Here is a 230,686-nt window from a genome sequence, read left to right as displayed (position 1 = left end):
AATCTACTTCATTTCAATTTAATTATATCTTGAGTGTCGCAAAAAAACAAGAGAAATATTTGTAGTTTTTTATTACTACAAATATTTCTCTTGATTATTACTCAAAATTACCATATTTTCTAGCCATATCAATAATAAAACTTTTAATCTCTTTTGATTTCTTTCTTCTGATGAAAAGTCCACCATCTAATCCCTTATCGAGTGTATCTTTATTGATATTGCCACTATATTCATACTCCTCAATAATACTGCCGAGCCATTCTGATGGATATGCCTTTTCTTCAGCGAATGTCTGAATTTCTTCACTTTTTGTTTCGTCTTCAAATTTGTAATACATTTCATTGATGTCTGTTCCCTTACGTAATGTTGGAACAATTTTATCAATGAATTGACGGATTAAGTCTGCTTTTAGACGCAATTGATCATCATCTGCTTTATTCAAGAGCTTGTGGATTTCTTTTCTCGCTTTTTCTTGTTCGTGTACGTCATCAAGGTCTAATTGACTAATTAAATCCATAATATATTGTACATTAATTGTATCATTTCTCATAATCTCGATATTAAAATCGATATCGTCTAGTACAGATACTTTCTCATCACCCGTGTCATGTCTCTTTTTAACAAGGTCATATAAGTGTCTATATTTCCCTTTATAATCTTCAAAAGTTTGTTCATCTATACCCAGATGTGCCTTTGTAAACTCAAAGTCTTCAAAAGTCTTAAGCATTAATAAAACATTCGCTAATTCTCTAAATGCAAGTACAAATGCTTTCTGGTCATCTTCTCTTTCTAATTGATCAACACGATCAGGTGTAGGGGCAATGAGATAAAGCTGTTTTAGACCATCTTCAAATGCCGCTAAATACTCTTCATAAGAACGACTTAACACTGTATCTGTATCATCTGTATCTGAGAAAATGCTAATCGCTTCATCTGTTTGTTGTTTTAAATCACGGTAGCACACAATGTTACCATATGGTTTTGTTTCTGCTTCAACACGATTTGTTCTTGAATATGCCTGAATTAAATCATGATATTGTAAGTTTTTATCCACGTACAAAGTGTTTAGCTTTTTACTATCAAAACCCGTTAAAAACATATTAACAACAATGAGAAGATCAATCTTTTCTCCAGGTGTCACACGCTTCATTTTCTTTGATACATCTGAGAAAAAGCCTTCAAAGTAATCAGTTGAATGATTCGTTCCAAATGTTTGGTTAAAATCAGCCATCACTTCATCCAATACTTCTCTACTATGCACATAGTTTTCCTCTTCATGTGTGTCTTCATTTGATCCATACGTAAAAATAGTTGTAACATTTAACTGATGTTTGCCTTCTGCTTTCGCTTTTTTGAATGCATTGTAATATGCCACAGCCATTGGAATACTTTGTACAGTTAACATAGCTGTATATTTACCCTGAATCGTTTTCTTATTATAATTATGAATAATATGCTCTGTAATTTGATTAATACGTTCTGGCGCCATCCATATCTCAGCTGTATCGATGTCTTTTACATATTCTTCTGATAGGTCTTCTTTAGGGTTGAATGTTCGTGCATAATCAACAGAAAAACCTAATACATTGCCGTCTCTAATTGCATCTTTAATCAAATAATGGTGTAAACACTTACCAAAAATATCAGCTGTTGCACGACCATCTTGGCTTTTATTTTCTTCAAAACGTGGTGTCCCTGTAAAACCAAAATATTGAGCATTTTTGAAATGTTGACGAATCGAACGATGCATATCACCAAATTGTGTTCGATGACATTCATCAATAATAAATATAACTTTTTCATCTTCATATTGATCCATGACTGAATGGCCCGACTTAATTGCATTGGACATTTTTTGTATGGTCGTCACAATTAAACGTGACATAGGGTTGCCCAATTGTTTTAATAACTTTTGTGTGTTATCCGTTAAATCAACTGAATCCTGTTGAAATTTATTAAACTCCGCTAACGTTTGACTGTCTAAGTCTTTGCGGTCAACTAAGAAAATTACTTTCTTAATGCCTGATTGATTTGATAAAATTTGACTCGCTTTAAATGATGTTAATGTCTTACCACTTCCTGTCGTATGCCAAATATAACCATTGTTATTTGTTTCTAACGCACGTTCAATGATTTTTTCAACAGCATAGACTTGGTAAGGACGTAACGCCATGATGAATTTATCAGTCTCATTCACAATCATATAGCGACTAATCATTTTAGCAATTTGACAAGGCTCTAAAAAGTCTCCCACAAATTGCTCTAAACGATTAATACGTTCATTCTTTTCATTGCTCCAATAAAACATATGGCTTTTCAATATTTGCTTATCACTATTCGCATAGTAACGTGTTTCCATTTTGTTACTAATCACAAAAAGCTGAATGTAACGAAATAGCCCCGTAAAATTTTGCTTACGATAGCGTTCCACTTGATTGAATGCTTCTGAAATGGCCACACCACTTCGCTTCAATTCTATCTGAACAAGTGGCAACCCATTAATCAAAATTGTAACGTCATAACGACTCTTATATTTATCCTGCACACTTACTTGGTTTGTAACTTGAAACTTATTTTGACACCACTTTTCAGTATTTAAAAAGTCAATATGTACACTGCTTTCATCGTCACGCTTCAATGTATATTTATCGCGTAGAATACGTGCACTATCGAATACTGACTTACCATTAATATCCGTCATCATGCGCTCAAACTCTCTGTCTGATAACGGTTTGTGTTTTAACTCTTTGTCAATATGACGCTCATTTACAATCTCTCTGAAGTTTTGTATTAACGCTTCATTATCACGAATGTTAACACGTTCATACCCCATGTTCTCTAATTGGTTGAGCACTTCATTCTCTAAAGCATATTCACTCTGATAAGCCATCTGCATTCATCCCTTCTGCTACTGTGTCATGTTAACGATTATATTTACCAGTTTTGTCCATGTCTTAAATTTCTAAATTATTTATTTTATCCCTCTTATCATACCATATTCTTTAGAAAGTAAATCTAAAAATGGGACGTTAATAGAAATATTCAAAATAAAGAAAGTGATGCAGAAGACTAGGCCAGATGAAGTAAAACAAAGAAATTTTTAATAAAATGAGATGTCTACCCACCCTCCCTATTTTTTGACGTCCAACACGACTTTACTCTATATTTAAGGTGTGCAATTATTTACTAAATTAAAGGACTGGATAAGATGAAAATTACAAAAATCTTAAATAACAATGTCGTACTTTCTAAGATTAATGGTGAAGAACGCATTGTCATGGGGACGGGTCTGGCGTTTGGTAAGAAAAATGGGCAAAAGTTAGACCGTGATAAGATTGAGAAAGTTTTCCGGCTGACAACACAAGAACAAGAGCGCATGCTAACACTATTTAACGAAATCAATCCAGATGTTTTCACTGTGACAGAACGGATTATTCATGCGGCGAATCAATTGTATCGTACACATCTATCAGAATCGATTTATATTGCGCTAACGGATCATATCAATTATGCAATCGAACGCGTACAAGAAGGCTACACGATTAAGAATCCGTTGCTGTATGAAATTCGCATGCTATATCCGAAAGAGTATGAAGTGGCAGAACAAGGTTTGACACAAATTAATGCGTACTTTAACGTTGCATTACCACAAGATGAGATTGGCTTTATTGCGATGCACATTGTAAACGCAAGTATGGATGAACAAATCTCGAACATTTATGAAATCACTAAAATAACGAAAAGCATCCTTGATATTGTGCGTTATCATTTCAACTTGCATGTTCAAGAAGATAAATTGCACTATTCACGCTTTGTGACGCACCTCAAATTTTTCAGCCAGCGTCTCATCAACCATCAATCACTTCATGAAGTTACAGATACAGCTCTGTTAAAGTCACTTCAAATCAAGAACCCTCAAGCCGATGCGTGTATCGATAAAATAGCAGATTTCTTATACCAACAATACCACCATCAACTTTCGACTGATGAACGTGTCTACTTGATTCTTCATATTGCCCGTTTATTGAAATAATAATGAAAGCGTTGACACAAAAACACAAAAAAGTTATCTGAGATTAATCTAAATATTACGTTACTTTAAACGTCACATGTAGGCGTTTGGGATTGTAACTTTCAGTAGGCAAAACCCAGAGTAATGCATTGCGAAACCATAAAGGGATTCGTGTGTATTATTCTGGGTTTTTCTTGTACTCTCTGACTGTTTCCATGGACTTTCTCAACTGTAGCCAATATTTAACATTCATAATTCGAGGTGAAATAAAGATGAAATACGAACAACTTGCACACGATATTGTTGATAAAGTAGGTGGTCGTGACAATATCATTTCTTTAACACATTGTATTACTCGATTACGCTTTAAATTGAAAGACGAAAGCAAAGCAGACACCGATTATTTAAAAAAACATGAAGAGATTGTCACAGTGATGCAGTCTGGTGGACAGTACCAAGTTGTGATTGGTAACCATGTCCCAGATGTATATGCTGCGGTCAATCAAGTTGCCTGTCTCAATGACAACAGTAGTCAAACAGAAGAAACGCATTATTCCGGAAGCCTCTTCAATCGTTTTATCGACTTAATCTCAGGTATTTTCCAACCAATACTCGGTGTCCTAGTCACTGCCGGGATGATCAAAGGCTTTGCGGCATTATTACTTGCACTCGGGTGGCTCACTGAGACATCCGGTACTTATCAAATTTTATTTGCAATTGGGGATGCCTTGTTCTACTTCTTTCCAATCTTTCTAGGGCTAACCACTGCTAAAAAGTTCGGTTCTAACCCATTTATTGGAATGGCTATCGGTGCAACACTCGTTTATCCAACACTTGTTGGTGCGATGGCTTTAGGGGCTGAAGGTGCCAAAACTTTATTCGCGGGCACTGCATTTGAAACAGCGTCAAACTTATCGTTTTTAGGAATCCCTGTTATATCGATGACGTACACATCAAGTGTCATTCCTATTGTTTTTGCTGTTTATTTCGCAAGCATCATTGAACGTCAACTAAAACGCATCATTCCAGATGTTGTGAAAACATTCTTAGTACCCTTTTTTACACTCTTAATTATCGTGCCATTAACATTTTTGATTATTGGTCCAATATCATCATGGTTAGGTAACTGGATTGGTCTCGGTGCACTCAGTATTTATGACTTCAGTCCTATTTTAGCTGGTCTGTTACTCGGTGCTTTCTGGCAAGTATTTGTCATTTTTGGACTACATTGGGGACTTGTTGCGATTATGATTAATAATATTGCGACAAATGGTTTGGATATTATTTGCCCACTCATCTTCGCAGCATCATTTGCGCAAACTGGTATTGTTCTTGGTCTATTCTTTAAAACCAAAAACAAAAAGTTAAAATCTTTAGCACTTCCCGCTGCTATTTCTGGCATTTTTGGTGTCACAGAACCCGCTATATACGGGATTACTTTACCACGCAAAAAATTGTTCATCTACAGTTGTATCATTGGTGGTATTTTTGGCGCATTAATTGGGGTTGCTGGAACAAAACTCTACTTTATAGGTGGTTTAGGCGTCTTCGGTTATACAGCTTTCATTGGGAAAAATGGTTTGGACATGACTGTATGGTTATCTATCGTTTGGACAGCACTTGCAACGCTTGTTGGTCTAATTGTAGGATATATCGCTTATTCTGATAAAAAAGAGAAGATTTTGCCGATGACTCAAAAGTCAAACGATGTCGCAACACAACCAACAAATGATGCTACACTAGAAACAGCGGTTGAATCGATTAGTGCGCCATTAAGCGGCAACCCTATTCCTTTAACGAGTGTGTCGGATCCTGTCTTCTCTTCATTAGCAATGGGCAAAGGTATCGCCATTCAACCAACTTCTAGCCGTATCGTTGCACCGTTTGATGCGACAGTTGAAAGCCTCTTCCCAACTGGTCATGCAATTGGCTTAAAGTCAGCAACTGGCACGGAGTTACTGATTCATATTGGTATTGATACTGTCAAGCTAGAAGGACAAGGCTTTAATCCCCTCGTGGAACAAGGCACAAGTGTCACAAAAGGACAACCATTGATTGACTTCGACCCTGAGATGATTCGTCAACACGGTTTTGACGATAGCGTCATTATCGTTGTAACCAATACTGCTATGACTCAAGATATCATTGTACACGATGATCAAACACTGACAGAAAACGATACACTACTTAAGGTAGTCTATTAAATAATGGAGGTAGACTGATGACAGTATTAAATAACAATTTTCTATGGGGTGGCGCTATTGCTGCCAATCAAGCAGAAGGCGCTTATAACATTGATGGTAAGGGGCTTAGTCTGGTAGATATGTTGCCAGCTGGAGATGCACGTAAACTTCCCCTGTTCAATCCAGCAAAAGGCTTAAAACAAACATACGACTACTATCCAAGTCATGAATCTATTGACTTCTATCATCATTATGAAGAAGATATTCGTTTGTTTGCAGAGATGGGATTTAAGGCATTACGCTTATCGATTTCGTGGCCACGTATTTTTCCAAAAGGTATTGAGCAAGAACCTAACGAAGCAGGTTTGGCTTTCTATGATAAAGTATTCGAAACACTTGAACGCTACAATATTGAACCTGTTGTAACGATTAATCACTTCGATACACCTTATTATTTAGCAGAACACTATAATGGTTGGTATGATCGACGTACGATTGACTGTTACGTGAACTATGCGACTGTACTGTTTAAACGTTACAGTCGTTATGTGAACTATTGGATTACGCATAATGAGATTAATATGATTTTACACATCCCTTATATTGGCGGTGGCTTAATCATTCAAGATTCCGATCATCGTGAACAAGTAATGTATCAAGCAGCACACCATCAACTTGTGGCATCTAGTCTTGCTACAAAAATCGCCAAAGAAGTGGATCCCACAAACCAAATTGGCTGTATGCTCGCTGCGGGGGAAGTCTACCCGCACACTTGTCATCCCAATGATATGATGGCTGCATTATCTAAAAATAGAGAGCAATACATTTTTATCGATGTTCAAGCAAGAGGCGCTTATCCAACCTATAGTCAACGCATGTTTAAAGAATTAGGTATTACTATCGACAAACAACTCGGTGATGATGAAATTCTGAAGCAATATCCCGTAGACTTTATCTCATTTTCTTATTATTCAAGTCGCTTGGAAAGTGGCGATCCAGAAGTCAACAAACAAAAAGGCGATGGAAATGCCTTTGCTTCTCTAAGAAACCCTTACTTAGAAGCTTCTAACTGGGGTTGGCAAATTGACCCTGTTGGCTTACGTGTCACAATGAATCAAATTTATGATCGCTATCAAAAACCACTTTTTATTGTTGAAAATGGCTTGGGAGAAATTGATCATGTCACATCTGATGGCAAAATCCACGATGTTTATCGTATTCAATATTTGAGTGACCATATTGCACAGATGATAGAGGCAGTCAAAGATGGTGTGCCATTGATTGGTTATACATCTTGGGGATGCATTGACCTCGTATCTGCAGGTAGTGGTGAAATGAAGAAACGTTATGGCTTTATTTACGTAGACCGTGATAATGAAGGAAACGGTACATTGCAACGACTGCGCAAAGATTCTTTTTATTGGTATCAAAAAGTCATTAATACCAACGGAGAAGATTTAACATATTAGGAGGTATATTCATGCAAAAAATCACAGGCTTTCCACAAAACTTTCTATGGGGTGGCGCAACGGCTGCTAACCAAATTGAAGGAGCTTATAATATCGATGGCAAAGGGCTTTCAAGTGCTGACTTTGTGGAATATATTCCGAAAGATCAACGCACCAAAGACAATCATATGGAAGTGACGTCAGATTTTATTGATAAAGTTAAGTCTGGCACATACAACGGGCATTTCCCAAAAAGACAGGGTATTGACTTCTATCACACCTATAAAGAAGATATAAAACTTTTTGCTGAAATGGGCTTCAAAGCCTTCCGCATGTCGATTCATTGGTCGCGTATTTTCCCTAATGGCTACGATGAAACACCCAACGAAGCAGGACTCGCCTTTTATGATGATGTATTCAAAACCTTAAAATCATACAACATTGAACCTGTCGTAACGTTAAGTCATTATGAAACACCCTTTGGACTAACGGAACGCTACAATGGATGGGTTAATCGTGAAGTGATTGATCATTTCATGCGTTATGCTGAAACAGTATTTACTCGGTATCAAAATGATGTCAAATATTGGATGACGTTTAATGAAATTAACATTATCAATATTTCACCTTTTACAGGTGGTGGGATTATTTCAGATAGACTCAAAAACCCACTCGCAACTTCTTATCAAGCATTGCACCACCAATTTGTCGCATCTGCCCTTGCAACGAAACGTTTGAAAGAAATTATCCCAGGTGCCCAAATGGGATGCATGTTAGCACGCATGAAACATTATCCATATACTTGTCACCCTGAGGATGTTTTGAAAGCACAACAACAAGATCAAATGAACTTAATGTATACTGATGTTCATGCAAGAGGCGAATATCCAAATTATTATATGCAATTTTTAGCAGATAACAACATTGTGTTAGATATTAAAGACGATGATTTAGATATCTTGAAACAGTATCCTGTAGATTATATATCATTCAGCTATTACATGTCATTGTTATCTTCGCACACGCCTGAAGGTGAAACAACGGCAGGCAACTTGATGAACAGCCTGAAAAATCCTTACCTTGAAGCTTCAGATTGGGGTTGGCAAATCGACCCAATAGGTTTGAGAGTTGTATTAAATGAACTATGGGATCGTTATAGAAAACCGCTCTTTATTGTTGAGAATGGGTTAGGCGCAATCGATGAAGTCGTTGATGGTACGGTTCATGATAATTATCGTATTGATTATTTACAACAACACATCCAACAAGCGAAAAAAGCAGTACAAGACGGCGTAGAATTAATGGGCTACCTCGCTTGGGGACCGATTGACCTTATCTCTATGTCAACGAGTGAAATGTCTAAGCGTTATGGTTTTATCTACGTTGATCAAGATGATTACGGCAATGGTAGCAAACAACGCTTAAAGAAAGACTCATTCAACTGGTACAAACAAATCATCGCAACAAACGGCGAAGAATTATAAATGAAGAAAGTGCACGGTATGAATTATATCGCATATCGTGCACTTTTCTATGACTCATTCATAAATCATAATGATGATCATTTCTTTTTTACTCTTTTCTTCATATGTCAATCCAATTTTTGAAAACTTGTCTTACCGTCAGCAATTAGTCGTACCACTTACACATCAGACTGGCGCATTATATAGAAAACACTCCCCAAAGCGAGAAAAATTGTAAAAAACAGTAACCGACTAGCAGGCACTTTTTCAAGTTTTCTACTCACCCTTGATGACTGGGATAATGACATCTTTTAGAAAAATGAGATCCCATTGTCCTATTCATTCAATAAATTTATTCATAATTTTCAGAACTCTATATTTATGATATTATTTTATTATTCAAAAAGATACGAAACAAAGGGGGCTTTTTATGACATATCTACAAAAACCACACGCACTTCAACCTGGAGACACTGTTGCACTTGTCTCACCTTCATCTGGACTTGCGGGAGAAGCAGAAATTCAACATCGTGTAAATACCGCTATTAAACGGTTAGAAGAAGATTTTCAACTCAAGGTCAAAATCATGCCATATGCGTTGAAAGGAATAGATTATGTACAACATCACCCTCAGAAACGTGCAGAAGACTTAAACAATGCCTTCGCTGATCCAACAATCAAGGCGATTATCACATTTATTGGTGGTATAGATTCAATCAGAGTTACTGAGTATTTAGATACTGACATAATCAAAAATAACCCGAAAATATTTATGGGTTATTCGGATGCGACATCACTCCATTTATTTTTATATCAACAAGGTATCGCTTCATTCTATGGGCCAGCTATACTCACGGACTTTGCGGAAAATGTTGAAATGGACGACTACACCACACATTGGATTCGTCAGACCCTGTTCCAGAGCGAGCCTGTTGGTAACATTCCAACATCACCATATTGCCGTCGCTTCGGTCTGTTATGGCATGAAAGAACACACACAACGCCTCGTCCTAAAATAGAAAATCATAACTACGAAATCATTAACGGTGTCGGTCGTGCCACAGGACAACTACTCGGCGGTTGTATTGAAAGCTTAAATAGCATAAAAGAAACACCTATTTTTCCCGACGCAGATGCATTTAAAGATAAAATCTTATTTCTTGAGAACTCAGAAGAACCGCTTTCTGTCCCATTATTAGCTGAATTTATTGAATTTCTTGGCACAAAACAAATTTTAAAAAATGTTAACGGCATTATCATTGGTAAGCCACAAAACGGCGAAGGTTATGAATCTTATAAACGGACATGGCAAGCAATGTTAGAGAATTTTAATTTACACGATACACCTGTTTTCTACAATGCTAGCTTTGGGCATAACGAACCAAAATGCATTATTCCATATGGCGCTACCGCTTCACTCGATGTAGATGCTCAAACATTTACTATTCACGATAATGCCTGTAAATAAACAGCATGCCTTGGGGGTGGGCAGAAACTCATTTTCTAAAAAGATTCCGTTGTCCCACCCCGTCAAGGCTGAGTTGGCGTGAAAAAGGTTGTCAAAGCATACTGTTACACCAGTCAGCTACTGCCTTCTACATGAAAATTGAATACTTCTATTAATATCTCAGACCCTAGACATACTATTTATTGTTATTTAATTTCTATAATTGTACCTTCCTTAAATGCTGGTACTTCTTTATCTTCTAAATATAATGTTCCTGATTGTTCAGCAACAGTACTACCATCAAATTTTAATGTGATATGCCCCAAGTCTTTCAAATTCTTTTCAACTGCCTTACCCACTTTAGTAATACGATAGGCCGCACCATCTACATATAATCTTTGTGCTTCATTAATAGATTCAACATTGTTCACTTGAATAATATAACAAAAGTCTATGAGCTCTTGTGGGGCATTTTCGCCAAATAAAATCACCATTTTTTCTTGGAGAAATGCTTCCGCGCTTACTCCGATTGATTTAACTTGTGTTTGATACATTTCCTTACCTCCATTATTTATGCGTCATAAAGTCCAAAGCTTGCTAGCCATGCGATAAATACCCGCGGTGCACCATTCAAGAATCTAGAATATAAGACTGAGGGCACACCGACTTCGATTGTTTCCGTCTCCGCTTCTGCTAGTCCAAGCCCTACCGGTATAAAGTCACAAGCATTCTGTGTGTTAATCGCAAAAAGTGCTGGCAATGCTAGGCTTGGTGGGATATTTCCTTTACCAATCTCAACACCAATAAGTGTCCCTAGCACTTGTCCAATGACACCACCCGGTCCTAGGAATGGGCTTAAAAATGGCAGTGAACATACAAAACCAATTAACATAAGTCCCCAGACTGTCCCTGCAAATGGCGACATGAATTTAGCAAATAGATCACCGATACCTGAACCTTGAATAATACCGATTAACAGCGCAACAAACCCCATAAAAGGAATAATCGTATGCAGCATTGTTTCGACCGCATCACGTGAAGCTTGATAAAATGTATTGATAACCTTGCCTGCCCCTAATCCAATTTTGGTTAATAATGACTTATTTTCTTGTTCTGCTCTCGTCTCCATAATCTTTTTGTCAGCAGAGTACTTTCTTTCTGTTTTTGATTTTGCTATGGTTGATTCCTCTTGAACTGTATTAGACGGTACATCAGAACCACCACCAACTGCACTCACTTGATTAACATCGACATTTGATACATATATGTCTTCAGTAATAAATTGTCTTAATGGCCCGCTTTTACCTGTTGCCATAATATTAATTGTTGGAATTCCTTTTTGAGGGTATATACCACATCTCAAAGTACCACCACAATCTATAACCGCTGCCATGATTTCATTTTCTGGTACAGATGTCTCAAATCCATTTACTGCTGTTGCACCTGTAATGTCACATATCTTATCAACCACTATTGGTTTATGACCACCTGTAATATAAACAAGCTTATTCTTCTCACCATTGATGCCAATTTCTAATGGACCTCCGAAGCCGCCCGGACCTTTTACAATTTTTGCTTTTTTCATCATGTTAATCTACTTCCCTTCCAAGTGGACTTCTTTGCTCAATTTGACACCCTGCTGCTTTTCAACAAAACTTGTCGTAAAATCCGTTACCCAACCACCAATAAAGTTTAAAACAAGACCTACCAACATATATCTTACAGCTAAATCTGTCATAGGTAAGCCTAACTGTGAAATACCGTTCGCAATACCTAAAAAGATAAACAACTCAGCTGGGTTGATATGTGGAAACAAACCATTACTTGTGTGTGCAAACTGTGCTGCTGAGGCAAAATAGCTTGGCTTATACTTCTCAGGCATGAAGCGTCCGAGTGAATGTACCATTGGATTTGCTAACATAAATGAACCTAAGAATGGTAATACCAAATATCTAAGCAACGGATTTCCTGCTGATTTTTGGGCAATCTTATTAATTTTTTGTTCTCCCACCAACTGAATTAATGTATTCATCGCAATCAATAACATTAATACTAAAGGGACAATCGATGTCATCCAATTGATAAATGTATCTGCACCTGTTTGAAAAAGATTAATAAAACCTTCTGCCGCTTTTACCAAAATATCCATCTAATATACCTCTCTTTTCTTAAAAACTTTGTTAATATTGTTTAATGCTCTCTTAAATGGTGATGGTATATTTTTAATTTCTCCACCACTTTGGATTACATTAAATGTATTTCTTGAATCTATAATCGCCATTGCAAACAATTTGTTATAAGATTTCAAATCATCCATTGTCAACTTGTCAATGCGTAATCCATTTAAATCATCTATTTTTTTAAACTTGGCAAAGACCGTAACACCTTGCATATATCGTACTTCTTCTATCAGCTTCTTTTTATTGATTTGCACGAGTACAATCGTTCCTGCTTTAAATATTGAAGGTTTTCTCCCAATAGCTACACGTCCATTATGTCTCATATCAATATAATTTTTAGAAAAGTTTTTGATTTGAAGTAGTCCAAGAAAATATTGTATTGCATAGCCTACTGCTGCTAGCACGATAAGCACAATAAAGAACATATCATTCCCTCATTTCGTTATTTAATAATCTGGCAAAGTCAACATAATTATCGATGTCATTCATTTTATTCAATACGTATTCATTCGAGCCCACTGCTAAAATTTCTTCGTATAATCGAATAATTGCTGCAACATTCTGCACCTTGTTAGGAATTGCCAGTAAAATGATGATCTTTAAATCTTCTATGTCTGCATCATGAATTAAGCCAATTTTTAAATAAATCTCATCTCCATCATAATCAGCATGTGGAAATCCTAACTTCTTATATTCAGTTGATCGCTGTACTTCTTTACTTAAGATTCTTTCCTTAAATAACGCTTCAACCTTCCCCTCAGCGATTAGTTCATCAACCATCTTAATGACTAAGTCTTGATAGTTACCCTCACTTTTTGTTAGAAGTGTGAAATCTTTATTAGACGTATGGTTGACAATTTCACTATCACTATAAAATTTTCTACTTTTGACATCTTTGTATATGAGAAATCTCTCAATTTTTGCCTTGAGTTGCTGTGTATCGAGTAGATTACCAATATAAACAATCTCATTAAACATTTTGTTCAAATTAACGTTTGATACTTTCAATTTATAATTATCTAAGGTAGCTTTTTCCAGTTCTTCTACTGTAAAGACGTCAATAAGCACCTGCTCGCCAAAAATCCTTCTTAAATTGGAAACAAGTAACTTTGTCATACTTAATCCTTGATCTGTAATAACAGCAATTGATCTAACTTCTCTGATCCTCCTCTCTATTTCAGCTAAGTAGACACTAAAATAAAGAGATAGAAATCCTAATTCATTAATAGGTACATCAACATCAAACTTTTCTTCTATATTCCAAGCTAATACTTTAGACAGTTCATAAGCGAATGGATATCGCTGTTGAATGTCATTAATCAAAGTATTCTCAATATGAATATCGAAAATTAAACGATTAATCATGTAATTAAGATGTTGCTTAATATCAAAACTAAAAATCTCGGGATCAATCTTTATTGAAAAATAGTATTCAATATCTTCAATTGTTTTCTCAATGATGTCTTCCAATAATGCGTAGTAATCTGACTCATTTAAAAAACTTAATAATGTAGCACGTCTTCCAATAAGCTGTAAAACCATTAGCAACACTTCATCGTCTGGATACGTCACATGATACATTTCAATCCATCTATCTTTAATCTTTTGAAACTCTTCAAAGAACTGTGCGCTGTATATTTCTTCATTATGATTCAGTTTCTCTGCTATTGAATGGCCATATCGTAAACGCTGCTCTGAAATGACAAACGCATCAAATAATCTTCGCTTGGTCGTTTCTTCCAAATTGTATTTGTATGAGATACATTCTAATAATTGCTGTGATATTTCATCTATATCCCCTTTTATCTGCTCAGCAAATACTTCTAACAAACTTTTTCGAATTTGGAATTCATTTCCTTGGATCTTCAACCCTACATTCGGAACACCTTCAATACGAATATTGTATGGGACTAAAAGTGACTTCAAATGACTCAATAACTTATTAGCGCCACTCTTACTAATAAAAAATGTATCGGCAATATCATCTATTTTATTCACTTCTTGACTTAATAAATAAAGATAAATATGATAAATCAATTTAGTTTCCTGTTCTTGTCCATCTTTTAATTCTTGGAAGAGCACTTCGTATAACTTATTAAAAAGTTTTTCATTTATAATGTGTAATTCAACTCTCCCATGCTGCCTCGAAAGTGTAACAGACTCTTGAAAATAGTCTTGTATTTGACTTAAATAATTTGCTAACGTGCGTGTTGAGATATTCAAGTTGAATGCCAATCTATCTTCTGCTTCTATCGTTTTTAATAAAGTGTCTATGATTAAAATATGCTTTTTTGTTAAATTCATAGCATCTCCCACTTTTCAACTAACCTCTTGATTTACCACCTGTAATATTAATCGTTGTTCCAGTGATATAACTAGATTTTTCTGAACTTAAGTAACAAACTAAGTCTGCCACTTCTCTCAATTTACCAACTCGACCAATAGGTATTGATTTTGAGTACTCTCCATTTAACTTATCAACCGTCGTATTTCTTGTATACGCCAATGCTTCTTCATATGCTGGCGTTCTCAATCCTGTTTCTTCAAGGATACCTGGTGCTATTGCTACAACTCTAATGTTATGCTTTCCTAATTCTTTTGCCCAACTACGTGTAAAGCCGATCAACGCTGCTTTCGTTGCTGCATAGATGCTTTGCCCTTCCGATCCCTCTTGCCCTGCTTCACTTGTTACATTGACAATCACGCCTGATTTTTGTGCCGTAAACTGTTTCCCAATCTCTTGGCTCAAATACACTGGACCTTTTAAATTGACATCAAACATCAAATCAAGATCTTTTGTAGCCATCTGATATTCGGGTTTTTCACCTTTGACATCGACCAGTAATCGTGGCAAATTAATTCCAGCATTATTGATTAAAATGTCAATTTTATTTTGTGATTCCACTATTTTTTCAACCGTTTTCTTTACCTCGGGAAGACTTGCAACATTCGTTTTAAGGAAGTAATAGTTCATTTTATCTGAATCATCATCGTGTAAATCCACATTGTATACAATCGCACCTTCTTCTAATAATGACGCAACTATTTGTGCACCAATACCTGAACTACCTCCTGTAACAACAGCCACTTTACCTTCTAATCCTAGCCAATTTCTCATAATAACGCCTCCTATATTTCTTATAAAGCAATTATAAAATGTAGCGCTTTCATAATTAATCTCTATAAAAATGACGAATTGAGAAAAACAGCAATTATCTCATTGTGCTTAATAAAATTTGTCTACGTATAAATAAAGAAATCCAAGAATATAACGGTAATCTCATTTTCTAAAAAGATTCCGTTGTCCCACCCCGTCAAGGCTAAGTTGGCGTAATAAAGGTTGTCAAAGCATACTGTCACACCAGTCAGCTCCCATTGCTTTCTGATTTCCAATAAGTGTTACGCAAATACCTACTATGTTCACTGACCCTCTCAATACTGGATATAACTAAAAACTCCCTATTTGATAGATACAATCTATACAAATAGGAAGCTTCAAATTTCTAATATTAGTGATTCACGGATTGCACGAAAAACTTAGCATGCTTGTAATGGTATACAACTTTTGAATAATCGAATGGCGTACCTGTTGCTAGGTAAACAACTTGTTCCATATATAACCCAGGTGATAATGGAGGTAAATCTAGCGCATCGGCTTCTGCATCCGTTAACTGATTAACGACCAAATAGACATCTGAAAAACTAATGTTCATCTTATATGCTGTTTCAAGATAGTTAAATATCGACTGTTCCGCAATTTCTTTATTAAGATATGGGACCAATTCAACAGGAAAGTAAGATATCTCCTTACATAGCTTCTTCTCGCCTTGATATACCAACCTTTCTACTAGATATACGGGTGTGCCGATTTCGATATGTAGATTATGGGCTACCTCTTCATTAGCAATCGTTTGTTCCACATTCAATACATCATAATGCGTATCGCCTGCTTTAAAGTTCGCACTAAAACCTCGATTAACAAGTAAGCTAACGTAACCTTCCCTGCGCTGACGTCGAACGAAAATTCCACTTCCTCGTTGTTGAAAGATTGCGCCACGTTTTTCTAATGTATCCAGTGCTTTACTAATGGTACTACGACTTACGTTATAGCGTTTCGTCAACGTATCTAAACTATCCAACTTCGTCCCCTGTTCTAAGTTATGCTCATGTATATATTGTTCAATCTCATATGCAATTTGTTGATATTTATTCATGCCCCGACTCCTTTTTGAACCTTTCACTCATTATACACAATTTTATATAGTTACGCACTTGTATAATTGTACCGGTACAATTATAATGTTAGATAATAATAAAGGTTTTGATAGGAGATGATGTTTGTGTCAAAAGTACGTAACTATCAACAGTTGGCAAGTGACATACTCGAAGCTGTTGGCGGCGAAGAAAATATTGTTAACGTTGCGCGATGTGCCACACGTTTACGCTTAGTGTTGAAACGTTCAAACCCAGAGTTCAAACGCAAAGTATCTGAATTAACAGGCGTTATTACCGTTGTGGAAAATGGTGGTCAGTTCCAAGTCGTAATTGGTCAACATGTTGGAGAAGTCTATGATGCCTTCACAAGTATTACGAGTGTCGAGGATACAACAGATGCATCGGTTCAGGAAAAAGGTGCTATCCTAAATCGTGTAATTGCGACAATGTCAGCAGTCTTTGCGCCATTTATTTACATATTAGCTGCTGCAGGTATTCTACAAGGGACACTCATTCTGATTAATTTAGCTTTCCCTGCCTTTGAAAAAACTGGAACATATGAAGTATTCAGCTTTATCTCATGGGCACCTTTCACATTCTTACCTATCTTTATTGCATTAACAGCTGCAAAGCATTTCAAAGTGAACATCTATATTGCCTTAGCATGTGCAATGGCGCTCGTGAGCCCGACATGGACAGAAATGGCTGGCAATATCGCAAATGGTGAGACTGTGCGCTTCTTTGGTATCCCATTGAGTGAAACAGTCTATACATCAACCGTACTACCACCACTTTTCTTAGTATGGGCATTGTCTTATGTTGAGCGCTTTTTCAATAAAATATTCCCAGATGTTATCAAATCATTATTTGTGCCATTATGTTGCATCGTAATTATGGTTCCTTTAACAATCTTAGTTATTGGACCACTATCCACACTCTTCGCAAATGGGGTTGCTGACGGTTACAACTATTTAGCAGAAAATTTACCCATCTTAGCGGTAATCATTATTGGTGCGTTCTGGCAAGTTTTCGTTATATTCGGTGTCCACTGGGGTATTACGCCTGTAATTCTCGCTAACTTCGACAACTATGGCCGTGACTCATTTCAATCCTATCAAACAATCGCAGTTATCGCACAAGTGGGTTCCGTTTTAGGTGTCTTCTTAAAATCAAAAATGCAAGAAACGAAAAAAGTGGCATTATCAGCTGGTATTACCGGAATTTTTGGTATTACAGAACCATCCATTTACGGTATTAACTTACGATTTAAAAAACCGTTCATTATCGGCTGTATTTCCGGCGCAATCGGTGCGGTCGTCGCAAGTTTCTTTAACCCTTACTACTATGTATACGCAGGTTTACCTGGGCCACTTACGATTGTAAATTCAATCAACAGTCATAATCCATCATCATTCATCGGCGTATGTATCGGTGTTGCCATCGCAATCATCTTACCGATTGTACTCATTCAAATCTTTGGTTATGGGGAAGACAGCGTAAAACAAGCAGATATTGAACCGGTAAAACTGAATAACGACGCACACACAACTGTCACTCAAAATGAACTTGAATCAGTCATTCAAGCACCTTTAACAGGTGACGTCATTGCTCTGTCAGATGTAGCCGATCCTGTCTTCAGTTCAGGCGCTATGGGAGAAGGGATTGCGATTGCACCAACACAAAATGAAGTTGTTTCACCTGTTGATGGTTCGATTGTCATGACCACACCATCTAAGCATGCGATTGGTATTCGCAGTAACACAGGTATTGAAATTCTTATTCACGTCGGTATGGATACCGTACAGTTGAATGGCGAACACTTTGAATTACTCGTACATGATGGCGATACCGTTACAGCAGGACAATCACTGTTACGTTTTGATGCTGAGGCAATTAAAGAAGCGGGTTACTCAACTGCGACACCTGTTATTATTACGAACCATGCTGATTTCAATGAATTAATACTAACAACACATACATCCGTTCAACACGGAGAAACATTAATAGAAGTAATCAAATAACTAAGGAGGCAATTACAATGGCATTACCAAAAGATTTTTTATGGGGGGGCGCATTTGCAGCTCACCAATTTGAAGGTGGTTGGAATAAAGACGACAAAGGGCCTTCTGTGGTAGATGTCCTTACAGCAGGGGCGCACGGCGTACCAAGACGTATTACTGACAAAGTTGAAGCACACGAATTTTATCCAAACCATGAAGCAGTAGATTTTTATTCTCATTACAAAGAGGATATTGCATTATTTGCGGAAATGGGCATCAAAGTCTTAAGAACGTCTATCGGCTGGTCACGTATCTTTCCAAAAGGTGATGAAGCTGAGCCAAACGAAGCAGGTCTTCAATTTTATGATGATGTCTTTGACGAATTATTAAAATATGGTATCAAACCTGTAATTACGTTAAGTCACTTTGAAATTCCGCTTCATCTAGCAAGAGAATACGGCGGCTTCAGAAATCGCAAGCTCGTTGATTTCTTTGAACGTTTTGCGACAGTGGTATTTGAACGCTACAAAGATAAAGTTGAATATTGGATGACCTTCAATGAGATTAATAACCAAATGGACGTGAACAATCCACTATTCTTGTGGACGAACGCAGGGATTCAAGTTCAAGATGGCGAAGATGCGCGCAGTGTAATGTATCAATCAGCACATCATCAATTACTTGCAAGCGCCAAAGCAGTCATTGCTGGACATAAAATCAATCCGAACTTCAAAATCGGTGCAATGGTGTCCCACGTACCAGTATATCCATATTCTTGTCACCCTAAAGATATTATGGCAGCTGAAATTGCAAACAGAGAACGTTTCTTCTTTCCTGATGTACATGTACGCGGTAAATATCCAGCGTATGCCTTAAAAGAGCTAGAGCGTCTGGGTGTTGAACTGCCTATCGAACCAGGTGATGAAGCTATTCTTGCAGAGGGAACGATAGATTACCTAGCATTCAGCTATTACATGTCGACAACAGTCAAGCATGATGTTCAAAACAATCAAACGGATAATATTGTGAATGGTGGCTTGCCAAATGGTGTGGAAAACCCTTATATCAAAGCATCAGACTGGGGCTGGGCGATTGACCCAGACGGCTTGCGGTATGTCTTAAACACACTATATAACCGTTACCAACTCCCATTATTTATTGTAGAGAATGGCTTTGGTGCTGTCGATGAATTAACAGAGGATAAGACTGTCCACGACACATCACGTATTGATTACTTCAAAAGCCATATCCAAGCAATGAAAGATGCTGTAGAGTTGGACGGCGTTGACTTACTTGGTTACACACCTTGGGGCATTATGGATATCGTATCTTTCACAACAGGTGAGATGAAAAAACGCTATGGTATGATTTATGTCGATCGTGATAATGAAGGCAACGGTACGATGAAGCGCTACAAAAAAGACTCATTTAATTGGTATCAAAACGTCATTGAAAGCAATGGCGAATCCTTATAAAACGATGAAGTGGGACAGCTTAGCTAGAGCGGTTCCACTTTTTGAAAGGGTGATAGCATGGACAACATTCAATTAATTGCACTGGATTGTGATGGTACGTTGGTAAATGATGACGGACGCATTACAGAACGCACACAGCAAGCACTGATTCAAGCACAACAAGTGGGACTTACCGTCGCATTGGTCTCTGGACGTCCACGCACAGGCTTTCATTATGAAACAGAGGCGCTACAATTAAAACAACATCATGGCTTAATCGGTGCTTATAACGGGGGATTGGTCTTAGATGTGACTAGTGGTGAAGAAAAATTCAAAAAAGGGATCAATGTAGCTGATGCACGTACCTTTTTGACAGCCTTACAAGCTTTTGACTTTACGTATATCGTTGACAATGACAACCAACTCTATACGAATACGCCAAATAATCAATATGTGCAACATGAATCTACTGCACACCGTTTAGATTTAGTGTATGCACCAAACTTGTACGAAATGATAGACTTTAGTCCGGTCAAGATACTATTAACACAAAACCCTGACTATATTGATAAAGTAATTGATGACATCAATGCACTATGCGGTGAGACGTTAAGTACGATACGTTCTACACCATTTTACTTGGAAGTTACCGCACATGGTGTAAACAAATCCCATGCGTTAGACCATATCTGTCACGCAATGGGTATCAATAAAAGACACGTCGCGGCATTTGGTGATCAACTGAATGATCTAGAAATGCTAAGAGACGCTGGTATCGGTGTGGCTATGGGCAATGCAACAGCGGCAGTTAAGGATATTGCTGATATCGTGACGGAAGACAACAACCATGATGGCATCGCAACGGTTGTTGAACAGATTCTAACGTCAAAACAATAGTAAGACATAAAATAAGACAGGACCTTGACAAAATATTCCAAGGTGCTGTCTTAACTTTTAGGAGCCAAACAAAAAACGCCTCATCTAGCCGATAAAGATTAACTTTTGTAATACCTCTCCTTGCTTTAACTCCAGCTTTCCACCTTATATGTTTATAACTGGGAGTAGGATAGGAAAAAGAATTCGTTATCCCACTCTAGCAAGGCAGAGCAAAAATGAAAAGCGGACTTTCACATCATTCTCCTCGCTTTGGATAGCATTTTCTATTAATAGCTCAGATTCACTTTCCTTACATATGCCATTTACCATAATGTTTTGTTACTTAAAAAGCCAAACTTCCAAGTATCTACGTTGCTATTTCAACATAACAACTAGGCATTATTTCGAGTGCCTAAGTGTCTAACGAATTAATTGGATACAACAGTTTTGAACCAAAAATGATGACTTAGGAATTATTAACCAATTATATAAAATTAGATGATAAGATTGCATTAACAAATCAAAGGAAGGTGTTAATCATGAAAGAATTATTCGAATCAATCAACGGTATCGTAACTTCAGCTATTAACCACGACTGGACAGACTTAGGTACATCAATCGTAGGTACAGTTGAACACGGTGTTGGCTTACTTACAAAAATCTTAGGCTTAGGTTAAAAAATAATCCATAAATACGGAGGTGTTCACTATGTTCATCATCGACTTAATTAAAAAAGCGATTGAATTCTTTAAAGGTTTATTCAAATAATATTTTTCCAAAAACGGGCGGAATACTGCCCGTTTTTTGTGTGAGGTAGACTTCTGTCATTGCAACCGCAGTCTACCGTACGTCTTAACAATGCAACCCCATATGTGAATATATGACGAAGTTGCTTTACTTTCATTGCTATTAGTCAGCAACAACGAATTCTACTGATGCTTCGAATTTTACATCTTTGCCTATCATGACACCACCTGTTTCTAACGCTTGGTTGAATGTAATATCGTAATTTTCACGGTTTACTTTACCTGTTACGATAAAGCCTGTTACTTGTGAACCATCTAATGGGTTTTTGCTTACACCGTTGAACTCAACATCGAAAGTTTCTTCACGTGTTACGCCTTTGATTGTTAAGTCACCAGTCACACTATCTTCACTCACTTTTTTCATTACAAATGTAATTGCATTGAATTCATCGGTTGCGAAGAAGTCACCTGATCTTAAGTGATTATCACGGTCTTCATTTCCTGTGTTAATTGAAGCTGGATCAATAGTTACAGTAGCTTGAAGTGTGCTTAAGTCATTAATATCTCCTTCAACATTTACCGCAAAGTTATCAAAGCTCCCTTTTGTACGTGATACCATTAAGTGTTTAATTTGAAAATCTAAATCGCTATGTGCTTGATCAAAAGTAAATTGTGTCATCGTAAATCCTCCAAATTTCAAGTATAATTTTTATATTAGATTCAGTTTATCAGATTTGATTTTAATTAGCAATGATTTAATTTCAAAAACGCAATTATTTGTTCGTTCATAAAAAACGCCACAAACAATAAGCCTGTTAACTTATCATTTGTGACGCTTAAAAATTATTTAAGTCCTAATAGTTGTCCAACTGTTTCAGCCACACGTTTAGGTGATTGTGGGTTTTGACCTGTCACTAATCGATCATCTACTTGCACATACGGTATAAACGGCACTTTCGCTTTACTATATTGTGCACCACGTGCTTTTAATTCTTGTTCCAACATAAATGGGACAATTTTTCTACGGTTCGCTAGTACCTCTTCTACATCTGAAAAGCCTGTTACTGATTTATCTTTAATCAAATACTGTCCATCTGCATCCTTCACATTAAGCAGTGCCGCAACACCATGGCATACTGCTGATACAATACCTCCATGCTGATACACTTCATTAATGGCATACTGAATATCCTCGTTATTTGGGAAGTCAAACATCACACCATGACCACCTGTAAAATAGATCACATCATAGTCTTGAGGAGTCGCCTCATGTAGTGACTTTGTGTTTTTCAATAACATCATAAACTGCGTATCTTGATAATAACGCTTCGTGACTTTATCCAACATGAATGGTCTTAGACTGACTGGATCAATAGGTATATTGCCACCATTAACATTATATAAATCTATTTGAACCGCTTTATCTTGAAAATAATCATAAAAATGTACAAGTTCTCCTAACCAAAGACCTGTTTTCTTTTGTGTTCCTGCAAAATAATCTGCCGACGTGTTAACAATCATTATCTTTTTCACTATCCATTGCTCCTTCACCGCAGCGATATCGAATCAAAAAAAGAAACCGTCATACGATTTCTTTTCACATCCTCTTAAACTGTTAATTTACCATTGTCAGATGGTGTTAATAGCGCAATAATCGCTTCAATTACACCTATCACACCTGGAATTCCTGTCCAACAGAATAGTAAATATAATACACCTAAGCCCATTTTTTTCGCGTAAAACTTATGTGCACCTAGATTACCTAGAAAAAATGCAAGCAATACATATGCAAATTTATCAACTGCCATTTTACTCAACTCCTTATATCTCTAATTATATAATATTGTAAACAATTCATAAAGCAATCTTAATTATCAATATCTTATCTTCAATCAATATGATGAATGTTTTATAATTATTCTTATACAAATAATCACGTTGATTCTTAAGCATTCAAATGACAAGGGGTTCACTCAATGCTACGTGATATCGAATTGTAATACATTTTCAAACAAAGGGGCTACAACATTATGAAACATTTTTATACGGTTTCACTTTTACGAGGGAGCACCATAGGGCTTTATGCACCTATTTGGATTTTAGCGCTATTTCACTCAGGTTATAACCTTTTTTGGCTTGGTATGATCGGAACCATTTTTGAAGTGATGAAGTTAATTTTTGAAATACCTTCAGGCGCTATTTCTGATAAACTGGGTGTTAAATTCAACTTAGTGACGTCATTTATTTGTCTATCACTGACATGGCTATTATTTCCATTCGCCTCACATTTTTCGATTTTACTCTTAATATTGCTTACATGGACGCTCTCAGAATCTATGTTTTCAGGTACGTTTGAATCTTGGTTGAGTCACACGATACCGTCTCAGCAATTTTCTCAGGCGATGTTCAATAACACAAAAGTTTTGATACTCTTTATTATTTTAATCTCACCGTTATCAGGGTATTTGTATCAGCTTAATCATACGATTCCATTTGTGTTGGCAGGCATCACGTCTATCATCTTAACTATTTATATGCTCATATTTGTAAAAGTGGCACCTATTGTACAAACCCATTCTGAACAATCACATGAATCTATCCAGACAATTATTAAAAATGCAGCGACTGTATTATTCAACAATAAAAGAGCTTTTAATATTATTATTGCTAGCTTTTTCTTCGCTTTTGTTATTGATACAATCGATCGTTACTGGCAACCGTATGCGCAACATATAGGTTTAGATACCCATGTATTTGGCTGGATTACAACAATTGGTGGGATTGTATTATTAATCGTCTTACATCTATTTTCGAAGTATGACCATCACTTTAATCAACTGCCAGAAATCTATCATACGTTGATTACATGTGTAACGATTATCTTAATTCTCTTCTTAACAATTGGAAAGAAACTCGTGGCTTTTATAAGCATTTCTTTAGTTACAGTAATGGATGACTTAATGAATACGCTCATTAACAATGCGTTAAATCAGGAAATGAACCGACAAACAACCAGCATGGCAACTATTTTCTCTCTTAATGGCGCATTTGGAGCGATGGGAGAGATTTTGTCTGGCGTCCTATTTGGTTATGTCATCTCACAACTTGGCTACCAGACTACCTTTATGCTATGTAGTGCGATATTGATGGTGCCACTAATGCTGTATGTTAAAAATATTAAGCTACTTTCAAAAAGGTAATGACTATAAATACGCAAAGCGCCGAACTTCCCACTTACAATGTTCGACGCTTTTGTATTATTGTACTTGTTTCAGAACGCCATCTTCCATGTGATAGACCTTGTCACAATAAGATGTGAGACGTTCATCATGTGTCACCACGATACATGTTTTATTTTGTTCTTTCGTTTGTTCTTTCAAAATGCGCATCACTTCCAATGCATTTTCTGTATCCAATGCAGCAGTTGGCTCATCAGCCAAAATAATCGATGGCTTTGTATACAACGCTTTCGCAATCGCAACACGTTGTTTTTGCCCTCCTGATATTTCGCTTGGCAATTTATTTTCTAAACTATCTAAGTTCAGTTGTGTCATCAAATTTTGATACACTTCGTCACTTAACACGTCTTTTTTCTGTTTTGCGAGTAACTTAAATTGCTGTTTAACCGTTAAAAATGGCACTAAGTTCGTCGCTTGTAAAATAAACCCAATCTCTTGCATACGTGTATGGGCTAGCGCCTTTTGAGACATTTTAGAAATCTCTTTGCCATTAATTAAAATCTCACCAGACGTAGGTGTTTGTAATGCTCCTGCCATTGTTAGAAATGTACTTTTACCTGAACCAGACGGCCCAATAATTGCGATTAACTCATTTTGATCAAATACCACTGATGTTGGTTTGACCGCTTGTATCGTTTGGTTCCCATCTTTAAAATCTTTCGTCACATTTTTAAATGCTAACATGTTATGTTCACCTTCCCTTACCCAATCGCTTTCAAAGGATCGACTTTGCGAATTGTTAATATTGAAAACAAGCTGCCAATTAATGATACGATAATAAGTACAATTGCGTAGATTGCTAATGTTATGGCGTTGAATTTAATCGGCACTACTGCAGGCAAGAACGCCCCTGTGATAATTGTTAAAATCAAGCCAATCACTGTACCTGTCGCTGCAATTACGAACGTTTGTGACAAGACCATTTTCGCTAAATAACCATTTGTGAAACCTTGTGCCTTTAACACGCCAAATAAACTTGTTTTTTGTAGTGTAATGACGTATAAGAAGATCCCAATAACCGTTGCTGAAATAACAAATAAGAACGAAATCATAAAGTTTAATGTGAGATTCTGCGCTTGGTAACCTGGTAGATTTTCAATAAAACTTTCTATTTCAATCGCTTCTAAGTCACTATTTATCGCTTTCTTCTCCCAGTTACTATCTTTCACAACAACCGCATTCGTCACTTTGTCATTCAACGTTGGATTCAGTTTTTCAATTGTTGCATTGTTTGCAAACACGACTGGTGCTGCATTATATTTCGCACTTTCACTAAAACCAACAATTTTCAATGTTTCATCAGATTGTGATAAAGAGAGCGTATCGCCTATCTTATAACCTTTTTCTTTTAAAGTTTCATCGGCAACCACTTCATTATCCGCACTAAACTTTTTCCCCTCTAACATTTTAGGAATTAAGAAAGAATCATCCGTCACACCAAACAACAAAGCATTGTCTTCTTTGTCACCATTCGATACAATGACCCCCATTTGTTTCAGTGTCGTCTGCTTATCGTAAACGTCTGCAACTTCTTTTTTATCGAATAATGACTGTTGAACCGTTTCATTCGCATCTTTGTTGAGCACAATTGCATCGGCTTGCCATCGATCAATACCCTCTCTATTCATATTCATTAAGCCACTCGCAAGACCCGATAGTAAAAATAGCAAATAACTAATCATAATCAACACGCCGATAATAAGGCCAAACTTCAATTTATTCCGCTTAATTTCGTTCCATGCTAAAAACATAAACATCCTTCTTTCCTTTGCACTTTCCCCTATTACTACATAATAGCCATGTTACCTCTTATCGAAACAACTGTTATATCATTATGCAATGAACAATATCTTACCACTTACTCGTATGAGCATGCAGTTAAGTTGCCTAGTGATATATTAAGGAATTGACAACCAAAAAATTTTACTATTTTTTATTATTTGAGCAGTTTATTGTCAATCGAAAATGAAAGCCTATCTGTTCAAAAATATGCATGGGCATCATACGTTATAGCATATATTCTGCGTTATTTTTACCAATATCCATAACGCAGCAACCCAACAATTCTTAAAATTATTACTGTAATTCTCCTACAGAATCTTAAATTTCTTAATTTTTCTTTTTACATATAAAGTGCTAAAACATAGAAGAATTATTCTGTCATGTTATCCACCAATTCCATACTTTTCCAGTAATTAAAGCATAGAGGAGCTAATATCTTATTAATTTTAATTTAATGCTCCAAAAATTTACAACAACGGCTTTATTTATCTGAAAATATTGAATATAATGAAATATACTGATGTTTTATAATATCAATTAAATAAATTTCACAGAAGTGTTCGTATTGGATGACGTACTTAAGCTTTATAAGGGGGATGTATGCTGGAAATGAAATCTAATATTGTGAAGTTTGTTTCAAATGACTTTTTGGTAGGCTTAACTAATAGCATTTTTAATCTTGCAGTGATGTGGTTTGTTTTATTCAGCATATATTGCTGAAAGTTACGGTGCAAACGTCGTCTATCTTATAGCAGGAATATGCCAGCTCCTTATCGTAATATGGTTATTATTCGATTATAAAATGAAAGTGAATTTTAATACACTTGTCTAGTATGAAACGAGGGATAACTAATGTCATTAACTTTTTCTGAAGAGCAAGAACATTTATCTCAAACAATTGAATTTCTGGAACAAGAATTACAAAGTATTAACGCTTCTCTCTCTCAAAGTAAAACTAAGATTCTCACTCAGCGTAAGGATATGAATGAACATGAAAGCTGGATGCCTAATACTACTGATTCTAATGCTGCAGACAACGCACAAGATTTAACATCATTACGCATGCAAGAAAAGACATATAATCAATATGAAAAACAACTCAAGGTGTATCAACAACTACTGAATCGCCCTTATTTGGGCAAGATTGTTCTAGAAGATGAGTCGCTATACATCGGGACTCAGACAGTCACTGACGATGATTATAACGTCTTAATTTGTGATTGGCGCGCCCCTATCGCAAGTTTGTTTTACGAAAATGAGCTTGGTACGCTTTCATATCAAACAGCTAATGGCGAGACAGTCTATGAAAATGTTAAAGGCAGGCGACAATTTAAAATTGAAAAAGGGCAATTAATCAACTATGTCGATAGTGATATGTTTATTGGCGATTCAGATTTAATGAATTATCAAATGAAAGCATCCACGCATAAATTAGGGAATATTGTCAGTACGATTCAACAAGACCAAAATGAAATTATTCGTTTACCACTTAATGAAGATGTTGTCGTTCTTGGACCTCCTGGTAGTGGGAAGACAGCTATCGCTATGCAGCGTGTTGCCTATCTATTATTCAAATATAAGACTACCGTGACGCATGAAAATTTGATGCTTATGACGCCGAATCGATTATTTAACGATTACGTCTCGGATGTGTTACCTGAACTTGGTGAGCAAAATATCAAAGTAGATAGTTTGATGCATCTGATTCATACCATACCCTATTTTAAACGTATGCGTGTGGAGAGTAAGCCTGCAATGTTTGAACGCGTTTATCATAGTGATGATGATGCTAAACAGTTTTATACGAAATCAAGCATCAACTTTTACCGCTTCCTATCACAACAATTAGCATCATCCAACTGCCAACTCTATTTTAAAGACTTGGTGGACAGAACTGAACATACCATGTTGAGTCGTCACGAACTCTCTACATTGTTTCAAAAATACCGTGTGAATCATGATATACCTACAGCGATTCAAAAGTTAAAAAATGATTTACAAGTTTGTTATGACAAAGCATTTGAGCGGCTGTTTAAAAAGAACTATGCAGAACTTGAAGAAATAGACAGCTATGTGGGTGAGAAAGATGAATTAGTATCACAAGCAAAATCTAAGACTGCCCGCACACTAAAACCAATCAGTCGTGCTATCAAGTATCATACTTTCCTTGATATTCCAAAACTATACGAACAGCTCTGTTATAAATATCAAGTGAATGCTTGCTTGTCCCGCGACATATTAGATTATGAAGATTTCTGGGTGCTGGCTTGGCTTTATTTCAAACTTATCAAGCATTCAGATCGTAACTTTAGACATATATTGATTGACGAAGTACAGGACTACAGTATTTTTCAATTAGATTGTATTCGTCTATTGTATCCTAACGCGCATTTCACATATTTAGGCGACCTCAATCAGAACTTCTTACCAGCACCATTGATTGACTTTGAAACGTGGGAAACACCTATTAAATACTTGAACACGTCATATCGGTCTACGAAAGCAATCAATCGTTATCTCGATACATTGAAACAAACAGACACTAAAGTTGTAGGTGAAGAAGGCGAACCTGTCGTAACGATGACCGATGCTTCTGTTCAAGATATACGTACAATTATGGTGCAAATGACCCATCCAACAGCAATCGTTGTGCCATCACAGGAAATTGGTAAGTCTTTATACATTGAATTGTCCAATGAACTAGATATTACTTTGGTGGAAGAAAACGATACCTTTATCCCTCAAGGACATGTAATCATTCCTTATGACCTGGTAAAAGGTTTTGAATATCACACAGTTATTTCATGGCAACACGATTGTTACGAAAACAGCAATATTCAATACATCATTGCTTCACGGGCAATTTCACAACTGTATCTCATGGTCTCACGTGAAACATCATGATTAATATATAAAATAGGCATGCTAAGAGAAACTGATTTTACATTTCTCTAGCATGCCTATTCTATTTCAATAGTTGTCAACGTTTTCTTATTTTGACAATCTTATACAATATAAAAGTGTTACTGACTACTTCTAATAGCTATTTTTGTGCTCTCGTAAACGATTGGACCTCTAAATTAATGATTTCCTTATGTTTTTCATCATAACTATCCGATTACTTCTGCGTGCTCTTAAGTTTCGTATTAATTTTTTTACTTTGTTGCATAACAATTATGAAGAAAATGACCCAAATAATTAAGAATATGAGTGTAAAAATAACGAGTGCCCCAATCAATGCTTCTGATTTGAATGGCACCCAGTGATTAATGCTGGATATAATAAAGAAACCGAAAATACTACCTCCAAAATGAATCAACAATTTGACTGGCAGTGGAATACGTTCTATATCATACACAAATGGTAAAAACCCACAAATTGCACCAAATAGATAAACACCGAAGACATCTTGAAATCCCATATGAATGTCATAGATAACAATAAACATAAGCATGATGCTACTGCTTATACCGATACCCATTAGCGTTGTTTTTAATATTTTTTTCATAGCTTTTCCTCCTTATATCCCTAAACTCTGTGTTAATTTTTTGACGTACCTTCTTGATATAGTAACCTGTTGATGATTGCTCAATGTCGCATACAGATTTCCAGAAAAAGAAGGGGCTACCTTTGTAATATGTTCAATATTTACAATAGAAGATTTACTAATTTGAACAAACTGATACTCGGGCAATGCTTGTTGTAAATTATAAAGTGTCATTCTAGTTGTATATGTCGCTTCTGTAGTGACAATCGTAAGTTGTTTATCAAATATCTCCGCAAAAATAATTTCTGTTTTCGTAATAAGGTAAACACCTTGTGACGTTTTAACACCTAATTTATTACTTGGTGCTTCATACTGTTGGATATATTTTAATAGGTCGACTCCGAGATCTTGGTCGTATGTGCTGATGGTGACATCCGTGCCAACTGTAGATGCATCAAATTTCAAATGTACGTTGATTTGTTCTTTCATCATCATGCCCTCCTTTACATATATCGTACGTTTTTTATATTGTACTGTCAGTAGTTATGGCATAAGCGGTTCGATTATAAGTACAAGCGGTTAATTTATCAGAAATAAAAACTGCCTTAATCCATTACATTGCGTAATACATCAAGACAGTTTTTATTTATTAATTTATGGTTATACGTTGAGATAGTAAAAATAAAATCCCTATTATATAACCACCAACTGCAATAAGAGAGGCATCCATTCCATAAGCACCACCAGTTAGCCAGACATTATGCGTTTTGATAACATACTGAAAAAGACTATAATCTACTTCAACATCTGTGATAGTAAAAATACCGGCTAAATTCCAACATGCATTGCGATGCCTGCCCATATTGAATTAAAAAGATAAGTTGCAGTCGCATATAACATACCCGCGGTAAATCCAGCTAAAATTAATAAATATAAATCAATACCTACTAATTTACCGTTAAATAAGTGGACTATGCTAAATAAGAAAGACGATAAAACCATTGCAAAGATAATATTTGTTTTTTCTTCAATATATTTCAAAAGGATGCCTCTAAAAACCATTTCTTCAACAATTGGTGCAACAATACCAGAAATAAAAATGATAGATATGAGCAATTCAATATAATCCGTTGAAGTATTAAGCTGTGTCATCATCAATTTACCAGGTATAAAAATAATGTAAATCAAATTTATGACAATTGGTAAAATGATTCCTAACCCCCAACTCAAAGAATAAATTCTAATCTTTGTCACTCGATAATCAGACAACTCTTTTTTTAAACCTTTATTAACAAGTAACTTGATAATTAACAATGTCACAATAAGATGTGTGATACCATGTAGTAGATATTCCAAACCATGCCATCTAAAAATGTGCCATAAAATCCCTAAATTTTGCGCAAAAACAGAAATGACAAACACCAATAATGCCATACCAATGATTTTTAATATATTCATGTCAATGTCTCCTTAATAGTTATTAAGAAGATGACTATATTACGCAAAAATTTGTGCCAATGTCCCACATATAGTGAAAACAATTATTAGAATTAACCACCATTTCTTATCTGCAAATTCCCAAAAATTCATGTGTTTATTGTCTTTTGAACTTTTAGACTGCTCTCCATTTACTAATGTATCCAAACTCACTTCAAACAGTGTTGCGAGCGTGTTTAGCATCTGAATATTAGGTTCTAATACACCTTGTTCCCACTTTGAAACAGACTGACGTGTTGTATTCAACTTTTCAGCCAATTCTTCTTGCGTCAGTCCCGCTTCTTTTCGATATTTTCTAATCTGTGCACGAATTTCCATATATAGCCCTCCTCTCAATCAACATATCAAAGTCACATGTCTCATTCTGCATACAATACTGATCATCCTGTCACTAAGTTAGATCATTACAAATTTATCATGACACATAAAAGTAAATTCTACATTATAAAGATTAAAAGATATTTTACGCATAAGGAGTGAGATAGGAATCTCATTTTTCTAAAAAGATTCCGTTATCCCCCCTGGTGAAGCTGAGTAGGCGTGAAAAAGGTTGTCAAAGCGTACTGTCACACCAATCAGCTACTGCCTTCAACATAGAATCTCAAACTTAAATTGAATGTTTCTATTAATGACCTCCCCATTTTATTTAATATTAAAGTTTTATAATCATCATAAAGTTCTGCCTTTTAATATGTTAGAATAACAAAAATATAAAATTTTTAAGGGGGTATTTTATGGAATGGCTAAAATTAATAGGGATCCTTGTGATTATTATTGGATTTCTATTTAAGTTTGATACTATTGCAGTTATTTTAACTGCAGCAATTGTAACTGGTCTCGTATCAGACATGTCACTTTATGAAATATTAGATGTTTTGGGCAAAGCTTTTGTTGATAATCGCCTCGTTTCACTCTTCTTGTTAACATTACCAATGGTCGGTCTTATTGAACGCTTTGGTCTTAAGAAACAGGCAACCGTATTAATTGGTAAAGTAAAATCTATTACAAGCGGACGCTTATTATCACTCTATCTATTAATCAGGGAGATTGCTGGACTCGCTTCGATCCGTATCGGGGGACATCCTCAATTCGTACGTCCATTAATCAATCCAATGGTTCAAGGCGCCTTAAAAACAAAATATAACTTAACATCTGAACAAATCGATGAAAAAGATATTGAAAAAATTAAAGCTGAGGCTTCAGCAATGGAGAACTACGGCAACTTCTTTGGTCAGAACTTATTCGTAGGGGCTGCAGGTGTCCTGTTAATGGTGGGAACATTCCAATCTCTTGACATCAAAGTCAATGCGGTCAGTCTTGCACTTGCTTCTGCACCTATTGCCATCATTACATTGATTATTGTAATCATTAAAAACATTTTATTAGATCGTTATTTGGAACGTAAATACCGAGACAAGGGGGATCAAACATGAGTCAACATACACTAGATATGATTCTTGAATGCTTCTATATTTTAATCGGGTTACAATTACTTTATACAGCCTACCGTGCCTTGCGAGATCCAAACCAAGCAAAGCGTATAGGCACCGCTCTCTTTTGGGTATTACTAGCAATAACATTTATCTTTGGACCTCATATTCCAAATGTCGTAAATGGCTCGCTTATTTTATCAATGGGCTTCCTTACACTAACCCGTCAAGTCACTATTAAAAATATTGTAGATGTAACTGAAAAGGAAGGTAATCAAGGAGCTGAACGTTTCGGCAACAAACTCTTTTTGCCAGCCGTTGTATTAGCAATTGTCGCTGTTATCATTTCTAACTGGACACCTCTAGGCGGAGCGATTGGCTTAGGCATTGCCTCCATTGTCGGTTTGATTGCTGCATATTTTATTATCAAACCACAATCAAAGTATATCTTGTATGATAGTGATCGATTGACACAACAAGTAGGAACAGTCGGCATTTTACCGCAATTTTTAGCTGCTTTAGGGGTACTATTTACAGTCAGTGGTGTTGGAAAAGTAATTTCTAGCGGGATTTCAAGTTTTCTACCCGAGGGCAATCATTTAATAGGTGCTACAGCTTATATTTTAGGCATGGTTATTTTCACAATGTTGATGGGTAATGCATTCGCAGCGTTCACAGTCATTACTGCAAGTATCGGAATTCCATTCGTTATTGCACAAGGCGCCGATCCAGCAATAGCCGGTGCACTTGCAATGACTGGTGGCTTCTGTGGTACGTTATTAACACCAATGGCCGCTAACTTCAATACTTTACCAGTCGCATTATTAGAGATGAAAAACGAATTTAGTGTTATTAAAGCACAAATCCCCGTTGCATTGATACTCATCTTAGCCCATATCGGCTTAATGTACTTCTGGGCATTTTAACCTAAATAAAGGAGACGATACCAATGAAGGTACTCATAACAGCGTTTGATCCATTTGGAAAAGAACAGACCAATCCAGCATTAGAGGCTGTAAAGCAATTGCCAGAAACAATTGGCGAACATACTATCACAAAATTAGAAATACCTACTGTTTTTAAAGAATCTGTAGAAGTGATTAAACAACAACTTAATACTGAAATATATGACGCTGTACTTGCAATAGGACAAGCAGGTGGCAGATTTGAAATAACACCTGAACGTGTGGGCATTAATGTGGATGATGCACGAATTCCAGATAATCAAGGTAACCAGCCGATTGATGAAGTCATTCAAGAAGATGGCGCACCAGCCTATTTCACAAATATGCCAGTCAAACGTCTCACACAAGCGATAAAAGAGGCCGGTGTTCCTGCTTCACTTTCAAATACTGCAGGCACATTTGTATGCAATCATGTGCTATATAATCTGGGATATTTGCATGCAACATCATTCCCACATATTCAATTTGGCTTTATTCATGTGCCATTTATTCCAGAACAAGTGATTAACAAACCTAATACACCATCTATGGCACTTGATACGATTGTAAAAGGTTTAGAAGCGGCCATCACAGCATTATCAACAGACAATCATGATGAAACCATTGCATTAGGAGAAACGCATTAGAAAGCAGTTTGTGAAAAAGCAGTATTAAAATTGTTCTTTGGTACATTATTTGTAGGTATTGGTACATAGCCTTCATGTATTCCATAGGCTATGTACCACCCAATCCACGTGTATTCAATGCGGTTGATAATATCACTTTCACACACTTTTTGAAAATCGTATTTATAATAATTGAATTATGATTGCATTCTTGTTTGCCATTGGTGTAACAGTTTGGGATTGGTTTAGTGATAGTAGGGTAAAATAAAGAAATGATGCTATTCAAAAAGCACACAATCATAATGGAGTGTGCGCTAAATAAAGACAACTATTTCAAGTTAGTTAAAACAATATTATAAATAATTACCTTTCCAATCATAGAGGCTAAATAGCTTGATGATTAGTCGTATGTTCCGACAAATAAGCAATTAAATTAATATCTATTCCTGACCCAGAATCTGGATTTTCTAACCCAGTTATAATTTTCAATAACTTACTTTTACCAGCACTATTTTTTCAATCAAACCATATATTTCTCCAAAATCAACTTTTGTACTTATACGTTTTAAAATTTCTTTATTTTTAAAATCCTTATAAATATTATTTATTTGTAATTGAACCATTAGTTATTCTCCATATAAATAAGTGTGAAATATTCCTAGAAAAAGAAGGTCATACTCTTTTAGAGAGTCATCTAAAAGCTCAAAATAAATAGAAACAGGAGATGTTATAGGATTTTTCCATTTGGCTACATTTTTATTTGTTTCCTTATTAACTATATATGCCCATTCTCCCATATTTTTATATAGAATGTATTCTGTATTTAAAAAAGTAAAATCGGTTTTTTCAGAGAGTTTGAACCAATGCTTATCTACAATATTAAAAATAAGCGATTCACCATTTTCTCTATTAAACTTAATAATAAAGTCTCTATATTTAAAAGGGTTTCTTTGTTTAGATTCAAAAACTAAATCATTTTCTTTATTAAACACCTGAAAGCTATTAAAAAACTTACCGTCTCCAATTAAATCAATTGAACGAGTAAAAATGTTAGAATAATTTTTTTTGATATATCCAACAATTTCATCGTTATTTTCATTCTTTATTTTAATAGATGATGTAGATAATTTATTATAAACTTTGTATTTGTACATTGAGAATCAATCCCTTCGTGAAAAGTAAATGATTAATTTATTGGAGACGAAAACTTCCAATATTGCCCCAACCATCAATACACTTTTACATTTTATTAATCATTATAATAGTAAATTCTCAGGTGTATAAATCAATAGGTCATACGCTTTTTCGACTTCATTTCAAAGGAATAGATAGTTTATCGTATCATCATCCTAGCGCAGATATAACCTATAATAAAGATTGCAACAAAAGCTATTAAAGGAATTAAAAACTCAAATAGCGTCATATAATGCCTCCTTTTTATTATATTAAAGCCACATTAATAATAAATATTTTTATATCAATTGGTGTAACATAAATATATCTAGAATTTACATTCTCTAAAGAAAATACTGTGAACTATTTTCGTGCTTAAAAAATTCCTTTATTACTAGCTGCAGATACTAATAATTACCCAATTCAAGAAAAATGAAACTTTCACAAAAAGAAAATTTTAAACACACTAACACTCTCTTAAATAAAAGATATTGCCAAAGCATATACATATAAACACTAAAAAGAACCCTAAAATGATTAATAAATGTTTATTTACAGAAAATGAAATTGAACATTTAATATCAAATAAATTTATTCTTACCTTATATCTCTTAAAGCAATCACGTATTAAAAATCATTCAACAATCATTTATAGAGGTCATCAAATAATCATCATATTTCCAGTTATTGCCATTGTCTATCCTACATTTCTATTTACTGTTAATCATCCCAGTTCAAAAATAATTAAATGTCTCTTTATATCCTTGTAAACAGGTAGGAATTATAGTATTATTTACTCATTACTATTTTAGGGGGTATAGATTATGACATTATTTTTACTTGAAGCAAATGATTTAACTGTCTTTTCAACAAAAGAGGAGTTAGAAAAACAGGCAGCCAACTTAACAACGGGAGAATTACCGACACTTATAGAAGTACAAGCTACATCAAACCTTACTCATGGATACTTTATTGTTGAAGCAAATAGCAGTGAGGAAGCTAAGCAATTTTTAGAAAATGCCTCTATCAATATCAATCTCGTAAAACAAGTTCGCTTAGTCGGTAAAGAATTAGATGACGTTAAAAAAGGCGATGCTCATGTAGATTTTCTCGTTACTTGGAATATTCCTGAGGGCATCACGATGGAGCAATACTTGACACGTAAGAAGAAAAATTCCGTACATTATGAAGAGGTACCTGAAGTACAATTCCAACGTACTTACGTGTGTGAAGACATGTCAAAATGTATCTGTCTATACGACGCACCAGATGAAGATGCCGTTCGACGTGCACGTAAAGCAGTAGATACACCTATAGATGATATCGAAAAATTATAACGCTCTACATTTTCTGAAAAATCAGATATGTGCTTATAAGGGTTATGTGCTTGCATAGCCCTTTCAGTTTAGAACTCAACACGATAAGATTCGAGGTGTTTTAATGATTCACATTAATCATATCCAACATCAATTTGATAACAATCTTGTTATTAAAGATTTCGAGTTAAAAATAGAAAAAGGTAAAGTCGTAACATTAATAGGCAAAAGCGGTTGTGGTAAGTCCACATTGTTAAATATTATTGGTGGCTTTTTAAAGTCAACTTCGGGAAAAGTTACGATTGGTGGTCAAGTTAAAGAAGACCCATCGCCGGATTGCTTGATGATCTTTCAGCACCATAATTTGCTTCCATGGAAAAATATCAATGACAATATACGTCTTGGTTTACCTCATCGTATCAGCGATGAAGAAATAAACACACATTTACAAACTGTAGATTTAAATCATAAAGGCTTATTATTTCCAGAAGCATTGTCGGGTGGCATGAAACAACGTGTTGCACTCTGTCGGGCACAAGTTCATCAACCGAAAGTAATACTCATGGATGAACCTTTAGGCGCATTAGATGCTTTTACGCGTTATAAATTACAAGATCAATTGATACTTTTGAAAGAAAGAACAACGGCAACAATCATTTTAGTGACACATGATATAGATGAAGCCATTTATCTGTCAGATGACATTATATTGCTTGGAGATGGTTGTGATATTCTCAGTCAATATCATATAGCACAATCACATCCTCGTAATCGTAATAACAGCCATTTATTAAAAATTAGAAATGACATTATGGAAAAATTTGCGTTAAATCATCATTTGGCAGAACCAGAATACTATTTATAAGGAGTTGAGACGATTGAAAAGATTCATTTTGCTTACTTTCATATTCCTTATTATCCTTTCTGGCTGTAACTTGAATACACAAAAAAATAGCCTGAATCACAAAAATGTAAAACAAACGATAAAGATTGGCTACTTACCCATCACACATTCAGCAAATTTGATGATGACAAAAGAAATCCAACAAAGTGAGAAAAACTCGAATTATAACTTGAAATTAGTACGTTTTAATAATTGGCCGGATCTGATGGATGCTTTGAACAGTGGCAAAATCGATGGTGCTTCTACACTTATTGAACTGGCGATGAAATCAAAACAAAAAGGGTCAGATATTAAGGCTGTAGCTTTAGGTCATCATGAAGGTAACGTTGTTATAGGAGAAAAAGGGGGAGGACTGTCAGATTTTCACGAACATAAAACCTATCATTTTGCGATACCACATCGTTATTCAACACATTATTTATTATTAGATGAAATGCGAAAACAAATGAAACTCAGTTCAGATACTTTCAGTTATCACGAAATGCCTCCAGCTGAAATGCCTGCTGCACTAAATGAAGGTAGCATTTCTGGCTATTCTGTAGCAGAACCATTTGGCGCACTTGGTGAAAAATTAGGAAGCGGCCACACTTTATTGCATGGGAATGACATCATACCAGATGCCTATTGTTGCGTACTTGTACTTAGAAGTGATCTCATCAATCAACATCAGACAGTTATTCAAGATTTTATATCAGATTATAAAAAAGCTGGTTTCCAAATGGAGGATAAAGATAAAAGTATAGAAATTATGGACAAAAACTTTAAACAAGACAAACAAGTTTTATCACAATCCGCTGAATGGACTTCTTACGGTAACTTAGCAATTAACGAAAAGGGTTATAACAAAATTAAACAATTAGTAGACGAGAAAAAGCTTTTCAAAGCACCGACTTATAAAGATTTTGTTGATCCCAAGTTGTATAAGGAGGGATAAATGAAATGATCGTTAATATTAAAAAATGGTACTTACCAATCGTTACTTTTATTATTTTTCTATTAATATGGCAATTCGTAATCATCGTTGGTCACTATCAGCCAATTCTTTTACCCAGTCCATTTTTGGTATTAAAAAGTATATGGCACTTCATTATCACTGGTGAGATATTCACACACCTCAGTATTAGCTTGTATCGCTTTATTATGGGTTTTGTATTAGCCATTATTCTTGGCGTACCTATTGGCTTCTTATTAGGTCGCAGTCATTCATTATTTAATGCCATAGAACCGTTATTTCAATTAATAAGACCTATCTCTCCTATTGCATGGTCACCATTTGTCGTTTTATGGTTTGGTGTTGGGAGCTTACCTGCCATTACTATTATATTTATCGCCGCATTTTTCCCGATTGTTTTTAATACAATTAAAGGCATCAAACATATTGAACCTCAATACTTAAAAATTGCGTCTAATTTAAACTTAAAAGGCTGGTCATTGTACAAAAATATTCTATTTCCTGGTGCTTTCAAACATATTATGGGCGGTATACATATGGCAGTCGGTACAAGTTGGATTTTCTTAGTATCCGGTGAAATGATTGGCGCACAGTCAGGACTTGGCTTCCTTATTATAGATTCACGCAATATGTTAAATCTGGAAGACGTTTTAGCTGCCATATTCTTTATTGGTGTATTCGGATTCTTAATTGATCGCTTTATTAGTTACTTTGAAAAATTAATCTTAAAACGTTTTGGCGAATGAAGGAGTTGAATTTTATGAGTTTAGACACACATATTGAAGGTAAACTAAAACCATATTTAGTAGCAATTGATGAGGGTTCATATTATCCGAAAGACTTTATTAGTACTTTGTTTAAAGAAGGCTATTTCAAAGAAGATGATATCAAAGGCAACTCAGAAATTATTGAACAAGTATCCGAGTCTTGTTTGACCACTGGTTTCTGCTTATGGTGTCAATTGGCGTTTTCTACTTACTTAAAAAATGCGGAAGCACCCTATTTCAATCAATATCTACAGCAGCAATTATTATCAGGCAACATTTTAGGTGCAACTGGATTATCAAATCCGATGAAGTCATTTAATGATTTAGAGACGTTCAATCTGTCGCATCACTATGATGAAAAGCAACAGCTCATTGTGAATGGTAGATTGCCTGCGATTAGTAATATTGGATCTGATCATTATTTTGGCGCAATTTCTAAGAGTACATCATCTGATGAACTTGTCATGTTTGTCGTTCAAGCCAACCAAACGGGTATTACAATGAAGGAAATGTCTAACTTTTTAGGTGTTAACGGCTCAGCAACATTTTCGATTGAACTGCACAACCTCCTAATACCAGCAGAACATATTATCACACACAATGCAAAGGCATTCGCAACACAAATACGACCACAATTTGTCGCATTACAGATTCCAATCGCATTAGGTGCCATTCGTGCATCGCTTGATTTAATCCACCAATTCTCTCATGCACAAAACGGCATTAATCAATATCTGGAGTACGATGTGCAAGGATTTGAAAAACAATACAATCAAATTAGGCAATATTTTTATGATATATTAAATAAAAAGGACTTACAGAAGTACTTTGAGACACTGATTGCGCTAAAGAAAAGAGCTGGCTATTTGTTGCTTGACGTGAATCAAGCATCGATGGTTAATGGTGGCTCAAAAGCATATGCCTATCAATCACCACAAGCACGTAAACTGAAAGAAGGCTTTTTCTTTGCAGCATTAACACCAACGTTGAGACATCTAGGTAAACTCCAAGAAGAATTAAAAGCAGAGAATCACTAGTTGATAGTAAGATGCCAATGGTAGTTATAACGTGTGAGAAAAGAATTGCTATTGAAGTTTTTACAAAAGTAATAGATTATGCAATTTCTAGAAATATTGTTATGGTGTCTTCAGCTGGTAATGATGGAATAGACACCTCTAAAACGGATTATATTCCTATCACCCTAATGTTATATCTGTATGGCGCACTAATTATAGCTCTAATGTAAATATATATGCTCCTATTGGAAGTGTTAATTTCTACCCACCATTGATAACTATATTTTAACCTATTCTACTAACAAAACAGTGCTTAGCAATTTGAGTGGAAGATCTTTCCCTAAAGGCGTTGTATTATCAGGGGGAACAAGTTTAGCAGTTCCTCATGTTACAGCTGCAGTAGCAAAGGATATAGATTTACAAGGTACTTTCGATTTTAAAAGAGTATATCATCTGTTATTAATAATTTGGTATTACAAGAAAGTTTAGGTATACTCGGTCTGTATACTTTAATAAGCAGAGGAATTTGTATCATTCCTTATGCTTTGTCAGTGTATGTAATCAATCAAAAAGAACTTTAAAAATACAGGGGGATTTTATGAAGGTTAAAGAATTAATTTCAAGAATTCCAGAATTAGTAATTAATACTAATGTGATTATAGGATCAGTTATTTCATCTTTTGTATTGAGTATATTTATTACCCCATTTTTAGGAATACCATTGGGGATTATCCTTGGATTTTACATGGATAAACAGTTTGAGCGATAGCTTTAAATTTGTATTGAGAATGCTGATGCAATAAAAGCGGATAATTCTGCGGAGTGTTGGTTCCCTATCTATTTATGTTTCGTTAAAAATCCCAATGCAGATGAATAGATAGGTTATTCTTTTGGGCTGTTCATTTTATAAACTTAACCTTATTGTTAAACTGCGGATAATTGATTGTTGAACGAATAATGGAACCGTGCTTTTTGTAGAATCGAACGTCACGCCACACACCGGCTGATACATTCTTCTTCTCAACTTGGCATAGGGTAAATCGTAACCAATCATATTGTTTCAATGCTTCTCTAAGTTCTTGAACAAGCATATAGACCTTATAAAGCTTTTCATCAAGGTTTAATAGATAGTCTAAAACATCTCTAGACGTCACATATGTTTTAAACAACTTAGATCGATAATACTTCATAACTATTAATTTCTTGTCTATTCATCTTATTTGTTATAACAGGTGGTCTAGAAAAATATGCGATAACTAAGTTAAAGGATTTGATATATATGAGAATCATTTCACTATTACTTTTTGTGATTGCTATATTATTAAAAGTTAATATTTTAAATTTCACTTTTATCAATGACAATTTAATAAGATACTTTTTTGCATTTTCTTTAGGCCTATTTGTTTATGCGTTCTTAAAACCGCATATTGGATTAATTTTTCCAAACAAAAAAGAATTATCAAATGAATTTGTAGAAAACAACATTCCAGAATTAGCAAATAAAGAAGTACATTTATATTCTGTGGATATGCCATTTAAACCTAATTTATTTGCAGTAAAAAAGAAGAAATCCGCTATATTTATTGATAGTTCATTAATTAATAAACTTTCCAAAGATGAGCTTAGATTTTTTATATTACATGAATATAGTCATATAAAAGACAATGATTCACTCAAAATGCATCTAGCATCATTAAGCGCATTTACGGTAATACCTTTTATTTTCTTTATAATTATACCCATAGTTCAATTACCTACTAATGCCTTATATTTAATTATGACGATTGTATTATTCGTATCTATATACTTTTTAGGTATCGGACTTAACTTTAAATATAAGAGACACCTTGAATTAAAGTGTGATTCTTATGCTTCAAATTATATTGATCATTCAGACATAAAAAGTGCATTTCAAAAATTTATTACTTTAGATATATTTGACTTTAAAAAACGAAGCGCTCTATCAAGTCACCCAAGTTTAAATGAACGCCTTGATAATTTAAGCATAAGCATTGAAGATGTAGACCTCTAATTAATCTGTAAAAAAAGTAGCGTACTAACACTCTCATACCTAAGAATACTCAAGCTCCTTCTCTATACAATTAAAATTAATTCAAACCATTAAAAGTAGTGAAGTGACCTACCGTCGTAGATTGCTTCACTACTTATTTTAATATGTTGTATTTATAACATTTAATGTTAGTTTTTAATAACTGTACCAACTTTGCCATCAAGTGCATCACCTAAATTGGCAAGAGAGGTGATTAGGATACTGCCCTCAGGTTTTTTCTCAAGGAATTGTAGCGCTGCTTCGACTTTTGGAAGCATACTTCCTTTCGCAAATTGGCCATCAGCGATATGTTGTTTCATTTCATCGACAGTTACTGTTTCAAGTACTTTTTGATTGTTTTTGCCATAATTAATATACACGTAATCAACAGCTGTTAAAATAATGAGTTGATCAGATTGTAAATGCGCGGCTAATAAAGCACTTGTTTTATCTTTATCAATTACTGCATCAACGCCTTTATAATGCTCGTTTTCTTTCACAACTGGGATGCCACCGCCACCAGCTGCGATAACTAATGTTCCGCGTGTAATTAACGTTTCAATACTGTCTAGTTCAACGATATTGATAGGTTGTGGTGAAGGAACAACACGACGATAACCACGCCCAGCGTCTTCAACAAACGTATAGCCTTTTTCTTGCATTGTTTTATCTGCTTGTTCTTTTGTATAAAATAAGCCAATCGGTTTCGTTGGATTGTTAAAGGCTGGGTCATCCGCTGCAACTTCAACTTGCGTCACTAACGTCACAACTTCTTTGTTTATGCCTCTTGAATGCAGTTCATTTTGTAGGCTTTCTTGCATTTGATAGCCAATATACGCTTGACTCATCGCCCCACATTCAGGAAATGGAAATGGGGGACCTTGTTTATGTTCAGCTGCATAATTTAAGCCTAAGTTAATGCTTCCGACTTGTGGCCCGTTACCATGACTTACTACCACTTCATGCCCTTTATCGATTAAGCTGACTAATGATTGCGCTGTCCCTTTCAATAAATCCAATTGTTCAGTTGGCGATTGACCTAAAGCGTTACCACCTAAAGCTACAACAATTTTTGACATCTGTAGGCTCTCCTTTCCTCTATTCGCCTAGTGTTGCGACCATAACAGCTTTAATAGTATGTGCTCTATTTTCTGCTTCTTGGAAAACAACTGATTGTTCACTTTCAAATACTTCATTAGTTACTTCCATTTCAGTCAGACCATATTTTTCTTGAATTTGTTTACCAATTGTTGTTTCCGTATCATGGAATGATGGTAAACAATGTTCAAAGATTGTATTTGGGTTGCCAGTTTTTTCCATAAGTTCTTTAGTCACACGATATGGTTCTAGCAATTTAATACGTTGTTCCCAAACTTCGTCAGGTTCGCCCATAGATACCCAAACATCTGTATAAATGACGTCAGAACCTTTTACGCCTTCATCGATATCATCTGTTACGAGAATTTCACCCCCGTTTTTTGCGGCAATCTCTTTGCATCGGCTTAATAAGTCATCTGTTGGATTTAATGCTTTTGGACAGACAAGATGGAACGTCATGCCCATAATTGCAGCACCTTGCATTAAGGCATTGGCTACATTGTTACGTCCATCTCCAACGTATGTGAAGTTCATGTCACTATATGGTTTGTTCAGAGCTTCTTTAGCAGTCAAAAAGTCAGCGAGTACTTGTGTTGGGTGGTCTTCATCTGTTAAGCCATTCCATACTGGCACACCTGAATATTCTGCTAAGTCTTCTACCACGCGTTGTGAGAAACCACGGTATTCAATACCGTCATACATGCCACCTAATACACGCGCTGTATCTTTGGTAGATTCCTTTTTACCCATTTGTGAGCCGGTTGGACCAAGGTAAGTAACATGTGCGCCTTGATCGTACGCTGCTGTTTCAAATGCACATCGAGTACGTGTTGAGTCTTTTTCAAAAATAAGCGCAATATTTTTGCCTTTCAATGTTTGTTGTTCTATGCCTGCATATTTTGCACGCTTGAGATCTTCAGCTAAATCAAGCAAAAATTTCATTTCATTTTGTGAGAAATCTAATAATGTTAAAAAGTGTCTATTTCTTAAGTTTTTCATGTTTTAATCTCCTTTTTGTTAAAAAGATTTTTTGATAATCCAAGTTTTTTTATCTTGAAAGATCATGCCTTTTTCTTTTAATTCTTTAACGATTTCTCCAGTAGTTCTCCGAGAAAGTCCAGACAAATCACTTAATAATTGAACAGTCATAATCTCTTTTATTTCATAAAATTCTCCATTATCTTCGCCTATTGTGAGACATATCAGTTTTAGTATTTGTTCAAGTCGCTCTTTTGCTGAGCTTGTTCTTAACGCTATACTATATTCAACTTGAAATTGAATCGTCTCATTTAGTTTTGTAAAAAGACTTTGGAAAATACGCTCGTGCTTCCTACATAAATATTCAAGTAATTCTGTCGGGAAAGTCATGACCTTACAATCTGTCAATGCTTCACAAACTTCATAAGATGATGACGTTTCACTAAACAAACGGTTCATTGGGAATAAAGTTTCTGCTTTATTTAATCTTAAATAATTGTCCCCATTTGCATTAGAGGTCCCATGTAAGACGCACCCATTCACCAGAAAATAAACTGACTGGATTTGATTGGTTGAATAATATATCACTTGCCCTTTTTTATATTGATACAGTGTTAATTTTTCTTTATACGGTTTAATAATACTAACAGGAATATTTAAGTATGATGCTAGTTGTCTAACATTACTGTCAAACCCATTATCTGAGTTTTTAATGTAAACTTTTTCTTTGTACATAACTATAAACCCCTCAAAATGATTGGATTAAATCATAACTTAAAATACAGAAATATTACCTGTAAGCAAACGAATCGTTCCAATTATTGCCAGTACAATAATCACTATAAATAATGTATAATCCAATTTTGTTAAACGTTTCTTATTATCCCGTTGCACATAACTATATACAAACAATCCTGGTATATATAAGAGCATCGTTAATAATAAGTAATCTAACCCAGCTGCATAGACTAACCAAATTGTATAAATAGAAGCAACAATACCTATTACCCACTGCTTTAAGTTCGCTTTATTCTTATGTTGGGCAGTATACTTCACTTGATAAAATGCACTGAGTGTATATGGAATTAAAATTGCACTTGAAGCAAGTGAAAATGCAAATTGATAAGCACTGTCTGTAAAAAGCATACTGATTAAAAATATTTGCACTAAAATATTTGTAATAATCAATGCATTAATCGGTGCTTTATTTTTATTTTCTTTGGCAAACCATTTAGGGAAAAGACCGTCTTTAGCTACGATGAATGGCAATTCACCGGCTAACAACGTCCATCCAAGCCAAGCTCCTAACACAGATATAATTAACCCTATGTTGACAAATATGGAACCCCAATGACCTACAATATGTTCTAATATTTGTGCCATTGATGGACTCGCAAGTTTTGAAATTTCACTTTGTTGAATCACACCTTGTGCTAATACAGTCATTAGGAAATAAATGATGAGTACTGAAACTAAACCGATAACCGTAGCTGTTCCAACATCTTTCTTAGATTTTGCACGTCCTGAAAAGACGACAGCGCCTTCAATACCCGTGAATACCCAGACAGTTACTAGCATCGTACTTTTAACCTGTGACATTGTGTCACCCCAACTAAATATACCTACACTTCCACTAGCCATACCGTAAAAACCAGATTTAAAAGTGTCAAAGTTAAATACGACGATCATACAAATAATGACTAAGAATATAGGCATCAACTTAGCTACAGTCACGATGCTGTTAATAAATGCGGCAGTCTCTACACCTCTAAGAATAAGAAAGTGTACGCCCCACAGTAAAAATGACGCTACGATAATACTTGGTAGTGTGTTGCCGCCCTTAAATATTGGGAAAAAGTTCCCAACAGCTGACATGAGTAATGTTGCATAGGCTACGTTCCCAAGAAATGCGGCAAACCAATAGCCCCAAGCACTTGAGAAGCCAATAAAATCACCAAATCCTGTTTGTGCATAACTATAAATCCCACCATCAAGGTCTGGTCGCTCGTTAGTTAAGTTTTGAAACACAAAGGCAAGAGAAATCATTCCAATGGCGGTAATTATCCAGCCAATAATAATAGCTAGTCCACCAGCTTGGCCACCCATATCCGAAATAATATTGAATGCGCCACCACCAATCATAGAGCCGATGACTAGACCAATTAAGGAAGTTTTACCTAACTTTTTTTCGTTCATATTAATTTCCCCTAAAAGTGATGGTAAAAATCTTATCATTGATCGTAATGAATGCGCTGATTATGATTTTTACCACTACTAATATTTTTTAATTAAAGGTCTTCTCTAACTAGTGGTTGACTCATGCATCTTGGGCCTCCGCGTCCACGTACAAGCTCACTACCAGTAATTTCAATTACCTTAATGCCTTTGTCACGTAACAGTTGGTTAGATACATAGTTGCGGTCATAAGTCACAACGACTCCTGGACGGATACACAACGTGTTTGAACCATCGTTCCATTGCTCACGTGCACCATCAATGATGTCACCATTACCTGTTGGAATAAATTCAACTTTTTCTAAACCTAGCACTTCAGCAAGTGTTTCACGTAGCTTGCTAGAACGTGTGATTTTAATATCGCCTTTATGCGTGTCTGGTTCTATCGTAAAGATATTCATGTTATTTTCTTCTTTAAAAATTGCCGCATGAACCGTAAACTTATCATAGTCAATCATCGTTAATACCGTATCTAAATGCATAAATGTACGTGTGTTCGGTATTTCAATAGCAACAATTTTTTTAAAAGTTGTTGTTGGATCTTTAAAAATATTACGTGCTAATTTCTCGATTGCTTGCGCTGATGTTCGCTCTGATATACCAATCGCTAATACTTCTTTAGAGAGTATTAATTCATCGCCACCTTCAATATTGAATGGTGAATTACGATCTAACCATACTGGCACATCTTCATTTTTAAAACGTGGATGATGTTTTAAAATATATGTCATAAAAATGGATTCTCTGCGACGTGCTCTCCAAAACATTCTGTTAATTGTCATACCTCTACCTACAGAAGCTTGTGGGTCTCTTGTAAAATAAAGGTTTGGCATTGGGTCTAAGTAAAATGGATATCTATCGTCCATATACTCTACCAAGTGTGTTGTTTCAAGTTGAATCTCTTCTTTTCGTACGCCAGCCATAATTTTATTAACTAAATCTTGGTCTGACAGTTTAGAAAAGTATTCTTTGAGTTCCGTTTCGTGACCTAGTACCGTTTTTTGAGATTCTGCTAAAATATCATCGATAAACTGTTCACGAACGTCTGGTTCAGAAATTGCTTCGGCTGCAAGTTTTTCTAGATACACTACTTCGATTCCTTCATCTCTTAAAGTTTGAGCAAAGTTATCATGCTCTTCTTGTGCAACTTTTAAATAAGGAATATCATCGAACAGTAAACCACTTAGATGATTAGGCACTAGATTTTCTAATTCTTTCCCAGGTCTTTTTAACAACACTGTTTTCAACTTTCCAATCTCACTGTTAACTTGAATGGGTCCTTGTACCATTTCTAATTCCTCCTTCGCTTTATTACACCGTCATTATAAAGCGCTTTCAAAGAACTAGATGAGACGTATTTCACGAACAGAATGTTAAGTATTTCACATACTTAGGCTTATTCAATACAAAAAAGTGTCTAAATATACATTTGATCCTTATAAACTAGAGAATTATTTATACATTTATCTTTATTGCGCTTTAGTTTGTAGAATAAAAAGTTTTTTATTCATTTTTTTGCATTAGTAATCAGTCGTGTTAATTTTGGGTTTCTGATGCTGTATGTAATAATTGATAATAAACATATTGCGCCATCTCGCTAGATGCTGTTAAAACCATGAGTGCATCATTGCCGCCTATTGTTCCTATGATTTCTTTTATCTGCAATTGATCTATATAATAGCCGATACTTTGGGCAAATCCCGGCGATGTTTTTATCAATACATAACTTTTTATAATCGTAATCTTAAGTATTTCATCTCTGTATGCTTCTAAATGCTTTCTAGCATCTAATTGCTTGTTTTTATTCATTTTCTTATAAATATACTTATTGTTTTCAACAGGAATTTTGTAAACATCTAATTCTTTTAAGTCACGTGATATCGTAGTTAAGCTATAATAAACACCAAAATGTTTCATCATGTAATCTACTATTTGTTGTTTTTTACTAAAATTATTTTCCTGTATTGCTGTTAATATAAGATCTAAACGTTTCTCTTTTTTCATTTTGATTAACCCCTTTACTAACTTAATTTTGAATAGTTTTTTCGCATATTGATTAAGTGAATATATGTTAAAAAATGATATGTTTCAGTAGATTGGAATTTTGGACTATAAACGAGGATGATTCAGCAGGTGGCATAGTGCATCATAATTTCCGTCAAATTATGAATGCAAAACATTATAGGTACATTGGAAAGACGAACGCTCATGAATTTGACTATATAAGACAAGGGAATTTCTTCTATGTGATGGACCCGTTTACCCTTAAAATGCTTCCGAGCAATTCTCGCTACAACTATTCCACAAAATAAAAATTCTTTCAATGAAAAAATTTTGAAAAAAAAGTGAAGTTACCTAAAATCTTAGATAACTTCACTACTCAAACACTTAATATATATACAAAAACCGCATCACTTATGATAACTTTCCCCACGCATGATTTTAAATGCGCGATACACTTGCTCTAACAAAATGACGCGCATCATCTGATGTGGAAAAGTCATTTTGCTGAATGATAAGGCATAATTGCTGCGTTGCGTAACCTCTTGATGTAAACCATTAGATCCACCGATAACAAACGTGAAGTCGCTTGTACCACGTGTCATGCGTTGCTGTATTTCCTGTGCCAATGCTTCTGAGCTCAACATCTTGCCTTGAATTTCTAATGTGATGACTGTGGATTGTGGTTTGATTTTAGCTAGAATACGTTGCCCTTCTTTATATTTGACTTGTTCGATTTCTTTATCACTCATCGTCTCAGGCGCTTTTTCATCTGGCACTTCGACTACTTCAATTTTTGTATAAGCACCAAGACGTTTTTCGTATTCTGCCATGGCTTGTTTCCAATATTTTTCTTTTAGCTTTCCAACTGCAATGACTGTAATTTTCATGACATACTCCTTTATGACTCGTATTAAAGTTATCCACATGTTATTAACTTATTCACATAACACGCTCTATTTATACACGATATACATCGTTACCTATAATCATATTGCGCTTTTTTTGACAATTTTTGTGTATAACTCTGTGTATATGTGGGTAACTTTGTTGGTAAACACTTTATTAACATGTGGATAATGATTTCTACTATATATTTTGTGCACATCTTTGTGGATAAATTGATGCATACACTGTACATTTATTCATTCTACTTTGATGTTTCTACTATACAATAAAAAAGGTCATGAAGACACACCATAATTGGCGCGGTTCACGACCTTAACTCAAATTTATAAAGCTTTTCTTATAATGTATAAATCGGTGTTGCTTGTTCTTTATCTGTATCACACAACTTCACTTCGTTGACCGTATCGATATCATGTGCCTGCAAAATTTGCCCCACACTCATACGTGCTAGGTCTTTCATATTGTTGTCCTGCGATAGATGCGATAAGTAAATACGCTTCGTTTGCCCTGTAATAACGTCTCTCATCGCATATGCCGCATCTTCGTTAGAGACATGTCCCATATCACTCAAGATACGTTGCTTCGTCTTCCACGGATAGCGTCCCATTCTCAACATATCTACATCATGGTTACTTTCGAATACGAATGCATCACTTCCACGTATCATACCTTTCATACGGTCTGACACGTAGCCTGTATCCGTAATAAGTGTCAACTTCTTATAATCATTATGAAAGATGTAGAATTGTGGATCAATCGCATCGTGTGAAACATTAAAAGACTCGATATCAAATCCAGCAATTGACTTCGTTTCATACGGGTTAAAGATGAATTTTTGTGCGTTTGGAATCTTACTGTCCTTCTTTTCAATACATGTCCACGTTTTTTCATTAGCGTAAATCGGCAGACCGTATTTACGTGCAATCACACCCAGTCCTTTAATATGATCACTATGTTCATGTGTGATAAGAATACCGTTTAGATTTTCAATTTTGCGGTCTATTTGTTCAAATAAACCTTCCATTTTTTTACCTGTTAGGCCAACGTCAACAAGTAAACTGCCTTTTTCATTTTCTATATAAGTGGCATTTCCTGTACTGCCACTTGCGAGTACGCTCATTCGTATCAAGCGACCACCCTTTCTACTGTTCTATAATTTTAGGATTAGCCGACACTGCTTCTACATAATATGTTTTCATCCGGTTTCCTTGCTTAACCTGAATCTCCCAGTTCGCTTGGAGCACTTGTAAATTGGTCTCTTTTACAACTGTGTAATAGCCCAATCGCATATTCTTAACTTCATCGCCTTCTTTGAGGTATTGGTTATAGTAAAGCGCTTCTAACGCTTCGTGCGCACTGATTACTTTATAGCGCTGATTATTCGCTCCTCTAGACGGACGGATGTCTTCCATTGCTGATTGCTTATAGGATTTAACACGATTGTCACTCACCACAAACGTTAACGCCGCACGCTCATTATTCATTATTGGAAAACCTTCATATGTCTGTTCATATGCAATCTCGTTTCCTTTCGTTTCATGGTACTGATATTCATCACCTTTGTAAACATTCGTATTAATATAGGGTTTAAGATGTGATATCGGATCGACTTTGACATTCACATCTTCGTTCACTTCTTTCGTCAGCATATAACTATTCGTACTCTGACTCACATCGCTCTCGCGTTCCACTTCTTCCTCAAAGTTACGTGAACGTGCAGTAATCAGTTGCATTTTCACGTTGCTAACATCTGGCATATTTTTCGGCAACTTAATATTTTCTTGGTCAAAATTAACATGATTATCATTGGATGATGGGTTTACTTTTGATTTGTTGTATTTATCAACGTACACGAGCACAAGGCATACATTGATTAAGAAAAATACGATGATGAATAGAGTTTGTGCACGTTTCCAATTCATTGCTCTATCAACTCCCCATCGTTATATTCATACCATGTGCCAGCGTGTTTGATATACCAAGTAGGTTCAAATTGACTGTTCACCTGGATTTCCAAGCGATCATCAGGTTCTTTTTCAGGTACCATTCGATAACCTACCACCAGCTGTTCGACCTTTCTGAAATCAATCGTACTATTACTTGCTAATGAAGCGCGAACATCTTCAGCTGTCGGTAGACGCTTAGCCTTTTGACCGTTGTCGATTGTGACATTCGTCTTCAACAGACCACGACTGTATTCAAAAATGCCGTGTTCTCCCCAGCTGACATGAATCTGATTCAGTTCGTTCGGATAAAAGATAGGGCGTCCATTCAAAAACATCTGATACGTAATCAATCCTTGATGACTATTCGATTGAAAGAGTCGAAAATCATCCGTAAAACCACCATGTTCGTTAATATAATCAAATGTCCTTGGAATACTAATATTCATATCGCGAGTACTGCGTTCATCTTCTGATAAGTTCGTATAATGATATGTTTTACTATCAGGATCATAGTTAACAACACCCGTATTATTATTATAAATTGTATTACCACTCTTTGTCGTACGTACAATGGGTGTATCATCAAATAAAATCGCATTCAAATCTTCTACATTGATATGATTAAAAATAGTGCGATATGTTTTGAGGTTCTCAGGATTTTTTTGCGCATAAATATAGGTTGCTTTATTAACCGTATCTTCATTCGTTGAAATATTCATGTACGGACGCAATGCTGTTTTCAATTCTTTTAGATGTGTTTTGATACTCTCTACTTTCACTGTTGTAGTCATCTTCACTGCACGATGTCGCTCAGCATCAATCGCGTAGACCACGAGATCATCTGTCTCATCTATGTCATAGATTAGCCGATCAAACTTAAACTGGCTAGGTACCTTTGCTTGTAAATCCAATACATCACTCAAATACATAGACAGCGGTATGTCTGTCGGGTAGTCTAAAACAACAAAATGATCACTCAATTCTCGCAATAACAATACTTGCTCATTTTCAATATACACGACTTTCTTAACCTGCTGTTTATGGAAAACATCTGTTAAATGATTCACTTCTGACGTCGCAGGCATACCTTCTACTTTCATACCTTGGACTTGCACCATCTGTAAGGGCGCAACTACTTGACTAATTTCCTCATCAAAACGTGGTCCAATTGATTTACTTACTTCTTTAGTGGGCTCATTTTCCACGTTTGTCAAATCAGGTGAAAAGTTCCAAATGAGTAATGTTAAGACAATGCTAGAGAACACTAGGGCACAAAGAATTGCGGATTTGACATATTCCTTAATTTTCATCCCAATCACCATCTTCTATCGCTTCACATTTCAAAATGATAAAGATAGACGTTCCTTGACCTTCCACACTATTCGCCCATATGCGGCCTCCATGTGCTTCAACAATCTCTTTAGAAATCGCCAAGCCTAGTCCTGTACCACCCATTTTACGTGTACGTGCCTTATCTACTCGGAAAAAGCGATCAAATATTTTATCTACCTTGTTGACTGGAATACCAATACCATTATCCTTAATGCGCACTGTTAATCGTTGATGTACTGGATTATGTTTCACATGGAACTCTACCCGCTTCTCGCCACGTGAATATTTCATCGCATTCGTAATGACATTGTCGAACACTTGTGTCATCTTATCCGGATCAATCTCTGTAAATATCGTCTCTCGTGGAATATCACGCACAAAGACCGTATTCTTCGCAGACATTTCGTGACGATTAATGATTTTATTGATGAACATATTAAAGTCCACAATCTCTTTCGTTACCTGCTCAGACTTATTATCCATTTTTGACAAGTGTAATAAATCATTCACCAATCGAATCATACGTTCTGTCTCTTCACGTGTCACTGACAAAAATTGAGGAGCAATTGTTTCATCTTGCCATGCACCTTGTTCTAGCGCTTCAATATAGCCATTCATAGAAGTTAGTGGTGTGCGCAACTCATGTGATACATTCGCAACAAACTCGCGACGTTCACGTTCAATTTGTTGTTGTTCAGTAACGTCATGTAATACAGCAATGTAACCATTCACAAATCCCGTGTTTTGAACAATGGTACTAAAGTTCAAACGTGCAATAATACCATCTTCTTCGTTAATATCTATAATTAAGCTATCGTTATTCTCATTCAATTCTTCTAAACTCAACTCATCATTCAAATCGAGAACATCAAAGATAAAGCCACCTTCTACATCCTCTTTCGGCTTACCGAGCATTTTCAAAGCCATATCGTTAATAATCTTAATGCGTCCACGTCTATCCGTTGCAATAACACCGTCACTCATATGTCGGATAACCGAATCAAGACGGCGCTTTTCACTCTCAGTGTTCGCTTGCGCCTCTTGTACACGTTTAGATAGATTGTTGAATGCAAGCGCAAGTTCACCAATCTCATCATTCCCGTAGATCTTCACACGTTGCGTATAATTCCCTTTGGACATCTCGACTGTCTGGTTACGCATATCAGTGATAGGTTTTGTGATTGTGCGTGCAATAAAAAATCCTAGAATTACCGTAATAATCAATGAAATACCTGTCCCAACGATGAAAATCTGGTTGATATCGCTCAGTTGGTCGTATACTTGGTTAATATTCGATTCAATATAAATATTACCAATCAAGCCCTTACTCGTCATCACTGGCATGTTTTTAATCCATACACGTTGTTTTCCCTCACCGTAATCTTTCAAGACAATATCTGAGTTTGATTGACGAAGTGACAACGCTTTTTGAATTGCACTGTTATTCGCTTTTTGATTAATTAAGTGACGATTGGATTGTTTTGAAGTTGCGACGATGATTTGATCTGTATCAATAAACCTAATCTCAATCATTTCATTACGATTCGCATATTCGTTAAGTAAGTTTTGAATTTCTTTCTGTGTATTAGTCGTGTTGTCCCCTTCTGCATATATTCTTTCTATACTCAACTCAATCTGTTTCGCATTTTGTGAGATATTCGTTTTGAATGTCTCAGTCATTTCTTTTTCAAGACTATTTGTAAAGTACAAGCCGATAATCTGCATTCCGATAATAATCAATAAAACATAAACAATAACAAGCTTGGTGTGAAGAGATTGAAATTGTTTTAACCACTTCATATACGTAACTTCCCTCTATTCATGATTTTGTAGGAAGTATCCCACACCTCGACGTGTCACAATATAATCTGGATGTGACGGATCATCTTCAATTTTTTCACGCAAACGACGAATCGTCACATCGACTGTACGTACGTCACCGAAATAATCATAACCCCATACTGTCTGAAGCAAGTGTTCACGTGTCATGACTTGCCCCATATGTTTAGAAAGGTAGTGGAACAATTCAAACTCACGGTGCGTCAAATCAATAGATTCTCCGCGTTTTTTAATCGAATAAGCATCTGGATACACAACGATATCTTTAATCGCAATCTCATTAGATTTTTGGTTACTGTCAACGCTTGGCTGTGCATGATGACGACGTAAGTTCGCTTTAACACGCGCAATCAATTCCCGTGTACTAAATGGCTTCGTGACATAATCGTCTGCACCTAACTCAAGTCCTAATACCTTGTCAATCTCAGAATCTTTTGCTGTCAGCATAATAATCGGCATATCAAACTTTTTGCGCACTTCACGGCAGACTTCCATACCGTCTCGACCTGGTAACATAATATCAAGCAAAACAATATCTGGTTCTTGTGCATAGATTAATTCCACTGCATCGTCCCCATCATATGCCACGAATACATCATAGCCCTCTTTTTTTAAGTTAAACTCAAGTATATCTGCAATGGGTTTTTCATCGTCTACTACAACTACTTTTTTCGCCATAAAGCATAACCTCATTTCTTAATTAGTACAACATTATGGAGTTGAGACATCCATAATTCCTCATCTGACAATCACTAAATATCGTCTCAAGCTCACAATCCTATACCTTATAATGTATCATTTCTATACTGCGAATTCTATCCTTTTACCTTTGTATCATCTATGCCATTCCTGTAAAAGACACAAATTATCAACAACTCCAAAAAAGGTGCGGCAGGCAAGTATGTTTTAAGTAGTACTGGTTGGGGTTATCAGTAAGGGGTATTTTATGGATAGATTTATTGATTGGTGTAAATTTGGCTTAATAGAGGTTTTAGTGATTGCCACTTTGCGTTATTTACTTCCGTCTCCAGAGAGTATTTTTAGTGCATTTATTTTTTCTTCAAGTGCGCTATTTTATCAGTTTTGATATTTTGGTTTTTAGTAGGGAAACCCTAAAATAGGCTCTACATCTTTTATGGTGGGATGGCATGACTCAGCCATTCTGCCTTTTGCTTTTTAGTATGCAAAAAGCGCTCATGCCTCTATAATTTTAAGTGCCGAAACCCAAATTAAAGGAGACATAACGCGCCTATGTGTAGTGATATCTTAAAATGACTCAAAATTAAAGCCATAAAACTTTATATTTTCATATAATAAAAAAAGCTCACCCGATTGGGTGAGCAATTAGCGGTCCCGACGGGAATCGAACCCGCGATCTCCTGCGTGACAGGCAGGCGTGTTAAACCGCTCCACTACGGGACCATCACATGGTGACTCCTACGGGACTCGAACCCGTGTTACCGCCGTGAAAGGGCGGTGTCTTAACCGCTTGACCAAGGAGCCGTTCTTTAACACAAAAATTATTATAGCATCGTCTTATGCTGTTGACAAGATTTTTTTATATTTTTTTGTATAATTTTTTGTATACGATTAAAAGGGGGACAATTTATGGATGTAACAGAACAACAAACTGTATCTTATAGGAAAGAAAAACCGCGTCGTACAAGCTATTTTATCAAAAGATTTTTCTTTATTACGCTTGGTGCCGTACTTATGGGCGTGGCTTTAGAACTCTTCCTAGTACCCAATCATTTGCTTGATGGTGGAATTGTCGGTATTTCAATCATTCTATCTCATCTCACAGGATTCAATCTTGGGCTTTTTATCTTTGTATTAAACCTACCCTTCTTCTTTTTAGGGTATAAACAGATAGGGAAAACATTTGCTATTTCTACTATTTATGCAATTACTATTTTATCTATCTCTACCGTACTGCTCCATCCGATTGATCCAGTAATTGACGAGAAGTTCTTAGTCACTATTTTTGGTGGTGCTGTACTTGGTATTGGTGTCGGAATTGTGTTGAGATATGGTGGATCGCTTGATGGTACTGAAATATTATCTATTCTCGTGCAAAATAAAGTCCCTTTCTCTGTAGGTGAAATCGTGATGATTATCAACTTTTTCATCTTTGCAGCGGCAGGCTTTGTCTTCACATGGGAAAATGCACTTTTCAGTGTTGTTGCTTATTTCATTGCATCTAAAATGATTGATACCGTACTTCTTGGTTTTGATGAATCCAAATCCGTATGGGTTATCAGCGATTCATATAAAGATATTGGTGAAGCCATCAATTCACGTCTCGGTCGTGGCGTTACTTATTTAAAAGGTGAAGGTGCTTATACAGGCGAAGATAAGCGTGTTATCTTTTGTGTAATTACACGTCTTGAAGAGGCTAAGTTAAAAGACATTGTTATGGAAATTGATGACCGTGCCTTTCTTTCTATCGGTAATGTATCAGAAGTTCGTGGCGGTAATCATAAAAAACGCGATATTCATTAAAGCGAATCTATTTACATATTTATGACTTAAGTACGTTAGGTAGTAAATATGTAAGTAGATTTTTATATCAAAAAACTGGGATGTTAGGCTGTTCATCTTCTGTAGTGAAAAGAGTTTAGTCTTGTTTATATTGTAGTTCCAGTTAGGTTAAATAGCCGCCTTTTATTTAGCGTACAGTCATGTGATTGTACGCTTTTTGCATACTAAAAAGAAAAAGGCAGAATGGCTAAGTCATGCCATTCCACCATAAAAAATATAGAATCAAAAAGCCTGAGATAATAAAACCTCAAGCTTTCCAAAAGTAAGTCTACCCGCAGTATTGCCGGTAGACTTACCACACATTTATATTATACCCATAATTGCTCTACAACATTAGTTTGATTACGATCTGGACCTACTGAGAAGATCGAAATATGTACGTTACATAGTTCTGAAATACGCTCTAAATAACGACGCGCATTATCTGGTAATTCGTCTAGTGTACGTACGTTTGTAATATCTTCTGTCCAGCCTGGTAACTCTTCAAAAATAGGTTTACAACGTTTTAAGTCATTTAAGTTTGCTGGATACTCTGTAATTTCTTTGCCATCTAACTCATAAGCTGTACAAATCTTAACTGTATCTAAACCAGTCAAAACATCGATTGAGTTAATAGATAAGTCTGTAATACCACTTACACGACGAGAATGACGTAATACAACTGAGTCAAACCAACCAACACGACGTGGACGTCCTGTTGTTGTACCGTACTCACGACCAACCTCACGAATATGATGACCATCTTCATCAAATAACTCTGTCGGGAATGGACCATCTCCAACACGTGATGTATAGGCCTTACATACACCTACAACTTTAGATACGTTTGTTGGTCCTACACCAGCACCTACTGTTACATTCCCTGCAATCGGATTACTTGACGTAACAAATGGATAAGTACCATGGTCAATATCCAACATAACACCTTGTGCACCTTCAAAAAGAACTCGCTCTTTCGCAACGAATGCATCATCTAAAACTTTAGCTGTATCTGTTACATATGCCGCTAAACGTTGACCAGCTGCGTAATATTCTTCAAAAATTTCTTCAAACGTTGGTGCTGTCTCATTAAACATACCTTTGAAATAATCGTTTTTGTATGCCAAATTTTCTTTTAAACGCTTCTCAAATACTTCTTTGTCTAAAAGATCTGCCATACGGATACCAATGCGCTGTGCTTTGTCTACGTATGCTGGGCCAATACCTTTTTTCGTTGTACCGATTTTATTATCGCCACGACGTGCTTCCTCAAGCTCATCTTGTTTCAGATGGTAAGGTAAGATAACGTGTGCACGGTTTGAAATACGTAAATTATCTGTTGCAATACCACGTTCATTCAAAGCATCTAATTCTTTTAATAATGCAACTGGGTCTACAACAACACCATTACCGATAACAGACAACTTCTCTTTGTAGAAAATACCAGATGGCACTAAATGCAATTTGTATGTTTCACCGTCAAACTTAATTGTGTGACCTGCGTTATTACCACCTGAAAAACGTGTAATCACATCTGCTTGTTCTGCTAAAAAGTCCGTAATCTTACCTTTACCTTCGTCTCCCCATTGTGTCCCAACTACTACGATTGATGACATAAGAGCACCTCCAAGTTTTCTCAATTAACCAAATGTATTCTACCAATAACTCGGCATGAATGCAAATGAAAAAACGAACATTCATCTCAAACACTAATTATATCTAACTATTCATTAAAGGATAGTCTGAAACCGTTGAAATAATGCGTTTTATAGCTAATCTAGCAAATATTAGATACACTTAAAATCCTAACTTAATACAAAAAAAGCCTCTAAATACAACACAAAAACCGTACTATAGTGAGGAACGAGTTTTAAAAGTACGGTTTTTAATAAATTTTATTTTTTTATGCCATATCGGCATGTGCATAATCGATATCAGTGAATTTGTTGTATTGTTTCATAAAATGCAGCTTCACTGTACCAGTTGGACCGTTACGCTGCTTGGCGATGATAATTTCTATCTCACCATTTTCATCGTTGGTTTGTGGTTCAAATCCGGCATCGTCATCATCTTCGTCACCATCGCCTCGATTATAATAGTCATCACGATAAAGGAAGGCAACAATATCGGCATCTTGCTCGATCGAACCTGATTCACGAATATCACTCATCATTGGGCGTTTATCTTGTCGTTGCTCCACACCACGTGACAACTGACTCAATGCAATGACGGGACATTCAAGCTCACGCGCAATCGCTTTTAACATACGTGAGATTTCAGAGACTTCTTGTTGTCGGTTGTCTGACAAGCGTGACCCGCTACCTTGAATTAACTGTAGATAGTCAATTACAATCATATCTAAGCCATGTTCTTGTTTTAAACGTCGACATTTGGAACGAATATCAGTTATCCGAATTCCAGGTGTATCATCTATAAAGATTTTTGTACGTGATAGCTTACCGACAGCGACAGTAAAACGATTCCAGTCTTCTTCGGTCATCGTTCCTGTTCTCAAGCGATTAGAGTCTACGTTACCTGAGCTACAAATCATACGTGTCGCTAACTGATCGGCGCCCATCTCAAGTGAAAAGATACCAACTGTATAGTTATCTTCATGTGTCGCTACTTTCTGTGCAATATTAAGTGCGAAGGCAGTCTTACCTACTGATGGACGTGCCGCTAAGATAATTAAATCATTACGATTAAAACCCGCTGTCATCTGATCCAAATCTCGATAGCCTGTAGGTATACCTGGTGTCTGCCCACTGTTCTGATCTAGCTGTTCTGCATTCTCATAGACTTGTCCTAATACATCACGAATATCTTTGAACCCATCGCTTTCACGTGTAGAAGACAATTCCAGAATGCGGCGTTCTGCATCATTTAATATCGTATCAAGATCCAGTTCGTCATTATAGCCATCACTTGCGATACTATCCGCTGTATGAATCAACTTTCGCTTCAACGCATCTCTAAATACCACATTCGTATAGTACTCAATATTACGCGTTGTAGGTACACTAGACGTAATCTCTGCTAAATATTGAACGCCTCCCGCTTCATTCACCACACCATCCTGCGTCAGACGATCCAGTACGGTTACAATATCGATCTCATTACCATCTTCATTTAGATGCATCATGGCACGGAAAATATGTTGATGTGGCGCACGATAAAACGATTCAGGCAATAAGACTTCTTGCGTTGTTGAAATCAACTCTGGATCTAAAAAAATCGCACCTAACACAGATTGTTCTGCTTCATTACTATGTGGCATCTGATTATGTTCGAACATACCATCCATGCCAACAACCTCCTTTGAATTCATTCCCTACACTCTTATTTCCACATTGCTCATGTTGATATTGGGCATATACAAAAGATGAAAGCTGGAACATGTCGATATGCCCCAGCCTTTAACACGCTCCATCACGCTATTATTGTTCTACTGTATGAACACGAATCGTACCTTCTACATCTTTGTGCAATTTCACTGGTACATTGGTATAACCTAAAGCGTGAATACCGTTTGGTAAGTCCATTTTACGCTTATCTAACTTGATATCGTGTTGTTTATTTAACGCTTCAGCAATTTGTTTAGTACTGATTGAACCGAACAATTTGCCACCTTCACCAGATTTTGCTTTCACTTCTACTTCTAATGTTGCTAATTTTTCTTTTAACGCTTTTGCATCTTCAAACTCTTGTTGTTTCTCTTTTTCAATGCGCTTATTTTTTTGTTCTAGTTGTTTCAAGTTTCCAGGTGTCGCTTCTACCGCATAACCATTCTTGATTAAAAAGTTATTAGCATAGCCTACAGGTACATCCTTAACGTCACCTTTTTTACCTTTACCCTTAACATCTTGTGTAAAAATTACTTTCATGCTTCGTCACTCCTATCAATTTGTTCAGCAATTGCCTCTCTCAATCGCTGAATTGCTTCTTCTACTGTCACATTCTTAATCTGTGTCGCTGCATTGGTCAAGTGTCCACCACCACCAAGTGCTTCCATTGTTAATTGTACATTAAATGCACCAAGCGAACGTGCTGACATTCCTACCAAGTCATCTTCTCGTCTAGCAACGACATATGAGGCTTCCACACCATCTAAACTCAATAATTCATCAGCTGCTTGTGCGACAGTTACCGGATGATATTTTTTGTTATCCGCACCATACGCAATTGCAATGCCATTCTCTTGTAACATCACTGTACGAATCAGTTCTGAACGATTGATGTATGTCTCAATATCATCTTTTAAGAAATGCTGTGTGAGAATAGTATCTGCACCGTGTGCACGTAAATAACTCGCCGCATCAAATGTTCGAGACCCTGTACGTAATGTGAAGTTTCGGGTATCGACAATAATACCTGCGTACATTACTGTTGATTCAAGTCGTGTTAGACGTTGTTCAGTCGGTTGATACTCGAGTAGCTCTGTTACTAACTCTGCTGTTGAACTTGCATATGGCTCCATATATACAAGCAATGGGTTTGAAATGAAACTATCACCTCGACGATGATGGTCGATAACCACTTTACGATTCGCTTTGTTAAGAATATTTTCATCAATAACCATTTCTGGTTTATGTGTATCAACAATCACCAATGTCGTTTTAGATGTCATCATATTCCACGCATCATCCGATGTAATGAAACGCTCTTTCAACTCAGGTTTTTTATTAATTTCATTCATCACCCGCTGCAATGTTGGATCGATATCTGTGTCATTCAATACAATATAGGCATCTAAATTATTCATCATTGCAAAGCGAGTCACACCGATTGCTGCCCCGATAGCGTCAAGGTCTGGACGCTTATGTCCCATTACAATAACCTTATCGCCTTCTAACAAAATATCTTTCAATGCATGTGAAATCACACGTGCACGGACACGCGTACGCTTTTCCATAGGATCCGTCTTACCGCCATAGAAACGAACGTTACCGTTAATATTTTTAATTGCCACTTGGTCACCACCACGTCCTAAAGCCAAGTCAAGACCGGATTGTGAAAGTTCACCAAGATCAATTAAGTTTTCAGACCCTTCACCCACACCGATACTTAGTGTCAACTGTGCACGGTAACCGCTACTTTTTTCACGTAACTCACTTAAAATATCAAACTTATCTTCTTCAATTTCACGCAAAATACGTCTGTTCAAATATGCCACGAACTGATCTGAGCTGTATCTCTTAAAATAAACATTATGTGCTTGAGCCCAACGACTGATGACACGCGTTACCATAGAGTTAATCTCTGAACGCTGTGTATCATTCATATTTTGCGTAATTTCATCATAATTATCTAAGAACAGCGTTGCGATAATTGGTTGTTGGTCTTCATATTCACGACGAATTTCTGTCTCTTCTGTCATATCAAGAAAATACAACATTTTCTCATCTTCTGAATACTTCACACGATATGTGTATACGCCATCTTGAAACTCAATCTCTTTCGCTTTTTCTAACTGCTTCAAAATATTTGGATATACTTCATTAATTGGATCAGAGATTACATTGCGGTCAATTCGATTCGTCATAAACGGATTAACCCACTCAATCTGTTCTGCCTCATCTAATACGATTAGACCCATCGGCATGGATTGAACAGCACGCTCACTTCCCAATGAAATCTTGCCACTCAAGTTATCTATGTAGCGATCAAAATGCCAATACACACGTCTCAGAAGCACTGCGCCAACAATCAAGACCAACAGTAATCCTATTCCAGCGATCAGCGCATACATCTTGTTGAATAACAACAGTACGCCTACACTAATGATTGCAGCAAGTGTCATCAATAAAAAGGGCACAACCAATGCTTTCTTTATGGCATGACGATTCATTTTGTCACCTCTTATCGTTTATTAATCATACTTTTCAAGTTCAAACCTATATCTAACAAACCTAACAAGCGTGTTAACGGATAGAAAATAATACCTAATGTCACAAAAATAATTGACAGGCTAATATGCAGACGATTCACTACACAAACGTAATGAATAAAACTCAGTCCTTGAATCACAAGTAAAAAGCCTAATACTATTTGAAAGTTAATACTAATACTGTTCATCGTCGTTGCAGGCTCTGTTACAATACCTACCAATAATGCAATCGCATAAATAATAAAAATAGAGCGTTGCATATGCCATAGAAATAGCGGTCTAAAAACAGGCGTTGCAACCTTAAATTTACGCAAAATAGGACAAATAATAATAAGTGTCACAAACATAAAAATAGCTACAGCAACAACAAGCAACCCTGGAATCTGAATGGCAAGCTGCTGAACAGAAGCATTCAGAACCTCTTGTGATGCTTTATCCAAGTCTTGTAAAGCAATTGTTTGGTCAACAACTGTTTGATAAGGTTCTAAAAGTTCATGTGCATACGGTAGTTGTTGCGTACTTTGAAGAATCATTATAATACCTAACATTAAGGTGCTCGCAACTAATGTCGACATGTATAAGATACGCTCTTTTGAAGCACGCATTTGTAGCATACGCCCAATCAATGCGCTAATCGCAAAAATAATAACCATAAAACTCATCGTAGCGACACTACCTGTTAATGTCGCAAATATAAATACAATCAAGGCACTTAAACCGAACGAATAAATCGAACGATGCCACAATATAATGCCTGGGAGTGTCGCAAATAACGCCACAATCAATCCCAATAGCGGAATGAAGTGTACCACTAAGATGACCAACATCCATGCTAAGGTACATAGAATCATTGGTTTAAACTGTATTTTTGAAAACAATAACGCCACTTCCAAACTAATTTATTTCTATATAATCTTTATTTTACAGACTTTGTAACGTGAATACAATGACTTGCACCGATATGCTATGAAGCAGTACCTCTATTATGCTACTGTCTATTTCTATCAAAAAGGTAGGTGACATAGCTGAGCTCAAAAATTGTTTTTCAAATCAAAATCGCTTCTTAATCATCATTCCTTTGATTATAACAAAATGTCTAATATCCGTCTAAGTTTAGCGACGAAAACGCGAAACTTTTAAAAAATGATATAAATAAGGTGCCCAATCATTAAAATTAAGTAGGAAACCATCGTGTCCTACATTGTCTGGTACGAAGAAATGACGATGATAGCGAAAATGCTCACCCACTGCTGCAACTTGATCATCTGGATATAACAAATCATCAGCAAAACCAATTGTTAATACTTTAGTGTCTAACATGCGATAAACCGCACTTACATCCGCACGATTGCGATATATATCATGGCTATCTAAGACGTCCAGCAGTGTTAAATAGCTGTTCAAATGGAAGGACTGCTTAAACTTATTTCCTTGATACTTCTGATAAGTGACCACTTCATCTGGTGTAAAACGTGCTTCATAACTTTTAGACGACCGGTATGTTAAAAAACCTAGTTGTCTCGCAATGCTCAATCCCTCCGCTCCACCTATATGAATCGCTTGGCGGGCAATTTCATTAAATGCACGACTATACGAGGACGTCTTCGCTGTAGCTGCTAAGATAACTGCTTTTTTGACATCAAATTGGCGATTATATAACAGTTCCATTACTTGCATACCTCCGAGAGAAGCGCCTATCAAAATATCAATTTTGCTATATCCAAGCGCTTTCACTCCTAGCTCAATGGCGCGCACAATGTCTCGAATCGTCAATCGCTTTGGAAAATTATCATCCGTAACACATGAACTAGAACCAAAAGGACTGCCAATCACATTAAACGTTAAAAACTGATAATCGTGAAAAGGAATGTACCCACCGTCAATAATTTCCCGCCACCATCCAGGTGCATCATCTGTCCCGTACGTCAAATGATTGCCAGTTAACGCATGACATACTAACACAAGTGGCTGTCCTTTATAACCAACATATTCATAACGTAATTGCAAGTCTGCTATCGTTTCTCCCGACTCTGTTGTAAATGCACCTAAATGCAACGTGTCTACAATATAGTTCATCATTTTATGTGACCTCCTTTATATAATAAAAGACCGTACCATTGAACCAACAACGATACAGTCTTATAACGTATGTATGACTTATCATTCGACTTTAATCGTTGGTTGTAGCACCGTACTTAATATAAGTGGTTGCTGAAGCTTCAATGGGCCAAATCCCTCGGCTTCTCTTAATAAGTTTTTAATATTCAGATTAATTTTATGATACATGATTCCTATTCATAGCACAATACTTAACACTTCACTGTTTTTCACATACTTCTAGTATATTTGAATCTTATTTGGTATAAACTCAACTTATATTTTAGCTCTCTAAAACCGCTGTCAACATTTTAAACATCGATATCCCAACTTTACATTTTATTAAAGACCTATATACAATGGCCATAGCGTAATATATAGCTCTATCACAAATGTTTGACTAAGTCACTATATAACGAGTTTGGATACATGCCACTTTCCAAAAGATACTATTTATACTGACAAACCAGAGCGGAAGCAAAGACGAATCTTTCTTCTACTCTGATTTCGGCATAGCTTAACGCAATGATGAAAAGACATCCTATCAAAATAGTGTTGCCAATCTTAAGACTGCTACTGTAATCATTCCCACAATCACTGTCATAGTTAAGCTACGTGTGCGTAATGCAATCAATATTGTTGGGATTAAAGCGATGATAAAGATCCAATTGAGCGAATAACCAAAAACCCCTTCTTGTTGTTGAATCAAACCATCTACAACAAGTGCTGTAAATAGCGTAATTGGAATAAAAGATAGCCATTTGATAACCTTCTCTGACAGTTCCATCCGCGATATAAGTATAAGTGGCAGAACGCGTACTAATAATGTCACAAGACTCGATAATATGATAGTAATCATTATGTAAAAAGTCATTTATCCATCACCATCCCTAACGTAGCAGTTAATGTCGCAGCAATAATAATTACCAGATATGATGGCATAAAGAGACTTAACATAAGCATCAAAATAATAACAACACACATGAGCCATAAATATAGACGCAGTTTCGATTGCTGTAATCCCTCAAATTGGGCTACTGTCAAAAAGATAAACATTCCCAAAATAGCATAGTCTAATCCAAACGCTTCCGGCTGACTGACAAACTCTCCAAACACACCACCTAACACTGATGTTAATATCCAGAATAGATAAGCTGTAATATTTAACCCATGCATCCATTGTCGACTGATTGTTTCACCCTTGGAATACGGCGTAATAGCAACCCCAAATGTCTCATCCGTTAACAATGCCCCTATCCCTAATCGATGCAATAATGATTCATACTTGAAACTCGGTGCCAACGTCATACTTAATAAAAACATGCGACTATTCACAATTAGTGTTGTCAATACAATAATCCAAACTGGCGTATGCACGACCATTAAGGCAATTATAATAAATTGAGATGCACCCGCATATATTAGGATGGATAATAATGCAATTTCCAAGAGATTAAACCCTGAAGCAATGCCTACAACGCCAAATGAAAATCCAATACCTACATAACCTAGTAGCGTCGGTAAGCAATCTTTAATGCCTTGCTTAAAAGTCATATACGCCATAATTCCCATCCTTTCATAAAAAATTAAATTTATTATATTACAAATAAAAAATGAAATCCATATGATTAGACAACCCTCACACTGACCAAACACAAACGAACGTCTAAAAACACTGTTACTGCAACTTATTTTTTTATCAAATTTTCTGACAAATAATTAGAGAGGGCTGTCTAAAATAAAGAAATTCTATATCTTTTATAGTGGGATGGCATGATGAGCAATTCTGACGTTTTCTTTAATAGGTACTTACCATCTATAGCCAAACAAAAAGACCTCTTAAAGCGAGAGAGAAGATCGACTTTAAAAGGTCTTATATTAATCTATTTAGAGAGAAAAATTGGTACCATTAATTATTTAGGTTCAATAACTGTTTGTCCACCCATGAATGGCACAAGTGCTTCTGGAATTGTGATTGAACCATCTTCATTTTGATAATTTTCAACAATTGCTGCAAACGTACGACCTACTGCTAATCCAGAACCATTCAATGTATGTGCATACTCAGGTTTTGCATCTTTGTCGCGTTTGAAGCGGATATTTGCACGACGCGCTTGGAAATCAACACAGTTTGAGCAAGAGCTGATTTCTTTATAGTCGTTATAGCTTGGTAACCATACTTCTAAGTCATATGTCTTACTTGAACCAAAGCCAATGTCTCCAGTACATAAGATAACACGACGGTATGGTAAGCCTAACTCTTCAAGAATTGCCTCTGCGTTACCTGTCATTTCTTCTAAAGCATTCCAAGAGTCTTCTGGTTTTTCGATGCGTACCATTTCAACTTTATCAAATTGGTGAAGACGGATTAAGCCACGTGTATCACGACCAGCTGATCCTGCTTCACTTCTGAAACATGCTGATTGTGCAGTAAACTTTTCAGGTAACACGCCTGGTTGAATTACTTCATCACGATAGTAGTTAGTTAGTGGCACTTCTGCTGTTGGAATTGTATAAAAACCTTCTTTTTCTACTTTGAATAAATCTTCTTCAAACTTAGGTAATTGCCCTGTTCCATACATCGCATGACGGTTCACAAGTTGTGGTACCATCATTTCTGTATAACCATGTTGTGTCGTATGTTTCGTTAACATATAGTTCATCAACGCACGCTCTAACTTTGCACCTTCATCTGTAAGGAATACGAAACGTGCTCCTGATACACGTGCTGCACGTTCGAAGTTTGCCATACCTAAGTTTTCTACAATATCCCAGTGTGCTTTCGCTTCAAAGTCGAACTCACGTGGTGTACCCCATTTTTTTAATTCAACGTTTTCAGTATCGTCTGCACCTTGTGGCACATCGTCGTGAATTAAGTTAGGAATGCGTGATAATTTATCTTGTAAGGCATTGTCTACTTCTTTAAGTTCTGCATCAATTGCTTTTACTTTATCTCCCGCTTGACGTTGCAATTGAATTGCTTCGTCAGCATCTTCGTTGTTGCGTTTCTTTTGTGCAATCAATTCAGAAGCTTTGTTACGCTCTGCTTTTAACTCTTCCGTTTGTTGAATAAGCTCACGACGTTTTTTATCAAGTGCTAAGACTTCATCGACAACAGCCGCATCATCTCCACGTAATTGAATCTTTTCTTTAACTTTTTCAGGCTCATTTCTGAATAATTTAATGTCTAACATATTTTGACATCCTTTCATTGTTTAATAGTGAGATATATTTAGGGGACACCAAAGAAAAATAAAAAACCACATCCCTCATTACAAGGGACGTGGTTTTACGCGTTGCCACCCTATTTAACAAGCATATTAAAAATACACTTGCGCTCTACAAAAGTTAACGGTTTCACCCGAATTGTTCTTCATGTGTGGGTAGATTTCATATCTTCATCAAATGTTTGTTCACACCAACCACAAACTCTCTGTAAGGAATCGGATACTACTTAGTCCACAAACAATTAAATATCTGAAATTTACTTATAATATAGCAGAGTATTTTTCGTTTTGCAAGTCTAATCCTGATAAGAAACTTTTTGTAGATAATTTGCCACATGCGTAATATCTTTGTGGAATTGTCTATCTTCTGTAATAGATGGAACAATTTCACGCAACTTATCATATTGTGCACGTGTCTTAGGCGAGAGACCATCGAGACCTCTTAACTCAACAGCTTGCAACGCGATAATAGCTTCTATTGCTAGTACACGACGAACATTTTCTAATATTTGATAACCGTGTCTTGCCCCAATTGTCCCCATAGATACATGATCTTCTTGATTGGCAGATGACGGTATTGAGTCTACACTTGCTGGATGTGCCAATGTCTTATTCTCTGATACAAGGCTTGCTGCAACATACTGCATAATCATAGCCCCACTTTGCAAACCAGGTTCTGGACTTAGAAAAGCTGGTAATCCTCCATTTAATTGTGGATTAACGAGTCGCTCTAGACGTCGTTCTGAAACATTACCTAGCTCACTCATACCTATTTTTAAGAAATCTAGCGCAAAAGCAACTGGCTGTCCATGAAAATTACCACCGGAGATAACTAATCTCTCATCTCCATCATCAAAAATCAATGGATTATCATTCGCTGCATTCATCTCACATTCTAACTTCTCTCTTACATAATTAAATACTTGAAAACTTGCACCATGAATTTGCGGAATACAGCGTAACGTATAAGGATCTTGTACACGTAATTCTCCTTGTTTCGTCGTTAGCTTAGAACCCTCTAGCCAGTCTAACATCCGTCTTGCTACTGCTGTCTGCTCAGGAAAATTACGCACTTTATGTATCGCAGGATGATACGCATCTGTAATGCCTCTGAGGGCTTGATGGGTAAGTGCTGCAATCCATTCTGCTTGATAGCCAAGACTCTCCGCTTCGATCAACGTTATCACACCTTGTGCAGTCATTGCTTGCGTCCCATTAATTAACGCTAAACCCTCTTTCGCTTGTAATGCGATGGGTGCTCTTCCTAAGCCATTTAAAACATCTAAACTGTCTAAAACTTGACCTTGATAATATACTTCTCCTTCGCCTATCAATGCTAATGCTAGATGCGAAAGGGGCGCCAAATCACCGGAAGCGCCTAAAGATCCTTGCTGTGGAATCACAGGAATAATGCGTTTATTGATAAAATATTGTAACTGTCTTATCAAATCAATTGTTGCTCCTGAGTGCCCCTTGAGCAACGTATTCAATCTTAATATCATCATGACTAATGCAACATCTTGACTGAATGGTTCCCCTATACCACATGCGTGAGAGCGTATCAAATTGACTTGTAACTCATTATATTTTTCTGCATCAATTAATACATCACTGAACAATCCAAAGCCTGTAGTAATCCCATAAATTGTTTCTTTATTAGCAATAATACGTTCAACTGTTGCACGACTTGCTTGAACGCGTTCTAACGCATCTTCAGTAATGTCTACAATTCCTTCTTGATGCAAAAATGTACGAATATCATCAATGCGCAATTGCTCTCCAGTTAAATATAAAATCATTAACTTACAACCCCTTCATTATGTGATATCATCCTCTTTCAGTATAAAATCAAGGTATGAAACACACAATAGTTGTCACAATATTCGTTATTAGGTAGCGCATTACTAAGCTAGTGTGTTAAAACGACTTATTTTATCTATTGACGAATAAGTATCACACGTATATCATATCTTGTTGTAATAATGGAAATACCAGATAGGAGGTTCTTGCTCTATGGAAATATTGTCGGATGTTAAAATACCGAAACGCAAAGAAGATACACACAAAGGTGACTATGGACGCATTCTACTTATTGGAGGCAATGCTACTTTAGGTGGTGCAATCATGCTAGCTGCTCGTGCATGTGTATACAGTGGGAGCGGTTTAATTACGGTAGCAACACATTCAACGAACCATGTCGCACTCCATTCGCGTTGTCCGGAAGCAATGGTTATTGATATTAATGATACGAAAAAACTCACAAAAGTCATTGAACAGTCTGACTGCATCTTAATTGGCCCTGGTTTAGGACTTGATTTTAAAGGGAACAACGCAATGACATTCTTACTACAAAATATCCAGTCACACCATACATTAATTGTTGATGGTGATGCGATATCTATTATGAGTAAGCTCAAACCAGACATCCCACCTTGTAAGATTATCTATACACCTCATCAAAAAGAGTGGGAGCGTCTGAGTGGTATCCCAATAGATGAACAAACATATGAACGTAATCGTGCAGCTGTTGATAAAATTGGTGCAACGGTCGTCTTAAAGAAACACGGTACTGAAATTTTCTTTAAAAATAATGAATATAAGCTAGAAATTGGTACACCTGCCATGGCAACAGGCGGCATGGGTGATACACTAGCTGGAATGATTACAAGCTTTATTGGACAATTCGATGATACAATTGATGCAGTAACCAGCGCTGCGTACACACATAGTTATATTGGAGAAAAACTCTCTAAAGACATGTATGTGGTACCACCGTCCAAAATAATTGATGAAATTCCATTTGCTATGAAAGCATTAGAACAATAAAATAATAAAAAAAGTCTCGCATACACTATAAAACGTTAAGTATATGTGAGACTTTCTTTTTCTCGATTACCTATTCATTTTCATTGGCAATGTCTTCTTCAACACGTGCCATAAAATCTTCTCTTAAGCTTTCTCGTCCTTCATCATCTACATCTTTTGTTTCAATATCTTTAGATGCGCTTCCGTCTTGTTCATCTACTTCTAAGTCGTCAGGCTCTTGTTTAACCTTAGCTACCGTTGAAACAAACTGATTATCGTCTAGGCGAATCAGGCGTACCCCTTGCGTATTACGTCCATTAACAGAAATATCTTCCACTTCCATACGAATGATGACACCGTGATCTGTAACAACCATCACGTCTTCATCACCTTCAACAGTCGTGATACATACCAGCTTACCGTTACGCTCTGTAATATTTGCCGTTTTGACACCCATACCTCCACGACGAGATAGGCGATATTCTCCAATCGGTGTTCGCTTACCATAGCCTTTCTCTGTTACGACAAGAATCTCATCTGTATTGTCTTCGTCAGCGACACCTAAGCCAATAACTTCATCATCTCCACGCAACGTTATGCCTTTCACACCCGCTGCAATTCGACTCATCGCACGAATATCTGATTCTTTAAAGCGAATGAGTGCAGCTTGAGCCGTCCCGATAAGGATATGCTTTTGACCATTTGTCAGACGTACTGCAACGAGCTCATCGTCATCTCTGAACTTAATAGCAATCTTACCGTTTTTATTAATACGATTAAAATTACTCAATGCAGAGCGTTTAACCAAACCTTTTTTCGTTACAAAAACTAAGAAATCCGCTTCAGAGTTTAGATCTTTAACTGCAATCATTGTACTAATGACTTCATCATTCTCTAGTGCGATCGCATTGACTACTGGAATCCCTTTAGACTGACGGGAGAGTTCCGGCACCTCATAACCTCTTAATTTGTATACACGTCCTTTATTCGTAAAGAACAACACATCATCATGTGTACTCGTTGTGACCAGTTGGCTCACGAAGTCGTCTTCAAGCGTATTCATACCTTGAACGCCACGACCTCCTCTGTTTTGTGCACGATATGTCGATACAGGAAGGCGTTTGATATAGTTGTTATGACTTAATGAGATGACAATCTGTTCTTCAGGTATTAAGTCTTCATCTTCAAGGTTATCAACGCCACCCAATTGAATCTCTGTGCGGCGCTCATCACCATATCGTTCCTTAATCTCCGTTAACTCCTCACGAACAAGTGCCAATAACTTGTCTTCGTCTGCTAGAATCTCTTCTAACTCAGCAATATAAGCAATCAACTCATTATATTCATTCTCAATTTTGTCACGTTCTAAGCCTGTCAAACGACGCAAACGCATATCTAAAATAGCTTGTGCTTGGCGCTCTGATAATGAGAAACGTGTTTGTAAACTATCCATCGCAACCTTATCTGTCTCAGATTCACGAATGATCGTAATAATCTCATCAATATGATCCAATGCAATACGAAGACCTTCAAGAATATGCGCGCGATCTTTTGCTTTACGTAAATTATAGGCTGTACGACGACGAACCACTTCTTTTTGATGTTCTAAGTAGTGATATAATGCTTCTTTTAACGTAATCAATTGAGGTCGACCATTCACTAAAGCAATCATATTAACACCAAATGACGTTTGTAACGGCGTTTGTTTGTACAAGTTATTCAATATAACACTTGCATTGGCATCTTTACGAATATCAATAACAATACGCACTCCCGTACGCAAACTTGTCTCATCACGCAAGTCTGTAATGCCTTCTATTCTCTTGTCTCGCACAAGGTCTGCTATTTTCTCAATCATACGTGCTTTATTCACTTGATATGGTATTTCTGTCACAACAATACGTTCGCGACCGCCACCACGGGATTCAATCTCTGCTTTAGCACGCATAATGATAGAGCCACGACCTGTTTCATATGCTCGGCGGATACCACTCTTACCGAGAATCAATCCAGCCGTAGGGAAGTCTGGCCCTTGAATATCCTCCATCAATTCTGCTGTTGAAATATCCGGATTATGACTTAGACTTAACACCCCGTCAATCACTTCAGACATATTATGTGGTGGAATGTTAGTTGCCATCCCTACTGCAATCCCTGACGCACCATTCACTAATAGATTGGGGAAGCGAGATGGTAACACGCTTGGTTCGCGTTCGTTACCATCGTAGTTATCAATAAAGTCAATCGTGTCTTTATTAATGTCTCTTAACAGTTCCAAAGCAATCTTCGTCATACGTGCTTCAGTATAACGCATTGCGGCAGCACCATCACCATCCATTGAACCAAAGTTCCCTTGACCATCTACCAGTGGATAACGGTAGCTGAAATCTTGCGCCATACGTACCATCGCTTCATAAATTGATGAGTCACCATGCGGATGATATTTCCCCATAACATCCCCAACGATACGCGCTGACTTTTTGTACGGTTTGTCTGGCGTCATACCCTGTTCGTTCAAACCATAAAGTATACGGCGATGTACCGGCTTCAGACCATCTCGTACGTCTGGCAATGCACGAGATACGATAACACTCATGGCATAGTCTAAAAATGATTCTCGCATCTCTTTGCTGATATTCCGTTCATTAATTCTTGATTCAGATGTTTCAGCCATCAAGATATCCTCCTTCTTATTTTTCAAGTGTATCTGTTAGAAATCCAAGTTCGCATATACAGCGTTATCTTCAATGAATTGACGACGATTCTCAACGACATCACCCATTAACATCTCAAACGTCTGATCCGCTTCAATCGCGTCGTCTAACGTCACTTGTAGCATTGCACGATTTTCTGGATTCATTGTAGTTTCCCAAAGTTGATCTGCGTTCATTTCACCCAAACCTTTATAACGCGCAATCGACCATTTTGGTGTTGGGTTAAGTGTTTCTTTCAACTTATCTAGTTCGCGGTCATTAAACACATAATGCTTCTGTTTACCTTGTGTCAGCTTGTACAATGGTGGTTGTGCAATATATACGTAACCTGCTTCAATCAACGGACGCATAAAGCGATAGAAGAACGTCAGCAATAACGTTCGAATATGCGCACCATCAACATCTGCATCAGTCATGATAACGATCTTATGATATCTCGCTTTTGAAATATCGAATTCGCCACCAATGCCTGTACCAAACGCCGTAACCATTTGACGAATTTCATTGTTGTTTAATATTTTATCTAGACGTGCTTTTTCTACGTTTAAAATCTTTCCACGCAATGGCAAGATTGCTTGAATACGTGAGTCACGTCCTGACTTTGTAGACCCCCCGGCAGAGTCACCCTCTACCAAAAAGATTTCACTTTCTGACGGATCTTTACTTGAACAATCTGCAAGCTTACCAGGTAAACTTGAGATATCCAAAGCTGTTTTACGACGTGTCACTTCACGTGCTTTTTTCGCTGCAATACGTGCGCGAGAGGCCATAATACCTTTCTCAACGATTGTGCGAGCAACTTGTGGGTTCTCAAGTAAGAATCGTTCGAATAACTCAGAGAATACACGATCAACAATTTGACGTACTTCTGAATTTCCTAACTTCGTCTTCGTTTGCCCTTCGAATTGTGGGTCTCCATGTTTAATTGAGACAACTGCAGTTAAACCTTCGCGTGTATCTTCACCAGAGAGGCGCTCCTTGTCTTCTTTAATAATTTTGGACTGTAACCCATAACTATTAAGAACGCGTGTCAGAGAGCGTTTAAAGCCGTCCTCGTGCGTCCCACCTTCGTAAGTATGGATATTATTCGCATATGTCAATAAATTGGTCGCATAGCCACTGTTATATTGCAGTGCGATTTCCACTTCAACATCATCTCGTTGCTCATGGACATAGATAGGTTCTGGGTGTATCGGCTCTTTCTTCTCATTGATGAGTTCAACGTATGACTTAATGCCACCTTCGTAGTAATAAGTATCTTCACGAAGCGATTCATCATCGCGCTCATCTCTCAATGTAATCTCAATGCCTTTGTTCAAGAATGCTAACTCTCGGATACGTTTTTGTAATGTTTCATAATCGTATACTGTCGTTTCTTGGAAAATCTCTGCATCTGCCTTGAAACGAATGACTGTTCCTGTTTGGTTGGTGTCATCAATTTGCTTTAAATCAAATTTTGGAACGCCGCGTTCATATGCTTGGTGATGTATGCGCCCATCTCGATGCACATAAACTTCAAGTGTCTCACTGAGTGCATTTACTACGGATGACCCCACACCATGTAAACCACCTGAAACTTTATAACCGCCGCCACCGAACTTACCACCCGCATGGAGCACTGTAAGAATGACTTCAACAGCTGGACGTCCCATTTTTTCTTGAATATCAACTGGAATACCACGACCATTATCCGTTACTTTAATCCAATTATCTTTTTCGATGACTACTTCAATCTTATCCGCATATCCAGCGAGTGCTTCATCAATACTGTTATCTACAATTTCCCATACGAGATGATGCAGACCACGTTCTGAAGTTGAACCGATATACATCCCCGGGCGCTTTCGTACCGCTTCAAGGCCTTCTAATACCTGAATCTGACTCGCACCATAGTTTTCTGTGTTGTTCACATCAGCCAATGCTTCCACCTTCACTTTCTGCTATTTCTTAATATTTCCTTCTTCAATTTGATACACTTTAGCATCCTTCATAATCTCATGATCGATACCGTCTACTGACGTCGTTGTTACAAATGTCTGCACTTTATGCTGTATCGTACTCAACAAGTGTGTTTGTCGAGAATCATCTAACTCACTTAAAACGTCATCAAGTAACAAAATGGGGTATTCCCCCACTTCTTGATGCATTAATTCAATTTCTGCCAACTTGATTGAAAGTGCTGTTGTACGTTGCTGACCTTGAGAACCGAATGTTTGCGCATCCATCTCATTGACATTAAACCCTAAATCATCACGATGTGGCCCTTGCATGCTAACACCCCGCTCTATCTCTTTTGTCAGCGAGGTTTGAAGTAGCTCAAACACTTCATTGATTAAGTCGTCCTCATCTTGCGGGGTGTCTTGTAATTTAATACTCGGTATGTAACGCAGCGTGAGTGTCTCTTTGCCATTCGTTATTCCCGAATGTATCGGTGCTGCAAGTTTTTCAAGTTCTTCAATAAATCGCTGTCTTCTTAATGTCACTTTAACCGCATACGTCGCAAACTGCTGATTCAATACCTCTAGCATTGTTGTATCTTTTTGTCGTTTGAGTTGCAATTGTTTCAAATAATGATTGCGCTGTTTTAGTATGCGCTGGTATTGTGATAAATCATTGAGATAAAGACTTGAGATCTGCCCGAGCTCCATATCGATAAAGCGACGTCTCACTTGAGGTGATCCTTTTACAATATTGAGATCCTCTGGCGCAAATAAAACAACATTGAGATGCCCAATATATTGTGTCAAACGACTTTGCTCTAGGTGATTCACCTTGGCTTTTTTACCCTTTTTCGTAATAAACATCGTCAGCTGCATATTGCCATATCTGAAGCTCAGTTCACCTTCTATTTTAGCATATTCCTCACCAAAGCGAATAAGCTCCCTATCGTTCGTTGTTCTATGACTTTTCGCTAAGGCCAATGTATAAATTGACTCAAGTAAGTTGGTTTTTCCCTGTGCATTCTCTCCAATGAGTATGTTGACTTCCGGATGACATTGCAATAATACTTGTTCATAATTCCGGTAGTTTTCTAACTGGAGTGTTTTTAACTTCATTGCGCACCAATTTTTATGACATAAGATCCCACTTCAGGTATCTCAATCACATCGCCATCATTGAGCTTCTTGCCTCGGCGTGTTTCGAGTGTGCCATTCAAATATACTTCATACTCTTGCAAAAACCATTTTGCTTGGCCACCTGACTCAATAATGCCTTCATAATTCAAAAACTGACCCAATGTCAGCATGCTATCGACCATAACTTCTTCAGCCAAAATTTATCACTCCATTCGTAATTGCTCATCTAGTATATTATACCTTTTTATCAGCGAAATTTCATGCCCAAACACGCATTTATTTCATGTTCGACATGTAAAAAGTTCCACGTGAAACGATTTTGTTAGTTATCTTGATATGAAAAGGGTTAGGATACCGTTTACCCCTTTCGTAGCGCGCGATTTAATCATATCCTAACCCATAGACTGCTCTCTTATTTCATTGGATGTTCTTTAAGTGCTTCATCGATTTTATCTTTCACAACTTGATAGTCCGTCACATCTTTAACACGTTCCCCATTAACATATAATGATGGCACTTCAGGTACTTGATACTGCTTAGCAAGCTGATGATCATGTTTAGCTTGTTGATAAAATTTTTTTTGATTATAAGCTTCTAGAATTTGTTGTTTTTGCTTTGATGTGATACTTAACGCTTGTATTTCTTTTTGGACAAGGCTTTCTGTCAACCATTTACCTTTAGAGACTGCTTCTTTCTCCTTAGGTTGTGCATGATATAGCGCTTGATTAAAATCCCAATATACTTCTGGCGCATATTGGTTAATTGCTAAGGATGCGCGTGCGCCTAAATCTGATTCTTTACCATGCAATAAAACATTAACGTAACGCAGCTCAATTTGATTAGTATCTATATAATCTTTTTTTATTTTTGGTAAGATATTTTTTTCAAAATCACCGCAGTATGGACATTTGTAATCTCCAAATAGCACTACTTTTACATTGCTTTTTGTATTGCCTTGATGTGGATGTAATACTGTGTCTTTGTCCAATGATTGTGCATCAACTACATTATGTGACTTAGCTCTGAATGATAATGTTCCGAGAATGGCTAATGCACACAGAATAATCACACCGACAATTAAATATACTTTTTTATGCTTCATCATTTTGTTCCTCCAATCGACGCATATCGCTTAATTTAATTATACTAAATTTAACCCTATATCACTACACGGGTAAGCAGATAATATTGCTTGTGAACAAACTAAAAAAAGCTAAAGTAGTTACCTTAGCTTTTGGGTTATGACGATTCAATTAGTATGTTCTAATCGGCAAAATGAGTTGTGTTACCGTATCATCATCTTTTGGTTTGAGGATAAATGGTTTCATTGTTCCAAAAAATGCTACTTCAACTTCATCATTATCGATTGCTTTCAGCGCATCCATCATGTACTTCGAGTTAAACGAAATTTTAAGATTGCCGCCTTCCACATCATTTGCTGTAATATCTTCTTTTACTGTACCAATTTCTGGTGAAGTTGATGACAATTCGATTCGCTCTTCACCTGTGCTGAGTTTGATGACATTATTACCACCTTCACGCGCCAATAGTGATGCACGATCAATAGCATGATAAAACTCACTATTATCAAGCCCCAATTTGACTTCGTAGTTTTCTGGGAACAATCGTGATGTATCTGGATAATGTCCTTCCAACAGACGAGAAATAAAATTAACATGTCCGACACGGAACAATACTTGGTTAGAAGCAAAGTAAATATCAATATGATTTTCACTATCTGTCATAATCTTGTTTAGTTCAGCAAGTGCTTTCCCTGGAATGATGACATTTTTATCACTGATATCTTCGTCTTCAAGTTTCAACTTTCTTACAGCTAAGCGGTGCGAATCAGTTGCTGTGCATATTAATTCATTTTCTTGTATAAGCCAATTCACACCTGTGAGGACTGGTCGTGTTTCTGAGGTGGACACTGCAAAATTAGTTTGTGCAATGATGTTTTTAAGCACTTTGATAGGTAATTGCAGTGCATCCTCACTCGAAATTTGTGGTAATAGCGGGTATTGATCAGGGTCTAGACCACTTAAATTGAATTCAGAATGTCCTGATGTAATCAATGTTTGAAATTGTTCGTTTGTGATAAGTTTGACTTCTTTTCCAGGTAATTTTTTAATAATGTCTACAAAGAATCTACCTGGTAAAACGACAGATCCAGGTTCTGTTACTGTAATAATCTCTTCACCATCAACTTGAGAAGGGATTGTAATTTCAATTGAGATTTCTGAATCAGATCCTGTTAATACGACACTCTCGTTTGTTGCATTGATTTTAATCCCTGTCAAAATTGGTAGCGTTGTTCTAGGTGAGATAGCTTTTAATGTATCGTTCAATTGTGTGATAAAGTAGTCACGTTTGATAGTGAATTCCATAATTTATAAACTCCTTTCAGTCGTTTATATTAGTTATAGTTATTATTAAAAGTCATAATAATAGTCGTAGGGCTTGTGGATTAGTGGATAACTCAAATAATCTTAAGTATATGAAGGTTACACACATGTGGATAACTTGTGTATCGTGTGTACAACTTTTACACATTATCCACAAACTAACTTCGAATTTCTTTTTCAAGACTTGTAATTTCGTCTTTCAAAATAGGGTCATTTTCAATTTCTTTTTTTATTTTGTCATGTGCATGAATGACTGTTGTATGGTCACGACCACCAAATTCTTCACCTATCTTTGGTAGGGAGAAATCTGTGAGTTCTCGTGATAAATACATTGCGATTTGACGTGGATAAGCGATAGACTTTGTACGCTTTTTGGCGGCAAAGTCCTCTATTCGGATACCATAGTATGCCCCAACTACTTTTTGGATGTCTTGAATAGTAATTTTTTTAGATTTTGTCACTTGAATGATGTCTTGTAGTGCTTCTGCTGTTAATTCAGTTGTAATTGGTTGTTTTTTCAAGTTTGAGAATGCATTGACGCGATTGAGTGCACCTTCTAATTCACGGATGTTAGTTTGAATTTGATTTGCAATATAAGTGAGTGCTTCGATTGGAATATCAATATTCTCTTCTTCTGTTTTTTTCTGCAAAATTGCCATACGTGTTTCAAAGTCAGGAGGTGTAATGTCAACGATGAGTCCCCATTGGAAACGGGATCTTAGACGTTCTTCCAGTGTTGCAATCTCTTTCGGCGGTCGATCACTTGAAATAACAATCTGCTTGTTGTTTTGATGGAGATCATTGAAAGTATGGAAAAATTCTTCTTGCGTTTGTTCTTTTTTCTGGATGAATTGAATGTCATCAATTAACAAAATATCGATATTTCGGTATTTTTCGCGGAAGGACTCTGTGTCATTGTTGCGAATAGATTGAATGAATTCGTTTGTAAACTTCTCACTAGATGTGTAAAGTACTTTGGCATCTTTGTTGTTTTCCATAACATAGTGACCAATAGCATGCATTAAATGTGTTTTGCCTAATCCCACGCCACCATAGATAAACAGAGGATTATAAGCTTTTGCTGGTGATTCAGCGACCGCAAGACTTGCAGCATGTGGAAACTGATTACCTGGACCAATAACAAAGGTATCGAACGTGTTATTAGTATTAAATTGTTCCCCTTGTACGATAGGCTCGACGCTTTTTTCTTTTTTCTGAGTTGTTAAAAAATCTGATTGAAGTTCTTTTAAATCATCTTCAGTTAACACTTCCATTTGCTCAATATTGTTCCCTGAAACAGCATTTGCATATTCAATAATCATGCTTTTGTAGTTTTGTAGGAGCCAATTTGCAGTAAAAGGATTGTTTGCCACCAAGATAATCTTGTCGTCGGATATAGCATGTATCTTAGTATCTTTAAACCATGTGTTAAAAGAAGACTCCGTCACAGCTTCGTGCAACAACTTCAGAACACTGTCCCAAATTTCTTGTTCTGTCATGTTTAACGCCATCTTCCTTAATAAAATTTTAGTTATGCACAAATTCTTTTGCAATCTGTAAAAATAATCACAGCCTGTTAGCAATTATCCACAAGTTAATCACAAACTGTGGATTACCTAATAAAACTTTTCTATTATCCACAGACAAAAAAGAAAAATGTATGCACTTAAAAACTAAAGAATATAAGGGTTCTCACCACTTATCCACACAATTATACTTTTTAACAATATATACTGTCAAATAGATGTGAATATGTGGGGAGATCTTTGGATAACTTGTGAGGAATAGAATTTTATCCACAATATATATAACACTCACTGTGTATAAGTGGATAAGGTTATTATCCTATTTGATAATAGATAGAAGGAAAATAGATTAGATAATAATTTGTTTACTTGCACAACACTTAAAAAAATGGAAATACTAGAAGATAGAAAAACGTACTTGATTTACAAATTGTATTTTGTTATATTGTAGTAGTTGCTTGAAATGTAGACATTTCATTTAAAAGACAGTTCTATTTTGAATGTAGAAAACGAAATTAACTTATCTAGAGTGATGGATTAGATAATTGTATGAATTGAGACGGAGGTGTTTTGCATGGTAAAACGTACTTATCAACCAAATAAACGTAAACATAGTAAAGTTCATGGTTTTAGAAAACGTATGAGCACTAAAAATGGCCGTAAAGTTTTGGCGCGTCGTCGTCGTAAAGGTCGCAAAGTTTTATCAGCATAAGATCACTGACTTATTCAGTGGTCTTTTTTTTGCAAAAGTAACGCATATGTTTGTGATTGCGTAGGGCAAGAGAGCAGTCATAACATCTTATCGAGATGCTAGAGGGCTACCACTTTATGAAAATTATATATAATAGTTATCTTAATCCAAAAGAGACGTTAAAATAGGAAAGACGAGTGATATTAAATGGAAAAGGCATACCGAATCAAGAAGAATGCTGATTTTCAAATGATTTATCGACGGGGTAAGTCAGTAGCCAATCGCCAGTTTGTTGTATATACTTATGATCGCCGAGAAGCGAGTCATTTTCGTTTAGGGATTAGTGTCTCTAAAAAATTAGGCAATGCCGTTACACGTAATCGGATTAAAAGAAGTATTAGAGAATGCTTCAAAGTTCATAAGGAAGATTTTTTACCAAAAGATATGATAGTGATTGCGCGTTTTCCGGCGAAAGATATGTCGGTAAGTGAAGTTCAAAAAAGTTTAGAGCACGTCTTGAAGATTGCGAAGGTTTTTAATAAGAGAATAAAGTAGAGGTTAGACTTCGGTTTGTCTGACTTTAGACAAACCGAAGTCTAAAATATAACGATATTTTTATGTTTTAAACAGTATAGGCGCAATTATGGCTGAAATATTTTACAATAAGCATAATCAAAATGAGCAAAGGAGGCACGTGAACGTGGAACAGTTAGATACAATCACGAGTATATCAACGCCTATGGGTGAGGGCGCGATTGGTATTGTGCGTATGTCAGGGCATGATGCTGTCGCAATTGCAGATAAGTTATATAAAGGAAAGCAAAAACTTGAGCAAGTGCCAACACATACAATTAACTATGGCCATATCATTGATCCCGAAACAGGAGATATCGTGGAAGAAGTTATGGTTTCCGTGTTACGCGCACCGCGAACGTTCACAAGAGAGGACATTGTTGAAATTAATTGTCATGGTGGTATTTTAACAATCAACCGTGTGCTTGAGTTGACGATGACACATGGTGCACGTATGGCGGAACCTGGTGAATATACGAAGCGTGCCTTTTTAAATGGTCGTATTGACTTATCTCAAGCAGAAGCGGTTATGGACTTCATTAGATCTAAGACAGATCGTGCGTCTAAAGTTGCGATGAATCAAATTGAGGGGCGCTTAAGTACATTAATCCAACAACAGCGCCAGTCAATTTTAGAAGTATTGGCGCAAGTTGAGGTTAATATTGATTATCCGGAATATGACGATGTAGAAGAAGCGACAACAGAATTTTTATTAGAGCGCTCAAGAGAGATTAAGGAAGCGATTCAACAATTGCTTGACACAGGCGTACAAGGGAAGATTATGCGAGAAGGCTTGTCAACGGTCATTGTCGGTAAGCCAAACGTAGGGAAGTCTTCCATGTTGAATAATCTGATTCAGTCTAACAAAGCAATCGTAACAGAAGTTGCTGGGACGACACGTGACGTCTTAGAAGAGTACGTGAATGTGCGAGGCGTTCCGTTGAAATTAGTCGATACAGCCGGTATTCGTGAAACAGAAGATATTGTAGAACGCATCGGCGTAGAGCGTTCACGTAAAGCACTACAAGAGGCAGACTTGATCTTGTTTGTGCTGAATAATAATGAGGTTTTGACGCCTGAAGATCGCCAACTTTATGATGTCATTAAAAATGAAGATGTTATTGTTATTGTGAATAAGACAGACCTCGAGCGTCAACTTGACATAGATGAAGTGAAACAAATGATTGGTAACAAACCATTGATTGAGACGTCCATGCAGACACAGCAAGGGATTGATGCGTTAGAGTTACAAATCCGAGACTTATTTTTCGATGGTACGGTACAAAATCAAGATATGACGTACGTTTCTAACTCGCGTCATATTTCATTATTAAAACAGGCAAAACAAGCAATTCAAGATGCGATTGAAGCGGCAGAAGCAGGTGTTCCTATGGATATGGTACAGATTGATTTAACACGTACTTGGGAACTGCTAGGAGAAATTATTGGTGAATCGGCAAGTGAAGAGCTGATTGATCAACTGTTTAGTCAATTCTGTCTCGGAAAATAATTTGTGGAGGAAACCGAATGATTAAAACATTTGATGTCATCGTTGTAGGTGCAGGACATTCAGGCGTTGAAGCGGGATTAGCTTCTGCACGTCGTGGCGCACGTACATTGATGTTAACGATAAATTTAGACAATATTGCATTCATGCCATGTAATCCGTCAGTTGGAGGACCAGCTAAAGGAATCGTTGTGCGTGAAATCGATGCACTTGGTGGACAAATGGCGAAAACGATCGATAAAACACATATTCAAATGCGTATGTTGAATACAGGCAAAGGGCCAGCAGTCCGCGCATTGCGTGCCCAAGCAGACAAAGTGTTGTATCAACAAGAGATGAAGCGTGTGTTAGAAGATGAAGACAACCTTGAAGTGATGCAAGGTATGGTAGATGAACTCATCATTGAAGACGGTGCAGTGAAAGGTGTGCGCACAAATGTTGGTACAGAATATCGTGCAAAAGCCGTTATTTTAACGACAGGAACGTTCTTGCGTGGTGAAATCATTCTCGGCAACTTGAAATACTCAAGTGGCCCGAACCATCAATTGCCGTCCATCACTTTAGCAGATCATTTAAGAGAGATTGGCTTTGATGTCGTGCGTTTTAAAACAGGTACACCACCACGTGTAAATGCGAAAACCATTGATTACAGTAAGACTGAAATTCAACCGGGTGATGATGTCGGTCGAGCGTTTAGTTATGAAACAACAGAGTATATTCTAGATCAACTACCATGTTGGTTAACGTATACGAATGGTGAAACACACAAGGTAATTGATGATAATTTACATTTATCAGCGATGTACTCAGGGATGATTAAAGGAACTGGGCCACGCTATTGTCCGTCAATTGAAGATAAATTTGTCCGCTTTAACGATAAACCACGTCATCAACTGTTCCTGGAGCCAGAAGGACGTCAGACGAACGAGGTCTACGTTCAGGGGCTATCTACAAGCTTACCTGAAGCAGTGCAACGTCAAATGTTAGCAACGATTCCAGGTCTTGAAAAAGCGGATATGATGCGTGCAGGATATGCGATTGAGTATGATGCGATTGTGCCAACACAATTATGGCCGACACTTGAAACGAAAAAAATTAAGAACTTATATACAGCTGGACAAATCAATGGAACATCAGGATACGAAGAAGCGGCAGGTCAAGGTTTAATGGCTGGAATTAACGCTGCTGGACGTGTGTTAGGCAAAGAAGAGAAAATTTTACGTCGTTCTGATGCATATATCGGTGTCCTGATTGATGATCTTGTAACGAAAGGGACGAATGAACCGTATCGTTTATTGACGTCTCGTGCTGAATATCGTTTGTTATTACGTCATGACAATGCGGATTTACGTCTGACTGACATCGGCTATGAACTGGGCTTAATTTCAGAAGAGCGCTATGCATGCTTTAATGAGAAGCGCGAACAAATCAAGAATGAGTTGGCACGTTTAGCAGGATTACGTATTAAGCCATCGGAACGTGTGCAAGAAATTATTGAGCGTGAAGGCGGTTCTCGCTTAAAAGACGGTATCTTGGCGAATGAATTGTTACGTCGTCCGGAAATGACATATGCGACAGTACTTGAAATCTTAGAAGAATCTCACGTCTTGCCATCAGACGTTGAAGAACAAATTGAGATTCAAACGAAATATGAAGGTTATATCAATAAGTCATTACAACAAGTGGATAAAGTAAAACGCATGGAACAAAAGAAAATTCCAGAGGATCTTGATTATTCTAAAATTGATAGTTTAGCCTCTGAAGCACGTGAAAAATTGGCAGAAGTAAAACCATTAAACATCGCACAAGCATCACGTATTTCAGGCGTTAACCCAGCGGACATCTCGATTTTATTGGTTTATTTAGAACAAGGGAAAATACAAAGGGTGAAATAAATGAGTGTAGAATGGTTAGCAAAACAATTAGATGAGCACGGTATCATGTTGTCAGATAAGCAGAAACAACAATTTGAGACGTATTATGATATGCTTGTAACGTGGAATGACAAAATTAATCTAACAAGTATTACTGAGAAACATGAAGTTTATTTGAAGCATTTTTACGATTCAATCACGCCGAGTTTTTATTGCGACTTGAGTGAACCACTACATGTATGTGATGTTGGTGCAGGTGCAGGTTTTCCAAGTATTCCATTGAAAATAGTCTTTCCAAACTTACAAGTAACTATTGTGGATTCATTGAATAAACGGATTCAATTTTTAAACCAATTGGCAGATGCATTAGAATTAGAAGGAGTGCGCTTTGTACATGATCGAGCGGAGACTTTTGGTAAGAATGAAGACTACCGAGCGTCTTTCGATATTGTAACGGCGCGTGCGGTTGCGAGATTATCCGTATTGAGCGAACTTTGTTTACCACTTGTTAAGAAACATGGACTCTTTTTAGCCTTGAAGTCTTCTAAAGGACAAGAAGAGTTGGACGAGGCACGTTTTGCGATTGGCGTATTAGGCGGACGTGTTGAAGAAGTCTTTGTGTTTACGTTGCCGGAAGATGCAGGTGAACGCCAAATTATTAAAATTCAAAAACGTAGTCAGACACCGAAGAAATATCCACGAAAGCCGGGAACACCGAATAAAGCACCGCTCGTTGAATAGTGACAGCTCTATTTGTGAAAGTGAGAGATGCGTATGAAAAAACCCTTTTCTAAGTTATTTGGACTTAAAAATAAAGATGACCTATTAGAAGTATCGGAAGCAGAACATCAAGGTGTTGAGACGATTCGTGTAGAGCGCATTGTGCCAAATCGCTATCAACCACGTCAGACATTTGATCGTGCACGTATTGAAGAACTCGCTGAATCGATTCGAGAGCATGGTTTATTACAGCCAATTGTTGTGCGTCCGATTGAGGAAAATATGTATGAAATCATTGCGGGAGAGCGTCGTTTTCGTGCGCTGAAGATGAATCATATGACCGAAGCGGAAGTATTGGTGCGCCATCTCAATGATGAAGAAACCGCGGTTGTGGCGTTGATTGAGAACATTCAGCGAGAAAACTTGTCTGCTGTAGAAGAAGCAGAGGCCTATAAGAAATTATTGGCATTCGAAGGCATTACACAAGCCGAACTGGCTAAAAGTGTCGGTAAAAGTCAAAGTTTTATTGCGAATAAACTACGTCTGTTGAAACTGACACCCACTGTGTTACAAGCGATACGTGAGCACCAAATTACAGAGCGACACGGTCGAGCACTCGTTGGTTTATCTGCTGAACGACAAGAAGAGATGTTGGCATTGATTGTGAAACAGCAATTGAATGTGAAACAGACGGAAGATAAGTTGAAAGAAGCGGCTGAATCGGAATTGGACGTTGTTCAAGCGGATGAAGATGTCTCAGAAGCTATTGTTCATGATATTTCGGCAGCACGTGACATTATTGCGAATAGCTTATTAGAAATTCGTGCGAACGGTATAAAGTTTGAACAAAAAGAACAAGATCACGATGATTATTATGAAATTCGTGTGAAACTATATCGCAAGTAAGAATGAACGGACAGTACCCATTGGAGAGATGGTGGTGCTGTCCGTTTTTTAGAAATTTACAGTTGCGGGAAGTCTTATTTTGGAGGATTATAATATGAATGTTTTTTATGTAAGATAGGAAATAGCACAGTAATTACGATTCCAAACAAATTAAAGATCTTCTGGGGCTGAAGTAATGTAATAAAGTAATAGATAACGGAAGATATGGACAAATACCAGAGAAATCAATGGTAGGGTAAATATTAAGAGTTGGTCAATTTTCAATCATAATGTTCTTTGTGAATAGTGCTAAGGTTTAGATAAAATAGGAAGCAATGTTTGTGCGAAAACTAAAGATAAGATGACGTCACAGTTTGATTTTGATGAAGTATTCAAAAAAGTGATGGTACAATACGATGAGCTTTTGAAAGCTTTGGGCAATGTATAAAAGATAGGGAGCGGTACAATGAAATCTTTTTTAAATCAGGTTTCTGTATCACTCCCTGTTTTTTACTTCAAGTATTGACGCATTTTCTCTAATCCAAGCGTGAGATTTTCAATCGTTTCATACGCAAAAGAAAGACGTATAGTATTTTCTGTACTGCCATAGATAAAACCAGGATTGATGAGAATTTTTTCCTTATCAATTAGATTTGAAAACAGGCGTTTGATATCCACATCTTTTGTAAAGGTTAACCATATAAAGAAGCCACCATGTGGTATTTGCCATGTCGCAATGTCCGTGTAGTGCTGTGCTAAAAGTTGTAATATCTTGTCACGCTTGGTTTTTAAGACGACCCGCAGCTTTTGTATGTGGTGGTCATAATCCCCACTTTGAAGCATTTCATAGACGACCATTTGTGAGAGGATACTTGAACCATAATCACTTTGCATACGGATATCGGCTAGCTGTTCAATTACTTTTTCTGATGCAATAATCCAGCCAATGCGGAGGGCGGGAGCGATGGATTTTGAAAAGCTACTTACATGAATTACATTACCATGTTGATCCATTGCTTTCATAGATTTGCCGGGAGACTGATCGAACCAAATATCTTGATAAATGTCATCTTCAATAATAGGCATATGGTGTAATTGACTATATTTGAGAATGCTTTCCTTAGTTGCTTGTGATAGAGATTGACCAGTTGGATTGTTGAATGTCGGTTCGATATATAGCGCTTTATCTTGGTGACTTGGTATACGATCAGCAATGTTCTGGAAGTTGTGAAAGTCTTGATATGGTACGTGAATATGTTTGTTGTTGAGCAGACCAAAAATATGTGTAGAGTCAATGTAAGAGGGTGTGTTAGAAAAAATACGTGTATGACGACTCAGAAATCCCGTTGTTAACAGTTGGATGGCGTGTAATGCACCTGAAGTAATAAGAACATTATTTTCTGTAATAGTAATCCCTTTTTGATGTAAACGCTCGGCAATTAGTGCTCTTAACTTGATGTAGCCATAACCATTGTTGTAACCGAATGATAGGTCACCGATATAGTTGGATACGTTTGTCATAGCATTTTTTAACGCGATGTGTGGAATCAAATCTTTTCCGAGTTCTCCTTTACTGAGATGAATGTAGGTTGAATCCGTTTCTAATTTGTTAATGAGCTGTACGGTATATTGGCTTCTCGTAGTCCATGACCAGTCCATCATTTCGGACCATTTTTGCGCGATAAAGTCTTCATTGAGATAGTCATTGACATATGTACCGCTTCCCTGTTTTGTATAAATGAACCCCTCAGCTTCTAAGACTTCTATACTTTTAATAATGGTGACTCTATTGACATCGAACTGCTTAGCTAACTGGCGATGGGAAGGGATTTTCATACCGTAAAACCAATCCCCGTTGATAATTTTATTGCGAATATACGTCGCAATTTGCTTATATTTGATACGCATCACATCCTTGAAAATGGTTAGGTCAATTTCTAGTTGATTGGTTGTACTTATTATAGAACACCTTCATTAAGATGAGAACATACTAAATGAGGGGCGTGGTCGTATGGCAAATAGGCGTCAAGATTACATATCTATCTACGGGGCTTTTATGGTAACAATTATTTTGTGGGGTTCTGCGTTTCCATTTATCAAATTCGCATTGCAGGATTTTCAAGCGGAACATTTATCAACATTACGATTGGTTATCGCAAGTGTCATATTAATGTTAATAGGCTATATCAAAAAAGTATCGTTTCCAGATATGAAAGATATCCCATTGCTCGTGTTATTAGGTATTTGTGGTTTTGCCGTGTATCATACAGCACTGAGTATAGGTGAATATTACGTGAGTGCTGGTATTGCGAGTTTGCTTGTGTCAACAACGCCTATTTTCTCGGCGCTATTGGCAACCACTTTTTTACAGGCAACTTTTTCAAAATTTGCTTGGTTAGGTTCTATTATCGCATTTTTGGGTATCGCACTAATTTCGTTAGGTAATGGTTCACAGTTGAAGGCATACTTTATTGGAATTGTACTGATTTTATTAGCGTCATTTGGCGAAAGTATTTATTTTACATTTCAACAGTCATTGCTGGAAAAGTACGGCTTTATGTCACTAACAGTTTATACGATGTTTGCGGGTGCATTAGCAATGTTGATATGGTTGCCGGGTAGTCTTCAAGACTTGCAATCGGCGCATGTGGACACGATTTTAGCAGTGCTCTATTTAGCAATAGGACCATCAGTCATCCCTTATCTCGCATTGGCTTACACGATTCAAAAAATGGGTGTGTCTGATGCGACTATTTCATTGTATCTGACGCCAGTTATATCACTTGTGTTCGCCTATTTTATGCTAGAAGAAATTCCTACAATTTTTGCAGTTATCGGTGGATGTGTGACATTGATAGGTGTTGGCATTACAGCATTTCGTGAAAAATAAGCAAATCAAACCAGGTACACGAAGAGGAGATATATCTGGTTTGATACGGTTGTTCGGTTTCTGTGGTGGAAAGATATTTATAAGTACCTAGTTTTATTTATCATGTAGTTTCAGTTGAGTTGAATAGCTGTCTTCATTCAGTTGTACTGAATTCCAAGAGTTGTAGAACCAAATTTATAAAAGTGGAAATTCTTATTTTGGAGAGTTAGAATCAGACATACATAATGAGCGAAGATATTGAACTAATAGAGACAATGATTGTATTAGGAGGAAAAATTTGTTAAAGGTATATACTTTACAATTATGTATATACACTTTATTATGTATATACATAATTGTAAGGAGGAAGATAACATGAATGTTCTTTTACGTAAGACAGGAAATAGCACAGTAATCACGATTCCAAAACAAATTAAAGAGCTTCTTGGCGCTGAAGTGGGGGAAGAGATTGAATTTGTTACTTCTGAAGATACAGTAATTATTAAAAAGGCAGAGCCCAAGTTTGATTTCGATAAAGAATTGAAAAAAGCAATGCAACAATACGATGGGCTTTTGAAAGACTTGGTGGATAAATGAAATATTTAAAAGCAGAAGATATTGTTAAAATCAATATTATGGTTATAGGAGAATATTCTCCTATAGAACCGGTTGGCATTTCTAATATAAGTAGTCTTAATATGATAGTTAATCAACCCAAGCAAGAAGTTTTTGGGAGGATGTTATATCCAGATATTTATAGTAAAGCTGCGATTTTATGGATTAACATTATTAAGAAACACCCATTTTATAATGGTAATAAACGTACAGCATTTATTGCTATGCATATGTTTCTATCTTTAAACGGCTATCAGTCTAATATCGATAGAGATGAAGGTTTTAGTAAAACAATTGATATTGTGACTTTTCAAGGGGATTTTGAACTTTTGAAAGATAATGTCGTTGATTTTCTAAAAAAAGAGAGAAGAGTTTATAGAGCTAAATAGAATATGGCATTTTATCGTTGATAGCTAAATCTAATATTACTTCTTCAAATGAAAATTAAGAGGAACAACCTATATAATTCAACCGACAATTGTCTGAATAATATAAAAATTAATCTTGTGGCCCCCTTTACAGGTTAGTGTATGATGAAATTGAATACTGTTAAGTGTTGTTAGATTATTTTTAATGGGATTGATCCATATGTCATTGTACTAATTAATTTTTTCATAACAATTCTCCTAATTAGTTATTATATACTTAATAGTGAAAAAACTAGTTGTAATATTTTTGAAGACAATTGTAATTAGCAAAAAGAAAAGTTGTTACTTCTTTTTCTTTTTATTATCTAAATAATAATGAATATTAACTAAAACTAACGGGAGTAAGCAAAGCATAATTACAAAAAATCCATTCATTGAACATCCCTCCTTATCATCATAATAGTAAAAATGTAAGATTATGTAAATAGTTTCTAATTACCTAAATATTTTTTTAAAATATTTAGTAATTATCTATTAAAAATGTTTTAAATGAATTGTAAAATGTAAGAGAAATTTTAAGACATATTATTGCGGGGTGGAGAGATGAACAGTTTAATAAAAGAATACGAGAGGGGGAAATTAGTATATATTTATGATTCATACACAGGAAAGACCCTAGGTACATTCCCTTCATGTACCTGGGGTAATATTTATTGAGGGGCTAGGGCAAAACTTCTAACAGGGAAACCGGGGGCATGGTCCGGTTTTGGCGCAATGTTATAAATGATTGCGCCACGTGTTGGCAACTGATCCAAGTTGGTCAAGAGTTCGATTTGATAGCGGTCTTGACCAAGGACATAGCGTTCGCCAATGATATCTCCATGTTTGGCGATATCGACAGAGGCATCGGTATCGAATGTTTCGTGACCGATTGCCTTAACGTGTCGTTCCTCTAGCAGATATTGCAAGGCATCGAGTGACCAGCCAGGCAAGTGTTGTTGACCGTCAGCATCTTTGTTCTCGAATGCTTCATGATCTGGCCAGCGTTTCGACCAGTCACTGCGGAAGGCGACAAACGTATCTGGTTCGATTGCGCCATGTGTTGCTTCCCATTGTTCGATATGGGCACGTGTCAGACGGAAGTCGGGGTTTTTCGCCACGTCTGATGAATAGTCTAAGACAATCAATGGTAAGACGAGTTCTCGCAATTCGAGTTCGTGTAAGTAACGTTGATTCGCAACAAAGTGAATGGGGGCATCAATGTGTGTTCCATACTGTGTTACGAACGACCATTGTTGGACGAAAAAGCCGTCCTTTTCAACAGTAAAGGGTGTGTCAATTTGGGCACCTTCAAATGCTGAGAAATGGGGAGAGTTCGCATTGAAGGTATGTGTTAAGTCGACCCAACGTGTTGATTTTAATGTTTGCAATTGTGTCCAAAGTGGATGTGTCATGGGCAAAGCCTCCTTTAATCAGTGTGCATCAGCGACAATAAAGAATGTGGACATTCCTTTTAACTATGATATGCAGTAGCTGACAGAGGTTGGGACACCGTTTATCGGTTTCTCAGTACTTAAATTTATTGTGTCCCAGCCCTACTCAGCATTGCCAGTGTGAGACAACGGATGGTGTATTGTCCCTCACAGTAGAAGTGATGGTGGGGTTATGGGTTAAAGTCACTTCTAATGATTATCCAATGTGCATGAGCAAAACAATAGGTAAGGTGGGACAACGAAATGGGGGCACGGTCCCACCACCAAGCAGATACGACAGCCTTATAGTTTTTAACCTTGACGTAATTTTTGAGCGCTATCTACGAGTACTGTGAGTGCAGCTTTTACTTCATCTTCTTTACGTGTTTTTAAGCCGCAGTCTGGATTAACCCAGAAGAGTGAACGATCGATTTGTTGTAGTGCACGGTTAATCGCTGTTGTTATTTCTTCTTCTGTCGGGATACGTGGGCTATGAATATCGTAAACACCTAGTCCGATACCAAGGTCGTAATTGATGTTTTCAAAGTCCTGAATCAAGTCTCCATGACTACGAGATGTTTCGATTGAGATTACATCGGCATCAAGTTCGTGGATTGCATGGATGATTTGACCGAACTGTGAATAGCACATATGCGTATGAATTTGCGTTTGATCCGCAACAGATGATGTTGCAAGTTTGAAACTGTGCACGGCATTGCGCAAGTAGTCTTCGTGATAGGCTTTACGAAGCGGTAAGCCTTCGCGCAATGCAGGTTCGTCTACTTGAATCACTTTAATACCCGCTGCCTCAAGAGCTAACACTTCTTCATTAATCGCCAACGCAATTTGGTTTTGTACTGTTTCACGTGGAATATCAACACGTTCAAATGACCAGTTCAAGATTGTAACTGGACCTGTCAACATACCTTTGACTGGTTTGTCTGTTAGGCTCTGTGCATAGACTGTTTCTGCAACAGTTAACGGGGCAGTCCATTTAACGTCTCCATAGATGATTGGTGGTTTAACCGCACGAGAACCGTATGATTGTACCCAGCCGAATTTTGTTACGAGGAAGCCTTGTAATTTTTCGCCAAAGAATTCCACCATGTCGTTACGTTCGAATTCACCGTGCACAAGTACGTCTAAGCCAATCTCCTCTTGAATTTCAATCCAACGTTTAATTTCATTTTTTAAGAATGTTTCATAGGCTTCATCTGAAATACGGTTGTTTTTCCAGTCTGCACGATATTTGCGTACTTCTGGCGATTGTGGGAATGAACCGATTGTTGTTGTTGGTAAGTCAGGTAAATTGAGTCTTTCTTGTTGTGCGATTTTACGTTCTGCAAATGCTGAGGCGCGTTGTGAACGTACACTGTCAAAGTCATAATCCAAGTTTTTAAAGTCCTGTTGTTGGAAACGTGCATATCGTTCTGCCAGCGCATTGAACTTCGTCGCATCCTCTTTGTTGAACAAGCGTTTTAAAGCATCTAATTCGTTTAATTTTTCAGTTGCAAAGCTCAGACCATCACGAATATCATCGTCTAATGATTCGTCGTCTAATGATACAGGTACGTGTAATAAGGATGATGAAGGATTGATATAAAGATCCTCTGTGTACTGTGTGAGTGTGTCAATTAACGCTTTTTTTGCTTCAATATCTGCAGCCCATACATTACGTCCATCAATAATACCGGCAAATAACGTTTTCGTACGGTCAAAGTCGCCATTTTGAATTTGTTCCAAGTTGTGACCACGGTCATGTACGAAGTCTAACCCTAATCCTTTTACTGGTAAGCTGCTCAAGAATTTCACATCAGCACGTTCAAAGTATGTTTGAATGATTAATTTATCACCCAGTTCTGCATCTGCAAAAGCTTCATAAGCATTTTGTGTAATGTCTTGTAGTTCTGTTCCTTGGTCTGTCGCTAAAATAGGTTCGTCCACTTGAATCAGTTCAGCGCCTGCTTGGACGAGCGATTCAAATACTTCGATATAAAGTGGCAATAACGTGCGTACTTTATCTTCAAATGATTGTTCCCCACCTTTTGATAATGCGACAAAGGTAATCGGTCCAACAATCACAGGGTGTGTGGGAATATTGAGTGATTTGGCATAGTTGAAACGTTCAAGCAACGTATTTTTGCTGACTTTTGGTGTTACATTGTTCCATTCAGGTACGATGTAGTGATAGTTCGTGTTGAACCATTTAATTAAAGCACTGGCAACATGCTCTTTGTTTCCACGTGCAATATCGAATAATAAGTCATCATTTACTTCACGTCCTTGAAAGCGCTCAGGAATAATATTGAACAGTAATGATGTATCTAAGATGTGATCGTAAAGTGAGAAGTCACCTACAGGGACACTGTCAAGTTGATGATGTTTTTGTAATAATAAGTTTTCACGATGCAAGTTTTGTAATGTGTCATCGAGTTCATCTTTGCTAATTTTACCGTTCCAGTAACCTTCAATTGCTTTTTTCCATTCACGTTTGCGTCCAAGTCTTGGGAATCCTAAGTTTGTTGTTTTAATTGTCATAATATAACCTCCTGATTATTGTTCGTAATAGATTTTGAATACGCTGCGAGTTCTAGCGAGTAATCGACCCGCTCAAATGGTGTGATAAGATACAGTCCATTGAAATAGTGATGGACGTGATCAATCAATGACTTACACAGCGATAGGCTCAGTTCATAAGTGGCTTTTTTATCATCTGCCACTGCCTCAAATTGTGCGAGTACATCTTCAGACATCTTAATGCCGGGCACCTCGTTATGTAAAAACAAGGCGTTTTTGTAGCTGGTAATCGGCATGATACCAATGAAAATGGGGACGTCTAGATGTTTGGTTGCTTCATAAATTTCTGTTATTTTCTCTTTTGTAAAAACAGGTTGTGTAATGAAATAATGCATGCCACTTTCGATTTTTGTTTCCATTTTACGGACAGCGGCTTTAATGTTTCGAACGTGTGGATCAAATCCACCTGCGATGTTAAAGTGTGTTTCTGTCTTTAGCGCATCGCCGTTCGAATTAATCCCTTTGTTAAAGCGTAATGCTAACTCTGTTAAGCCTTTTGAATTCACATCATATACATTTGTTGCACCTGGGAGATGTCCCACTTTGGCAGGATCACCGGTAATTGCCAGTATTTCGTGAATACCGAGTAACGATAAACCGAGTAAATGTGATTGTAGACCGATTAAGTTGCGATCTCGACATGTAATATGAACAAGCGGTTCGATATTGAATTGTTGCTTGATTAAACTAGCGGCGGCAATATTTGAAACTCGTACAGTGGCTAGAGAGTTGTCTGCCAATGTGACTGCATCAATTTGTGCATCGTCAAGTGCTTTAATATTATTGAAAAAACGAGTTGTATCAAGGTGTTTTGGTGTATCTAACTCGACAATAATAGTCGGGCGTTGACGTACACGTTCTGACAAGGTGAGTCGCTGAACCGCTTGTTTTTTCTTTTCTGGCTGCTTGTGAATTGGAATAACTTTCTTTTCGGTGATAGGTTTCAGTGATGCAACAGATGCTTTAATCTGTCGGATATGCTCTGGCGTTGTCCCGCAACAGCCACCGATTAGCCGTACCCCCTCTTGGATGAGCTGTTTAGCTGTATTACCAAAATATTGAGCGTTGTTGCTATATTTGAAGCTGTTATTATCGATGTCTAACAAACTGGCATTTGGATAACACGAGAGATATGCATTATTTGGCAAGGAGATATGGCTAAAGGTGTTTTTCATATGCATTGGACCATGATGACAGTTGAGACCTACGATATTCGCACCGACTGAGATGACTTGTTGTAGCGCAGCATTGATTTCCGTGCCATCTATCAAGTAGTTGGTATTGGAAGCGGTCAGCTGAGCAATGATTGGGATATCCTTAAAGCGTGCGCGTGTTGCTTTGACGACTTTAAGCAATTCTTCTAAGTCGTAGTAAGTTTCAAATAAGAGACCATCAACCCCGGCAGTGACTAAAGTATCTACTTGAATTTCTGTATGATATAAAATAGCTGAGAGTGATAAGTCTCCTTTTTTGACGCCTCGGAACCCACCGACAGTTCCGAGAATAAAGGTATCTTCGTTAGCTGCACGCTTGGCAATCGTAACAGCTGCTTCATGTATGGCTTTGACCTTATGTTCGAGTCCAAATTGTTGAAGTTTCTCAAAGTTGGCGCCATATGTGTTTGTTTGTATAATGTCTGCACCGGCTTCGATATATGAGCGATGAATATGTTCCACTTTTTTAGGTTGTGTTAAGTTGTAGGCTTCTGGACAGGTATCTAAACCTTCAGAATAGAGAATTGTGCCCATTGCGCCATCAGCCACTAGAACTTTGTGCTTGAGGGTGTTTAATAAGCGACTCATCATATACCTCCTTTAATGCGATGTCTAAATCTAAGATGAGATCATCTATATTTTCTAAGCCAACACTGATTCGAAAAAGTCCGAATGTAATGCCACGTGCTTCACGAATATGTTGAGGAATGGCTGCGTGTGACATCGTATTTGGATGTGACACAATAGTTTCAACACCGCCTAAGCTGACTGAAACGAGCGGAATAGACAATGCGTCTACAAATTGTTGTGCCTTTGTTTCATCTACTAAGCGGAAGCCAAGTACTGCACCGCCATGATGTGCTTGGCGTAAATGGGTGCTACTATTTCCTGGGTAATACACTTCCGAGACAGCAGGGTGTTGTGCAAGGAATGTATTGATTTTTTTAGCACTTTTAACGGACTGTTTGAAACGTACATCTAATGTTTTCAAATGTTGTGTTAATGTCCAACTATCATAGACAGATAATGCAGTTCCCGTTCCGTTTTGAATGAGATATAGTGCGTCTGCAATGTCATCATCATTGGTAATAACAGCACCTGCAATCACATCGCTATGTCCACTTAAGAACTTTGTGGCACTATGAATGACGATGTCGGCACCTAAGTCTAAAGGTTGTTGTCCAAGTGGTGTCATAAACGTATTATCGACAGCAACACGTATATGGTGATGTTGTGCGATGTCAATGACTGCTGGAATATTTGTAATTTTGAATAGCGGATTTGACGGTGTTTCAATATAAATTAATGCCGTATTTGGTTGGATAGCATTTTCGATATTTTTGGGGTCTTCAGCATTCACTGTTGTAAAAGTAATATTGAACTTTGCGAGAATTTGTTCTGTTAAGCGAAATGTCCCACCATATACATCATCAGGCAATATCACATGATCTCCTGCTTGTAGTGTTAGAAATACAGCCGTAATAGCAGCAATACCAGAATTAAATGCAAAACCGTGTTTGCCATTTTCAAGTTGCGCTAACTTTGTTTCGAGGTGTGTGCGGTTTGGATTGCCACTTCTTGCGTAATCATAAGGTGTTGCCCCACCCAATTGTTGTTGATGGTACGTTGACGAGTAATAAAGGGGCTGGTTCGCACTTTGATACGTGGGCTCCCGCTGGCTATCATGAATTAATTGTGTTTGTTTCGTTAAACTCATACCGTCACGTCCTCTCTTGATTGTTCTAATGCTTGAATTAAATCATTTTCAATATCTTCATAAGCTTCAACCCCGATTGATAAACGAATTAAATGTTGATCGATGCCACGTTGGTCTTTCTCTTCGTCTGGCATATCGATGTGTGTTTGTGTATAAGGAAAAGTGATAAATGTTTCAGTGCCACCGAGGCTCTCAGCAAAGCGACAAACTTTGATATGTTCGAGCAATGCACCGACTGAGTAATCAGGTTGTAACCTTAAGCTCAACATGCCTGTGCGCCCACTGTAGAGCACTTCCGCAATCCCATCGAGTGTCTGGCAACGTTTAGCTAGTCGTTGCGCATTTTCTTCTGAGCGTTCAACTCTGAGGTGTAAAGTCTTCAAGCCACGTTGTAATAAATAGCTATCGAAAGGTGAAAGTGTTGCTCCGATCATGTTGTGTAAGATATTGAGTTGTTCCGCAAGATCAGGGTCTTTGACTGTTACAACACCTGCAAGCACGTCATTATGTCCACCGATATATTTCGTCGCCGAATGTAGTACGATATCTGCACCATCTTTCAACGGTGTGGATAGGTAAGGTGTTAAAAACGTATTATCGATAATCGTCAAGATGTCGTGTTGTTTGGCAAGTATGTAATAAGGTGTCGGGTCAATCTCAATCATGAGCGGATTTGAAATGGGCTCAATAAAAAATGCGCATGTATTGTCGTTGATGTGGGCTGATACTTCTGTAAAGTCTTCAAAATGAACGTATTTGAATTTGATGTCGTATTGTTGTTCGTAAAATTGAAATAAACGAAAAGTCCCGCCGTATAAGTCATAAGAAACGAGTATTTCATCTCCTGGCTGGAAGAGATTGCAAATTAATTGAATGCTCGCCATACCACTTGCTGTTGCAAAAGTCGAGATGCCTCCTTCCAGCTTTGCAAAGGCTTCTTCAAACGTATGACGTGTGGGGTTCTTCGTTCTTGTATAATCATAGCCGGTAGATTGACCCAGCCCCTGATGTGCGTATGCAGTTGAAAGATAGATAGGGTTTGCGATTGCGCCTGTACAATCTTCAGTTAATGCAATTTGTGCCAGTTCTGTTGCTTTCATTGTGTGATAACCTCCTCAAATAAATAAAAAGCTTTCGTCCTTTATAGCCGATTAATAAATCGGAATATAAAGGACGAAAGCTTTCGCGGTACCACCTTTGTTCGTTGCTTCATCACTAAAGCAACCTCTTCCAGTACGCCACATTGTATGATGTACGTTAAGAGTATGCGTATACAGTGAGGATATATACGTGGAATTCCAGTACGTCATCTAACAACATGTTAATACTGTATCGCGATAACGGGCGAACCCGGTGATACCTCATATTGGCATCAACACTCCAAGGCCATTTTCAAACGTGCTTTCAATATCTTCTCTCAGCAAATGAAGACTCTCTGTAATCGCAGGGGACGTTCTACTTTCCTTTTTACAGTGTTTCGAATATTGTGTGTTTTGTTTTGGTAAATCACACTTTACACGAATGAGAAAAACTTGTCAACACATTTATCAGAAAATTACGATTTAATAAAAATTTAACCAGCATATTAAATGATGGGAATTCCTTGTCTATCTAGGGTGCAACCAGTAAAATAGAGTAGTCAAATTTTTTGTGAGAGTTGGTGGTAAAGGTGTCGGATATTACTTTGATGACAGGTGATGAACAAATCAAAATGCTGAACCTTGCAGAGATACGACCGAATCCTTATCAACCACGGAAAGATTTTGATGACGATAAGCTGATAGAGCTTTCACAATCGATTGTACAACATGGTGTTTTACAGCCGATCGTTGTTACAGAATCAATCCAAGGATATTATATTGTGGCAGGTGAACGACGTTATCGTGCAAGTCAAAAAGCAGGCTTAACACATATCCCAGCGATTATTAGAAAGTTGTCGGATCATGAGATGAGAGAGCTAGCAATTATCGAAAATTTGCAGAGAGAAAATCTCAATGCTGTTGAAGAAGCCGAAAGTTATCAGCAATTAATGCAGGCGCACAATATGACACAACAAGCTGTTGCTGAACGCCTTGGTAAATCACGACCGTACATTGCAAATATGTTACGTTTGTTGAAACTGCCAATATCTATTCGGCAATTAATACGAGAAGGTACACTATCAGGTGGTCATGGGCGGACATTATTAGGACTAAAAGACTCTGAAAAGATGCGTCAATACGCTGATTTAGCCGTCCGGGAGTCTTGGAGTGTTCGATATTTAGAACAACAAGTTGCGGAAGCTCAGCAAGCATCAGAAGATAAGCGACAGCAATCAACGCAACCGAAAAAACCACAACTGATACGCCAGCATGAACAACAACTCAGTGAACAGTATGGGACATCAGTAGAAATTGCTACGAAACGCAATCAAGGACAAGTAACCTTTACTTTTCATTCAGAAGCAGACTATCGACGACTGATTCAGTTGTTGAAAGGTAAATAGTAGAATCATTTGATAGAAAGGATATGATTATGCAAAAATTTGAGTCGATTATTAAAGGGATGATACAACCGTTTTTAGAGCCAGAGACATATTCAAATCTGTTAACACAACTCGTTATCGTCAGTATATATGTACTTGCGGCCTTTATTGTTACACGTATTTTAAACAAAGTGATTGCACAGTTCTTTAAAGTAAATGGTAAGACTGGCAAAATAAGCCGTTCTAAACGTTCTAAAACATTGATTACACTTATACAAAATGTTGCTGGTTACATTGTATGGTTCATTACATTGACAACCATTTTAAGCAAGTTTGGTATCAGCGTTGAGAGTATTCTAGCTGGTGCGGGAGTCGTTGGATTAGCCATTGGTTTCGGTGCGCAAACATTAGTAAAAGACGTGATTACAGGATTCTTTATTGTGTTTGAGAATCAATTTGATGTCGGTGATTATGTGAGTATTAAAAATAATGGCTCACCGATTGCAGAAGGAACTGTTAAGGCAATTGGTTTGCGTTCGACACGTATTTTATCAATTACGGGAGAGCTTTCTACCATTCCAAATGGTACAATGAGTGAAGTGACCAACTTCTCTGTGACGAACGGAGTTGCAATTATTAATATTCCTGTTTCAATTGAAGAAAATCTTGATGTTGTTGAGAAAAAGATGAATCAATTTCTTAAAAAGATTCCTCAAAAGTACGATTTATTCTTAGAGGCACCGGAAGTCTTAGGTGTTGATGAAGTCAATGGATATGAAGCAAGTATTCGTATTGCTGGAGAAACAACACCAGGTGAAAATTTCACAGGTGCGCGTATTTTACGTCGTGAACTTAAAGACTTTTTACAAGCAGAGGGGATCAAAGCCCCTGCACCAACGCTCGTTCAGTTGTATCAACAAAATAGTGAACAACAATAAGTGAAAGGTGCGTGATAAACGTGTCTGCAAAATATGGTTTAAATGATATAGTAGAGATGAAGAAACAACATGCATGTGGCACGAATCGCTTCAAAATCATTCGCATGGGTGCAGATATTCGTATCAAATGTGAAGCATGCCAGCGCAGTATCATGTTGCCACGTCAAACATTTAATAAAAAATTAAAAAGTGTACTCGAATCAGTGAGTACAAATGATAAGGAGAATGAATAATGGCTTTAACAGCGGGTATTGTAGGCTTACCTAACGTAGGGAAGTCTACGCTATTTAACGCAATTACGAAGGCAGGCGCATTAGCAGCCAACTATCCATTTGCGACAATCGATCCTAACGTAGGGATTGTAGAAGTACCAGATCAACGTTTGAATAAATTAGCAGAAATTGTTAACCCAAAGAAAACGTTGCCGACGACTTTTGAATTTACGGATATTGCAGGTATCGTAAAAGGTGCGTCAAAAGGTGAAGGTTTAGGTAACAAGTTCTTATCACACATTCGTGAAGTAGATGCGATTTGCCAAGTAGTACGTGCATTCGATGATGATAATGTGACACACGTTGCAGGTCGTGTGAATCCAATTGAAGATATTGAAGTAATCAATATGGAATTAGTATTAGCAGACCTTGAGTCAGTTGAGAAACGCTTGCCGCGAATTGAGAAAATGGCACGCCAAAAAGATAAAACGGCGATGAATGAAGTGCGTATTTTAAGCCGAATTAAAGAAGCGCTTGAAGACGGCAAGCCGGTACGTAGTCTTGAATTCAACGATGAAGATCAGAAGTATGTGAACCAAGCACATTTATTAACATCTAAGTCAATGCTATACATTGCGAACGTTGGTGAAGATGAAGTAAACGATGCAGACAATGACAAAGTACAAGCCATTCGTGAATATGCAGCGAAAGAAGACTCAGAAGTGATCGTGATTAGTGCGAAAATTGAAGAAGAAATTGCGACACTTGATGATGAAGATAAAGAAATGTTTTTAGAAGAGTTAGGCATTGAAGAGCCAGGCTTACATCGTTTAATTCGTAAAACGTATGACTTGCTTGGACTTGCGACATACTTTACAGCGGGTGTGCAAGAAGTACGTGCATGGACATTTAAAGAAGGTATGACTGCACCACAATGTGCGGGGATTATTCATACGGACTTTGAACGTGGTTTCATCCGTGCAGAAGTGACAAGTTATGACGACTTCGTAAATAACAATGGTGAACAAGGCGCGAAAGAAGCGGGTAAAATGCGCCTTGAAGGTAAGGACTATGTTATGCAAGATGGCGACGTCGTACATTTCCGCTTTAATGTATAGTCATAAAAGTGTTTATAGCAGTATCACTTAAAAAGTAAGCGTGACAATGATTTTGTCAAGTAATATTTAGTTGAGTAGATGTGCTAACTGTAAAAATAACATATGCTAGTGAAGCCCTGATTAAATGTTTTTCGACATCAATCAGGGCTTTTACTAAAGAGGATGGGAATTATCTCCCTGCCTTTCTATAAATTTAATTACTAGTCACTTTTTTCTTTAAAGTTGTAGATAAGTGAAGCAATGCCTATTACTACACAAAGTAAAATTGGTAAATATGCAATAATGTTATCGGTACGAATATAAAACTTAAACAATAAAAATGTTAGAAAGGCTACTATGAAATAAACAGGGATAAAGTTTCTACTCCAAAAAAGCGAATTTTCCATTATTATCACCTCGTTATTAATCAAAACAGCTTGCAGCCGCTCCAGTAGCTGCTCCTGAGACACCGCCAAGAACCATACCGGCTCCTGTACCGAGGGCAGGTATCACTGAGCCGGCTGCTCCACCGCCAAGTACGCCTGTACCAAGCCCGCCAGCTGTGCCTAGTGTGCATTTTGCCCAATTTGTTTTATAGAAGGTAGTTCCTTCTTCTAATTTAATAACTTGAATATCATAACCGTCAGATACTTTTTTGTAAACTAATTTCACTTTATCATCGTTTTTGTCTTGTGCTTCTACAGGGAATTTTTCAGATTTGCCATTTTCATCTGATAGTGTCAATTGCCCACTTTCATCAAGTGATCCCTTGATAGTGTCATTTAATTCAAGGTGAAACACACTTTCATTCTTTTGTGTAAGTGTGCCAGCGGCTTCGCTTGCGTCTACTTTTGGGCTTGGTATTAGAATTCCTAAAGAGAAGATTAGAATTAATCCAATCATAAAAGTTCTTGTTACCTTGCTCGCTTCGTTCTTCATTAAAAACCACTCCTTTATTTTTTGTAATAATAATGTAACATAAAAGAAAATAAAATGCAATAATCGCTTTGTGTTTACAATTATCAGCTATATTATTTTGCTTGTTAAAACTTAAAATACTTAGTTTATATTGAAGTTAACAAGCTGAATTAGCGAGACTATATCTATTCGTAGTATATTTACTATAATTATGCATCTTAATATTGAATGTTTAATTTGATAAGCAAGTATAGTGATAAGAATGCAATTAAATCAATACTAGGTAAAATATGAATGGAATTTAACAAATTATAGCCCAACAAAGCCAATACAACATCGTCTGTCATATTTAGAAGTGATATTGTATTTTTTATCCGCGACCAAAGTAATTTGGTTAAGAAGTGCGTGTTAAGTAGTATCAACTAGAAAATAAGGTCCTTATCTGTCGTGTAAAAAAATAAATGGTTGATGATTGTCAAAAGGCTAGGGGTGTGGTACAATTTTGAAATGTGAGTAATGAAAATTATTCCTTGCTTGTTGCATATGAGTAACAAGCCGCATAGACCACAAGGAGGTGCAAATATACAATGAGAAAATATGAAGTAATGTACATCGTTCGTCCTAGCATCGAGGAAGATGCACGTAAAGCAGTTGTTGAACGTTTCAACGGAATTTTAGCTTCTGACGGTTCTGAAGTATTAGAAACAAAGGACTGGGGTAAACGTCGCTTAGCTTACGAGATTGAAGATTTCAAAGATGGTTACTACTACATTGTACGTATCCAAACTGAAAACAACACAGCGACTGATGAATTCCAACGTTTAGCAAAAATCAATGACGATATCATTCGTTACATTGTTGTTCGTGAAGACGAAGAAAAGTAATAGAATCTTAATGGGGGCGTGAAGCATGATTAACAGAGTTGTATTAGTAGGTCGATTAACTAAAGATCCTGAATACAGAACGACACCCTCAGGCGTAAGTGTAGCGACTTTTACTCTCGCAGTAAATCGTACGTTTACGAATGCGCAAGGGGAACGTGAAGCAGATTTTATTAACTGTGTTGTTTTCCGTAAACAAGCTGAGAATGTTAGTAATTTCTTATTTAAAGGTAGCCTTGCAGGTGTTGATGGTCGCTTACAGTCACGCAGTTACGAAAACCAAGAAGGCCGACGCGTATATGTTACCGAAGTGGTTTGCGATAGTGTTCAATTCCTTGAGCCGAAATCAGCAAATCAACGACACGCACAAAATAGTCCGAACCCAGGAAACGACTTCCCAAGTTATGGACAAAGTTTCGGTGGACAACAGCAAGGTCAAAATTCGTCATATCAAAACAATCAGCCAGCACATAATGACAACCCATTTGCGAATGCGAATGGACCAATTGACATTAGTGATGATGATTTACCATTCTAAAATTACGAACTGAACAATAAAAATTTTGAACAGGAAGGGAGGCACACAATCATGGCAGGTGGACCAAGAAGAGGTGGTCGTCGTCGTAAAAAAGTTTGTTACTTCACAGCAAACGGTATTACACACATCGACTACAAAGACACTGAATTATTAAAACGTTTTATTTCTGAACGTGGTAAAATTTTGCCTCGTCGTGTGACAGGTACTTCAGCTAAATATCAACGTATGTTGACTACAGCTATCAAACGCGCACGTCATATGGCATTATTACCATTCGTTAAAGATGAAGCGTAAGATATATAAAGCCTCGCAACTCATTGGAGTGTGCGAGGTTTTTTTGTGTTTTCAACGTTTATTGGCAATATGAGTTGAAAATGATGGATATAACATATATTATTAATTAACCGAAATTAACAAGAAATTTGTAGGCTCTGCATCTAATAGGTGTAGAGCTAGGTTTTTATTTAGAGTATTAGGGCGTTTTGATAAATGAGATTGCAGACGGTAGCGAATCTAGCAATTTACTGTATAGCATATGATTTTTGGGCATATGCATAATAGTTACACAGCATATTGTTATTGAGTATAGAAACAAGGTATATGTAATATGGTTTTTGAAGATATTCTATATTCAAAAAATTGCGTCAAATATACTTTTACCTTCTGATATTGTTCCAGGCTTACTACTGTGAGGCTAATAACTATAGTAAATCACGAAATTATATTGAATAGAGTACGTTTTTCTATATAAAAATGGGGGGAGATAATTTATGGCATATAGTTCAGTATTAAAAAATAAGAAGTTCATTATATACTTTATAGGCGTTTTTTTATCAAATATAGGGAATGCTTTTACAGTATTTGTCTTTCCTTTGATGATTCTTAAAATCACTAATTCCCCTATACATTTAGGTATAGCCTCCGCATTAGTATTTGTTCCCTATGCATTGTTAGGGTTGCCTGCGGGTGTTTTAATAGATAAATTAGATAAGAAAAGAATCATGCAGTATGCTGATTTTTTACGTATTATTGCATATATTTCTATTCCACTTTATGATTACTTTGGAAATTTAAGTATCTATCATATGTATATTGTTTCAATTATTTCAGGAATAGCCCTTGTTTTTCATAGTATATCAGAAATTTCTATAATACCTAAAATTGTAGAAAAACAACAACTTACTGAGGCAAATAGTTATATATATGCCTCACAAAATATAGCAGAGTTTATAGGTCCAATACTTGGGGGGATTTTATATTCTTTGATAGGTTATTCGATATTAATTATTATCGATGCCTTTACCTTTGTCATCTCCATCATAAGTTTAAGCTTAATATCTATAGAATATATTAAACCGTCTAATATTAACCTTATATCTCTTAATACTATCTTAAAGGATATAAAAACTGGAATTAATTACATATTTAAAGCACCTTTAATTAAAAATATGGCTATAATATTGGTAATATCTAATTTAATAATTAGTCCATACTATCTTTATATTGTATTATTTGTCAAAGAGGTTTTAGAAAAAGATAGCAAAGCTTTAGGAGTTGTATTTGGTATAGCTTCTTTAGGCGCATTATTAGGATCTCTAACAACAAATTATTTAAGAATAAAGTTTTCATTTAAACAAATGATTATTCTTATCTTATTTATAGGCTTTATGTTTAGGATGGCAATACCATTTAGTACTAGTGTTCATTTTCTCTCTATATTTTTAGGTTTTACTTACTTCACGCAAGCTATTCTAAACATCGCAATAATAACATTAAGGCAAGAATCTACTCCTGAATATTACTTAGGTAGAGTAAATAGTGTATTTAAAACAGCAGTATTTACATCTCGACCAGCAGGTTTATTCTTAGGAGGGATATTATTAGAAAAGTGTAATTCATTTTGGGCTCTTTTTTTGAGTTCTATAGCTTGTTTTTTAATTTTTATATATGCATGTATTAGAATAAATTCTAATAAATAATTTTATGTGGTGTGAAAAAATAAAGCGCAAATTTCAAGTTTTATCCACCTATAACTATTGAGGCATTCATAAATTTTAGCTATTGAACCTGTTGTGTATTGATTAAATTATCTTTCCATAACAGGTCACTAACGCTAAGTATTGTTTAATATAACTCAAGACTTTTTAAACACTTTGCCATTTCATGATACGCTTATAATTCAAAGTCTTGCTTGGGTCGTTACTCATGTATGGTTGTATTTCCTTAATGAATGATTCTGTGACATTGGATATATCTTGTGCTTTTGGGAATAAATAGATGTATCATTTTATGTTAGCTTTCGCTTGTTCCACGTTTATATGATGAAAATGTATGTGTGAAATATATGTCCAAAATCTTCGTAAAGTGATGTAAATTCTGAACTATCATCTGATATGATTGGCTTGAAGATTTTAGATGCTTTTTCATTTAATGCATTAAAAGTTCTTTTAAATTTCTAGATACTGATGAAGCACTTTTACTATCGATGACTTTTAATATCTCAAACCGTGTTCAACAAGTGTTAAAATGAGTATGCGTCATGTGAATTCAGTCCTTTATTGATTTGGTGTGGTAACCTCAATAATAACATGAAATTCACATGGCGTTTTTCTGTTTATAGGTGGCTAAGTTGATTGTAAAATCCCCCTTTATCATTTTATTTATATATCAAAATATATGAAAAATATATCTCAACAATACACAAATTTTTTATTCACAAAATGAATTCGTTTACACTATTATATTTCTACCTGTATCTATTAAAGATGTGCTAAAGTGATAATAAATAAGATTGTATGCATTACGTATTTCAAAGATGAGGTTGAGATTAGAGAGTCAGGTTATGAATAGAACGACTGATATGGTTGAGGTACTAGGAGACGGCAGTTGACTGGAGTGAAAAATTACTTTTATAAATTTTTCATTTCTAGTCATCTTTGTTAAAGGTGATGTTTCTGTTTTGCTCCTTGAAGTGCTCCCCATTTTGCTAGAATGATGGGAGATTTATTGGCGTCTTGCTTCTTGAATACTGACAATTTGTTTCTCAGTATAAAATAATGTGATGTCTCAGCTCTGGCGATGATTGATATAAAGTGTGCGGAGCTATTAAGAGATATAAATATTATCCCTCATGTAATCATTTGTATTTCTTAACAAAGACCTAGGAGGAACAAATATGGTTCAACAAGATAACCCACAGACGTATCGAGGAGATAATAAGTTAATACTGGGAATTGTGCTCGGTGTTATCACGTTTTGGTTGTTTGCACAATCACTATTAAATGTGGTGCCAGCATTACAGAATACGTTTAAAAGCAACCTTGGAACGATTAGTATTGCAGTCAGTATTACCGCACTCTTTTCAGGTATGTTTGTTGTTGGGGCAGGTAGTCTAGCGGATAAAATTGGACGTGTCAAAACGACATATATTGGTTTGTGGCTTAGTATTATCGGGTCACTACTCATCATTTTAACAGATATACCGGCGTTATTAATTTTAGGGCGTGCCATCCAAGGATTATCCGCCGCAGCAATTATGCCATCGACACTCGCAATTATGAAGACGTATTATCGCGGTAAAGATCGACAACGTGCATTGAGCTATTGGTCTATCGGTTCATGGGGTGGATCTGGTATTGCTTCATTGTTTGGTGGTGTGATTGCAACTTATTTTGGTTGGCGTTGGATTTTCATCATTTCAATCGTAGTTGCACTTGCATCGATGGTATTGATTAAGGGTACGCCGGAGACTAAAGCAACCCATCGCTCAAATTACCGTTTTGATGTGCGTGGTCTTATTCTGTTTGTGCTGATGATGCTGAGTATTAACATTGTCATTACACAGAGTGGGACATTGGGCATTTTCTCACCAATTATTTTAAGTTTGTTGTTGCTATTTGTTGTCTCAACTTTTCTATTTATTAAAGCAGAAAAGCATCAAGATACGCCACTTATTGATTTTAAATTGTTTCAATCGACATCTTATACCGGAGCAACATTGTCTAATTTTCTATTAAATGGCGTAGCAGGCACATTGCTCGTCTCTAATACCTATGTTCAACAAGGATTAGGACTTAACGGTTCACAAGCAGGTTTTTTATCGATTACATACTTAGTTACGGTATTGGCGATGATTCGTGTGGGAGAAATGGTTTTACAACGTGTTGGTGCAAGAAAGCCAATGTTGATTGGTGCACTATTTAACATGTTAGGCATCGCTATGATTTCGTTAACTTTTTTACCAAGCACAGTGTATATGGCAGTTTGTGTGGTGGGTTATCTATTCTATGGATTTGGATTAGGTTTTTATGCGACGCCTTCAACGGATACAGCGATTGCCAACTCTCCTCAAGATAAAGCAGGTGCCGCATCGGGTATCTACAAAATGGCATCTTCACTTGGTAATGCGTTCGGAATTGCATTATCAGGCGCAGTGTATGGTGCTGTCACTGAAGCGACAAATATTCAAACAGGTTCAATGGTAGGGCTAGGACTCAATATTGTATTAGCACTACTAGCTTTCATTATTATCTTTTTAACAATTCCGGTACCAAAGAAAGCTTCTAAATAAAAGTTGTAAATAAAGAATCCCCCTATCTCTAATTAACATTTTAGAAATAGGGGGATTCTAATGTATGCGTCCGATCGTAGTTGATTTCTTGATGAGGAAGGTCTTATAGAATAGAGTGTAAGATTACAAACAAAATTGAGAGTATTTGTGATATATAGAATAAGAACTAAGTCGGGCGCTAATGGGAGAAGAATAGTATGCTTATGTTTGAAAGCTTGTCCTCATTTAATCCCAAAGTATGATTTTTATGCTAAATAACTTAGCACAGTAATACCAACAGCTTCAGCTGCGACGCGTAACGATTTTTCACTAATATCAAATTTTGGATGATGATGTGGGTAGACTTCACCATTTTCAGGTGCTGCGCCTGCATAGATAAAGGTACTTGGTATTTCTTTAGCATAATAAGCGAAGTCTTCAGATGGTGGCTGAGGCTCACAGCGCTCAATACCTTGAATAGCATCTGTTTCAGCATTTTCAATCGATGAAACAACGAATTGTGTGAATGCTGGATCGTTGTAAAGTGCTGGATAGTCATCATTATAGTCTAAGTCACAAGTAACACCAAACATCGCTTCAAGACCATTAGAGAGACGTGTGATTTCTTTTTTGATTGTTTGTTTTGTTGCGTCTGTCAAAGCGCGTACATCGCCTGCAATTTCAACACTGTCTTGAATAATGTTAAATTGTCCTTTACCATCAAATGAACCGATTGTAACCACACCTGTTTCGAAAGGATTTAAACGTCTTGAAACCACTGTTTGGAGGGCTGTGACAAAATAAGATCCTGCAACAATCGTGTCATTGGCAGTATGTGGTGACGAACCATGACCGCCTTTACCTTGGATTTTCAAGTTAAAGAAGTCACGTCCTGTTTGGACATTGCCTTCACGATAATAAATGTTTCCAACAGGCATATGACTCATAACATGGACACCTAATACGTGATCGACACCATCTAGCACACCATCTTTAATCATCGCTTGTGCGCCACCAGGTGGAACCTCTTCGGCTGGTTGATGAATAATAACTACTTTACCATTGAATTGATCTTTCATTTCAATCAAAGTTTCAGCCAAGATGAGCATATAAGCAGTATGTGCATCATGTCCACAAGCATGCATAACACCTTCATTTACAGAGGCGAAAGGCAAGCCTGTATCTTCTTTAATTGGCAAAGCGTCAAAGTCTGCACGAATAGCAATCGTTTTGCCAGGGTTGCCACTGTCGATGGTTACTTTCAAACCATTAGGTCCGATATCTGTTTCTACTGTACAATCTTTATCACGGTAAAAATTCGCAATATATTTCGGTGTTTCTTTCTCGTGGAATGATAATTCTGGATGTTGATGCAAATGACGACGGATATCGATCATACGAGATTCTTTGTTTTTTAAAGTATTAATAAGTGTTTGTAACAATGAAATATCCTCCTTTTTATGCGGCTTTTTTGAATGCTGGTACGGTAATCATAATAATGATTAATGATAACAATGCCATTACTACGTTGAGTCCAAGACCAGCCATTGCGCCGACTTGTACATTCGTTGCATTGGCTACAGCACCGTATAAGGCACCTGATAATGCGATACCGAATGCACCACCCAATGATGATGCCATTTTGTAGACTCCTGAAGCAGCACCAACTTTATCTTCCGGTGAATTTGAGATTGCCATATCTGTTGAAGGTGTTGCATAGAAACCTAAGCCTAAGCCGTAGAGCAGGTAGCCAATAATACATACGATAACGTAAAGCGTACTCGGTAAGAATGTGAGTGAAATCAATATAATACCGCACATGTTGATAAACGTACCAAGTAACATTGGTTTTTTGGCACCGACTTTTTGCAAAATTTTCTCGCCGACACGAATCATCATTAAGACAGCGAACAGATATGTGATAGAGAGCCATCCAGTTTGAGATTCATTAAAGCCTAATCCTTGTTGAACAAATGTATTTGCGACAAGTAACACCCCTGCAACGCCATTTAATAAGAAGTTGGATAATGTAGCACCAGTATATGGCTTTGATTGGAAAAGTTTAAAGTCAATTAATGGGTTAACATGTCTTTTCTCTACTTTAATAAATATAAATGTTGCGATGATAAAAACTGCGATTAATCCTAGAATTAATGGTGACATAAATCCGAATGTACCACTTTGTGTGATGATGATATTGATGCTTAACATCATGATAACAAGTAGTATAAGCCCTGGAATATCAAATTTTAATTTAACATTGCTGATAGATTTTGTTTCTGGTGTGCCTTTGATTAACACCATTGAAAGAATAGCAATAATGATTGAGATAATAAAAATCCAACGCCATCCAAAGTTTGTTGCAACGACACCACCGAATAATGAAGCTAATCCAGAACCACCCCATGAACCGATAGACCAGTAACTTAAGGCACGTTGACGTTCTTTACCTTCATAGTATGTTTTCATAATGGCAAGTGTTGACGGCATAATTGCTGCGGCAGATAATCCTTGGATGACACGCCCTAAAATTAATAGCGCCGGTATATTGGTTGAAATGATAAGTAGCGACCCGATAATGCTGAGCCACAAGCCGATATATGTCGTTTTAACACGTCCGATTCTGTCTGCTAAACTACCTGCACCTACGATGAACATCCCTGAAAAGAGTGCGGTGATGCTTACGGCAGTACTAATTGTACCTATGTTACTATTGAATGTATTTTGTAAAGTAGGTACAACATTCAATAGTGATTGTGCGAATAACCAAAATGTAATAACCCCGAGGACAATACCTAATATTAACTTATTTCCCCCGCGATACGTTTGATCATTGTGCTGTTGAACCATGTTTTGTTCCTCCTAAGCCTTGTTTAAGTAAGTTGACTTGTTTTTTTACAACTCTTACTTTAATGTAGGATGCATTTCTTCAATACCTTATTTTTATTATTTTGATATTTTATTTCTTACTTAAGAGAATAAAAAACGCATGAGGACAAAATTGTTATATCCATTTTTGTCATAAAGTGTATGACTGTTAATAAATTTAGTTAGTTGCCCTATCTGGGTTAATATATTTCTTGAATTCAATAATATGGACAGCATTTGTGAGTAATTTTAGATGATATGTTAATTTTTGTAGAACTTCTACTTCGCTAATATCTAACTTTGGATAAGAGATTCGATTCACGTATGCGATGGTTTCTTCATCCATACCATGCTGTGTATTATACTGTTGCCAAACTTTATAAAGTGCACCATGATTTTTATCTAGTATGAGGTGTTTAATCTTATACTTTCCAGGCATAACACCGTCTATATTGAGTTGATATTCTTTGTGACTATGGATGCTTAGGTGTGTATCCAACGTAAAGTATGGATTATAGTGCTCGGCATCCCAAATAACGACTTGAAAATGATGGTGTGTACCTAGAATGATGCAATTGTCATTGTGATACAGTATGCGTTTGAATAATCTATTGAAAAACATACTGGCAAAGAAAGCAGGGCGTTTGCCATCGAATTGGTGATATAGGTCAATGCCATTGAGTTGAGTGACAGCATCAGTGTGATTGTATTGCTGATGAATTTCATAGTTTAGCCAGTAACCAATCGTTTTGACTTGTTGATTCATTTCGATGAGTTGTTCAAAAATAATCCCCGCTCTAAAGTACTCTCCGTTTGTTAAGTTAGTGTCTCCTGTCAAGGTATTCCAATTTAATAATATAAATGGCAGGGGCGCATCATGATTTAATGAAAGCCAATTCATAAGCTTCTTCAGTTGTAATGTGATATGTTTTTTTGCTTGATTGTATTGATTGTTCTCTATAGAGGCAAAGTCAACGATGTCGTTTTGATTCGCATCAAAAGCAATCGCATTAATGTGTTGTCTATGCATATGCAATAACGACTGAGCAAGGTTTGCTTTTTCTGTATGGTTAATATTGACGTTGAGTACAACCGTTGTATCAGCGAAATAATACCTAAATAATGTGATAACTTTTTCAAATCTTGCACTATCAAGGCAGTTTAAATAAACGACTAACTTAAGTTGTTTGCTATCCGATACAACATTGTACATGTGTTCTAATAATCGTGATAAATCTCTGCAATATTGTTGGAAATTTGCCTGTGATTGTGGTGGATGAATTTCCATGCCTAAGCCGATATCATATGCTAATAAAAAGTTGAGACATTCATCTATTTTCATATAAGGATGTACATTTGGAATGGCTTCATCGCTTTCAATAGATTCACTAATAAGTCGACGTGTTTGTATGGGATCTTTCGTTAACACATGACCTAAACCAAGCACATTTTTTACTTCAATTAATTGTTTTCTGAAGCGTTGAACAAGTAAAGTATCTAGGTTGCCTATTTGTATTACGTGGTCATAATGTGATAGCTGTTTCATTTGATCAGTTAAAGCCACGTCAATGACTTTTTGTGCATCGGGTGATTGAATGACAGTATCCATATTCGCGTTGATGAATAACGATAAATAATATAAATAGGTATGTTGAGATATTTTTTCATTTGTTGTCAGTGATGGGTCTGAGGTGTCGTGTTGATAATGATTTCGGTACGCTGTCGGTGTAAGTTGTGTGTCTTGCTTAAAATATTTTAAGAGCATATTTGAGCTCGTGAAACCATGTTTATAAGCAATATGCGTAATGGGTTCGTTGGTGTTAATAAGGTCTGCTTTACAATGCTCTAAGCGGATATAATTGATGTAGTGATTGAAGCCAGTGCCCATTTGTTTGGTGAACAACTTAGATAAATAGGAGGGACTTAAGTGGATCATCTCTGCAACGGTATTCAATGTAATCGGCTCGGCATAATGTGTTTCAATATAGCGACATACAGTTTCTAAGCGTTGATCTTGTGCGTTCTCTTGATGATGAAGTGGCTGTTTAGTTGACAAGTAGCGTACCAAAATAAACATTAAATCCATGAGTTTTTGTTCAATATATAGGCGGTGGAATGCACCTTGTCGAATATGAACAATACCAATATTGGCAATCGCATTTACCATTTGTTTGTAAATGACTTCTTGTAAAGTTTCTTTTTCCAATACGAAATATTTATGTGCAGCATCATATATATAATTTTGTAAATAATGCACCTTGAATTGGATAGCAATATATAGTACGCCTTCATTTGGTACGAATCGATACGTTTCTCTATGATTGATTAAGAATAACTCACCAGCTTTATAGGATTGTTTTTCTTGGTTTTTCAATATCTGGATTGTGCCCTTTAATACCAAAATAATTTTTAAGCCATCATTTAATTTGATTTGTTCATCGTTCGGATGGTCAAGTTCAATAGTGTATAAATTTTTCATAGGTCACCCCTCATTGTCATTGTAAACAAATTTAATTGATTTTTATATTATTTTTATCTAACAAAACAAAGTTATCAGTATTATATATATACATACTAAAGTGGCTGTGAAAAGTTTCGGATTGTTAGGCGAAATAGATTGCACATCCACAAATGACGGTAAACGCTTACAATAATTATAGGGAGGTAATGCATGTGTTGAGTGATCGTCAAAGACAGATTGTCACGTATCTTTCTTCGCGACAAAGGTTTGTTACGATTGTAGAATTGGCCGATCAGTTTCACGTATCAGAGAGAACCATTCAATATGATTTGGCATATATTGAATCGTTTCAAGAACAATACCAATTAGAAGTTGTTAGAAATAAACACCTCGGTATTATGATTAATGATTCAGCAGTAATACAAAAGGCAGAGTATGATGCTAGGGTCGTACATTATTCCAAAGAGGAACGTAAAGATTATATTTTACTGAGATTATTTGAAGCGATACAACCAGTGAGTTCAAACATGCTTGCAGAAATGTTACATGTTTCAAGACGGACAGTTGTAGAAGATTTAAAAGCTGTTCAGAGTGAATTGGCTCATTATGAATTGCGTTTAGAATATGTCTATAATAAAGGCTTTGTAATTGAAGGAAATGAAAAAGCGTTGAGAGAAGCTTATGCCAATGTGGTACATACGTATTTTCAGCATGCAGCCCCTCATTTAGGGATTGTGAATTTTTCACAAGACGAGTTAGAGCACATTAGGAGAATTGTTGTATCAGCATTGCGTCATCAACAAGTACAACTTGTACAAGAAGCTATCGATGGCTTGATTTTCCATATTGTTATAGCTATTCATCGTGCACGTGATCAGTTTCATTTTGAAATACCTGACGCAGAGTATCAACGCTTGCAGAACACAGAGGCATTTCAGTTGGCACTAGATATGACTGAGCAATTAGAAGCGTTGTTCGATGTAGCATTTCCAGAAACGGAAGCGGCGTTTATTACGCTACATTTGTTAGGTGCAAAAGGGACAACGTTTCATGTTAAAGATGATGTTGATGAGTTGGGATGTATAATACAAACATTTATCCAGCAGGTGAGCGCACAGATGGGTGTACCATTTGTGCGTGATCACAAATTATGTACAAATTTGTTGACGCATTTGCAACCGGCGCTACATCGCATGCGTTTTGATATGATGCATACCAATCCGTTGAAGGCAGAAATTATACGTGATTATCATGATTTAATTACGGTTATTCAACAGCAAGTGAAGATTTTAGAAAGTGCCTATCAAGTTGTGTTTAATGATGATGAGCTTGCGTATTTAGCACTTCATTTTGCTTCATCTATGGAGCGTGTCAATGCTACAAAAGCAGCGCGTATTAAAGTGATTTTGTTGTGTGGTTCAGGAGTTGGGACATCTCAATTATTGAAAAGTCGTATTCAGAACATCTATCCAGAGTTAGAAATTGTAGATGCTTTTTCAATATATGATATTTCAGAGTCGTTTCTCCAATCACAAGGTATTGATTATATTATTTCGACGGTGTCTGTTGATCGATTTTCAGTACCAGTGATGACTGTAACACCATTTTTAAATAAAGCTGATCGTGCACAGATTAATCAGATGATAAATGCACATCGTGAAACAACAGTAGCACATCATCAACTAGTAGGTCCCACGCTAAAAGATGTTTTGCTAGAACGTCATGTACTTACAGGTCAATTTGCGGAAAATCGAACGGCTGCTATTCACCAGAGTGTAGGACTGTTAGTAGCATCAGGGCATGTTGATGAGCAATATGCACAAGATATTCTCACGCAATTGAATCGTTTTGGTCCGTATATGGTTATCAGTCCGCATATCGCATTGATGCATGCACACTTTGAATATGTTCAAGTGCCTGTCAGTATGGCACTCGTTCATTATCAAGAAGGTGTTGTATTCAACCACGAGCGATTTGATCCGGTAAAAGTGGTCATTGTATTGGCGACGAGTAACCCACATGTCCATCTGAATGCGCTCGGTCAGTTAAGTCAGCTTATTATGAATGAAACAGATCGGCAGCATTTGTTGGAAGGTGATCGGACAGCGATTATTCAAAGTATACAGAATGTTAGTCTTAGTCAGGAGGAAGATGCATAAATGTCAGAATTGATTCAAGCGTCACATATTCAATTGAAAGAAAGTGTGGATGATTGGGAATCTGCTATTCGCATTGCGTCACAACCGTTATATGAAGCGGGTTATTTTGAGCAAACATATATTGACGCAATGATTAACAGTGTGCATGAAATGGGACCATATATTGTTATTGCACCAGAAATTGCGATTGCACATGCAAGACCGAGTGAAGATGTTTATCAAGTAGGATTGAGTTTGTTGAAGTTAGATGAACATATCAATTTTTCAGAAACAGGTCGTTATGCGACACTGATTTTTGTATTAAGTGCGGTGGATGAAGCAGCACATTTAGAAATACTGAGAAACTTGGCCATGCGATTGAGCGATACAAAGATTGTAGAAGCACTCATGGCTGCGAAAAGTAAGGAAGCAATTAAAACATTATTAGAGGAGCGAAATTAATATGAAAATTTTAGTTGTATGCGGACACGGTTTAGGGAGTAGCTTTATGGTTGAGATGAATGTACAGGAAGCTTTAAAACAACTACAAGCACCTGCAGATATTGAGGTGGCACATAGTGACATTATGACCGCAAGCCCTGAAATGGCAGATCTATTTATTTGTGGTCGTGATTTAGAAGAAAATGCACAACGCCTCGGTGACGTCATTGTACTAGATAATATTTTGGACAAAGTAGAATTGCAAGAGAAGTTAGAAGCTCAACTTAAAGCAATGAATCAATTATAAACAAAAAGGAGTTGACGCTATGAATGCAGTATTAGAATTTTTTGTCGATGTTTTTAGTCAGCCAGCAATTCTCGTTGCTTTAATCGCGCTGATTGGGTTAGTAGTTCAGAAAAAGTCTGTCGCAGATATTACATCAGGGACGATTAAAACAATCTTAGGGTTCCTTGTATTAAGTGCGGGTGCAGGTGTTGTGACGAGTTCACTCGAGCCGTTCGGTCAAATGTTCCAAGAGGCATTTGGCGTTCAAGGAGTTGTGCCGAACAATGAAGCGATTATCTCTATTGCATTGAAAGAATATGGCACTACTGCAGCACTCATTATGATGTTTGGGATGCTTGTGAATATTTTGATTGCACGGTTCTCAAACCTTAAATATATCTTTCTCACAGGGCATCATACATTCTATATGGCAGCATTCCTAGCCATTTTACTTACAGTTGGTAATATTACTGGCACTCTGACGGTCGTCTTAGGTTCCTTGATTCTAGGGTTGATTATGGCTGTCTTACCAGCGCTCGGTCAATCAACAATGAGAAAGATTACAGGATCAGATCAAGTTGCGATTGGTCATTTTGGAACGCTCAGTTACTGGGCTGCGGGAGAAGTAGGGAAGCTTTTCGAGGGCAAATCTAAGTCTACGGAAGATATTAAGTTTCCTAAAGGATTAAGCTTCTTACGTGAAAGTACAATCAGTATTTCGTTAACGATGATTGTACTTTATATCATTGCCGCATTATTTGCTGGACCACACTATGTACATACAGAGTTGAGTGATGGCACAAACTTTATCGTTTTTTCAGTTATTCAAGGTGTAACATTTGCCGCGGGTGTCTTCATTATTTTAACGGGTGTTCGTTTAATTTTGGCAGAAATCGTACCAGCATTTAAAGGGATTTCTGAAAAACTCGTTCCAAATACAAAGCCAGCATTAGACTGCCCGATTGTCTTCCCTTATGCACAAAATGCGGTGTTGATTGGTTTCTTCGTCAGCTTTATTACAGGTGTTGCGGGTATGTTCGTCATGTTCTTGCTTGGTGGTGTAGTTATTCTACCAGGTGTTGTCCCGCACTTCTTTTTAGGTGCGACAGCTGGTGTGTTTGGGAATGCACGAGGGGGTATTAAAGGAGCTGTTGCAGGGTCAGCGTTAAATGGTTTACTGATTACTTTCTTACCATTATTGTTTATTCCGTTTATGGGTGAATTAGGCTCAGCTGCAACAACATTCTCAGATACAGATTTCTTAGCAGTCGGTATTATCGTTGGCTATATTACAAAATATTTAGGTGTCATCGGAATTGCAGCACTGCTCATTTTTGTTGGTGCATTAGCAGTTGTATTGCAAAAGCGTTCAACAAGTAAGTTAGCACAAGATAAATAAATGTTCGTCAAAAAAGCGGTAGTGTCACCCTCAATGATTTGAGTATTGACATCTACCGCTTTTAGTATGATTATTTTAAGCTGTCTTCAATTTCTTTAATTTCTGATGGTTTCAAGTCGATAATGATTTCGCCATCTTTAGTATCTTCTTTCAAAGCGTCTCTTGCTTCTTCAGAGTGATACAGTTCGGCAATGCGTTGGTATGTTTTGTTATCTTTATCTTTTGTATTAACTGCGATGATATTGATGAAAGGTTTTGTCGCATCACCTTTAGAGTCTTCAAGGAAAATAGGATCTTTCTTAGCATCTAAACCTGCTTTTGTTGCAACACCGTTATTGATAATTGAGATATCAACGTCTGATAGTGCACGTGCTGTTTGCTGTGCATCTACAGCAGTAATCTCTAAGTGTTTAGGATTATTTTTGATGTCTTTAATAGAGCTAGAAAGTCCAAAGTCATCATTGAGTTCAAGGAGTCCAGCTTTTTCAAGTAACTTCAACGCACGTGCTTGGTTTGAAATGTCATTTGGAATTGCGACTTTTGCACCATCTTTCACATCTTTAATGTCTTTCACTTTTTCAGAGTAAATGCCTAACGGTGCTAAGACGGAGGTACGGATAGGCGTAATGTCAGTCCCTTTATTCTCTTTCTTAAATGTATCTAAAAAAGCAAAGTGTTGGAAAGCATTCATATCGATGTCACCATCACTTAAAGCCTTGTTAGGGACGTTGTAGTCAGAGAATTGTTTAATCTCTAAGTCAATGTTTTCTTTCTTCGCTAATTCTTTTACTTTTTCCCAAGCTTTTGAATCATTTGAAGCAATACCAATCGTTACTTTTTTGTTGTCAGCGTTTTGACCACATGCTGCAAGTAAAAATAATGCAGCTAATAGTACAGTAATTAATTTTTTCATATTTTAAATCCCCCTAGTTTTAGTTACGTCTTACTTTTTTGGCAAGTACATTACCCAGTGATTGAATCAGTTGTACGATAATGACGAGTACGACGACTGTGATTAAGATAACAAGTGTATCAAAGCGTTGGTAACCATACACAAGCGCCATATCACCAATACCGCCACCACCAACAGCACCAGCCATGGCAGTTGCACCAATCAAGCCGATAATAGCTGTTGTGATAGATAGAATAAGTGAACCGAGTGCCTCTGGTAATAAGAAGTAGCGAATGATTTGAACAGGTGAAGCGCCCATAGCGTTTGCGGCTTCAATAATGCCATCATCGACTTCAAGTAATGAGTTTTCGACAAGCCGTGCGATGTAAGGTGCGACGTAGACTGTTAAAGGCACAATGGCTGCAGTTGTTCCAATGGATGTACCGACTAAAAGTTTTGTGAATGGCACGATTGCAATCAGTAAAATGATAAAAGGCACAGAGCGTAAAATATTAATAATAGGGTTTAGGGCATGATGAATAATCGCGTTTGGCCATATGCCATTTGTACGAGTCACGACAAGTAGAATGCCAAGTGGAACCCCGATAAGTGCACCAATGACGAGTGCAACTGTCACCATGTAGAGTGTTTGATAAAGTGCTTCTAATAATTGTGATGAATCAATGGATGAACCGAGCATCGTCTAACACCTCCTCGAATTGAATGTGTTGAGTGGTTAAGTAGCTTTGTACGGCTTGTTGTTGTGTGTGGTCACCAGTAACTTGTAACCAGAGATAGCCGACCGTATCATCTTGAATTTCTGCCATAAAGGCGTGAATAATATTGACTTTCACATGGAATTGCGTAATTAAATCGTGCACAATTTCATGTGATATTTGATTGCCTTCGATAAAGAGTCGATATACTTTTGCATTATCTTCGTATGATAGTTGTTGTACAACGTGTTGAGATGGTTCGGTATTAATAACTGTTGAGACAAAACGTTTCGCTGTTGTTGTCTTTGAATGACTGAAGACATTTTTGACAGAATCCAATTCAATCACTGAACCGTGTTCCATTACAGCAACTCGGTTACATATTTTTTGAATGACGCTCATCTCGTGTGTGATAACTAGAATGGTTACTCCCAATGTTTCATTCGTTTTTTTCAACAAGTCTAGGATGGCATCTGTTGTTGCAGGGTCGAGTGCACTCGTTGCTTCATCACATAACAATATTTTAGGGTTTGTAACAAGTGCACGTGCGATTGCGACGCGTTGTTTTTGACCACCAGATAGTTCATTTGGGTATTGTTGAGCCTTTCCATCGAGACCTACAAAAGCAAGCATTTCATTGACGCGTTTTTCAATTTCTGCTGGTTTCACTTTTCTCAGTATAAGAGGCATGGCGACGTTTTTATAAACAGTCTTTGCATTGAGGAGGTTGAAGTGCTGGAAAATCATACCGATGTCTTGTTTCACCTTGCGTAAATCTGCTTGTGTATATGTATTTAAGTGATGGTTATCCACGTATACATCACCAGAAGTTTGTTTTTCAAGCTGGTTAACGAGCCGTACTAGGGTACTTTTGCCAGCACCGCTATAACCGATTACACCGAAAATATCGCCCCGATTCACAGTGAAGCTAACGTTGTTCAATGCATGAACGGTGGAATCTTTTTTAGTAAAAGTTTTGCTGACATTCTTAAACGTAATCATAACTGCCTCCTTGAATTCCGACTTGGTTGATAATAATTGTTGGTGTTTGTTATTGTAGGTCACTTTTTATCATTAGTCAACACAATATTTAGATATTTTCAAAAAATAAAATTGTTATTGAAACCTAATATTCATGATTGCGATAAAAAAGTTTACAGCTCATCAATGTAACCTTAATTTAAAATAAAGTTACAATTATGCTATACTTTTCTAGAGTAGGAGGGGATTGATTTGACAATTGCAACACGTATTTTGAACGGGGAGATATTGACGCCGGAAGAAGCTTACACGCTATTTACTGATGAGACATTGGATACGATGACCATGGTGCATGAGGCATATCAACTGCGTAAACATTATTATGGACATAAAGTGAAGTTGAATATGATTTTGAATGCAAAGAGTGGTATTTGCTCAGAAGATTGTGGTTATTGTGGGCAATCGAGAGAGATAAAAGAGAAACAGCGTTATGCATTAATACCAGAAAATCAAATAACAGAAGGTGCAAAAGTAGCAGCAGAGAATGAGATTGGTACGTACTGTATCGTGATGAGTGGTAGAGGACCAAGTGATAAGGAAGTAGACCACATTACAGCCTCTGTTGAACGAATTAAAGCAGAACACCCACAGTTGAAGATTTGTGCATGCCTTGGCTTGGCAAATGATAAACAAGCGGCGAAGCTTAAAGCAGCAGGTGTTGACCGATACAATCACAACTTGAATACAAGTGAAAACTATCATGAGGAAGTGGTAACGACACATACATATCAAAATCGTGTAGATACGATTGAAACAATGAAGGCGCATAATATCTCGCCATGTTCAGGTGTTATCTGTGGGATGGGCGAAACAGATCAAGACATTATCGATATGGCATTTGCATTACGGAATATTGACGCAGATAGTATCCCAGTCAATTTTTTACATCCAATTAAAGGGACAAAGTTTGGAAACATGAACCAATTGACACCGATGCGTTGCTTACGTATTTTGGCGTTATTCCGTTTAATTAATCCGACGAAGGAAATCCGTATCGCAGGTGGACGTGAAGTGAATTTACGGTCACTACAAGCAACAGCATTGATGGTTGCGAATTCGATTTTTGTTGGGGACTACCTCATCACAGGTGGTCAACCTAACCAGTTGGACTACGATATGATTAAAGACTTAGGCTATGAAATTGATTATGGACATACAGACAAGGTTGTAAAAGCGAAATAAAGTTTAAAAGACTTGTGTTTAAGGTAGAGACACAGGTCTTTTTTGCGCTGTTCATAAACAAAGTAAAGTCCTTTACATAAGAGAATGTTTAATTATATTTTCCATTCAATATGTGTTTCTTACACGGATGATTGGCTTGTCTATTAATGATTGCTTGAATGTAAAGTACTAAAAAATAACGCTGGACAGTTATCATTATGTACAAAAAATAGTGACTGGGACACAATAAAATTCTGCTTTAGGGAAACTGATAAACAATGTCCCTAAAGCAGAATTTTCGGCAAAATATGGAAAGCCATTTTGCGCATCGTTCGGTTCAGATTAAACCCTCAGCCCAATCTCTACACATCTTAGTATGATAAGTGTTTAATAAGTGAGGAACTTTTCAACAAAATAAGACAAATAATTTTGTTTCTTGAGTTTGTGTTAAATACAACTTATACGCTTTTCTCCCAACATCTCACCATTCTGTCGGTTCGATATAACCACTGTATTCATCATGTTCACGGAACCATTTAATGAACTCAGGATCATTATATGCGTCACGTAATGCTTTTGCCCATTCTGTATCCTTGTCAGCTTCATTGATACTCAACATTACTTTATGTTCGTCTGGTGTTTTTTCTACAACTAAGCCATCACTGATTTTTTGACCGCTATCTGCAATGTAGTTACCATTAACGATACCGTAGTCAACGTCTTCCAATGAACGAAGCACTTGTGGTGATGCGACTTCACTAAATTTTAAGTGATATTTGTCGGGATGTACGCTGGACAGTTTAAAGTTTACACCTGTTGTTTTGTTATCCAGCTTAATCCAACCAAGACCTTCTAAAATTCTTAATGCACGTTCTTGATTGACTGGATCGTTCGGTACAGCAATCGTTTGCCCATCTCGCACGTCATCAAGTGATTGATGCTTTTTCGACCATACAGATTGTGGTGCGGTAGGTACGTCATTGTTTTTAATCATTTTAGCATCGATTTTGTCATTGATACTGTTCATATATGCTGTACTTTGGAAGACAGATGCTTGAATGTCACCGTCTTTCATGGCAGGGTTGATTTGGTCTGTTTGAGAGAAACTTTTTATTTCTACATCATACCCTTTTTTCTCTAAGATAGGCAGTATACCACCGCGGAAGATTTCTTCGTATGTACCAGGACCGAAACCGACTGTCAGTTTTTTGTCATTATCCTGGCTTGCAGTGTCATCTTTATCGCATGCTACGAGCAACACCGCAATCATCAAAATAAGACTGAACTTAAGATATTTCATGATATCACTCCTAAAACATAGTAAATTGATAAGAATTAAAAAGAATTATAGCATGTATCTGACTTTTTGAATAGTTTATTTTTAGAATATTTACGATGGGTCTATGGTTTGATACGCTAAGATGTGTCTCATGGTAAAATAAGGGAAATGGTCATAAAGGAAGTGAGTAAATGTATAAGAAGCTGTTAGTGAGTGGTATGGCAGCCTCGCTGTTAATTGTAGGCGTTGCACATAGTGCTTCTGCTGCGAAAGAATTCAAACTCAAAGAAGAGATATTTCTCCAAGGAGCCGACTTGAATGATAAACAATTAGTTGAAACGAAAGATAAGTTGGGGGTGGGTAGAGGCGTGACCACTTATCCAGTAACTAATGTAGATGTGATTCAATACACAGGTACAGAGTACGATTATATTCATTCAAGTGCGCTTATCAAGCCGAAACGCTTTGGGCATGGTGTGGATGTTGAGATTGAAACGCCAAATAATATTACACGTATCACGAAAGAACAATATATGAATGCTGCCATCACATCGGGTATACAAGATGCTACAATACGCATTGCTTCTATCGATCCAGTCACAGGTGAGGGTGCGCTTACAGGTATTTATAAGGCATATGAAGCCCAAGGTAATGCATTGAATCGTGAAGATGTTCAAAACGCACATAGTGAGATGAATGAGCTAGCACGTATTAGTGAAAGTCATGCTAGTACAAATGGCTATTCTGATGAAGCGCTAAACGAAGCAATTGCGGATATGAAGTCACAAATTGCAGAAGCAACAGCGTCTAATCAACAAATCAATGAACTAACGATTAATAATATTGTTAATCAAACATTGAATGAACGTGGTTTGAATCAAGTATTAAGTAATAATGAGATTGCGGTAATTCAAAATATCATGATGAATGTTGCGCAATCAGATGTTTTGAAGCAAGATCCAGAGTCTTTTAAACAACAAGCGAATGAATTGCGAGACAGTATTCAAAAACATGCGGGTGACAAGTTAGATGCGTTGAAAGAGCTAGATAACCCAGAAACACGTGGCTGGTTACAGAGCATATGGGATAATATTGTATCTTTAATTACGAGAATATGGCATTGGCTTGTTTCATTTGTATAATAACGAATAAAAATAATCATGAAAATGATTCAAAAGTAGGCACAGTAAGGGGGGATAAATTACACCTCGACTGACTACTCTAATAGCCGGTTAGACGCACATTTCGTGTGCACTTCTTATCCGAAATTAAGTTTTGATGGTATGACTATCGTTGGAAACCTAAATAAAAACAACACTGAAAGACTTTCGAAATTTATGAGTGTTGAACCTCAAATTAGGATATGGGATATTTTGCAAACTAAATTTAAAGCTAAAGCATTACAAGAAACAGTTTATATTGCATATGACAAAGTGAAAGCAGATAGTTGGGATAGACGTAATATGCGTGTTGAATTTAATCCGAACAAACTTTCACATGACGAAATGCTTTGGTTAAAACGTAATATAGTAAATCTCATGGAAAATGACGGTTTTACAAGATTAGATTTGGCCTTTGATTTTGAAGATGATTTAAGTGACTATTACGCAATGTCAGATAAAATTTTAAAGAAAACTGTGTTTTACGGAATTGACGGAAAGCCAGAAACTAAATATTTTGGTGTGCGTGATAGTGAACGGTTTATTAGAATTTACAACAAGAAAAAGGAACGTAAGGATAATGCAGATATAGAAATAGATTCTGAACATTTATGGCGTGTAGAAATTGAGTTAAAACGTAACATGATTGATTACTGGAATAATTGCTTTGATGATTTGTATATTTTAAAACCAGCATGGTCTATTTTAGAAAGTGTAAGAGAACAAGCAATGGTGTATATTATAATTACTATTTAGAAGGTAATAAAATTGAATATTATAGTATTCAAAATAAATTATCTAACGGAAATTCTACTTTTACTTTGTATGATATTAACGACAATTACATTTTAAAATCTGAAGCAAATAATAATGGTGATATAGTTAATGAAAGTACAGCTGTAGATAATGGTGTTACAACATATGCTATAAATAACGCTGCACTTAAGTGGGCATGTATTTTCTCTAGTTATTCAGCTTGCATTGAGGTGTCATTAGGAGCTGGTGCAGCTGGTGCCATGGTTAGCGGACCGTTTGGTGTTGCTACTGGATTCGCTGGAGGAGCTGCTTGTAGGCACATTTTCCAAACAGCTGTTGAAAAATACGGCGGGAAAGATGCAGCATGTAAATTACTCTCATAACAAATAGGTGATCTTATGGAAAATTTAAAAAAATCTTTATTATCTTTAGGTTGGTGGGATTTATTGTTTACTATCCCGATGTTTCTTTTATTTATATACTTGCCGATCTATAATTTCTTAAGTATATTATTAAATATTATTATTGTTTTCTTCTTTTCTATGGGACTAGTTTTAACAACTCATACATTATGGAGATACATGAAAGGTCAAGATAAATCTTGACCTTTCATGTCTGGTTCTATAGAAAAATCACGTTCTCTCACTAGTGTTGCATAAATGGATACTTAATATTCTGAAATGAAGTTGATTCTATTGTATTGGATTTGGATAAGTATTACTACCTCCAACCAGTATAAAGGAATTTTTTTGTACTTGAAATTAATTTACAGAAAATTCTTTGAGATAACTAAAGAATGAGAATTTTAATACGACACTAGTGGTAATGGGCACATATAATTAAATAACTTCTTAAATCCACTTTGATTATGAATGAATTCAAACGCTAATTTGAAGGTTTCGTTTGAATAATGAACGACAAAGCTTTTACCTTTACCTACATCAACACTAAAATGTTCGATATCAATCACTCCTGTTCTATTTTTTAAGAAGCGTTAACTTCACCAAGCCTTATCTAGTTCACTTTCCTATACACGATCTCATTGGACCCAACATACTAAAATCGAATGAATAAGGAGAGTGCAGTTCTCCAGTTTAAATTTCGGATTCATTGATCCTTGGGGCTGTTCGGAGTACTTCTCTCTACTACTATTTCATAAACTCTAAATACAAGCCACTAACAATTTGAGTAAATAAAAAGTAGTGAAGCTACCTACCGTCGTAGATTTCTTCACTCCTAATCCTAATATGTTTCATTTGTATAATAACGAACAAAAAGAAGTCCACACAATAATGCGGACTTCTTTTGTATTAGTTACGGATCAGGTAGTCAAATGCTGATAATGCAGCTGTTGCACCAGATCCCATTGAAATAATGATTTGTTTATAACGTTGGTCTGTACAGTCACCAGCAGCAAAAATACCTGGGATATTCGTTGCACCAAGGCGGTCAACTTCGATTTCGCCCATTCTATTGCGTTTCACTGTATCACCTAACCATTCAGTGTTTGGTGACAGACCGATTTGAACGAATACACCATCTAATTCGATATGCTTTTGTTCATTTGATTGCATATCTTCATAAGTAAGACCTGTTACACGTTCTTCACCAGTGATTTCTTTAGTTGCTGCACTTGTAATGACTGTTGTGTTTGATAATGAATTTAAACGTTCTTGAAGGACTTTGTCCGCACGCATTTCAGCACCAAACTCAAGTAGTGTAACGCTCTTACAAATACCAGCAAGGTCGATTGCAGCTTCAACACCTGAGTTACCACCACCAATAACGGCAACATTTTTGTTTTCGAATAATGGGCCATCACAGTGTGGACAGTATGCGACACCTTTGTTAGCAAGCTCTTGCTCACCTGGTACACCGAGTTGTCTCCAACGCGCACCAGTTGATACGATTAATGTTTTAGTACGGAGTGTTGCATCATTATTCAATGTAACATCGATACCGTTATCTGTTTTATTGACAGATTCTGCACGGACACCTTTCATTACATCGATATTGTATTCGTTAATGTGTGCTTCAAGATTGCCTGCAAGTGCTGTACCCGTTGTTTTCTTCACGCTAATCAAGTTTTCAATATCTTGTGTATCGTTCACTTGACCACCGATACGATCTGCAACGATACCTGTACGCAAACCTTTACGTGCAGCATAAATTGCTGAGCTTGCACTTGCTGGGCCACCGCCGATAACAAGGACATCAAAAGTGTCTTTCCCTTCAAATTCAGAAGCATCTGGACCTTGACCTAATTCGCTTAAAATATCTGTAACTGTCATACGACCGCTACCGAACTGTTCACCGTTTAAAAAGATAGACGGAACGGCCATAATATCTTCAGCTTCTTCTTTGAATGCAGCGCCATCAATCATCGTATGTGTGATGTTCGGATTCAATACACTCATAAGATTTAACGCTTGAACGACATCAGGACATTTTTGACATGTTAAGCTGATATATGTTTCGAAATTTAATGGTTGATCAATTGCTTTGATTTGATTGATTACAGATTGTTCTTCTTTTGGTGCGCGACCACTTACTTGTAGAAGGGCAAGCACAAAAGAATTAAACTCGTGACCAAGAGGAACACCGGCAAAAGTAATGCCAGTGTCTTCTCCAGGTCTATTCACACTAAAACTAGGTGAACGTTTTAAGTCTGCTTTTTCTACTGTAATGCGTGATGACATCTCTGCAACTTCATTCACAAGATCTTCCATTTTCTGAGATGTTTCACCAGATCCTGTGCTTAGTTTGAAAACAACGTCACCTTCCATCAAATCAAGAAGTTGTGCAAGTTGATTCTTTAACTCTTGATTAAGCATTAAGTACAGCCTCCTTAAATTTTACCTACTAAGTCTAAACCTGGTGTTAAAGTTTCGCTACCTTCTTCCCATTTCGCTGGGCAAACTTCACCTGGATTTTGACGTACGTATTGTGCTGCTTTGATTTTGTGTACTAATGTGCTTGCGTCACGACCGATACCGTCAGCGTTGATTTCAGCTGCTTGAACCACACCGTCAGGGTCAACGATGAATGTACCACGTTGTGCAAGACCTGATGTTTCGTCTAATACGTCGAATTGACGTGTGATTGTTTGTGATGGGTCACCAATCATAGTGTATTTTAAAGTGCTAATTGCATCTGAGTGATCGTGCCAAGCTTTGTGTACGAAGTGTGTGTCAGTTGATACTGAGAATACGTTAGTACCAAGTTCTTGTAATTTTTCGTATTGGCTTTGAACATCTTGTAATTCAGTTGGACATACAAAGGAGAAGTCTGCTGGATAGAATACAACAACGCTCCAGTTACCTTTTAAGTCTTCTTGAGTTACTTCAACGAACTCATCTTTTTGTGCGTTGTATGCTTGTGCTGTGAAATCTTCAATTTGTTTACCGATTAATGACATGTTAATTGGCCTCCTAATATATATGTTTATTATTATTAGATTAGAACTATCACAAAGCCTTCTTTGTTATAATTCCTTTTTAATAATAATTATAATCTTGAGTACTATTATGGCATGTAACGATAAAAACGTCAATTATTAAAGTGAAATAAATTGTATGGGTCTTTTATCGTGCAATGTTACGCTGTTGAATTGATATACAGCCATACAGCATGCACATGCCACCTCTACATCCATCATAGCATTGATTGTTATGAATTCTCAATTAAAGACACCTTTATTGAAAATAGGCAGTGTCAAAAGGCTTTCCAAGTATATACTCGAAAAGCCTTTGATTTTATCATTCAAATGTCACAGTAACGCTTCCGACATCTTGATAGTCAACAGTATACGTCCCTTTTTCTGCTTTGATAGGTGGGATAAATGTACCAGATGAGATGACGTCGCCTTTCTTGAGTACTTTGCCATGGCTTGCTAGTTTATGACTTAACCATTGAACAGATTTGACAGGATTGCCTAATACTTCGGATGCGACACCTGTTTTAATTTCTTCGCCATTATATTTCAATGACATTGTGACTTTGCCAAGCTGTTCGTAGTCAAGTTGTGCCACAGGTTCGCCGACAACGACAAGACCTGTCGCTGTGTTATCTGCAAGTAGGTCACCTAATGTAAAGTTTGGAAACCAGTCTTGGTAGCGTGCATCTGGTATTTCGATTGCAGGTGCAAGTTGTGAATGGTGAAGTACGTCATCAACGCTTGGATCAGCCGGTAAATCTTCAGTTATAACAAATACCAGTTCAGGTTCAATTAAGGGAGCAAACATACGATCTAATTGGACTGTGGCACCATCTTCTTTAAGTACGGTTTTAAGCAAGGTTCCATAAGCAGGCTCGTGCGTATTGGCATATGCTTGTGTTTCAGCACTTGTCATACTGACTTTATAACCTGCCACTTCAGTTTGTTTGTGTGTTTTTAATTTATCGATTAAGGCATCTTGTGTTTGATAGCCTAAGACTTCATCTACGTTGGCTTCAGGATTTAAGAAAGGGATAGGTTGTTGTGTATCATAAGCTTGAAATACTTGATCTGCTAATTGTTGTGCTTTTTGTGACATAAAGACACTCCTTTATCAGAAAATTTATATTATTATGATAAGGGTTGATTGATAAAGTTGCAAGTAAGCAAGTCGCATGCCTTTCAATTAATGATTTGCTAATATGAGAAAAAAGCACAGAGGAGTGTTATGTATGTCGGAATACGTTTATCATTTAGCAAAAAAGCATCATTCAGTTAGAAAGTTTAAATCAGAACCGTTAACACGTGAGACGGTTGGAAAATTGATTGAAGCGGGACAAATGGCATCGACATCAAGTTATTTACAAACGACAACTGTTATCGGTGTAGAAGATGAAGCGAAAAAGCTAGCGTTGAAAGAAGTGTCTGGGCAGCCTTATGTCGTGGATAACGGCTATCTGCTTGTGTTCGTGATTGATTACAATCGTCATAGCATTGTGAATGAACAACAGTCAAGTGACATGACGACAAGTTTTCAATCAGTGGAGGGTTTACTGGTAGGAACGGTGGATGCCTCATTAATGGCACAAAACATTGCTTTGACTGCTGAAGATATGGGTTACGGTATTGTTTATTTAGGGTCATTACGTAACGATGTTGAACGTGTGCGAGAAATTTTAGACTTACCTGAGTATACGTTCCCACTCTTTGGTATGGCGTTAGGTGTACCGGCAGATGATGAAAATGGTTCGCCCAAACCACGCTTACCGTTAGAGCATGTTTTTCATGTAGATACGTACAACAATGATCGTGAAACACATCGTCAACAATTAGCAGATTATGATCAAATTGTATCTGACTATTATAACGAAAGAACGCAAGGGAAACGTACTGAAACATGGTCTGAACAAGTTGCGAACTTCATGAGTAGTAAACAACGCTTAGAAATGGATCAATGGCTAAAAAATGCTGGGTTTAACAAAGAATAACAGAAAAACCGCTGATTAAGATGATGTATCTTAATCAGCGGTTTTTCTTAATGTTTAATGACTTGTTGACAATTCGTCATAGTCATTGTTGTTGAAGGTATTTTCATCTAATTGTTTTGTAAGTTTGGCTGTACCGGTACCTGCTAACATTGAGTCGTTAACGTTCAAGGCAGTACGTCCCATATCAATCAGTGGTTCAACGGAAATAAGTACCCCAGCCAGTCCGACTGGTAAGTTCAATGCTGAAAGGACAAGGATAGATGCGAATGTGGCACCACCGCCAACCCCTGCAACACCGAATGAACTAATGATAACAACGAGAATAAGTGTTGCGATGAATTGCAAGTTGATTTCAACACCAGCAACAGGTGCAACCATCACTGCAAGCATCGCTGGATAAATACCGGCACAACCATTTTGACCGATAGACAGACCAAATGAGCCTGAGAAATTTGCAATGGCTTGTGGTACACCGAGGCGATTTGTTTGTGTCTGAATGTTAAGTGGTAATGCACCAGCACTTGAGCGAGAAGTAAATGCGAATATCATAACTTCTGCCGTTTTCTTCATGTATTGGATAGGATTAATACCTAGGATAGCTAAAATAATTAGATGAATAACGTACATTGTAATGAGTGCGGCATAGGATGCAATCACAAACTTGCCAAGTGTCCAAATGGCGGCGAAGTCACTTGTTGCCATTGTGTTTAACATGATAGCTAAGATACCATAAGGCGTTAATCGTAAAACGAATGTAACGATAGCCATGACAAGTGAATAAACAGCATCGATGGCACGTTTTAAGACATGTCCATTTTCTGGTTGTTTACGTGCGACACGTAAGTATGAGAAACCGATAAACGCAGCGAAGATAACAACTGCGATTGTAGATGTGGCACGCGCTCCTGTGAAATCTAAGAATGGATTTGCAGGAAGTAGTTCTAAGATTTGGGCAGGTAATGTTGTTGCCGTTAAATCTTTAGCTGTTTCTGCAATTTCAGAACTACGTGCATTTTCAGCTTGACCTAAGTCGATACTTGAGGCATCAAGACCGAACAACATCGCATAGGCAATCCCAACAATAGCAGCAATTGCAACTGTGCCAATTAAAAACATAAAGATATAAGAACCCATTTTTGCAAACTTTTCACCAAGGTCAATCTTCGTGAATGCCGCAACGATAGATACGAAAACAAGTGGGATAACGATCATTTGTAATAAAGAGACGTATCCATTACCAATGATGCCAATCCATTCTGTCGTTTGTGTTGTAATCTTGCTGTCAGAACTGTAGATGAGTTGTACGATGACACCGAGTACAATTCCTAGCCCCAGTGCGGTAAAGACACGTGTAGAAAACTTTACGTGCTTTTTCTTCATTATCCATAAGCCTGCAAGTACAGCAATGAAGATAATTAAGTTAAGTATAGTTAGTAATGTAGACATATAGACCTTCCTTTTTAATTCCGATTTGTATAATAAGAATAATAGGAAGTGGCAGTAAAATCAAGTCCAGTATCTCAAGTGTTACTGTGGTTTAGGTGAAAAATACTGTAATTGTTCTGCAGCATATGAATCGCCTTCAATCAGTTGAGCCATAAGCTGTCCAACGATAGGCGAGAGCAGGATACCGTTACGATAATGACCAGTCGAGATATAAAGGTTTGGACGTATGGCTCCCATAATAGGAATACCATCTGGTGTGATAGGGCGAATGCCCTTCCAAGTTTTAACAATATGGTGAGTCCGGAGTGCAGGAATCATATGGAGACATTCAGTGTCTAACCAACGAAGATTGGCGTTGTTATTATGTGTACTCCAGTTGTCTATTTCGGATGTTGCGCCGATTAGGAAACGATTTGGCTTTTTCGGCACAATATAACAACCATTCATATTGAAAATAGTTTCTTGAAGTCCTGTATAATCAGATTCAATTAGCTTTACATCTCCTTTAACTGGTTGAGTTGGCAGCGTAATATTAAGTTGTTTCAGTAGTTCACCACTCCATGCACCGGCAGCAATCACTAACTCATCGGCATCAAAGGAACCTTTAGATGTAGCGATATGATAGTGTGTCTTGGTGTGCGTAATGTGCATGACTTCAGTATCTAAGTGAAGTGTGATATGTGAACGCTTAGCTGCTGATTGCAACAGTGCTTGCGTGTATAGATTGGCATTGATTTGGCCATCATCATGAATCTTGAAAGCAGCACATGATGTAAGATCGCATTGCGGGAAGCGTTGACGTAACTGTGTAGGTGTGAGTTGGTAGATTGCATGATCTTGTTGCGAAAGAAAAGCAAACTGTTTTTCAATAGCCTGAATATGTTCCTGTGTTGTTGCAACCTTAATCAAGCCATGGGTTTGTAACTCGATGTTTATCTGTGTTTCTTTCGCGAGCGCTTGTGCAGTGTTGGGCATCATTGCACGACTTGTCATTGCTAAACGATAAAGTGGCGTGTCTGCGAAAAACTCATTTTGCGCACCTAACATTCCACCTGCTGCGTAAGAGGCGTTCATACGTGGTGTAGAACAATCGATAATATGTATATGTCTATTGTGAGCACTTAACGCACGTGAGATGGATAGCCCCATGACGCCTGCTCCGATAATCACTGTTTGTAACATAAAAAACCTCCTGCATGTGAGTGTGCAGGAAGTTTGCATGTATGATTGAAGTTGAGTCGTTAGTTCCATGTGTTAATCGCATGCGTTACAGTTGATGAAATCGCATGTGAAACGACTATATTATGTTGCTTTCCTTCGATGGTATTAACCATATCAGGTTCAAAGAGTTAAGAGTCAATCTTTCTCAGCTCACTTCGAGCACCCCTAGCATAGTATTTGATTTTAGAATATGATTGGTTGAAGTTATACAAAACCTAGTGTGTAGATAGTGCCAAACTATGTGTAACATTTCTTTGTTATTTTGATATGTGACAAGATACGTTTACCTGTTATAGTCTAACAACTTCTAGGATAGCGTTGGGTTTGTATAGATTAGCCGCCAAAAAGACGTTGAAAAAAGCCTTTTTTCTCGTTGCGCTCGATAGTTTCTGTCAAAGCTTTTTGTTCTTCAATATGTGATTCGATATGTTTTTGTGTGGTATCAAGCTGTTCAGTTTGCTTTTTCTGTGCTTCAGTTAGTGCATCCATGGACGCGCTATTCGCTTTAAGTTGTGTGTCTAATTTGTTATGTAACTCAGTTAGCGCTTCTTGTTGTTGATGCACTTGCGTTATCATTTGACCTAAAATTTTACGTTCTTCGCGCATTTGGCTGAGTTCATTATGAAGCTCGTTGAATAAGTTAGACAGTTGTTGATCTGCTGGCAGTTGTTGTTCATCGTTTTTCACAATAACTTGCAAAAAGTCCTTTTCTTTTTCAAGCTCTTCAAATGCAAGGTCATAGCTGTTTGTTTGACCGACGCGTTCGGCAATTTCTTGGAATAGTGCAATATCGTCATCTTTGAAATCAGTCGCTTCACGTCCACGGTATTCCGTCTTGTCTAGATGATAACCACGTTCTTCTAGATGCTGTACAATTTTACGCACTTGTTTTTCACTTAGGCCAGATTTTTGAGCGAATTCTTTTGTTAGCATATAAATTGGATCCTTTCTTCTACAAATTTAGACGACTGTCAGTGTTCGTTCAGTGACCCGTCAGTCTTACTCGTATTAATTGTAGCGGCTTTATACGAGGATTTCAAGGGGTTAAGCATTGGGTTCTTTGCGCAAGTCCATCTTGACGAGAAGTGCATAGATGACGCGACGTGGTAGACGGTTGGCAAAGACATATTTGAGAATATAACATGACTTGACGCTCGTTCCATAGATATCCTTCGTCAAAGGGATGTTCGCTTTAATGTACAGATCTAGTGGTACAGGTTTGCCATTGCGATCGAGGGATGGTTGAATGTATGGAATCTGCGTTTGTTTTTCAAAACCGTGATGTGTTAGGAAACGTCTACGAAATGCGATGTCATCGGCTGTTTGTGCATCCACTTCAGGTGCTTCAAATGTTGATTCAAACATAAAGAAGTTAACATCTCTGCCGTGTAGCTGATTAGCTAATGCATTAATACAGGCTTCTGTTTGATTAAGTGTTTCTGACAAGTAAGACTCGTGTTCTGCAAGTAAGTATATGATAAAGCCGGCGTTTGTTGTTGCTTCATAGTGTGCTGTCGCAAAGCTCACAACCCGCTCGTCTTCAATCCCTACTAAAAATACATAGTCGTTTTGAGTTTTTTCTGTTTTGAGAGATTGAGCAAACACTGACTCATCTTCCGTCACAAGGTCGTCTAACTTTCCAATGTAAAATTCGAGTGCTGGTTCATACCATTGATCTTTGATTGATTTAATCTGAATAAATTCCATAGCCTATCACCTCTTTATAGTGGCTTTAGTATAGCATAATCAGCTAATTCTAGACATCTAGATACCTAGTAAAAAAGCACTCAGCCAGAATTTTTGACTGAGTGCTATAACGTATAGCTATTTGAACTATTCGATATTACCTTTATGCTCAGATGGATGGTGTTTAAAGTCTTGTGTTTCATAAGCGCTATTGGTTTGAGTGACTTCCTCTTGTACGGCATCATCGCGATTGACAACAATAGCGATAGAACCATTGAACACAGCACTTTTTAGTTGCTCTTTATCTTTGTCAGCAAGGTTGAAGCGTGAAAATACTGCTTCTTCTGGGTCTTCTCCAATAAAAAAGCGCAGGAATTTATCACTAATTGTGCCAGAAGTGTGTTTTTGCTTGACTTCTGAGTCATTGTAGCGGTCTGTCTGTAGTCGTTCTTTACTAATGATTGTTATTTCATGCTCTCGATATCCGTCCTGTAACAATGCATTAATTGCTTGAATCGCAGTTTCTTCGTTTGTTACTAATTTGAAATGAGTCATTTCGTAACCCTCCGTTCTGTACTATTTAGTGTCACAAATACCCTTTTTTCTGAAAAGTTAAACGCATACATTTTTATTATGCTATGTAGTGATAACTTTTGCAATGTGATGACAGTATTTAAAATAATGGACGTTTGTCAGACCAGTATTGCGAAAAACCGTCAAATTTGCTATTATCAGTTAATAATTTACATAGACTCATATAATCTGAAGAATATGGCTTTAGAAGTTTCTACCATGTCGCCCTAAACGATATGACTATGAGTAATAACTACACCTATGATACCCGACTGTTCGGCGCCGCGTACTTATTAATGCCCAACTTATGCTGTGGCATAGATGCTTAAGGCTATGTCAGTAGAGATATAATTGTATGGCTATTACTCAAACACCTGAAACGCTATTCTTTAGTTTTGGGGTTTTTTAATATCTCGAGTTATCAAGGAGGAAAAGTTTTGGATGCGTTAAAAAGAAAAGTTATTGAAGATGGTGTGGTTATTGATGAGACCATTCTTAAAGTGGATGGGTTTCTGAATCATCAGATTGACGCAGGTTTGATGTACGAGATTGGGGAAGTCTTTTATTCACAGTTTAGAGACAAAGGTATTACGAAAATTTTAACGATTGAAGCATCGGGTATTGCACCGGCAATCATGGTGGCGCATCGCTTTAATGTGCCGTGTTTGTTCGCCAAAAAAGCAAAGCCGAACACGTTGAACCAAGGTTATTATCAGACAGATGTACACTCCTTTACGAAAAATAAAACGAATTCAGTTATTGTGTCAAATGAGTTTTTGTCTGATCAAGACACGGTTTTAATTATTGATGACTTTTTAGCGAATGGTGAAGCAGCATTGGGTTTACATCATCTAGCGCAACAAGCAGGGGCTAAGACAGCCGGTGTGGGTATATTGGTAGAGAAAAGCTTTCAGCCGGGGCGTGCGCGCTTGGAGGAAGCAGGACTTACCGTATCGTCACTATGTCAAGTGGCGTCGTTGAAAGGTAACCAGGTTACATTGTTAGGAGATGGCCAAGAATGAAACGGTTTTTGTTGAGTTTACAACATTTACTAGCTATGTATGCAGGGGCTATTCTTGTGCCGATTATTGTAGCGACTAGTTTAAACTTCTCTGCAGAACAGACGGCTTATCTCGTGACAGTAGATATCTTTATGTGTGGGGTAGCGACGTTTTTACAAGTGTATAAAGGTATCGGTATTGGTCTGCCGGTCGTCTTAGGATGTACGTTTACAGCGGTTGCGCCAATGATTTTGATTGGACAAACGAAAGGCATCAATGTCTTATATGGCTCTTTATTCTTATCAGGATTGTTAGTCGTCATCATCGCACCATTTTTTGCATCTCTTGTTAAACTATTTCCGCCTGTCGTTACAGGGAGCGTTGTAACGATTATCGGTATTACTCTGATGCCCGTTGCGATGAACTATCTTGCAGGGGGTCAAGGAGCAAAAGATTATGGTGATCCTAAGCACATTGTATTAGGTGTTGTAACACTTGTGATTATTCTGCTTTTACAGCGTTTTGCACGCGGCTTTTTAAAGTCTATCGCTATTTTATTAGGTCTTGTGATAGGGACGGTGTTAGCGAGCTTTTTGGGTGTAGTAGATGTGGCTCAAGTATCTTCAGCACATTGGTTTGAACTACCGAGACCGTTTCGCTTTACTGGTTTTGCTTTTGATGTAGGTGCGACGATTGTATTTTTTATTGTCGCATTGGTAAGTTTGATTGAATCGACAGGCGTATATCATGCCTTGAGTGAGATTACAGGTAAAACATTAACGCGTAAAGACTTCCGCAAAGGTTACATGGCAGAAGGGATTGCGATTATACTAGGGTCTATTTTTAATGCATTTCCTTACACGGCATACTCTCAGAACGTTGGGCTTGTATCATTGTCAGGTGCTAAGAAAAATGATGTGATTTACGGCATGGTGACATTGTTAATTATTTGTGGTTGTATCCCAAAACTTGGTGCGCTTGCGAATATCATTCCATTATCTGTTTTAGGTGGTGCGATGTTAGCCATGTTCGGTATGGTAATGGCGTATGGTATGCGCATTTTGAACGATATTAACTTTAAGAATCAGAATAATCTCTTAATCATTGCGATTTCTGTCGGTTTAGGTGCGGGGATTACTGCAGTACCAGAGGCATTTCAAGCACTGGGTGACCAGTTTACATGGTTGACGCAAAATGGCATTGTTTTGGGTACATTATCAGCAATTGTATTAAATTTATTTTTTAATGGTCTAAACTATCAACAAAATCGAGAAAATGTGAAATAATGTAACTAACAAATTGAATGGAGGCTGTACAAAATGTGGGAAAACAAGTTCGTAAAAGAAGCACTAACATTTGATGATGTTTTATTAATTCCAGCTGAGTCGAATGTATTACCAAAAGAAGTAGATTTGAGTGTAACACTATCAGACAAGATTAAGTTGAATATTCCGATTGTATCAGCAGGAATGGACACAGTTACTGAGTCGAAAATGGCGATTGCAATGGCACGTCAAGGCGGCTTAGGTGTGATTCATAAGAACATGAGTATTGAAAATCAAGCGGATGAAGTACAAAAGGTAAAGCGCTCAGAGAATGGTGTTATTACAGATCCATTTTATTTAACACCAGATGAAAGTGTCTATGAAGCCGAAGCTTTGATGGGTAAATATCGTATCTCAGGTGTACCAATCGTTGACAGTAAAGCTTCTCGTAAACTTGTCGGTATTCTTACAAATCGTGACTTGAGATTTATTGAAGATTTCTCTATCAAAATTTCAGATGTGATGACAAAAGAAGATTTGGTTACAGCTCCAGTAGGTACGACATTGGAGGAAGCAGAACAGATCCTTCAATCACACCGTATCGAGAAATTACCATTAGTAGAAGATGGTGTATTAGAAGGTCTTATTACAATTAAAGATATTGAAAAGGTTCATGAATATCCTTACTCAGCAAAAGATGAACACGGTCGTTTGCTTGTCGCAGCAGCAATTGGTATTGCGAAAGACACAGCAATCCGTGCGCAAAAACTTGTTGAAGCAGGTGTTGATGCGCTTGTTATTGATACAGCACATGGTCATTCACAAGGCGTTATCGATCAAGTGAAACATATTAAAGAAACATATCCGGAAATCACTGTGATTGCAGGTAATGTTGCGACAGCTTCAGGTACGAAAGCATTGTTTGAAGCGGGTGCCGATGTGGTCAAAGTAGGTATTGGACCAGGCTCTATTTGTACAACTCGTGTAGTAGCAGGTGTGGGTGTGCCACAAATTACTGCGATTTATGACTGTGCGACGGAAGCACGTAAACACGGCAAAGCAATTATTGCTGATGGTGGTATTAAATTTTCAGGAGATATCGTTAAAGCATTGGCTGCAGGAGGGCATGCGGTCATGTTAGGTAGCTTATTGGCAGGTACAAAAGAAAGTCCTGGTGAAGTTGAAATGTTCCAAGGTCGCCAATATAAAGTGTACCGCGGTATGGGTTCACTAGGTGCAATGGCAAGCGGTTCAAATGACCGTTATTTCCAAGAAGACAAAACACCTAAAAAATACGTGCCAGAAGGTGTAGAAGGTCGTATCGACTATAAAGGTCCATTACAAGACACAGTTTACCAATTAATCGGTGGTGTGAAGAGTGGTATGGGCTACACAGGTTCTCACAACTTGCAACAATTACGTGATGAAGCACAATTTACAAAAATGAGTGCGGCAGGCTTAGCAGAAAGTCACCCACATGATGTTCAAATCACAAAAGAATCACCTAACTACTCATTCTAAGATTAAAGGAGTACAAACAGTATGGAAATGGCAAAAGAACAAGAAATGATTCTTGTCCTCGACTTTGGAAGTCAATACAATCAGCTTATTACGCGTCGTATTCGTGAAATGGGCGTTTACAGTGAACTGCACGATCATGAGATTTCGTTAGATGAAATTAAAAAGATGAATCCAAAAGGTATCATCTTATCTGGTGGACCGAACTCAGTATATGAAGAAGATGCATTCACAATTGACCCAGCAATTTATGACTTAGGTGTACCGGTATTAGGCATCTGTTATGGTATGCAACTGACAACGAAACTTTTAGGCGGTAAAGTAGAACGTGCAAATGAACGTGAATACGGTAAAGCCATCATTAAAGCGAAGTCAGACGAATTATTCCAGGGCTTACCTGAAGAACAAACAGTTTGGATGAGTCATTCAGACAAAGTTATCGAGATTCCAGAAGGCTTTGAAGTCATTGCGGATAGCCCAAGTACGCAATATGCGGCGATTGAAGACAAAAAACGTCGTATCTATGGCGTGCAATTCCACCCAGAAGTGCGTCATACAGAGTACGGTAATGACTTGTTAGAGAACTTTGTACGTCGTGTATGTCAATGTATAGGTCAATGGACGATGGAGAACTTTATCGATATTGAAGTTCAAAAAATTCGCGAACAAGTCGGCGACCGAAAAGTATTATGTGCGATGAGTGGTGGCGTAGACTCATCCGTTGTTGCCGTCTTATTACACAGAGCGATTGGCGATCAATTGACATGTATCTTCGTTGACCATGGTTTATTACGTAAAGGTGAAGGCGATATGGTCATGGAACAATTCGGTGAGGGCTTTAACATGAACATTATTCGTGTGAACGCCAAAGAACGATTCATGTCGAAACTTCAAGGCGTTTCAGACCCTGAGAAAAAACGTAAAATCATCGGTAACGAGTTCGTGTATGTTTTCGATGATGAAGCGTCTAAATTGGAAGGTGTCGATTTCCTAGCGCAAGGAACGTTATATACAGACGTTATTGAATCAGGAACAAAGACGGCACAAACAATCAAATCACATCATAACGTAGGTGGTTTACCGGAAGATATGGAATTCGAACTGATTGAACCAATCAACACACTTTTCAAAGATGAAGTGCGTGCGCTTGGTATCGAACTGGGTATTCCAGAACATCTTGTATGGCGTCAACCATTCCCAGGACCAGGACTTGGTATCCGTGTCCTTGGTGAGATTACGGAAGACAAATTGGAGATTGTTCGCGAATCGGATGCAATTCTACGTGAAGTGATTGGTGAAGAAGGTTTAGAACGTGAAATCTGGCAATACTTCACAGTGCTCCCAGACATTCGTTCAGTCGGTGTAATGGGTGACTACCGTACGTATGACTATACAGTTGGTGTACGTGCCGTGACATCCATTGACGGTATGACGAGTGACTTTGCACGAATTGATTGGGAAGTCTTACAAAAGATTTCAACACGTATTGTGAATGAAGTCGATCACGTAAACCGCGTGGTCTATGACATTACATCTAAGCCACCAAGTACAATTGAGTGGGAATAATGATATAACATAAATGAGAGGCTAGAAACCGCATAACAACGGTATTTCTAGCCTTTTTGTTTTCCCTTTGAATATGTTCGACTAGAGATTGATGTAGTTTGCGAACTTTTCAGCGACTTTGTCTCGTTATTTTTCGGTCACGTAAGTGTTTGATATTGTTAGAGAACTTACATTTGAGCTTTCTAAAATAAGCATAACTTTCCCATAAGTGGGAGTGTATTAACTTTAACAAAAGCTAGTAGATAATATGACTTTACAATTTTTTGAAGGTTAAAGAATGGGATTCCAAACAGTTAAAATAAGAAGTGGTTAAAAATATCTAACACTATTTAGTATGTTTTAATGTATAATATTTGCAATATCCTAAGAAAGTAAGGTTGTACAATGTCATTGTCATTTAAATCTCTTATATTTTATATGAAGTTCAAAGGTGTGAAGTTTAATTACATTGATGAAATAAAGGCCATGAGAATATTAGAATTTAAAAATTATTATTACAAGCTCAATAGTTATGTTGATAACTATCCCAAACAAATAGTTAAACATCAAAATCAGCTGGTCGAAAGATATCAAGAAGTTGATTTTAAAAATTTAGTAGATTTAGCAAGTTTAGATATGAGGTTGCGTTATATCATAATAAAATTTTGTTTGGACATTGAGCACTCGATCAAGTTAAATATTATGAGGTCAATTACATATTTAGAAAATGAAGATGGTTACAAGGTTGTACTATGTTTTTTTGATTATGTGAGACAGACGTCAACCATAAAAGATCCTTATAAAAAAATGATGAAATATTTGAGCTATGATACATATAGAAAGTTAGATTATGATAAGTATGAACAAAACACACCTATATGGTTTTTAATTGAGCACATGCAGTTTGGTGACTTGTGTTGGTTTATTGAATTTTACTATAATACGTATAAAATCGGTGAGTTTAAAGAATTGAGCAAAACGGTACGATTTGTAAAAAACATCAGAAATAAAGCTGCTCATAATACCCCTATACTAAATAATATTGTTTTGAAAAACCAAATTATTGGCAATAATAAAAGTGTGTTAATAACGCAATATGCGAAAAGTTTAGGTATTCCTAAGCGAACTTTAGATAAAAGACTTAGAAATTATAATATTCATGATATTTTAGCGATGCTTTATGTTTACGATAAAATAGTTGTGAATAAAAATATGAGAGAGCGTAGAATTGATGAGCTTAATGCCTTCATGGAATATGCTCGAAAGAATAAACATATATATGATGAACGTTTTAAGTCAGTATACACTTTTTTAGTGTGGCACTTGCTAATTATTAATCCTTACTTTATTATTGTTACTAAGGAAATAAACTATATGTTTGTAAGCCCTGCGTCATAAGATGTAGGGCTGAGTTTTTGTGTGCGTATTGCCAACTTTTTGAAATAAATTTCTCGATGAAAGGAAAAGGTTGTAAGTTCACGCATGCACGAATTGAAAGGTTTATTTAACAAGTAATGTAAATTGATAGGAAGTATGTAGCTATCAAAACACTGATATATCAAGCGTTATAAGTTAATACAAACCCAAAAACATCTGTTTCAGCGAATGGAATAATATAACATAAATAAGAGGCTAGAAACCGTATAACAACGGTATTTTTAGCCTTTTTGTATGCGCCCGGCATGGGTAATAACTTGACGGTGAAAGTCCGTTACAGGCTTGGTAGTAGGAACTGTTAGCGAAAGACAAGGGTGTCCATTGTGAAGTGGAATCTGAAGGAAGTCGGACGCAAACACTCGCACTGACGAACAGAAATATCATACAAGGCTATGTAGAATGGACGAATCTGCCTGACAAGATAAAGTCCGATATTACCCGAGTTCTATATAGTAAATGATGCAGTGACGTGAGTGGAAAGTGATTACGCTTACCCTGGGAGGTCTCATCAGCGATGGAAGTTGCATTAGGTAACTGATACTCAAGAGATGGAAGAAAAAACTAAACGTAAGATGTTACAAAAATATGGTCTTGATATAGACAGTGCGAAGAGGATTGCATATTCACGAAAGAAATATTGGCGACTCTCAAAAACGCAAGAAGTTCATCGTGCTTTAACAACAAAACAACTCTACAAGTGGGGACTAATACCTCTAGTCAAACTTGCAGAGTTGGTTTACGCAAGATATTGAGCCGCCAAGTACGGGTCTGTATGCTTGGTGCGTGAGAGGACGAATAGTCAACTAATGGCTATTCTCCTACTCGATTTCCCCTTTGAATACGTGCGACTAGAGATTGATGTTATTTTTAAACGTTTTAGTGAAGATATATTGTTGATTGACGTATTATGTCTTTGTTATATAGGCATTGGTTTAGAAAAATTGCTTACCATAAGTGGAACACCTAAAAGCATAACTGTATTTAATGAGTTCAGTAGAAAAATGAATGTATTGATTTATGTAAATAACTGGAAGACGTTGTAGAGTAAGGCAAATTTCAAAATATCTACAAATACTTTTTGTTGAAAATCATTTCTCGTTTGTGCTGATTTGTTTATGCTATAATTTTATTATAAAACTAATACTAAAGGGGATGGCGTGTATGAATGCAGGTTTGTTCGTTATCATTATTGTGTGTTGTGTACTGCTTCCGACGATTATTACGGTGACAGAGCGTAATAAGAAGGGGAAATAAGTAGAAGAAAAGTAGCGTGTGTATGCCGGTAGTAACTACGATAAGATGATAATAAATGAAGAATCTAACGGGCCAATGAGATAATTTCAAAAGGGCTCTTTTTATTTGGTGTATTAAGTAAAAAGAGAATGGAATATACATAAAATCTCTAGAAAAATGTATAATCAGGAAAGAAAAGGGTAAGTGATTAAAAAGTTATCATGACAGGTTTTATCATAGTATTTTAACCTATCTTCACCAATAAAATTTCTCCTTATATAAAGACAGAACGCCAGTAGAACCAAGAAAAAGAGGAGACTGTAAGTAACAGACCCCCTCGAGTGTATTTCTCAGAGATACACCACCATTTGTTATTATAATATTATAGAACTTCTTTCGTGCAAAGCTATAGTTAAAGTTATTCTCCTTTTACAGACTCATTACTAGTTTTCCTTAATCACGAGATCACTACGTTTTAATACCCACACGCCAGTCATTAGTGAAAGGGCTGTGAAGCCAATGGTCAATGCTAAAGAGAGATTGCCATGTATACCGAACAGTATGTTACGCATGGCGTTAACTTGATAAGTTAATGGATTGATAGACGCAACGATATTGATGTAGTGTGGTACATTTTCAGCAAGGTAGAAGGTTGGTGCTGAGAAACCTAAAGGTAACATCATCATCGCAATTATCGTATCTCTTTTTTGATAGTCATTAATATATGTCGTAATCATAATGCCGATAGATGTCCAAAACAGTAGCGAAATGATACCGATTAAAATGACGAGCACAAACTTAATAAAGCCAATCTCCAAATGAAATGGTAATGCAAGGAGATAGAGTAATAGTGATTGGACAGTGAAACCGATAGCGGGATATGTTGACATACCAATCATGTAGTAGAAAGGTTTGACGCCGCTTAAAAATTTGAGCGATAACAGCCCCCATCGCTTATCAATTGTTGTTCGATAAATTGTTTGTGTCATCTGACTAATTATTAATAAGCCTAGCACACCAATTAATGCATATGATTGGTACTGGATGTCCATATTGTAATACGTAATAGTCCCTAATGAGCCCCCAAGCCCCATCACTAAGAATAAAAAGTAAATAGTAGGTTGTACGACTTGCGTAATTAAAATGTTTTTGTTGCGCCAAAATGCTTTGAATTCAATATTGATTAAAATGGCTAGACTACCGATACCTAAGTTGCTCTTCTCTCTAAATTCTTGTACGAACATAGACATCTCCCCTTATTGTTTGATCGATAAATATGAATCGCGTAATGTTTTCTTTTCTTCACTAAAATTTTGGATTTTTCCTAATGTGGCACATGCTTGAATGACATCAGAAACGGTTTGTGCGTGACTTATGTTGAATGAGACGGTATGCGTATTTAAGACGCTATATTCATTGACGTGTTGTGCCATGACACTCTCGATATTACTAATATTAATTGGTTCGGCATAGACAACTGTATAGTTGGTAGTTTTATTGTTATTTTCGATAAAATCTGCCATGTTCCCATGATATTTTACCTTGCCGTTATCAATGTATAATACTTTGTTACAGTATTTTTCTAATAAATTAAGGTCATGTGATGATACTAGCGCAGCAGCGTTACGGTTACTTACGGATTCGCTCAGATAACGCAAAAACTGTTCTGCTGACTCTGTATCGAGTCCCGTAGTTGGTTCATCTAAAAGATAAAATGCTGGACGATGGGCAATAGCACGTGCAATTTGTACACGTTGTTGTTGACCACCAGATAATTGATCGACGCTCATATGATGTTTATCTTCTAAATTTACGATTTTCAGTGCTTCAGTTGCCAGTGACATCGCTTCTTTATTGTGATGACCGGCTAATAATGTCCCTAACATAACGTTGTCTAGTACGGTTAAATACCAATCCACGACTTGTTGTTGGGGACTAAAACCTAAAAGGCTATAAGGATGTTTCTCTGGAATATAATCATCATTTATTGCGATACTGCCAGATTGAAAAGATTGCACACCAGATATACTGTTAATCAATGTTGATTTGCCTGAACCATTAGAGCCGACTAAGGCAATAAAGTCCCCTTTTTGGATATCAAATGTAATGTCTCTAATTCCTTTGTTGTTGTCATATAGCTGTGTCACATTTTGAATAGAGATGATTGAGGAAGATTTCATATTGCATACAACTCCTTGAAGTATAATAATAAGGAATTAATATCTTGGATTTCTCCATTTAGTCCCTTATTAATAATTTCCTTGTCATCATTTTTTAATAATCCTAAGTTCTTGTTACTATAGATTTGATTTTTTTGTAAATCCTCTATACTTTCAGTTAATTTCGAATACTCGCTCGGCAGTAGTAAATAATAATAAATACAAACAAGGCTATAGATGTCATCCTTAATATATGTTGATTTTCGATTTTCATTAAAAAAACCAGGAGTTCCAACATTCATAAAAGGAGGACATTCGATATCTTGACTAAAAGAAAACTCTAAATCTATTATATGGATGTTTTGTGAAAGGTCTATTATTATATTTCCCATAGATAAATCATTTATTATGAAACCCATCTTGTGGATGGAGTTAACTTTTTCTGTTATTTGAATCATTATTGATAGAATTTCAAGTCTGTTAAAATCTGATTGTAGACAATAATTTTCCAGGGTGGATCCTTCTATAAAGTCTTCTATGATATAAAAATGGTTACCTATATAAAAATAATCATGGAGTGATGGTACATGTGTTAAACAATTTAATTTGCTTAGTATAAAAGCTTCCCAGATAACTCGGTCAGTACCATCAATACCGCTGTCTTCAATTTCGCCTAAAGGTTTACCTTCTTTCATAATTTTTATTTTTTTATCTTTTAAGTCGAAGACTTTATATGTAGAGCCTTTTCCTCTTACACTTAATACTTCAAGTATTATTAAGTGTTTGGGTAATATAGAGTATCTAGGCACTTGATAATCAAAAATCAAACTTTGAAAATCAGGTGGGACAATTCTTTCTCGAGTATCTTTAAAAAGCTTCCCATTTGATAGTTGAATAGTATTAGATTCATTACTTATGAATAAACCATATCTATAATATACGACACCACTATTTCTATATTGGAAGTCTGAAGGGATAAGAGGGCTATTATAACCTTTCGTAATTAAATGAAGATCAAACAATGTTTTATTTAATATTTTATTATCTTCTGGATATATAGTTATTAACTTACCGATTTGACTTTGACCATAGATTCCGCTGTTTTGTAATTCAAGCTTATTTAAAGAACTGACAACTTTAAAATTCAATTTGCTTTTTACTAAATAAGGCAAGGATATATTTAATAAAATGTGTGCATTATTTATGCTACCAGATATATGGATTTTAAAACCATGATTTTTCATTTTTTTCTGATCAAAAAATGAACAGTAAGACCAATGGTTATTTTGTTCTATATCCACACTGTTTCTTTTTAAAATACTATTATAACTCTTTTGTAACGTTTTTTTGTTCTTGTATATAATAACCACCCCATTTCTTTAAAATATAATAAAATTCAAAGTTGAGTTATTTTTTTAGATATTAAATCCTTCATTGTAAATTTCAAAATCATTATATAAAGCTAATATATATAGTCCGTGAGCATATACTTTTATAAAAGGGCTAGGTTGTATACCTGATTCTTGAAATATTAGAGCTAGTTGGGAAATGCAGTATCGTCTTGATTGTTTTTCTAGAAAAGATGAATTAACAAACTTATAAAATACTTTCCATTTCTCAGGCGTAGATAGTTCATTATTTTTGTAAACATTTATAAACTGATATAGCTCTCTTTCTAAATTTTTGCTTATTTTACGTTTGAATAAATGGCTTTTATTCATTTAAAATTTCCTCCAGTATTTTATTGTTTAAATCAAAAAGCATACTAATGTTTTTGGGATAATGTTCATAGTTGAAATATGTTATTAGTTTAAACTTTGCCCCCTTTATCAATTTAAGATTATTTTTGAAATTGTATATCTGTTGCAAAGGACAGTTTTGATCTTTAAAACCATGTATTATAGTTAAAGAATGTTGTAATTTGTTATTTTTTATTAAAAATTGAGGATTTACATTGTCAATATACTTATTAGAGAATAATTCTCTCATTAACTTAATAGAATTAGAAAAAAGTAATTGGTACTTAATATCTGTAAATGGAGAAATACATAAGATTTTTTTTAAATTGATATCTTTGTAAAATCCAATCAAAGAGCATAGATATGCACCATAACTATTCCCGATCAAAAAGATAGAACTACCAGGATAAATGTTGTTTAAATACTTTAGAAAACTAATAATTTGGTTGTAGTCAACAATACCAGCTTGTTTATAAATTCTTTCTTTATAATGATGTTGGTATCCTGTACTTCCATAAGTGTTTAGTTTAAAAACTCTAAAGTTTTGTTTCAGTAGTTTATTTGATAAAAGACAATATGAAAAGTCGAAGTGGAAATAAGGACCTCCATGTAAAAAGACAGCAATATTCTCTCCAGGGTTGTTTGGTGAATATTCCAAGTATTTTAGTTGTGTTTCTTCATCTGTGACGTGTTGAACTGTGTAGTATTTATTACTATTTAACAGAGCATTTATATTTTTCTCAAAATCAGATATATTAAAAAAATGCAGTGATGGTTGATGATAGGGCGTACTGAGGTGAACATATATATAGTTGTCATCAAAAGCCACAGCTTTATGTATTTTCATATTTTTGAAATTAAAAACATGAAGAATTCTATTATTTTTTTTAATACACAATTTAGTGTAGCTTCCGTAATTTTCAACCAGTACAAATGAATCGGTATCTTTTTTTTTCGTATTATGTTTTATTGTAGTTATAATTGAGTTGATTGCTTCACAACTAATATAAGTATTTACATTAATTGAATTGCTTAAAGAATCATACTCAAATATCTTTTTGTATAAATCGTTTATATAGTACACTTTTTTATGAGTATTGTATTCTATTATATATAAATCCTCCTCTATAAGTAGAGTATCTATAAATAAACATCCACTACTGATTTCTACCGTGTAATTTTTTTTGTTGTTAATTTGAAATACATTAATTTCATCGTTAGAGACCATAACTATAAAGTTATGACCAATAGAATAAACATCGTTAATTAATTTTTTTGAATAAAACTGCAATTTTGAAGAGGAATTTCTAGTGATAGTAATCAAACCGTTATAACTAATAGTGATTAGAGAATCGGTATTTTTACAATAAGAAAAGCATTGTATACATTTTTGAATTAAGATAATAAACACCTACTTTATAAAGAAGTATCAATCCTACGTTTTATAGGATTGATACTATATTTTGATGAATTTTACACAGAACCTGAAGAACATCTCTTACTATGAGCTCCTGACAGTGCTCCTACAGCTAATTGCTCATTAATTCCCAAGCCATTTAAATCATTAAGATTTCTTGATAAAATAGATGCTTTTTCAGAACTTGATAGGTCGTATTGATCCAAAACACTTTCTGGGTTATCAAAAAAAGCGCCGATAAGTTCCCAATCTCCTTGTAAATCATCAATAAAACGTTTTAAATTCTTACTCATAAAATCACTACCCCTTTGCTATTAAGATATTTATAATTTAACAAAATTTTCAGACTATTGCAATACTTTAATTGTAAAAATTATATTTTCGAGAATTTTAACTTTTAAGATGATAAAACATATCATTATTAGTTTAACGAAGGTATTAAATTAGGCTTGCCTAAAAATATATCGATTATATTTAAATATGGCGCTATACTACAGGAGAAAAAGAGAAAGGTGGATTTATGTCATACGATCAAAATGTTCATAATTCACATAACCACGATCGAAAACATGCGTACATGTTTTGTCATCTATCAATACATCAAGATTGTTTTGATCGCTTTCACAAGCATTGGTTAAATAAATTTGATCAAGATATACGTCTTTGTCGTCAGGCATATACATCAGTCTCATATGTAGCTTGACACCCGACTTTGTAGACCTAAATTCTGCCTATTGATGTTTGTTTAGACTCAATGGGAGTGTGTGCTAGAATTAATGATTGTCAATGGTGTTAAGGTCTTACGTTGATGTTCATAGCTATGATATCGATGTATCTGATTGACTAAGTCATTGAAAATGAGCTGGAATACATCTGTGGTACCTTTGATAATTTTCTGTCTAGTTGTGAAAAACTAATAGATGAAAGACTAAGTGCTGTCTGGAGTTCTTCAGAAAACAAACTGTCACTCATTGCACGTAAACTTTCAGATTCCTATAACTGTGAAAACAACAGTAATTTAATAAACAACACGTATTTAACTTCTTTGTGTAGCGGTCTATACCAGACGTTTTCACGAAATGGTTAACTTTTTCAAAATTTATAGGTGAAAGCCATTGTCCAAATGATGATTTACTAGTAAAAGTATCCATAATGTGTTTTCCTTTGTATTGGATTTGGATAAGTATTACTACCTCCAACCAGTATAAAGGAATTTTTTTGTACTTGAAATTAATTTACAGAAAATTCTTTGAGATAACTAAAGGATAAACATTTTAATGCGACACTAGTGGTATCTGACACAAGTCAGGCAGGTGAGCGAATTACCGGAATCATCTGTTCCAGCAGTTGAGACTCAAAATAGTAAGACCGAGACGTTACAAACAGATAAATGGGTGGAGCCGCTACTGAACGAAATGAAGGAGAAACGCATTTAGAAGCAACATCAAATACATATTTAACACAACCACAAACATTTGAAGCTGACGAAGAAAACTTTTCATATGATACGTCCAAAGACCCGAATTATGATCGAGACGGCGATTTAATGGATACACGTAAGATGTTAACTGGAGAAGCGGTAAAATCGAATACAGCCTTCGTATATACAGATAATGCAAATTATGACGGCGAAATAGAAAGCTTGAAAGATGGCGATAATGAATCGTATGGTAGATTTAAAATTAAAGCGATGCATGTTCGTGATAAGTATTAAGAAATCTCTTATAGAAGGTATGATATGGGGATTATTGAACTTGAGCCCAATGAAAAGGGTAGTTGATAGGTGATTTAATCAAGCCGTATGTGATTAAGCCATTTGATAAAAGTATGCTAGGTAAGAAGGTATACAGCCAAGGTTATCCAATAGAGAAAAATGAGAAAACTAAAAATCAATGGTATGCGGATGGGACGTTAATTCAAGTGCAAGATCAAGGCACGATAGAATATTCTATGCATAATTCTGAAGGACAATCAGGTGAACCGGTCTTTTTAGATAAGACAGAAGCAATTATTGCGGTACATACATATGGTTTGCGTGGCAATGATTATGGTACGTTAGGAACGCTGATTACACCTGAGTTACACGCATGGATTAACAGTTTCTTAGAGAAAGAGCCACCAGTTGAATCAAACCAAACAGAATCTCAAGATGAAGGGGGTGTAGCACCGCCTGAAAGGGACGAAGAAGCAACGTAATCAGAAAACAATATGAACCCTTCTGGAAATCAAGAAGCATAATAAACTGAAGTTGTTGTAAAACTGTCAGAAAACCAAGACCATACGAAGCCAGATGATAAAGTGATGCCAAATAAAATGCATCATCTAAAGACCAAAATATGGCGCAACAAACGACAGATAGAGAAGTGGCCGTTGATACGGAGACATCACCAAATGTATCAAAGAAAGTGATGTTACAAAAGCCAAGTGAGTTGATAACGACAACAGCTGTTACAGATGTGCATGTAAAATCTATGACGACCGTATCAATGTCGAATATGAAACAATGATGCAAGCGAAAGCCAGTCGTTCTAGTCAGCGTTCAGTGTCTAACAATATGTCAAAAGCAAGTAAGTCAGACACACAGCCATTAACGCAACCAGGGCGCATATCGAAAAATGCATCACTAGTCATTGGCTTACTTTTAGCAATGGTGGGTACCATCATATTAGTAACTAGAAAGAAATTTTAAGAATAAGTAAAATAATCATCAAAGGCTAGAATTCTCTAATAATCAAGGGGAATTCTGGCTTTTTTATATCTGATGGCGTCTAAAAGGGGAATTTCGAATATACGCTGATAATTAGTAGTTTGAGTCTTTTTGGAACTGTGGTATTCTTATAACAATAAATTTTGTGATGAGACAAACTTTTTATTATTTTGAAAGGAATACATATGAAACACACAGTCAGAGAGATACCTAAAATAGAGTTACATTGTCACTTAGATGGATCGGTGAGTCGGTCTTATTTACGTGCACAAGCCAAAGCACAAAATATAAGTATTGATATAGAGAAGACGTCGGTAGATACCCAATGCCAAAGTTTGGACGAGTATTTAGAGAGCTTTGATGAAATACTCAAAGTCATGCAGACGGAGAAAAGTTTGATAGATAGTGTAATAGACGTTGTTTCCCAAGTCCATCATGATGGGGTTAAGTATATCGAATTACGCTTTGCGCCGAAGCTGCATTTGGACAAGGGCTTGTCGATGTTAGAAGTTATGAATGCGACAGTGCAAGGTGCAATGCAAGCTGAAGCTACATATCCAGTTGTTGTGCGTTTGTTAGTTTGCGGAATGAAACATCATAGCAATGAGGAAAATATAGAAGTTTTTCAACATATTCATACACATCCGTCATTACAAAAATATATCGTCGGTGTTGATTTAGCAGGTGGAGAGGAAGATGAGGCGATGTCCACATTTGCGGAATGTATTGCGTATGCGAAAGCACATCAGCTGAACTTAACCCTACACGCTGGAGAATGTGGCTGTAATAAAAATGTATACGATGCGATTAAGTTAGGTGCGCAACGTATTGGACATGGTGTATCTGCTTTGAAAGATATGCGGTTATTAGAAACGCTCAAAAACGAAGAAGTGTTATTGGAAATTTGTCCTTGTAGTAACCTTCAAACGAAAGCAGTCCAACACATTGCTGAAATCGATATTCCATTATTGAAAAAGTTAGACGTCCCATTTTTAATCAACACAGACAATAGAGGGGTTACGCAAACGAATTTGGTTCAAGAGTATTTGTTGTTGCTAGACAATCAGCTGTTAACACTTGATGATATACCAATCATTAATAAGAAAGCATTAAAATATGCGTTTGTCGAACCAGAAGTTAAATCACAATTGAGGAAAGCATATTTTAATGGATAAAATCAGGGGGCATGTGCCCTCTTTTTGTTTATTATGGTAAAATTGGTAAACGCAATATTTAGAAAATTTAAAAAGAGGGTGTATTAATTATATGTTTAAAGCAGCAATTGCAGAAGAATTAACAACGATATTACAAGAACAGATGCGTTATGACGAGGTATACAATTTGATTGAGCGACCAGCCAATGCGAATCATGGAGATTATGCGTTTCCGACGTTTCGGCTTGCTAAAATATACAAGCAACCGCCACAAGTGATTGCGGAGAACCTTAAAGGAGACTTCACACATCCATATGTGTCACATGTGGAAGTAGTAAATGGCTTTTTGAACTTCTTTTTGGACAAGGATAAAAGCGGGCAACAAATCGTGGAATATTTATTACAAGGAGATGCCAACAGTACACAATTATTAAAGGACGAAACGTTTGTGATTGATTATTCTAGTCCGAATATTGCTAAGCCGTTTTCGATGGGACATTTAAGAGCAACGGTTGTAGGGGATAGTCTTGCAAGGATATTTGAAGCAAATGGTGCAGAAGTAGTGAGAATTAATCATTTAGGTGACTGGGGAACACAGTTTGGTAAGTTAATTGTTGCCTATCAAAAATGGGGGGATGCCCAAACTGTTGAGAAAAATCCAATTATTGAGTTGTTCCATTTATATACTAAGTTTCATGAAGTGAGTGAAACGGAGCCAACATTAGAAGATGAAGCGAGAGAAGCATTTAAAGCGCTTGAAAATGGCGATTCAGAGTATCTCGCATTATGGCAATGGTTCCGTGATGTTTCTTTGGAGGCGTTTAATCATTTGTATGAGCAATTGGGTATTCAATTCGATGCGATTCAAGGAGAGTCTTTTTATAATGATAAGCTTGATAACACGGTGAAGCTGTTGGCTGATAAAAAACTTATCAAGCAAGATGAAGGTGCAACGATTGTAGAGATGAAAGATTTGCCACCTGCTTTAATTAAAAAGCGTGATGGCGCATCGTTGTACATGACTAGAGATTTAGCGGCTGTGTTGTATCGTCAAAAAACATATCAGCCAACGCGTATATTTTATGTTGTTGGGCAAGAGCAAACGGTACATTTCCAGCAATTACGTCAATTATCACAATTATTACAACTTAATCTAAGTATCGAACATATTCCATTTGGATTGATTTTGAAGGATGGTAAAAAGATGTCAACGCGCCAAGGTAAGGTGGTATTGCTTGAAGATATGTTGGCAGAAGTAGAGGCGGCGGTGTATGAAACATTAACTGAGAAAAATTCAAACATCGAGGACAAACAGGCCACTGCCAAACAAATTGCGATTGCGTCTGTAAAGTTTCAAGATTTGAAGCATGATCGGACGAATAGCTATGACTTGAATATTAATGAAATGTTGTCATTTGAAGGGGATACGGCATTATACGTGATGTACACATATGCAAGAATTCAATCAATTTTAAGAAAAAGTGTGCACGGAATGACGGGAGCATTTCAATTCGATGAGACGATGTGGTCGATTTTGAATCATTTAAAAGCGTATGAAGAAGTTTTGGAGGTTGCGGCAACTCATTATACGCCGTCTTCGATATGTAGGTATGTGTTACAACTTTGTCGGTTGTTCAATAATTATTATGGTGTCACACGTATACTTAATAGCACCAATGAACAATCAAAAGTAACCTTACTTCATTTAGTTGCCGATAAGATTGAAGTGGCTATGGCGTTATTAGGTATTTCGTTGGTTGAAGAAATATAATTTAAATATTATTTTGAGAAAACATTATGCGCATGAAAGGTTATGAAGTGATAAAAATAAGAAATAACGCTGAAAAGCTGATAAACAATATCTTCAATCTTGCATGGTAAGGAAGAGGATTTAATGCGTTACAAAGATTTTTTGTGATCATTTAATGAAGTCGTTGCTTGGTTAGATAATGAATGACAATAATAAAATGTCTACTAAAAAGCTAGAGCATCTATTGTGACGTTCTAGCTTTTCTCGTTATTTTCAGCTTGCAAGATGATGGTTACGTTGTCAAACCGTATTAAACGTATGACATTTTTCCTTACCATGAAGTTCGGTCATTTTGATTGTTGTAAAGCATTACATCATATATTTTGTCCTGAATGGTTAGTAAAACGCCAGTCATATTACATGCCATTTTCATCTATTTTACTGTGGTTTTATTGGGTGATTTGAAAAGTCGAGGCTCGCAGTATTAGTTTAAATTGATACCTTATTGAAACAGACTACTTCAAAAAGTATGCAAGTTGTGTTACAGTAAGCCGTGGACTAAATGACTGAACTGTATCGTCACATTAATGTGCGTGCAATAAAAAGAGATGAATACGTAATATGATTTGACGTGCAAACGCCCAAAAAAAGAGAGGCGTTTTCATTTTGTAGTAGGAGGAATATATGATGAAGATGTTAGTGACGTTTATCGTGACATCACTACTAAGCTTTGTAGGCTTTTCAATCGCTGGATTTGTGGCAAGTGATATGGAGTGGTTACAAATCGCAATGATGTCTTTACTTGTAGGTTTGTTAATGACTTGGACTTTTAATCCGATTGCCCCATTTAACTTTAAGAAACAGCATTAGTAGCTAGTCACCTGTGATTTAGGTGGCTTTTTTTGTTGTGTCTAAGGTATGCTAGCGTCATAGGATGATGACTGAAATGGAAGTGATGACATGATTGGTATTAGTGCATGTTTGATAGGGCAAGCCGTTCGCTATGATGGTGGGCATAAGCAACAAGCTGCGTTAAAGCGGTTGATTGATCGGGGTGAAGCAATTGCGATTTGTCCGGAAGTGCTGGGGGGATTGTCTGTCCCACGCGAACCCTCGGAACTGATAAAGGGTGATGGCATGTCTGTGTGGAGTGGACAAAATGAAGTGCAGACGCAATTAGGTACAGATGTAACACAAGCGTTCAAGCAAGGCGCACAAGAAGCTTTACATATTTTGCAGCAATACAACATTGATACAGTTATTTTAAAAGATGGCAGTCCGTCATGTGGGAGTGCAAAAATATATAACGGTCAATTCAATGGGACTCAAATACAAGGTGTCGGTGTGACGACAGCTTTATTACAACAACATGGTATACGTGTTTATAACGAGTACAACTGGCAAACGATATATGAGTAAATAGGAGTAGAGGGGGTGTGCTGTTTATTGATTTCTTGGCACACAAATTAACTATCCCCCTACTCCTTAATCTTAAAAAGCTTCCATCTGTGTGTAAGATATTTAGGAAACTTTATATAAAGACTTAGTTATCTCTTCAAAATTTGGGTTATTTATGAATAGATTAAGGTTCTTTAATGTATATATTCCCTGTTCTCCTAAATATTCAGTCCTGTCGTTTATTTCACTGATTGTAACTTTTATCTCATTTAAATAAAGATGAGAATTTTGATGTCATTAAATAAATAGTATAAATGCATTAGCCCAATTAAAACCCCAGAGGCATGGTAGGAACAATCGGGATACTGTTTTATTTTTAATACGTTGGATATAGCTATTTTTACAAATGAATTTGCATTTTCAAAGGCATAACTACTAGAGAGATTTTTGCTGTATCTTCTAGATAGTCTTTTTTATAACGCTTAATATTATTAACTTTCTTTGCTGACATAATACTCATTTCCCTTTAAAAAATTTATTGTGTATTCAGATAATTTAGAATACAATGCCGATATATAGTTTAAGAATAAAAAAGTCAAGGGTGAATTTTATGGAGAGGTTAACAAATAATTTTAAAAGCTTATACTATAGTCAATTATTTTCTAACATTGGCGATACTTTATATATCGTAGCGTTAATTGCTTATGTATATAAAGTTACAGGTGAAGCAAGGTATTCAGCGTTAATACCGATATGTGTGACTATATTTTTATTTCTCAGTGGTTTTGTATCAAGTTATGTATACTCAAAGTATAGTGAATTGAATACTTTACGTATTGCACAAGTTACTAAAACAATTGCCATGATTCTTATTACTGTGTGTGTTTACGCTAATATTAATATTGCAATTTTGTTTGCTTTTATCTGTGCTAATTCCTTTTTAGATGGTCTAATAAATCCAGTTAAAAATTCATTAATCCCTATCATAGAGGATGTTCAAAATATTATGATTGCGAATTCAAAAATGAATGTTATGGCTAATACCGTACAAGTTATATCTTGGGCTATAGGAGGTGCTTTATTATCTTTAGTCGGACATTATAATGTAATACTAATAACAATTTTAACTTATATAGTATCTGTGTACTTTATTTCAAAAATAGATATTGATAAAAGGCCAACAAACAATAATTTTAATATTCTAGAAGAATTTGTCGATATGATTCGCTTTAATAGGGGGAATATCAGCAGTAGATATATCAATATGGTTACAATGGTTGAATCATTTGCACATAGCGCGTGGATATCAGCTATATTGCTTGTATTTGTCAAAATAGTTCTAAAAAGTGAAGACTATATTTTTGGATTGGTCAATTCATTCTATTTTATAGGTATTATTGGCGGGGGTATTATTACTTCTAAATATAATGAATGGATCCTGAAAAAAGCTAGAAACATTTTAATATTGGGTTCTATAATTTGTGCTTTGTTAAATGTTATGTTTGGCTTTAGTACCTGGATATTCTGTATATTTTTTATTTCATTGTTCTATGGCTTGGTAGATCAAATAAAAACAATCACTGCACACTCAATTGTCCAGCTGAATTTAGAAGAAAAATCAATAATAAAAGTTTACACCTTAAATAATATGATATATTCAATGAGTTTTTGTTTAGGTACTTTGTTTATTTCATACATTGTAGACACTGTAAATGTAAATTCAGCATATGTCATAGCATCGATTTCATATGTAATGAGTGCATGTGTATCATTCTGGTACACTAAATATGTAGGGAGGTCATGAAAGATTAATGCAAGGGCTTTTATAATAGCATTAGTTTTAAGTCAAATACTACTAGATTGGCTGAAGGAATATGTATGCAAAATCAAATAAGCAAGCTTGAAAAAAGAAATAGTATCTTTTTCTAACTTACTTATTGAAGATTGTTAAAAAATTAAATACATATATTTACTAAGTTTTTTATAGTGTAGTTATGGCTGAGATAAAATAGCTGTCTTCATTTAGCGCGCAGTTCATTGTGATTGTGCGCTGTTTTTACTCTTATATGACTGTTAAAGAAGCAATATTCTCGATAAAATTACGCAATTAGATAAGATGTTAAAAGCTATTTGTGTATTATGAAGCCTAAGCGCTGTTCTTTGAGTTTTGATTATGTGACAGTGAGATTTTTAGAAAAATGAGATGTCTGTCACTCTTGGCTATATTGTTGGATCAAGCGCTTTTAAGTCATGATAACATTGGTCAAGTGTAGGTGTGTCGAGATGACATTGTTGAGATTGGCGATAAACATACCCTTGTATCGCATCGACTTCAAGCGGTTGCTGATTTTTGACATCGTAATACATACTCGTGCCCATCTCGTCTGGATAGCCAGCATAAATTTGCATAATATCTGTAACGATTGTAGCGGGTAATGTGATACCACAGGCTCTGGCAACTTCCGAACCTTCAGTTAAGAGTTGTCGACATAAATTATAGATGTCAGGGCGTTTAAGCACACGAGCAGTATCTTGTGTAAGTGTGGTCACAGTGTTAATACCAAGGTTGACCAGCAGCTTGTACCAAATTGTTTGCGCAATATCATTCTCTAATATAACTTCTAAGTCGGTATTCGCCAGCTGCGTTACAAGTTGTTCGGTATGTTTATCACGTTGAATATGAATGCGTCGATCACGAAAATGCGTGACGTGTTTCCCTTTCTTTTCACCACTAATATACACGACGCCTTGATAGGCTTGGTAGTCTGCTAACAAATCAAGCTGTCCATAGCCATTTTGAGCTAAGATGATGAGTGTATTTGAATGTGTCAGACGTGATAAGTGCGGTACCACAGTTGCTAATTGATGTGTTTTGACGGCAATAAAAATCATGTCGAAAGTATCTTGGCACGTTGCGAGTGATTGTACTTCAATGATTGTTTGCGCGTGTGTTTCCCAATCATCATAAATACGTGTATCATCTTGACGTCCAAGCAATGTAACAGCGTATGTGGGTCGTAACATCATTGCGATGGCAGTCCCAACAGCACCCGCCCCAATGACAGCAATGTGAGACATATCAATACCAACCTCCTTCAAGCGCTTTTACATTCACTATAGCTGGTGTTTAGGATAAAATCAAAGTAAATTGAATTTAGTAAGCGCTTATTTTACGATGAAATTATTAATCAATAAGGGGTGTAATAATTGAAAAAGTTAAGTGATTTACATCAGATGAAACAAGCAGGAGACAAAATTTCCATGGTGACTGCGTATGATTACCCAAGTGCGAAACAAGTCGAAGCGGCAGGGATTGATATGATTTTAGTTGGGGATTCATTAGGAATGACTGTGTTAGGTTATGATAGTACAGTTGATGTGACACTCGATGATATGTTGCATCATAGTAAGGCAGTTCGACGTGGTGCACCAGATACATTTGTTGTTGTTGATATGCCATTTGGAACGGTGGGGATTGATTTAACGACAGATCTTCAAAATGCAAAAATACTTTATCAACAAAGTGGTGCGAATGCGGTTAAAGTTGAGGGTGGTCATTTGACATCCTTTATTCAACAAGCAACATATTTAGGCATACCGGTTGTAGCACATTTAGGATTAACACCACAAAGTATCGGGGTGATGGGTTATCGCATGCAAGGGGCAACAAAAGAAGGTGCTGAATGCTTGATTGAAGAGGCAAAAGCAGTTGCACAAGCGGGTGCAGTCGCATTAGTACTTGAAGCGGTACCAAGCGATCTTGCACAACATATTAGCGAAAAATTAGACATTCCTGTCATCGGTATTGGTGCAGGTAAGGGTACGGATGGTCAAGTGCTGGTATATCACGATATGTTAAATTATGGCGTCGAACGCACAGCAAAGTTTGTAAAACAATACGGTGATTTTTCTGTAGGTGTGGCAGCACTTAAGCACTATGATGATGAAGTGAAAAGTAATGACTTTCCATCTGAACAATACACGTATCAAAAACAAATTATGAATGAGGTGGAGAAGTAATCATGACACAAGTCATTACAGAAGTGAAACAGATGCAAGCAATGATGAAAGCATGTAAGCGACAAGGGGGACGTATCGGTTTTATTCCTACAATGGGTGCATTGCATGATGGTCATTTAACAATGATGCGCCGTTCTGTTAAAAACAATGATATAACGGTTGTGAGTATTTTTGTGAATCCTTTACAATTTGGACCGAATGAAGACTTTGATGCATATCCGAGACAAATTGACCAAGATGTGGCAGCTGTTGAAGCGATTGGTGTGGATTATGTGTTCTATCCAAGTGTTGAGGAGATGTATCCTGATAAGTTAGGGGTGACGTTGACGGTTGGACGTCTCGCGGAAGTCTTAGAAGGCGCTCAAAGACCAGGGCACTTTGATGGTGTCGTAACGGTTGTGAATAAGCTGTTCAATATTATTCAACCTGACTTTGCATATTTTGGTAAAAAAGACGCCCAGCAGTTAGCGATTATTGAGAAAATGGTAATGGACTTCAATCATGGCGTAAAAATTATCGGTGTGGACATTGTACGTGAAGCGGATGGACTTGCGAAAAGCTCTCGTAATGTCTATTTAACAGAAGTAGAACGACAAGAAGCGGTACATCTTTATCAAAGTTTGTTGTTGGCGAAGAAGCACTATGATGAGGGTGAGCGTGAGAGTGAAAAGCTTGTTGCATGGGTGCGTAATTATTTAGAAGCACATACTTCTGGAAACATAGAGGAAGTAGCGGTGTATAGCTATCCAGCGTTAGAACCATGTACAAAGATTGAAGGATGTGTATTCATATCGCTAGCTGTTAAGTTTTCCAAAGCGCGATTAATCGACAATATGATTATTGAATAATAGAAACACCCCAAAGGTTTGATTAGACAGCTTACTTTGGGGTGTTCGTTATTTTATTAATTTTTCGTGGTCGATGAGTTGTCTGAGCATACAGAGGCTGCCATCTATTTTGTCAGTGTCGATGTATGAATATGAAAAGCGCAGATAACGCTTGGCTTTTTCTGAATAAATTTCCCCTGGATGGATTAATAACTGGGCGTTAATTGCTAATTGAAATAGCTTTTTCATATCGATTGGTACGTGTAATTGAAACCAAATATAAAAACTACCTGGTATCTCATGCCAACTCCCGATATCAGAGAAATACTTTTTGAGTGCGGCTACCATTAATTGTTTACGTGTGAGCAGTTGCTTTTTAATGATTGTTATATGGTCTTCATGATATTCAGCAAGCCATTGCGTTGCGATATATTGTGAAATCGAACTCGCACCGTAATCATTTTGCATTTTTAAGTCGGCGAGATGTTGTATCACGCGTTTGTTGCCGATAATCCAACCAATGCGTAATCCAGGGCTGACCGTTTTTGATAGGCTTCCCAAGTACAATACATGATGACTTGTATCGAGCGATTTGAGTGGTGGGGGGGCTATCCCGTCAAACCAAAGCTCGCTATAAATATCATCTTCCACAACCGGAATGCCTTTCTTTTTACACTGAGCCAATATATGTTCTTTTTCGGTGAGTGAATAACTATTAGCAGTTGGATTGTGAAGTGTCGGGTTGCAGTAAAAGATGCTATTGCTGTAATCAGTGTCTTCCTTAAAAATTGCATGTATATTGTTTTTGATGTATGAGATTGGTAACGAAACCATCTTGGAATGAATTTTATGCCATGTACGCACAGAGTTGATATACGAAGGTGTTTCGACAATAATGGTTGACTCTGGTATGAGTAAACCGTCGGCAATGAGCTTGAGTCCTTGCAGTGCACCAGAGGTAACACAAATTTCATCTACGTCACATGAAATACCTCTACGTGCGACTAACTGCCTAATCTGTTCTCGCAATGCCAAACTACCTTGAGGTGCCTCGTAATTTGATGATAACTGTTGGCATTGCTCGTCCTGCATGATTTGTTTGAAAGTGGCATTCGGGATGAGTTTAGGTGAAAGTTCCCCAGTACCAAGTCTTACCATATCATCGAGGAATTCACAGCGATTAATTTCTCTAATATAAAATTGATTATTAGGTGTGGGACTATTACCAATATAATCTTGCCAGCTTAAGTTATGGTGGATATATTGATTCCAGCCTTGATGAGAAATATAGATGCCACTTCTTTCTTTGCTTTCCACAATACCATGACTTTTTAGAATATCCATAACAGTAACAATGGTTGTACGATTTACTTGATACTTGTGGGCTAAAGCTCTTTGAGAAGGTAACTTCATCCCACCCTCTAGCTTGCCATGATTTATATCGTTTATGATGTCATCAATAATTTGTTGGTATTTTGGTTTGTTTTTGTTCATCAAGCACCTCCTATCTGGTTGACCAAAATTTTTGTGTTGGATGATTTCATTCATCATGACATCGTGTATTCTTACAGTATGTTACCAAACATATTAGCAAATTTTTAGTGAAAATATAAGGTTACTTAGGGAGGGGGACTACGATGTTTCAAGCTATGCTACATGGTTTTTTATTAGCATTAGGATTGATTCTACCATTAGGAGCACAGAATGTTTTTGTTTTCAATCAAGGGGCAAATCACAAAAGTTTAAAAAAGGTGATGCCGGTTATTATCACAGCTGGACTATGTGATACACTGCTTATTTTGTTAGCAATTTTGGGTGTATCCTTGTTGCTTAATCAGTATCCATCTTTGCAACTTGCTATTTATGTAGTGGGGCTCGTATTTTTACTGTATATGGCATGGTCTCTATGGATAGAAAAGCCAGCACAAAATGCAGAGCAGCCTCCGATGTCAGCGCGAAAACAAATCGGCTTTGCATTGTCAGTGTCGTTGCTGAATCCGCATGCCATTATGGATACCATCGGCGTCATCGGTACAAGTGCATCCATATATGTGGGATATGAAAAGGTCGCATTTGCCTGCGCAACGATTGCAGTGTCGTGGCTGTGGTTTGTAAGTTTGGCAGTTGTTGGCAAGGCGTTAGGGCGTATAGATACATCTGGAAAATACATTGTGCTACTGAATAAAGTATCTAGCGGTATTATCTTAGTAGTGGCAGCCATTATTGTAAAAAATATATGGATACTCATCTCGCTTTGAAATATGACATACTATTTTGAGACGTTATAATTCCCTTATTAAGAAGTTGTATATTCTCTTTTTCGAGCTACCTATTTTTGACGAAAATCATAACTTTTTCAGAAAATCTATGTTTTTGATTGTCATTTATGTTTTAATATGACATACTTTTTATTATTAGTATGACACATTAAAATGATGAGGTGACATGTATGTCGAAATTAGTATATGCATTTGATGAAGGACATAAAGACTTGAAAGACTTATTAGGTGGAAAAGGGGCAAACCTATCTGAGATGAAGTGTTTAGGTTTACCTGTGCCTGATGGTTTTACAATTACGACTGAGGCATGTATCGACTATCTCCGTCGTGGTCAGTCATTATCTGATGAAGTAAAAGCACAATTGACGGAACAGCTACAAGCGTTTTCTGAACGTACAGGAAAAGCTTTTTCATCAGACGACAATTTATTACTTGTATCTGTACGTAGTGGGGCGAAAATATCAATGCCTGGTATGATGGATACGATTTTGAACCTTGGTTTGAATGATGAGAATGTTGAGAAGTTAGCTGAGAAAACAAATGATGCACGCTTTGCTTATGATTGTTATCGTCGTTTGCTTCAAATGTTTGGTGAAGTTGTTTACAATATTCCGATGACCGCATTTGATACATACTTTGACGGCTATAAAAAAGAACATGGTTACGTCAATGATGCAGACATTTCATCAGATGGCTTGAAAGAAATCTGTAATCACTACAAAGAAGTCTATGTTGAAAATGCATATAAACCATTCCCGCAAGAACCACTAGATCAATTGTTAGAAGCGGTTGAAGCGGTATTCAGATCATGGGATAACGACCGTGCCCGTGTATATCGTGATTTGAATGATATTCCACATGACATCGGTACAGCGGTTAACGTACAAGAAATGGTATTCGGTAACAGTGGTTCAAAGAGTGGTACAGGTGTTGCATTCACACGCAATCCAGTAACAGGGGAGCCGAAATTATTTGGTGAGTATCTGTTGAACGCACAAGGTGAAGACGTTGTAGCGGGTATTCGTACGCCACAAGATATCGCAACATTAAAAGAACAGTTGCCACACGTACATGAAGCATTTGTTAAGGTGTCAGAACAACTCGAGGCACACTACAAAGACATGCAAGACATCGAGTTCACAATTGAAAACGAACAACTTTACATTCTACAAACACGTAATGGGAAACGTACAGCAAAAGCAGCGATGCAAATTGCAGTTGACCTTGTTGAAGAAGGTGTGTTGACAAAAGAAGAAGCGGTGACAAAAGTTGATGTGAAATCAATTGATACATTGTTACACCCAACGTTCAAAGAAGAAGCATTGGAAGAAGCGGAAGTCGTTTCTAAAGCAGGTTTACCAGCGAGTCCAGGAGCAGCAACAGGACGTGTTGTATTCTCGGCTGAAGAAGCGAAGTTGCGTGCTGAACAAGGTGAAAAAGTTATTTTAATGCGCCCTGAAACATCTCCTGAAGACATTGAAGGTATGATCGCAAGTGAAGCGATTGTGACAACGCATGGTGGTATGACATCGCATGCAGCAGTTGTTGCCCGTGGTATGGGTAAATGCTGTGTAACAGGTTGTTCAGACTTGGACATTGATACAGTCAACAAAACAGTGACATATGCGGGTGGTATCATTAACGAATTGGATGAAGTGTCAGTCGATGGTGCGGATGGTGATATCTATGTAGGAGCTATTGAAACAACAAGTGCAGAAAACAGTGAAGCATTCGACCAATTTATGGCATGGGCGAAAGAAGTAGCGCGATTGAAAGTACGTATGAATGCAGAGACAAAACCAGATATTGAAGCGGGTTATCAATTCGATGCGATGGGTATTGGTCTTGTGCGTACAGAGCATATGTTCTTCGGTGCGGAGCGTTTAGTGGAAATGCGTCGCTTTATTCTATCATCAGATCAAGAAACACGTATTCAAGCGTTGAACAAAATCCGCGATTATCAAACAGAAGACTTTGAACAAATCTTCCGCTTATCAGGAGAACGTCCAACAATTGTACGTTTACTAGATCCACCATTGCACGAGTTCTTACCAAAAGGTGATGATGAAGTGCGTAATGTGGCACAGCAATTGAATATTTCTGAGCAACAATTAAATAAACGTATCGCAGAGTTACACGAAACCAACCCAATGTTAGGACACCGTGGTTGTCGTCTAGCGATTACGTACCCTGAATTATACGTGATGCAAGCTGAAGCAATTATGGGCAGTGTGGCACGCTTAAAAGAAGAGGGCATTAACTGTCAGCCAGAGATTATGATTCCGCTTGTATCAACGGTAGAAGAATTTAAATTATTGAAAGCACAAATCGTGGAATGTGTCGATCAGTTGATGGAAGAGACAGGTCAATCATTAACGTACTTAATCGGTACAATGATTGAAACGCCACGTGCATGTATGGTAGCAGGTGCGTTGGCAGAAGAATGTGACTTCTTCAGCTTTGGTACAAATGATTTAACACAACTGACATACGGTTTCTCACGTGACGATGCAGGTAAGTTTATCAACGAGTATGTCACAAATAATATCTTGGCAGTTGACCCATTCCAAACAATCGATAGAGATGGTGTAGGGGCATTGATTGATATTGCAGTAACACAAGCTAAAGCGGCAAAACCAAGTCTTAAAATCGGTGTTTGTGGCGAATTAGGTGGCGATCCAAAATCAATCGGCTACTTCAACAACTTAGCCATTGACTACGTATCATGTTCACCATTCCGCGTGCCAGGTGCAATTCTTGCGACGGCACAAAGTGAGGTTGAGAGAGGAAGATTGTAGTGAGCAAGCAACAATTAACAATCTTTATTGTGTCGGATTCGCTAGGAGAAACTGCACAACGTATGACGCATGCGGTCATGGGACAGTTTCCGGATTTGGATCAGGTACAAATTAAAAAGTTTCCGTTTATTAAAGATGAGAAAGATTTGCGTACCATACTTGAGCTGGCAGTAGATAAAGAGGCAATCGTTGTAACAACACTTGTCTCTCAAAAATACAATGAAATGGGCAAAGCCTATGCGCAAGAGCATGGCATTCCATATGTGGATTATATGTCTGAATTGATGGGCTTTGTCCAAGAAAAAACAGGTGTCGAACCTGTCTCAGAAACAGGGATGATTCATAAGCTGAATGATGACTATTTCAAACGTATTGAAGCGATCGAATACTCCGTGAAATACGATGATGGTAAGCATTTTACAGATATTGGAGAAGCGGATGCATTAATACTCGGGGTGTCACGTACGTCTAAAACACCATTGAGTATGTATTTAGCGAATAAGGGTTATAAAATTGCGAATATCCCACTTGTGCCTGAAGTGGGTATCCCTGATGAAGTTTTTAAGCAGAAAAATCTCAAGGTGTTCGGTTTGACAGCGAGTCCACAATATATCATGAATATACGTACGGAACGTGTCAAAGTATTGGGTATCTCAGGGAAAGCAACATATAACGATTTGGCCCGTATAAAAAAAGAACTCGCTTATGCAGAAGAAGTCTTTGCGAAACTCAATGCGACCGTCATCAATACAGAATATCGTTCTATTGAAGAATCCGCGTTTTATATAGAGAAATTTTTGCAGAAATAGTAATCCGGAAAGGCTATCTAGACATATACCGATCCAGCAAGGAGAAAGGACATGTCAGTCGGCTAAACATGGGTTCAGTATCAATCAAGGTGGAATGGTTTTTGTAGAGCCATGGTAAGGTAGATTATCTCTTTAATAGATAGAGGAAAGCAGCGTGTTTCTACGATGAGTGCATGATGGACTATGCGCTCTTGGAAACATGCTGCTTTTTTAACTGGCTGATTTACTTAATGCGTCTACCTCGTTTATCTGTTGTTGGTACTACAAAATACAGGACTGCGAATACAATGATGGATACAAATGTGACTGTAGCTGTAATCGCAGGGCTGAGATTAAATAATACAGAAGACAACGCACAAAGTGTACTTATAATGATTGCAATGAGATAGCAATGCTCCTTGAGTTGTTGTGTCATCGTTTTCACCTCTTTATTCAATTCAATCATACCAAAAGAAGTCAAATATTCAATGTTTGCACAGAATCTTCATAATATTTTTAAGCTAAAACGATTGTAGCTTATTGCGCGGTTCTTTAAAGTGTGGTATATTGCTAGAAATTATGGTTAGAATACTTTATCGCTTTAACGTAGAAAGGGTGTAAGAATTGCTGAAAGAATCACAATGGAAAACATCAACAGGATTTATATTAGCAAGTGCTGGTTCGGCAATTGGTCTTGGTGCGATGTGGAAGTTTCCATATATGGCAGGCATGTATGGTGGCGGGGCATTTTTATTGATGTTTTTACTATTTACAATACTAGTAGGTTTACCATTACTTATCATGGAATTTATTGTGGGGAAGGTAGGACGTACATATACAACAGAGATTTATAGTAAGTTAACCGGAAAAAAATGGCTTAATTTAATTGGTTGGAATGGTAATATTGCGGTCTTTGTCTTGTTTGGTTTTTACAGCGTTATCGGTGGTTGGATTGTTATCTATATCGGTATCGTGTTGATGCAGTTATTGCATGTATTACCATCAAGTTTAGTTGATATTTCATTTGAATCGATTATTAGTAATCCTGTTTACACGATTATGGGGCAATTTATCTTCATTGGTTTAACGTGTGTTATTGTTATGCTAGGTGTACAGAAGGGATTGGAGAAAGCCTCTAAGCTAATGATGCCATTACTTTTTATTTTCTTGTTAATTGTCGTTGCAAAAGCTCTAACATTAGATGGTGCGATGGATGGTATACGCTATTTGCTACAACCGCGTATATCAGATATTACAATGGAGTCGATGCTTTTTGCTTTAGGACAATCATTTTTTGCACTCTCGCTTGGAACTACTGGGATGATTACATATGCGAGTTATGCGCCTAAAGAAATGACCATCAAAGCATCAGCTATTTCGATTGTCGTGATGAACATTTTTATATCGGTTTTAGCAGGCTTAGCAATTTTCCCAGCGTTAAAAGCATTTGGTTATGCACCGACTGAAGGGCCAGGATTATTGTTTAAAGTATTGCCGTTAGTCTTTGATAAAATGCATTATGGGACATTTTTCTATGTGATCTTCTTGATATTATTTTTATTTGCAGCATTGACATCTTCTATCTCATTATTGGAGTTGAATGTGTCGAATTTAACACGTAATGATAACACAAAGCGTTCGCGTGTAGCACTTTGGACAAGTATTGCTGTATTGTTGATTAGTATTCCAGCGATGTTATCTTTTGGTTCGTTAAGTCACATACAATTTGGTGCCGGAACAATTTTTGATAACATGGACTTTTTAGTGTCTAATATTTTGATGCCGCTCGGTGCTTTGGCGACAACATTAGTGGTAGGTCAATTTTTAGATAAAGAACTATTGATAGAGGGCTTTGGTAGAGATCGCTTTAAGTTATTCTATCCATGGTATGCTCTAGTAAAATATATATTACCGTTCGTCATCTTAGCGGTGTTTATTTTACAATTAGTATAGTGATTAACCACAAAAACACTTTCGTAACGATGTAATCGATATGAAAGTGTTTTTTACGTATTATTGATAAATAATATGGCTGTATGGTAAGTGGCTAGTACGCGCGAATGCACATAAGTCATGAATCATATTTTGGCTGAGACATCGCTCATGTTCAGTGATAATTGCGCCCTGTGCTTCGATAATATCAAGTCGCCCAAACCAAAACAAAACGTCCAATATGTGGTAAGCACTGTGATATAAAGGATGTGTCGGATGTGACCAATCGAATGTATACGTATATACAGTTGTGTGTTGTGACAGTGCCTTGACGTAGGTATGGAACGGTTCATGAAAATAATAGGTTGTGATAAAGTTACGCTGTTGTTGAGCAGTTGTGATGTTATGAATAGGTGGTATCTTGCGCCCTGTTCGTTCAAGCACATATTGAAATTGTTTGGGTGGTATTATTTTTTGTTCGTTTTTAATATAAATGTCACCTTCTGCAGTTGTTACACCAATCCATATTGGACAGGGCAAAGGTGCGTTCATTTTGATAGGCATATTATGTGTTGTTATTGGCTGATATAGCATCTCTAACCCTTTTGACTTACCGTATTGTGCTTGGTGTTCTGACATTAACAAGAGGAGGGTTTCAGATGTTAATGATTCCCATGGTGTGTTGGGCGCCAAGTTCTGTTTAAGTGCTTGAAATTCATATGCTTTTTGCTTGGCATATTGTGCTGTGTCAGGTTCTAAAATACCACTAAGCATGACCGCATTATGAACATACAGTTGTACGCTTGGTAATTGTAATAATGCTTGAATACTCATAGCGCCGGCAGACTGCCCCATTAATGTTATGTGTGTGGGATCACCGCCAAAAGCTGCAATATGTGTATGTATCCATTGCAATGCGCAAATAAGGTCGGACAAGCCGTTATTGCTATCCCATGATGGGTTAATGGCTGACCAGTCAAGGAACCCCAGAGCACCGATTCGATAGTTGCATGTTACAACAATGACATCTTCTTGTTGCACAATCATATCTGGTTGGTAGAGGTCTTGTGCGCTGTGCCCATTGACAAAGCTACCACCGTATATGTAGAAAATGACCGGGAGTTGGGTGTTTGTTTTGTGATTAGATGGACGCCATATATTGAGTGTTAGACAGTCTTCATCTTGAACAGGTAATATGTCACGAACGGAGAAGAATGATTCTAATGTATTCATCGGTTGAAGGGGAACAGACCCAAAGCATGTCGCATCCAGTTCGCCTGTCCAACATGACGTGATAGGTTGGGCATGGCAGAAGCGTTGTGTATCTATTGGTGGTTGTGCGAAGGGAATCCCTTTAAAAACATCATAGTTTGGATAGCGTATACCGCGGATTTTGCCAAGTTTTGTTTGAACAACTGTCATAAGCATGCCCTCATTCTTATTTAGTCTAAACTTACATTGCTAGTTTAGCGTATTTTTAATGACAGTGTAAAAAGAAATAGCGCGCAATAAAGTTTATAGATTGAATTTTATAGAGATATAGCATATAATCCTTATTGATTAACTAGGTTTTAGAAGGGGTTCATACTGTGAATACGATAAATTTGATTGGTAATACACCATTAGTCCAATTACAACACTATAGTACAGACAAGGTTCGTATTTATGCCAAGTTAGAAATGTATAATCCGGGTGGTAGCGTGAAAGATCGCCTTGGGAAATATCTAATTGAACGAGCAGTAGAGAGAGGATTACTTCGACGTGGTGGTCAATTAGTAGAGGCAACAGCTGGAAATACTGGTATTGGACTTGCACTTGTAGCAACACAATACAATATTCAATGTGTCATCTTTGCGCCAGAGGGTTTTTCAGAAGAGAAGATTGAGATTATGCGTGCGTTAGGTGCGACAATCTATCGAACACCCAAGGCAGAAGGAATGCTTGGTGCGCGACGAGCTGCGCAAGATTATGCAGTTCAAACAGGTGCTTACTACACAAATCAATTTGAAACAGATGATAATCCGGCTGCCTACAAGGAAACGTTAGCACAAGAGTTATTACGTGAGTTGCCAACAATGAAATATTTTGTGGCAGGTGCAGGTTCTGGTGGGACATTTTCAGGTGTTTCAGAGGTGATACAAGCACAAGGAGTGAAATCTGTAGTTGTTGAGCCACCGGGATCGATTTTATCGGGTGGTTCAAAACGGAAACATGATACGGAAGGTATTGGTGTGGAGGAATGGCCACCGTTTCTAGACAAAGCATGGATTGAACGTGTAGAAGTTGTTCCGGATGAAGTCGCATTTCGACATGTGCGTGAATTGGCAAAACATGAAGGAATGCTGGTGGGAAGTTCTTCAGGAGCAGCACTAGAAGGCGCATTGCGTGTTGCTGGACGCATTGAACAAGGTGATATTGCCGTCGTATTTCCAGATGGTAGTGATCGTTACATGTCAAAACGTATATTTCAATATGGAGGGTTCTAAATATGAAGAAAAAGACATTATTAATTCATGGAGGCAAAACAACAGATCCATACACAGGTGCGGTAACAACACCCATCTATCAAACAAGCACTTATGAACAAGATGGTGTAGGTACGCTTCGTCAAGGTTATGAATATTCACGTACAGCGAATCCAACTCGCGCATCATTAGAGTCAGTGATTGCGGACTTAGAGCATGGGAAACATGGTTTTGCGTTCGGATCAGGCGTTGCGGCAATCAGTGCAGTGATTATGTTACTTGATCAAGGTGACCATATCATTGTAGGTTCGGATGTATACGGCGGTACATATCGTGCGATGACAAAAGTATTTAATCGTTACGGTCTTAATTTTGATTTTGTGAATACTACAGATGTTCAAAATATTGCTGATAAGATTAATGATTCAACAAAAATGATTTTTATTGAAACACCATCTAATCCATTATTGCGTGTGACGGATATTAAAGCTGTGAGTGAATTAGCGCGTCAACATGATATTTTAACAGTGGTAGATAATACATTTATGACACCTTATTTTCAAACGCCGCTTACATTAGGCGCAGACATTGTTGTACATTCTGCAACGAAATATTTAGGTGGACATAGTGATGTAGTTGCTGGTTTGGTAGTGGTATCTGATGACGCACTTGCTGAACGCATTGGCTTTATTCAAAATTCAACAGGTGGTATATTAGGACCACAAGATAGTTATTTAGTGATACGTGGTATGAAAACACTCGGGTTAAGATTAGATCAAATTGAAAAAAATGCATTAGCAATGGTGTCTATGCTACAGAAACACCCCAATGTTGTTAAAGTCTATCATCCGAGTCAAAAGGATCACTTGAATTATGACATTCATCAAGCACAAACAGAAGGGGCACCAGGTATTGTATCATTTGAAGTAGCAAACATGGAGCAGGCAAAACAACTTGTGACGCAAACACGATATTTCACATTAGCAGAAAGTTTAGGGGCTGTAGAAAGTCTTATATCTGTTCCAAGTTTAATGACGCATGCCTCTATTCCAGCTGATATTCGTGCTAAGGAAGGCATTGCGGATGGACTTGTCCGCTTATCGTTAGGAATTGAAGATACAGAAGACTTAGTAGCAGATTTACAACAAGCATTAGATGCATTAACCGAATAAGAGGGTTATGGTATTAGAGGATAGGAATCGATTGTTCTAAAAAGCTTTCGTTATCCTATCTTGGAAAGACTTGAATACTGACATAGACGTGAAAAAGATTGAAAAATCGTGCCTTCACGTTAGTCAGTTATTGCTGGCTATATTAAATTTTTGACTAGGGACTTTTCTATTAAGATTTTAGTTCCTAGTTTTTTTAATTTGTAGAGATTTTATTCTAGTAAAGTAAAAAGAGTGGATGATAACAAAATGTCGCTTTATGATGACCGTCAGTATAAGTTTTGATGTAAGCGATGTACAATGGTATAGGATTGCTTCTGGTTATATTGCATGAAGGAACGTCTGAATAGGTGTTTTGTAATGAGAATGTTATATAAAAGGTATATATTTTCACATATTTAACGTGTATAATGAAAAAATGTAATGAATAGATACAGAGTTAAGGAGAGGGACGACGTGCGAAAAAAAGTAATTGCGGCCGTCATCGGTACATCAGCATTAACAGCGGTTGCTGCAACAAGTGATGCAGAAGCAGCGACATATCGTGTGCAAGCGGGCGATTCATTATGGTCAATCGCGACAAAACATAATATTTCAATTGCTCAGCTGAAGTCTTTGAATAACTTGAACTCAAACTTGATTTTTCCGAATCAAGTGTTACAAGTATCAGGTGGTAACACAGCAGCGGGACGTAACACGAACAACATAGTAGCAGGTTCTACATATACAGTACGTAGTGGGGATTCATTATCGGCGATTGCAGCACGCTATGGGACAACATACCAAAATATTATGCGCTTGAATGGCTTGAATAGCTTTTTGATTTATCCAGGTCAACAGCTTCAGGTGAGTGGAACGACAGCAACGAACCAATCTACACAAAGTGCGGGGAGTGCCGTTACAAGTAATGTCGGTAACAGTACATATTATACGGTACAACCGGGAGATTCCTTAGCATTAATCGCATCAAAATATGGGACAACATACCAAAACATTATGAATTTGAATGGTTTGAGTGGCTTTTTAATTCATCCTGGACAAAAATTAAAAGTAACAGGTACAGCAGTTTCAAATCAAGTGAATCAAACTACCCAACAAAATACGAATGTAGGGAACACATCATACTACACAGTACAACCAGGAGATTCCTTGGCATTAATTGCATCAAAATATGGAACAACATACCAAAACATCATGAATTTGAATGGTTTAAGTGGTTTCTTGATTCACCCTGGACAAAAGCTAAAAGTAACAGGTACAGCGACGGCATCACAAACACAATCATGGAGTACGCCATCAACAAGCTATACATCACCCGTATTTAATCATGCGAATCTATATGATTGGGGACAATGCACATGGCACGTATTCAATAAACGCCAAGCAGCAGGACGTCCAATCAGTACATATTGGTGGAATGCGAATGCTTGGGATGACAATGCGGCACGAGATGGTTATGTGATTAACAATAGCCCGGCTGTAGGATCTATCTTACAATCAGACTTGGGATACTATGGACATGTTGCCTATGTTGAACGTATCAACGCAGACGGCAGTATTCTTGTATCTGAGATGAACTATAGTGCAGGACCGGGTGTTTTAACATACCGAACTGTACCAAGTTATAGTGTATATTCATTTAAGTATATCCATTAAATAAAAAAGCAGTAAATGCCTTTTGAGAGGAAGGATTTACTGCTTTTTGCTTGTGAACAATTATTGGTTTTGGATGGACTTGAACTTCGAAGCTTGCGCACGGAGTTGGCGTCCTAGTGAGAATAGCGACCATACTTTAATAAACTTACTTTTAGCGCCTAATGATAAGTAAAAGTCTAGCAACATGTCTGCTGCACCAAGCCCTAGAGATAAGTAGCTTAACTTTTTATTTTTTGAGCGGTATACATAATGATTGTAGCCATCAATCGCAATTGTGGCTCCTGATAACAATGTAGATAACACACTCAATCCTTTTTGAGATTTTTTTGCCATAACAAAGTCACTCCTTATACGTTCAATATTCTTGGATACAGTATAATATATATCCTTTTTTTAGTATTGTACACATAGATTATTCAATTTTTTAAGAATTACTCAGTTTTTACCTAAATATAATAGGAATATGTTGTTCTTGTGTTAAAAGATGTATTCTTTGAGCGTATCTGTTACTATTAAAATATAGCGCGTAACAAATGATGCAGAGATTAGCTACTGCCTGTCACATTTTCATTGGGGGTGGCGTTTTCTATTAGCGTCTTAGATCATCTGCAGTTGTTTCCGCTATAGGACACAAGGATTATTGTATATTAACTTGCTAGAGGTATACAGCTTAGTAGGAATGATACTAAAAGAAGTCATTGCAATAGATGGTGTTAACGTAAGAAGTATTTTATTAATATTGATGAGGAGTGAATCAGATGAACAAATATATTAAAGCATTAGTGACAACAGGTGTTACAGCAGGTTTATTACTTGGTGGTGTTTCAGTAGCAAATGCAGCGCAAGAAAAAACACAAACAGAAAAAGCGCCACAAAAACCTTATTACAGCTACAAAGGTGTATTTAATTTCAAGGATAACAAAGCTTTAAAAGATAAATACTTGTATCAAGCTTTGGCTGCAGACAACTTCAAATACGAAGGTTTACAAGTTGGAAAATCAACAAAAGCTGATGCAGATAAAGCATTGGGTAAAGATTTAAAAGCCGTGAGTTCAGAGAATGGTATCTCATTTTACAAAAAAGGCGATGTGATTTTAGGTTTTGATAAAACAGATAAGTTGGTTGACTTAGTATTATTAGTCGACAAAGTGAAAGATAATGAAAAAGATATTAAAGCACACGTCAATAAAGAAGGATTTTATGATGCGGGTGCAACGCAAGTTTCATTTTTCCCTGGTGACAACATTTTAATCAATGCAAAAGAACGTGTCACAGAATAAGTAATAGAATAGATGTAGAAAAGCACCTTGACACAAAATAATGTGTTGAGGTGCTTTTTGTGGCTTTTCAGTTTTATGATAGAAATAATAAACTGGATGAAGTGAGAAATACCTCTTTTTAAATTTTTATTCTCGGTACATAAATTAATGATGTCTCATTTTCGAATTGGCACTTTGCGCAGAGGTTATATTTGCTTCCTCATGAATGAAAGTTAAACGATTGGCACGTTTGAGCAACCACGCTGTGATAAACGCTGTCATTGGGATGCATAACGCAATAGCAATGCCGCCGAGGACAATGGTGACGACCTCTTGTGTGAACAGTTTGGCATTGATTAAGTGACCGAAACTATAGTCGAGATTGAAGAACCAAAATAATAACGTTAAAGAACCGCCCAAAAAGGCAAGATATATCGTGTTGGCAGAAGTTGCTAGAATTTCCCTACCAACACGCATGCCAGATGAAAACAATTGGCGCTGCGTTAATGTTGGATTCGTTAGATATAGTTCATAAACGGGTGAACTAATTGTAATGGCTAGGTCAATAACCGCTGCAATAACCGCTAAGATGACGGTGAATATCATAAATTGTGTCATATCGATGCCGATATTCAATGAAAAGATATATGTTTCATCTTGTTCTTCAGGCGTGAATCCTTGTAAGTGACCGAAATGTACGGACCAATAAATTGCACCAAGCATGAGTAAGGTCGTGGCAATACTCGCAACAAACGCCGCAATCGTTTTAATGTTGAAGCGGTTAAGTAAAAAAAGATTTACTGCAGCGATGAGTAAGCAGAAAATTAAACTCATGACATATATTGAAGCACCAAAAACAATAAATAGAACTGTTATGAACAAAATAATAAAGTTTAAGAATAATGTTAGAAAAGAGACAATGCCAGTTTTCCCACCAAATAGACACATCAATATGAATAAGATGAACGTCAATATGAGCAGTGCATTCACTGTGTGCGACCTCCTTTCCATCGATACCAAACTTGCATAAATAGAATAGTTAGTGGGACAGTGAGCACAATCCCAATTCCTCCAGTAAGTGCGCGACAAATTTCTAGAGACCAGTTCATTGAGATACTATAGGTAAGCGTGTTACCGTTTTTAAGGAATAGCAATAACATGGGCAGTCCACCTGCTAGATATGAAAATAGTAAAATATTGGTCATTGTGCCCATAATGTCTTTGCCGATATTTTGTCCTGCTTGAATCCAACGCTTTACAGGTATTGAAGGGCTACGTTGCAGTATTTCATACATACCGCTAGAAATCGTAATCGCAACGTCCATTACAGCACCTAGTGTACCGACAAGTACAGATGTTAGAAATATCGTTTTAGGTTGAACAGTTAAGAAACTCATGGTCTCATATTTGACCCCTTGACTATTGGTAAAGGTAATAATGAGCCAAGCGATACCCACACAGATGAATGTACCGAGCAGTGTACTGACGATAGTCACTACAGTCCGTGATTGCCAGCCGGTAACTAATGTTAATGTCAGTATTGTCGTGACTATTATAGCGAGGCTCATTAACAAGAATAGATTTAAGTTTGGATGTTGATTGTACAGCCAGACAGCTATCAAAATAGCACTCGTATTGATGATGAGTGAAATGATAGATTGCAATCCAATGCGTTCACCTACAATGAGCAGTAGCAGAATAAATGTGCTGATGATACTCACGACCAAGGTATCACGCTTTTTCTCAACGATGTAGGCATCATGATTGGATGGATTAATGTGGAGCAGCAAGCGATCTCCTTGTCGATAAGGCTGGGCTTCAGTATGAGACGCATTGTATTGATGTTCGACTTGTATGACCTTCCCTTTATGAGCGGTATTTAAAAGTTTGATGTTTAATTGATCTGTATAGTGAATATCTTTATTATGTTGTGCGTCTACGGTTGTTTTGCTGTGATGTGTTACAATTTTTGTTACTTCACCAATAGGCGTTTGATAAAATGACGCATTATAACGTGTAAATACAATCAGGGCTATTGCAATAACAATAAAAATTCCCATTGATATGCGCCATGGTTTTTGAAATAATTGATGAATCAAAGGTATCGCTCCTTCGTCAAATGAATAAAATAAGCGTATCTTAGTCAGAGATGAATAGCAAATGGTAGCTTGATGATGCACAATTCAATCGCTCGCAAAAATTTTTCGAAAAATATTGTTGACATTATTCTCAAGCTATAATATTATAGTTATTGTGTTCAACGACATGGAGGAATACCCAAGTCCGGCTGAAGGGATCGGTCTTGAAAACCGACAGGGGCTTAACGGCTCGCGGGGGTTCGAATCCCTCTTCCTCCGCCATTAATAGTAAAATCCAAGACTAATAGATAAACAGAACTGGATATATCCAGAACACGTAAGAGGAGTTTCTCATGAAAATATGAGAAGCTTCTTTTTTTTGTGCTGACCTTTTTCACACCGCTTAATTAAAAGTTAACTATAACCGTCTACAGTTTTTCAAGCTATGTGATTTTTGAAATAGATAACAATATCCAACACTTGCGATCAAATTTTCAATGCTATTGCCTTAACTTATTATATGCAATTTTAAGATATTCTGTGACCATGATTATAAGAGCTATGGCACTTTATAGACTAGAGAATGTTTTGTAAAAATAGTAGGCTTCTCTGAAATGTACTATCGTGCAAAAGCTATAAACTTTAATTGGGTTTTTATACATTCTGAGAACAAATAATATAATTATCTAAAAGTATGATTTGTCAACAACAAGTATTTAAAGATATATGCTTGTTTTGATGATGCATTTTTTGTGTCTAATATACATTTTATTTTAAAACTCATTTTTTACAAAGAGATAGTTTTTTATTACTTCTTTTGGCAATATCGAAAACGATAGGTTGCAGACAAATGATTTATTTGCAACTTAGATATGATTAAAGTGGGAGGAATGTAATAATGACGCAAAAAAAGAAACCTGGTAGACATAAGTATGATTTTTTGCCTAACAGGTTGAATAAGTATTCTATTAGAAAGTTCACAGTAGGGACAGCATCCATTTTAGTAGGGGCAACTTTGTTATTTGGTTTAGATGGAGAGGCTAAAGCAGCGGAAGTAGCAAATGATGCAGATGAAACAGCACAAAATGTTGACGGTGATCAATCAGATGAATCGGAAAACAAAGCTGAAGTGAAAGAAGAGACAACTGAAGAGGTAGCTGAAGCATCGACAACAGAACAAGATGCGTCAGTAGATAATAAAACACAAACAGATGAAGAACTGACGTCAAAAGAAGCACAAGAAGAACCAAAAGCTAATCAAGAGTTGCCAAACGATGTAGAGGCAAAAAACGATGACGTGAAAGAATCACCGAAGTCTGAAACTACGAAGCCAGAAACTGAAGCGGAGAATAAAGAAGTTTCAGTTAAACCTGTATCGAATCCAGCTGTTCCTGTGAATGCGAGAAATGCGGAGATGATTCCGCATGGTACAGGGTTCCGTGCAGCAGGAGATAATAATACATCAGGGCAACTAGTCAATAATAAAGTTGTGATGGATGGATTTAAAATTGAAAATAGACCTTTCTATCCAAATCGCGGTGAATCTATTGAATTTAGTGGTGCATTTAGAGTAGACGGTATGGTAAGAGAAGATGACTATTTTACTTTTGTTATTCCGCATAACTTAAGTTTAGATGGCGATATCGACTATTCAAATGTTGATAACACATACGTATTACCTGATTTATATAGTAAAACAGGCGAAATTGTTGCCAAAGGTTTTTATGATACAGTAAGTAAAGTAGGGACGTATGTTTTTACAAACTATGTAAATGACAAAGATGATATATCTGGTCAATTCACATTACCTATCTTTGCTGACCGTCAAAATTCTCCTAAAAATGGCAGATATAATGTAGATTTCAACATGTCAGGCGCACATTATCGTGGCACAGTAGAAATTGATTACGGTAATCCTGCTCAAGGTCATGATGTATACTATGGTGCGAATATTACATCAACAATTACAGAAATTGATGTGCCATCGCCTGAAAATGAATATCATCAAACAGTTTATGTGAATCCGATAGGTCGAGATTTAACAAATTCACTGGTAACGATTCAAGGTTATCAAGATGACCCAAATACAAGTTCGACAGTCATCAATGCAAAACAAACAAAACTAAAAATCTATGAAGTAAAAGACAAGCATAGAATAACAGACAGTTACTTCATTAATCCAAATGATTCAAATTACATTGATGTAACGAATGATGTACTACCGTATGTAACATACAATAATGACAATTCTGTAAGCATTAATTTTGGAAACATTAACAAGGCATATGTTGTCACAGTTGATGGTCATTATGTGGACAATGGTGAAAATGTTAAAACACGCGTGAAGATGGTAACAGAGGAACGCTATTCAGGTGAGAAAAGTACTTTCTATTGGGATAACGAAAACTTTATTTATTTTGGTTCTGGTAATGCCGATGGAAATCAGCACAGAGAACCTAAAGTGAAACTTGGGGACTACGTATGGGAAGACACAAACAGAGATGGTATACAAGATGTCAATGAACGTGGTATTTCCGGCGTAACGGTAATTTTGAAAAATGAAGACGGCAAAGAAATTAATCGTACAAAGACGAATCAAAATGGTAAATATATCTTTGAAGCGTTAGATAAAGGACGCTATACAGTAGAATTTGAAACACCAGCTGGCTACCGTCCGACTAGCGTTAATCAAGGGACAAATGATGCCAAAGATTCTGATGGTTTAACAGTAGAAGTAGATTTACAGGCAAATGATCTTACAATCGATTCTGGATTCTACAAAGAACCTAAGTTAAGACTCGGTGATTATGTATGGGAAGACACAAATAAAGACGGTATTCAAGATGAGAATGAGCCGGGAATCTCTGGTGTAACAGTAATCTTGAAAAATAATCGTGGTGAAGAAATTAACCGTACAAGAACAGATGAAGAAGGTAATTATATTTTTGAAGAGCTTGAACCAGGTCACTACACGGTAGAATTTGAAACACCAGAAGGTTACACGCCGACAAATGTTAATCAAGGCGGCAACGATGAAAAAGATTCAGATGGCCTAAGAGTTGAAGTAGATTTAGAGGAAGATGACTTGTCAGTTGACTCTGGATTCTACAAAGAGCCTAAGTTAAAACTTGGTGATTACGTATGGGAAGACACAAACAGAGATGGCATACAAGATATCAATGAGCGTGGCATTTCCGGTGTAACGGTAATTTTGAAAAATGAAGACGGTAAAGAAATTAATCGTACAACAACGGATCAAAATGGTGAATATATCTTTGAAGCGTTAGATAAAGGTCACTATACAGTAGAATTTGAAACGCCAGAAGGATATAAACCGACAAGTGTTAATCAAGGTACAGATGATGCCAAAGATTCTGATGGTTTGACAGTAGAAGTAGATTTACAAGCAGACGATCTTACAATCGATTCTGGATTCTACAAAGAACCTAAGTTAAGACTCGGGGATTACGTATGGGAAGATACAAACAAAGATGGTATTCAAGATGAGAATGAGCCGGGAATCTCTGGTGTAACAGTAATCTTGAAAAATAGTGATGGTGAAGAAATTAACCGTACAAGAACAGATGAAGAAGGTAATTATATTTTTGAAGAGCTTGAACCAGGTCACTACACGGTAGAGTTTGAAACGCCAGAAGGTTACACGCCGACAAGTGTTAATCAAGGTGGTAACGATGAAAAAGATTCAGATGGTCTAAGAGTTGAAGTGGATTTAGAGGAAGATGACTTGTCAGTTGACTCTGGATTCCATAAAGATGACTCAGATAGTGACGCGGATTCAGATAGCGACTCAGACAGTGATTCCGATTCAGATAGCGACTCAGATTCAGATAGTGATTCCGACTCAGATAGCGACGCAGATTCAGACAGTGATTCCGACTCGGATAGTGACGCAGATTCAGACAGTGACGCCGACTCAGATAGCGATTCTGACTCAGACAGTGATTCTGATTCGGATAGTGACGCCGACTCAGATAGCGACGCCGATTCGGATAGTGACGCCGACTCAGACAGTGATTCCGATTCAGACAGCGACGCAGATTCAGACAGCGACTCAGACTCAGATAGCGATTCCGACTCAGACAGTGACTCAGATTCAGATAGCGACGCCGACTCAGACAGCGATTCTGACTCAGATAGTGACGCCGACTCAGATAGTGACTCAGATTCAGATAGCGACTCCGACTCAGATAGTGATTCCGACTCAGACAGTGACTCAGATTCAGACAGCGACGCGGATTCAGATAGTGACGCGGATTCAGATAGCGACTCAGACAGTGATTCCGACTCGGATAGTGACTCAGATTCAGACAGCGATTCCGATTCAGATAGCGACTCCGACTCAGATAGTGACTCGGATTCAGACAGTGATTCCGACTCAGACAGTGATTCCGACTCGGATAGTGACTCAGATTCGGACAGTGATTCCGACTCAGACAGTGATTCCGACTCGGATAGTGACTCAGATTCGGACAGTGATTCCGACTCAGACAGTGACTCAGATTCAGACAGCGACTCGGATTCAGACAGCGATTCAGATTCAGATAGCGACTCCGACTCAGATAGTGACTCGGATTCAGACAGCGATTCCGATTCAGACAGTGACTCAGATTCAGACAGTGATTCCGACTCGGATAGCGATTCCGACTCGGACAGTGATTCCGATTCAGATAGCGATTCCGACTCGGACAGTGATTCAGATTCAGATAGCGATTCTGACTCAGACAGCGACGCCGACTCAGACAGTGATTCCGACTCGGATAGTGACGCAGATTCAGACAGCGACGCCGACTCAGACAGTGATTCCGACTCGGATAGTGACGCAGATTCAGACAGCGACGCGGATTCAGATAGCGACTCCGACTCGGATAGTGACTCGGATTCAGACAGCGACTCCGATTCAGATAGCGATTCCGACTCAGACAGCGACGCGGATTCAGACAGCGACGCCGACTCAGACAGCGACTCTGACTCAGACAGTGATTCCGATTCAGATAGCGATTCTGACTCAGACAGTGACTCCGATTCAGACAGCGACTCCGATTCAGATAGTGATTCCGATTCAGATAGCGACTCCGACTCAGACAGTGACTCTGACTCAGACAGCGACTCGGATTCAGACAGCGACTCCGACTCAGACAGTGATTCCGACTCGGATAGCGACGCCGACTCGGACAGTGATTCCGATTCAGATAGCGACGCCGATTCCGACAGAAACCATGAAAATGGTTCACATGGTCATTCATTGCCAGATACTGGTGCAGATGCTTATAATGGCACATTATTTGGATCACTATTTGCGGCAGTAGGTTCGTTATTCTTAGTAGGACAACGCCGTAGAAAAAATAAATAAGTATTCCATATGTAGGGGTATAGACAAGGTTTATTAACTGAAGTAGTGATGTAAAGCTTTTACAGCTGATGTGGAATAAAATGTGGCAATCAATTTATTGATACTTTATAGGATAGTTAAGAGTGGGGCATATTTTATGTCTCACTCTTTGTCTTAGGGATTGCAGAAATGTGAAATTACTTGTAAAGTATAGTAAATGAGACTTAAAGGAGAAAAGATATGGCTTTAGAGAACAATATTCAAGAACTTGTCAAAACGATTGAACAAGAGGCGTTGACATACGATTATGTTTTCATTAGCTTGGGGGTTCCAGACAGGAAAGCACAAGTTCGTCTTTTTAAGAATCGTCGTTATCTTGATAGAGACATTAAGAAGTTTTGTCAAAAATTTAGAGAGAAAGTTGGCAAGTTCCCACAATGGATTAAAGTAGACATTGTAACAGATACAGAATCTGTGTTGTTTGATGAGATTGCAGACACACTTGTTAAGACACGTCGAAACTATGTAGATTTTGGTATCGCATTAGATAAAAACTGGCATCTTACGTTTTTACCAGAAGAGATTAATGCCAATGCGTTCGTTCGACCAAGAAAAGGTGCAAAAGAATTTTACTTATCAGAGGATAATATTAACAACTATTTAAGAAAGTATACGAGTCATCGTAGAAAATTTGCGATTGCTGCGTATAAAGGAGAAATGGTAACAAAATTCTATACGCAAGGATTTATCTTTGATGGTGAAGGTGTATATCGTCTACATGGCAAAGGTTATCAGAAAAATTTAAGACAGATAGACGATTTGAATGCGGAGATGGATCGTTTAATCGTTCATAGCACGTCATTTTTAGAAGGTATGTTACAAGAGAATGGTCGCTATATTTATGGTTATTTCCCACACTTTGATAATACAATCAACTTCTATAATATGTTGCGTCACTCTTCATCTACGTATTCATTAATTGAAGGTTTATCATATTTAGGCAAAGATTTGACACCAGCTGAGCGGGCAATTGAATATGTTATCGATCATTATATTGCGACAGATGAGACGGGTGCGCAGTTTGTCTTTGATGATACGGAAGACATCAATGAGATTAAACTTGGTCAAAATGCAGCATTTATCTTTACGGTATGTGAGTATTTGAAACATGGTGGTAAGAACAAGCATTATCTCAAACATGCACAAGGTGTGGCTGAAGGTATTCTGAAGATGATCAATCCAGAAACAGGAGAGACAGTGCATATTTTGAATTACCCAGATTTCTCAGTCAAAGAAAAATTCCGCATTGTTTATTATGATGGTGAAGCGGCATTAGGTTTACTACGTTTATATCAGCAAGACAATGATGAACGTTGGCTTAAAACAGTCCAAACGCTTTTTGAACACTTTATCAAAAATGATTATTGGAAGTATCATGACCACTGGCTCGGTTATTGTACGAATGAACTGGTACAAGTTGTGCCAGAAGAAAAATATTTCCGATTTGGTATTAACAACGTAAGTTCATACTTAGATTACATGAAGCAAAGGGAAACAACTTTCCCAACATTCTTAGAGATGTTGATGGCAACCTATCATCTCGTAGAAAAAGCTAAAACATCAGGCTATCAACATTTAGTTGATGAGCTGCTTGATGAAGAAAAGTTTTTAGATACGATTCACACACGTGCAGATTATGAACGTACAGGCTTTTTCTATCCAGAGATTGTCATGTACTTCAAAAAACCAAGTCGTGTGTTAAATAGCTTCTTCATCAAACACCATGGTTATCGTGTGCGAATCGATGATATTGAGCATTATTTATCAGGGTATGTACAATATCAACATGTATTTAAAAAATAGTAATAAGGAGTTAAGCAGATGACACAAGAAAAAATCAAACAAGAAGATGTCGTCGACGAAAAGCATGAAGATCCTAATGAAGAGATAAACAAAGAAATTGAAGCAGAATTGCTAGCCTACTTGGAAAATGGTGAACAAGAAGAGAAAGAAGAGAAGAAAAAATATAAATCAGCCGTGTTTATTACAATGCTAGTTATCTTGATTTTATCTTTAGTCAGATTAAGTAAAAAAATGTTTTTCATCTATTACGGTTTATTTTTAGCGGGGCTATAATCAGCTGTATAAATTGAGTCATAAGAAAAAAGCGTTCTACATCTTTTTGAGGTAGGGTGGCATGATGAGCCACCCTACCTTTTTCTTGGAGCTAGGACAATAGAATCTTTTTAGAAAAATGGGATTTCTGCCCCACATTCAAATGAAGACAGCCATTTCAACTTAGATGGAACGACGATATCAATAAAACTAGGTGCTTATCATTATATTTCCATCACAGAAGATGAACATCATTTGAGGTACAGCACTTTGTATGGTATTGAATGCCTTTTTCAATGTGCCATTCATGTGTCGAACCTTACTGCTGCATGTTAAGTCTCGATGAATCATACAATTTCTTGCATACATTCATATTCATAAGGATATAAAGTGGTGTCAAACGCAAAGTTCACATAACGTTCTCAAAGAAATGACAAATCGGTTAACGTCTCGCTTACGAGTTGAAAATACAATATATAGTGCCTAAAATATCTTTTAGACACTATATATAGAAAGGTGTGGGTGTATGACTCAATTAGAAAAAGATTTGGAAGGTTTGATTACCAAGGATCCAAAGATTGTGAATGAGAATGCTAATAAAGACAGTCAAACATTCGCAACAATGCGTGATTTGACAGCAGGTGTTGTATCTAAGTCGTACGGTCTCATGCATTTGTTACCACAACACGTTGCAACAGCACATCAATCTGGCGACATTCACTTTCATGATTTAGATTATCATCCTTTTCAGCCATTAACGAATTGTTGCTTGATTGATGCAGCAGGTATGTTGGCACATGGTTTTCAAATAGGGAATGCGCATGTGACCTCACCTAAGTCCATACAGACAGCGGCTGCCCAACTTGTACAAACGATTGCCAATGTATCAAGTAGTCAATATGGTGGTTGTACGATTGACCGAATAGATGAAGTGTTGAGTAAATATGCGATACATAATGAGCGTAAGCATCGTGCTGTAGCTGAGAAGTATATAAAGGCAGAAGACATAGAACGTTATGTAGACGAACAAGTAACACAAGATATTTTTGCTGCAATAGAGAGTTTAGAATATGAAGTGAATACCCTTTATACATCAAATGGCCAAACACCTTTTGTTACATTTGGTTTTGGGTTGGCTACAGATGAGATGGGGCGCAAAATTCAACAAGCCATTTTGCAGACACGCATTAAAGGATTAGGCAAGGATCGTGTCACAGCTATTTTTCCTAAACTTGTATTTTCTATTAAAAAAGGTGTTAACTTAGCACCTACAGATCCCAACTATGACATTAAGCAACTGGCACTTGAATGTTCTATGAAACGCATGTATCCCGATATATTAAATTATGATAAGACAGTGGAACTATTAGGAGATTTTAAAGCACCGATGGGATGCCGGTCTTTTCTACCTGCTTGGCAAAACAAACAAGGTGAATATGAAAATAGTGGGCGCTGTAACTTGGGCGTCGTAACATTGAATTTACCGCGTATTGCGATAGAATCTCAAGGTGACAAGGCACGTTTTTGGGAGATTTTTGCTGAGCGCATGGGCGTATTACATGATGCATTAGCTTTTCGCATTGAGCGTATCAAACAAGCCGAGCCGAATAATGCCCCAATTCTGTACAAACACGGTGCTTTTAAATATCGTTTGCAAGAACAAGATGATGTTTTTTCATTGTTTGAACACCAGCGGGCGACGATTTCGATGGGCTACATTGGATTGTATGAAGTGGCAACTATTTTTTACGGACCGAATTGGGAGACGAACTCCGAAGCTAAGGATTTTACGCTTGATATATTAAAGACAATGCGTGAGTATCAATATGCGTGGACGAAACAACATGATGTCTGGTTCAGTATTTACAGCACACCGAGTGAGTCACTGACAGACCGTTTTTGCCGGTTGGATTATGAGAAATTTGGTGCAGTGCCAGATGTGACAGATAAGGGCTATTATCAAAATTCCTTCCATTATGATGTGCGTAAAGATGTCACACCTTTTGAGAAGTTGGATTTTGAACAAGACTACCCGCATTATGCGAGTGGCGGATATATTCATTATTGTGAATATCCAAAGTTAGATCATAATAAAAAAGCGTTAGAAGCAGTTTGGGACTATTCATATGATCGTGTGAGTTACTTGGGTACCAATATTCCAATTGATCATTGTTATGACTGTGGGTTTGAAGGAGATTTTGATACAACAGATACGGGTTATCGTTGCCCAAATTGTGGTAATCAAAACCCTGAAACAGTTGATGTTGTGAAGCGTACGTGTGGTTATCTGGGCAATCCTGTACAACGTCCTACAATTGAGGGACGTCATAAAGAGATTTGTGCACGTGTGAAACATATGAAGGAACGGAAGTCATGATAGCAGAACGCATCATTCAAGGTTCAGGATATGTCGCTAAGATTGAGACGCATAGCTTTGTCGATGGAGAAGGTGTCCGCTGTAGTCTTTATGTGTCTGGGTGTCCTTTTCGTTGCTCAGGTTGTTATAATGTTGCAGCACAACACTTTCGCTATGGAGAGCCATTAACTGATGCATTAGTAGCAGAGGTAATAGCCGCTTGCGAACCCGACTATATTGCTGGACTGAGTATTTTAGGCGGCGAACCTTTCTGTAATCTGGCAGTGACTATGCCGTTGATTCATGCATTTCGTGAGCGATTTGGTGAAACAAAAGATATTTGGGTCTGGACCGGTTATCAGCTGGAATATTTGATGCAGCTACATGATGAGAGACTCAAAATGTTGGAACAGATTGATGTGCTTGTCGATGGGATGTTTATTCAAAAGCTCTACCGTCCTAATCTTGCATATCGTGGTTCCCTCAATCAACGTGTAATTCATGTGCCGACATATATCGCAACGCAATCTGTCGCTCGAGCAATTTATGTTGAGTGATGGGATTCATGTGTTACGATTTCATGTGGATTAAGAAGTGGATGATTATTCGAGTATTATGTATTTATAAAAAACTTCATTATAGAATATGCACATACTGTGGGTTTATTCGATTCAAAGGGTTTATAAAGAATTAACGAACCTGACAATAATGTGCTTGAAGTATGGAAGGCAGAGTTAGAAAAGTTCTGCTGCAAGATTACTGATGACTGATTATGATATGGGCAGTAGCGTCTTTATGTGAACGTCACTTTAGATAGCTACTGCCTTTTTGTAGCTCTAAAAAACTTGTATAAGAAATACAAAAATGGCATTGCACATTTTTGTAGCCTCATGTATAATCTAATCGTAATGATTACTATTTGAAAGAAGGCGTCCTATACATGAAGAAAAGTTTGAAAGTATTAGCTACAGCAGCATTAGCAAGTACATTGTTAGTTGCTTGTGGACAGTCAGCCGATAATAAAGCTTCTTCAAGTGATAAATTGAAAGTTACAACAACTGTTTATCCACTTCAATCTTTTGTTAAACAGATTGGTGGGAAACATGTTGACGTTGACTCGATTTATCCTGCAGGTGCAGACTTACATAGCTTTGAACCGTCACAAAAAGATATTATCGATGCAAGCAAATCAGATGTATTTGTTTACACAGGGGATAACTTAGATCCGGTTGCTAAAAAAGTAGCAAGCGCAATCAAAAAAAATGATAATAAGCTATCATTAGAAGATTCGCTTGATAAGTCAGAGTTATTAACTGACCAACATGAGCATGAAGGGGAAGATCATGATCATGAAGCGGAAGGACATGACCATGAGTCAGAAGAGCATGAACATCATCACCACGGTGGTTACGATCCACATGTATGGTTGGATCCAAACATGGACAAAGCATTCGTAAAAGCGATCCGTGATGATTTGAGTAAACGTGATCCTGAACACAAAGATGAGTACAAGAAAAATGCTGATAAGTTATTAAAAGACTTAGACGAACTCGATGGCAAAATGAAACAAGCGACAAAAGGCCATGAAGGTCACGCAGTATTCGTCTCACATGAATCGCTTGGCTACTTAGCAAACCGCTATGGCTTTGTTCAAAAAGGTGTACAAAGCTTAAATGCTGAAGATCCATCACAACAAGAATTAACGAAAATCGTGAAAGAGATTAACGATACAGGTGCGAAATATATCTTATATGAAGAGAATGTTGCGAACAAAGTAACAGATACTATTCGTAAAGAAACAGACGCTAAACCATTGAAGTTTAACAATATGGAAGCTGTATCCAAAGATCAATCTAAAGACTCAACATATCAATCATTGATGGAAGAAAATATCAAAAATATTGAGAAAGCGTTAAATGATAAAATCTCAGTTGAAGATGAAAAAGCAGCTAATAAACATACAAAAGCAATTCAAGACGGTTACTTCAAAGACAGCCAAGTCAAAGATCGTACATTATCTGATTATGCAGGTGATTGGCAATCGGTTTATCCATTGTTGAAAGATGGTACATTAGATGAAGTTTTTGAACATAAGGCTGAAGAAAAAGGCGATAAGTCAGCTAAAGAATACAAAGCATACTATGACACAGGCTACAAAACAGACATCGACCATATTAAGATTACAGATGATACGATTACATTTACCAAAAATGGAAAGTCTGTAACAGGTACGTATAAATATGATGGTAAAGATATCTTGCAATATGAACGCGGAAATCGTGGTGTACGTTACACATTCAAGTTAGACGGTGAAGCTTCAGATGACTTACCAAAATATGTACAATTTAGCGATCATAATATCGCCCCAGTTAAGGCTGCACACTATCACCTTTTTATGGGTAACGATCGTGATGAAGTCTTAAAAGAGCTAGAAAACTGGCCAACATATTATCCAGCAGACCTCTCTAAAGAAGAAGTGAAAGATGAAATGATGGCACACTAATCACTACGAGCATCTATGGCAGACAATATGTCTGTCATAGGTGTTTTTATTTGGCTGTTTGACACGATACTGGCGAATTGAAACGCTTTAATGAGATAAATCGTGATATAATTGAGCTAATAATCTGGAATACTGCGAGGATATGAATATGAAAAAAATCATATATTGGATTGTTGGTGTGGTAGCTGTGTTGGTAGTGACACTCTTCTTCTTGCTCAAAACTTATGGACCTTATTACAATCTGTATGTTATGAAGCCATCGACGCAAGAATATGTCAAAATTGCACTAATTCAAATGGAGAATCTCGGTTTGTATGCTAAAGGTGATAAGTGGGAGCGTGCTAAAACAGAAGCTTATAAAGCAACAACAGATGCGAAAACGTATGATGAGACACATGATGCATTGGAAAAAGCATTAAAAGTTGCAGGCGGGAAACATTCATTTTTACAAACACCAAGCGAACAAAGTAATGTCGAAAAAAACGTCGCATATCCAACGAGTAAAATGTACGGTCAGACGCTGGTATTAAACTTACCAGGCTTTATTGGAAGTGAAAAAGAAGCGAAACGCTATGCGATGAAACTCAATGATGCATTAGAAAATCATGATTATACACATGTCGTTGTGAACTTACAGGATAACGATGGTGGCGATATGGGACCGATGATTGCAGGACTATCTAAGATTATTCCTGATGGTACTTTGATGTCATGGATTGATCGAGATGGCAATCACTTCGATGCGACATTGAAAGACGGTAAGGTAACAGGTGGTGGGACATCCGTACAAATCAAAGCTGGCAAGAAAGACTTAAGTACACCAGTAGATGTCCTAATTAGTCATAAAACAGCGAGTTCAGGTGAGATTACTGCACTTGCATTCAAAGGACGCCCTCATACACAGTATATAGGTGAGGATAGCGCAACCTATACAACGGCTAATACAACAATTACGCTGTTCGACAAGACGGATATGAATATTACGAACTATAAAATTAAAGATCGAACAGGTGTCTATTATGAAAATGACCCAGTGCATCCAGATATTGAAAGTAAGCATGCATTGGAAACAGCATTACAATGATTAATAAGGAAAGATATATGACAGAAGTTCTGGAAAATGAATCGTAAATACCGTCTAAATGATGTCGAATTCAGTAGCCGGTTGGAGTGGAAATACGTTTTCTCAAGCTGATTGTCAATGTTCAAGGAGCAGGGTTTCCGCAGTACTTGGGAGCGTTACAGAAAAATTTGTAAAGATGTCGTAATTAAAAAACAGCATGACAATTTATTTAGTTATATTATAGAATGAATATAAATACATATATAAGTTGGAGGTATTAATCATGATGCAATGGTTTATATATCTTTTGGTGGGTGTTATTGTCACGTTGCTTGATGTCGTATGGGTCAAAAAATCACATGAAAAGAAACGATTCATACGTAAATTTTTATTCTATGTAATAACGATTAATATTCTAACGCTTGGTTTGTTCGTTATCGTGTTAGGTCGAGGAGAGAGTGTCGAAGCGGTAGCCTATAAGACAATATTCGGCGCTTATTATTTAGGTGCTGCAGTTCTTGTTGGTGCGTTATGGCTATGTTTGAAGTACTTGCTACAACGTCAAACAACAGTGTATTTTCGTGAAGTGACGGTTAAACGACGTTGGCTTGATATGCTCGGCAATGTTTTTATTCTACTCTTTACCATTGTTGGTTTACTCGTTATGTTTTTTGCCGATTGGTTTATTGACTACTTTGGTAATATTACGCCAGAACAGTTTCTATTCAATTTGAAATCGCCAATCAAAGGGACATCAGACGGCATGGTACAAGAGATTGTGCGAACGCCTATTTTAAAGTCGCTCTTTTTTGCGGTACCTATATTTATCTTAGTCATCTACAATCGCTATGATGTGGTTGGACAACAACAGCGCCTATTTTTGAAGCGTACAGTAGGCAAAGCATTATTGTTACCCATTGCTTTGGCAGTACTTGTAACAGGTGTGACGTATGGTTCTAAAAAACTTCGCTTGCCAGAAGTATATGAGGCATATGCGAAAGATTCACCGTATATCAAACAAAACTATGTTGCACCTACAACGCAACAGTATCAATTTCCAGACAAAAAGCGAAACTTGATACATATCTATTTAGAATCTGTTGAAAACTCTTATTTATCAAAAGACTTAGGCGGCTATATGCATGAGAACCTAATGCCTGAGTTGACAGCACTATCGAAAGAAGGCGTGCATTTCTCTGACACGAAAGACCCATTCGGTGGCCCGTATCAAACATATGGTTCGAGTTGGTCCGTAGCTGGCATGATTAATATGGACATGGGAATTCCATTGAAGATTCCAATGAATGGTAACAGCTATGGTAAGTCAGGATACTTTTTACCAGGTGCACGTGGCATTGGTGATATTTTGCATGATGAAGGATACGAACAAACGGTTATGTTCGGTGCGGATGCAGATTTTGGTGGTTTGACTACTTACTACAAATCACACGGTAACTTTAATATTTGGGATTGGAAATATGCGCAAGCGAACGGTTATATTCCGAAAGACTACAAAGTATGGTGGGGATTTGAAGATGATAAACTGTATGACTTTGCAAAACAAGAAATTACACGTTTGTCACAAACAGGAAAGCCATTCAACTTTACAATGGAAACGGCAGATACGCATTTCCCAGATGGCTATGTGTCTAAAAATACGCCGACGCCACGTGATAATCAGTATGCGAACGTGATTGCATATTCAACATCAGAAGCGGTCGAATTCGTACGTTGGATTCAACAGCAACCGTTTTATGAAAATACAACGATTGTTATTACAGGTGACCATCTCAGCATGGATAAAAAGTTCTTTAAAGATTTTGATCCAAACTATAAACGTGATATTTTCAACTTGATTCTGAATCCTGCGAAAGAACCAGAAAAAGTGCAGAATCGTAAATTTGCGCCGTTAGATATGTTCCCAACAATCTTATCGAGCATGGGCGTAGAAATTAAAGGAGATCGCTTAGGTTTAGGAACAGACTTATTCTCAGACACGCCAACATTGATTGAGCGTGAGGGTATTAAGAAGTTTGACCATGAAATTAGTGTGAATAGCAACTACTATAATAAGCAATTTGTGAGCGAACATGGTTCAGGCAAACAAAAAGTAGAGCAGTAAATGATATGGGAGAGGCTTCTTGAACAGCAAGCCGCTCCCTTATTTTATTGTGTAAAGTCTAACATAACTAAGAAAGTAGCGAATAGTTATGATGTAAATAAGTTGAGCAAAGAGTGTTTGACATTCATGTTGAAACACTAAGCGCCATCTAATAATGCGATAGAATGATGTTTTTTGTGGGTGATTGGTTTTTAATAGTCTTGAACTCAATGCTTACGTTTGACTAACCAATGTGTGTAAGGTGCAAGGACAATATCGATAATAATAGGTGCAATCAGTGTGAATTATAGAATAGATATGTTACCTATTTTGGATTATCTCCTAACTTCTTTGGTTTCAACAGTTAGGATGTTGATGATTGATATATTAAATGGATTAACCATCTAGTTTATCTAAAGTAATTACGTAAAGATGATTTGTCATAGAATTGTTACGATTTTCTTGTCTAATCCCCCGTATGATAGGGAATACTATAAGTGAAAGCGTTTAAAAAATAGAAAGGTGGTAATTGATGTGATTCATTTATCAGATCAGATCGCATTGGTAACAGGTGGTGCGAATGGCATTGGTAAAGGTATTGTAGAAGCCTTGGCACAAGCAGGCGCAAAAGTGATTGTAGCTGATATTGATAAGGTCGCAGGGCAACAAACAGCAGATGACGTACAAGGACATTTCTACGAGTTAGATGTTACGGATAAGGCAAGAATTGAAGCAGTTGTTGCTGATATTGTGGCACAACACGGACGCATTGATATTTTGGCTGCCAATACAGGTGTTTATCCACAAATTTCTATAGAGACCATGACAGAAGCAGATTGGGATTATATTCAAAATATCAACTTGAAAGGAACATTCCTTGTGACACAAGCGGTACTTGCGGTGATGAAAGCACAAGGTTATGGACGTGTTGTATTAACATCTTCTGTTACAGGACCGATAACGGGATATCCAGGATGGGCGCATTATGGTGCAACAAAGGCAGGGCAATTAGGATTTATGCGTAGTGCGGCATTAGAATATGCAAAATATGGTATTACGATTAATGCCGTGCAACCGGGCAATGTGCTGACAGATGGTCTAAAAGCACAAGGAGAGGCATACTTAGAAGGGACACGTAAAATCATTCCAACGCATGAACTTGGAGAGCCTTTTGATATTGGTTATGCGGTGGCATTTTTCGCAAGCCCAGCAGCGAAGTTTATTACTGGTCAAAGTCTCGTTATTGATGGTGGTCAAATCTTGCCAGAAGAACCAGATGCGATTATTTAATAAGTGATAGAGAATAAGGCGTAATGACTGATAAATGAGTTGTTGCGCCATGTTTTATTTGAATTTCAAAATTAATGAGGGTTTTCACACCTGTATTAAAAAAATTCTAAAAATTATATTGACCCTACAAATGATTTATTATAGTACATTAGTGTCGCATTAAAATGTTTATCCCTTAGTTATCCCAAAGAATGAAAATTTTAATGCGACATTAGTGATATGTCATAAAAATATCACTCCGATTCCGTGTTAAATTTAGTGAAAAAGAATATAATTTCCTTAAACAAGATTGAAAGTTAAAACATTCACCCAATATTGATTTAAAAATTAGTTTATTGTAGGATTTATATAGACAAACTTTCGTCATAAAACAAAAGGGAAGCTACATATTTTATTTTACAAAGGGGCTAACATCATTATGAATAACAAATTATTTATTAACGTCATTGTCATTGCTTTACTATTAATTGTTTGTCCACCATTATTATTTTCAACATCTATGAGTGGTCAAGTATTGCTATTTATTATTGGCAGTGTCGGTATTATTTTTGCGATTGTTAATTTAGTTTTCACTTTACGTTACATTGATAAATCAGATTTTACAGGTTGGTAAGCCTAATAAATAAAGCGTGACACGATGACTTAGAGAAGTTGTCGTGCCACGCTTTTTATAATTATTTGACGTATTTCATTTCGAGTTGATGGATGAGGTGGGTCAACATATCGTTATTAGGCGTTGGAATATTTGCTTCATGACCGTATTTACTAATTTGACCATTTAAGTAGTCAACTTCTGTGTAACGACCGTTGTATAAGTCTTGATGCATTGATGGATAGTGTAAGCCTTGTGTTTCTTTAGGGTACGCAGCTTCAATTTTTTCAAGTAAGGCTACACCATCAAGTTCGACATTGCGTGCTTTTGCGACTGCAACAATTTCATCAATGATTGGAGTGACCATACTGCGCGATTGTTCGTAGCTACCGAATTCATAAATGGTTTTATTGAGAATGCTACATAATGGATTGAGTACACTATTCAATGTAGCTTTAGACCAAATAGATTGGAACACATTATCGCTAATTTTAGCATTCAAGCCTGCATCATTGAAAATTTTATTGATAGTTTCTGTACGTTCATCAGCTTGACCATCAGCACGTTGAAGTTCAATGCTACCTTGTCCTTCGAGTAAGACTTGTCCTGGACCACGCATACCAGCCGTCCACATAGTTACAGCCAAAAAGACTTGTTCGCGTGGGACAATCTTAGCAAAACGTTCATCATGACCGAGCCCATTCATCATCGTTAAGATAGCAGTATCTTGATGGATAGCCCCTTTATCTTTCAACTGATAAATCATCTCTTCAGATTGCATTGACTTTGTAAGAATAATGATTAAATCAAATGTATCACTTACATCCGTTGGCAAAACAGCAGGGATTTCTAAAGTATATGTATCCGTTTCTGTTTGAATCTCTAATCCCTTGTCATTAATAGCTTGAACATGATCTGGCCATGTATCAATCAATGTCACATCATAGCCTGCTTGTTTAATGTAGCTGCCGATACGGCTTCCCATAGCACCTGCGCCAGCAATTGCAATTTTTGTCATAATACATCCTCCTCGTCTTATGTGTAAACGCTTTAATTTTAGTTTAATTTTTTGACATAGAGATGTCAATTGTGCGGTGTTTGGCTAGGTAATGTTATACAGGGCGAACAGTGATTTCGTTAACGTTCACGTGCGCAGGTTGTGTCAATGCGTATAGTACCGTATCGGCAATGTTGTCAGCCTCTAACATTTTACGATTACCAAAGTCATAGCCAGCGTTCATTGGAGTATCAACCATTCCTGGTGAAATACTTGTTGCTCGAATACCTGTGCGTGCCAGCTCTTTTTCAAGCCCCTGCGTGATAGTGTGGACAGCTGCTTTTGTTGCGCTATAAAGGGTACTTACTTTTGTCACTTCAAAGCCTGAGATGGACGAGATGTTAATAATATGTCCATGAGATTGTGCTTGGAAATGTGGCATCACAGCGTTAATCGCATAGAGCGTACCTCTAATGTTAACATCAATCATTGCATCCCAACCTGCTACATCGCCTTTGGTAATGGCGGAAGATGTCATTAAACCAGCACTGTTGATTAAAATATCTACTTGCCCAAAGTGTTCAATGGTATGTTGAATGGCGTGTTCAACAGCTGCACGCTCTGTCACATCAGTTGGGATGATGAGTGCATCTGTAAAGTCTTCCGCAATCATATTCATTTTGTTTTCATTGCGTGCCAGTAATACTACTTTTGTGCCATTGTCGTTGAGCTTTTGTGCAATGGCAGCACCAATACCGCTACTTGCACCCGTTACTACGGCGACTTTATCTTTAAGTGTTTTCATGTATAATCCACCTTTCGAGTTCAAATTTTAGTTTGTTCATAAACTAACACATCTTCAAAGTATAAGGAAATGAACTGTTTTTGTAATAGCTGTTAGATGTTAACAAATATGTCAAAAAGCGTACAAAAAACATGTTATCATTATATTGTCATTGTTATTATGTTAAAATATTCGCATTGACAAAATAGAAAGAGGAAAAAAAGAATGCTTCTTTTTAGTATAGAAATTATAATTATGGTACTTGCAATTGTACTTGGATTACGTACAGCAGGTGCTCTTGGTTGTGGAATTTTTGCGATTGTCGCACAGTTAGTAATGATATTTGGTTTTGGCTTACCACCAGGCTCAGCGCCGGTAACAGCAGTGCTCATTATCTTATCGATTGGGATTGCGGGTGGAACCTTGCAAGCAACAGGTGGTATTGACTATCTCGTACATTTGGCATCAAAAGTTATCGAGCGATTCCCAAAATCAATTATCTTTATTGCGCCGATGATCGTCTTTTTATTTGTATTCGGTATTGGGACAGCGAATATTGCACTGTCGTTAGAACCGATTATTGCAAAAACAGCATTAAAAGCGCGTATCAAACCTAAAAAACCATTAACAGCATCGGTTTTAACAGCGAATATCGCATTATTATGTAGTCCGGCCGCTTCAGCTACAGCATACATGATTTCAGAATTTGCAGGCTTGGGTATTACAATGGGACAGTACTTGTCTATCGTCTTACCAACTGCACTTATCAGTATGGTGATATTGAGTGTGTTCATTACATTTGTGGGACAAACCAAAATGGATGAGCGTCAAGCACAAACAATGCTTCAAAAAATTGTTGAAGAAGATACGACAAAAACGCACTCAACCCGTGTCAAAATCGGTGTTTTATCATTTATTGTGGCAGTTGGTTGTATTTTAACATTTGGGATTTTCCCAGAACTGGGTCCTTCTTTCAAAATTGACGGTGAGATTGTAAAGCTACAAATGACAGACCTTGTGCAGCTCTTTATGTATATGAGTGCGATGGTGAATCTGTTATTGATTAAGATTCAACCGAATGAAATTTTAAATTCACATATCACGCAAGCCGCAATCGGTGCTTTATTTGCGGTGTTAGGACCGGGCTGGTTAGGTGCGACTATCTTTAGTGCATCGTCTAACCGTGATATTATGGAGACACAAATTGGTGGTCTTGTTGAACAAGCACCGTGGCTCCTAATTTTATTTGTTGGACTTGTGTCTATGGTTGTGATTTCGCAATCAGCAACGGCTTCTATTATGGTACCGATTGTGATGACATTAGGTATACCACCCACATTTTTCATAGCCATTGCACAAACATTGAATGTAAACTTTGTCATCCCAGCACAGCCAACAATTTTGTTTGCGGTTGATGTTGATGAGACACGTTCTACTAAAACAACAAGCTTTTTATTGCCAGGCTTTTTCTTAATAACCACGACGGTATGTGTCGGCTTAACAATTAAAACTATTCTAGGATTATAATAGATATGCCATAAAAACAAGCATCTATTTAGAGTATGCTTGTTTTTGTAACGTGGCGCTTATTTTTACACAGTATTAACATTTTGGTTTTACTATAATTATATAACTGTATATAAATTAATTGATTTTTTAATTTCAGTTGTATAAATTTAATATAAAATTATGCTATAATGTTTCTACAGTGTTAGTTATTTCATATTTTTAATTCTTTTAGTCTACGTTCTCCCCATAGTAACGTGGGCTTTTTTTATGTGTCAGTAGATGTTTTCAAAGTATATTTCGCCTTTGATTCACGTTAATTACGAAAGTGTATGAATAGTCTGCACAAATTAAGGGTAAAAGTTGATGAAAGTTATTATAGATTGAATTTTTAAAGGAGATGAATGGAATGGGTAGAAAAATATTAGCCGTACTTCTAGGTATTGTTGCATTTGTGACGGCGTGGAGTATGATTAAAATGTTTATTGCTCTAGCTCATAGTGGCGGAGAATTAAAAGTGAGTTATGCACCGCTACCATTACAGCTTGCGAATCCTAATATGACAGTCTTAATCATTTCAATAATTATTTATGCTGCAGCAACTATTATGTTAGCTTTTTTCACTATCAAGCTCATTAAACCTAAACAATAAGGATAATACTACTATGATACCTTGAACAAAGGAGGCACTATCTTGAATGTTATTGAGACGCAAGATGTGAGTAAACAGTTTGGAGATTTTCACGCTGTTCAAAACTTAAATATTCGTATTCCAGAAGGGCTTATTTGTGGTTTTTTAGGTCCGAATGGGTCTGGTAAAACGACAACGATTAGAATGTTGCTCGGCTTAGCAAAACCAACAGAGGGTCAAGTGAAGCTGTTTGATATGAAACTTGAAAATCACAAACAAGAAATTTTAAATCAAGTCGGTGCGCTTGTAGATTCACCGTCGTTTTACGATCATTTAACAGGGTATGAAAACCTGAAGATTATGCAATATATTCATCATAACAATCCTGAAGCAATTGAAAATGTGTTGTCGATTGTTGATCTGACACATGCGGCACAAAAGAAAGTTAAAGAGTACTCTTTAGGAATGAAACAGCGCTTAGGTATTGCCATTGCTTTAATGAATGATCCTAAGCTAATTATATTAGATGAACCCACGAATGGTTTGGATCCAAGTGGGATTAAAAAAATGAGAGAGTTATTAATGAAGCTCGTTCGAGAAAAAGGTATTAGTATTATTGTATCGAGTCATAACTTGTTTGAAATCGAGCAGATGTGCAGTTATGTCTGTCTTATTAATAAAGGGCAGTTGTTATTCCAAGGTGATATGCAGATATTGCTAGATACGTATAATCAAGACAGTGTGTATTTTGTTACAGATGACAATGAGAAATCAGCCAACTTACTGACTACATTTTCTACGTCTATAGAAGATAATCGATTATGTATACAAGCCCAGCGCCAAGATATTCCGCATATTAATAAAACACTTGTGAATCATGATATTAGTATTTATGAAATTTATCATGAACAGTCATCTTTAGAAGATATCTTTTTGAAATTAACAAATAATGAAAGAGAACTTGCCAATGAACAGTCTCATTAAATCAGAATGGTATAAATTGCCAAAGGTTACTTTTATCACTTCAATCATTCTTGCGGTTATGATTTCTGAAGTTTTGGCAATTGGCTTGTATTATTACAATTCGCATTTCTCAAGTGTTGAAGCATCATCATTAAGCTTTTTAATTTATGCACTTGCATGGTTTATACCTGTATTTTACTTTTTATATGGTGTTTTCAGTGCCAAAATTATCTCTACAGAATATGAAAGTAATATGTGGTCAGTACTGTTAGTTAGTAAGAAAAGTAAACGAGAGATTATTTTTGCGAAGTTCTTAGTATTGTTGGGATTAATGTTCATAACAATGATAGTATTTATGGTATGTCATTTACTGACGAGTCTATTTGTGAATGGTCATATCCCAAACCTTATGGCGTTTGTATATATTATGTTTGCAGTTTTTATTGGGACTTTGGGTATGCAGGCGATTCAATTTTTTATTGCATTAGTGATTGAAAATAAGGTGTATGTCATTGCAGTGGGTATTTTATTAGCACTGGTAAGTTTATTAATGCAATCTGAAATGATGCCATTTAAGATTCCCGAACAAATTATCAATGCAACAAATATATTAGATCACAATATGCTTGTGTTCTTTGATATGTCTTTCTTCGTGTTTGGTATATATAGTACGTTTGTTTTTGTAATCATCATGGTAATTTCCAATTTCTACATTAACAGAAAGGAATTTTAGAAATATGTTATTTTTGAAAATGCAATTCTTAAAAATGAAACGTACTTCTATTGTGCCTATCATGTTAGGTCTGCCCATTGTGACTGTGAGTTTATTTGCATGTCTCGCATTTTTTGCTAAACAGACAGACTTGCAAATGTTTCGTGTAACATCACTTCAACTATTTCTTGAATTAATATTGCCATTAGCGATGACGTTAATTGTCGGATTGATGTTTAGAATTGAAAGAAGAAATCATGCATTTCAAAATACAGTCACTTATTTCAAAAGTTTAAAGACATACTATCTGCTTAACTTTGTATTCTATGTATTTATCGGTTTTATTATGCTATGGCTTGGCTATCTGTTATACGCTGTTAGTTATGTTATTTTTACTCAGCAGTGGGATTTGATAGGTGTTGACTTTGTATGTCTTTTGATTATATTGATGTTAACATTTTTGCCGATAATTAGTTTTATTTATATGTTGAACTATTTGTTTCAGGGATTTGTACTTCCAGCTGTATTGAGCTTTTTACTGACAGTTGGTAACTTCTTTGTTGGTGTTATCGGTATTTTCGCAAGTCATTTGTACTTTTATTCATTCTTAGTTTTTACACTGTACAATGGTTATAACAAGCTTATTTTAATAGCGACTTCATTGTTACTAAGTTTGATCTTTTTGACTATCGGCTATATTAAATTCTTGAAGTCAATGGAGAAAGGTCAATTATAAATTATATGAACCTCTACAAGTGCAAAGGATTAGGACACAACACCAGATTTTCTTATAAAAACCTTGATTACATGTTTTTATACATCTAATCAAGGTTTTTCGTAAATGAGTTAAAAATAAAGCACTTCCCGTATAATTGTTAGTAACGATAAAAACAATAGATAGGAGTGCTTTATATGTACAAAGAGGAAGCATGTTTCAACTTACTTTGCCAATCGAAATAGAGTTAATTCCCCCGAAAATGATATAGCAGTCATTATAAACAAATTGATAGAATCTATTCCCTAAGAAGCTTTCAATAAATACTCTAACCACGTGGGTCCCTCATCTTATCATCCTAAAATGATGTTCAAAATAATTTTATGTGGTTATGCAAATTCTGTTTTTTTTTGGTAGAAGAATCGCATTTTGTCTTAGCACCTTTGGGATTAAGAAAAAGCTGTCGAATGATTGATGATAGTATTTTTAACTGAATGATTTTTAGTTTGAACATAAATAGCCAATACATACGATGAGACGTAATCAAATGTTTTAAATACTGAATCAAGACTTTAGTAAAGGGTCTGAGATATGATAATTTGGATACTGAAAAACGATGTTTCAAAAGCAGAATTTTCAATAGAGCACTAAAAGATACCTTTGTAATACAATAAATAAGCAATTAATAAAAGTGTTATCAAAAAACTAATTATTATTAAAAGGTGCTTTTTCCAAAATACATTGAATATTAGTAGGATGATAGAAGATAGTATATATATACATACACAAGTCGTTATAAAGTCTAATAACAGAAATATAAAACCAATAACCAATAAAGTGTAAACTAATCCATAAGTTAAGTTTCTTGTTTTATAATAGTCATGGTTCATAAGTATCCTCCTTAAATAGTGTCACATGATGATATTCAAAATAAGTTTTCTTACATCACAGCAGCCAGATGTAAATTTATGTGTTTGGATCACTAAAATAGGTATGCCAGAAGTTTACTTTTGACACACTCATTATAGTTTGGGTTTGAATGGTTTAATCCTTTGTTTGAAGTAACCAACTTTTTCAAGATTTACAAATGATGATGTACTAGTGAGACTATTGATAACGTGTTTTCCTTCGTATCGGATTTCCCAACCAGTTTAAAGTTTCAAGGTTTTTATGAGATTCTAGTGAAATAATTTATGTCCTTTCCATGATTCTATTAGTCACGTGCTTTTTTGGCAAGGTCGGTAATATATGCAAAAAAGGCATCGTGGTCAACGTGATACACAGGGTTCAATGGACGACCGTTTGTTTCATCGAGATATGTACGGCCTTGGCTTGGTCCATGCGTGATAACAGAAGCGTGTACGGTTTTCTGACGGACTAAGTCAGGGCGCCCTGTATAAGCTGTTGTTAGTACATCCCATAAGAAATACGTTGAGTTCGTTTGGAAGTGTGTTAATGGAGGAACAGCTGCGTAACTGACACCTAAGAAATCCACCCCTGTGTGTTCACGTTGGTCTGCCCAATATTGGCGAATGGCTGGTGTGAGTGGTACTTTGTTGGTGCTTTCCAGTGCAACCATGTCGATAGGAATATCCGTCTCAAATACGCGAGCAACAGCTTCTGGATCCCAGAAAGCATTCCACTCGGCTGTGCCATCATGTTCAGGTTCTTCAACATTGCCTTTGTCTAAAAATGTGCCACCCATCCATACGAGGCGTTCAATATTATTTGTAATACTAGGTGCCACGTCTAGTGCTTTCGCTAGGTCAGTAAGTGGGCCAGTGAACAAGAGTGTAACAGGTTGTTCAGATGCTTGTACCTTTTCGATAATGTCTGCGTATGCGTGTGCTTCGAGTGCATGCGATTGATTCGGACGTTGTTCATTTAAAATCGGTAAGGCATCCATAAAGAAAGCATGCATGCGCCAATCTTTAGGAAATGGATTTTTACCACGTTCATAAGATGTTGCGACATCGACAGGATAGTGGCTAAAACGATTAATGATTTTACGCGAGGCACTTTCAGCAGGTTCTACATAACAATCGGCACCAATAGCACTGACGCCAATTAAATCAATATTATCCATATGTAAAAGTAAGAAGAGCGAGACTAAGTCATCGACGCCTCCGTCATGGTTAAAATATACAGGTTTCATAAGATTGCTCCTTTTTCTATGATACTTCTATGATAAATGATGCTACTCAAAAAATCACTTAATTCCATGGGCACAATAGAGCGGCTCTGTCAGGAATGCGTGCATGGTATCATATCATTTAAAGGAGATGACGTAAATGTCCACTCAAAAGAATGACTACGATGTAATAGCAGATGAAGCGGTTATTGTACGTAGTTATTTTTTATTTATCAAAAATAATCCAATTTTGTTCATATTAGATTCACATTGATATTATTAGATAGTAGTATAAAGGAAAAGAACAAAGGGGGATTCCTAAGTGGACTCAGAGAAACAAACCAAATTTAATTTTGTAGCACTACTGTTACTGATTGGTGTGTTTATGGCAGCGTTAGATAATGGAATTATTAGTGCAGCATTAACGACGATTAACCAATCTTTTGAGATACAGCCTCAGATGGGGGCATGGGGCATTGCAATTTATACATTAGGTATGGCGGTAGCGACACCCATTGCTGGTAAATTAGCTGATATGTATGGACGTAAGAAAGTCTATATCATTGAAGTGATTTTATTTGGTATTGGCTCATTACTCGTGGCATTAAGCCCGAACTATACCTTTTTTATTATGGCACGTTTAATTCAATCACTCGGTGGTGGCGGGTTATTTGTTATCGCAAGTGCCCACTTTATCTCGACGTATGACCGCTCAAAGCAAGGCACGATGCTCGGCGTGTTAGGAGCGATGAACGGGATTGCATCTGTACTCGGTCCGAACTTAGGTAGTTTATTAATTAAAATTACAGGGACGTGGCATTGGTTGTTCTTAATTAATGTACCAATTGCATTGTTTATTACGCTATTCGTCATGTTGAAAATGACAGAAACACGTCGCCCTGTACAGAAGAAAATGGATACGTATGCGATTATTATGTTCTCATTCTCTACACTATTAGTGATGTTTGGTATTTACAATATTCGTGCGGCGGAAGCGATGGATCCTATCATGCGTTGGTCTGTTATTGTGTTCTTCCTACTAGCGATAATCGGTTATGCCATCATGATTCGGATTGAGAAACGTAATGAAGGTAAAAATATTGATGCATTTTTACCATATTCCTTATTACGTAAGCCAACATTTGCGGCTATTTTAGTAATGGGGATTTGTTCAGGTATGTTAATTGGTGCTATTATCTTTATCCCATCTTTTGTAGAAAATGTCTTGCATGTCAGTGCAGCGAATAGTGGTTTTTGGCTCACACCACTCGCATTAGCATCAGGTGTAGGTGCGTCATTAGGTGGACGTATTGTGGATAAAGAAGGACCTGTCTTTGCATTGGTCGTTGCCAGTGTTATTAGTTTCGTTGGTTATGGTGGATTAGCCTTTATGGTAACCGGCACGATGACTTTCCTGCTTTTCTCGATTGTTGCCGGTTTAGGATTTGGGTTTACAATTGGTGCACCGATGACCGTATTGGCGACACGTACGGCAGGTTATGCCGATGATCGAAACAGTACGGTTATTGCTACATTATCAGTTTCTCGTCAAATGGGGATCACCATTGCGCCAACATTGTTTGCGATGTTGATTCAACTTGGCTTCAGTCAAACCATGTCGCAAGTGAAGGAAGCCTTAGCTGAACGGAACTTTACACCAGAAGATGTGCCTCCTTCAATTATGGATGGAGTGGCAAACGTCAATGGTAGTACTTATGCATTGTGGCAACAGCTAGAAAAGTTGGCATCAACGCCTATGCGTCAAGCATTGATGCAGGGATTAGAATCCGTTGTACATATGGCATTCATGCCGGTATTCTTAACGGCAGCTTTGAGTTCTGTTGTTATATTGGTGCTTACATTTATCTTTAGGAATCAATTTAGTGAATCATAAAGCGGTTATCACCTTTTATGCCTCATTGTCACTGAGACCAAGTGTTGCTTCAATAGTCGTTGGACGTCCTGCACCTGCTGCGATAAACATCAGGGCAATGGCTGTGACTAACAGTATCGCAAGTGACCAAGTCCATGTATGTGTTAAGTCATGTAATAAACCAAACATTAGCGGACCAATACATGCGAATAGGTAACCGACAGCTTGTGACATGCCGGCAAGTTTAGCAGCTGTCAAACCATTTTCAGCACGCAAGCTAAAGAATGTGTTAACGAGACCAAATGCAAAACCACATGCAATGCCGATAATAATGATGGAAATGAATGCCCAATGCGGGAGCAACATAAGTATGAGGATACCTGTTGTAAATAGTGCGCCAGCAAAGGCTGTGAGTCCTACTTGTGACTGTAGACGTACAGCATAGATAGGAAGTACGAAAGTGAATGGAATAATCACAATTTGTAAGATGGACAGATAGAGACCGGCACGTTGTACTGAGATATCATAAGTTAACAGAAATTCTGGTAACCAGTTGATGAGTGAGTAAAAAATAAGCGACTGTCCACCCATCAGCAATGTAATCCGCCATGATAACGGCGATTTCCAGACGTTAACATTATTGGATTGCTTATTTTGTGCATGAGTTTCATGACTTTTGAGTTGAGGTGCCCACACGATGATTGCGAGAAATGTTACGACACTAATGGCTGCTAACGCAATGTTGTAATTAAAATGTTGTAACAGTGGTGCAGCACTATAAGATGATAAGGCACCAAAGATATTCATCACGACAGTGTACCATGCCGTCATAATACCAATACGATATGGGAACTTCGACTTGATGATACCTGGGGCGAGTACATTACCAAATGCGATACCGACACCGATCAATAATGTCCCTACATATAGCAAAGTGCTGCTTGTAATGCTTCTTAAACTAACACCAATAAAGATAAAGAGTAATGCGACAAAAAGTACACGTGCCATGCCATAACGGTGACTGATACGAGCGACAATCAATGAGATGACAGCAAACGCTAATAGTGGAATAATAGCAATAATACTCACTTCTGTATGACTGAGATGTAATGTCTCTTGAATAGTAGGTAAGACTACACCTACTGATGTAATAGGCGCACGTAAATTTGCGGCAATTAATAACACACCAGCAAATAAGAGCCAATTCACTTTTGAAGATGATGTATTCATAGCATACACTCCTTATAATTTGTTATAATGAACAAAATGTTCTTTTTAAAAGACAAACTATATCGTACATTATGTTCTTTATATTGTAAACAGGAAGGGTTTGAAACATGGAAGATATTAATCAAATTGTTGCACGTAATCTACAGCAATATCGTCAAACTCAAAGGCTTAGCCTGGATAATATTTCACAGTTAACGGGAATTAGTAAAACGATGATTAGCCAGATTGAGAAAGGGACTGGTAATCCGAGTATTAACACATTGTGGAAGTTGGCAAATGGTTTATATTTACCATTAAATACATTGATTAGTGAGGACAAAAGAGATATTTATCAAGTGGCTACGGAAGACTTAAAGCCCATTTATAATGAAGATCAATCGGTTGTTGTCTACCCTTATTTTCCATATGACAACGCACATGGTTTTGAAATGTTTAGTATGGAAATCGCACCAGGCGGTAAGTTGGAATCAGATGGTCATCCACAAGGCGCAAAAGAGTTTATTATCGTGAATGATGGGACTTTGACGTTGGAAATAGGTGAGCAAAAATATTATATTGAATCTTCGCAAGCGATTCGTTTTAGTGGTGAAAGTACACATAGTTATTGTAATGAAACGGATACACAAGTTTTGTTAACGGCAACAATTCAATACACATAACTCATTAACATAGAGGGAAGGCTACTGGCATAATGCGGGTAGTCTTCCCTTTGTTTCTAAATGTTTCATGTGGAACGTACAGCATACTTTTGCATAATTATCACTTTAAAAAGGTGTTTACATGGAATATGAATTCAGTATGGGAAATGAGGTTTGTAAGCTATGAAGTTAAGTGCATACTTAGGTGAAGTTGTAATTTCGGATTGGTAGGGGGATTATTGGATACTGCATCACAGACAATATCAAACAACAGTCTATCAATGACGTATCTCATACAGGCTGGATAATTTATATGATCACACAGGTCAATATGCATATGATTCAGGTTCAGAGGCATGTTGACCATGTGGAGAATACAGATTGTATCTTCAACTTTTTAGATAATGAAAAAAATAGGACAACGACATGATTCTAAAAAGATTCCGTTGTCCCATTTTTACAAGGCTGAGCAGGGGAATAAAGTTGTTTCACCCCAGTCAGCTATTGTGTTCTGCATAACATCTTAAATTGAAAGTTTCTATTCATGTTTCACCATCTAGTTCTACTCTGCTTGACGAATGTCTTCTGCGATATCTTGGTAATCAAATGTCTTATTCAGAAAACTTGGTTCGGTTGATAAATGTTGTTCAAAAACAGCACAATTTTGAATTTCTATCATACCTTCAGCAAGGTCAAAACCTAAAATATGGCCCATAAATGTATGATCTTCTGAGATAAAGTGTGCGTGAAAACCAGCGGCTCCGATACCGTGAAAAACTTCTGGTGTGTATACAGCGACAATGGTTCCTTTAATATGCTCGCGATGGTATTCTGGTTGTGCTTTGGCAGATGTAATCAAGCGGGTATACGGTGGGTTTTGTTTCGGCATAATACGCACGTGCATACGCTTAAATGTTCCCGAAATTTTAACCATCGCAAATAAGTTTTCACTCAACATCTGTTCGCGTATTTGTTGATACAGCATTTCATGATTCATGTCAGTCGCATCAAAGGTTGTATCTGCTGAAAATTTTGAGACAGACGCATATGGTGTGAGAGTGTGATCTGGTAGCTTTTGTACCTTGCTATCAGAAGTTGTTGCATGGAAGGCTTGGCCATCAACAAAGATGACTTCCCCATCTGAACCTGTTAATGTGGCAATTCCATGATCACCGTGTTCTAGAAGTGTTTGAATCGAGCAAGTGCCCTCAAGTGCACCTGCCATTAATGTGCCAAGTGTTCCGTGTTGATATAATGAATGTTGCATAAGTTGTTGCCACCTTTATCTATATTGGTTAATGTTAGTGTATAAGGCATTTTAACACGATACAAGTATTAAGATTTCACAGGTAACATATGATAGCACGCCAAATCATAAAAATTAAAAAGGGGACGTTATGGATGGTAGGTCAAATTCAAAAACTTTATATCGGTAAAGTACGTCAGCATGGAAATGCGGGTGCTAAGGAGTTAATGGAACAAACTTGGACAACAGCGATGTATAAACAAGAAACAGATACGCCTGTATGGCTTGGGAAAGAGGGATTGGAAGGAGATGCAGTTGCAGATACACGTCATCATGGGGGCGCAGAAAAAGCATTATTTGCGTATGCTGTGACACATTACCCAGTGTTTAGTGAACATTACCAACAAGAGATTCATGTTGGAAGTAACGGTGAGAATATCGCCGTAACAGGGATGGATGAGGACACAGTGTGTATTGGTGATATTTACAAAATTGGTGATGCGATTGTAAAAGTGGCGCAACCAAGACGACCTTGCTGGAAAACTAGTCGACGTCAAGGCATCGTGGACTTTTCGGTGATGTTAGAAGAGACTGGCAAGGCAGGGTGGCACTATCGTGTACTAAAAGAAGGCTACATTCAACAAGGAGATATGCTCGAGTTACAAGAACGTCCGTATCCGAATTGGACAATTCAACGCATGAACGACACGTTACGTGGTGCGACGGATATTGCCTCTTTAAAAGAATTACAAGAAGCGCCATTCACACCGGAATCATGGCATGGTACTTTGGCAAAACGTATTGCGGGTGAACCTGTTGATGATACAGCTCGTCTTTATGGACCGAATATTTAAAGCTTAAAAGATACGCACTTTTTTAAATAGAAGTGGGTATTTTTTTGTTTTTTAGAAATAAATAAAAATTTATTGATGATGAATAAAAATACATAAAATAGAATGTTAAATTTCAATTTAACGTTATTAACACACGTTATAACATTATTTTAATAGTATTTATAAGATTGGTTGGTTATATATATTCACAAATGCACATGTATATAACCGAATGATATTTGCATTAATATGTAAACTTCGCTAGGCTGAAATAGAGGCTTTATAATGTCGAGATAAAAATTAACGAAAGGAGATTTACTGTGTATAAAAATAATAAAATAATGGATTGGATTGTCTTTGGTGGTGCAGCATTTGTTTTATTACTCGCTGTAATTCCAATGATAGTCTTTCCAAAACAAAGTCGCTCTGTCGTTGTAGCGATAAATGAGTTTGTGACAACGAACTTAGGTGCAACATATCTCGTGTTAGGTGTTGCTATTTTTTGCTTTGTTTTATATATTGCGTTTGGTAAATATGGTTCGGTCACACTAGGCAGCGCAACAGATCGTCCAGAGTTTAGTAACTTTGCGTGGGCATCCATGTTGTTTTGTGCCGGTATTGGTTCAAATATTTTATATTGGGGCATTATCGAGTGGGCATATTATTATCAAGGACCGCCACAAGGTGTCAAGCCGATGAGCGATGCCGCACTTAACTATGCGACGATGTATGGCATGTTCCATTGGGGACCGATTGCGTGGTCAATTTACGTATTACCTGCTTTACCAATCGGTTATTTAGTCTTTGTGAAAAAACAACCGATTTTCAAAATCAGTCAAGCATGTCGACCGATTTTAAAAGGATATACAGATGGCTTTATCGGTAAGCTAATCGATATACTCTTTATTTTTGGTCTAATCGGTGGGACAGCGACGTCTCTTGCGTTAGGCGTGCCAATGATTTCAGCCGGATTAGAGAAGTTAACAGGTATTGATGGTTCCAGTATGGTCGTAAAAAGTTTTGTGCTCTTAGCGATTACAGTTGTGTTTGCTTACAGTTCATATCGTGGCTTGAAAAAAGGGATTCAGTTGCTTAGTGACTTGAACGTCTGGCTAGCATTTATCTTGCTCGCATTTGTCTTTATGGTCGGGCCAACAATTTTCATTATGGAAACAACCGTGACAAGTTTCGGTAATATGATTAAAAACTTTTTCCAAATGGCGACATGGCTAGAACCATTTGGTGGCATCGGTGGTCGAGAAGAGACACACTTCCCACAACAATGGACAATATTCTATTGGGCGTGGTGGATTGTCTATGCACCATTTATTGGTATGTTCATTGCCCGTATTTCAAGAGGACGTACGTTGAAAGAAGTCATTGTAGGTACGATTGTATATGGCACTTTTGGTTGTGTATTGTTCTTCGGTATTTTTGGGAACTATGCGACATATTTACAATTAACGGGTCAATTTGATGTTGTGTCATTTTTAAATACGCATGGTACAGAAGCAACGATTATTGAAGTTGTGAATCAATTGCCGTTTGCGCCTGTGATAATTGGTTTGTTCGTTTTATCTGCTTTTTTATTCTTAGTGACAACATTCGATTCCGCATCATACATTGTGGCAGCTGCAACACAAGTAAGTGTCAAAGGAGAACCACTTAAAATGAATCGCCTATTCTGGGCATTCGCATTGTGCTTATTACCGTTCTCACTCATGCTGGTAGGCGGCGAAAAAGCGCTAGAAATCTTACAAACTGCATCCATTGTCGCTGGTGTATCGTTGATTGTCATCTTTATCATTATGATGATTTCATTCATGATGATTTTATCGGGAGACCGTATCGCATTACAAACGCGTGCAGAACGCTTTAGGAAAATTGAGCGTCGTTCACTCAGAATTTTACAAGTAAGCGAAAAAGATGATGAAGATAATAACTTATAAAACTGGACATTAAGCGCTGAAAGTCACCTTTGACATAACATAATGAAAATAAATAAATATTAATAAATTATGAATAAAAATACATGAAATGGTATGTTAAGTTTAAATTTAACGTTTTTAACCTACTTTATAACGTTGTTTTAACAATGTTTACAAAGTTCATTAGTTATATATATTCATAAATGCACTTGTATGTGATTGAATGAAATTTGCATTAATATGTCAACTTCGTTAGTCTAAAGCAGAGGTTTTATGATGTCATGCTGCAGATTAACGAAGGGGGATTTACTGTGCATAAAGATAATAAATTAATGGATTGGATTGTCTTTGGTGGTGCAGCGTTTGTTTTATTACTCGCTGTAATTCCAATGATGGTCTTTCCAAAACAAAGTCGTTCCGTCGTTGTAGCGATGAATGAGTTTGTCACAACGAACTTGGGTGCGACTTATCTCGTATTAGGTCTCACCATCTTTTGTTTCGTCTTATATATTGCGTTTGGTAAGTATGGTTCGGTTACCCTAGGACGTGCAAGCGATCGTCCAGAGTTTAGCGACTTTGCTTGGGCATCTATGCTGTTTTGTGCGGGTATCGGTTCAGATATTTTATACTGGGGTGTCATCGAGTGGGCGTACTATTATCAAGGACCGCCACAAGGTGCGAAACCGATGAGTGATGCTGCACTCAACTATGCGACGATGTATGGTATGTTCCATTGGGGACCGATTGCGTGGTCAATTTACGTATTACCAGCGTTACCTATTGGTTATCTAGTCTTTGTAAAGAAACAACCCGTGTTTAAAATCAGTCAAGCCTGCCGTCCGATATTAAAAGGACAAACAGATGGCTTTATTGGTAAATTAGTCGATATTCTCTTTATTTTTGGTTTGATTGGTGGGACAGCGACGTCTCTTGCATTAGGTGTGCCAATGATTTCAGCCGGATTGGAGAAGTTAACAGGTATCAACGGCTCGAGCATGATTGTTAAAAGTTTCGTACTCCTTGCAATTACTGTTGTTTTTGCGTACAGTTCATATCGTGGCTTGAAAAAAGGGATTCAGTTGCTCAGTGACTTGAACGTTTGGTTATCATTAATTTTACTCGCATTTATTTTTATTATTGGTCCAACGATTTTCATTATGGAAACAACTGTTACAAGCTTTGGGAATATGATTAAAAATTTCTTTCAAATGGCAACATGGCTTGAACCATTTGGAGGTATCGGTGGTCGTGAAGAAACAAACTTCCCACAACAATGGACGATATTCTACTGGGCGTGGTGGATTGTTTATGCGCCATTTATCGGTCTATTTATTGCGCGTATTTCGAGAGGGCGTACGTTAAAAGAAGTCATTCTAGGTACGATTGTGTATGGAACATTCGGTTGTGTATTGTTCTTTGGTATTTTTGGAAATTACGCAACTTATCTTCAATTAACGGGTCAATTTGACGTGATAGCTTTCTTAAATTCACACGGTACGGAAGCGACAATTATTGAAGTCGTCAACCAATTGCCATTTGCGCCTGTGATGATTGGCTTATTCGTGCTATCCGCCTTTTTATTCTTAGTAACGACGTTCGACTCTGCATCATATATTGTTGCAGCTGCCACGCAAATACGTGTGAAAGGTGAGCCTATCAAAATGAATCGCTTATTTTGGGCGTTCGCATTGTGCTTGTTACCATTCTCACTCATGCTTGTCGGTGGCGAAAAAGCGTTGGAAATCTTGCAAACAGCATCCATTGTGGCAGGTGTCCCGTTAATCATCATTTTTATCATTATTATGATTTCTTTTATGATGATATTATCAGGAGACCGTATTGCACTACAAACACGTGCGGAACGCTTTAAGAAAATTGAGCGTCGTTCATTGAGAATTCTACAAGTGAGCGAAAAAGATGATGAAGATAATAACTTATAAATAGAAAACGAAGTCTGGCATTTAAGTATGTCAGGCTTCATTTTTTGGGTGCGCCCGGCATGGGTAATAACTTGACGGTGAAAGTCCGTTATAGGATTAGTAGTAGGGGCTATTAAAGAAAGACAAGGGTACCATTGTGAAGTGGAATCTGAAGGAAGTAGGACGCAAGCACTCGTACTGACGAACAGAAATATCATATAAGGCTATGTAGAATGGGCGAATCTGCCTAACAAGATAAAGTCTGATATTAACTGGGTTCTATATAGGAAGTGATGCGCTGATATGTGTGGATCAATAGTCAATTAATGGCTATTTTCCTACTCGATTCTAATTACCTTATTGATATTAAGTATCTAAATCATTGTTTATATTGTCATGATTGTGTACTTTTCAAATGTTTTGATAAAGCTAAAGACGAATAGTAAGAAGAAGCTCTTACAAATTGCACGATTACTAAAGGCATCTATATGAAAAATTACCATTTTTGTAAATTCAGTTGACTTTTCAGGGTGCTTAGTTTATTAATTAAAGTGTAAAAAGAAGGTGTTTTTACGAAAGAGAAGTTTATTTTTATTACAGCAGGTTACCCTTTAGGATTAGCTCTATCAGGTTTTATAGTTAATGTACTAGGTGTTCAGTATACTATCGCTATTTTATCAACAATTTTAATAATAGTTGTTATAATCAGAGGTGTTTATGCAAATATCAAATAAACAAATTAAAAATTTTAGTATATTCAAGCAAAGGTTAAATGAAAATAATTATTTTACTGATATATATCATGCGCTTGATAGTGTAGGTATAGTTCAGTTAGATAGTATTAACGTTTTTCTTAGAGCTCAGGATTTGTATTTTATTAATAGAATTAAAAGTTATGAACAAGAAGATTTATTAAAATATTATGAAAAATTTAAAATAAGTGAAAATTATAGTAGGGCATTAACTATAAATAATATTCAAGATGATAATAAATACTTATGGACGCAGACTAGGTTCTATGAAAAATATAAAGGGTCTTATAACACAGAAGATTTTGTTTTAATGGAAAAGATATTAGAGTCTATTTCAGAAAATACGTTATTGCCATTTAAAGAATTAACTAACATCTATAAGTACAATAAGTCTAAAGGGTGGAAAACAGGCAAAATACAAGATTTAACAAGTTTTTTATTTAGAACAGGACAGATAGGCATTTTAAGAGATAAGAATTTTCAAAGATACCTATATAAAAAAGAAACTATAGATAATCCGTACAGCTATAAAGAATCTTTAAAATATTATGTATTGCGTTCTCTTGAAGGGTTAGGTGTATTAACAGCTAAGGAAATAGCATTTGAATGGAAAGTGAAGATTAACGACGTTCAAGGTGTTTTAAGTGAATTAGAGAAGTCAAATGAAGTGTGTGCTTTGTTTAATGAAGGTGAAAAGCATTATATACTGAACAAAGATATTGAGTATTTTAATAACCAAAGCAATGAAATAGTATCTAAAAATGTGTTTTTATCTCCTTTTGATAATTTGATTTATAATAGAACAAGATTAAAAAAACTTTTTTCTTTTGACTATAGACTAGAGGCCTATATCCCTAAGAAAAAGAGGAAAAATGGTTATTATGCTTTACCAATTTTAATAGAAAATAATTTAATTGGCACCATAGATTTAAATTACAATAGAGAAGAGAAAGAATTAATCGTTTTATCATTAAATATCCTACAAGCATATAGAAATAGAAAAATAGAAAGACAAGTATTTAGTCTTTTAGAATATTACGCTGAAAAATTATATGCTAAAAAAATTACCAGATTAAATTATTAAGCAGATGGTTTATTTTGGGTATAGAATGGAGTTATATCAAGAATACGGACACAAGAAAAAAGGATTTTACCGCACTTCGCTTGTTTGCCTATCTAGTTAAGTACTTTTGAAAATCAAAAAGCACTTAACTAGATAGGTTATTTTATGCATATTCTTCTCAAATTCTATGGGCTCATATTTGTTTGGATGCCTTTTTCACGTAGTAAAGTCTGTTTGACGCTGAATATCAAATTGATAAATATGTTTTTTTAACATATTACGTTTACTGGCATGCTTACTTGGTTTACGCTTTTTCCAGCTATAAAACATTTTTTGAAACACCCAGTATTTAACACATCTTTATAACACAAAACGCATGCGGTGTTCATCTATAAACTTGTAGATTACTGCTAGTTTTTGACAAAGATATGTATAGCCCTCTTTTATATTTTTCTTCTAATGCTCTTAATCTTTTTTGTAAGTCAGCCTCAGATTGTTTCTTTGCGTACGTTGACCACTACCGACAAATGCTTTTTCACCATCTTTACGATATATACTGAGCCACTTTGTTAACGTTTGGATGGGGATATCTAAATCTCTTGAAACATCTGTTGCACGTCTACTAGAGTGAATAGTTTTCATTTAAAAATTGTGTGCATATATTCTTTTTCACATAACTTCCTATTCGATTAAGCCTCTTCATCAGGAATTGGGAAGTAGTTAAAAATAGCCCCAGATTTTATCGCATCACTAATAGAATTGAGCCATTGGTAGTATAGGCGTGAGTGAATCATGTGTTCCTTTACCTCTTGCGCTTCTTGTCGCAATGTTTCATCGATATCTTCCGCAGCTAGAATTTGATTGATCATAGCTTCTGCTTCTCGTAAGGCAGCCATATTAGTTTTGATTTCACGATACCATTTTTGAGTGAAGAAATTGCTGAAAAATGTGAAGAAGTCTTTTTCAGCTTCAAAATGTTGTTTGCGACTACCACGTGTAAATCGTTGTTTAACGACATCAAACTCCTGTAATTTTTTAACTCCTGCACTCATACTCGGTTTGCTCATTTGAAGTTCATTACGCATTTCATCGAGTGTCATACTCTCTTTGAATAACATTGTGCCATATAAGTTGCCAACACTGCGATTAATACCGTATAAATCCATTGTTTCGGCAATTGAGTTAATAACAATGTCTTTCGCTGTTTCTAGTTGTGTTTCATAATTTGTATCACGTGTCACTTAATGGTTCCCTCCCTTTATATCTATCCTATCGGCTAAATTGTACGCTTGTTCCTAACAGAAACTCAAGTTTTTCTGAAAAAAAGATGCAAAATTTAACAAAATATTATTTCAAGGAACAAGGTCTATTAGGGAAAGTTGACACTTTTTTGACAGGTATGATAAAGTTGTTTTGTAAAATTCGTTAAATAAAAACTTAACAAACTTAACAGAGGTGTATAGGATGGAACTGATTAAGCAGTTATCTCGTCGTCAATTTATCGATGGTGAATGGGTAGAAAGCAGTAATCACAGCACACGTGACATTATTAATCCATACAATCAGGAAGTTATTACAACAGTTGCAGAAGGTACAACAGAAGATGTGGAACGTGCCATTTTAGCAGCACGTCGCTCGTTTGATGCAGGGGAGTATGCACAAACAACAGCAGAATATAAGGGGCAAAAAGTACGTGAAATTGCTGATAAAATTAAAGAAAATCGTGAAGAATTAGCACAGTTGGAGACGTTAGATACAGGGAAAACGTTAGAAGAGTCTCGCGCAGACATGGATGATATTCACAATGTCTTTATGTATTTTGCAGGTTTGGCGGATAAAGACGGTGGCGAATTAATCGACGCGCCTATTCCAAACACTGAAAGTAAAGTGGTGAAAGAGCCAATCGGCGTTGTAACACAAATCACACCATGGAACTATCCACTGCTTCAAGCATCATGGAAGATTGCGCCTGCATTGGCAACGGGTTGTTCACTTGTAATGAAGCCGAGTGAGATCACACCATTAACAACTATTCGCGTCTTTGAACTGATGGAGGAAGTTGGTTTCCCTAAAGGTGTTATCAACCTTGTGCTAGGTGCTGGGTCTGATATTGGTGACATCATGTCAACACACCCAGAAGTAGACTTAGTATCATTTACAGGCGGTATTCAAACTGGTAAACGCATTATGAAACAAGCGGCAGACAATGTAACGAATGTAGCATTGGAATTGGGTGGTAAGAACCCGAATATTGTTTTTGATGATGCAGACTTTGATTTAGCCGTGGACCAAGCGTTGAATGGTGCGTTTTTCCATGCGGGACAAGTATGTTCTGCGGGCTCACGTTTAATCGTTCATAATGCGATTAAAGATGACTTTGAAGCGGCACTGATTGAACGTATTAAAAACATCAAAATGGGTAGCGGTTTTGATGAGACAACAGAGTTAGGACCACTGATTTCAGCAGCACATCGTGAAAAAGTCGAAAGCTATATGCAAGTTGCGAAAGAAGAGGGTGCAACGATTGCGATTGGTGGTCAACGCCCAGAACGTGAAGACTTGCAAGACGGCTTTTTCTTTGAACCGACTGTTATCACAAATTGCGACACATCAATGCGTATTGTACAAGAGGAAGTCTTCGGTCCAGTTGTGACAATCGAAGGCTTTGATACAGAGGAAGAAGCGATTCACCTAGCTAACGACTCTATTTACGGTCTTGCAGGCGGTGTGTTCTCACAAGATATCGGTAAAGCCCAACGCGTGGCACATAAATTACGTATGGGTACGGTTTGGGTAAATGATTTCCATCCATATTTTGCACAAGCACCATGGGGCGGCTATAAACAATCTGGTATCGGTCGTGAGCTTGGTTCAGCTGGTTTAGAAGAGTATCAAGAATTGAAACATATTTTAACGAATACGAATCCAGAACCTGTCCATTGGTTTGGTAAGCAGTAGTTATTTGCACACTGAGAAACAATCACTTGAAGTTTAACTTGAGGAGGATGTTCGATGGGTAAAGCATACGATAAAATGTACGACTATATTATTATTGGTGGCGGTAGCGCAGGGTCAGTATTAGGCGCGCGTTTGAGTGAAGATAAAGATAAGAAAGTATTAGTATTAGAGGCTGGACGTAGTGACTACCCGTGGGATTTATTAATTCAAATGCCAGCAGCGTTGATGTATCCGTCAGGCAATCGTTTTTATGACTGGAAATATGAGACAGATGGTGAGCCACATATGGGTGGACGTAAAGTATTCCATACCCGTGGGAAAGTGCTCGGTGGTTCAAGTTCTATTAACGGTATGATTTATCAGCGTGGGAACCCTTTAGATTATGAAAAATGGGGACAACCAGAAGGCATGGAGACTTGGGACTATGCCCACTGTCTACCATACTTCAAACGCTTAGAAACAACATTTGGCGCAACGAAAGACGATCCAATTCGTGGCTTAAATGGACCTATTAAATTGCGTCGTGGACCAGCGAATAACCCGCTATTCCATTCATTTTTCGATGCGGCAGTTGAAGCGGGGTATAAAAAGACACAAGACGTGAATGGCTATCGTCAAGAAGGATTTGGTCCATTTGATAGCCAAATTCATAACGGACGTCGTGTATCTGCCTCACGTGCATATTTACGTCCAGCTATGAAACGTAAAAATTTAACAGTCAAAACACGTGCATTTGTTGAGAAATTGCATTTTGACGGCAATACGGTGACAGGTGTAACATACAAACGCAACGGTCGCTTACACAAAGTTTTAGCACGAGAAGTGATTTTATCAGGTGGCGCATTTAACACGCCACAACTCTTACAACTTTCAGGTATCGGCGACACAGAATACTTGAAAACACTCGGCATTGAACCACGTTTACACTTACCAGGTGTCGGGGAAAACTTTGAAGATCACTTGGAAGTGTACATTCAACATACATGTAAAGAGCCCGTATCAATGCAGCCAAGCTTGAACAAGTTGAAAATGCCATTGATTGGTTTAGAATGGTTAACACGTCGTACAGGTGCTGCTGCAAGTAACCACTTTGAAGGTGGTGGCTTCGTGCGCTCAAACGATGATGTGGCATATCCAAACTTGATGTTCCACTTCTTGCCACTTGCGGTGCGTTACGATGGACAAAAAGCAGAAACAGCCCACGGCTATCAAGTACACGTAGGACCGATGTACTCGAACTCACGTGGCAGTTTAAAAATCACGTCAACGAACCCATACGTCAAACCGAAATTTGTCTTTAATTACCTTTCAACAGAAGAAGACAAACGTGAATGGGTTGAAGCAATTCGCGTAGCACGTAATATCTTGAAACAACCAGCGATGGATCGCTTCAACGGTGGCGAAATCTCTCCAGGGCCAAGTGTTCAAACAGATGAAGAGATTTTGGATTGGGTACGTCGCGATGCAGAAACAGCCTTACACCCATCTTGTAGTGCAAAAATGGGCCCTGCATCCGACCCAATGGCAGTTGTCGACCCATTAACGATGAAAGTACATGGTATGGAAAACTTACGTGTTGTGGACGCATCTGTTATGCCAACAACAACGAACGGTAACATTCATTCACCAGTGTTGATGTTAGCTGAGAAAGCAGCAGACATCATCAAAGGCGTGAAACCATTAGAACCAGAACATGTGGACTATTATGTTCACGGTAAAAATGATCCAGACGATGGTGCCGTAACGTCATATCATCTCTAAAATATATAAAGCCCTTAACCACACGACCTTTGTTGTGTGAAGTTAAGGGCTATTTTTATGTTATTTTCATATCTGTATATGTTAAATTCGTTTGTGATGGTAAAGTTCTTAAATCTTTATGCAATATCCACAGAAATGAAATAAGCAGAAAGAATATGGAAGCGAGTATGAAAGAAAATTCAACCGAAATATATTTTGTGATAATACCCCCAATGATACCGCCTAAAGGCATCGTGATGACACCTAAACTATACTTTATAGAATCCACTCTTGCTAGCTTATCTCTAGGGATGACTTGCTGACTAGCAGAGGCTAACACGACATTTAATAAACCTATCGATACCCATCCTAGTGAAAACAGCATAATAAAGATATAAATATTGAAAAATGGTGCTAAACACCAAAGTAAAAATGAAGCAAAAAAAGATGTATAGCAAAGCGGTCCAAGTCTATATTTTTTAAAATAATTGCTAAAGATAGCACCAATAATTAACCCACACGACATAGAAGCTAATAAATAGCCATAGATTTTTGGATTATGATATTGATGGGCATAAATGGGTAATAATGTATACACGAGACCAATCGCAAAGTTGACAGTGGCTGATCCTAAGATTAATACCCAAATAAGTGACTTTCTGACTAGAATAAAACCTTCTTTCATTAACTTTAAATATTCCTTAACGGTTAACTTATCATTTTTTACTGTTATTTGCGTTTTAGAATGATATTTAATTCTTGAAAACAGTAGAAAAGCAAATAAAAAGAACAAGGTATTACTGAAATATAGTGCTGTAATAGAGAAAAAGCTTATTAATATACCAGATATTGAGTTAAAGATAACATCGACGCCTTGGTTTGCTGTTGCCATCATTGAATTACCTTTAACGAGATTATCTTTATCTAATACTTCCGGAATTAACCTAGTTTGAGCTGGATAACCAAACTCTGATACTAGGGAGGCGATAGGTACAACTATGAACAAAAGATATATATTCAATTGGTCATAATATTTTGAAACGGCTATTAGCAATATTAATACAAATTGAATGGATTGATTATATAGCAATACCTTCTTTAAATTAATGCGATCTATAATAGGGCCATATAGAAATTGGATAATCTTAGGCGTAATAATAAGTGCATTAATGATACCAGTATAAAATGCATCTTGCGTAATATCATATACCAACCACATTGTGAGAATGTAATATAAACTGTCTCCTATGTTTGCTAGAACTCTTCCAGATAATAAGTAATAGAATGCAGTATTTATTTTCATAAAATCACCTCTAATATTAAAATCAGTATACCATTATCAGAATTTTCGGGAAAGTGAGTGTAATAATGATGCTTGCTTTTTAATTAATAGGAATAATAAAACTTATAAAATGAAAGATTTATTAAATATGGGGGTTATAAAAAATAACTACTTAATATTTAATAAACACTTCAAATTAGATAGCGTGAAAAATTTAAACTGTGTCTTAAGGCGTCTAACGAAACGAAATAGCTCAGATGTCTTCAAAGAGATTATAACAGAAATTAACCAAGTAACTGGAGGATGGATAAATTGCTTTGATAGAGGGATTATTAAGAAAAATAAGAGATATTACGTGAATACGGACTTGATAAGTAAAGTTTAATGAGAGTCATACATTAACATAAGAAATGTTGGCGATTCTCAAAAACGCAAGAAGTTCATCGTGCTTTAACAACAAAACAACTCTACAAGTGGGGACTAATACCTTTAGTCGAACTTGCAGAGTTGGCTTATGCCAGATATTTTAATACATAATATACCATTAAACCTACTTAACTTTTCCTAAAAATGTTTAACTGATAAGGAAATATTTATATTATTGTTGAAACTAACCAAGCACTTATCTATAGTTCGTATAAACCAAATATATAACGAAAATAAAGCCGAACAATATATGAATCCAAAAGACAGCATAGCGCTGTTTTTTTGTTAGGGGAGAGTGGTTGGCAAACCGTTTTGCTCTTCTTTTTTGATTCCAGTCGAATAGCCATGTACAAAAAAGTGCATAGATCATGGTGCCTATAATACCTAGCAGTACGAGTGTCACAAGATTCATCAATATCACTCCTTTGTTGATGTTAATAAACTGAGTACAATTGCGATAAAGGAACTTAATCCGAGTAATGCATTTTCTAAATTGATGGGTCTTATCCTACATCACTTTAGAATGGTGCTTAATCTCATTGTAACATGATATAAGTAGTAAAATTTATGTTATATTTTAACACCTAGCTGTTTAGACTGAATAAATAAAAAATACACGCAACAATGATGTGTACGTGTATTTTATAGTCACTACCAATTCTCAATGTCTTGGCGTTCCCCTTTAAAGTTATTTTTGGTGTGATGGCGTTCGGCGAGTAAAGCTTCTACATCTTGAATCGCCACGCCTTGTTCGTGTAAGAGGACGAAGAAGTGATAGAGGAGGTCGGCGCTTTCAGCAATAAGTTCGGAACGATTGTTTTTCATTGCAGCGATGACAACTTCAAATGCTTCTTCACCAAATTTCTTCGTGATTTTTTCTTTACCTGCTGTCAACAAGTATTGCGTATATGACTTGTCGGCATGGGCTGTTGCACGTTGCTGAATCGTTGTTTCGAGCTGTTGTAGTCGATAGGGTGATGTTGTGTTGAAACAACTTTGTGAGCCTGTATGGCATGTAGGTCCTTGGGGCGCAACAAACAATAAAATAGCGTCATTATCACAGTCAAGATGTATATCGATAACTTGTTGCGTGTGACCGGATGTTTCACCTTTTTTCCATAAGCGTTGTTTTGAACGTGAATAGAACCATGCGACGCCATCATTGACAGTGCGCTCAAATGCTTCTTCATTCATATAGCCTAACATTAGTACCTGTTGTGTTGTAGTATCTTGTAAAATGGCAGGCAAGAGTCCTTTTGAAAAGTCTGGTTTTAGTGCCATCTGACTGGAATCCCTCCTTGATTGAGTGTTGTTTTAATTTCTGTCACCGTTGTTTCTTTGTCGTGTAAAATACTAGCAGCAAGTCCAGCTGATACAGGTGTTTCATTAAATAGTTCTACAAAGTGGTCTGGATTACCGCCACCACCTGACGCGATAATTGGGATGTTCACACGTTGTGCAATCCCATTCAAATGGTCAAGGTCAAAACCATTTTTCATACCGTCATAAGCCATACTTGTTACAAGTAATTCGCCGGCACCGAGTGTTTCCACTTCTTTTACCCAATCATAGACGCGCTTATTTGTTCGTTTCTTTCCACCATGTGTACAGCAATAATAGTCGTCCGTTTCAGCATCATATTGACTATCAATTGCGATACAAATACATTGTCGTCCGAATTTCTCGCTTGCTTGGTGAATGAGTTCTGGGTTTTTTAATGCGGCAGAGTTAAGGGACACCTTATCAGCCCCGTGCTTGAGCAGTTGTGAAATATCTTCCAATGTTGAAACGCCACCGCCGACAGTCAATGGAATAAACAGTTGTGAAGCGGTCTGTTGGATGATGTCGAGTGTTAAATCGTGTCCACGCTCTGTTTTTGAAATGTCTAAAAAGACGAGTTCATCCGCACCACTATCGTTATAATACATTGCCAGCGCAACGGGATCACCAATGTCACGCAAGCCTTTAAACTGAATGCCCTTAACGACACGTCCATCTTTAACGTCTAGGCAGGGGATAATGCGTTTTTTGATCATCGCAAGCCCTCCCAAAATTCAGGTTGATTAGCAGCTTTACCAATGATAGCGGCCGCAACACCACTACTTTCTAACTGGCGCAAGTCTGCTTGATTACGAATGCCACCAGAGGCGATAACAGGGAGTTGTGTATGGGCAGCGAGTTGTGCGGTACGTTCAAAGTTCGGGCCTTGCAATTTGCCGTCTTTGGAGATGTCTGTGTAAATAACCCCACCAAGAGGTAAGTGCGCAATTGCGGACACATAGTCGAATAAATTCAGCTGTGCATCTTCTAACCAACCGTTAATTTTAATGTCGGTATCATATGCATCAACGGAGACATACAGTTTCCCGGGAAATAATGTTGCCATCTCTGTTAGCCATGCGATATCTTGAATCGCCTTGGTTCCGACGATACAATAGTCAACGCCGTGAGATAAATAGGCACGAATGGTCTCTTCGTCACGAATACCTCCACCGACTTCAATCGGTTTTGTGCTACTGTCGATTAATTGGCGAATATAATCCATTTCGATTGCACGCTGTGATTTTGCGCCGATTAAATCAATAATATGAATGCGATCAACACAGTCAAATTGTTGATAAAATTGAATGCTGTCTTCTGCTGAACGTGTCATTGCTTCTGATGTGTCATAATCTCCTTCTGTTAAGCGCACGCTTTGTCCTTCAATCAGGTCAATTGCTGGCCATAGTTTAAGCATATTGCCATCCTCCTTTGAGTGCTTGTGCAAGTATTTCCAGACCGATTTGTCCACTTTTTTCGGGGTGAAATTGAATGCCGATATAGCGACCATTTTGAACAATGGCTGGAATATGTGTGCCGTATTCTGCATAAGCGATTACATCATCATTCATTGGTGCTTGGTAGCTATGAACAAAGTAGACGTCTTGTTGTAAATCATCGTAGGGCGCAATTAAGTTATTCCAACCAAGATGTGGCACAGTATAAGGTGTTTGAATTTCTGTGATATGCCCTTTGAGTAAGCCCAGACCTGCGACATGACCTTCTTCGCTACCTTCGTACATTAACTGCATACCGAGGCAAATACCAATCATCGGTTGCTCGCATTGTTGAAGTAGGGTGTCGAGCTGATAGTGATGAATGGCAGTCATCGCATCTTTAAAGTGACCAACACCTGGTAAAATCAATTGTTCAGCTGCTTGAATCGTCGCAGAGTCACGTGACAAGACGACATCGTACCCTAAATACTCGACTGCACGTTTAACGTTATGAATGTTTCCTAGCCCATAATCTACAATAACAATCATGATTCAATCACACCTTTAGATGATGGAATACGTTGCGTTTGTGCAGGCGTCAATGCTTGTTTCAATGCACGGGCAAAAGCTTTGAAAATCGCTTCAATTTCATGGTGGGTATTTCCTTGGTGTAATAAATCGATGTGTACAGTCAACCGCGCATTGATCACAAATGCACGGAAAAATTCTTCGACGAGCTCCGTATCAAATTGTCCGACTTTTTCTTTACTAAATGTCGCATTAAAGTTGAGGTAAGGGCGACCGCTAATATCGACCACCGCACGTGCTAGCGTTTCATCCATTGGTAAATATTGTTGACCATAACGCTCATAATAAGGGGTTGCCTGTGTGAGTTGTAATAACAATTGACCTAACACGATACCAATGTCTTCCGTTGTGTGATGGTCGTCCACCCATGTGTCGCCGTGTACATTGATATTCAAGGCTAAGCCACTGTGAAAGCTGAACAGTGTCAACATATGGTCAAGAAAGCCTATGCCCGTATTAATATGACTTTCTTGATATCCTTGCGTCAGGGTCATGTCAATCTGTGTTTCTTTCGTCTCTCGTTTAATTTGAAAGGTCATACTGTTCACTCCATTCTTTCACAATCGCTTCAAAACGATCCATATCTTCAGTAGACATAATAGAGTAACGCACACAATCACTCATTGGTTGTTCTGTGATAGGGTCATAAAATCTCGGCTTAAAGCCACGTTCATAAATATAATTGTCCAGTGCCACAGCTTGTTCGCCCGCAGTTAAAATAAAGTTTGTTTCACTTGGATATAATGTTAATTTGTCTCCTACATAATGTGTAAAGATTGTCTTGAGTCGGTCACTTAAGTCGCGTTGTTGTTTGACGAATATTTTCGTTGACTCTGGATGTTCAAACAAGTACGTCGCAATGCGTAATGACAAAATATTGAGTGGGTACGGGTGTTCAATACGGCGCACACGTGCAATCGTTGGTTCAGTGCCGATCAATACACCGACACGTAAGCCAGCAAGTCCAAAAGCTTTGGATAACGTATGCATGACAATGATATGATCTTCTAGCGTAATATCCAGAGGTGTTGAAAAGTCGATATACGCTTCATCGACCACAATATAACCGCCAACCGCCTTCATTTTATCGGCAATTTGTAAAATATAATCCTCATCAAAACGCTGTCCTGTCGGGTTGTGTGGATTACTTAAAATAAAAAAACTCGGATGTACGTCATCAATGCGTTTTAAGACGTTTTCAATCGGAAATTGTAAATCTGATGTTGCATCAACAAACTCAATTGGACGCTGGACTTGTTCCGCATATGTCTGATACATAAAAAAATCAGGGTTTAACGTGAGACAAGCTCCTTCCGGCATAATGAGCATCAATTTTTGAATCAGTTCATCCGAGCCGTTCGCCGCACAAATTTGTTCCTTTGAAAAGCCACCGAAATATTCGGCGTAAGCCTTACAGAAGCGGTCATAGTCATTGTCATGATACAAGTTATAATCTTGGTTATTGAGTACTTCAAAGTATGTCTTCGCTGATAAAGGTGTCCCCACACCTTCATTTTTATCAATTCTAATCATTATTTTCTCCTCGCATTCTAACCGTTAAAGAGTATTGGTGATTGTAAAGTTGTTCATCTTGTGCAATCGTCGCAGCAGCATAATAGGTTTGTTGATATGTGTTGCGTGATAGTTGAATGACAGTATGTTTTGTTAAAAAGTCATTGACCGATAGTCCGTGTTGGAAACGGGCAGTACGATTCGTTGGTAGGACATGACTCGGTCCTGCAATATAGTCGCCAATTGCTTCCGGTGCATAATTGCCTAAAAATAGACTGCCGACGTAGTGAATACAAGGTACATATTGTTCAGGTTCTGCCGTTTGAATTGATGCATGTTCCGGTGCGATTTCGTTCATAAGCTGACAACATGCATCAAAGCTATCTACATGTATCGCATAGTGGTGGTCACGTAAACTCGCTGTTACAATATCTTGGCGTTCTGACGTCGCAGCGAGTTCCGTCAAACGTGTTTCGAGCTGTTCAAGTAAGGCGAAGTCCCTTGAAATAACATAGGTACGTGCCAGTTCGTCATGTTCTGCTTGTGCTAATACATCGTATGCAATAGCGTCAACATCACATGTGCTGTCGATAATAAGTGCAATTTCGCTTGGTCCAGCAATTTGATCAATCCCCACTTCGCCGTAAACGAGTTTTTTCGCATAGGCAACGTATTGATTACCAGGTCCGACAATTTTGTCTACTTTCGGAATCGTTTCTGTACCGTAAGCCAGTGCGGCAATACTTTGTGCACCACCTATTTGATAGACATGATCGACACCGACGATATGACATGCGGCTAAAACACTTTGCGCAATGCCATCTATTTGTGGAGGTGTGACGACGACAATTTCTTTTACACCTGCAACTTTGGCGAGTGTGGCGGTCATTAGCACGGTAGAAGGATAACTCGCTTTACCACCTGGTACATAGACACCGACACGTTCAATGGGGTGATATACTTCATACATTTCTTGGTTACTTGGTTGATTTTGATAGCGAATGTTTGATTGATAGTCATAAATACGTCTGTAACTCAGCTCTAATGCTTGGCGCAAATGACTGTCCAGCGTATCGTAGGCTTGTTGTAACTGTATATGTGGTACTTCAAGTGTATCGACAGCCACACCATCAAACTGTTCATTATACGAAAACAATGCACGATCGCCGTGTTGTTTGACAGTTTCACAAATCGTCGCAATTTGGTCGTGCAACTGTGTATCTAATTGAGCAACTGCTTGGTATTGGTCAAAAAACTGCTGTGTATTATAAATCAACGATAGACACTCCTAACATGTTAATAAAGGCATCAATTTCAGCTGATGCAGTAAAGAAACTTTGGCGGTTCGTAATCAATTGTGCTTGCACGTCTCCAATAAACTCTTTCTCCACAAGTCCATTGGAACGCAAGGTGTTCCCCGTTTGGACAATATCGACAATACCATCGACCATCCCAATCACACAGGCGAGTTCAATAGAGCCTGACAACTCAATCAACGAGACATCACGTCCTGTGTCTTGAAAATAACGTTGTGCCGTTTTAGGGAAAGACGTGGCAATTTTATGATATTCCGTTGTTTCGTCAAACGCAGCAACTGCAAAATGGCAAGCGCCAAATGGTAAAGAAATCAGCTGATTTACGTCGTATAAATCTTCAGCTAAGATGTCACTACCGGTGATACCGATATCTGCAATGCCTTGTTCGACATAAATAGGGACGTCACTCCCTTTCACGAATAAAAAGTGATACTGATCCGTTTGAATTTGAAGCTGGCGGTCACGTGATTCAATTGACCGAACCAATTCATGTTCCCCTTGTTGTTGAAGATAAGCGATAAAACTTTTTAATAAACGTCCTTTGGCTAATGCGATGGTCAGCATGCCAGAACCTCCTTTATATAGTTATAATGTCAGCCCGAGACCGAATCCTTCGAGTGTCTCTTTGTAGTAACCGCCATTTAATGTCGTTTGTCGTTTAGCTAATACCGCATTGATAAAAATGCCTTTGTAGTATGAACGTGGCGGTTGCGGTGTTATGTCTAAATAAAGCTTTTGAATGCCGAGAGAACGGAAAAAGTTATCCCAGTGATTCAACGTTGCGACAATCTGATGGCTTGCATCAAAACGTGAATTGAGTTGTTGTAACTGCTCGTGTGTCGGTGTCAGAAGTAGTTGTACAAGAGGATGTTCCACACCGAGCGCTGTTGTTAACGCTGAAATATTCCGTTGCGCAATCCACGTCATTACCTCACTCGTTTGCTTATCACCTAACAACAAATGTACAAGTTCATAGTGACCGAGAATAACATAATCGATGTCGTCGTTTAACGTGTCACGAATATAATCGTAAAACGTTATAAAAGCTTGGTGCATTGCTTGAATCGTCGGCTGATAACATTCAAGACCGAGTTGTGTTTGGATCTTTTGATGTCGCACGATAGCTCCTGAGTAGGCGACCGACTGATGTTGGCGGTCATACTGTTGATAATAGCGCACGAGCTGATCTGTAAAATCATTGCGTAACGCAAATAGCTTCTTATGATCTTGCCACATACTCCGTTCTTGCATTTGTTTCAAATCATCTGATGTTAGCGTCTCCCAATTTAATGTTTCAATAAATGATGTATCAATAAGTTGAAACCCACATTGTTCTGCCAAACGTAAAAATGAGACTTCCGCTAACTTCGACGTAATCAAAGCATTCTCCATGTTGTTAACCTCGCTTTCACTCTCTACCAAACTAAAGTGTTTTGTAATATTGCTATCGTAGCACACCAAAATGGGTATTTCAACAGAATAATCAGAAAAATAGTAGAATTCTGTCATAAATTGATGTTTGTTTATGTGATATGCAATCAATCGGTTTTTAGTATGCACAATGTTATAATTAAAATAATAAACATAGAGATAGGAGCAGTAGTACGATGAATTACGAAAAATATATTGATCATACATTATTAAAGCCTGAATCCACACGTGCACAAATCGACAAAATGATTGAAGAGGCAAAAGCGTATCAATTCAAGTCAGTATGCGTCAATCCAACACATGTGGCATATGCGGCTGAAAAGTTAGTAAACTCTGATGTGCTGGTATGTACAGTTATTGGC

201 protein-coding genes, 3 tRNA genes, 4 pseudogenes, 3 riboswitches and 2 other annotated features are annotated in these 230,686 nt (G+C 37.0%); of the genes and pseudogenes, 103 read left to right on the top strand and 105 right to left on the bottom strand.

Annotated features, from left to right (window positions below):
* Window positions 1-97: 97 nt before the first annotated feature.
* Complete coding sequence (locus NXS11_RS03175; protein WP_259198579.1) at window positions 98-2,890, bottom strand: type I restriction endonuclease subunit R; 2,793 nt, start codon at window positions 2,888-2,890, stop codon at window positions 98-100.
* A gap of 318 nt (window positions 2,891-3,208) precedes the next feature.
* Between NXS11_RS03175 and licT the strand changes: the two genes are divergently transcribed.
* The 5 genes from licT to NXS11_RS03150 all read left to right on the top strand — a co-directional run bounded on the left by licT (window position 3,209) and on the right by NXS11_RS03150 (window position 10,574).
* A complete protein-coding gene (gene licT / locus NXS11_RS03170) occupies window positions 3,209-4,033 on the top strand; it encodes a BglG family transcription antiterminator LicT (protein ID WP_259198577.1) in 825 nt (274 codons plus the stop codon).
* A gap of 251 nt (window positions 4,034-4,284) precedes the next feature.
* A complete protein-coding gene (locus NXS11_RS03165) occupies window positions 4,285-6,216 on the top strand; it encodes a beta-glucoside-specific PTS transporter subunit IIABC (protein ID WP_259198575.1) in 1,932 nt (643 codons plus the stop codon).
* Window positions 6,217-6,233: 17 nt separating this feature from the next.
* Entirely contained in the window at window positions 6,234-7,664 is a 1,431-nt protein-coding gene (locus tag NXS11_RS03160) for a 6-phospho-beta-glucosidase (protein WP_259198572.1), read from the top strand.
* A gap of 11 nt (window positions 7,665-7,675) precedes the next feature.
* A complete protein-coding gene (locus NXS11_RS03155; RefSeq protein ID WP_259198569.1) occupies window positions 7,676-9,127 on the top strand; it encodes a glycoside hydrolase family 1 protein in 1,452 nt (483 codons plus the stop codon).
* A gap of 409 nt (window positions 9,128-9,536) precedes the next feature.
* Window positions 9,537-10,574 (top strand): S66 family peptidase, encoded by a 1,038-nt coding sequence (locus tag NXS11_RS03150; protein WP_259198568.1) that lies wholly within the window; start codon window positions 9,537-9,539, stop codon window positions 10,572-10,574.
* Window positions 10,575-10,759: 185 nt separating this feature from the next.
* Here NXS11_RS03150 and NXS11_RS03145 read toward each other — a convergent pair whose 3' ends face one another.
* From NXS11_RS03145 to NXS11_RS03115, 7 genes are all read right to left on the bottom strand, one after another.
* Window positions 10,760-11,107 (bottom strand): PTS glucitol/sorbitol transporter subunit IIA, encoded by a 348-nt coding sequence (locus NXS11_RS03145; protein ID WP_259198566.1) that lies wholly within the window; start codon window positions 11,105-11,107, stop codon window positions 10,760-10,762.
* A gap of 17 nt (window positions 11,108-11,124) precedes the next feature.
* Window positions 11,125-12,141: a PTS glucitol/sorbitol transporter subunit IIB gene (gene srlE / locus NXS11_RS03140; protein ID WP_306345059.1), complete on the bottom strand. Its 1,017-nt coding sequence runs from the start codon at window positions 12,139-12,141 to the stop codon at window positions 11,125-11,127.
* A 6-nt stretch (window positions 12,142-12,147) separates the two neighbouring features.
* Window positions 12,148-12,702, bottom strand: coding sequence for a PTS glucitol/sorbitol transporter subunit IIC (gene srlA, locus NXS11_RS03135; protein WP_259198564.1), 555 nt, complete (start codon window positions 12,700-12,702; stop codon window positions 12,148-12,150).
* Complete coding sequence (locus NXS11_RS03130; RefSeq protein ID WP_259198562.1) at window positions 12,703-13,158, bottom strand: transcriptional regulator GutM; 456 nt, start codon at window positions 13,156-13,158, stop codon at window positions 12,703-12,705. It abuts the gene before it with no gap.
* 1 nt (window position 13,159) lies between these two features.
* Window positions 13,160-15,037, bottom strand: a complete 1,878-nt coding sequence (locus NXS11_RS03125; protein WP_259198561.1) for a BglG family transcription antiterminator — start codon at window positions 15,035-15,037, stop codon at window positions 13,160-13,162.
* Window positions 15,038-15,056: 19 nt separating this feature from the next.
* On the bottom strand, window positions 15,057-15,851 hold the full coding sequence (locus NXS11_RS03120; RefSeq protein WP_259198558.1) for an SDR family oxidoreductase: 795 nt from the start codon (window positions 15,849-15,851) through the stop codon (window positions 15,057-15,059).
* Between the two features lie 391 nt (window positions 15,852-16,242).
* On the bottom strand, window positions 16,243-16,947 hold the full coding sequence (locus tag NXS11_RS03115) for a GntR family transcriptional regulator (protein WP_259198557.1): 705 nt from the start codon (window positions 16,945-16,947) through the stop codon (window positions 16,243-16,245).
* Window positions 16,948-17,067: 120 nt separating this feature from the next.
* Here NXS11_RS03115 and NXS11_RS03110 point away from each other — a divergent pair, with 120 nt between their 5' ends.
* The 5 genes from NXS11_RS03110 to NXS11_RS11050 all read left to right on the top strand — a co-directional run bounded on the left by NXS11_RS03110 (window position 17,068) and on the right by NXS11_RS11050 (window position 22,046).
* Window positions 17,068-18,969, top strand: coding sequence for a beta-glucoside-specific PTS transporter subunit IIABC (locus NXS11_RS03110; RefSeq protein WP_373319370.1), 1,902 nt, complete (start codon window positions 17,068-17,070; stop codon window positions 18,967-18,969).
* Between the two features lie 17 nt (window positions 18,970-18,986).
* Window positions 18,987-20,423, top strand: a complete 1,437-nt coding sequence (locus tag NXS11_RS03105) for a 6-phospho-beta-glucosidase (RefSeq protein WP_259198554.1) — start codon at window positions 18,987-18,989, stop codon at window positions 20,421-20,423.
* 57 nt (window positions 20,424-20,480) lie between these two features.
* Window positions 20,481-21,299, top strand: a complete 819-nt coding sequence (locus NXS11_RS03100) for a Cof-type HAD-IIB family hydrolase (RefSeq protein ID WP_259198553.1) — start codon at window positions 20,481-20,483, stop codon at window positions 21,297-21,299.
* Window positions 21,300-21,817: 518 nt separating this feature from the next.
* Complete coding sequence (locus tag NXS11_RS03095) at window positions 21,818-21,955, top strand: beta-class phenol-soluble modulin (protein ID WP_103358544.1); 138 nt, start codon at window positions 21,818-21,820, stop codon at window positions 21,953-21,955.
* A gap of 31 nt (window positions 21,956-21,986) precedes the next feature.
* Window positions 21,987-22,046 carry an epsilon family phenol-soluble modulin gene (locus tag NXS11_RS11050; protein ID WP_373319369.1) on the top strand — a complete coding sequence of 20 codons (60 nt, stop codon included), beginning with the start codon at window positions 21,987-21,989 and terminating at the stop codon, window positions 22,044-22,046.
* 141 nt (window positions 22,047-22,187) lie between these two features.
* Here the strand turns inward: NXS11_RS11050 and NXS11_RS03090 are convergent, their stop codons facing one another.
* From NXS11_RS03090 to NXS11_RS03080, 3 genes are all read right to left on the bottom strand, one after another.
* The gene (locus tag NXS11_RS03090) at window positions 22,188-22,703 is read right to left on the bottom strand and encodes a YceI family protein (protein WP_259198551.1); all 516 of its coding nucleotides are present in this window, start codon (window positions 22,701-22,703) and stop codon (window positions 22,188-22,190) included.
* A gap of 164 nt (window positions 22,704-22,867) precedes the next feature.
* A complete protein-coding gene (locus NXS11_RS03085) occupies window positions 22,868-23,557 on the bottom strand; it encodes a type 1 glutamine amidotransferase domain-containing protein (protein WP_259198550.1) in 690 nt (229 codons plus the stop codon).
* A gap of 74 nt (window positions 23,558-23,631) precedes the next feature.
* Window positions 23,632-23,832, bottom strand: a complete 201-nt coding sequence (locus NXS11_RS03080) for a TM2 domain-containing protein (RefSeq protein ID WP_259198549.1) — start codon at window positions 23,830-23,832, stop codon at window positions 23,632-23,634.
* Between the two features lie 222 nt (window positions 23,833-24,054).
* Between NXS11_RS03080 and NXS11_RS03075 the strand changes: the two genes are divergently transcribed.
* Window positions 24,055-25,224 carry an MFS transporter gene (locus tag NXS11_RS03075; RefSeq protein ID WP_259198548.1) on the top strand — a complete coding sequence of 390 codons (1,170 nt, stop codon included), beginning with the start codon at window positions 24,055-24,057 and terminating at the stop codon, window positions 25,222-25,224.
* A gap of 57 nt (window positions 25,225-25,281) precedes the next feature.
* Here the strand turns inward: NXS11_RS03075 and NXS11_RS03070 are convergent, their stop codons facing one another.
* Window positions 25,282-25,947, bottom strand: a complete 666-nt coding sequence (locus tag NXS11_RS03070; RefSeq protein WP_259198547.1) for an ABC transporter ATP-binding protein — start codon at window positions 25,945-25,947, stop codon at window positions 25,282-25,284.
* 17 nt (window positions 25,948-25,964) lie between these two features.
* Window positions 25,965-27,014, bottom strand: a complete 1,050-nt coding sequence (locus tag NXS11_RS03065) for an ABC transporter permease (RefSeq protein WP_259198546.1) — start codon at window positions 27,012-27,014, stop codon at window positions 25,965-25,967.
* Window positions 27,015-27,897: 883 nt separating this feature from the next.
* On the opposite strand from NXS11_RS03065, the gene NXS11_RS03060 reads away from it, so the two are divergent.
* Window positions 27,898-29,949 (top strand): HelD family protein, encoded by a 2,052-nt coding sequence (locus NXS11_RS03060; protein WP_259198545.1) that lies wholly within the window; start codon window positions 27,898-27,900, stop codon window positions 29,947-29,949.
* Between the two features lie 214 nt (window positions 29,950-30,163).
* Here the strand turns inward: NXS11_RS03060 and NXS11_RS03055 are convergent, their stop codons facing one another.
* The 4 genes from NXS11_RS03055 to NXS11_RS03040 form a co-directional block, all read right to left on the bottom strand.
* Window positions 30,164-30,553 carry a DUF3021 domain-containing protein gene (locus tag NXS11_RS03055; RefSeq protein ID WP_259198544.1) on the bottom strand — a complete coding sequence of 130 codons (390 nt, stop codon included), beginning with the start codon at window positions 30,551-30,553 and terminating at the stop codon, window positions 30,164-30,166.
* Between the two features lie 12 nt (window positions 30,554-30,565).
* Window positions 30,566-31,021 carry a LytTR family DNA-binding domain-containing protein gene (locus NXS11_RS03050; protein ID WP_259198543.1) on the bottom strand — a complete coding sequence of 152 codons (456 nt, stop codon included), beginning with the start codon at window positions 31,019-31,021 and terminating at the stop codon, window positions 30,566-30,568.
* A 339-nt stretch (window positions 31,022-31,360) separates the two neighbouring features.
* Window positions 31,361-31,990: a CPBP family intramembrane glutamic endopeptidase gene (locus NXS11_RS03045; RefSeq protein ID WP_259198542.1), complete on the bottom strand. Its 630-nt coding sequence runs from the start codon at window positions 31,988-31,990 to the stop codon at window positions 31,361-31,363.
* 39 nt (window positions 31,991-32,029) lie between these two features.
* Window positions 32,030-32,347: a helix-turn-helix domain-containing protein gene (locus tag NXS11_RS03040; RefSeq protein ID WP_259198541.1), complete on the bottom strand. Its 318-nt coding sequence runs from the start codon at window positions 32,345-32,347 to the stop codon at window positions 32,030-32,032.
* Between the two features lie 416 nt (window positions 32,348-32,763).
* On the opposite strand from NXS11_RS03040, the gene NXS11_RS03035 reads away from it, so the two are divergent.
* Genes NXS11_RS03035 through pcp form a run of 3 tightly spaced genes read left to right on the top strand, consistent with a single transcriptional unit; the run spans window position 32,764 to window position 35,050 of the window.
* Window positions 32,764-33,462, top strand: a complete 699-nt coding sequence (locus tag NXS11_RS03035) for a DUF969 domain-containing protein (RefSeq protein ID WP_259198540.1) — start codon at window positions 32,764-32,766, stop codon at window positions 33,460-33,462.
* Entirely contained in the window at window positions 33,459-34,385 is a 927-nt protein-coding gene (locus tag NXS11_RS03030) for a DUF979 domain-containing protein (protein ID WP_259198539.1), read from the top strand. The genes NXS11_RS03035 and NXS11_RS03030 overlap by 4 nt, the downstream gene beginning before the upstream one ends.
* 23 nt (window positions 34,386-34,408) lie before the next feature.
* The gene (gene pcp, locus NXS11_RS03025; RefSeq protein WP_259198537.1) at window positions 34,409-35,050 is read left to right on the top strand and encodes a pyroglutamyl-peptidase I; all 642 of its coding nucleotides are present in this window, start codon (window positions 34,409-34,411) and stop codon (window positions 35,048-35,050) included.
* Between the two features lie 464 nt (window positions 35,051-35,514).
* Here pcp and NXS11_RS03020 read toward each other — a convergent pair whose 3' ends face one another.
* The gene (locus NXS11_RS03020) at window positions 35,515-35,652 is read right to left on the bottom strand and encodes a hypothetical protein (protein ID WP_259198535.1); all 138 of its coding nucleotides are present in this window, start codon (window positions 35,650-35,652) and stop codon (window positions 35,515-35,517) included.
* A 3-nt stretch (window positions 35,653-35,655) separates the two neighbouring features.
* A complete protein-coding gene (locus tag NXS11_RS03015; protein ID WP_259198534.1) occupies window positions 35,656-36,183 on the bottom strand; it encodes a tubby C-terminal domain-like protein in 528 nt (175 codons plus the stop codon).
* A gap of 843 nt (window positions 36,184-37,026) precedes the next feature.
* On the opposite strand from NXS11_RS03015, the gene NXS11_RS03010 reads away from it, so the two are divergent.
* The 6 genes from NXS11_RS03010 to NXS11_RS02985 all read left to right on the top strand — a co-directional run bounded on the left by NXS11_RS03010 (window position 37,027) and on the right by NXS11_RS02985 (window position 41,926).
* A complete protein-coding gene (locus NXS11_RS03010) occupies window positions 37,027-37,539 on the top strand; it encodes a DUF4242 domain-containing protein (RefSeq protein WP_259198533.1) in 513 nt (170 codons plus the stop codon).
* A gap of 103 nt (window positions 37,540-37,642) precedes the next feature.
* Window positions 37,643-38,383, top strand: coding sequence for an ABC transporter ATP-binding protein (locus tag NXS11_RS03005; protein WP_259198531.1), 741 nt, complete (start codon window positions 37,643-37,645; stop codon window positions 38,381-38,383).
* Between the two features lie 13 nt (window positions 38,384-38,396).
* Window positions 38,397-39,356: an ABC transporter substrate-binding protein gene (locus NXS11_RS03000; protein WP_259198528.1), complete on the top strand. Its 960-nt coding sequence runs from the start codon at window positions 38,397-38,399 to the stop codon at window positions 39,354-39,356.
* 5 nt (window positions 39,357-39,361) lie between these two features.
* Entirely contained in the window at window positions 39,362-40,120 is a 759-nt protein-coding gene (locus NXS11_RS02995) for an ABC transporter permease (protein WP_259198527.1), read from the top strand.
* 14 nt (window positions 40,121-40,134) lie between these two features.
* Window positions 40,135-41,178 carry an acyl-CoA dehydrogenase family protein gene (locus NXS11_RS02990; RefSeq protein ID WP_259198526.1) on the top strand — a complete coding sequence of 348 codons (1,044 nt, stop codon included), beginning with the start codon at window positions 40,135-40,137 and terminating at the stop codon, window positions 41,176-41,178.
* A 577-nt stretch (window positions 41,179-41,755) separates the two neighbouring features.
* Entirely contained in the window at window positions 41,756-41,926 is a 171-nt protein-coding gene (locus tag NXS11_RS02985; protein ID WP_259198525.1) for a VraH family peptide resistance protein, read from the top strand.
* 130 nt (window positions 41,927-42,056) lie between these two features.
* Here NXS11_RS02985 and NXS11_RS02980 read toward each other — a convergent pair whose 3' ends face one another.
* On the bottom strand, window positions 42,057-42,347 hold the full coding sequence (locus NXS11_RS02980; RefSeq protein ID WP_259198524.1) for a hypothetical protein: 291 nt from the start codon (window positions 42,345-42,347) through the stop codon (window positions 42,057-42,059).
* Between the two features lie 116 nt (window positions 42,348-42,463).
* On the opposite strand from NXS11_RS02980, the gene NXS11_RS02975 reads away from it, so the two are divergent.
* Window positions 42,464-43,189: a M48 family metalloprotease gene (locus NXS11_RS02975; RefSeq protein WP_259198522.1), complete on the top strand. Its 726-nt coding sequence runs from the start codon at window positions 42,464-42,466 to the stop codon at window positions 43,187-43,189.
* A gap of 167 nt (window positions 43,190-43,356) precedes the next feature.
* Here the strand turns inward: NXS11_RS02975 and arcC are convergent, their stop codons facing one another.
* From arcC to NXS11_RS02905, 14 genes are all read right to left on the bottom strand, one after another.
* Window positions 43,357-44,286 (bottom strand): carbamate kinase, encoded by a 930-nt coding sequence (arcC, locus tag NXS11_RS02970; protein WP_259198520.1) that lies wholly within the window; start codon window positions 44,284-44,286, stop codon window positions 43,357-43,359.
* 19 nt (window positions 44,287-44,305) lie between these two features.
* Window positions 44,306-45,304 (bottom strand): ornithine carbamoyltransferase, encoded by a 999-nt coding sequence (gene argF / locus NXS11_RS02965; RefSeq protein WP_259198519.1) that lies wholly within the window; start codon window positions 45,302-45,304, stop codon window positions 44,306-44,308.
* Window positions 45,305-45,322: 18 nt separating this feature from the next.
* Entirely contained in the window at window positions 45,323-46,018 is a 696-nt protein-coding gene (locus NXS11_RS02960) for a Crp/Fnr family transcriptional regulator (RefSeq protein ID WP_259198518.1), read from the bottom strand.
* Window positions 46,019-46,057: 39 nt separating this feature from the next.
* Window positions 46,058-47,479 carry an arginine-ornithine antiporter gene (arcD, locus tag NXS11_RS02955; protein ID WP_259198517.1) on the bottom strand — a complete coding sequence of 474 codons (1,422 nt, stop codon included), beginning with the start codon at window positions 47,477-47,479 and terminating at the stop codon, window positions 46,058-46,060.
* Between the two features lie 92 nt (window positions 47,480-47,571).
* Window positions 47,572-48,807: an arginine deiminase gene (arcA, locus tag NXS11_RS02950; RefSeq protein WP_259198516.1), complete on the bottom strand. Its 1,236-nt coding sequence runs from the start codon at window positions 48,805-48,807 to the stop codon at window positions 47,572-47,574.
* Window positions 48,808-49,054: 247 nt separating this feature from the next.
* A complete protein-coding gene (locus tag NXS11_RS02945) occupies window positions 49,055-49,522 on the bottom strand; it encodes an arginine repressor (protein WP_259198514.1) in 468 nt (155 codons plus the stop codon).
* A 407-nt stretch (window positions 49,523-49,929) separates the two neighbouring features.
* Window positions 49,930-50,409: a 23S rRNA (pseudouridine(1915)-N(3))-methyltransferase RlmH gene (gene rlmH, locus NXS11_RS02940; protein WP_259198512.1), complete on the bottom strand. Its 480-nt coding sequence runs from the start codon at window positions 50,407-50,409 to the stop codon at window positions 49,930-49,932.
* 356 nt (window positions 50,410-50,765) lie between these two features.
* Window positions 50,766-51,548: an MBL fold metallo-hydrolase gene (locus NXS11_RS02935; protein WP_259198510.1), complete on the bottom strand. Its 783-nt coding sequence runs from the start codon at window positions 51,546-51,548 to the stop codon at window positions 50,766-50,768.
* A 22-nt stretch (window positions 51,549-51,570) separates the two neighbouring features.
* Complete coding sequence (locus NXS11_RS02930; protein WP_259198507.1) at window positions 51,571-52,350, bottom strand: two-component system regulatory protein YycI; 780 nt, start codon at window positions 52,348-52,350, stop codon at window positions 51,571-51,573.
* Window positions 52,347-53,684, bottom strand: a complete 1,338-nt coding sequence (locus NXS11_RS02925) for a YycH family regulatory protein (protein ID WP_259198505.1) — start codon at window positions 53,682-53,684, stop codon at window positions 52,347-52,349. Before NXS11_RS02925 ends, NXS11_RS02930 begins: the two co-directional genes overlap by 4 nt.
* A complete protein-coding gene (gene walK, locus NXS11_RS02920) occupies window positions 53,674-55,506 on the bottom strand; it encodes a cell wall metabolism sensor histidine kinase WalK (RefSeq protein WP_259198502.1) in 1,833 nt (610 codons plus the stop codon). Before walK ends, NXS11_RS02925 begins: the two co-directional genes overlap by 11 nt.
* 15 nt (window positions 55,507-55,521) lie before the next feature.
* On the bottom strand, window positions 55,522-56,223 hold the full coding sequence (gene yycF / locus NXS11_RS02915; RefSeq protein WP_259198500.1) for a response regulator YycF: 702 nt from the start codon (window positions 56,221-56,223) through the stop codon (window positions 55,522-55,524).
* A 670-nt stretch (window positions 56,224-56,893) separates the two neighbouring features.
* Window positions 56,894-56,967: transfer RNA gene (locus NXS11_RS02910), tRNA-Asp, on the bottom strand.
* A gap of 6 nt (window positions 56,968-56,973) precedes the next feature.
* Window positions 56,974-57,048 (bottom strand) — tRNA-Glu (locus NXS11_RS02905).
* Window positions 57,049-57,153: 105 nt separating this feature from the next.
* Between NXS11_RS02905 and NXS11_RS02900 the strand changes: the two genes are divergently transcribed.
* A complete protein-coding gene (locus NXS11_RS02900; protein ID WP_259198498.1) occupies window positions 57,154-58,047 on the top strand; it encodes a YitT family protein in 894 nt (297 codons plus the stop codon).
* Between the two features lie 347 nt (window positions 58,048-58,394).
* Here NXS11_RS02900 and NXS11_RS02895 read toward each other — a convergent pair whose 3' ends face one another.
* The 10 genes from NXS11_RS02895 to hutH all read right to left on the bottom strand — a co-directional run bounded on the left by NXS11_RS02895 (window position 58,395) and on the right by hutH (window position 71,075).
* Window positions 58,395-59,681, bottom strand: coding sequence for an adenylosuccinate synthase (locus NXS11_RS02895; RefSeq protein ID WP_259198497.1), 1,287 nt, complete (start codon window positions 59,679-59,681; stop codon window positions 58,395-58,397).
* Between the two features lie 287 nt (window positions 59,682-59,968).
* Window positions 59,969-61,369, bottom strand: coding sequence for a replicative DNA helicase (gene dnaB, locus NXS11_RS02890; protein WP_259198496.1), 1,401 nt, complete (start codon window positions 61,367-61,369; stop codon window positions 59,969-59,971).
* Between the two features lie 133 nt (window positions 61,370-61,502).
* Window positions 61,503-61,949, bottom strand: coding sequence for a 50S ribosomal protein L9 (gene rplI / locus NXS11_RS02885; protein ID WP_259198495.1), 447 nt, complete (start codon window positions 61,947-61,949; stop codon window positions 61,503-61,505).
* Window positions 61,946-63,913, bottom strand: coding sequence for a DHH family phosphoesterase (locus tag NXS11_RS02880; RefSeq protein WP_259198492.1), 1,968 nt, complete (start codon window positions 63,911-63,913; stop codon window positions 61,946-61,948). Before NXS11_RS02880 ends, rplI begins: the two co-directional genes overlap by 4 nt.
* A gap of 11 nt (window positions 63,914-63,924) precedes the next feature.
* Window positions 63,925-64,830: a DUF2232 domain-containing protein gene (locus tag NXS11_RS02875; RefSeq protein ID WP_263009891.1), complete on the bottom strand. Its 906-nt coding sequence runs from the start codon at window positions 64,828-64,830 to the stop codon at window positions 63,925-63,927.
* A 235-nt stretch (window positions 64,831-65,065) separates the two neighbouring features.
* Entirely contained in the window at window positions 65,066-66,031 is a 966-nt protein-coding gene (metX, locus tag NXS11_RS02870) for a homoserine O-acetyltransferase MetX (RefSeq protein WP_259198489.1), read from the bottom strand.
* A gap of 75 nt (window positions 66,032-66,106) precedes the next feature.
* A riboswitch (SAM riboswitch) is annotated at window positions 66,107-66,208 on the bottom strand.
* 385 nt (window positions 66,209-66,593) lie between these two features.
* The gene (locus tag NXS11_RS02865) at window positions 66,594-66,923 is read right to left on the bottom strand and encodes an AzlD domain-containing protein (RefSeq protein ID WP_259198486.1); all 330 of its coding nucleotides are present in this window, start codon (window positions 66,921-66,923) and stop codon (window positions 66,594-66,596) included.
* Window positions 66,920-67,612, bottom strand: a complete 693-nt coding sequence (locus NXS11_RS02860) for an AzlC family ABC transporter permease (RefSeq protein WP_259198484.1) — start codon at window positions 67,610-67,612, stop codon at window positions 66,920-66,922. Before NXS11_RS02860 ends, NXS11_RS02865 begins: the two co-directional genes overlap by 4 nt.
* 350 nt (window positions 67,613-67,962) lie before the next feature.
* Complete coding sequence (gene serS, locus NXS11_RS02855; RefSeq protein WP_259198483.1) at window positions 67,963-69,243, bottom strand: serine--tRNA ligase; 1,281 nt, start codon at window positions 69,241-69,243, stop codon at window positions 67,963-67,965.
* A gap of 80 nt (window positions 69,244-69,323) precedes the next feature.
* Window positions 69,324-69,523: a binding site (T-box leader), on the bottom strand.
* Window positions 69,524-69,572: 49 nt separating this feature from the next.
* The gene (gene hutH / locus NXS11_RS02850) at window positions 69,573-71,075 is read right to left on the bottom strand and encodes a histidine ammonia-lyase (protein ID WP_259198481.1); all 1,503 of its coding nucleotides are present in this window, start codon (window positions 71,073-71,075) and stop codon (window positions 69,573-69,575) included.
* Between the two features lie 214 nt (window positions 71,076-71,289).
* Between hutH and NXS11_RS02845 the strand changes: the two genes are divergently transcribed.
* Window positions 71,290-72,102, top strand: coding sequence for an NAD(P)H-hydrate dehydratase (locus tag NXS11_RS02845; protein WP_259198480.1), 813 nt, complete (start codon window positions 71,290-71,292; stop codon window positions 72,100-72,102).
* A 70-nt stretch (window positions 72,103-72,172) separates the two neighbouring features.
* Here the strand turns inward: NXS11_RS02845 and gyrA are convergent, their stop codons facing one another.
* The 7 genes from gyrA to dnaA form a co-directional block, all read right to left on the bottom strand.
* Complete coding sequence (gyrA, locus tag NXS11_RS02840; RefSeq protein ID WP_259198479.1) at window positions 72,173-74,755, bottom strand: DNA gyrase subunit A; 2,583 nt, start codon at window positions 74,753-74,755, stop codon at window positions 72,173-72,175.
* A gap of 36 nt (window positions 74,756-74,791) precedes the next feature.
* Window positions 74,792-76,723, bottom strand: a complete 1,932-nt coding sequence (gene gyrB / locus NXS11_RS02835) for a DNA topoisomerase (ATP-hydrolyzing) subunit B (protein ID WP_259198478.1) — start codon at window positions 76,721-76,723, stop codon at window positions 74,792-74,794.
* Between the two features lie 12 nt (window positions 76,724-76,735).
* Window positions 76,736-77,851 (bottom strand): DNA replication/repair protein RecF, encoded by a 1,116-nt coding sequence (gene recF / locus NXS11_RS02830; RefSeq protein ID WP_259198477.1) that lies wholly within the window; start codon window positions 77,849-77,851, stop codon window positions 76,736-76,738.
* Window positions 77,848-78,054 (bottom strand): S4 domain-containing protein YaaA, encoded by a 207-nt coding sequence (gene yaaA / locus NXS11_RS02825; RefSeq protein WP_306345060.1) that lies wholly within the window; start codon window positions 78,052-78,054, stop codon window positions 77,848-77,850. Before yaaA ends, recF begins: the two co-directional genes overlap by 4 nt.
* Window positions 78,055-78,284: 230 nt before the next feature.
* Window positions 78,285-78,974, bottom strand: a complete 690-nt coding sequence (locus NXS11_RS02820) for a DsbA family protein (protein ID WP_259198474.1) — start codon at window positions 78,972-78,974, stop codon at window positions 78,285-78,287.
* Window positions 78,975-79,125: 151 nt separating this feature from the next.
* Window positions 79,126-80,262: a DNA polymerase III subunit beta gene (gene dnaN / locus NXS11_RS02815; protein WP_259198644.1), complete on the bottom strand. Its 1,137-nt coding sequence runs from the start codon at window positions 80,260-80,262 to the stop codon at window positions 79,126-79,128.
* A gap of 173 nt (window positions 80,263-80,435) precedes the next feature.
* Window positions 80,436-81,776: a chromosomal replication initiator protein DnaA gene (gene dnaA, locus NXS11_RS02810; protein WP_259198472.1), complete on the bottom strand. Its 1,341-nt coding sequence runs from the start codon at window positions 81,774-81,776 to the stop codon at window positions 80,436-80,438.
* Window positions 81,777-82,377: 601 nt separating this feature from the next.
* Between dnaA and rpmH the strand changes: the two genes are divergently transcribed.
* From rpmH to NXS11_RS02780, 6 genes are all read left to right on the top strand, one after another.
* Complete coding sequence (gene rpmH, locus NXS11_RS02805; RefSeq protein WP_000240855.1) at window positions 82,378-82,515, top strand: 50S ribosomal protein L34; 138 nt, start codon at window positions 82,378-82,380, stop codon at window positions 82,513-82,515.
* 186 nt (window positions 82,516-82,701) lie between these two features.
* On the top strand, window positions 82,702-83,049 hold the full coding sequence (gene rnpA, locus NXS11_RS02800) for a ribonuclease P protein component (protein ID WP_259198470.1): 348 nt from the start codon (window positions 82,702-82,704) through the stop codon (window positions 83,047-83,049).
* 145 nt (window positions 83,050-83,194) lie between these two features.
* Window positions 83,195-84,577, top strand: coding sequence for a tRNA uridine-5-carboxymethylaminomethyl(34) synthesis GTPase MnmE (gene mnmE, locus NXS11_RS02795; RefSeq protein ID WP_259198469.1), 1,383 nt, complete (start codon window positions 83,195-83,197; stop codon window positions 84,575-84,577).
* A 17-nt stretch (window positions 84,578-84,594) separates the two neighbouring features.
* Window positions 84,595-86,469 carry a tRNA uridine-5-carboxymethylaminomethyl(34) synthesis enzyme MnmG gene (gene mnmG, locus NXS11_RS02790; RefSeq protein WP_259198467.1) on the top strand — a complete coding sequence of 625 codons (1,875 nt, stop codon included), beginning with the start codon at window positions 84,595-84,597 and terminating at the stop codon, window positions 86,467-86,469.
* Window positions 86,470-87,189 (top strand): 16S rRNA (guanine(527)-N(7))-methyltransferase RsmG, encoded by a 720-nt coding sequence (gene rsmG / locus NXS11_RS02785; protein ID WP_259198466.1) that lies wholly within the window; start codon window positions 86,470-86,472, stop codon window positions 87,187-87,189.
* Window positions 87,190-87,222: 33 nt separating this feature from the next.
* Window positions 87,223-88,074 carry a ParB/RepB/Spo0J family partition protein gene (locus tag NXS11_RS02780; RefSeq protein ID WP_259198464.1) on the top strand — a complete coding sequence of 284 codons (852 nt, stop codon included), beginning with the start codon at window positions 87,223-87,225 and terminating at the stop codon, window positions 88,072-88,074.
* A gap of 489 nt (window positions 88,075-88,563) precedes the next feature.
* On the opposite strand, the gene NXS11_RS02775 is transcribed toward NXS11_RS02780, so the two are convergent.
* Window positions 88,564-89,961 carry an aminotransferase-like domain-containing protein gene (locus NXS11_RS02775; RefSeq protein WP_259198463.1) on the bottom strand — a complete coding sequence of 466 codons (1,398 nt, stop codon included), beginning with the start codon at window positions 89,959-89,961 and terminating at the stop codon, window positions 88,564-88,566.
* Window positions 89,962-90,064: 103 nt separating this feature from the next.
* Here NXS11_RS02775 and NXS11_RS02770 point away from each other — a divergent pair, with 103 nt between their 5' ends.
* The 3 genes from NXS11_RS02770 (at window position 90,065) to NXS11_RS02760 (ending at window position 91,926) form a co-directional block, all read left to right on the top strand.
* On the top strand, window positions 90,065-90,943 hold the full coding sequence (locus NXS11_RS02770) for a DMT family transporter (protein ID WP_259198461.1): 879 nt from the start codon (window positions 90,065-90,067) through the stop codon (window positions 90,941-90,943).
* A 354-nt stretch (window positions 90,944-91,297) separates the two neighbouring features.
* The gene (locus NXS11_RS02765; protein ID WP_259198460.1) at window positions 91,298-91,519 is read left to right on the top strand and encodes an AbrB/MazE/SpoVT family DNA-binding domain-containing protein; all 222 of its coding nucleotides are present in this window, start codon (window positions 91,298-91,300) and stop codon (window positions 91,517-91,519) included.
* Complete coding sequence (locus NXS11_RS02760) at window positions 91,516-91,926, top strand: type II toxin-antitoxin system death-on-curing family toxin (protein ID WP_259198459.1); 411 nt, start codon at window positions 91,516-91,518, stop codon at window positions 91,924-91,926. Before NXS11_RS02765 ends, NXS11_RS02760 begins: the two co-directional genes overlap by 4 nt.
* Before the next feature lie 689 nt (window positions 91,927-92,615).
* On the opposite strand, the gene NXS11_RS02755 is transcribed toward NXS11_RS02760, so the two are convergent.
* From NXS11_RS02755 to NXS11_RS02735, 5 genes are all read right to left on the bottom strand, one after another.
* Window positions 92,616-93,359: a cyclase family protein gene (locus NXS11_RS02755; protein WP_259198458.1), complete on the bottom strand. Its 744-nt coding sequence runs from the start codon at window positions 93,357-93,359 to the stop codon at window positions 92,616-92,618.
* A gap of 330 nt (window positions 93,360-93,689) precedes the next feature.
* Entirely contained in the window at window positions 93,690-95,918 is a 2,229-nt protein-coding gene (gene metE, locus NXS11_RS02750) for a 5-methyltetrahydropteroyltriglutamate--homocysteine S-methyltransferase (protein ID WP_259198643.1), read from the bottom strand.
* Entirely contained in the window at window positions 95,912-97,756 is a 1,845-nt protein-coding gene (locus NXS11_RS02745) for a bifunctional homocysteine S-methyltransferase/methylenetetrahydrofolate reductase (protein ID WP_259198456.1), read from the bottom strand. The genes metE and NXS11_RS02745 overlap by 7 nt, the downstream gene beginning before the upstream one ends.
* Window positions 97,710-98,885, bottom strand: a complete 1,176-nt coding sequence (gene metC / locus NXS11_RS02740) for a cystathionine beta-lyase MetC (protein ID WP_259198455.1) — start codon at window positions 98,883-98,885, stop codon at window positions 97,710-97,712. The genes NXS11_RS02745 and metC overlap by 47 nt, the downstream gene beginning before the upstream one ends.
* Window positions 98,882-99,985 (bottom strand): PLP-dependent transferase, encoded by a 1,104-nt coding sequence (locus tag NXS11_RS02735; protein ID WP_259198454.1) that lies wholly within the window; start codon window positions 99,983-99,985, stop codon window positions 98,882-98,884. Before NXS11_RS02735 ends, metC begins: the two co-directional genes overlap by 4 nt.
* 66 nt (window positions 99,986-100,051) lie before the next feature.
* Window positions 100,052-100,365, bottom strand: a binding site (T-box leader).
* A 207-nt stretch (window positions 100,366-100,572) separates the two neighbouring features.
* Here NXS11_RS02735 and NXS11_RS02730 point away from each other — a divergent pair.
* The 4 genes from NXS11_RS02730 to ychF are packed head-to-tail and all read left to right on the top strand — an operon-like array spanning window position 100,573 to window position 103,617.
* A complete protein-coding gene (locus NXS11_RS02730; protein ID WP_259198642.1) occupies window positions 100,573-101,370 on the top strand; it encodes a ParB/RepB/Spo0J family partition protein in 798 nt (265 codons plus the stop codon).
* A 29-nt stretch (window positions 101,371-101,399) separates the two neighbouring features.
* The gene (locus NXS11_RS02725) at window positions 101,400-102,287 is read left to right on the top strand and encodes a mechanosensitive ion channel family protein (RefSeq protein ID WP_259198453.1); all 888 of its coding nucleotides are present in this window, start codon (window positions 101,400-101,402) and stop codon (window positions 102,285-102,287) included.
* 20 nt (window positions 102,288-102,307) lie between these two features.
* Complete coding sequence (locus tag NXS11_RS02720) at window positions 102,308-102,520, top strand: DUF951 domain-containing protein (protein WP_259198452.1); 213 nt, start codon at window positions 102,308-102,310, stop codon at window positions 102,518-102,520.
* Window positions 102,520-103,617, top strand: a complete 1,098-nt coding sequence (gene ychF / locus NXS11_RS02715; protein WP_259198451.1) for a redox-regulated ATPase YchF — start codon at window positions 102,520-102,522, stop codon at window positions 103,615-103,617. Before NXS11_RS02720 ends, ychF begins: the two co-directional genes overlap by 1 nt.
* Window positions 103,618-103,817: 200 nt before the next feature.
* Here ychF and NXS11_RS02710 read toward each other — a convergent pair whose 3' ends face one another.
* Complete coding sequence (locus NXS11_RS02710) at window positions 103,818-104,003, bottom strand: hypothetical protein (RefSeq protein ID WP_259198450.1); 186 nt, start codon at window positions 104,001-104,003, stop codon at window positions 103,818-103,820.
* A gap of 16 nt (window positions 104,004-104,019) precedes the next feature.
* The gene (locus tag NXS11_RS02705) at window positions 104,020-104,535 is read right to left on the bottom strand and encodes a hypothetical protein (protein ID WP_259198449.1); all 516 of its coding nucleotides are present in this window, start codon (window positions 104,533-104,535) and stop codon (window positions 104,020-104,022) included.
* A gap of 566 nt (window positions 104,536-105,101) precedes the next feature.
* Here NXS11_RS02705 and rpsF point away from each other — a divergent pair.
* From rpsF to NXS11_RS02680, 5 genes are all read left to right on the top strand, one after another.
* Window positions 105,102-105,398 (top strand): 30S ribosomal protein S6, encoded by a 297-nt coding sequence (gene rpsF / locus NXS11_RS02700; RefSeq protein WP_259198448.1) that lies wholly within the window; start codon window positions 105,102-105,104, stop codon window positions 105,396-105,398.
* A gap of 25 nt (window positions 105,399-105,423) precedes the next feature.
* Window positions 105,424-105,933 carry a single-stranded DNA-binding protein gene (gene ssb / locus NXS11_RS02695; protein ID WP_259198447.1) on the top strand — a complete coding sequence of 170 codons (510 nt, stop codon included), beginning with the start codon at window positions 105,424-105,426 and terminating at the stop codon, window positions 105,931-105,933.
* A 51-nt stretch (window positions 105,934-105,984) separates the two neighbouring features.
* Window positions 105,985-106,227, top strand: coding sequence for a 30S ribosomal protein S18 (gene rpsR, locus NXS11_RS02690; protein ID WP_014614919.1), 243 nt, complete (start codon window positions 105,985-105,987; stop codon window positions 106,225-106,227).
* 476 nt (window positions 106,228-106,703) lie between these two features.
* Entirely contained in the window at window positions 106,704-107,912 is a 1,209-nt protein-coding gene (locus tag NXS11_RS02685) for an MFS transporter (RefSeq protein ID WP_259198430.1), read from the top strand.
* Between the two features lie 1,196 nt (window positions 107,913-109,108).
* The gene (locus tag NXS11_RS02680) at window positions 109,109-110,503 is read left to right on the top strand and encodes an MFS transporter (protein WP_259198429.1); all 1,395 of its coding nucleotides are present in this window, start codon (window positions 109,109-109,111) and stop codon (window positions 110,501-110,503) included.
* Between the two features lie 245 nt (window positions 110,504-110,748).
* Here NXS11_RS02680 and NXS11_RS02675 read toward each other — a convergent pair whose 3' ends face one another.
* The 3 genes from NXS11_RS02675 to aryK all read right to left on the bottom strand — a co-directional run bounded on the left by NXS11_RS02675 (window position 110,749) and on the right by aryK (window position 115,829).
* Window positions 110,749-111,924, bottom strand: coding sequence for a M20 family metallopeptidase (locus tag NXS11_RS02675; protein ID WP_259198427.1), 1,176 nt, complete (start codon window positions 111,922-111,924; stop codon window positions 110,749-110,751).
* Between the two features lie 16 nt (window positions 111,925-111,940).
* A complete protein-coding gene (locus NXS11_RS02670; RefSeq protein ID WP_259198425.1) occupies window positions 111,941-113,332 on the bottom strand; it encodes an MFS transporter in 1,392 nt (463 codons plus the stop codon).
* Window positions 113,333-113,528: 196 nt separating this feature from the next.
* Window positions 113,529-115,829, bottom strand: a complete 2,301-nt coding sequence (aryK, locus tag NXS11_RS02665; RefSeq protein WP_259198423.1) for a transcriptional regulator AryK — start codon at window positions 115,827-115,829, stop codon at window positions 113,529-113,531.
* Window positions 115,830-116,023: 194 nt separating this feature from the next.
* Here aryK and NXS11_RS02660 point away from each other — a divergent pair, with 194 nt between their 5' ends.
* Genes NXS11_RS02660 through ulaA form a run of 4 tightly spaced genes read left to right on the top strand, consistent with a single transcriptional unit; the run spans window position 116,024 to window position 120,075 of the window.
* Window positions 116,024-117,970 carry a BglG family transcription antiterminator gene (locus NXS11_RS02660; protein WP_259198422.1) on the top strand — a complete coding sequence of 649 codons (1,947 nt, stop codon included), beginning with the start codon at window positions 116,024-116,026 and terminating at the stop codon, window positions 117,968-117,970.
* Window positions 117,971-118,411 (top strand): PTS sugar transporter subunit IIA, encoded by a 441-nt coding sequence (locus NXS11_RS02655; protein WP_259198420.1) that lies wholly within the window; start codon window positions 117,971-117,973, stop codon window positions 118,409-118,411.
* A 1-nt stretch (window position 118,412) separates the two neighbouring features.
* Window positions 118,413-118,697 (top strand): PTS sugar transporter subunit IIB, encoded by a 285-nt coding sequence (locus NXS11_RS02650; RefSeq protein WP_259198418.1) that lies wholly within the window; start codon window positions 118,413-118,415, stop codon window positions 118,695-118,697.
* A gap of 19 nt (window positions 118,698-118,716) precedes the next feature.
* Window positions 118,717-120,075, top strand: a complete 1,359-nt coding sequence (ulaA, locus tag NXS11_RS02645) for a PTS ascorbate transporter subunit IIC (RefSeq protein ID WP_259198417.1) — start codon at window positions 118,717-118,719, stop codon at window positions 120,073-120,075.
* 70 nt (window positions 120,076-120,145) lie between these two features.
* Here ulaA and gmpC read toward each other — a convergent pair whose 3' ends face one another.
* Genes gmpC through NXS11_RS02630 form a run of 3 tightly spaced genes read right to left on the bottom strand, consistent with a single transcriptional unit; the run spans window position 120,146 to window position 122,685 of the window.
* A complete protein-coding gene (gmpC, locus tag NXS11_RS02640; protein ID WP_259198415.1) occupies window positions 120,146-120,988 on the bottom strand; it encodes a dipeptide ABC transporter glycylmethionine-binding lipoprotein in 843 nt (280 codons plus the stop codon).
* Between the two features lie 19 nt (window positions 120,989-121,007).
* Window positions 121,008-121,667 carry a methionine ABC transporter permease gene (locus NXS11_RS02635; RefSeq protein WP_259198412.1) on the bottom strand — a complete coding sequence of 220 codons (660 nt, stop codon included), beginning with the start codon at window positions 121,665-121,667 and terminating at the stop codon, window positions 121,008-121,010.
* A complete protein-coding gene (locus NXS11_RS02630; RefSeq protein WP_259198410.1) occupies window positions 121,648-122,685 on the bottom strand; it encodes a methionine ABC transporter ATP-binding protein in 1,038 nt (345 codons plus the stop codon). The genes NXS11_RS02635 and NXS11_RS02630 overlap by 20 nt, the downstream gene beginning before the upstream one ends.
* A 231-nt stretch (window positions 122,686-122,916) precedes the next feature.
* On the opposite strand from NXS11_RS02630, the gene bioB reads away from it, so the two are divergent.
* Window positions 122,917-123,906 (top strand): biotin synthase BioB, encoded by a 990-nt coding sequence (gene bioB, locus NXS11_RS02625; RefSeq protein ID WP_259198409.1) that lies wholly within the window; start codon window positions 122,917-122,919, stop codon window positions 123,904-123,906.
* Window positions 123,907-124,366: 460 nt separating this feature from the next.
* Here the strand turns inward: bioB and NXS11_RS02620 are convergent, their stop codons facing one another.
* A complete protein-coding gene (locus tag NXS11_RS02620) occupies window positions 124,367-125,185 on the bottom strand; it encodes a MetQ/NlpA family ABC transporter substrate-binding protein (RefSeq protein ID WP_259198408.1) in 819 nt (272 codons plus the stop codon).
* A gap of 170 nt (window positions 125,186-125,355) precedes the next feature.
* Here NXS11_RS02620 and NXS11_RS02615 point away from each other — a divergent pair, with 170 nt between their 5' ends.
* From NXS11_RS02615 to NXS11_RS02600, 4 genes and pseudogenes are all read left to right on the top strand, one after another.
* Complete coding sequence (locus tag NXS11_RS02615; RefSeq protein ID WP_259198407.1) at window positions 125,356-126,306, top strand: DUF1002 domain-containing protein; 951 nt, start codon at window positions 125,356-125,358, stop codon at window positions 126,304-126,306.
* A gap of 54 nt (window positions 126,307-126,360) precedes the next feature.
* Window positions 126,361-127,074, top strand: a pseudogene (locus NXS11_RS02610) (replication initiation factor domain-containing protein); the annotation flags it as partial.
* Window positions 127,020-127,463, top strand: coding sequence for a hypothetical protein (locus NXS11_RS02605; RefSeq protein WP_259198406.1), 444 nt, complete (start codon window positions 127,020-127,022; stop codon window positions 127,461-127,463). The pseudogene NXS11_RS02610 and the gene NXS11_RS02605, both read left to right, overlap by 55 nt.
* Before the next feature lie 15 nt (window positions 127,464-127,478).
* Window positions 127,479-127,685, top strand: coding sequence for a DUF6007 family protein (locus NXS11_RS02600; protein ID WP_259198404.1), 207 nt, complete (start codon window positions 127,479-127,481; stop codon window positions 127,683-127,685).
* 705 nt (window positions 127,686-128,390) lie between these two features.
* Here NXS11_RS02600 and ahpF read toward each other — a convergent pair.
* The 3 genes from ahpF to NXS11_RS02585 form a co-directional block, all read right to left on the bottom strand.
* On the bottom strand, window positions 128,391-129,914 hold the full coding sequence (gene ahpF / locus NXS11_RS02595) for an alkyl hydroperoxide reductase subunit F (protein WP_259198403.1): 1,524 nt from the start codon (window positions 129,912-129,914) through the stop codon (window positions 128,391-128,393).
* Window positions 129,915-129,928: 14 nt separating this feature from the next.
* The gene (gene ahpC / locus NXS11_RS02590; protein WP_259198402.1) at window positions 129,929-130,498 is read right to left on the bottom strand and encodes an alkyl hydroperoxide reductase subunit C; all 570 of its coding nucleotides are present in this window, start codon (window positions 130,496-130,498) and stop codon (window positions 129,929-129,931) included.
* Between the two features lie 340 nt (window positions 130,499-130,838).
* The gene (locus tag NXS11_RS02585) at window positions 130,839-131,615 is read right to left on the bottom strand and encodes a 2-keto-4-pentenoate hydratase (RefSeq protein ID WP_259198400.1); all 777 of its coding nucleotides are present in this window, start codon (window positions 131,613-131,615) and stop codon (window positions 130,839-130,841) included.
* A gap of 133 nt (window positions 131,616-131,748) precedes the next feature.
* On the opposite strand from NXS11_RS02585, the gene nfsA reads away from it, so the two are divergent.
* Window positions 131,749-132,504 carry an oxygen-insensitive NADPH nitroreductase gene (nfsA, locus tag NXS11_RS02580; RefSeq protein WP_259198399.1) on the top strand — a complete coding sequence of 252 codons (756 nt, stop codon included), beginning with the start codon at window positions 131,749-131,751 and terminating at the stop codon, window positions 132,502-132,504.
* Window positions 132,505-132,558: 54 nt separating this feature from the next.
* Here nfsA and NXS11_RS02575 read toward each other — a convergent pair whose 3' ends face one another.
* From NXS11_RS02575 to NXS11_RS02555, 5 genes are all read right to left on the bottom strand, one after another.
* Entirely contained in the window at window positions 132,559-133,884 is a 1,326-nt protein-coding gene (locus NXS11_RS02575) for an L-cystine transporter (protein ID WP_373319368.1), read from the bottom strand.
* A 147-nt stretch (window positions 133,885-134,031) separates the two neighbouring features.
* Window positions 134,032-135,132 (bottom strand): glycine oxidase ThiO, encoded by a 1,101-nt coding sequence (gene thiO / locus NXS11_RS02570; RefSeq protein ID WP_259198396.1) that lies wholly within the window; start codon window positions 135,130-135,132, stop codon window positions 134,032-134,034.
* A gap of 113 nt (window positions 135,133-135,245) precedes the next feature.
* Window positions 135,246-135,348: riboswitch (TPP riboswitch) on the bottom strand.
* 156 nt (window positions 135,349-135,504) lie between these two features.
* Window positions 135,505-136,104, bottom strand: coding sequence for a DNA-binding protein (locus tag NXS11_RS02565; RefSeq protein ID WP_259198394.1), 600 nt, complete (start codon window positions 136,102-136,104; stop codon window positions 135,505-135,507).
* Between the two features lie 111 nt (window positions 136,105-136,215).
* Window positions 136,216-136,878, bottom strand: a complete 663-nt coding sequence (locus tag NXS11_RS02560; protein WP_259198393.1) for a hypothetical protein — start codon at window positions 136,876-136,878, stop codon at window positions 136,216-136,218.
* A 126-nt stretch (window positions 136,879-137,004) separates the two neighbouring features.
* Entirely contained in the window at window positions 137,005-137,412 is a 408-nt protein-coding gene (locus NXS11_RS02555; protein WP_259198391.1) for a general stress protein, read from the bottom strand.
* A 178-nt stretch (window positions 137,413-137,590) separates the two neighbouring features.
* A riboswitch (purine riboswitch) is annotated at window positions 137,591-137,693 on the top strand.
* 174 nt (window positions 137,694-137,867) lie between these two features.
* On the opposite strand from NXS11_RS02555, the gene xpt reads away from it, so the two are divergent.
* The 6 genes and pseudogenes from xpt to NXS11_RS02525 all read left to right on the top strand — a co-directional run.
* A complete protein-coding gene (xpt, locus tag NXS11_RS02550) occupies window positions 137,868-138,452 on the top strand; it encodes a xanthine phosphoribosyltransferase (protein WP_259198390.1) in 585 nt (194 codons plus the stop codon).
* Window positions 138,449-139,717 carry a xanthine permease PbuX gene (gene pbuX, locus NXS11_RS02545; protein ID WP_259198388.1) on the top strand — a complete coding sequence of 423 codons (1,269 nt, stop codon included), beginning with the start codon at window positions 138,449-138,451 and terminating at the stop codon, window positions 139,715-139,717. The genes xpt and pbuX overlap by 4 nt, the downstream gene beginning before the upstream one ends.
* A 33-nt stretch (window positions 139,718-139,750) precedes the next feature.
* Complete coding sequence (guaB, locus tag NXS11_RS02540; protein WP_259198386.1) at window positions 139,751-141,217, top strand: IMP dehydrogenase; 1,467 nt, start codon at window positions 139,751-139,753, stop codon at window positions 141,215-141,217.
* Window positions 141,218-141,238: 21 nt separating this feature from the next.
* Entirely contained in the window at window positions 141,239-142,780 is a 1,542-nt protein-coding gene (gene guaA, locus NXS11_RS02535) for a glutamine-hydrolyzing GMP synthase (RefSeq protein WP_259198385.1), read from the top strand.
* Window positions 142,781-143,212: 432 nt separating this feature from the next.
* Complete coding sequence (locus NXS11_RS02530) at window positions 143,213-144,157, top strand: Abi family protein (protein WP_259198384.1); 945 nt, start codon at window positions 143,213-143,215, stop codon at window positions 144,155-144,157.
* 573 nt (window positions 144,158-144,730) lie between these two features.
* Window positions 144,731-144,948: pseudogene (locus NXS11_RS02525) on the top strand (group II intron reverse transcriptase/maturase); the annotation flags it as partial.
* 924 nt (window positions 144,949-145,872) lie between these two features.
* Here the strand turns inward: NXS11_RS02525 and NXS11_RS02520 are convergent.
* From NXS11_RS02520 to NXS11_RS02490, 7 genes are all read right to left on the bottom strand, one after another.
* A complete protein-coding gene (locus NXS11_RS02520) occupies window positions 145,873-146,673 on the bottom strand; it encodes an ABC transporter permease (protein WP_259198382.1) in 801 nt (266 codons plus the stop codon).
* A gap of 12 nt (window positions 146,674-146,685) precedes the next feature.
* Entirely contained in the window at window positions 146,686-147,609 is a 924-nt protein-coding gene (locus tag NXS11_RS02515; protein ID WP_259198381.1) for a metal ABC transporter ATP-binding protein, read from the bottom strand.
* Window positions 147,606-148,889: a class III lanthionine synthetase LanKC N-terminal domain-containing protein gene (locus NXS11_RS02510; RefSeq protein WP_259198380.1), complete on the bottom strand. Its 1,284-nt coding sequence runs from the start codon at window positions 148,887-148,889 to the stop codon at window positions 147,606-147,608. Before NXS11_RS02510 ends, NXS11_RS02515 begins: the two co-directional genes overlap by 4 nt.
* A gap of 114 nt (window positions 148,890-149,003) precedes the next feature.
* Window positions 149,004-149,309: a hypothetical protein gene (locus NXS11_RS02505; protein ID WP_259198379.1), complete on the bottom strand. Its 306-nt coding sequence runs from the start codon at window positions 149,307-149,309 to the stop codon at window positions 149,004-149,006.
* Window positions 149,302-150,651: an alpha/beta hydrolase family protein gene (locus NXS11_RS02500; protein ID WP_259198377.1), complete on the bottom strand. Its 1,350-nt coding sequence runs from the start codon at window positions 150,649-150,651 to the stop codon at window positions 149,302-149,304. The genes NXS11_RS02505 and NXS11_RS02500 overlap by 8 nt, the downstream gene beginning before the upstream one ends.
* 149 nt (window positions 150,652-150,800) lie before the next feature.
* On the bottom strand, window positions 150,801-151,037 hold the full coding sequence (locus tag NXS11_RS02495; RefSeq protein WP_259198376.1) for a hypothetical protein: 237 nt from the start codon (window positions 151,035-151,037) through the stop codon (window positions 150,801-150,803).
* Window positions 151,038-151,262: 225 nt separating this feature from the next.
* A complete protein-coding gene (locus NXS11_RS02490) occupies window positions 151,263-151,436 on the bottom strand; it encodes a hypothetical protein (protein ID WP_259198374.1) in 174 nt (57 codons plus the stop codon).
* Between the two features lie 698 nt (window positions 151,437-152,134).
* Between NXS11_RS02490 and NXS11_RS02485 the strand changes: the two genes are divergently transcribed.
* From NXS11_RS02485 to NXS11_RS02445, 9 genes are all read left to right on the top strand, one after another.
* A complete protein-coding gene (locus NXS11_RS02485; protein WP_259198372.1) occupies window positions 152,135-152,458 on the top strand; it encodes a hypothetical protein in 324 nt (107 codons plus the stop codon).
* Between the two features lie 62 nt (window positions 152,459-152,520).
* Window positions 152,521-152,940: a trypsin-like serine peptidase gene (locus NXS11_RS02480; protein ID WP_259198371.1), complete on the top strand. Its 420-nt coding sequence runs from the start codon at window positions 152,521-152,523 to the stop codon at window positions 152,938-152,940.
* Window positions 152,941-153,080: 140 nt separating this feature from the next.
* The gene (locus NXS11_RS02475; RefSeq protein ID WP_259198370.1) at window positions 153,081-153,251 is read left to right on the top strand and encodes a hypothetical protein; all 171 of its coding nucleotides are present in this window, start codon (window positions 153,081-153,083) and stop codon (window positions 153,249-153,251) included.
* Window positions 153,248-153,433, top strand: coding sequence for a hypothetical protein (locus tag NXS11_RS02470; RefSeq protein ID WP_259198369.1), 186 nt, complete (start codon window positions 153,248-153,250; stop codon window positions 153,431-153,433). The genes NXS11_RS02475 and NXS11_RS02470 overlap by 4 nt, the downstream gene beginning before the upstream one ends.
* Window positions 153,434-153,636: 203 nt before the next feature.
* A complete protein-coding gene (gene add, locus NXS11_RS02465; RefSeq protein ID WP_259198368.1) occupies window positions 153,637-154,626 on the top strand; it encodes an adenosine deaminase in 990 nt (329 codons plus the stop codon).
* A gap of 91 nt (window positions 154,627-154,717) precedes the next feature.
* A complete protein-coding gene (gene argS, locus NXS11_RS02460) occupies window positions 154,718-156,376 on the top strand; it encodes an arginine--tRNA ligase (RefSeq protein ID WP_259198367.1) in 1,659 nt (552 codons plus the stop codon).
* Window positions 156,377-157,042: 666 nt separating this feature from the next.
* Complete coding sequence (locus NXS11_RS02455) at window positions 157,043-157,225, top strand: hypothetical protein (RefSeq protein WP_259198366.1); 183 nt, start codon at window positions 157,043-157,045, stop codon at window positions 157,223-157,225.
* A gap of 90 nt (window positions 157,226-157,315) precedes the next feature.
* The gene (locus NXS11_RS02450; protein ID WP_259198364.1) at window positions 157,316-157,774 is read left to right on the top strand and encodes a 2-thiouracil desulfurase family protein; all 459 of its coding nucleotides are present in this window, start codon (window positions 157,316-157,318) and stop codon (window positions 157,772-157,774) included.
* Between the two features lie 589 nt (window positions 157,775-158,363).
* Entirely contained in the window at window positions 158,364-159,557 is a 1,194-nt protein-coding gene (locus NXS11_RS02445) for an MFS transporter (protein ID WP_259198363.1), read from the top strand.
* Window positions 159,558-159,973: 416 nt separating this feature from the next.
* Here NXS11_RS02445 and NXS11_RS02440 read toward each other — a convergent pair whose 3' ends face one another.
* Window positions 159,974-160,831, bottom strand: coding sequence for an oxidoreductase (locus NXS11_RS02440; protein ID WP_259198361.1), 858 nt, complete (start codon window positions 160,829-160,831; stop codon window positions 159,974-159,976).
* Window positions 160,832-160,960: 129 nt separating this feature from the next.
* Between NXS11_RS02440 and panB the strand changes: the two genes are divergently transcribed.
* Both panB and panC read left to right on the top strand, forming a co-directional pair.
* Window positions 160,961-161,773, top strand: coding sequence for a 3-methyl-2-oxobutanoate hydroxymethyltransferase (gene panB, locus NXS11_RS02435; protein WP_259198360.1), 813 nt, complete (start codon window positions 160,961-160,963; stop codon window positions 161,771-161,773).
* A 2-nt stretch (window positions 161,774-161,775) separates the two neighbouring features.
* Window positions 161,776-162,621, top strand: coding sequence for a pantoate--beta-alanine ligase (gene panC / locus NXS11_RS02430; protein WP_259198359.1), 846 nt, complete (start codon window positions 161,776-161,778; stop codon window positions 162,619-162,621).
* Between the two features lie 48 nt (window positions 162,622-162,669).
* On the opposite strand, the gene NXS11_RS02425 is transcribed toward panC, so the two are convergent.
* A complete protein-coding gene (locus NXS11_RS02425; protein ID WP_259198355.1) occupies window positions 162,670-164,094 on the bottom strand; it encodes an aminotransferase-like domain-containing protein in 1,425 nt (474 codons plus the stop codon).
* Window positions 164,095-164,237: 143 nt separating this feature from the next.
* Between NXS11_RS02425 and NXS11_RS02420 the strand changes: the two genes are divergently transcribed.
* The 3 genes from NXS11_RS02420 to NXS11_RS02410 all read left to right on the top strand — a co-directional run bounded on the left by NXS11_RS02420 (window position 164,238) and on the right by NXS11_RS02410 (window position 168,486).
* Entirely contained in the window at window positions 164,238-164,858 is a 621-nt protein-coding gene (locus NXS11_RS02420; RefSeq protein ID WP_259198353.1) for a LysE/ArgO family amino acid transporter, read from the top strand.
* Window positions 164,859-165,049: 191 nt separating this feature from the next.
* Window positions 165,050-167,677, top strand: coding sequence for a pyruvate, phosphate dikinase (gene ppdK, locus NXS11_RS02415; RefSeq protein ID WP_259198352.1), 2,628 nt, complete (start codon window positions 165,050-165,052; stop codon window positions 167,675-167,677).
* Window positions 167,671-168,486: a pyruvate, water dikinase regulatory protein gene (locus NXS11_RS02410; protein ID WP_259198641.1), complete on the top strand. Its 816-nt coding sequence runs from the start codon at window positions 167,671-167,673 to the stop codon at window positions 168,484-168,486. Before ppdK ends, NXS11_RS02410 begins: the two co-directional genes overlap by 7 nt.
* 223 nt (window positions 168,487-168,709) lie before the next feature.
* Here the strand turns inward: NXS11_RS02410 and NXS11_RS02405 are convergent, their stop codons facing one another.
* On the bottom strand, window positions 168,710-168,901 hold the full coding sequence (locus tag NXS11_RS02405; RefSeq protein ID WP_259198351.1) for a hypothetical protein: 192 nt from the start codon (window positions 168,899-168,901) through the stop codon (window positions 168,710-168,712).
* 188 nt (window positions 168,902-169,089) lie between these two features.
* Here NXS11_RS02405 and NXS11_RS02400 point away from each other — a divergent pair, with 188 nt between their 5' ends.
* Complete coding sequence (locus NXS11_RS02400) at window positions 169,090-170,418, top strand: sodium-dependent transporter (RefSeq protein WP_259198350.1); 1,329 nt, start codon at window positions 169,090-169,092, stop codon at window positions 170,416-170,418.
* A gap of 60 nt (window positions 170,419-170,478) precedes the next feature.
* On the opposite strand, the gene NXS11_RS02395 is transcribed toward NXS11_RS02400, so the two are convergent.
* Window positions 170,479-171,819 carry a carboxylesterase family protein gene (locus tag NXS11_RS02395; RefSeq protein WP_259198349.1) on the bottom strand — a complete coding sequence of 447 codons (1,341 nt, stop codon included), beginning with the start codon at window positions 171,817-171,819 and terminating at the stop codon, window positions 170,479-170,481.
* 167 nt (window positions 171,820-171,986) lie between these two features.
* Here NXS11_RS02395 and NXS11_RS02390 point away from each other — a divergent pair, with 167 nt between their 5' ends.
* The 3 genes from NXS11_RS02390 (at window position 171,987) to NXS11_RS02380 (ending at window position 175,687) form a co-directional block, all read left to right on the top strand.
* Entirely contained in the window at window positions 171,987-172,883 is an 897-nt protein-coding gene (locus NXS11_RS02390) for a PLP-dependent cysteine synthase family protein (protein ID WP_259198348.1), read from the top strand.
* A gap of 2 nt (window positions 172,884-172,885) precedes the next feature.
* Window positions 172,886-174,034 (top strand): bifunctional cystathionine gamma-lyase/homocysteine desulfhydrase, encoded by a 1,149-nt coding sequence (locus NXS11_RS02385; RefSeq protein WP_259198346.1) that lies wholly within the window; start codon window positions 172,886-172,888, stop codon window positions 174,032-174,034.
* A 702-nt stretch (window positions 174,035-174,736) separates the two neighbouring features.
* Window positions 174,737-175,687 carry a CHAP domain-containing protein gene (locus NXS11_RS02380; protein ID WP_444544736.1) on the top strand — a complete coding sequence of 317 codons (951 nt, stop codon included), beginning with the start codon at window positions 174,737-174,739 and terminating at the stop codon, window positions 175,685-175,687.
* A gap of 60 nt (window positions 175,688-175,747) precedes the next feature.
* Here NXS11_RS02380 and NXS11_RS02375 read toward each other — a convergent pair whose 3' ends face one another.
* Window positions 175,748-176,020 (bottom strand): hypothetical protein, encoded by a 273-nt coding sequence (locus NXS11_RS02375; protein WP_259198343.1) that lies wholly within the window; start codon window positions 176,018-176,020, stop codon window positions 175,748-175,750.
* A gap of 425 nt (window positions 176,021-176,445) precedes the next feature.
* On the opposite strand from NXS11_RS02375, the gene isaB reads away from it, so the two are divergent.
* Window positions 176,446-176,967, top strand: coding sequence for an immunodominant staphylococcal antigen IsaB family protein (gene isaB, locus NXS11_RS02370; protein WP_259198341.1), 522 nt, complete (start codon window positions 176,446-176,448; stop codon window positions 176,965-176,967).
* A 144-nt stretch (window positions 176,968-177,111) separates the two neighbouring features.
* On the opposite strand, the gene NXS11_RS02365 is transcribed toward isaB, so the two are convergent.
* Together NXS11_RS02365 and NXS11_RS02360 are read right to left on the bottom strand one after the other, a co-directional pair.
* Entirely contained in the window at window positions 177,112-177,936 is an 825-nt protein-coding gene (locus NXS11_RS02365; protein WP_259198340.1) for a YibE/F family protein, read from the bottom strand.
* Window positions 177,933-179,006, bottom strand: coding sequence for a YibE/F family protein (locus NXS11_RS02360; RefSeq protein ID WP_259198640.1), 1,074 nt, complete (start codon window positions 179,004-179,006; stop codon window positions 177,933-177,935). Before NXS11_RS02360 ends, NXS11_RS02365 begins: the two co-directional genes overlap by 4 nt.
* A gap of 207 nt (window positions 179,007-179,213) precedes the next feature.
* On the opposite strand from NXS11_RS02360, the gene NXS11_RS02355 reads away from it, so the two are divergent.
* The 11 genes from NXS11_RS02355 to NXS11_RS02305 all read left to right on the top strand — a co-directional run bounded on the left by NXS11_RS02355 (window position 179,214) and on the right by NXS11_RS02305 (window position 196,415).
* A tRNA-Ser gene (locus tag NXS11_RS02355) sits at window positions 179,214-179,306 on the top strand.
* A gap of 616 nt (window positions 179,307-179,922) precedes the next feature.
* Window positions 179,923-184,395 (top strand): SdrD B-like domain-containing protein, encoded by a 4,473-nt coding sequence (locus NXS11_RS02350; RefSeq protein WP_263009887.1) that lies wholly within the window; start codon window positions 179,923-179,925, stop codon window positions 184,393-184,395.
* 219 nt (window positions 184,396-184,614) lie between these two features.
* A complete protein-coding gene (locus NXS11_RS02345; RefSeq protein ID WP_259198338.1) occupies window positions 184,615-186,237 on the top strand; it encodes a poly(glycerol-phosphate) alpha-glucosyltransferase in 1,623 nt (540 codons plus the stop codon).
* An 18-nt stretch (window positions 186,238-186,255) separates the two neighbouring features.
* Window positions 186,256-186,510, top strand: a complete 255-nt coding sequence (locus tag NXS11_RS02340; RefSeq protein WP_259198333.1) for a hypothetical protein — start codon at window positions 186,256-186,258, stop codon at window positions 186,508-186,510.
* Between the two features lie 505 nt (window positions 186,511-187,015).
* On the top strand, window positions 187,016-188,866 hold the full coding sequence (nrdD, locus tag NXS11_RS02335) for an anaerobic ribonucleoside-triphosphate reductase (RefSeq protein WP_259198332.1): 1,851 nt from the start codon (window positions 187,016-187,018) through the stop codon (window positions 188,864-188,866).
* Window positions 188,863-189,402 (top strand): anaerobic ribonucleoside-triphosphate reductase activating protein, encoded by a 540-nt coding sequence (nrdG, locus tag NXS11_RS02330; RefSeq protein WP_259198331.1) that lies wholly within the window; start codon window positions 188,863-188,865, stop codon window positions 189,400-189,402. Before nrdD ends, nrdG begins: the two co-directional genes overlap by 4 nt.
* 383 nt (window positions 189,403-189,785) lie before the next feature.
* Complete coding sequence (gene adcA, locus NXS11_RS02325) at window positions 189,786-191,348, top strand: zinc ABC transporter substrate-binding lipoprotein AdcA (RefSeq protein ID WP_259198330.1); 1,563 nt, start codon at window positions 189,786-189,788, stop codon at window positions 191,346-191,348.
* A gap of 148 nt (window positions 191,349-191,496) precedes the next feature.
* Window positions 191,497-192,432 (top strand): S41 family peptidase, encoded by a 936-nt coding sequence (locus tag NXS11_RS02320; protein WP_259198328.1) that lies wholly within the window; start codon window positions 191,497-191,499, stop codon window positions 192,430-192,432.
* 262 nt (window positions 192,433-192,694) lie between these two features.
* Complete coding sequence (locus NXS11_RS02315) at window positions 192,695-194,533, top strand: LTA synthase family protein (protein ID WP_259198327.1); 1,839 nt, start codon at window positions 192,695-192,697, stop codon at window positions 194,531-194,533.
* Between the two features lie 513 nt (window positions 194,534-195,046).
* Window positions 195,047-195,802, top strand: a complete 756-nt coding sequence (gene fabG / locus NXS11_RS02310; RefSeq protein WP_259198325.1) for a 3-oxoacyl-ACP reductase FabG — start codon at window positions 195,047-195,049, stop codon at window positions 195,800-195,802.
* Window positions 195,803-196,220: 418 nt separating this feature from the next.
* On the top strand, window positions 196,221-196,415 hold the full coding sequence (locus NXS11_RS02305) for a hypothetical protein (protein ID WP_103357039.1): 195 nt from the start codon (window positions 196,221-196,223) through the stop codon (window positions 196,413-196,415).
* Between the two features lie 61 nt (window positions 196,416-196,476).
* Here the strand turns inward: NXS11_RS02305 and NXS11_RS02300 are convergent, their stop codons facing one another.
* Window positions 196,477-197,412, bottom strand: a complete 936-nt coding sequence (locus NXS11_RS02300; RefSeq protein WP_259198323.1) for a ketopantoate reductase family protein — start codon at window positions 197,410-197,412, stop codon at window positions 196,477-196,479.
* A 94-nt stretch (window positions 197,413-197,506) separates the two neighbouring features.
* Window positions 197,507-198,196 (bottom strand): SDR family oxidoreductase, encoded by a 690-nt coding sequence (locus NXS11_RS02295; protein WP_259198322.1) that lies wholly within the window; start codon window positions 198,194-198,196, stop codon window positions 197,507-197,509.
* Window positions 198,197-198,400: 204 nt separating this feature from the next.
* Here NXS11_RS02295 and NXS11_RS02290 point away from each other — a divergent pair, with 204 nt between their 5' ends.
* The 6 genes and pseudogenes from NXS11_RS02290 to NXS11_RS11165 form a co-directional block, all read left to right on the top strand.
* Window positions 198,401-199,702: an anaerobic C4-dicarboxylate transporter family protein gene (locus tag NXS11_RS02290; RefSeq protein WP_259198321.1), complete on the top strand. Its 1,302-nt coding sequence runs from the start codon at window positions 198,401-198,403 to the stop codon at window positions 199,700-199,702.
* A 388-nt stretch (window positions 199,703-200,090) separates the two neighbouring features.
* Window positions 200,091-200,333 (top strand): hypothetical protein, encoded by a 243-nt coding sequence (locus NXS11_RS02285; RefSeq protein ID WP_259198319.1) that lies wholly within the window; start codon window positions 200,091-200,093, stop codon window positions 200,331-200,333.
* Window positions 200,334-200,375: 42 nt separating this feature from the next.
* Complete coding sequence (locus NXS11_RS02280; RefSeq protein ID WP_259198318.1) at window positions 200,376-201,296, top strand: ABC transporter ATP-binding protein; 921 nt, start codon at window positions 200,376-200,378, stop codon at window positions 201,294-201,296.
* Entirely contained in the window at window positions 201,280-202,008 is a 729-nt protein-coding gene (locus NXS11_RS02275; RefSeq protein ID WP_259198317.1) for an ABC transporter permease, read from the top strand. Before NXS11_RS02280 ends, NXS11_RS02275 begins: the two co-directional genes overlap by 17 nt.
* Window positions 202,009-202,012: 4 nt before the next feature.
* Window positions 202,013-202,723: an ABC transporter permease gene (locus NXS11_RS02270; protein ID WP_259198316.1), complete on the top strand. Its 711-nt coding sequence runs from the start codon at window positions 202,013-202,015 to the stop codon at window positions 202,721-202,723.
* Between the two features lie 303 nt (window positions 202,724-203,026).
* A pseudogene (locus NXS11_RS11165) lies at window positions 203,027-203,119 on the top strand (hypothetical protein); the annotation flags it as partial.
* 796 nt (window positions 203,120-203,915) lie between these two features.
* Here NXS11_RS11165 and NXS11_RS02265 read toward each other — a convergent pair.
* Window positions 203,916-204,857 carry a nucleoside hydrolase gene (locus NXS11_RS02265; protein ID WP_259198315.1) on the bottom strand — a complete coding sequence of 314 codons (942 nt, stop codon included), beginning with the start codon at window positions 204,855-204,857 and terminating at the stop codon, window positions 203,916-203,918.
* Between the two features lie 298 nt (window positions 204,858-205,155).
* On the opposite strand from NXS11_RS02265, the gene NXS11_RS02260 reads away from it, so the two are divergent.
* On the top strand, window positions 205,156-206,727 hold the full coding sequence (locus NXS11_RS02260) for an MFS transporter (RefSeq protein WP_259198314.1): 1,572 nt from the start codon (window positions 205,156-205,158) through the stop codon (window positions 206,725-206,727).
* Window positions 206,728-206,742: 15 nt separating this feature from the next.
* Here the strand turns inward: NXS11_RS02260 and NXS11_RS02255 are convergent, their stop codons facing one another.
* On the bottom strand, window positions 206,743-207,936 hold the full coding sequence (locus NXS11_RS02255; RefSeq protein ID WP_259198313.1) for a CynX/NimT family MFS transporter: 1,194 nt from the start codon (window positions 207,934-207,936) through the stop codon (window positions 206,743-206,745).
* 107 nt (window positions 207,937-208,043) lie between these two features.
* Here NXS11_RS02255 and NXS11_RS02250 point away from each other — a divergent pair, with 107 nt between their 5' ends.
* Window positions 208,044-208,595: a helix-turn-helix domain-containing protein gene (locus NXS11_RS02250; protein WP_259198312.1), complete on the top strand. Its 552-nt coding sequence runs from the start codon at window positions 208,044-208,046 to the stop codon at window positions 208,593-208,595.
* A gap of 541 nt (window positions 208,596-209,136) precedes the next feature.
* Here the strand turns inward: NXS11_RS02250 and budA are convergent.
* Window positions 209,137-209,841 carry an acetolactate decarboxylase gene (gene budA / locus NXS11_RS02245; protein WP_259198311.1) on the bottom strand — a complete coding sequence of 235 codons (705 nt, stop codon included), beginning with the start codon at window positions 209,839-209,841 and terminating at the stop codon, window positions 209,137-209,139.
* Between the two features lie 134 nt (window positions 209,842-209,975).
* Between budA and NXS11_RS02240 the strand changes: the two genes are divergently transcribed.
* The 4 genes from NXS11_RS02240 to NXS11_RS02225 all read left to right on the top strand — a co-directional run bounded on the left by NXS11_RS02240 (window position 209,976) and on the right by NXS11_RS02225 (window position 216,336).
* Window positions 209,976-210,674, top strand: a complete 699-nt coding sequence (locus NXS11_RS02240) for an MOSC domain-containing protein (RefSeq protein ID WP_259198310.1) — start codon at window positions 209,976-209,978, stop codon at window positions 210,672-210,674.
* Window positions 210,675-210,994: 320 nt separating this feature from the next.
* Window positions 210,995-212,602 carry a BCCT family transporter gene (locus tag NXS11_RS02235; RefSeq protein ID WP_259198636.1) on the top strand — a complete coding sequence of 536 codons (1,608 nt, stop codon included), beginning with the start codon at window positions 210,995-210,997 and terminating at the stop codon, window positions 212,600-212,602.
* Between the two features lie 311 nt (window positions 212,603-212,913).
* Entirely contained in the window at window positions 212,914-214,521 is a 1,608-nt protein-coding gene (locus tag NXS11_RS02230) for a BCCT family transporter (protein ID WP_259198634.1), read from the top strand.
* A 696-nt stretch (window positions 214,522-215,217) separates the two neighbouring features.
* Window positions 215,218-216,336, top strand: coding sequence for a DNA glycosylase AlkZ-like family protein (locus NXS11_RS02225; RefSeq protein WP_259198309.1), 1,119 nt, complete (start codon window positions 215,218-215,220; stop codon window positions 216,334-216,336).
* Window positions 216,337-216,780: 444 nt separating this feature from the next.
* On the opposite strand, the gene NXS11_RS02220 is transcribed toward NXS11_RS02225, so the two are convergent.
* Both NXS11_RS02220 and cudC read right to left on the bottom strand, forming a co-directional pair.
* Complete coding sequence (locus NXS11_RS02220; protein WP_259198308.1) at window positions 216,781-216,957, bottom strand: hypothetical protein; 177 nt, start codon at window positions 216,955-216,957, stop codon at window positions 216,781-216,783.
* 47 nt (window positions 216,958-217,004) lie between these two features.
* Complete coding sequence (cudC, locus tag NXS11_RS02215) at window positions 217,005-217,556, bottom strand: choline uptake/conversion transcriptional regulator CudC (RefSeq protein ID WP_259198306.1); 552 nt, start codon at window positions 217,554-217,556, stop codon at window positions 217,005-217,007.
* A gap of 223 nt (window positions 217,557-217,779) precedes the next feature.
* On the opposite strand from cudC, the gene betB reads away from it, so the two are divergent.
* Window positions 217,780-219,273 (top strand): betaine-aldehyde dehydrogenase, encoded by a 1,494-nt coding sequence (gene betB, locus NXS11_RS02210; RefSeq protein WP_259198304.1) that lies wholly within the window; start codon window positions 217,780-217,782, stop codon window positions 219,271-219,273.
* Window positions 219,274-219,327: 54 nt separating this feature from the next.
* Window positions 219,328-221,034, top strand: a complete 1,707-nt coding sequence (betA, locus tag NXS11_RS02205) for a choline dehydrogenase (protein ID WP_259198301.1) — start codon at window positions 219,328-219,330, stop codon at window positions 221,032-221,034.
* 55 nt (window positions 221,035-221,089) lie between these two features.
* Here the strand turns inward: betA and NXS11_RS02200 are convergent, their stop codons facing one another.
* The 10 genes from NXS11_RS02200 to NXS11_RS02150 all read right to left on the bottom strand — a co-directional run bounded on the left by NXS11_RS02200 (window position 221,090) and on the right by NXS11_RS02150 (window position 230,285).
* Window positions 221,090-222,316, bottom strand: coding sequence for an MFS transporter (locus tag NXS11_RS02200; RefSeq protein ID WP_259198300.1), 1,227 nt, complete (start codon window positions 222,314-222,316; stop codon window positions 221,090-221,092).
* Window positions 222,317-223,372: 1,056 nt separating this feature from the next.
* Window positions 223,373-224,002, bottom strand: a complete 630-nt coding sequence (gene hisIE / locus NXS11_RS02190) for a bifunctional phosphoribosyl-AMP cyclohydrolase/phosphoribosyl-ATP diphosphatase HisIE (protein ID WP_259198298.1) — start codon at window positions 224,000-224,002, stop codon at window positions 223,373-223,375.
* Window positions 223,993-224,757: an imidazole glycerol phosphate synthase subunit HisF gene (gene hisF / locus NXS11_RS02185; protein ID WP_259198296.1), complete on the bottom strand. Its 765-nt coding sequence runs from the start codon at window positions 224,755-224,757 to the stop codon at window positions 223,993-223,995. Before hisF ends, hisIE begins: the two co-directional genes overlap by 10 nt.
* Window positions 224,754-225,458, bottom strand: a complete 705-nt coding sequence (gene hisA, locus NXS11_RS02180) for a 1-(5-phosphoribosyl)-5-((5-phosphoribosylamino)methylideneamino)imidazole-4-carboxamide isomerase (protein ID WP_259198292.1) — start codon at window positions 225,456-225,458, stop codon at window positions 224,754-224,756. Before hisA ends, hisF begins: the two co-directional genes overlap by 4 nt.
* Entirely contained in the window at window positions 225,451-226,026 is a 576-nt protein-coding gene (gene hisH, locus NXS11_RS02175; protein ID WP_259198291.1) for an imidazole glycerol phosphate synthase subunit HisH, read from the bottom strand. Before hisH ends, hisA begins: the two co-directional genes overlap by 8 nt.
* The gene (hisB, locus tag NXS11_RS02170) at window positions 226,023-226,604 is read right to left on the bottom strand and encodes an imidazoleglycerol-phosphate dehydratase HisB (RefSeq protein ID WP_259198290.1); all 582 of its coding nucleotides are present in this window, start codon (window positions 226,602-226,604) and stop codon (window positions 226,023-226,025) included. Before hisB ends, hisH begins: the two co-directional genes overlap by 4 nt.
* On the bottom strand, window positions 226,588-227,598 hold the full coding sequence (locus tag NXS11_RS02165) for a pyridoxal phosphate-dependent aminotransferase (protein ID WP_259198288.1): 1,011 nt from the start codon (window positions 227,596-227,598) through the stop codon (window positions 226,588-226,590). Before NXS11_RS02165 ends, hisB begins: the two co-directional genes overlap by 17 nt.
* Window positions 227,591-228,850, bottom strand: a complete 1,260-nt coding sequence (gene hisD, locus NXS11_RS02160; protein ID WP_259198631.1) for a histidinol dehydrogenase — start codon at window positions 228,848-228,850, stop codon at window positions 227,591-227,593. Before hisD ends, NXS11_RS02165 begins: the two co-directional genes overlap by 8 nt.
* The gene (gene hisG, locus NXS11_RS02155; RefSeq protein ID WP_259198287.1) at window positions 228,843-229,457 is read right to left on the bottom strand and encodes an ATP phosphoribosyltransferase; all 615 of its coding nucleotides are present in this window, start codon (window positions 229,455-229,457) and stop codon (window positions 228,843-228,845) included. Before hisG ends, hisD begins: the two co-directional genes overlap by 8 nt.
* 21 nt (window positions 229,458-229,478) lie before the next feature.
* Entirely contained in the window at window positions 229,479-230,285 is an 807-nt protein-coding gene (locus NXS11_RS02150) for an ATP phosphoribosyltransferase regulatory subunit (protein ID WP_259198630.1), read from the bottom strand.
* Window positions 230,286-230,500: 215 nt separating this feature from the next.
* On the opposite strand from NXS11_RS02150, the pseudogene NXS11_RS02145 reads away from it, so the two are divergent.
* Window positions 230,501-230,686: pseudogene (locus NXS11_RS02145) on the top strand (deoxyribose-phosphate aldolase); the annotation flags it as partial.

It is taken from the genome of Staphylococcus americanisciuri (genome assembly GCF_024814435.1).
Taxonomy (GTDB): domain Bacteria; phylum Bacillota; class Bacilli; order Staphylococcales; family Staphylococcaceae; genus Staphylococcus; species Staphylococcus americanisciuri.
Note: the sequence above shows the minus strand (reverse complement) of the source record. Positions and strands in the feature narration are given on the sequence as shown.

Coding starts and splice junctions, on each gene's coding strand:
- NXS11_RS03175 (WP_259198579.1), bottom strand. CDS start 2,890: ATGGCTTATCAGAGTGAATATGCTTTAGAGAATGAAGTGCTCAACCAA.
- licT (WP_259198577.1), top strand. CDS start 3,209: ATGAAAATTACAAAAATCTTAAATAACAATGTCGTACTTTCTAAGATT.
- NXS11_RS03165 (WP_259198575.1), top strand. CDS start 4,285: ATGAAATACGAACAACTTGCACACGATATTGTTGATAAAGTAGGTGGT.
- NXS11_RS03160 (WP_259198572.1), top strand. CDS start 6,234: ATGACAGTATTAAATAACAATTTTCTATGGGGTGGCGCTATTGCTGCC.
- NXS11_RS03155 (WP_259198569.1), top strand. CDS start 7,676: ATGCAAAAAATCACAGGCTTTCCACAAAACTTTCTATGGGGTGGCGCA.
- NXS11_RS03150 (WP_259198568.1), top strand. CDS start 9,537: ATGACATATCTACAAAAACCACACGCACTTCAACCTGGAGACACTGTT.
- NXS11_RS03145 (WP_259198566.1), bottom strand. CDS start 11,107: ATGTATCAAACACAAGTTAAATCAATCGGAGTAAGCGCGGAAGCATTT.
- srlE (WP_306345059.1), bottom strand. CDS start 12,141: ATGATGAAAAAAGCAAAAATTGTAAAAGGTCCGGGCGGCTTCGGAGGT.
- srlA (WP_259198564.1), bottom strand. CDS start 12,702: ATGGATATTTTGGTAAAAGCGGCAGAAGGTTTTATTAATCTTTTTCAA.
- NXS11_RS03130 (WP_259198562.1), bottom strand. CDS start 13,158: ATGTTCTTTATTGTGCTTATCGTGCTAGCAGCAGTAGGCTATGCAATA.
- NXS11_RS03125 (WP_259198561.1), bottom strand. CDS start 15,037: ATGAATTTAACAAAAAAGCATATTTTAATCATAGACACTTTATTAAAA.
- NXS11_RS03120 (WP_259198558.1), bottom strand. CDS start 15,851: ATGAGAAATTGGCTAGGATTAGAAGGTAAAGTGGCTGTTGTTACAGGA.
- NXS11_RS03115 (WP_259198557.1), bottom strand. CDS start 16,947: ATGAATAAATATCAACAAATTGCATATGAGATTGAACAATATATACAT.
- NXS11_RS03110 (WP_373319370.1), top strand. CDS start 17,068: ATGTTTGTGTCAAAAGTACGTAACTATCAACAGTTGGCAAGTGACATA.
- NXS11_RS03105 (WP_259198554.1), top strand. CDS start 18,987: ATGGCATTACCAAAAGATTTTTTATGGGGGGGCGCATTTGCAGCTCAC.
- NXS11_RS03100 (WP_259198553.1), top strand. CDS start 20,481: ATGGACAACATTCAATTAATTGCACTGGATTGTGATGGTACGTTGGTA.
- NXS11_RS03095 (WP_103358544.1), top strand. CDS start 21,818: ATGAAAGAATTATTCGAATCAATCAACGGTATCGTAACTTCAGCTATT.
- NXS11_RS03090 (WP_259198551.1), bottom strand. CDS start 22,703: ATGACACAATTTACTTTTGATCAAGCACATAGCGATTTAGATTTTCAA.
- NXS11_RS03080 (WP_259198549.1), bottom strand. CDS start 23,832: ATGGCAGTTGATAAATTTGCATATGTATTGCTTGCATTTTTTCTAGGT.
- NXS11_RS03075 (WP_259198548.1), top strand. CDS start 24,055: ATGAAACATTTTTATACGGTTTCACTTTTACGAGGGAGCACCATAGGG.
- NXS11_RS03070 (WP_259198547.1), bottom strand. CDS start 25,947: ATGTTAGCATTTAAAAATGTGACGAAAGATTTTAAAGATGGGAACCAA.
- NXS11_RS03065 (WP_259198546.1), bottom strand. CDS start 27,014: ATGTTTTTAGCATGGAACGAAATTAAGCGGAATAAATTGAAGTTTGGC.
- NXS11_RS03060 (WP_259198545.1), top strand. CDS start 27,898: ATGTCATTAACTTTTTCTGAAGAGCAAGAACATTTATCTCAAACAATT.
- NXS11_RS03055 (WP_259198544.1), bottom strand. CDS start 30,553: ATGAAAAAAATATTAAAAACAACGCTAATGGGTATCGGTATAAGCAGT.
- NXS11_RS03050 (WP_259198543.1), bottom strand. CDS start 31,021: ATGAAAGAACAAATCAACGTACATTTGAAATTTGATGCATCTACAGTT.
- NXS11_RS03045 (WP_259198542.1), bottom strand. CDS start 31,990: ATGAATATATTAAAAATCATTGGTATGGCATTATTGGTGTTTGTCATT.
- NXS11_RS03040 (WP_259198541.1), bottom strand. CDS start 32,347: ATGGAAATTCGTGCACAGATTAGAAAATATCGAAAAGAAGCGGGACTG.
- NXS11_RS03035 (WP_259198540.1), top strand. CDS start 32,764: ATGGAATGGCTAAAATTAATAGGGATCCTTGTGATTATTATTGGATTT.
- NXS11_RS03030 (WP_259198539.1), top strand. CDS start 33,459: ATGAGTCAACATACACTAGATATGATTCTTGAATGCTTCTATATTTTA.
- pcp (WP_259198537.1), top strand. CDS start 34,409: ATGAAGGTACTCATAACAGCGTTTGATCCATTTGGAAAAGAACAGACC.
- NXS11_RS03020 (WP_259198535.1), bottom strand. CDS start 35,652: ATGGTTCAATTACAAATAAATAATATTTATAAGGATTTTAAAAATAAA.
- NXS11_RS03015 (WP_259198534.1), bottom strand. CDS start 36,183: ATGTACAAATACAAAGTTTATAATAAATTATCTACATCATCTATTAAA.
- NXS11_RS03010 (WP_259198533.1), top strand. CDS start 37,027: ATGACATTATTTTTACTTGAAGCAAATGATTTAACTGTCTTTTCAACA.
- NXS11_RS03005 (WP_259198531.1), top strand. CDS start 37,643: ATGATTCACATTAATCATATCCAACATCAATTTGATAACAATCTTGTT.
- NXS11_RS02995 (WP_259198527.1), top strand. CDS start 39,362: ATGATCGTTAATATTAAAAAATGGTACTTACCAATCGTTACTTTTATT.
- NXS11_RS02990 (WP_259198526.1), top strand. CDS start 40,135: ATGAGTTTAGACACACATATTGAAGGTAAACTAAAACCATATTTAGTA.
- NXS11_RS02985 (WP_259198525.1), top strand. CDS start 41,756: ATGAAGGTTAAAGAATTAATTTCAAGAATTCCAGAATTAGTAATTAAT.
- NXS11_RS02980 (WP_259198524.1), bottom strand. CDS start 42,347: ATGAAGTATTATCGATCTAAGTTGTTTAAAACATATGTGACGTCTAGA.
- arcC (WP_259198520.1), bottom strand. CDS start 44,286: ATGTCAAAAATTGTTGTAGCTTTAGGTGGTAACGCTTTAGGTCAATCG.
- argF (WP_259198519.1), bottom strand. CDS start 45,304: ATGAAAAACTTAAGAAATAGACACTTTTTAACATTATTAGATTTCTCA.
- NXS11_RS02960 (WP_259198518.1), bottom strand. CDS start 46,018: ATGTACAAAGAAAAAGTTTACATTAAAAACTCAGATAATGGGTTTGAC.
- arcD (WP_259198517.1), bottom strand. CDS start 47,479: ATGAACGAAAAAAAGTTAGGTAAAACTTCCTTAATTGGTCTAGTCATC.
- arcA (WP_259198516.1), bottom strand. CDS start 48,807: ATGGTACAAGGACCCATTCAAGTTAACAGTGAGATTGGAAAGTTGAAA.
- NXS11_RS02945 (WP_259198514.1), bottom strand. CDS start 49,522: ATGAAAAAAGAGAAACGTTTAGATCTTATATTAACAGCAATACAGGAA.
- rlmH (WP_259198512.1), bottom strand. CDS start 50,409: ATGAAAATTACAGTCATTGCAGTTGGAAAGCTAAAAGAAAAATATTGG.
- NXS11_RS02935 (WP_259198510.1), bottom strand. CDS start 51,548: ATGAGCGTACTCGCAAGTGGCAGTACAGGAAATGCCACTTATATAGAA.
- NXS11_RS02930 (WP_259198507.1), bottom strand. CDS start 52,350: ATGAATTGGAAACGTGCACAAACTCTATTCATCATCGTATTTTTCTTA.
- NXS11_RS02925 (WP_259198505.1), bottom strand. CDS start 53,684: ATGAAAATTAAGGAATATGTCAAATCCGCAATTCTTTGTGCCCTAGTG.
- walK (WP_259198502.1), bottom strand. CDS start 55,506: ATGAAGTGGTTAAAACAATTTCAATCTCTTCACACCAAGCTTGTTATT.
- yycF (WP_259198500.1), bottom strand. CDS start 56,223: ATGGCGAAAAAAGTAGTTGTAGTAGACGATGAAAAACCCATTGCAGAT.
- NXS11_RS02900 (WP_259198498.1), top strand. CDS start 57,154: ATGGATGTAACAGAACAACAAACTGTATCTTATAGGAAAGAAAAACCG.
- NXS11_RS02895 (WP_259198497.1), bottom strand. CDS start 59,681: ATGTCATCAATCGTAGTAGTTGGGACACAATGGGGAGACGAAGGTAAA.
- dnaB (WP_259198496.1), bottom strand. CDS start 61,369: ATGGATGGTATGTTCGAACATAATCAGATGCCACATAGTAATGAAGCA.
- rplI (WP_259198495.1), bottom strand. CDS start 61,949: ATGAAAGTAATTTTTACACAAGATGTTAAGGGTAAAGGTAAAAAAGGT.
- NXS11_RS02880 (WP_259198492.1), bottom strand. CDS start 63,913: ATGAATCGTCATGCCATAAAGAAAGCATTGGTTGTGCCCTTTTTATTG.
- metX (WP_259198489.1), bottom strand. CDS start 66,031: ATGATGAACTATATTGTAGACACGTTGCATTTAGGTGCATTTACAACA.
- NXS11_RS02865 (WP_259198486.1), bottom strand. CDS start 66,923: ATGACTTTTTACATAATGATTACTATCATATTATCGAGTCTTGTGACA.
- NXS11_RS02860 (WP_259198484.1), bottom strand. CDS start 67,612: ATGGCGTATATGACTTTTAAGCAAGGCATTAAAGATTGCTTACCGACG.
- serS (WP_259198483.1), bottom strand. CDS start 69,243: ATGTTAGACATTAAATTATTCAGAAATGAGCCTGAAAAAGTTAAAGAA.
- hutH (WP_259198481.1), bottom strand. CDS start 71,075: ATGATTTTATATTTAACTGGAGAGCAATTGCGCATTGATGATATTCGT.
- NXS11_RS02845 (WP_259198480.1), top strand. CDS start 71,290: ATGGAAATATTGTCGGATGTTAAAATACCGAAACGCAAAGAAGATACA.
- gyrA (WP_259198479.1), bottom strand. CDS start 74,755: ATGGCTGAAACATCTGAATCAAGAATTAATGAACGGAATATCAGCAAA.
- recF (WP_259198477.1), bottom strand. CDS start 77,851: ATGAAGTTAAAAACACTCCAGTTAGAAAACTACCGGAATTATGAACAA.
- yaaA (WP_306345060.1), bottom strand. CDS start 78,054: ATGGTCGATAGCATGCTGACATTGGGTCAGTTTTTGAATTATGAAGGC.
- NXS11_RS02820 (WP_259198474.1), bottom strand. CDS start 78,974: ATGAAGCATAAAAAAGTATATTTAATTGTCGGTGTGATTATTCTGTGT.
- dnaA (WP_259198472.1), bottom strand. CDS start 81,776: ATGACAGAACAAGAAATTTGGGACAGTGTTCTGAAGTTGTTGCACGAA.
- rpmH (WP_000240855.1), top strand. CDS start 82,378: ATGGTAAAACGTACTTATCAACCAAATAAACGTAAACATAGTAAAGTT.
- rnpA (WP_259198470.1), top strand. CDS start 82,702: ATGGAAAAGGCATACCGAATCAAGAAGAATGCTGATTTTCAAATGATT.
- mnmG (WP_259198467.1), top strand. CDS start 84,595: ATGATTAAAACATTTGATGTCATCGTTGTAGGTGCAGGACATTCAGGC.
- rsmG (WP_259198466.1), top strand. CDS start 86,470: ATGAGTGTAGAATGGTTAGCAAAACAATTAGATGAGCACGGTATCATG.
- NXS11_RS02780 (WP_259198464.1), top strand. CDS start 87,223: ATGAAAAAACCCTTTTCTAAGTTATTTGGACTTAAAAATAAAGATGAC.
- NXS11_RS02775 (WP_259198463.1), bottom strand. CDS start 89,961: ATGCGTATCAAATATAAGCAAATTGCGACGTATATTCGCAATAAAATT.
- NXS11_RS02770 (WP_259198461.1), top strand. CDS start 90,065: ATGGCAAATAGGCGTCAAGATTACATATCTATCTACGGGGCTTTTATG.
- NXS11_RS02765 (WP_259198460.1), top strand. CDS start 91,298: ATGAATGTTCTTTTACGTAAGACAGGAAATAGCACAGTAATCACGATT.
- NXS11_RS02760 (WP_259198459.1), top strand. CDS start 91,516: ATGAAATATTTAAAAGCAGAAGATATTGTTAAAATCAATATTATGGTT.
- NXS11_RS02755 (WP_259198458.1), bottom strand. CDS start 93,359: ATGACACATCCACTTTGGACACAATTGCAAACATTAAAATCAACACGT.
- NXS11_RS02745 (WP_259198456.1), bottom strand. CDS start 97,756: ATGAGTCGCTTATTAAACACCCTCAAGCACAAAGTTCTAGTGGCTGAT.
- metC (WP_259198455.1), bottom strand. CDS start 98,885: ATGAGTTTAACGAAACAAACACAATTAATTCATGATAGCCAGCGGGAG.
- NXS11_RS02735 (WP_259198454.1), bottom strand. CDS start 99,985: ATGAAAGCAACAGAACTGGCACAAATTGCATTAACTGAAGATTGTACA.
- NXS11_RS02730 (WP_259198642.1), top strand. CDS start 100,573: ATGACAGGTGATGAACAAATCAAAATGCTGAACCTTGCAGAGATACGA.
- NXS11_RS02725 (WP_259198453.1), top strand. CDS start 101,400: ATGCAAAAATTTGAGTCGATTATTAAAGGGATGATACAACCGTTTTTA.
- ychF (WP_259198451.1), top strand. CDS start 102,520: ATGGCTTTAACAGCGGGTATTGTAGGCTTACCTAACGTAGGGAAGTCT.
- NXS11_RS02710 (WP_259198450.1), bottom strand. CDS start 104,003: ATGGAAAATTCGCTTTTTTGGAGTAGAAACTTTATCCCTGTTTATTTC.
- NXS11_RS02705 (WP_259198449.1), bottom strand. CDS start 104,535: ATGAAGAACGAAGCGAGCAAGGTAACAAGAACTTTTATGATTGGATTA.
- rpsF (WP_259198448.1), top strand. CDS start 105,102: ATGAGAAAATATGAAGTAATGTACATCGTTCGTCCTAGCATCGAGGAA.
- ssb (WP_259198447.1), top strand. CDS start 105,424: ATGATTAACAGAGTTGTATTAGTAGGTCGATTAACTAAAGATCCTGAA.
- rpsR (WP_014614919.1), top strand. CDS start 105,985: ATGGCAGGTGGACCAAGAAGAGGTGGTCGTCGTCGTAAAAAAGTTTGT.
- NXS11_RS02685 (WP_259198430.1), top strand. CDS start 106,704: ATGGCATATAGTTCAGTATTAAAAAATAAGAAGTTCATTATATACTTT.
- NXS11_RS02680 (WP_259198429.1), top strand. CDS start 109,109: ATGGTTCAACAAGATAACCCACAGACGTATCGAGGAGATAATAAGTTA.
- NXS11_RS02670 (WP_259198425.1), bottom strand. CDS start 113,332: ATGGTTCAACAGCACAATGATCAAACGTATCGCGGGGGAAATAAGTTA.
- aryK (WP_259198423.1), bottom strand. CDS start 115,829: ATGAAAAATTTATACACTATTGAACTTGACCATCCGAACGATGAACAA.
- NXS11_RS02655 (WP_259198420.1), top strand. CDS start 117,971: ATGTCAGAATTGATTCAAGCGTCACATATTCAATTGAAAGAAAGTGTG.
- NXS11_RS02650 (WP_259198418.1), top strand. CDS start 118,413: ATGAAAATTTTAGTTGTATGCGGACACGGTTTAGGGAGTAGCTTTATG.
- ulaA (WP_259198417.1), top strand. CDS start 118,717: ATGAATGCAGTATTAGAATTTTTTGTCGATGTTTTTAGTCAGCCAGCA.
- gmpC (WP_259198415.1), bottom strand. CDS start 120,988: ATGAAAAAATTAATTACTGTACTATTAGCTGCATTATTTTTACTTGCA.
- NXS11_RS02635 (WP_259198412.1), bottom strand. CDS start 121,667: ATGCTCGGTTCATCCATTGATTCATCACAATTATTAGAAGCACTTTAT.
- NXS11_RS02630 (WP_259198410.1), bottom strand. CDS start 122,685: ATGATTACGTTTAAGAATGTCAGCAAAACTTTTACTAAAAAAGATTCC.
- NXS11_RS02620 (WP_259198408.1), bottom strand. CDS start 125,185: ATGAAATATCTTAAGTTCAGTCTTATTTTGATGATTGCGGTGTTGCTC.
- NXS11_RS02615 (WP_259198407.1), top strand. CDS start 125,356: ATGTATAAGAAGCTGTTAGTGAGTGGTATGGCAGCCTCGCTGTTAATT.
- NXS11_RS02605 (WP_259198406.1), top strand. CDS start 127,020: ATGGTCTATTTTAGAAAGTGTAAGAGAACAAGCAATGGTGTATATTAT.
- NXS11_RS02600 (WP_259198404.1), top strand. CDS start 127,479: ATGGAAAATTTAAAAAAATCTTTATTATCTTTAGGTTGGTGGGATTTA.
- ahpF (WP_259198403.1), bottom strand. CDS start 129,914: ATGCTTAATCAAGAGTTAAAGAATCAACTTGCACAACTTCTTGATTTG.
- ahpC (WP_259198402.1), bottom strand. CDS start 130,498: ATGTCATTAATCGGTAAACAAATTGAAGATTTCACAGCACAAGCATAC.
- NXS11_RS02585 (WP_259198400.1), bottom strand. CDS start 131,615: ATGTCACAAAAAGCACAACAATTAGCAGATCAAGTATTTCAAGCTTAT.
- nfsA (WP_259198399.1), top strand. CDS start 131,749: ATGTCGGAATACGTTTATCATTTAGCAAAAAAGCATCATTCAGTTAGA.
- NXS11_RS02575 (WP_373319368.1), bottom strand. CDS start 133,884: ATGAAGAAAAAGCACGTAAAGTTTTCTACACGTGTCTTTACCGCACTG.
- thiO (WP_259198396.1), bottom strand. CDS start 135,132: ATGTTACAAACAGTGATTATCGGAGCAGGCGTCATGGGGCTATCCATC.
- NXS11_RS02565 (WP_259198394.1), bottom strand. CDS start 136,104: ATGCTAACAAAAGAATTCGCTCAAAAATCTGGCCTAAGTGAAAAACAA.
- NXS11_RS02560 (WP_259198393.1), bottom strand. CDS start 136,878: ATGGAATTTATTCAGATTAAATCAATCAAAGATCAATGGTATGAACCA.
- NXS11_RS02555 (WP_259198391.1), bottom strand. CDS start 137,412: ATGACTCATTTCAAATTAGTAACAAACGAAGAAACTGCGATTCAAGCA.
- pbuX (WP_259198388.1), top strand. CDS start 138,449: ATGAAACGGTTTTTGTTGAGTTTACAACATTTACTAGCTATGTATGCA.
- guaB (WP_259198386.1), top strand. CDS start 139,751: ATGTGGGAAAACAAGTTCGTAAAAGAAGCACTAACATTTGATGATGTT.
- guaA (WP_259198385.1), top strand. CDS start 141,239: ATGGAAATGGCAAAAGAACAAGAAATGATTCTTGTCCTCGACTTTGGA.
- NXS11_RS02520 (WP_259198382.1), bottom strand. CDS start 146,673: ATGTTCGTACAAGAATTTAGAGAGAAGAGCAACTTAGGTATCGGTAGT.
- NXS11_RS02515 (WP_259198381.1), bottom strand. CDS start 147,609: ATGAAATCTTCCTCAATCATCTCTATTCAAAATGTGACACAGCTATAT.
- NXS11_RS02505 (WP_259198379.1), bottom strand. CDS start 149,309: ATGAATAAAAGCCATTTATTCAAACGTAAAATAAGCAAAAATTTAGAA.
- NXS11_RS02495 (WP_259198376.1), bottom strand. CDS start 151,037: ATGAGTAAGAATTTAAAACGTTTTATTGATGATTTACAAGGAGATTGG.
- NXS11_RS02490 (WP_259198374.1), bottom strand. CDS start 151,436: ATGAGACTGATGTATATGCCTGACGACAAAGACGTATATCTTGATCAA.
- NXS11_RS02485 (WP_259198372.1), top strand. CDS start 152,135: ATGGGTGGAGCCGCTACTGAACGAAATGAAGGAGAAACGCATTTAGAA.
- NXS11_RS02475 (WP_259198370.1), top strand. CDS start 153,081: ATGGCGCAACAAACGACAGATAGAGAAGTGGCCGTTGATACGGAGACA.
- NXS11_RS02470 (WP_259198369.1), top strand. CDS start 153,248: ATGATGCAAGCGAAAGCCAGTCGTTCTAGTCAGCGTTCAGTGTCTAAC.
- add (WP_259198368.1), top strand. CDS start 153,637: ATGAAACACACAGTCAGAGAGATACCTAAAATAGAGTTACATTGTCAC.
- argS (WP_259198367.1), top strand. CDS start 154,718: ATGTTTAAAGCAGCAATTGCAGAAGAATTAACAACGATATTACAAGAA.
- NXS11_RS02455 (WP_259198366.1), top strand. CDS start 157,043: ATGAAGATGTTAGTGACGTTTATCGTGACATCACTACTAAGCTTTGTA.
- NXS11_RS02450 (WP_259198364.1), top strand. CDS start 157,316: ATGATTGGTATTAGTGCATGTTTGATAGGGCAAGCCGTTCGCTATGAT.
- NXS11_RS02445 (WP_259198363.1), top strand. CDS start 158,364: ATGGAGAGGTTAACAAATAATTTTAAAAGCTTATACTATAGTCAATTA.
- NXS11_RS02440 (WP_259198361.1), bottom strand. CDS start 160,831: ATGTCTCACATTGCTGTCATTGGGGCGGGTGCTGTTGGGACTGCCATC.
- panC (WP_259198359.1), top strand. CDS start 161,776: ATGACACAAGTCATTACAGAAGTGAAACAGATGCAAGCAATGATGAAA.
- NXS11_RS02425 (WP_259198355.1), bottom strand. CDS start 164,094: ATGAACAAAAACAAACCAAAATACCAACAAATTATTGATGACATCATA.
- NXS11_RS02420 (WP_259198353.1), top strand. CDS start 164,238: ATGTTTCAAGCTATGCTACATGGTTTTTTATTAGCATTAGGATTGATT.
- ppdK (WP_259198352.1), top strand. CDS start 165,050: ATGTCGAAATTAGTATATGCATTTGATGAAGGACATAAAGACTTGAAA.
- NXS11_RS02405 (WP_259198351.1), bottom strand. CDS start 168,901: ATGACACAACAACTCAAGGAGCATTGCTATCTCATTGCAATCATTATA.
- NXS11_RS02395 (WP_259198349.1), bottom strand. CDS start 171,819: ATGACAGTTGTTCAAACAAAACTTGGCAAAATCCGCGGTATACGCTAT.
- NXS11_RS02385 (WP_259198346.1), top strand. CDS start 172,886: ATGAAGAAAAAGACATTATTAATTCATGGAGGCAAAACAACAGATCCA.
- NXS11_RS02375 (WP_259198343.1), bottom strand. CDS start 176,020: ATGGCAAAAAAATCTCAAAAAGGATTGAGTGTGTTATCTACATTGTTA.
- isaB (WP_259198341.1), top strand. CDS start 176,446: ATGAACAAATATATTAAAGCATTAGTGACAACAGGTGTTACAGCAGGT.
- NXS11_RS02360 (WP_259198640.1), bottom strand. CDS start 179,006: ATGGGAATTTTTATTGTTATTGCAATAGCCCTGATTGTATTTACACGT.
- NXS11_RS02350 (WP_263009887.1), top strand. CDS start 179,923: ATGACGCAAAAAAAGAAACCTGGTAGACATAAGTATGATTTTTTGCCT.
- NXS11_RS02345 (WP_259198338.1), top strand. CDS start 184,615: ATGGCTTTAGAGAACAATATTCAAGAACTTGTCAAAACGATTGAACAA.
- NXS11_RS02340 (WP_259198333.1), top strand. CDS start 186,256: ATGACACAAGAAAAAATCAAACAAGAAGATGTCGTCGACGAAAAGCAT.
- nrdD (WP_259198332.1), top strand. CDS start 187,016: ATGACTCAATTAGAAAAAGATTTGGAAGGTTTGATTACCAAGGATCCA.
- nrdG (WP_259198331.1), top strand. CDS start 188,863: ATGATAGCAGAACGCATCATTCAAGGTTCAGGATATGTCGCTAAGATT.
- adcA (WP_259198330.1), top strand. CDS start 189,786: ATGAAGAAAAGTTTGAAAGTATTAGCTACAGCAGCATTAGCAAGTACA.
- NXS11_RS02320 (WP_259198328.1), top strand. CDS start 191,497: ATGAAAAAAATCATATATTGGATTGTTGGTGTGGTAGCTGTGTTGGTA.
- NXS11_RS02315 (WP_259198327.1), top strand. CDS start 192,695: ATGATGCAATGGTTTATATATCTTTTGGTGGGTGTTATTGTCACGTTG.
- NXS11_RS02305 (WP_103357039.1), top strand. CDS start 196,221: ATGAATAACAAATTATTTATTAACGTCATTGTCATTGCTTTACTATTA.
- NXS11_RS02300 (WP_259198323.1), bottom strand. CDS start 197,412: ATGACAAAAATTGCAATTGCTGGCGCAGGTGCTATGGGAAGCCGTATC.
- NXS11_RS02295 (WP_259198322.1), bottom strand. CDS start 198,196: ATGAAAACACTTAAAGATAAAGTCGCCGTAGTAACGGGTGCAAGTAGC.
- NXS11_RS02290 (WP_259198321.1), top strand. CDS start 198,401: ATGCTTCTTTTTAGTATAGAAATTATAATTATGGTACTTGCAATTGTA.
- NXS11_RS02285 (WP_259198319.1), top strand. CDS start 200,091: ATGGGTAGAAAAATATTAGCCGTACTTCTAGGTATTGTTGCATTTGTG.
- NXS11_RS02275 (WP_259198317.1), top strand. CDS start 201,280: ATGAACAGTCTCATTAAATCAGAATGGTATAAATTGCCAAAGGTTACT.
- NXS11_RS02270 (WP_259198316.1), top strand. CDS start 202,013: ATGTTATTTTTGAAAATGCAATTCTTAAAAATGAAACGTACTTCTATT.
- NXS11_RS02265 (WP_259198315.1), bottom strand. CDS start 204,857: ATGAAACCTGTATATTTTAACCATGACGGAGGCGTCGATGACTTAGTC.
- NXS11_RS02255 (WP_259198313.1), bottom strand. CDS start 207,936: ATGAATACATCATCTTCAAAAGTGAATTGGCTCTTATTTGCTGGTGTG.
- NXS11_RS02250 (WP_259198312.1), top strand. CDS start 208,044: ATGGAAGATATTAATCAAATTGTTGCACGTAATCTACAGCAATATCGT.
- budA (WP_259198311.1), bottom strand. CDS start 209,841: ATGCAACATTCATTATATCAACACGGAACACTTGGCACATTAATGGCA.
- NXS11_RS02240 (WP_259198310.1), top strand. CDS start 209,976: ATGGTAGGTCAAATTCAAAAACTTTATATCGGTAAAGTACGTCAGCAT.
- NXS11_RS02235 (WP_259198636.1), top strand. CDS start 210,995: ATGGATTGGATTGTCTTTGGTGGTGCAGCATTTGTTTTATTACTCGCT.
- NXS11_RS02230 (WP_259198634.1), top strand. CDS start 212,914: ATGGATTGGATTGTCTTTGGTGGTGCAGCGTTTGTTTTATTACTCGCT.
- NXS11_RS02225 (WP_259198309.1), top strand. CDS start 215,218: ATGCAAATATCAAATAAACAAATTAAAAATTTTAGTATATTCAAGCAA.
- NXS11_RS02220 (WP_259198308.1), bottom strand. CDS start 216,957: ATGAAAACTATTCACTCTAGTAGACGTGCAACAGATGTTTCAAGAGAT.
- betB (WP_259198304.1), top strand. CDS start 217,780: ATGGAACTGATTAAGCAGTTATCTCGTCGTCAATTTATCGATGGTGAA.
- betA (WP_259198301.1), top strand. CDS start 219,328: ATGGGTAAAGCATACGATAAAATGTACGACTATATTATTATTGGTGGC.
- NXS11_RS02200 (WP_259198300.1), bottom strand. CDS start 222,316: ATGAAAATAAATACTGCATTCTATTACTTATTATCTGGAAGAGTTCTA.
- hisIE (WP_259198298.1), bottom strand. CDS start 224,002: ATGGCACTAAAACCAGACTTTTCAAAAGGACTCTTGCCTGCCATTTTA.
- hisF (WP_259198296.1), bottom strand. CDS start 224,757: ATGATCAAAAAACGCATTATCCCCTGCCTAGACGTTAAAGATGGACGT.
- hisA (WP_259198292.1), bottom strand. CDS start 225,458: ATGCTTAAACTATGGCCAGCAATTGACCTGATTGAAGGACAAAGCGTG.
- hisH (WP_259198291.1), bottom strand. CDS start 226,026: ATGATTGTTATTGTAGATTATGGGCTAGGAAACATTCATAACGTTAAA.
- hisB (WP_259198290.1), bottom strand. CDS start 226,604: ATGACCTTTCAAATTAAACGAGAGACGAAAGAAACACAGATTGACATG.
- NXS11_RS02165 (WP_259198288.1), bottom strand. CDS start 227,598: ATGATTAGAATTGATAAAAATGAAGGTGTGGGGACACCTTTATCAGCG.
- hisG (WP_259198287.1), bottom strand. CDS start 229,457: ATGCTGACCATCGCATTAGCCAAAGGACGTTTATTAAAAAGTTTTATC.
- NXS11_RS02150 (WP_259198630.1), bottom strand. CDS start 230,285: ATGGAGAATGCTTTGATTACGTCGAAGTTAGCGGAAGTCTCATTTTTA.